The organism is Agromyces cerinus subsp. cerinus, from assembly GCF_900142065.1.
GTDB lineage: Bacteria > Actinomycetota > Actinomycetes > Actinomycetales > Microbacteriaceae > Agromyces > Agromyces cerinus.
Genome location: NZ_FSRJ01000001.1, coordinates 1 through 228,335, shown reverse-complemented (window position 1 = coordinate 228,335; position 228,335 = coordinate 1). Strand labels below are relative to the sequence as shown.

197 protein-coding genes, 4 tRNA genes, 1 other RNA gene, 1 pseudogene and 1 riboswitch (1 of these 204 running past the window's edge) are annotated in these 228,335 nt (G+C 70.7%); of the genes and pseudogenes, 81 read left to right on the top strand and 122 right to left on the bottom strand.

The features are described from left to right. Both BUR99_RS01010 and BUR99_RS01005 read right to left on the bottom strand, forming a co-directional pair. Window positions 1-2,950, bottom strand: partial view of a VWA domain-containing protein gene (locus BUR99_RS01010; RefSeq protein WP_074258533.1) — the 5' portion only. 6,494 nt of this gene lie to the left of the window's left edge; the window shows 2,950 of its 9,444 coding nt (coding positions 1-2,950); it begins with the start codon at window positions 2,948-2,950; the stop codon falls past the left edge of the window. A gap of 279 nt (window positions 2,951-3,229) precedes the next feature. Further along, window positions 3,230-10,438, bottom strand: a complete 7,209-nt coding sequence (locus tag BUR99_RS01005; protein WP_143231312.1) for a prealbumin-like fold domain-containing protein — start codon at window positions 10,436-10,438, stop codon at window positions 3,230-3,232. Between the two features lie 500 nt (window positions 10,439-10,938). Here BUR99_RS01005 and BUR99_RS01000 point away from each other — a divergent pair, with 500 nt between their 5' ends. From BUR99_RS01000 to BUR99_RS00980, 5 genes are all read left to right on the top strand, one after another. Beyond that, window positions 10,939-12,201 (top strand): YihY/virulence factor BrkB family protein, encoded by a 1,263-nt coding sequence (locus BUR99_RS01000; protein ID WP_143231310.1) that lies wholly within the window; start codon window positions 10,939-10,941, stop codon window positions 12,199-12,201. 287 nt (window positions 12,202-12,488) lie between these two features. Next, complete coding sequence (locus BUR99_RS00995; protein WP_074258531.1) at window positions 12,489-13,328, top strand: exodeoxyribonuclease III; 840 nt, start codon at window positions 12,489-12,491, stop codon at window positions 13,326-13,328. Window positions 13,329-13,367: 39 nt separating this feature from the next. Beyond that, window positions 13,368-14,381, top strand: coding sequence for a tryptophan--tRNA ligase (gene trpS, locus BUR99_RS00990; protein ID WP_074258530.1), 1,014 nt, complete (start codon window positions 13,368-13,370; stop codon window positions 14,379-14,381). Between the two features lie 14 nt (window positions 14,382-14,395). Further along, complete coding sequence (locus BUR99_RS00985; RefSeq protein WP_159440928.1) at window positions 14,396-14,959, top strand: GNAT family N-acetyltransferase; 564 nt, start codon at window positions 14,396-14,398, stop codon at window positions 14,957-14,959. Continuing rightward, on the top strand, window positions 14,956-15,705 hold the full coding sequence (locus tag BUR99_RS00980; RefSeq protein WP_234980703.1) for an HAD family hydrolase: 750 nt from the start codon (window positions 14,956-14,958) through the stop codon (window positions 15,703-15,705). Before BUR99_RS00985 ends, BUR99_RS00980 begins: the two co-directional genes overlap by 4 nt. 149 nt (window positions 15,706-15,854) lie before the next feature. Here the strand turns inward: BUR99_RS00980 and glpK are convergent, their stop codons facing one another. The 3 genes from glpK to BUR99_RS00965 form a co-directional block, all read right to left on the bottom strand. Beyond that, window positions 15,855-17,369 (bottom strand): glycerol kinase GlpK, encoded by a 1,515-nt coding sequence (gene glpK, locus BUR99_RS00975; RefSeq protein WP_074258528.1) that lies wholly within the window; start codon window positions 17,367-17,369, stop codon window positions 15,855-15,857. A 52-nt stretch (window positions 17,370-17,421) separates the two neighbouring features. Further along, complete coding sequence (locus BUR99_RS00970) at window positions 17,422-18,150, bottom strand: MIP/aquaporin family protein (RefSeq protein ID WP_218890208.1); 729 nt, start codon at window positions 18,148-18,150, stop codon at window positions 17,422-17,424. Window positions 18,151-18,411: 261 nt separating this feature from the next. Then, on the bottom strand, window positions 18,412-20,163 hold the full coding sequence (locus BUR99_RS00965; RefSeq protein ID WP_074258526.1) for a glycerol-3-phosphate dehydrogenase/oxidase: 1,752 nt from the start codon (window positions 20,161-20,163) through the stop codon (window positions 18,412-18,414). A 123-nt stretch (window positions 20,164-20,286) separates the two neighbouring features. Here BUR99_RS00965 and BUR99_RS00960 point away from each other — a divergent pair, with 123 nt between their 5' ends. The 5 genes from BUR99_RS00960 (at window position 20,287) to ribH (ending at window position 25,166) form a co-directional block, all read left to right on the top strand. Then, the gene (locus tag BUR99_RS00960) at window positions 20,287-21,348 is read left to right on the top strand and encodes a sugar-binding transcriptional regulator (protein WP_200802642.1); all 1,062 of its coding nucleotides are present in this window, start codon (window positions 20,287-20,289) and stop codon (window positions 21,346-21,348) included. 38 nt (window positions 21,349-21,386) lie between these two features. After that, a riboswitch (FMN riboswitch) is annotated at window positions 21,387-21,529 on the top strand. 86 nt (window positions 21,530-21,615) lie between these two features. After that, window positions 21,616-22,656, top strand: a complete 1,041-nt coding sequence (gene ribD, locus BUR99_RS00955; RefSeq protein WP_074258525.1) for a bifunctional diaminohydroxyphosphoribosylaminopyrimidine deaminase/5-amino-6-(5-phosphoribosylamino)uracil reductase RibD — start codon at window positions 21,616-21,618, stop codon at window positions 22,654-22,656. A gap of 1 nt (window position 22,657) precedes the next feature. Next, the gene (locus tag BUR99_RS00950; RefSeq protein ID WP_084183503.1) at window positions 22,658-23,401 is read left to right on the top strand and encodes a riboflavin synthase; all 744 of its coding nucleotides are present in this window, start codon (window positions 22,658-22,660) and stop codon (window positions 23,399-23,401) included. Next, window positions 23,398-24,702: a GTP cyclohydrolase II gene (gene ribA / locus BUR99_RS00945; RefSeq protein WP_074258524.1), complete on the top strand. Its 1,305-nt coding sequence runs from the start codon at window positions 23,398-23,400 to the stop codon at window positions 24,700-24,702. Before BUR99_RS00950 ends, ribA begins: the two co-directional genes overlap by 4 nt. Further along, window positions 24,699-25,166 (top strand): 6,7-dimethyl-8-ribityllumazine synthase, encoded by a 468-nt coding sequence (gene ribH, locus BUR99_RS00940; RefSeq protein ID WP_074258523.1) that lies wholly within the window; start codon window positions 24,699-24,701, stop codon window positions 25,164-25,166. The genes ribA and ribH overlap by 4 nt, the downstream gene beginning before the upstream one ends. Window positions 25,167-25,176: 10 nt before the next feature. Here the strand turns inward: ribH and BUR99_RS00935 are convergent, their stop codons facing one another. Further along, on the bottom strand, window positions 25,177-25,626 hold the full coding sequence (locus tag BUR99_RS00935; RefSeq protein ID WP_074258522.1) for a DUF2269 family protein: 450 nt from the start codon (window positions 25,624-25,626) through the stop codon (window positions 25,177-25,179). A gap of 260 nt (window positions 25,627-25,886) precedes the next feature. Here BUR99_RS00935 and BUR99_RS00930 point away from each other — a divergent pair, with 260 nt between their 5' ends. Together BUR99_RS00930 and BUR99_RS00925 are read left to right on the top strand one after the other, a co-directional pair. Further along, window positions 25,887-27,248: an MFS transporter gene (locus BUR99_RS00930; RefSeq protein ID WP_074258521.1), complete on the top strand. Its 1,362-nt coding sequence runs from the start codon at window positions 25,887-25,889 to the stop codon at window positions 27,246-27,248. A gap of 195 nt (window positions 27,249-27,443) precedes the next feature. Continuing rightward, complete coding sequence (locus BUR99_RS00925) at window positions 27,444-27,863, top strand: four-helix bundle copper-binding protein (RefSeq protein WP_200802641.1); 420 nt, start codon at window positions 27,444-27,446, stop codon at window positions 27,861-27,863. Window positions 27,864-27,878: 15 nt separating this feature from the next. On the opposite strand, the gene BUR99_RS00920 is transcribed toward BUR99_RS00925, so the two are convergent. The 12 genes from BUR99_RS00920 to BUR99_RS00865 form a co-directional block, all read right to left on the bottom strand. Next, window positions 27,879-28,232, bottom strand: coding sequence for a hypothetical protein (locus BUR99_RS00920; RefSeq protein WP_084183502.1), 354 nt, complete (start codon window positions 28,230-28,232; stop codon window positions 27,879-27,881). 139 nt (window positions 28,233-28,371) lie between these two features. Further along, a complete protein-coding gene (gene fdxA, locus BUR99_RS00915; RefSeq protein WP_074258520.1) occupies window positions 28,372-28,698 on the bottom strand; it encodes a ferredoxin in 327 nt (108 codons plus the stop codon). Continuing rightward, window positions 28,695-30,125 (bottom strand): FAD-dependent oxidoreductase, encoded by a 1,431-nt coding sequence (locus tag BUR99_RS00910; RefSeq protein WP_074258519.1) that lies wholly within the window; start codon window positions 30,123-30,125, stop codon window positions 28,695-28,697. The genes fdxA and BUR99_RS00910 overlap by 4 nt, the downstream gene beginning before the upstream one ends. Next, window positions 30,122-30,970, bottom strand: a complete 849-nt coding sequence (gene cobA, locus BUR99_RS00905) for a uroporphyrinogen-III C-methyltransferase (RefSeq protein WP_084183501.1) — start codon at window positions 30,968-30,970, stop codon at window positions 30,122-30,124. Before cobA ends, BUR99_RS00910 begins: the two co-directional genes overlap by 4 nt. Further along, the gene (locus BUR99_RS00900) at window positions 30,967-31,971 is read right to left on the bottom strand and encodes an ABC transporter permease (RefSeq protein ID WP_074258518.1); all 1,005 of its coding nucleotides are present in this window, start codon (window positions 31,969-31,971) and stop codon (window positions 30,967-30,969) included. The genes cobA and BUR99_RS00900 overlap by 4 nt, the downstream gene beginning before the upstream one ends. Then, window positions 31,961-32,704 carry an ABC transporter ATP-binding protein gene (locus BUR99_RS00895; protein WP_074258517.1) on the bottom strand — a complete coding sequence of 248 codons (744 nt, stop codon included), beginning with the start codon at window positions 32,702-32,704 and terminating at the stop codon, window positions 31,961-31,963. The genes BUR99_RS00900 and BUR99_RS00895 overlap by 11 nt, the downstream gene beginning before the upstream one ends. An 8-nt stretch (window positions 32,705-32,712) precedes the next feature. Next, window positions 32,713-33,825 (bottom strand): ABC transporter substrate-binding protein, encoded by a 1,113-nt coding sequence (locus tag BUR99_RS00890; RefSeq protein WP_074258516.1) that lies wholly within the window; start codon window positions 33,823-33,825, stop codon window positions 32,713-32,715. Further along, entirely contained in the window at window positions 33,822-35,186 is a 1,365-nt protein-coding gene (locus BUR99_RS00885; protein WP_084183500.1) for a sulfate adenylyltransferase subunit 1, read from the bottom strand. Before BUR99_RS00885 ends, BUR99_RS00890 begins: the two co-directional genes overlap by 4 nt. Next, window positions 35,186-36,109: a sulfate adenylyltransferase subunit CysD gene (gene cysD / locus BUR99_RS00880; protein ID WP_234980702.1), complete on the bottom strand. Its 924-nt coding sequence runs from the start codon at window positions 36,107-36,109 to the stop codon at window positions 35,186-35,188. The genes BUR99_RS00885 and cysD overlap by 1 nt, the downstream gene beginning before the upstream one ends. Further along, the gene (locus BUR99_RS00875) at window positions 36,106-36,849 is read right to left on the bottom strand and encodes a phosphoadenylyl-sulfate reductase (RefSeq protein WP_074258514.1); all 744 of its coding nucleotides are present in this window, start codon (window positions 36,847-36,849) and stop codon (window positions 36,106-36,108) included. The genes cysD and BUR99_RS00875 overlap by 4 nt, the downstream gene beginning before the upstream one ends. After that, window positions 36,846-38,579 carry a nitrite/sulfite reductase gene (locus BUR99_RS00870; RefSeq protein ID WP_074258513.1) on the bottom strand — a complete coding sequence of 578 codons (1,734 nt, stop codon included), beginning with the start codon at window positions 38,577-38,579 and terminating at the stop codon, window positions 36,846-36,848. Before BUR99_RS00870 ends, BUR99_RS00875 begins: the two co-directional genes overlap by 4 nt. 155 nt (window positions 38,580-38,734) lie before the next feature. Continuing rightward, the gene (locus BUR99_RS00865) at window positions 38,735-39,472 is read right to left on the bottom strand and encodes a sirohydrochlorin chelatase (protein WP_074258512.1); all 738 of its coding nucleotides are present in this window, start codon (window positions 39,470-39,472) and stop codon (window positions 38,735-38,737) included. A 107-nt stretch (window positions 39,473-39,579) separates the two neighbouring features. On the opposite strand from BUR99_RS00865, the gene BUR99_RS00860 reads away from it, so the two are divergent. The 5 genes from BUR99_RS00860 (at window position 39,580) to BUR99_RS00840 (ending at window position 45,038) form a co-directional block, all read left to right on the top strand. Further along, entirely contained in the window at window positions 39,580-41,157 is a 1,578-nt protein-coding gene (locus BUR99_RS00860) for a carboxylesterase/lipase family protein (RefSeq protein WP_074258511.1), read from the top strand. Window positions 41,158-41,296: 139 nt separating this feature from the next. Beyond that, window positions 41,297-41,524, top strand: coding sequence for a hypothetical protein (locus BUR99_RS00855; RefSeq protein WP_074258510.1), 228 nt, complete (start codon window positions 41,297-41,299; stop codon window positions 41,522-41,524). Between the two features lie 78 nt (window positions 41,525-41,602). After that, window positions 41,603-43,480, top strand: coding sequence for an ABC transporter ATP-binding protein (locus BUR99_RS00850; protein ID WP_074259385.1), 1,878 nt, complete (start codon window positions 41,603-41,605; stop codon window positions 43,478-43,480). Between the two features lie 145 nt (window positions 43,481-43,625). Next, window positions 43,626-44,453, top strand: coding sequence for a hypothetical protein (locus tag BUR99_RS00845; protein ID WP_074258509.1), 828 nt, complete (start codon window positions 43,626-43,628; stop codon window positions 44,451-44,453). Window positions 44,454-44,528: 75 nt separating this feature from the next. Beyond that, on the top strand, window positions 44,529-45,038 hold the full coding sequence (locus BUR99_RS00840; RefSeq protein ID WP_074258508.1) for a 2'-5' RNA ligase family protein: 510 nt from the start codon (window positions 44,529-44,531) through the stop codon (window positions 45,036-45,038). Here the strand turns inward: BUR99_RS00840 and BUR99_RS00835 are convergent. The 7 genes from BUR99_RS00835 to BUR99_RS00805 form a co-directional block, all read right to left on the bottom strand. Further along, entirely contained in the window at window positions 45,004-48,066 is a 3,063-nt protein-coding gene (locus tag BUR99_RS00835; RefSeq protein WP_074258507.1) for an alpha-mannosidase, read from the bottom strand. The two genes, BUR99_RS00840 and BUR99_RS00835, sit on opposite strands and share 35 nt — an antisense overlap. 11 nt (window positions 48,067-48,077) lie before the next feature. Next, entirely contained in the window at window positions 48,078-48,953 is an 876-nt protein-coding gene (locus BUR99_RS00830) for a carbohydrate ABC transporter permease (protein ID WP_084183499.1), read from the bottom strand. Next, window positions 48,950-49,756 (bottom strand): carbohydrate ABC transporter permease, encoded by an 807-nt coding sequence (locus BUR99_RS00825; RefSeq protein WP_200802674.1) that lies wholly within the window; start codon window positions 49,754-49,756, stop codon window positions 48,950-48,952. The genes BUR99_RS00830 and BUR99_RS00825 overlap by 4 nt, the downstream gene beginning before the upstream one ends. Before the next feature lie 147 nt (window positions 49,757-49,903). Next, a complete protein-coding gene (locus tag BUR99_RS00820; protein WP_074258505.1) occupies window positions 49,904-51,250 on the bottom strand; it encodes an extracellular solute-binding protein in 1,347 nt (448 codons plus the stop codon). A 106-nt stretch (window positions 51,251-51,356) separates the two neighbouring features. Next, complete coding sequence (locus tag BUR99_RS00815; RefSeq protein ID WP_074258504.1) at window positions 51,357-52,559, bottom strand: ROK family transcriptional regulator; 1,203 nt, start codon at window positions 52,557-52,559, stop codon at window positions 51,357-51,359. 128 nt (window positions 52,560-52,687) lie between these two features. Next, window positions 52,688-53,068 (bottom strand): DUF1622 domain-containing protein, encoded by a 381-nt coding sequence (locus tag BUR99_RS00810; RefSeq protein WP_074258503.1) that lies wholly within the window; start codon window positions 53,066-53,068, stop codon window positions 52,688-52,690. 175 nt (window positions 53,069-53,243) lie between these two features. Then, window positions 53,244-55,109, bottom strand: coding sequence for a phosphoenolpyruvate carboxykinase (GTP) (locus BUR99_RS00805; protein ID WP_074258502.1), 1,866 nt, complete (start codon window positions 55,107-55,109; stop codon window positions 53,244-53,246). Between the two features lie 129 nt (window positions 55,110-55,238). Between BUR99_RS00805 and BUR99_RS00800 the strand changes: the two genes are divergently transcribed. From BUR99_RS00800 to BUR99_RS00785, 4 genes are all read left to right on the top strand, one after another. Next, entirely contained in the window at window positions 55,239-56,681 is a 1,443-nt protein-coding gene (locus BUR99_RS00800; RefSeq protein WP_074258501.1) for a helix-turn-helix transcriptional regulator, read from the top strand. A 218-nt stretch (window positions 56,682-56,899) separates the two neighbouring features. Continuing rightward, window positions 56,900-57,241 (top strand): PadR family transcriptional regulator, encoded by a 342-nt coding sequence (locus BUR99_RS00795; protein ID WP_074258500.1) that lies wholly within the window; start codon window positions 56,900-56,902, stop codon window positions 57,239-57,241. Continuing rightward, entirely contained in the window at window positions 57,238-58,245 is a 1,008-nt protein-coding gene (locus BUR99_RS00790) for a permease prefix domain 1-containing protein (RefSeq protein WP_074258499.1), read from the top strand. The genes BUR99_RS00795 and BUR99_RS00790 overlap by 4 nt, the downstream gene beginning before the upstream one ends. Before the next feature lie 11 nt (window positions 58,246-58,256). Then, window positions 58,257-59,270 carry a hypothetical protein gene (locus tag BUR99_RS00785; protein ID WP_074258498.1) on the top strand — a complete coding sequence of 338 codons (1,014 nt, stop codon included), beginning with the start codon at window positions 58,257-58,259 and terminating at the stop codon, window positions 59,268-59,270. A 50-nt stretch (window positions 59,271-59,320) separates the two neighbouring features. On the opposite strand, the gene BUR99_RS00780 is transcribed toward BUR99_RS00785, so the two are convergent. The 3 genes from BUR99_RS00780 to BUR99_RS00770 all read right to left on the bottom strand — a co-directional run bounded on the left by BUR99_RS00780 (window position 59,321) and on the right by BUR99_RS00770 (window position 62,883). Then, window positions 59,321-60,112, bottom strand: coding sequence for an SDR family NAD(P)-dependent oxidoreductase (locus tag BUR99_RS00780; RefSeq protein WP_074258497.1), 792 nt, complete (start codon window positions 60,110-60,112; stop codon window positions 59,321-59,323). A 52-nt stretch (window positions 60,113-60,164) separates the two neighbouring features. Next, window positions 60,165-61,340 carry a thiolase family protein gene (locus BUR99_RS00775; protein ID WP_074258496.1) on the bottom strand — a complete coding sequence of 392 codons (1,176 nt, stop codon included), beginning with the start codon at window positions 61,338-61,340 and terminating at the stop codon, window positions 60,165-60,167. A 112-nt stretch (window positions 61,341-61,452) separates the two neighbouring features. Then, a complete protein-coding gene (locus BUR99_RS00770) occupies window positions 61,453-62,883 on the bottom strand; it encodes a glyceraldehyde-3-phosphate dehydrogenase (RefSeq protein ID WP_394327830.1) in 1,431 nt (476 codons plus the stop codon). 279 nt (window positions 62,884-63,162) lie between these two features. On the opposite strand from BUR99_RS00770, the gene BUR99_RS00765 reads away from it, so the two are divergent. Beyond that, window positions 63,163-64,248 carry a VanZ family protein gene (locus BUR99_RS00765; protein WP_084183497.1) on the top strand — a complete coding sequence of 362 codons (1,086 nt, stop codon included), beginning with the start codon at window positions 63,163-63,165 and terminating at the stop codon, window positions 64,246-64,248. Here BUR99_RS00765 and BUR99_RS00760 read toward each other — a convergent pair. Then, window positions 64,232-64,528, bottom strand: a complete 297-nt coding sequence (locus BUR99_RS00760) for a hypothetical protein (protein ID WP_074258494.1) — start codon at window positions 64,526-64,528, stop codon at window positions 64,232-64,234. The genes BUR99_RS00765 and BUR99_RS00760 overlap by 17 nt on opposite strands. 254 nt (window positions 64,529-64,782) lie before the next feature. Between BUR99_RS00760 and BUR99_RS20360 the strand changes: the two genes are divergently transcribed. Both BUR99_RS20360 and BUR99_RS00755 read left to right on the top strand, forming a co-directional pair. Next, window positions 64,783-64,935, top strand: coding sequence for a hypothetical protein (locus BUR99_RS20360; RefSeq protein WP_200802696.1), 153 nt, complete (start codon window positions 64,783-64,785; stop codon window positions 64,933-64,935). Window positions 64,936-65,140: 205 nt separating this feature from the next. Next, a complete protein-coding gene (locus BUR99_RS00755; RefSeq protein ID WP_074258493.1) occupies window positions 65,141-66,796 on the top strand; it encodes a thiamine pyrophosphate-binding protein in 1,656 nt (551 codons plus the stop codon). A gap of 72 nt (window positions 66,797-66,868) precedes the next feature. Here the strand turns inward: BUR99_RS00755 and BUR99_RS00750 are convergent, their stop codons facing one another. Then, window positions 66,869-68,263: an MFS transporter gene (locus BUR99_RS00750; protein WP_074258492.1), complete on the bottom strand. Its 1,395-nt coding sequence runs from the start codon at window positions 68,261-68,263 to the stop codon at window positions 66,869-66,871. A 176-nt stretch (window positions 68,264-68,439) separates the two neighbouring features. On the opposite strand from BUR99_RS00750, the gene hpaH reads away from it, so the two are divergent. The 6 genes from hpaH (at window position 68,440) to hpaD (ending at window position 75,060) form a co-directional block, all read left to right on the top strand. Then, window positions 68,440-69,225 (top strand): 2-oxo-hept-4-ene-1,7-dioate hydratase, encoded by a 786-nt coding sequence (hpaH, locus tag BUR99_RS00745; protein WP_074259382.1) that lies wholly within the window; start codon window positions 68,440-68,442, stop codon window positions 69,223-69,225. Continuing rightward, window positions 69,222-70,046, top strand: a complete 825-nt coding sequence (locus tag BUR99_RS00740) for an aldolase/citrate lyase family protein (RefSeq protein WP_200802640.1) — start codon at window positions 69,222-69,224, stop codon at window positions 70,044-70,046. The genes hpaH and BUR99_RS00740 overlap by 4 nt, the downstream gene beginning before the upstream one ends. Before the next feature lie 74 nt (window positions 70,047-70,120). Further along, entirely contained in the window at window positions 70,121-71,635 is a 1,515-nt protein-coding gene (locus BUR99_RS00735) for a fumarylacetoacetate hydrolase family protein (protein ID WP_074258490.1), read from the top strand. After that, window positions 71,632-72,321, top strand: a complete 690-nt coding sequence (locus tag BUR99_RS00730) for a GntR family transcriptional regulator (protein ID WP_074258489.1) — start codon at window positions 71,632-71,634, stop codon at window positions 72,319-72,321. Before BUR99_RS00735 ends, BUR99_RS00730 begins: the two co-directional genes overlap by 4 nt. Before the next feature lie 53 nt (window positions 72,322-72,374). After that, on the top strand, window positions 72,375-73,871 hold the full coding sequence (gene hpaE, locus BUR99_RS00725; protein WP_074258488.1) for a 5-carboxymethyl-2-hydroxymuconate semialdehyde dehydrogenase: 1,497 nt from the start codon (window positions 72,375-72,377) through the stop codon (window positions 73,869-73,871). A 46-nt stretch (window positions 73,872-73,917) separates the two neighbouring features. Then, on the top strand, window positions 73,918-75,060 hold the full coding sequence (gene hpaD, locus BUR99_RS00720; protein ID WP_074258487.1) for a 3,4-dihydroxyphenylacetate 2,3-dioxygenase: 1,143 nt from the start codon (window positions 73,918-73,920) through the stop codon (window positions 75,058-75,060). Window positions 75,061-75,179: 119 nt separating this feature from the next. Here hpaD and BUR99_RS00715 read toward each other — a convergent pair whose 3' ends face one another. The 4 genes from BUR99_RS00715 to BUR99_RS00700 form a co-directional block, all read right to left on the bottom strand. Beyond that, window positions 75,180-76,925 (bottom strand): glycoside hydrolase family 36 protein, encoded by a 1,746-nt coding sequence (locus BUR99_RS00715; RefSeq protein ID WP_074258486.1) that lies wholly within the window; start codon window positions 76,923-76,925, stop codon window positions 75,180-75,182. Window positions 76,926-76,936: 11 nt separating this feature from the next. Further along, window positions 76,937-77,782 (bottom strand): carbohydrate ABC transporter permease, encoded by an 846-nt coding sequence (locus BUR99_RS00710; RefSeq protein WP_074258485.1) that lies wholly within the window; start codon window positions 77,780-77,782, stop codon window positions 76,937-76,939. Continuing rightward, window positions 77,779-78,792: a carbohydrate ABC transporter permease gene (locus tag BUR99_RS00705; RefSeq protein ID WP_084183496.1), complete on the bottom strand. Its 1,014-nt coding sequence runs from the start codon at window positions 78,790-78,792 to the stop codon at window positions 77,779-77,781. The genes BUR99_RS00710 and BUR99_RS00705 overlap by 4 nt, the downstream gene beginning before the upstream one ends. Before the next feature lie 73 nt (window positions 78,793-78,865). Continuing rightward, on the bottom strand, window positions 78,866-80,212 hold the full coding sequence (locus tag BUR99_RS00700; RefSeq protein WP_074258484.1) for an ABC transporter substrate-binding protein: 1,347 nt from the start codon (window positions 80,210-80,212) through the stop codon (window positions 78,866-78,868). Window positions 80,213-80,319: 107 nt separating this feature from the next. Here BUR99_RS00700 and BUR99_RS00695 point away from each other — a divergent pair, with 107 nt between their 5' ends. Next, on the top strand, window positions 80,320-82,464 hold the full coding sequence (locus tag BUR99_RS00695; protein WP_084183494.1) for an alpha-galactosidase: 2,145 nt from the start codon (window positions 80,320-80,322) through the stop codon (window positions 82,462-82,464). After that, window positions 82,461-83,879: a glucosidase family protein gene (locus tag BUR99_RS00690; RefSeq protein ID WP_074258482.1), complete on the top strand. Its 1,419-nt coding sequence runs from the start codon at window positions 82,461-82,463 to the stop codon at window positions 83,877-83,879. The genes BUR99_RS00695 and BUR99_RS00690 overlap by 4 nt, the downstream gene beginning before the upstream one ends. 54 nt (window positions 83,880-83,933) lie before the next feature. Here the strand turns inward: BUR99_RS00690 and BUR99_RS00685 are convergent, their stop codons facing one another. Further along, complete coding sequence (locus tag BUR99_RS00685) at window positions 83,934-84,992, bottom strand: LacI family DNA-binding transcriptional regulator (RefSeq protein ID WP_084183643.1); 1,059 nt, start codon at window positions 84,990-84,992, stop codon at window positions 83,934-83,936. 182 nt (window positions 84,993-85,174) lie between these two features. Here BUR99_RS00685 and BUR99_RS00680 point away from each other — a divergent pair, with 182 nt between their 5' ends. Next, entirely contained in the window at window positions 85,175-86,380 is a 1,206-nt protein-coding gene (locus BUR99_RS00680) for a metallophosphoesterase family protein (RefSeq protein ID WP_074258481.1), read from the top strand. A 57-nt stretch (window positions 86,381-86,437) separates the two neighbouring features. On the opposite strand, the gene BUR99_RS00675 is transcribed toward BUR99_RS00680, so the two are convergent. Both BUR99_RS00675 and BUR99_RS00670 read right to left on the bottom strand, forming a co-directional pair. Next, window positions 86,438-87,238 carry an alpha/beta fold hydrolase gene (locus tag BUR99_RS00675; RefSeq protein WP_084183493.1) on the bottom strand — a complete coding sequence of 267 codons (801 nt, stop codon included), beginning with the start codon at window positions 87,236-87,238 and terminating at the stop codon, window positions 86,438-86,440. Next, window positions 87,235-87,837 carry an isochorismatase family protein gene (locus BUR99_RS00670; RefSeq protein ID WP_074259378.1) on the bottom strand — a complete coding sequence of 201 codons (603 nt, stop codon included), beginning with the start codon at window positions 87,835-87,837 and terminating at the stop codon, window positions 87,235-87,237. Before BUR99_RS00670 ends, BUR99_RS00675 begins: the two co-directional genes overlap by 4 nt. Window positions 87,838-88,050: 213 nt before the next feature. Here BUR99_RS00670 and BUR99_RS00665 point away from each other — a divergent pair, with 213 nt between their 5' ends. Together BUR99_RS00665 and BUR99_RS00660 are read left to right on the top strand one after the other, a co-directional pair. Next, the gene (locus BUR99_RS00665; protein WP_074258480.1) at window positions 88,051-89,484 is read left to right on the top strand and encodes an aldehyde dehydrogenase family protein; all 1,434 of its coding nucleotides are present in this window, start codon (window positions 88,051-88,053) and stop codon (window positions 89,482-89,484) included. A gap of 145 nt (window positions 89,485-89,629) precedes the next feature. Next, window positions 89,630-90,217 carry a TetR/AcrR family transcriptional regulator gene (locus BUR99_RS00660; RefSeq protein ID WP_074258479.1) on the top strand — a complete coding sequence of 196 codons (588 nt, stop codon included), beginning with the start codon at window positions 89,630-89,632 and terminating at the stop codon, window positions 90,215-90,217. 79 nt (window positions 90,218-90,296) lie between these two features. On the opposite strand, the gene BUR99_RS00655 is transcribed toward BUR99_RS00660, so the two are convergent. Continuing rightward, window positions 90,297-92,408 (bottom strand): primary-amine oxidase, encoded by a 2,112-nt coding sequence (locus tag BUR99_RS00655; RefSeq protein WP_074258478.1) that lies wholly within the window; start codon window positions 92,406-92,408, stop codon window positions 90,297-90,299. Between the two features lie 73 nt (window positions 92,409-92,481). Between BUR99_RS00655 and BUR99_RS00650 the strand changes: the two genes are divergently transcribed. Beyond that, complete coding sequence (locus tag BUR99_RS00650; protein ID WP_074258477.1) at window positions 92,482-93,027, top strand: hypothetical protein; 546 nt, start codon at window positions 92,482-92,484, stop codon at window positions 93,025-93,027. A gap of 33 nt (window positions 93,028-93,060) precedes the next feature. Here the strand turns inward: BUR99_RS00650 and BUR99_RS00645 are convergent, their stop codons facing one another. Further along, the gene (locus BUR99_RS00645; protein WP_074258476.1) at window positions 93,061-94,596 is read right to left on the bottom strand and encodes an APC family permease; all 1,536 of its coding nucleotides are present in this window, start codon (window positions 94,594-94,596) and stop codon (window positions 93,061-93,063) included. 206 nt (window positions 94,597-94,802) lie between these two features. On the opposite strand from BUR99_RS00645, the gene BUR99_RS00640 reads away from it, so the two are divergent. Next, complete coding sequence (locus BUR99_RS00640; RefSeq protein ID WP_074258475.1) at window positions 94,803-95,774, top strand: AraC-like ligand-binding domain-containing protein; 972 nt, start codon at window positions 94,803-94,805, stop codon at window positions 95,772-95,774. Window positions 95,775-95,839: 65 nt separating this feature from the next. On the opposite strand, the gene BUR99_RS00635 is transcribed toward BUR99_RS00640, so the two are convergent. Together BUR99_RS00635 and BUR99_RS00630 are read right to left on the bottom strand one after the other, a co-directional pair. Next, the gene (locus BUR99_RS00635; RefSeq protein ID WP_234980701.1) at window positions 95,840-97,510 is read right to left on the bottom strand and encodes a D-alanyl-D-alanine carboxypeptidase/D-alanyl-D-alanine-endopeptidase; all 1,671 of its coding nucleotides are present in this window, start codon (window positions 97,508-97,510) and stop codon (window positions 95,840-95,842) included. A gap of 63 nt (window positions 97,511-97,573) precedes the next feature. Then, a complete protein-coding gene (locus tag BUR99_RS00630; protein WP_074258473.1) occupies window positions 97,574-98,557 on the bottom strand; it encodes a Gfo/Idh/MocA family protein in 984 nt (327 codons plus the stop codon). An 80-nt stretch (window positions 98,558-98,637) separates the two neighbouring features. On the opposite strand from BUR99_RS00630, the gene BUR99_RS00625 reads away from it, so the two are divergent. Then, entirely contained in the window at window positions 98,638-99,477 is an 840-nt protein-coding gene (locus tag BUR99_RS00625; RefSeq protein WP_074258472.1) for an SGNH/GDSL hydrolase family protein, read from the top strand. After that, on the top strand, window positions 99,474-100,298 hold the full coding sequence (locus BUR99_RS00620; protein ID WP_074258471.1) for an SGNH/GDSL hydrolase family protein: 825 nt from the start codon (window positions 99,474-99,476) through the stop codon (window positions 100,296-100,298). The genes BUR99_RS00625 and BUR99_RS00620 overlap by 4 nt, the downstream gene beginning before the upstream one ends. 91 nt (window positions 100,299-100,389) lie before the next feature. Here the strand turns inward: BUR99_RS00620 and BUR99_RS00615 are convergent, their stop codons facing one another. The 7 genes from BUR99_RS00615 to topA all read right to left on the bottom strand — a co-directional run bounded on the left by BUR99_RS00615 (window position 100,390) and on the right by topA (window position 108,486). Beyond that, on the bottom strand, window positions 100,390-100,947 hold the full coding sequence (locus BUR99_RS00615) for a putative immunity protein (protein WP_074258470.1): 558 nt from the start codon (window positions 100,945-100,947) through the stop codon (window positions 100,390-100,392). A 79-nt stretch (window positions 100,948-101,026) separates the two neighbouring features. Beyond that, entirely contained in the window at window positions 101,027-101,842 is an 816-nt protein-coding gene (locus tag BUR99_RS00610; protein ID WP_074258469.1) for an MBL fold metallo-hydrolase, read from the bottom strand. A gap of 240 nt (window positions 101,843-102,082) precedes the next feature. Then, window positions 102,083-102,158, bottom strand: a tRNA-Thr gene (locus BUR99_RS00605). Window positions 102,159-102,238: 80 nt separating this feature from the next. Next, window positions 102,239-103,795, bottom strand: a complete 1,557-nt coding sequence (locus tag BUR99_RS00600; RefSeq protein WP_074258468.1) for an alpha/beta hydrolase — start codon at window positions 103,793-103,795, stop codon at window positions 102,239-102,241. Further along, window positions 103,792-104,982, bottom strand: coding sequence for a DNA polymerase III subunit delta' (locus tag BUR99_RS00595; protein ID WP_074258467.1), 1,191 nt, complete (start codon window positions 104,980-104,982; stop codon window positions 103,792-103,794). The genes BUR99_RS00600 and BUR99_RS00595 overlap by 4 nt, the downstream gene beginning before the upstream one ends. Before the next feature lie 43 nt (window positions 104,983-105,025). Continuing rightward, on the bottom strand, window positions 105,026-105,646 hold the full coding sequence (gene tmk, locus BUR99_RS00590; protein WP_074258466.1) for a dTMP kinase: 621 nt from the start codon (window positions 105,644-105,646) through the stop codon (window positions 105,026-105,028). After that, window positions 105,643-108,486: a type I DNA topoisomerase gene (topA, locus tag BUR99_RS00585; protein WP_074258465.1), complete on the bottom strand. Its 2,844-nt coding sequence runs from the start codon at window positions 108,484-108,486 to the stop codon at window positions 105,643-105,645. The genes tmk and topA overlap by 4 nt, the downstream gene beginning before the upstream one ends. 211 nt (window positions 108,487-108,697) lie before the next feature. Here topA and BUR99_RS00580 point away from each other — a divergent pair, with 211 nt between their 5' ends. Then, window positions 108,698-108,934, top strand: coding sequence for a hypothetical protein (locus tag BUR99_RS00580; RefSeq protein ID WP_074259377.1), 237 nt, complete (start codon window positions 108,698-108,700; stop codon window positions 108,932-108,934). Window positions 108,935-108,943: 9 nt separating this feature from the next. Here the strand turns inward: BUR99_RS00580 and BUR99_RS00575 are convergent, their stop codons facing one another. Genes BUR99_RS00575 through BUR99_RS00555 form a run of 5 tightly spaced genes read right to left on the bottom strand, consistent with a single transcriptional unit; the run spans window position 108,944 to window position 112,189 of the window. Next, window positions 108,944-109,426 carry an Rv3654c family TadE-like protein gene (locus BUR99_RS00575; protein ID WP_084183641.1) on the bottom strand — a complete coding sequence of 161 codons (483 nt, stop codon included), beginning with the start codon at window positions 109,424-109,426 and terminating at the stop codon, window positions 108,944-108,946. Further along, window positions 109,426-109,734: a TadE family type IV pilus minor pilin gene (locus tag BUR99_RS00570; protein WP_234980700.1), complete on the bottom strand. Its 309-nt coding sequence runs from the start codon at window positions 109,732-109,734 to the stop codon at window positions 109,426-109,428. Before BUR99_RS00570 ends, BUR99_RS00575 begins: the two co-directional genes overlap by 1 nt. 16 nt (window positions 109,735-109,750) lie before the next feature. After that, the gene (locus tag BUR99_RS00565) at window positions 109,751-109,990 is read right to left on the bottom strand and encodes a DUF4244 domain-containing protein (RefSeq protein WP_084183491.1); all 240 of its coding nucleotides are present in this window, start codon (window positions 109,988-109,990) and stop codon (window positions 109,751-109,753) included. Window positions 109,991-110,048: 58 nt separating this feature from the next. After that, window positions 110,049-111,035 carry a type II secretion system F family protein gene (locus BUR99_RS00560; RefSeq protein WP_084183490.1) on the bottom strand — a complete coding sequence of 329 codons (987 nt, stop codon included), beginning with the start codon at window positions 111,033-111,035 and terminating at the stop codon, window positions 110,049-110,051. After that, window positions 111,032-112,189 (bottom strand): TadA family conjugal transfer-associated ATPase, encoded by a 1,158-nt coding sequence (locus BUR99_RS00555; protein WP_084183489.1) that lies wholly within the window; start codon window positions 112,187-112,189, stop codon window positions 111,032-111,034. The genes BUR99_RS00560 and BUR99_RS00555 overlap by 4 nt, the downstream gene beginning before the upstream one ends. Before the next feature lie 465 nt (window positions 112,190-112,654). On the opposite strand from BUR99_RS00555, the gene acs reads away from it, so the two are divergent. Continuing rightward, window positions 112,655-114,607, top strand: coding sequence for an acetate--CoA ligase (acs, locus tag BUR99_RS00550; protein WP_074258462.1), 1,953 nt, complete (start codon window positions 112,655-112,657; stop codon window positions 114,605-114,607). A 79-nt stretch (window positions 114,608-114,686) separates the two neighbouring features. Here the strand turns inward: acs and BUR99_RS00545 are convergent, their stop codons facing one another. Together BUR99_RS00545 and BUR99_RS00540 are read right to left on the bottom strand one after the other, a co-directional pair. Further along, the gene (locus BUR99_RS00545; RefSeq protein WP_074258461.1) at window positions 114,687-115,157 is read right to left on the bottom strand and encodes a RidA family protein; all 471 of its coding nucleotides are present in this window, start codon (window positions 115,155-115,157) and stop codon (window positions 114,687-114,689) included. Continuing rightward, complete coding sequence (locus BUR99_RS00540) at window positions 115,157-115,390, bottom strand: Sp36 family protein (RefSeq protein ID WP_074258460.1); 234 nt, start codon at window positions 115,388-115,390, stop codon at window positions 115,157-115,159. Before BUR99_RS00540 ends, BUR99_RS00545 begins: the two co-directional genes overlap by 1 nt. A gap of 184 nt (window positions 115,391-115,574) precedes the next feature. On the opposite strand from BUR99_RS00540, the gene BUR99_RS00535 reads away from it, so the two are divergent. The 3 genes from BUR99_RS00535 to BUR99_RS00525 all read left to right on the top strand — a co-directional run bounded on the left by BUR99_RS00535 (window position 115,575) and on the right by BUR99_RS00525 (window position 119,333). Continuing rightward, on the top strand, window positions 115,575-118,187 hold the full coding sequence (locus BUR99_RS00535) for a transglycosylase domain-containing protein (RefSeq protein ID WP_159440927.1): 2,613 nt from the start codon (window positions 115,575-115,577) through the stop codon (window positions 118,185-118,187). Next, window positions 118,184-119,155: a metallophosphoesterase gene (locus BUR99_RS00530; RefSeq protein ID WP_074258459.1), complete on the top strand. Its 972-nt coding sequence runs from the start codon at window positions 118,184-118,186 to the stop codon at window positions 119,153-119,155. The genes BUR99_RS00535 and BUR99_RS00530 overlap by 4 nt, the downstream gene beginning before the upstream one ends. Before the next feature lie 104 nt (window positions 119,156-119,259). After that, window positions 119,260-119,333, top strand: a tRNA-Pro gene (locus tag BUR99_RS00525). A gap of 71 nt (window positions 119,334-119,404) precedes the next feature. Here the strand turns inward: BUR99_RS00525 and BUR99_RS00520 are convergent. The 12 genes from BUR99_RS00520 to BUR99_RS00465 all read right to left on the bottom strand — a co-directional run bounded on the left by BUR99_RS00520 (window position 119,405) and on the right by BUR99_RS00465 (window position 132,436). Then, on the bottom strand, window positions 119,405-120,712 hold the full coding sequence (locus tag BUR99_RS00520; RefSeq protein ID WP_074259372.1) for a UDP-glucose dehydrogenase family protein: 1,308 nt from the start codon (window positions 120,710-120,712) through the stop codon (window positions 119,405-119,407). A gap of 88 nt (window positions 120,713-120,800) precedes the next feature. Beyond that, on the bottom strand, window positions 120,801-121,928 hold the full coding sequence (locus tag BUR99_RS00515) for a heparan-alpha-glucosaminide N-acetyltransferase domain-containing protein (RefSeq protein WP_074258458.1): 1,128 nt from the start codon (window positions 121,926-121,928) through the stop codon (window positions 120,801-120,803). Continuing rightward, window positions 121,925-122,752: a universal stress protein gene (locus BUR99_RS00510; RefSeq protein WP_074258457.1), complete on the bottom strand. Its 828-nt coding sequence runs from the start codon at window positions 122,750-122,752 to the stop codon at window positions 121,925-121,927. The genes BUR99_RS00515 and BUR99_RS00510 overlap by 4 nt, the downstream gene beginning before the upstream one ends. Window positions 122,753-122,856: 104 nt before the next feature. Beyond that, a complete protein-coding gene (locus tag BUR99_RS00505; protein WP_074258456.1) occupies window positions 122,857-123,471 on the bottom strand; it encodes a thymidine kinase in 615 nt (204 codons plus the stop codon). Beyond that, a complete protein-coding gene (locus BUR99_RS00500; protein WP_074258455.1) occupies window positions 123,472-124,158 on the bottom strand; it encodes a response regulator transcription factor in 687 nt (228 codons plus the stop codon). It abuts the gene before it with no gap. Next, complete coding sequence (locus tag BUR99_RS00495) at window positions 124,145-125,296, bottom strand: hypothetical protein (RefSeq protein ID WP_074258454.1); 1,152 nt, start codon at window positions 125,294-125,296, stop codon at window positions 124,145-124,147. The genes BUR99_RS00500 and BUR99_RS00495 overlap by 14 nt, the downstream gene beginning before the upstream one ends. Next, window positions 125,293-126,609, bottom strand: coding sequence for a sensor histidine kinase (locus BUR99_RS00490; protein ID WP_074258453.1), 1,317 nt, complete (start codon window positions 126,607-126,609; stop codon window positions 125,293-125,295). Before BUR99_RS00490 ends, BUR99_RS00495 begins: the two co-directional genes overlap by 4 nt. 92 nt (window positions 126,610-126,701) lie before the next feature. Further along, entirely contained in the window at window positions 126,702-127,811 is a 1,110-nt protein-coding gene (locus BUR99_RS00485) for an Rv2578c family radical SAM protein (protein WP_084183485.1), read from the bottom strand. Window positions 127,812-127,889: 78 nt separating this feature from the next. After that, window positions 127,890-129,584 (bottom strand): ATP-binding cassette domain-containing protein, encoded by a 1,695-nt coding sequence (locus tag BUR99_RS00480; protein WP_234980699.1) that lies wholly within the window; start codon window positions 129,582-129,584, stop codon window positions 127,890-127,892. 413 nt (window positions 129,585-129,997) lie between these two features. Next, window positions 129,998-131,476 (bottom strand): malate:quinone oxidoreductase, encoded by a 1,479-nt coding sequence (locus BUR99_RS00475; protein WP_074258451.1) that lies wholly within the window; start codon window positions 131,474-131,476, stop codon window positions 129,998-130,000. 46 nt (window positions 131,477-131,522) lie between these two features. Next, on the bottom strand, window positions 131,523-131,969 hold the full coding sequence (locus tag BUR99_RS00470) for a VOC family protein (protein ID WP_074258450.1): 447 nt from the start codon (window positions 131,967-131,969) through the stop codon (window positions 131,523-131,525). A 47-nt stretch (window positions 131,970-132,016) separates the two neighbouring features. Further along, window positions 132,017-132,436 (bottom strand): hypothetical protein, encoded by a 420-nt coding sequence (locus BUR99_RS00465; protein WP_074259371.1) that lies wholly within the window; start codon window positions 132,434-132,436, stop codon window positions 132,017-132,019. An 88-nt stretch (window positions 132,437-132,524) separates the two neighbouring features. Between BUR99_RS00465 and BUR99_RS00460 the strand changes: the two genes are divergently transcribed. Further along, complete coding sequence (locus BUR99_RS00460; RefSeq protein ID WP_074258449.1) at window positions 132,525-133,145, top strand: MerR family transcriptional regulator; 621 nt, start codon at window positions 132,525-132,527, stop codon at window positions 133,143-133,145. Between the two features lie 36 nt (window positions 133,146-133,181). Here BUR99_RS00460 and BUR99_RS00455 read toward each other — a convergent pair whose 3' ends face one another. From BUR99_RS00455 to BUR99_RS00410, 10 genes are all read right to left on the bottom strand, one after another. Then, window positions 133,182-134,195 (bottom strand): N-acetylglucosamine kinase, encoded by a 1,014-nt coding sequence (locus tag BUR99_RS00455; protein WP_074259370.1) that lies wholly within the window; start codon window positions 134,193-134,195, stop codon window positions 133,182-133,184. After that, a complete protein-coding gene (locus tag BUR99_RS00450; RefSeq protein WP_074258448.1) occupies window positions 134,192-135,451 on the bottom strand; it encodes a 6-phospho-beta-glucosidase in 1,260 nt (419 codons plus the stop codon). Before BUR99_RS00450 ends, BUR99_RS00455 begins: the two co-directional genes overlap by 4 nt. Window positions 135,452-135,555: 104 nt before the next feature. Next, entirely contained in the window at window positions 135,556-136,710 is a 1,155-nt protein-coding gene (locus BUR99_RS00445; protein WP_074258447.1) for an ROK family transcriptional regulator, read from the bottom strand. 69 nt (window positions 136,711-136,779) lie between these two features. Continuing rightward, complete coding sequence (locus BUR99_RS00440) at window positions 136,780-137,628, bottom strand: ABC transporter ATP-binding protein (protein ID WP_074258446.1); 849 nt, start codon at window positions 137,626-137,628, stop codon at window positions 136,780-136,782. After that, window positions 137,625-138,512, bottom strand: a complete 888-nt coding sequence (locus tag BUR99_RS00435) for an ABC transporter ATP-binding protein (RefSeq protein ID WP_074258445.1) — start codon at window positions 138,510-138,512, stop codon at window positions 137,625-137,627. Before BUR99_RS00435 ends, BUR99_RS00440 begins: the two co-directional genes overlap by 4 nt. Continuing rightward, window positions 138,509-139,600 carry an ABC transporter permease gene (locus BUR99_RS00430; RefSeq protein ID WP_084183484.1) on the bottom strand — a complete coding sequence of 364 codons (1,092 nt, stop codon included), beginning with the start codon at window positions 139,598-139,600 and terminating at the stop codon, window positions 138,509-138,511. The genes BUR99_RS00435 and BUR99_RS00430 overlap by 4 nt, the downstream gene beginning before the upstream one ends. After that, complete coding sequence (locus tag BUR99_RS00425) at window positions 139,593-140,597, bottom strand: ABC transporter permease (protein WP_074258444.1); 1,005 nt, start codon at window positions 140,595-140,597, stop codon at window positions 139,593-139,595. The genes BUR99_RS00430 and BUR99_RS00425 overlap by 8 nt, the downstream gene beginning before the upstream one ends. A 50-nt stretch (window positions 140,598-140,647) precedes the next feature. Continuing rightward, window positions 140,648-142,312 carry an ABC transporter substrate-binding protein gene (locus tag BUR99_RS00420; RefSeq protein ID WP_074259368.1) on the bottom strand — a complete coding sequence of 555 codons (1,665 nt, stop codon included), beginning with the start codon at window positions 142,310-142,312 and terminating at the stop codon, window positions 140,648-140,650. Window positions 142,313-142,543: 231 nt separating this feature from the next. Next, window positions 142,544-143,155 carry a bifunctional 4-hydroxy-2-oxoglutarate aldolase/2-dehydro-3-deoxy-phosphogluconate aldolase gene (locus BUR99_RS00415; RefSeq protein ID WP_074258443.1) on the bottom strand — a complete coding sequence of 204 codons (612 nt, stop codon included), beginning with the start codon at window positions 143,153-143,155 and terminating at the stop codon, window positions 142,544-142,546. Beyond that, a complete protein-coding gene (locus BUR99_RS00410) occupies window positions 143,152-144,075 on the bottom strand; it encodes a sugar kinase (protein WP_234980698.1) in 924 nt (307 codons plus the stop codon). Before BUR99_RS00410 ends, BUR99_RS00415 begins: the two co-directional genes overlap by 4 nt. 72 nt (window positions 144,076-144,147) lie before the next feature. Here BUR99_RS00410 and BUR99_RS00405 point away from each other — a divergent pair, with 72 nt between their 5' ends. The 4 genes from BUR99_RS00405 to BUR99_RS00390 all read left to right on the top strand — a co-directional run bounded on the left by BUR99_RS00405 (window position 144,148) and on the right by BUR99_RS00390 (window position 148,274). Continuing rightward, the gene (locus tag BUR99_RS00405) at window positions 144,148-145,440 is read left to right on the top strand and encodes a type III PLP-dependent enzyme domain-containing protein (RefSeq protein WP_074258442.1); all 1,293 of its coding nucleotides are present in this window, start codon (window positions 144,148-144,150) and stop codon (window positions 145,438-145,440) included. Window positions 145,441-145,449: 9 nt separating this feature from the next. Further along, entirely contained in the window at window positions 145,450-147,096 is a 1,647-nt protein-coding gene (locus BUR99_RS00400) for an N-acyl-D-amino-acid deacylase family protein (protein ID WP_074258441.1), read from the top strand. 1 nt (window position 147,097) lies between these two features. Further along, on the top strand, window positions 147,098-147,829 hold the full coding sequence (locus BUR99_RS00395; protein ID WP_074258440.1) for an IclR family transcriptional regulator: 732 nt from the start codon (window positions 147,098-147,100) through the stop codon (window positions 147,827-147,829). A gap of 61 nt (window positions 147,830-147,890) precedes the next feature. Further along, the gene (locus tag BUR99_RS00390; RefSeq protein WP_074258439.1) at window positions 147,891-148,274 is read left to right on the top strand and encodes a RidA family protein; all 384 of its coding nucleotides are present in this window, start codon (window positions 147,891-147,893) and stop codon (window positions 148,272-148,274) included. A gap of 64 nt (window positions 148,275-148,338) precedes the next feature. Here BUR99_RS00390 and BUR99_RS00385 read toward each other — a convergent pair whose 3' ends face one another. Next, complete coding sequence (locus BUR99_RS00385; RefSeq protein WP_234980697.1) at window positions 148,339-149,400, bottom strand: aspartate-semialdehyde dehydrogenase; 1,062 nt, start codon at window positions 149,398-149,400, stop codon at window positions 148,339-148,341. 175 nt (window positions 149,401-149,575) lie between these two features. Then, window positions 149,576-150,850 carry an aspartate kinase gene (locus tag BUR99_RS00380; protein WP_074258437.1) on the bottom strand — a complete coding sequence of 425 codons (1,275 nt, stop codon included), beginning with the start codon at window positions 150,848-150,850 and terminating at the stop codon, window positions 149,576-149,578. 126 nt (window positions 150,851-150,976) lie between these two features. On the opposite strand from BUR99_RS00380, the gene BUR99_RS00375 reads away from it, so the two are divergent. Next, complete coding sequence (locus BUR99_RS00375; protein ID WP_074258436.1) at window positions 150,977-151,471, top strand: hypothetical protein; 495 nt, start codon at window positions 150,977-150,979, stop codon at window positions 151,469-151,471. A gap of 4 nt (window positions 151,472-151,475) precedes the next feature. Here the strand turns inward: BUR99_RS00375 and BUR99_RS00370 are convergent, their stop codons facing one another. The 3 genes from BUR99_RS00370 to BUR99_RS00360 are packed head-to-tail and all read right to left on the bottom strand — an operon-like array spanning window position 151,476 to window position 154,911. Further along, window positions 151,476-151,835, bottom strand: a complete 360-nt coding sequence (locus BUR99_RS00370; protein WP_074258435.1) for a nuclear transport factor 2 family protein — start codon at window positions 151,833-151,835, stop codon at window positions 151,476-151,478. Between the two features lie 59 nt (window positions 151,836-151,894). Next, the gene (gene recR, locus BUR99_RS00365; protein WP_074258434.1) at window positions 151,895-152,491 is read right to left on the bottom strand and encodes a recombination mediator RecR; all 597 of its coding nucleotides are present in this window, start codon (window positions 152,489-152,491) and stop codon (window positions 151,895-151,897) included. Window positions 152,492-152,493: 2 nt separating this feature from the next. After that, the gene (locus tag BUR99_RS00360; protein WP_074258433.1) at window positions 152,494-154,911 is read right to left on the bottom strand and encodes a DNA polymerase III subunit gamma and tau; all 2,418 of its coding nucleotides are present in this window, start codon (window positions 154,909-154,911) and stop codon (window positions 152,494-152,496) included. 78 nt (window positions 154,912-154,989) lie between these two features. On the opposite strand from BUR99_RS00360, the gene BUR99_RS00355 reads away from it, so the two are divergent. Then, window positions 154,990-155,361: a TraR/DksA family transcriptional regulator gene (locus BUR99_RS00355; protein WP_074258432.1), complete on the top strand. Its 372-nt coding sequence runs from the start codon at window positions 154,990-154,992 to the stop codon at window positions 155,359-155,361. 69 nt (window positions 155,362-155,430) lie between these two features. On the opposite strand, the gene BUR99_RS00350 is transcribed toward BUR99_RS00355, so the two are convergent. The 7 genes from BUR99_RS00350 to BUR99_RS00320 form a co-directional block, all read right to left on the bottom strand. Next, window positions 155,431-156,516 (bottom strand): fatty acid desaturase family protein, encoded by a 1,086-nt coding sequence (locus tag BUR99_RS00350; protein WP_074258431.1) that lies wholly within the window; start codon window positions 156,514-156,516, stop codon window positions 155,431-155,433. 164 nt (window positions 156,517-156,680) lie between these two features. Then, a complete protein-coding gene (locus BUR99_RS00345) occupies window positions 156,681-158,003 on the bottom strand; it encodes an MFS transporter (RefSeq protein WP_159440926.1) in 1,323 nt (440 codons plus the stop codon). Further along, window positions 158,000-158,578, bottom strand: a complete 579-nt coding sequence (locus BUR99_RS00340) for a winged helix-turn-helix domain-containing protein (protein WP_159440925.1) — start codon at window positions 158,576-158,578, stop codon at window positions 158,000-158,002. Before BUR99_RS00340 ends, BUR99_RS00345 begins: the two co-directional genes overlap by 4 nt. Before the next feature lie 100 nt (window positions 158,579-158,678). Then, on the bottom strand, window positions 158,679-159,890 hold the full coding sequence (locus tag BUR99_RS00335) for an acetate/propionate family kinase (RefSeq protein WP_074258429.1): 1,212 nt from the start codon (window positions 159,888-159,890) through the stop codon (window positions 158,679-158,681). Continuing rightward, window positions 159,887-162,049 (bottom strand): phosphate acetyltransferase, encoded by a 2,163-nt coding sequence (gene pta / locus BUR99_RS00330; protein ID WP_074258428.1) that lies wholly within the window; start codon window positions 162,047-162,049, stop codon window positions 159,887-159,889. The genes BUR99_RS00335 and pta overlap by 4 nt, the downstream gene beginning before the upstream one ends. Next, complete coding sequence (locus tag BUR99_RS00325; protein WP_074258427.1) at window positions 162,018-162,782, bottom strand: DUF998 domain-containing protein; 765 nt, start codon at window positions 162,780-162,782, stop codon at window positions 162,018-162,020. The genes pta and BUR99_RS00325 overlap by 32 nt, the downstream gene beginning before the upstream one ends. A 128-nt stretch (window positions 162,783-162,910) precedes the next feature. After that, entirely contained in the window at window positions 162,911-164,248 is a 1,338-nt protein-coding gene (locus BUR99_RS00320) for a DUF1254 domain-containing protein (RefSeq protein WP_143231305.1), read from the bottom strand. A gap of 155 nt (window positions 164,249-164,403) precedes the next feature. Between BUR99_RS00320 and BUR99_RS00315 the strand changes: the two genes are divergently transcribed. The 6 genes from BUR99_RS00315 to BUR99_RS00290 all read left to right on the top strand — a co-directional run bounded on the left by BUR99_RS00315 (window position 164,404) and on the right by BUR99_RS00290 (window position 168,877). Then, window positions 164,404-165,822 carry a flavin-containing monooxygenase gene (locus BUR99_RS00315; RefSeq protein ID WP_084183480.1) on the top strand — a complete coding sequence of 473 codons (1,419 nt, stop codon included), beginning with the start codon at window positions 164,404-164,406 and terminating at the stop codon, window positions 165,820-165,822. Next, complete coding sequence (locus tag BUR99_RS00310) at window positions 165,819-166,793, top strand: bile acid:sodium symporter family protein (protein WP_074258425.1); 975 nt, start codon at window positions 165,819-165,821, stop codon at window positions 166,791-166,793. The genes BUR99_RS00315 and BUR99_RS00310 overlap by 4 nt, the downstream gene beginning before the upstream one ends. After that, complete coding sequence (locus BUR99_RS00305; protein WP_074258424.1) at window positions 166,790-167,758, top strand: NAD-dependent epimerase/dehydratase family protein; 969 nt, start codon at window positions 166,790-166,792, stop codon at window positions 167,756-167,758. The genes BUR99_RS00310 and BUR99_RS00305 overlap by 4 nt, the downstream gene beginning before the upstream one ends. 180 nt (window positions 167,759-167,938) lie before the next feature. Continuing rightward, window positions 167,939-168,035: signal recognition particle sRNA small type (ffs, locus tag BUR99_RS00300), an RNA gene on the top strand. Further along, window positions 168,034-168,118 (top strand) — tRNA-Ser (locus BUR99_RS00295). Before ffs ends, BUR99_RS00295 begins: the two co-directional genes overlap by 2 nt. A gap of 237 nt (window positions 168,119-168,355) precedes the next feature. Further along, the gene (locus BUR99_RS00290) at window positions 168,356-168,877 is read left to right on the top strand and encodes a hypothetical protein (protein WP_074258423.1); all 522 of its coding nucleotides are present in this window, start codon (window positions 168,356-168,358) and stop codon (window positions 168,875-168,877) included. Here BUR99_RS00290 and BUR99_RS00285 read toward each other — a convergent pair. Together BUR99_RS00285 and BUR99_RS00280 are read right to left on the bottom strand one after the other, a co-directional pair. Continuing rightward, entirely contained in the window at window positions 168,867-169,535 is a 669-nt protein-coding gene (locus BUR99_RS00285) for a GNAT family N-acetyltransferase (protein ID WP_074258422.1), read from the bottom strand. The genes BUR99_RS00290 and BUR99_RS00285 overlap by 11 nt on opposite strands. A gap of 53 nt (window positions 169,536-169,588) precedes the next feature. Continuing rightward, the gene (locus BUR99_RS00280) at window positions 169,589-171,457 is read right to left on the bottom strand and encodes a helicase HerA-like domain-containing protein (RefSeq protein ID WP_074258421.1); all 1,869 of its coding nucleotides are present in this window, start codon (window positions 171,455-171,457) and stop codon (window positions 169,589-169,591) included. A gap of 90 nt (window positions 171,458-171,547) precedes the next feature. On the opposite strand from BUR99_RS00280, the gene BUR99_RS00275 reads away from it, so the two are divergent. Together BUR99_RS00275 and BUR99_RS00270 are read left to right on the top strand one after the other, a co-directional pair. After that, entirely contained in the window at window positions 171,548-172,396 is an 849-nt protein-coding gene (locus BUR99_RS00275; protein ID WP_074258420.1) for an endonuclease/exonuclease/phosphatase family protein, read from the top strand. 9 nt (window positions 172,397-172,405) lie between these two features. Then, window positions 172,406-173,023 (top strand): DUF2238 domain-containing protein, encoded by a 618-nt coding sequence (locus BUR99_RS00270; protein WP_074258419.1) that lies wholly within the window; start codon window positions 172,406-172,408, stop codon window positions 173,021-173,023. Between the two features lie 22 nt (window positions 173,024-173,045). On the opposite strand, the gene BUR99_RS00265 is transcribed toward BUR99_RS00270, so the two are convergent. After that, window positions 173,046-173,537, bottom strand: coding sequence for a hypothetical protein (locus tag BUR99_RS00265; protein WP_074258418.1), 492 nt, complete (start codon window positions 173,535-173,537; stop codon window positions 173,046-173,048). Window positions 173,538-173,586: 49 nt separating this feature from the next. Beyond that, complete coding sequence (locus BUR99_RS00260; protein ID WP_200802639.1) at window positions 173,587-174,042, bottom strand: SRPBCC domain-containing protein; 456 nt, start codon at window positions 174,040-174,042, stop codon at window positions 173,587-173,589. 129 nt (window positions 174,043-174,171) lie between these two features. Between BUR99_RS00260 and BUR99_RS00255 the strand changes: the two genes are divergently transcribed. Genes BUR99_RS00255 through BUR99_RS00245 form a run of 3 tightly spaced genes read left to right on the top strand, consistent with a single transcriptional unit; the run spans window position 174,172 to window position 177,233 of the window. After that, the gene (locus tag BUR99_RS00255) at window positions 174,172-175,101 is read left to right on the top strand and encodes a helix-turn-helix domain-containing protein (RefSeq protein ID WP_074258417.1); all 930 of its coding nucleotides are present in this window, start codon (window positions 174,172-174,174) and stop codon (window positions 175,099-175,101) included. A 45-nt stretch (window positions 175,102-175,146) separates the two neighbouring features. Then, a complete protein-coding gene (ligD, locus tag BUR99_RS00250; RefSeq protein ID WP_074259365.1) occupies window positions 175,147-176,382 on the top strand; it encodes a non-homologous end-joining DNA ligase in 1,236 nt (411 codons plus the stop codon). Beyond that, a complete protein-coding gene (locus BUR99_RS00245; protein WP_234980696.1) occupies window positions 176,379-177,233 on the top strand; it encodes an aminoglycoside phosphotransferase family protein in 855 nt (284 codons plus the stop codon). Before ligD ends, BUR99_RS00245 begins: the two co-directional genes overlap by 4 nt. A 25-nt stretch (window positions 177,234-177,258) precedes the next feature. On the opposite strand, the gene menC is transcribed toward BUR99_RS00245, so the two are convergent. The 8 genes from menC to BUR99_RS00205 form a co-directional block, all read right to left on the bottom strand. Further along, window positions 177,259-178,476 carry an o-succinylbenzoate synthase gene (gene menC / locus BUR99_RS00240; protein WP_074258416.1) on the bottom strand — a complete coding sequence of 406 codons (1,218 nt, stop codon included), beginning with the start codon at window positions 178,474-178,476 and terminating at the stop codon, window positions 177,259-177,261. After that, entirely contained in the window at window positions 178,473-179,324 is an 852-nt protein-coding gene (locus BUR99_RS00235; protein WP_074258415.1) for a hypothetical protein, read from the bottom strand. Before BUR99_RS00235 ends, menC begins: the two co-directional genes overlap by 4 nt. Before the next feature lie 63 nt (window positions 179,325-179,387). Continuing rightward, complete coding sequence (gene pucL, locus BUR99_RS00230; RefSeq protein ID WP_074258414.1) at window positions 179,388-180,287, bottom strand: factor-independent urate hydroxylase; 900 nt, start codon at window positions 180,285-180,287, stop codon at window positions 179,388-179,390. A gap of 19 nt (window positions 180,288-180,306) precedes the next feature. Continuing rightward, the gene (gene uraH, locus BUR99_RS00225) at window positions 180,307-180,648 is read right to left on the bottom strand and encodes a hydroxyisourate hydrolase (protein ID WP_074258413.1); all 342 of its coding nucleotides are present in this window, start codon (window positions 180,646-180,648) and stop codon (window positions 180,307-180,309) included. Further along, window positions 180,645-181,142, bottom strand: coding sequence for a 2-oxo-4-hydroxy-4-carboxy-5-ureidoimidazoline decarboxylase (gene uraD, locus BUR99_RS00220; protein ID WP_074258412.1), 498 nt, complete (start codon window positions 181,140-181,142; stop codon window positions 180,645-180,647). The genes uraH and uraD overlap by 4 nt, the downstream gene beginning before the upstream one ends. Continuing rightward, complete coding sequence (gene allB, locus BUR99_RS00215; RefSeq protein ID WP_074258411.1) at window positions 181,142-182,503, bottom strand: allantoinase AllB; 1,362 nt, start codon at window positions 182,501-182,503, stop codon at window positions 181,142-181,144. Before allB ends, uraD begins: the two co-directional genes overlap by 1 nt. After that, window positions 182,500-183,312 (bottom strand): bifunctional allantoicase/(S)-ureidoglycine aminohydrolase, encoded by an 813-nt coding sequence (locus BUR99_RS00210; protein WP_074258410.1) that lies wholly within the window; start codon window positions 183,310-183,312, stop codon window positions 182,500-182,502. Before BUR99_RS00210 ends, allB begins: the two co-directional genes overlap by 4 nt. A 39-nt stretch (window positions 183,313-183,351) precedes the next feature. Continuing rightward, on the bottom strand, window positions 183,352-184,653 hold the full coding sequence (locus BUR99_RS00205) for a DUF6986 family protein (RefSeq protein ID WP_074258409.1): 1,302 nt from the start codon (window positions 184,651-184,653) through the stop codon (window positions 183,352-183,354). A 160-nt stretch (window positions 184,654-184,813) separates the two neighbouring features. Here BUR99_RS00205 and BUR99_RS00200 point away from each other — a divergent pair, with 160 nt between their 5' ends. From BUR99_RS00200 to xdhC, 3 genes are read left to right on the top strand one after another with little or no spacing between them, the layout of a single operon-like run. Next, the gene (locus BUR99_RS00200; RefSeq protein ID WP_074258408.1) at window positions 184,814-186,262 is read left to right on the top strand and encodes a xanthine dehydrogenase small subunit; all 1,449 of its coding nucleotides are present in this window, start codon (window positions 184,814-184,816) and stop codon (window positions 186,260-186,262) included. After that, entirely contained in the window at window positions 186,259-188,661 is a 2,403-nt protein-coding gene (xdhB, locus tag BUR99_RS00195) for a xanthine dehydrogenase molybdopterin binding subunit (RefSeq protein ID WP_074258407.1), read from the top strand. The genes BUR99_RS00200 and xdhB overlap by 4 nt, the downstream gene beginning before the upstream one ends. 15 nt (window positions 188,662-188,676) lie before the next feature. Further along, window positions 188,677-189,549, top strand: coding sequence for a xanthine dehydrogenase accessory protein XdhC (xdhC, locus tag BUR99_RS00190; RefSeq protein ID WP_074258406.1), 873 nt, complete (start codon window positions 188,677-188,679; stop codon window positions 189,547-189,549). On the opposite strand, the gene BUR99_RS00185 is transcribed toward xdhC, so the two are convergent. Beyond that, window positions 189,543-190,070, bottom strand: a complete 528-nt coding sequence (locus tag BUR99_RS00185) for a nucleoside deaminase (RefSeq protein WP_084183478.1) — start codon at window positions 190,068-190,070, stop codon at window positions 189,543-189,545. The genes xdhC and BUR99_RS00185 overlap by 7 nt on opposite strands. A 142-nt stretch (window positions 190,071-190,212) precedes the next feature. On the opposite strand from BUR99_RS00185, the gene BUR99_RS00180 reads away from it, so the two are divergent. From BUR99_RS00180 to moaA, 5 genes and pseudogenes are all read left to right on the top strand, one after another. Next, window positions 190,213-190,620: a TOBE domain-containing protein gene (locus BUR99_RS00180; RefSeq protein WP_074258405.1), complete on the top strand. Its 408-nt coding sequence runs from the start codon at window positions 190,213-190,215 to the stop codon at window positions 190,618-190,620. Beyond that, entirely contained in the window at window positions 190,617-191,438 is an 822-nt protein-coding gene (modA, locus tag BUR99_RS00175) for a molybdate ABC transporter substrate-binding protein (protein WP_074258404.1), read from the top strand. The genes BUR99_RS00180 and modA overlap by 4 nt, the downstream gene beginning before the upstream one ends. A gap of 98 nt (window positions 191,439-191,536) precedes the next feature. After that, a complete protein-coding gene (locus BUR99_RS00170) occupies window positions 191,537-192,316 on the top strand; it encodes an ABC transporter permease (RefSeq protein ID WP_074259361.1) in 780 nt (259 codons plus the stop codon). Further along, window positions 192,313-192,889: pseudogene (locus BUR99_RS20655) on the top strand (ATP-binding cassette domain-containing protein); the annotation flags it as partial. The gene BUR99_RS00170 and the pseudogene BUR99_RS20655, both read left to right, overlap by 4 nt. Window positions 192,890-193,551: 662 nt before the next feature. After that, the gene (gene moaA, locus BUR99_RS00160; protein ID WP_084183475.1) at window positions 193,552-194,661 is read left to right on the top strand and encodes a GTP 3',8-cyclase MoaA; all 1,110 of its coding nucleotides are present in this window, start codon (window positions 193,552-193,554) and stop codon (window positions 194,659-194,661) included. 33 nt (window positions 194,662-194,694) lie between these two features. Here moaA and BUR99_RS00155 read toward each other — a convergent pair whose 3' ends face one another. Both BUR99_RS00155 and BUR99_RS00150 read right to left on the bottom strand, forming a co-directional pair. Continuing rightward, on the bottom strand, window positions 194,695-195,108 hold the full coding sequence (locus tag BUR99_RS00155; RefSeq protein WP_074258403.1) for a molybdenum cofactor biosynthesis protein MoaE: 414 nt from the start codon (window positions 195,106-195,108) through the stop codon (window positions 194,695-194,697). A gap of 71 nt (window positions 195,109-195,179) precedes the next feature. Further along, a complete protein-coding gene (locus tag BUR99_RS00150; RefSeq protein WP_234980695.1) occupies window positions 195,180-196,346 on the bottom strand; it encodes a ThiF family adenylyltransferase in 1,167 nt (388 codons plus the stop codon). 155 nt (window positions 196,347-196,501) lie between these two features. Between BUR99_RS00150 and BUR99_RS00145 the strand changes: the two genes are divergently transcribed. Genes BUR99_RS00145 through BUR99_RS00130 form a run of 4 tightly spaced genes read left to right on the top strand, consistent with a single transcriptional unit; the run spans window position 196,502 to window position 199,025 of the window. After that, complete coding sequence (locus tag BUR99_RS00145; protein WP_074258401.1) at window positions 196,502-196,750, top strand: MoaD/ThiS family protein; 249 nt, start codon at window positions 196,502-196,504, stop codon at window positions 196,748-196,750. 10 nt (window positions 196,751-196,760) lie between these two features. Beyond that, a complete protein-coding gene (locus BUR99_RS00140; RefSeq protein ID WP_074258400.1) occupies window positions 196,761-198,062 on the top strand; it encodes a molybdopterin molybdotransferase MoeA in 1,302 nt (433 codons plus the stop codon). After that, a complete protein-coding gene (gene moaC / locus BUR99_RS00135; RefSeq protein WP_074258399.1) occupies window positions 198,055-198,531 on the top strand; it encodes a cyclic pyranopterin monophosphate synthase MoaC in 477 nt (158 codons plus the stop codon). The genes BUR99_RS00140 and moaC overlap by 8 nt, the downstream gene beginning before the upstream one ends. Beyond that, a complete protein-coding gene (locus BUR99_RS00130; protein WP_074258398.1) occupies window positions 198,528-199,025 on the top strand; it encodes a MogA/MoaB family molybdenum cofactor biosynthesis protein in 498 nt (165 codons plus the stop codon). The genes moaC and BUR99_RS00130 overlap by 4 nt, the downstream gene beginning before the upstream one ends. Before the next feature lie 115 nt (window positions 199,026-199,140). Here BUR99_RS00130 and BUR99_RS00125 read toward each other — a convergent pair whose 3' ends face one another. The 8 genes from BUR99_RS00125 to BUR99_RS00090 form a co-directional block, all read right to left on the bottom strand. Further along, on the bottom strand, window positions 199,141-199,821 hold the full coding sequence (locus BUR99_RS00125; protein WP_074258397.1) for a phosphatase PAP2 family protein: 681 nt from the start codon (window positions 199,819-199,821) through the stop codon (window positions 199,141-199,143). A 74-nt stretch (window positions 199,822-199,895) separates the two neighbouring features. Further along, complete coding sequence (locus BUR99_RS00120; protein ID WP_074258396.1) at window positions 199,896-201,170, bottom strand: multidrug effflux MFS transporter; 1,275 nt, start codon at window positions 201,168-201,170, stop codon at window positions 199,896-199,898. Window positions 201,171-201,352: 182 nt separating this feature from the next. After that, window positions 201,353-203,059, bottom strand: coding sequence for an FAD-dependent oxidoreductase (locus BUR99_RS00115; protein WP_074258395.1), 1,707 nt, complete (start codon window positions 203,057-203,059; stop codon window positions 201,353-201,355). A 153-nt stretch (window positions 203,060-203,212) separates the two neighbouring features. Further along, on the bottom strand, window positions 203,213-204,832 hold the full coding sequence (groL, locus tag BUR99_RS00110) for a chaperonin GroEL (RefSeq protein WP_074258394.1): 1,620 nt from the start codon (window positions 204,830-204,832) through the stop codon (window positions 203,213-203,215). 125 nt (window positions 204,833-204,957) lie between these two features. Further along, window positions 204,958-206,007: a DUF3048 domain-containing protein gene (locus tag BUR99_RS00105; RefSeq protein ID WP_084183474.1), complete on the bottom strand. Its 1,050-nt coding sequence runs from the start codon at window positions 206,005-206,007 to the stop codon at window positions 204,958-204,960. A 78-nt stretch (window positions 206,008-206,085) separates the two neighbouring features. Continuing rightward, window positions 206,086-206,289: a cold-shock protein gene (locus BUR99_RS00100; protein WP_056010420.1), complete on the bottom strand. Its 204-nt coding sequence runs from the start codon at window positions 206,287-206,289 to the stop codon at window positions 206,086-206,088. Window positions 206,290-206,511: 222 nt separating this feature from the next. Beyond that, window positions 206,512-207,057 (bottom strand): LytR C-terminal domain-containing protein, encoded by a 546-nt coding sequence (locus tag BUR99_RS00095; protein ID WP_074258393.1) that lies wholly within the window; start codon window positions 207,055-207,057, stop codon window positions 206,512-206,514. A 27-nt stretch (window positions 207,058-207,084) separates the two neighbouring features. Further along, complete coding sequence (locus BUR99_RS00090; protein ID WP_074258392.1) at window positions 207,085-207,381, bottom strand: DUF3263 domain-containing protein; 297 nt, start codon at window positions 207,379-207,381, stop codon at window positions 207,085-207,087. Between the two features lie 224 nt (window positions 207,382-207,605). On the opposite strand from BUR99_RS00090, the gene msrB reads away from it, so the two are divergent. Then, the gene (msrB, locus tag BUR99_RS00085; protein WP_074258391.1) at window positions 207,606-208,007 is read left to right on the top strand and encodes a peptide-methionine (R)-S-oxide reductase MsrB; all 402 of its coding nucleotides are present in this window, start codon (window positions 207,606-207,608) and stop codon (window positions 208,005-208,007) included. Then, window positions 208,008-208,562 carry a nitroreductase family protein gene (locus tag BUR99_RS00080; RefSeq protein ID WP_234980694.1) on the top strand — a complete coding sequence of 185 codons (555 nt, stop codon included), beginning with the start codon at window positions 208,008-208,010 and terminating at the stop codon, window positions 208,560-208,562. On the opposite strand, the gene BUR99_RS00075 is transcribed toward BUR99_RS00080, so the two are convergent. The 3 genes from BUR99_RS00075 to BUR99_RS00065 all read right to left on the bottom strand — a co-directional run bounded on the left by BUR99_RS00075 (window position 208,546) and on the right by BUR99_RS00065 (window position 210,697). Continuing rightward, window positions 208,546-209,505, bottom strand: a complete 960-nt coding sequence (locus BUR99_RS00075) for a DMT family transporter (protein WP_074258390.1) — start codon at window positions 209,503-209,505, stop codon at window positions 208,546-208,548. The two genes, BUR99_RS00080 and BUR99_RS00075, sit on opposite strands and share 17 nt — an antisense overlap. A 76-nt stretch (window positions 209,506-209,581) precedes the next feature. Further along, window positions 209,582-209,654 (bottom strand) — tRNA-Thr (locus tag BUR99_RS00070). A gap of 116 nt (window positions 209,655-209,770) precedes the next feature. After that, entirely contained in the window at window positions 209,771-210,697 is a 927-nt protein-coding gene (locus BUR99_RS00065; RefSeq protein WP_074258389.1) for a DsbA family protein, read from the bottom strand. A gap of 248 nt (window positions 210,698-210,945) precedes the next feature. Between BUR99_RS00065 and BUR99_RS00060 the strand changes: the two genes are divergently transcribed. Further along, entirely contained in the window at window positions 210,946-212,046 is a 1,101-nt protein-coding gene (locus tag BUR99_RS00060; protein WP_074258388.1) for an ABC transporter ATP-binding protein, read from the top strand. Window positions 212,047-212,223: 177 nt separating this feature from the next. Continuing rightward, window positions 212,224-213,546: a DUF4032 domain-containing protein gene (locus tag BUR99_RS00055; RefSeq protein ID WP_074258387.1), complete on the top strand. Its 1,323-nt coding sequence runs from the start codon at window positions 212,224-212,226 to the stop codon at window positions 213,544-213,546. A 76-nt stretch (window positions 213,547-213,622) separates the two neighbouring features. On the opposite strand, the gene rlmB is transcribed toward BUR99_RS00055, so the two are convergent. The 4 genes from rlmB to BUR99_RS00035 form a co-directional block, all read right to left on the bottom strand. After that, window positions 213,623-214,645 carry a 23S rRNA (guanosine(2251)-2'-O)-methyltransferase RlmB gene (rlmB, locus tag BUR99_RS00050; RefSeq protein WP_074258386.1) on the bottom strand — a complete coding sequence of 341 codons (1,023 nt, stop codon included), beginning with the start codon at window positions 214,643-214,645 and terminating at the stop codon, window positions 213,623-213,625. Further along, window positions 214,642-216,066: a cysteine--tRNA ligase gene (cysS, locus tag BUR99_RS00045; RefSeq protein WP_074258385.1), complete on the bottom strand. Its 1,425-nt coding sequence runs from the start codon at window positions 216,064-216,066 to the stop codon at window positions 214,642-214,644. The genes rlmB and cysS overlap by 4 nt, the downstream gene beginning before the upstream one ends. Window positions 216,067-216,110: 44 nt before the next feature. Further along, window positions 216,111-217,301 carry a 2-C-methyl-D-erythritol 4-phosphate cytidylyltransferase gene (gene ispD / locus BUR99_RS00040; RefSeq protein ID WP_074258384.1) on the bottom strand — a complete coding sequence of 397 codons (1,191 nt, stop codon included), beginning with the start codon at window positions 217,299-217,301 and terminating at the stop codon, window positions 216,111-216,113. Between the two features lie 136 nt (window positions 217,302-217,437). Further along, window positions 217,438-217,920, bottom strand: coding sequence for a CarD family transcriptional regulator (locus tag BUR99_RS00035; protein ID WP_022889889.1), 483 nt, complete (start codon window positions 217,918-217,920; stop codon window positions 217,438-217,440). Window positions 217,921-218,077: 157 nt separating this feature from the next. On the opposite strand from BUR99_RS00035, the gene BUR99_RS20150 reads away from it, so the two are divergent. Further along, window positions 218,078-218,554 carry a hypothetical protein gene (locus tag BUR99_RS20150; protein ID WP_074258383.1) on the top strand — a complete coding sequence of 159 codons (477 nt, stop codon included), beginning with the start codon at window positions 218,078-218,080 and terminating at the stop codon, window positions 218,552-218,554. Between the two features lie 90 nt (window positions 218,555-218,644). Here BUR99_RS20150 and BUR99_RS00025 read toward each other — a convergent pair whose 3' ends face one another. Continuing rightward, the gene (locus BUR99_RS00025; RefSeq protein ID WP_056652583.1) at window positions 218,645-219,325 is read right to left on the bottom strand and encodes a response regulator transcription factor; all 681 of its coding nucleotides are present in this window, start codon (window positions 219,323-219,325) and stop codon (window positions 218,645-218,647) included. Beyond that, on the bottom strand, window positions 219,322-220,605 hold the full coding sequence (locus tag BUR99_RS00020) for a sensor histidine kinase (RefSeq protein WP_074258382.1): 1,284 nt from the start codon (window positions 220,603-220,605) through the stop codon (window positions 219,322-219,324). Before BUR99_RS00020 ends, BUR99_RS00025 begins: the two co-directional genes overlap by 4 nt. Window positions 220,606-220,789: 184 nt before the next feature. On the opposite strand from BUR99_RS00020, the gene phoU reads away from it, so the two are divergent. Further along, entirely contained in the window at window positions 220,790-221,449 is a 660-nt protein-coding gene (gene phoU / locus BUR99_RS00015; RefSeq protein ID WP_074258381.1) for a phosphate signaling complex protein PhoU, read from the top strand. An 87-nt stretch (window positions 221,450-221,536) separates the two neighbouring features. Here phoU and BUR99_RS00010 read toward each other — a convergent pair whose 3' ends face one another. Further along, a complete protein-coding gene (locus BUR99_RS00010; RefSeq protein ID WP_074258380.1) occupies window positions 221,537-222,283 on the bottom strand; it encodes a phosphoglyceromutase in 747 nt (248 codons plus the stop codon). A gap of 214 nt (window positions 222,284-222,497) precedes the next feature. Between BUR99_RS00010 and BUR99_RS00005 the strand changes: the two genes are divergently transcribed. Continuing rightward, complete coding sequence (locus BUR99_RS00005) at window positions 222,498-228,056, top strand: ThuA domain-containing protein (protein ID WP_159440924.1); 5,559 nt, start codon at window positions 222,498-222,500, stop codon at window positions 228,054-228,056. The last annotated feature ends 279 nt before the right edge of the window (window positions 228,057-228,335 follow it).

Here is a 228,335-nt window from a genome sequence, read left to right as displayed (position 1 = left end):
CGCCCGGCTCGGCGTCAGTGCCGTCGAGCTCCTGGACGCTCTTGACGAGCGTGAGCTGCGCAGTCTGGTTCACCGCGGTGCACTGCACGCGGAAGCCGAGGGGCACCGTCACGCCGCCGTTCAGGCCGTCGGCGAATCCGGGCACGACGACTCCCTGCGCATTGACCTGCACGCAGTCCCAGCTGCCGGTCGAACCCGGGATGGGCACCGCGTTCAAACCGAGCGTCTGCACGTAGCGCGGGTCGCCGCTCTCGGCGAGCGGGTACGTCACGTTCGGCGTCACGAGCGCGGTCGCGCCTGCACTGCCGGTGGTTCCGTTCGGGCCCGCGAGCGCTCCTCCGGGCGCGACGGCGTCGAGGGTCCACGTGTTCGCGGCGACGCCGCCGTTCGTCACCGTCTTCTTCAGCGTGAGCTGGGAGTCGCAGGTGACCGTGTTCGTGATCGTGTAGGTGTTGTTGCCGGGTTGGAGCGTCGGGCTGAAGGGCAGGGAGCCGTCCGCGGGCACCTGCCCGTTCGCGAGGGTGACCTTCCGGTCGGTGATCGTGCAGAGGTCGCGCGTTCCGACACCCGTCGTCTCGTTGAGCGCGACGACGGTATTCGCCGGCAGCGGGCCCTGCGTGGTCACCCACGGCGCGTTGGCGCCGCCGACCGTCAACTGCGCGGTGAGCCCGCTCGGCTGGTTGCCGTGCTGGTACGTGGTGCCGTTGACCACCCAGACCTTGTTGACGCTGAAGTTCGACTGCGGCAACGGCGGTCGGTTCCAGACGTTGCACGTGACGGCTTGCGTCGAACTGACCGGGATCGAGAAGCCATCGGCTTCGTTGGACACGGTGATGGCGCTACCGGTGGCCTGATCGGTGCAGACCGCGTTCTTGCCTCCGGTCTGCACGATGCTGTGGCCCTGCGGGTCCTCGGTGACCTTCACCGTGCCGCTCGTGGTGCCGCCCGCGAACGTGAGGGGCAGGTTCACGGCTCCGGTGCCCGGGGCGGTCACGCCCTGCTGCGACGCCGGCGTGATGCCGCCCGTCGTGGGCGCTGCGGTGAACGTCCACCCGCCGGCGGGCGTCTGACCGGTCTTCTGCTCACCGGTGCTCGAGCTCGAGACGACCTGCTTGACGACCGAGATCGATCCCTGGCAGGCGCCCAGCGCGAGGTCGCGGAGGATCTGCCCGGCCTGGTCGTAGCTCGACGACTGGAAGTAGTCGGAGTTCAGCTGGTCGCCCGAGATCGCGACGAGGTTGTCGGGCGATCCGCCGACGCCGCTGCCGACGCCGAAGGCGATGACCCGGGTGCCGAGCGCCTTCACCGCGTTCGCCGAGAACACGCCGTTCTCGACCTCGCGGAACCGGGTGCGGTTGCCGGGGCCCTCGTCGTTCGCGTAGACCGTCGGGTTGCCGTCGGTGAGCACGAGGGCGATGTCGTACTGCGTGCCGCTCGCCGCGACCTGGTAGAGGCCGCGATCCCAGTTCGTCGCCTCGGTCGGCGTCGTGAACGTGTCGATGTGGTTGCGCACGGTGTTCGCACCGGCGACCGTCGACACCGGCGTGATGCCGAGGTTCGAACCGGCCGTTGCGGGGGCGACGTTGTTGAACGTGAAGATACCGACCTGCGAGGGCGTGCCCTGCAGCGCCGTGACGAAGCCCTTGGCCGCGTTCTTCAGGTCGGTGAAATTCGGTGCCACCGAACCCGAGAGGTCGATGACGAGCGCGATGCGCACGCCGCACTGCTGCGCTCGCGTCGGGTTCGCGAGCGAGTTCTGCCAGATGCCGCCCGATGCGTTGTTGGCGCTGTTGCCCGTGGCGATCATGAAGTCGCTCAGCGAGCTGAGGGTCTCGCCGGCGTCGACGTCCGCGATGCGGAACCGGTACGCCGCTGAGGCGGGCGTCTCGCCGACGGCGAGCGTGTCGTTGGCCGACCAGCCCGACGGCACGCCGGGCACTGCCTGTGCCACCCAGAAGTTGGAGTTGTTGGCGTTCGGCACGGTGAAGGTGCAGACGCCTGCAGGGGTCGACACGCAGGTCGCCCACGGCTGGTTGATGACCGACCCGAACGAGCCGCCGTTGTCGGTGTAGAGCTGCAGGGTCACCCCGCCGAGGCCGGCCACGCTCGAGATTCCGTTGCGCGAGCCGCCCACCTGGACGTTGATCGTCGCGGGGCCCGAGTACGTCTGGGTGAAGGTGCAGTCCGCGAACTTCTGGGTGGGGTTGCCGTTCGTGTTGGTGAACGTCACGGTGCGGGCGGCTGCGTCGAAGGAGGGGTCTCCCTGGCCGCTGCCGCCGGTCGTGCACGTGAAGGTGGTCGTGTAGTTCGCAGGCCCGCTGTCGGCGAAGAGCGTGTAGGTGGTGTTGCGGGGCACGGGCCGCGTCTGGCCCGAGGTGAAGTTGTAGTTGTCACTGTTGCTCGAGCGGACGGCGTGCAGGGTCCACTGGCCCGCCGTCGCCGATCCGCCGGAGACGACGTTCGTGATGGTGAGATTGCCGCAGTTCGTCGTACAGTCCGCGGTGTCGGCCGGGAAGATCGCCATGGGCGTGATCTCCAGCGGCGCCTGCAGCTCCTCCGCCGGCGGCGCCTGTGCCGGCGGGTCGGACGGCGCTTCCTTCGCGGGAGCGTCGGTCGGGGCATCCGTCGGCTCCTCGCTCGCGGGCGCCTCGCTTGCGGGCGTCTCGCTTGCGGGCGCCTCACTCGCGGGAGCCTCGCTCGACGGCGTCTCGGTCGTCGTCTCGTCGCTCGACGTCTCTTCCTGCGTCTCACTCGTGGTTGCGGCATCCGGTGCCGGCTCGGCCGTCTGCTCCGCGAACGCCGTCATCGGCAGCCCGATCGCCAGCAGGGCGCCGACGGAGAGCGATGCGATGAGCGCGGTGGCTCTGCGCTTCCTCGTCTCCACTCGCTGTCGGCGCGACCGGCGGGGTCGCACGTCGTCGTGGGAGGTGTTGCCGAACCAGCTGTCCATGATGGCCTTCTTGTGCTCGGGTGAGAACGCGGAACGAAACTGTTGCGCAGTCGTGGGCGAGTCAAGCAGAGGAAATGGGGGACACGATAGTGCCCGCATGGCACCAGTCCGGGGGACATGATCATCCCCGAATAGCGATTTGATCAGGAACTCCGCGGATCATGTCACCCGAAAGCGGGGTACGCGAGATTTGCTCATGCACCCCGAATGGGGGACACGCAGAGAAGCGGACCAGGTCGGAGACCCGGTCCGCTTCTCTGTGCGGTGTGCGGTGCGGCGCTACACGCTCGCGCCGGCTCGGCGTCGCCGGAGCACGTAGCTGCCGCCGACGAAGGCACCGCCGAGCAGCAGCAGCAGCGCGCCGAGCCAGATGTACGGTTCACCGGCGAATCCGGTCACCGCCATCGGCTGCGGCACCTTCACGGTGACGCTCGAGTCGTCGCAGAGCACGACCGGCGTCTCCTCGGCTGGTGCGTCAGCGTCCTGCCAGCAGACCTCGCCGGTGTTGTCGACGCTCGACGCCTTCGTGCCGGAGTTCAGGTGCACCCCGAGCACGACGGGCGGCGCCGCCGGCATGTTCGGCCCCAGCACGCCGACCAGGTCGCAGTGCAGCGTTCCGCCGTAGCCCGCCGAGTCCTCTCCGGTCACGTCGCAGTTCTCCCAGCGGGGGAATGCCGGTGCGGCATCGGTGCTGATCGAGTCGACCCGCAGGTCAGCGGGAATCTCGTCGAAGAGCTCCACGGGGTCGGCAGCGCCGATTCCCGTCGACGTGACCTGCAGCGAGTAGCTGAAGTCCGCGCCGGGGTTCGCCTGGGTGACACTCGCCGTCTTCACGATGTCGAGCGCAGGTTCGCGTTCGATCGCACAGGCCGGGGTCGCTTGCGGGTAGACCGCGAGCACCGACTGCGACGGGTTGATCGAGAACGTGATCGTCGACGGGTTCACCTCGTCGTGCCACGGCGCGTCGGGAAGCGACGGGTCGAACACGAGGTCGAGGAACCGCTGGAGCGGCGGGTCGGCCGTGAGGTCGGCCTCGGTGATCGGGCGCCAGCCCGGCCACATGATCGGGATGCCGTTCTCGTCGAGTTCGGCGCCCGGCCACAGGAGGCGACCGTTCCGCTCATCCCACGGGATCTCGAACTCCTCGGTGAGCGTGCCGTCACCCGATGTCCACGTGACCGTGATCACGTCGGGCTCGACATTCTCGGAGACCGCGATGTCGTAGTACAGGTACGGCACGTCGTTCACGCAGCGCACGTACGCGGCGGGATCGATCGCCTTCTTGGGCACGTCGACGTCGTCGCAGTTGTTGCCGGCGATGAGGTCGGCGAGCGGACCGGACGAGCGGTCGACCTCGGGGTCGGGCTGGGTGATCGCGACACATGCCTCGTTCGGAATGTCATCGAGATCGATCACCGGCGTCGGCGGGGCAGGCTCGCCGGGCGTCGCGACGTCGGGCACGCCGACCGGTTCGGGCACCGGCAGCTTCACCGGAATCGTGATGGTCACCACGAAGCCCGGCGCGAACGGCCCGTCGCCGTGAGCGGCGAAGGCATTGTCGGTGGCACCCGACGTCTGCGCCCAGCCGACGGCCGGATCGCCCAGCTCGTCGGTGAAGGTCGCAGGACCGGTCACCTCGAGCTCCGGGTCGACCAGGTCGGTGACGTCGAGCGCGGGAACGTCGATGCTGCCGTTGTTCGTGACGGTGAGCACGTAGTCGAACGTGTCGCCGCCCTCCACCGCGGTCTCGCCCTCATCGAGCTGGAACTCCTTCACGATGCCGACGTCGACCAGTTCGGCCCGGTTCGTGAGATCGCAGCTCGTGAGCTCCCCGACCTCGACGGACGCGAGCGCCGTCGATTCGCGCGCGTCGCCACCGACGCTGCAGCCCCAGCCGTCCGCGCCCTGGCTGAAGAAGTACGCGAGCAACGGGTGAGCGGATGCCTCGAGCGTCGGCGTCTCGGAGAGTGCGTACTCGCCCGTGGGCACCGTGAACACCGTGCCGGCGTTGCCGAGCAGCGCGACCATCGCGTCGGCGCCCGCGCCCGTCAGGAGCCAGTCCTTCGCAGCGAGCTGCACGAGGTCGCCCGGGAGACCGAGGTCGGCGAGGTCGATGCCGTCGAAGGCCGAGAGGTCGACCGCCTTCGACATCGTGATCTGTCCGACCGGGATCGTGTCGCAATCCTCGACCGGGGAGATGATCGTGCCGTTCACGAGTTCGGCCTCGTTGAAGAAGCCGCGACCGCTCGTCGAGGCGAGACACGTGACGTCGTCGATGTCGGTGATGTCCTCGACATCGGCGACCACCACGATCGTGTACGTGTGCACGGCCGACTTCGCGATCGGCGCGTCATCCGCGAGGGTCGTCTCCGAATCACCGTTCCAGTCGCCGATGTCGACACCGGGGCCGGTGTCGGGCGCATCGGTCGTCGCGTCCGCCGAGACGATCTCGACGCCTTCGGGGAACCCGAGGTCGTCTTCGAGGTCGTAGAACTGATCGTGCACGTCGCTCTGGTTCGTGACCGTCACCTCGTACGTGACCGTCCAGTCACCGTCGGCGCCGAGTACCGGCGAGCCGATCAGCTCCTTCTCGACCGTCGTGAGACCCGGCTCGTCGCAGGCGGTCGCCGGCTGCGGCTCGCCCTCGCCGACGGTGAGGAACGCGGTGTTGCGGAAGCCGCCCGCGCTCGTGTCGCCCTCCTGGCACAGCTGCTGCGAGGTCTCGTACACCTCGGCACCGGCGGTCGCGTTGATCGTGATCGTGTAGGTCGCGGTATCGGATGCCGCCAGCGAGGCGTCATCGGCGAGCACGTAGTTCGGCGGCGCCGTGGGATCCCAGTCGGCGGCCTCCTCGCTCGGGCCTTCGGCCGAGCCCTCGTTGATCACGATGCCGACGCCGAAGTACGGCTGGTCGTCCAGATCGTAGATGAGCGGGGCGACGGGGCTCTGGTTCGTCACCTTCACCTCGTACACGAGATCCCAGGTGCCGTCGGTGGCCTGTTCGATGGAGACGAGCTCCTTCGTGATCAGGCCGGTCGGCGCCACCACATCGTTCGTCACCTCGCAGCTGAGCGAGGCGCCGGGCGTCGCGACGAACTGGCCGCCGACGGTCGACGGGTCGTCGTCGTCGCAGACGACCTCACCGCCGGACCAGCCCTCGGGGAGCTCGCCCTCGTCGACGGTGTAGACCGTGCCGATCGCGAGGTTCGTCCACGTCACGGTATCGGTCACGTTCCCCGTACCCGACACGATCTGCTCGGCGCCCGGAAGCACGCCGTCGGCCGGAGTGATCGTGAGCGGGAAGGACCACTCGAAGCCGTCAGGGACACCGCTCACGTGCTTCGTCACGGTGACGTCGCCCGGCTCGGCCGTGTTCGTGATCGTGCAGCTCACCGAGAGCCCGGGGGTCACGACGAACTGGAACCCGTCGAGCTCCTCGTCGGCGTCCTCGAGATCGCCGCCGTTGCAGGTGAAGTCGCCCTCGACCCAGCCGTCCTGCGGCGATTCCGTCAGGGTGTAGGTCTCCCCCACGACCAGCTCGTTCCAGCTGACGCTCGGGTCCTCGTCGGTGACGTGCTGCTGCACGTCCTGGTCCCCGACCTGCGGCGAGATCTCGATCACGAAATCGAAGTCGTACCCGGCGGGCACACCCTCGACGATCTTGCGCACCGTCACGTCACCGGTGTCGGGGGTGTTGACGTAGGTGCACGTGACCACCTCTCCGGCGAGCAGCGTGATCGTCGCGAGGCCGTCGTCGTACACGACGCCGTTCGAACCGACGCACTCGAGGCTCTGCAGCTTCCAGTTCGTCTCGCCGAGCTCCTCGATCGAGTAGGTCCCGGGCTCGAGCAGGCTCGACTCCCACGGGTCGGCGGATCCGGTGAGCGCGAAGCTCGTGGTGCCCGCGTCTTCGGTGTACTCGAAGTCGAACGACTGGTTGCTGTCGAACGTCACGTTCTTGTCGACGATGATCTTGCCGAGTTCGGTGTTCGAGTAGGTGCAGGTGATCGTCTCACCCGGGTCGAGGTCGATGGAGCCGATGAGGCCCTGGACGCTCGATCCGCCGTCTGCGCCGCCGGGGCGGCTCTCGGCGCAGCCGATGAGCTCGCCGACGTAGGCGCTCGAGAGCACCTCCGTCACGGTGTAGCTGCCGGCGACGACGTTCGAGAACTCCGCCTGCCCGGTTCCTTCGTCGGTCTCGATCTCGAAGTCCGACGTCCCGGGCCAGTTGCCGGTGAACTCGAAGATGCCGTCGGCGCCGTCGATGTTCTTGACGATGATGATCTTGCCCTTGGCGGTGTTCGTGATCGTGCAGTCGAACACGTCACCCGGCTCGACGGTGAAGCCCGATTCGTCGATGCCCTCTGCGGTGTCGTCTCCGGCGTGCGTCACTTCGCAGACGAGAGCGCCGACCACCCAGTCATCGCCGGGAGCCTTCTCGGCGATGGAGTACTTCGTGCCGGGCACGAGGGCGGTGAAGGTCGTCGAGCCGGAGCCGCCGCCGACAGCGGTCGTGACGGTCTGCTCGACCTTGTCACCGCTGGGGTCGACCGGCGTGAGCACGAAGGTGAAGGAGCCACCGGCACCCACCGACGTCTTGGTGACCTTCGCCGAGGCGGGGACCGCCTCGTTGCGCACCGTGCAGTCGAGCTCGAGCCCGGGCGTCACGACGAACTGATCGCCGTCCTTCTGCGGGTTCGAGTCGGGGCCGCAGTCGACGACGCCGCCGGTCCAGCCATCGGGAAGCGCTTCGGTGATGGTGTACTCCGTGCCGACGGCGAGGTTCGTCCACGTCACGGTGTCGGTCGTGTTGCCGGTTCCGCTGACCGCCTGGGTCGCACCCGGCAGCACGCCGGCCGACGGGTCGATCGTGAGGTCGAACGACCACTCGGTGTCATCCGAGACTCCGGAGACGGTCTTCTCGACGCTCACCTCACCGGGCTCGGCGTCGTTGGTCACCTCGCAGACGAGCGCGAGGCCCGGGGTGACGGTGAACTGAAAGCCCTCGGCGTTCGCGTCCTTGTCGGCGAGGCCGGTGCAGGTGATATCGCCTTCATCCCACCCGTCGAGGCTGCCCTCGGTGAGCGTGTAGGTGACGCCGACGTCCAGGTCGGTCCAGCCGACCTTCGGGACGAGGTTGGTCGCGTTGCGGGTGCCCGGCTGGCCCGGGACCTCGGGGCTGATCGTGATGGGGAACGACCAGGCGTACCCGGCGGGTACTCCGGTGACCTTCTTCTCGACGGTCACGCCGCCCTTGGTCGCGGTGTTGAGCACGGTGCACTCGACGGTCTCCCCCGGCGAGAGCGTGATCGCGATCGGCGAGTCCGTCGTCGGGTTCTCACCCGTGCAGGTCATGCTCGTGACATCCCAGCCGGCCTTCGCGAGCTCGGCCAGGGTGTACGCACCGGGAACGATGTTCGTGAAGGACTTCGACCCGCCGTCCTTCAGCGAGAAGTCCGCCTGCCCGGTCAGGGTGAAGCCGAACGACTCGGCCGACCCGTCGGGGTTCGTCTGCTTCGTGACGATGATGTTGCCGCGCTGCGTGTTCGTGTAGGTGCACGTCACGAGCTCGCCCGGCTGCACGTTGATCACGGCCTTGCCGTTGGCGACGGTGCCGACCGAGTCCTGAGTGACGTCCTCGACGCACGACAGGTTCGTGAGGTCGTACAGCGGGGCCGGCGACGTCTCGGTCACCGAGTACGCGCCGGGGGCGACGCTGCTGAAGAGCTTCTCGGCAGTGCCGCCCACCGTCGTGAGATCGAAGTTCGACAGGCCGCTGCCGGTCGTCGTGAAGTTGAACGTGCCGTTGTCGCCGGCGACGTTCTTGATGATCTTGATCTGGCCGTCCTGACGGTTGGTGTAGGTGCATTCGAGCACCTGCCCGGCGACCGTCGTGACCGTCGCCGTGCCGTTCGGCAGGCTCGTGACCTCGCCGTCACCGGTGCAGTCGATGCCGGTCAGCTTCCACGAGGGCAGTCCGGGCTCGGGCAGTTCGGTGATCGTCACCGACGTGCCCGGCGTGTAGTAGAAGGCCTGCGAGCTCGAGTTGCCCGCGACCTGCACGTTGCCCTGCTGGCCGGTCACGGTGTAGTCGAACGTCGCCGCATCGCCCCGTGCGACCTTGGTGATCTTGACGCCGGAGGTGACGTTCGTGATCGTGCACGTGGTCGTCGCGCCGATGTAGATGGCGAAGGCGGCCGGGTTCGTGTAGGTCTCGAGCTGGTTCGTCGCGGGATTCGTCACCGTGCAGACGGTCGACTGGAACGCCCAGGGGGCCGGCGGCGTCGCCTCGGTCAGCGAGTAGTTCGTGCCGGCGAAGACATTGCCCCAGTTGTGCGTGTCGCCGACGCCGATCGGCGCGCCGAGCCCGGCGTTGCCGGCAACGGCGTCGCCCGCAGGTGTCTGGCCGGCACCGGGACCGGTGAGGGTGCCGTCGTGCACCGCTGCACCGCCGGCGCGGGTGACGGAGTAGTTGAACGACGCGTTGGGCGCGCCGGCCGTGCCTGCCTTCTTCACGACGAGGTTGCCGCAGTTGGAGAGCGTGATCGGGTCTGAGGAGACGAGTCGGTCCTGCAGCGTCGCGGTGTCGCTGTTACCGGTGCGCGTGATGAAGCCGGCGTCGAGGAAGGTGCGACACGCACCGTCGCTCGGCAGCAGGCCCGAGGCCGTCAGGTCGACGGCCATCTCGCCGAACGTCGCGTCGGTGCCGGACGTGTTGGTGTCGGTGTTCCCGCCGACCGCCGCCTGGTACACGATCGGCGCTCCGGTCGGCTCCCAGCTGTTGCCGTCCCAGCCCAGGATGCGCAGCGAGGTGTTCGGGTTGCCCGACGGGTCGTAGTTGAACTCGATGAGGTAGTCGTCGGACCGACCCGCGGCAGGTCCTTCGAAGACCTCGTAGGACGTCATGTCGCCGTTGCCCGACAGCCGGGTCCAGTAGGCGTAGAAGATGGTGTGGGGCACGCCGCCCACCGTGACGACCTCGTAGGCCGAGCCGCCCGTGCACGCGTCGCCCTTCGCGTTCGCCGAGTTCGTGATGAGCCCGGGCCACGGGTTCTGGTCGACCTTCGCCCCACCCGGGAACACGCTCTGCATCTCGCTGGCCCCGCAGGTACCGGGTGAACCGAGCGTCGCGCCGCTGTCAGCCGTGCGCTGCGCATCGAGGATGCCCGTCGACGCGCCGCCCCCTGCCGCGTACGGCGGCTTCGGCGTGCTGCCGACGACGTTGTTCCAGTCGAGGCCGCCGTTCGGCGCAGTGTTGCCGTCGATCTCGAACGAGGTCGTGATCGGCCCGAGCGTCGCGGCCTGCGCCGACTCGGCCGGAGCGACCGCCATCACGACGGCGCCACCCGACGCGACGAGCGCGGTCGCCACCACGAAGGACAGCAGTCTTCGCCTGGCCCGACCGGCCTGCAGTCGCAAGGACCGCGCGCCGAGGGGCTCGGTCGCCGGGGCGGTGGAACGGGTGCGCAGACGTCGCTTGACGTTCATCATCAGCCTTCGGGTTACGGACGCGATGTCACCACCGCTTCCGGCTGTGTTCCGGCCCGGGCGACCGGGCCACGGAGAACGCGGGTACGAACTCCAAGAATCCGCGGGTAAACGGACTCGTCGTCAGTCTGGCATCGCGGCGGTTCGCGAGGAACCCTCGATCTGACACCAAAACAGGGGGTGAATGGGGATTTCCACACACGGGCCGGTCTGCGCAGATCGGTGCGCAGGCATGCGGATGCCGCGGCTCTCGTGAGCCGCGGCATCCGCGTGGTGTTCGGGCAGATCCTTCCGGTGTTCGATCTCTGCGAGGTCAGCGACGTCAGGCCCGGAGCCGACGCCGAGCCCCGAATCCGAGCGCCGCGCCGCCGACCAGCAGGAGCAGGGCACCGGCGGGCAGCATGGCGAGGGCGACACTGGTGCGTCCCGTCCGGCCGGCGTCGACCGTCGCCGGTGCCCCGTCGGCCGTACCCGCCTGCCGCCGTCGCTAGGGTTGGAGCGTGAGCGAGCGCGGGTCGGGTACCCCACACCACAGTGAGGAGACGTTCGACGAGCGCGAGGGCCGCGACCCGCTCGGCCTCGACGATCACTCCCCCTCGGCGAGGCAGCGATTCGACGCGATGAGCCAGCCGATCCGGGACCGTTTCGAGGAACCGATCAGCAAGGTCAGCACCCTCACGCAGAAGACGCTCGCTCTCTTCCCGGTGCGTGTCTGGCGCCACTTCCTCGACCGCAACGGCTTCATCCTCTCCTCAGGCATGAGCTATCAGGCGCTCTTCGCGATCTTCGCCGCGGTCTACGTCGCGTTCGCCGTCTTCGGCATCTGGCTCACGAGCAACGACGCGACCCTCAATGCCTTCATCGCCCTGCTCAACACCTACGCGCCGGGCCTCATCGGCGACGAGGGCGTCATCCCGACGGAGGAGCTGACGCAGATCGCGTCCTCCAGCACGAGCCTCTTCGGCTGGACCGGCGCCGTGGCGCTGGCGGGCTTCATCTGGACCGCGATCGGATGGATCACCTACTCGCGCATGGCGGTGCGCAGCATCTTCGGTCTGCCGAAGGACCGTCGCGCCTACGTCTTCCTCAAGGCGCGCGACTTCCTCGCCGGGTTCGGCTTCGGCGCGATCCTCCTGGTCGCGACCGTGCTCTCCGTCGCGACCACCTCATTCCTCGGCTGGCTGGTGCAGTTGCTCGGACTCTCGGACGACTCGGGCTGGTACGGGTTCCTCGTGCAGGGCGGATCGCTTCTCGTCGTCTTCGTGATCGACACCCTCGCCCTGGCGGTGATGTTCCGATTCCTGTCGGGTGCCGCGATGCCATGGCACCGCATGTGGGTCGGCTCCCTGCTCGGCTCCGCCGCCATCTCGGTGCTGCAGGTGATCGGCGGCGCCCTGCTCTCGAGGTCCAGCACGAACCCGCTGCTCGCGACCTTCACCGTGTTCATCGGTCTGCTGCTGTGGTTCCGCCTCACGAGCATCGTCATCCTCGTCGCCGCGAGCTGGATCGCCGTCGAGGCATCCGACGCCCATGAGACGCTCCGCATGGTGACCCCCGAGCAGCTCGCCGCCGAAGCGCGCGACCGTGAGCAGCGCGCGCTCGTGACGGCCGCGCAGGTGCGCGTGCGCGAGGCGAGGCGCGAGCTCGAGACCGCGAACTGGTTCGGACGGATCTCCGCCAGACGACGCCTCGCCAAGGCCGAACTGGAACTCGACGACCTCGAGGCGACCGTGGAGCCGATCGGCCGGCGAAGCCACGTCTGAGGCATCGATGTCGCCGATCGATCCACGCGGCGAGGCCACGGTCTGAGGCATCGATGTCGCCGATCGGCCGGCGAAGCCACGTCTGAGGCGTCGATGTCGCCGATCGATCCACACGGCAAGGCCACGTCTGGGGCGTCGATGTCGCCGATCGATCCACCCGGCAATGCCATGTCTGGGGCATCGATGTCGCCGATCGATCCACCCGGCAAGGCCATGTCTGGGGCATCGATGTCGCCGATCGATCCACCCGGCAAGGCCATGTCTGGGGCCTCCCGTAGGATCGATCCATGCCCTCAGCGAAGCCCCTCCGTCTGGCCAGCGTCAACGTCAACGGAGTGCGTGCGGCATTCCGCAAGGGCATGGGCGACTGGCTCGCCGCACGCGACGTCGACATCCTCGCGATGCAGGAGGTGCGCGCGTCGACCGAAGACCTGCAGGGCCTCCTCGGCGACGAGTGGGACATCCTGCACGACCCCGCCACCGCCAAGGGGCGTGCGGGCGTCGCGATCGCCAGCCGCAACCGGGCCAGCATCCACCGGGTCGAGCTCGGCGCGGCCGACTTCGACAGCGCGGGCCGCTGGCTCGAGGCCGACTACGAGGTCGACGATCGCATCGTCACCGTGGTCTCGGCGTACGTGCACTCCGGCGTGGTCGACACCCCGAAGCAGGTCGAGAAGTACAAGTTCCTCGATGCGATGGTCGAGCGGATGCCGCGGCTCGCGGCGCACTCCGAGCTCGCCGTGATCGTGGGCGACCTGAACGTCGGCCACCGCACGCTCGACATCAAGAACTGGAAGGGCAATGTGAAGCGCGCCGGCTTCCTGCCCGAAGAGCGCGCCTACTTCGACCGCTTCGTCGGCGCAGAGGGCGACGCCGACTACAACGCAGGCGGCGGGCTCGGCTGGATCGACCTCGGCCGCCGCTTCGCCGGCGAGGTCGACGGTCCCTACACGTGGTGGTCGCAGCGCGGCAAGGCGTTCGACACCGACACCGGCTGGCGCATCGACTACCAGCTCGCGACCCCCGCCCTTGCCGATGCCGCCGTCGCCTACGTGATCGACCGTGCCGACTCCTGGGACACGCGATGGTCCGACCACGCTCCCGTGGTCGTCGACTACGCCATCTGACCTGCCGCACCGCGGCCGCACACTTCGAAGGATCTCCACATGACGCAGAAGCCCCGCCTCTACTCGGGCATGCAGCCCTCCGCCGACTCGCTCCACGCGGGCAACTACATCGGCGCCCTCCTGCAGTGGAAGGACCTGCAGTCCACGCACGACGCCTTCTTCTCGGTCGTCGACATGCACGCCATCACCGTGTCGCAAGATCCGGCCGAGCTGCGCGAGAAGACCCGCCGCACCGCCGCGCAGTACATCGCGGCCGGCATCGACCCCTCGAACTCGACGCTCTACGTGCAGTCGCACGTGCCGGCGCACGCCGAGCTCGCTTGGGTGCTCAACACGATCACCGGCTTCGGCGAGGCCGGTCGCATGACGCAGTTCAAGGACAAGTCGCAGAAGCAGGGCGCCGACGCCACGAGCGTCGGCCTCTTCGCCTACCCCGTGCTCATGGCGGCCGACATCCTGCTCTACCAGACCGAGGTCGTGCCGGTGGGCGACGACCAGAAGCAGCATGTCGAGCTCACCCGCGACCTCGCTACCCGGTTCAATGCGCGCTTCGGCGCCGACACCTTCGTGCTGCCCGAACCCGTGATCCAGCGCGAGACCGCTCGCATCTACGACCTGCAGAACCCGACGTCGAAGATGTCGAAGTCGGGCGAGACGCCGGCCGGCATCCTGTGGCTGCTCGACGAGCCGTCGGTCACCGCGAAGAAGATCATGCGAGCAGTCACCGACACCGACGGCGAGGTGCGCTTCGACCGCGAGCACAAGCCGGGCGTCTCGAACCTGCTCACGATCTTCTCCGTGCTGTCGGGGCGCACCATCTCCGAGATCGAGCAGGAGTTCGCGGGCCGCGGCTACGGCGACTTCAAGAAGGCGCTCGCCGAGGTCGTCGTGGGCGCGTTCGAGCCGATCCGGTCACGGGCGCTCGAGCTGCTCGACGACCCCGCCGAACTCGACCGACTGCTCGGCGTCAACGCCGACCGTGCGAGCGAGGTCGCCGAGACCACCCTCGCGACGGTCTACGACCGCATCGGCTTCCTCCGGCGCGCTCGCTGACCATGCGGCCCGTCGTGCTCCGCACCGAGCGTCTCGTGCTCGACCTGCCCGTCGGGGCCGACACCGAGCTCGTGGCGCACTACTGCGCCGACCCGTTGTTCCTCAAGTACCTGACGACGCCATGGCCGTACACGGTCGAGCACGCGCGAGCATTCCTCACGGAGTATGTGCCCGCTGCGTGGCGCTCGGGCGACGAACTGACGTGGGCGATCCGGCGTGCCGAGGGCACGCCGCTCCTCGGCGTCGTCGGTCTGCGCCGGGGCAACGAGATCGGGTTCTGGCTCGGCGCCGAACACCGGGGCGACGCGCTGATGGCCGAGGCCGTGGGTGCCGTCTGCGACTGGGCGCTCGGTGGCGCCGTCGCCGACGCGGAATCCGTGCTGTGGCGCGCGAACGAAGGCAATCGCGCGTCGGCGCACGTTGCTCGAGCCGCAGGATTCCGGCGCATCACGCCACGCATCGCCACGGTGCCCGGGCGCGACGGACGCATCTTGCCCGCGTGGCATGCCGAGCGCCGTGCCGAGGTCGAGCCCGACGCGTTCGCGAGTTGGGAACCGATCCTCGGGGGTGCCGCGTGAGTACCGTGGCTCCATCGAGTGCCGCGGCGCCGGTCATCCTGTTCGACCTCGACGACACCCTCATGGCGCACCGCGCAGCGGTGCGTGCCGGCATCGCCCTGCACATGCGCGAGCTGGCATACGAGGGCGACGTCGCCGCCGCATCCGGTCTCTGGCACGACCTCGAAGAGGAGCACTACCACTCCTATCTCGCGGGTCGACTGACCTTCGAGGGCCAGCGCAGGGCGCGCGCCCGCGACTTCGCCATCGCACACGGCGACGAGCTCGACGAACTCGCGGCCGGCGCATGGTTCGACCGCTACTTCGAGCGGTATCGCGAGTCGTGGTCGCTGCACGGCGACGCCCTGCCCGCGCTCGATGCGCTCGCGCAGGCGATGCCCGACGCCCGGTTCGGCATCATCACCAACGGTGAGCTCGACTTCCAGCTCGCCAAGCTCGAGCGGCTCGGCATCCGCGACCGGTTCGAGCACGTCATCGCCTCGGGCGACGTCGGCGTCACGAAACCCGACGCCGAGATCTTCCGTCTCGCACTCGAGCGCTTCAGCGTCGATTCGCCCGTCCGGGCCGCGTACATCGGCGACCGCTTCGAGACCGACGCGGTCGGTGCCGTCGAGGCCGGGCTCATCGGCGTCTGGCTGAATCGCACAGGCGACGACGGGGCGCCGGGCTCCGCGGCATCCGGCGTGCTCGAGATCTCCTCGCTCACCGAACTCCCCGCCCTGCTCACGTCGCGCCTCGCCGGCTGAGCGTTCCGCGGGAACGAGAAAGAGCCGGGCGCACCCCCATGCGCCCGGCCCTGCCCTTCAACCGTACCTTCGGCACGGTCGATCACGTCGTCATCGCGGCGCCGCGTGTCCGCGTGCTCCATGGCACGCGGACCGCACGCGATCGACGATCAGACGACGTCTTCGTCGACCCAGTCGAGGGTCTTCGAGACGGCCTTCTTCCAGTTGCGGTCGAGGCGCGCGCGCTCGGCCTCGTCCATCGACGGGGTCCAGCGCTTGTCCTCCTGCCAGTTGGCCCGCAGCTCGTCGAGGCTCGACCAGAACCCGACCGCGAGGCCGGCTGCGTACGCCGCGCCGAGGGCCGTGGTCTCGGCGACCACCGGGCGTACGACGGGCACGCCGAGGATGTCGGCCTGGAACTGCAGCAGCGTGTCGTTGGCGGTGGCGCCGCCGTCGACGCGGAGCTCGGTGAGGTCCACCCCGGCGTCGGCGTTCACGGCCTCGATGACGTCGCGCGTCTGGAACGCGATGGCCTCGAGCGCGGCGCGGGCGATGTGGCCCTTGTTCACGTAGCGGGTGAGGCCGACGAGCGCGCCGCGGGCGTCGGGGCGCCAGTACGGTGCGAACAGGCCTGAGAACGCGGGCACGAAGTACGCGCCGCCGTTGTCCTCCACCGACTTCGCGAGCTCTTCCACCTCGGCCGCCGAGGAGATGAGGCCGACGTTGTCGCGGAGCCACTGGATGAGCGATCCCGTGACGGCGATCGAGCCCTCGAGGGCGTAGTGCACCGGCTGGTCGCCGAGCTTGTAGCCGACGGTCGTGAGCAGGCCGTTCTTCGAGTGGACGATCTCCTCGCCCGTGTTGAAGATCAGGAAGTTGCCCGTGCCGTAGGTGTTCTTCGCCTCGCCGGTCTCGAACGCGGCCTGGCCGAACGTGGCGGCCTGCTGGTCGCCGAGGATGCCCGAGATGGGGGTCTCGCGCAGCAGCGAGTGCTCGTTCGCGATGCCGTAGACCTCGGAGGACGACTTGATCTCGGGGAGCATCGACTTCGGAACCCCGAAGGCGGCGAGGATCTCGTCGTCCCAGGCGAGGGTCTCGAGGTCCATGAACATCGTGCGGCTGGCATTGGTGACGTCGGTCGCGTGCACGCCGCCGTCGACACCGCCCGTGAGGTTCCACAGCACCCAGGTGTCGGTCGTGCCGAACAGCAGGTCGCCGGCCTCGGCCTTCTCACGCGCACCGGGCACGTTCTCGAGGATCCAGACGATCTTCGTGCCCGAGAAGTAGGTCGCCAGCGGCAGGCCGACCTGCTGCTTGAACCGCTCCACGCCGCCGTCGGCCGCGAGCCGGTCGACGATCGACTGCGTGCGCGTGTCCTGCCAGACGATCGCGTTGTAGACGGGCACGCCCGTGTTCTTGTCCCAGACGACGGCGGTCTCGCGCTGGTTCGTGATGCCCACCGCGGCGATGTCGTGCCGGGTGAGCTTCGCCTTGCCGAGGGCCTGGCCGATCACCTCGCCCGTGTTGTGCCAGATCTCGGTGGGGTCGTGCTCGACCCAGCCCGCCTTGGGGAAGATCTGCTCGTGCTCGAGCTGCCCGGTCGAGACGATCGATCCGGCCTTGTCGAAGATGATCGCGCGCGACGAGGTCGTGCCCTGGTCGATCGCGAGGATGTAGTCGGCCATCTGAGAACTCCGTTGCTGTCAGTGAAACGAATGGATGAGGTGGAGGTGAGGGTCAGCCGAGCAGCGGGAGCAGCGGGATCGCCGCCAGGCCTGCTGCGACGCCGCCGAGGAGCGGGCCCACGACGGGCACCCACGAGTACGACCAGTCGCTGCCGCCCTTGCCCTTGATGGGCAGCAGGGCGTGCGCGATGCGCGGACCGAGGTCACGGGCGGGGTTGATCGCGTAGCCGGTCGGGCCGCCGAGCGAGGCGCCGATGCCGATCACGAGGAGCGCCACGGGCAGTGCGCCGAGTGCCGCCATGCCGCCGTCGCCCTGGCGACCGCCGCCGAAGCCGATGACGACGAACACGAGCACGAAGGTGCCGATGAACTCGGTGACGAGGTTCCAGCCGTAGGAGCGGATCGCGGGTCCGGTCGAGAAGACGCCGAGCTTGGCGCCGGCGTCGGGCTCCGCGTCGAAGTGCTGCTTGTACGCGAGCCAGCAGACGATCGCGCCGAGGAAGGCGCCGATCAGCTGTGCGGCGATGTACGTGAGCACCGAGACGATGCCGACCGGCACGAGGGTGCCGAACGCCGCGTTGCCGAACTCGGTGGCGCCGTTGGCGACGAGGCCCACGGTGACCGCGGGGTTCAGCTGCGCGCCCGAGGCGTAGGAGACGATGACGCCGGCGAAGACCGCGAGGCCCCAGCCGAAGTTGATCATGAGGGTGCCGCCGCCGAAGCCCTTGGTCTTGGCCAGGATGACGTTCGCGACGACGCCGCAGCCGAGGAGCACGAGCATCGCCGTGCCGACGAGTTCGGACAGGAACACGATTCCGAGATTGTCCACGTTGACCTTCTTTCTTGAGGTGTGGTGCCGGCCGCCTGGACGACCGTCGACCGGGAGGCTCCGTCGAAGCTATCGGGCGTTGCAGCCCGAATCGTGCGGATTCCAGTGCACATCCGTGCAGATTGCGCGCGGCGTCCTGTGCGGGTTGAGCCTGTCGAAACCTCCGAACAGACAGCGACGAACTGGGTTTCGACAGGCTCTACCCGCAACAGGTCAGACGAGGGTGGCGGATGCCTCGAGCTCGACGCCGTGGCGCTCGGCGAGCAGCTCCCTCGTGGTCGCCATCTCGACCGCGCGACGCTCGAAGTCCCAGCCCAGCTCGGCGCCGACGACCTCGGCGAGTTCGTCGAGGAGCGGTGCGGTGAGCGCACCGGTGAAGGCGATGCTGGTGCGGCGCAGCACGATGTCGGAGAGGTGCACGACCCGTTCGGTGCGGGCGAGCCAGGCGATCTCGCGCCGGCTGTAGCCCGTGTGGTGAGCGAGCGGCTCGTCGCGCTCGCCCTCGGTCGAGGCGATGAAGTCCTCGGCGCGGGTGCCGTAGCGCTCGAGCAGCTCCTCGGCGCGGAGTCGGCCGATCTCGTCGCCGTGGGTGACGGTCCAGACACGACGCGCGTCGTCGGTCGCCGGGTAGCCGGCGCCGCCGCCGATGGCGAGGCCCGCCGTGGAGCGGGTGCGGTCGCGGCCGAGGAGGCCGAGCACCTCGTCCGAGAGGTGCTCGGCGAGGGCGCGGAAGGTGGTCCACTTGCCGCCGACGAGGCTCAGCAGCGTGGTGCCCGGGCGCTCGGGGACATCCGCTCGCTCGATGCGGTAGTCGCGGGAGACGAATCCCGGTGCCTCGTCGTCGTGACGGGGCAGCGGGCGCACGCCCGAGAAGCGGTAGACGATCTGCGAGCGGTCGACCGGGACCGCTGGGAAAACGTGCGCGATGAGTTCGAAGAAGTAGTCGACCTCGGCCTCGGTGCACACGGCGGGCTCGCGCATGTCGTGCTCGAGGTCGGTCGTGCCGACCATGACCTTGCCCTTCAGCGGGTAGATCAGCACGATGCGGCCGTCCTCGTGCTCGAAGAAGATCTCGCGGCCGCCGGTCGCGGCGAGGAGCTCGTCGTTGTCGAGCACGATGTGCGAGCCCTTGGTGCCGCCCATGAAGGCGGTGGGGCGGCCGAGCCCCTCGTTCGTGAGGTCGGTCCACGGCCCCGAGGTGTTCACGACGACGTCGGCGGCGAGGTCGAACTCCTCGCCCGTGAGGGTGTCGCGCAGGCGAACGCCTTCGGCGCCCATGCCGACGGCCTCGAGGTAGTTCGCGGCCCGGGCGTGCTCGCCGGCGTCGAGCCCGTCGAAGAGCACGTCGAGCGCGAGCCGCTCGGGGTCGTGCATGCTCGCGTCGTAGTAGGTCGCCGTGTACTTGATGCCGGGGTTCAGCGCCGGCAGCTCGGCGAGCGAGCGCTTGCGGCCGTGGAAGCGGTGCCGCGGCACCGAGCCGCCGTCTCGCGAGAACGCGTCGTAGATCGTCAGCCCGGTCTTGATGAGCGCGGCCCCGCGTTCGGTCGGCTTGCCCGACTTGTGCGTGAGGAAGCGCATGGGCGCCGACAGGATGCCCGAGAACGTCGAGAAGATCGGCACCGTCGTCTCGAGCGGCTTCACGTAGTGGGGGGCGATGCGGATGAGCGCGTTGCGCTCGGTCACCGACTCCTTCACGAGCCGGAACTCGCCGTTCTCGAGGTAGCGGATGCCGCCGTGGATCATGTGCGATGAGGCGGCGGATGCACCGGAGACGAAGTCGCCCCGCTCGACGAGCACGACGTCGACGCCCTGCAGGGCGAGGTCGCGGAACGTCGCGATGCCGTTGATGCCGGCGCCGATGACGAGCACGGAGGCCTGCGGCCGGGTGCGGATGGCCGCGACATCCGCTCGCTCGCCGCCGGAACCGGGGCGGGGCGTGGTGGGGATCGTCTGCTGCGGAGACATCGCTGTCCTCTCGGGGTGTGGAACGGCGGCTTGCGTCGAGCATGCCTGGTGTGGATGAATACATCGTGAACACGGCGGAACGAACTTGCAAGCCGGGTGAACAAACGTGCAAGGATGGCCAGGATGAACGAGCAGACGGCGATTCCCGTCGAGGACGGCACCGAATCGGTGCCAGGGAAGACCCGCGACGCACTGCGCGCGGCCCACCTCTACTACATGCAGGACCTCACGATGGATGCCATCGCGCACGAGCTGCACACCTCGCGATCCTCGGTCTCGCGCCTCTTGAGCCACGCCAGGGCCAGCGGTCTCGTCGAGATCTCCATCCATTCCCCGCTCGACCTGCCGAGCCGCATCGAGCAGGAGATCCTCGAGCGCTTCGCGGTCGGCGCGCACGTGATTCCGGTGCCCGACCACGCGAGCGACGTCGACCGACTCGACCGCGTGGCGCTCTCGGCTGCACGAATTCTCGGTCGATACGTCGACTCGAACCAGACGATCGGCATCGCGTGGGGCTCGACGATGAGCGCGATGAGCCGGCACCTCGTACCGAAGGCCACGCACAACTCCGAGGTCGTGCAGCTGAACGGCGCCGGCAACGGGCGCACGACCGGCATCGTCTACGCGAGCGAACTGCTGCGCCGCTTCGGGGACGCGTTCGGCGCCCGGGTGCAGCAGTTCCCCGTGCCCGCCTTCTTCGACGACCCCGAGACCCGACGCGCCTTCTGGCGCGAACGCAGCACCCGCCGCCTCCTCGACCTGCAGGAGCGCATGGACGTCGCGCTCTTCGGCGTCGGCTCCCCCTTCGCCGAGGTGCCCAGCCACGTCTACCAGGGCGGCTACCTCGAGCGGGCCGACTACGAGGGTCTCTCCCGTGAGGGCGCCGTGGGCGACGTCGCCACAGTGTTCTACCGCGCCGACGGTTCGACCGACGGCATCTCGCTGAACGAGCGCGCCACGGGACCCGACTTCGCGGTGCTCCGGCGCGCACCCCGCCGCATCTGCGTCGTCTCGGGCCGGGCGAAGCTCGCGAGCCTGCGCGGCGCCCTCGCTGCCGGGCTCATCACCGATCTCATCGTCGACGAGGGCACGGCGCGAGCGCTCGTCGAGTCGCCCGGCGAGCAGGAGTCGCCCGGCGAGCGGGAGTCGCCCGGCGAGCGGGTGTCGCCGAAAGACCGGGAATAGCTGCGCCCCGCACGCGTTGACCTAGAATCGATGACAGATACGTGCTCCGGGGTCGGTGTAAGTCCGAACCGGCGGTGACAGTCCGCGAACTGCGAGCGCGAGGCCGACAGGCTCCGCACCCGTGGTCGAACCGGTGGAACTCCGGTACCGACGGTGAAAGTCCGGATGGGAGGCGCACGGGTCGGCGGCGTCTGTGCGCTGCCGACGGAGACCGTCGGCGACCGTCGACCACATCCAGCACCCCGGAGCCCTGAGACAGGATCACGGATGAGTGCGGACGAGCAGCAGGCAGCGGATGCCGCGACGATGCGCCGCGCGCTCGAACTCGCCGTTCGCGGTCCGGCCCGCGGCGTGAACCCGCGCGTCGGCTGCGTCATCCTCTCCCCCGACGGCGAGACCCTCGCCGAAGGCTGGCATCGCGGCGCCGGCACCGCCCACGCCGAGGTCGACGCGCTCGCGAAACTCGAGCCGGGCGCCGCTCGCGGCGCGACCGCCGTCGTCACGCTCGAGCCCTGCAATCACATCGGTCACACCGGCCCCTGCGCCGTCGCGCTCATCGAAGCCGGCATCGGCCGAGTTGTGTTCGCCGTCGCCGACCCGGGCGAACACTCGTCGGGCGGCGCCGAGCGACTGCGCGCGGCCGGCGTCGAGGTCACCGCCGGCGTGTTCGCCGACGAGGTCGAGGCGATGCTCGACGACTGGCTCTTCGCCGCGCGCAACCACCGCCCGCACGTCACCGTGAAGTGGGCGTCGAGCCTCGATGGGCGGGCCGCAGCCGCCGACGGCACGAGCCAGTGGATCACCGGCGCCGAGGCCCGCGCCGACGTGCACCGCCGCCGCTCGGCCGCCGATGCGATCGCCGTCGGCACCGGCACCGTCCTGGCCGACGACCCCTCGCTCACCGCACGCGCGCCGGGCGGCGAGTTCTTCGACGCCCAGCCGGTGCCCGTCGTGTTCGGGCGCCGCGAGACGCCGGCGGATGCCGCGATCACCCGCCACCCGCACGCGCCCCTGTTCTTCGAGGGCACCGATCTGCGCGCAGATCTCGCCGAACTCGCGCGTCGCGGCATCCGCTCGCTCTTCATCGAAGGCGGCCCGACGCTCGCGAGTGCGTTCGTCGCGGCCGGATTCGTCGACGAACTGCTCGTCTACCTCGCGCCCGCGCTCCTCGGCGGCCCGCGCCTCGCCCTCGGCGACCTCGGCGTGCCGACGATCGACGATGCGCTCCGCTTCGACTTCGCCGTCATCGAACGGCTCGGCGACGACGTGCTGCTCGTCGCCAGACCCCGGCCCACGGAAGGGAACTGACATGTTCACCGGAATCATCGAGGAACTCGGCACGATCGAGCGCGTCGAGCACACCGCCGACGCGGCGCGCGTCACGGTGCGCGGCCCGCTCGCGGTCGAGGGCGTCGCGCACGGCGACTCGATCGCCGTGTCGGGCGTGTGCCTGACCGTCGTCGAGTTCGACACCGAACGCTTCACGGCCGACGTCATGGCCCAGACGCTCGCGATGTCGACGCTCGACGCCGCACGCGAGGGACTCGCCGTGAACCTCGAACGCGCCGCCCGAGTGGGCGACCGCCTCGGCGGCCACATCGTGCAGGGACACATCGACGGCACCGCGCAGGTGCTCGAGATCCGCCCGGGCGAGGCGTGGCGGGTCGTGCGCTTCTCGCTCGACCCGGCGCACGCGCCGCTCGTCGTCGACAAGGGCTCGATCGCCGTCGACGGCGTCTCCCTCACGGTCAGCGCCGTCGGCGACGAACCCGGCGGCTCGTGGTTCGAGGTCTCGCTCATCCCCGAGACGCTCACGGCGACGACGCTCGGCGAGCGCATCGCCGGCGACCGCGTGAACATCGAGACCGACATCGTCGCGCGACAGGTCGCACGGATGCTCCGATTCGCCCCGGGCTGGGAAGCGGAGCCCGAAGCGCGACCGAACTCGGTCATCGGGTTCCAGGCGGCGCCGCTCTCGCAGCAGCCGTCCGCGCCACAGCCGACGGCGCCCCAGTTCACCGAACCGCAGCCGACGACCGGAGGAGCCGCATGAGCCTCGCCACGATGCCCGAGGTGCTCGAAGCCCTCCGCGCCGGAAAGCCCGTGATCGTCGCCGACGACGAGGCTCGCGAGAACGAGGGCGACGCCATCATGGCCGCCGAGTTCGCGACGCAGGAGTGGATCGCGTGGATGGTGCGCCACACGAGCGGCTACCTCTGCGCACCGATGCCCAATGAACTGGCCGACCGGCTCGCGCTGCCGCTCATGACCGAGCGCAGCGAGGACGTGCGGGGCACGGCCTACACGATCTCCGTCGACGCCGCCGATCGCACCTCGACGGGCATCTCGGCCTCCGATCGCGCCCACACGCTGCGCGTGCTCGCCGATCGCACCTCGACGCCCGACCGGCTCATCCGCCCCGGTCACGTCATCCCGCTGCGCGCGGTCGACGGCGGCGTGCGCGAACGTGCAGGGCACACCGAGGCGGCCGTCGACCTCATGCGCCTCGCCGGGCTCGCCCCCGTGGGGGTCATCGGCGAGATCGTCGCCGACGACGGCGAGATGATGCGTCTGCCCGGGCTCATCGAGCTCGGCGAACGCGAGGGCCTGCCCGTCACGACCGTGGCCGCACTGATCGACTGGCTCGAGCAGCACCACGCCGGCCACGACCTCGCGGCGACTCCCCCGGCCGAAGCCGTGCCCGAGACCTCCTCCGTCGACTTCGAGGTCGAGACGGCGCTGCCGACCGAGCACGGCGAGTTCCGCGTGCGCGCCTACCGGGACCGGGCGACCGGTGCCGATCACGTCGCGATCATCGCGGGAGACCCCGCCTCGGCGGCCGACGGCGCGATCGTGCGGGTGCACTCCGAATGCCTCACGGGCGAGGCCTTCGGTTCGCTCAAGTGCGAGTGCGGCCCCCAGCTCGACGCGGCCCTCGAGAGGATCCAGCAGGACGGCGGCGTCGTCATCTACCTTCGTGGTCACGAAGGGCGCGGCATCGGCCTCATCAACAAGCTCCGGGCGTACCGGCTGCAGGAGGACGGCCTCGACACCCTCGACGCGAACCTCGCCCTCGGGCTGCCGATCGATGCCCGCGACTACAGCGCGGCGACCGCGATCCTCACCGACCTCGGCATCGACCGGGTGCGCCTGCTCACGAACAACCCCGAGAAGGTGCGACAGCTCGAGGCGCACGGCATCTCCGTGGGCGAGCGGTTGCCGCTCGTCGTGGGCGTCGGCACCGGCAACACGGGATACCTCGACACCAAGCGGCACCGCATGGGGCACGCGATCGACGACCGGCAACTGACCGACGGCACAGCCGAAACCCTCCTGGAAGGACACCCATCATGAGCGGAGCAGGATCCCCCGCACTCGACGTCGACGGCCGCGGCCTGACGATCACGATCGTCGCGGGCAGCTGGCATGACGAGATCACGAACGGCCTGATCGCCGGGGCGACGAGCACGCTCGAGGCATCCGGCGCCGAATTCTCGCTCGTTCGAGTGCCCGGCAGCTTCGAGCTGCCGGTGGTCGCCAAGGCGGCCCTCGACGCCGGAGCCGATGCGGTCGTCGCGCTCGGCGTGATCATCCGCGGCGGCACGCCCCATTTCGAGTACGTCTCGGCGGCAGCGACCGACGGGCTCACCCGCGTCGCACTCGACACCGGCAAGCCCGTCGGATTCGGCCTGCTCACCCTCGACGACGAGCAGCAGGGGCTCGACCGCGCCGGCCTGCCCGGCTCGAAGGAGGACAAGGGTCGCGAGGCGGCCGAGGCCGCGGTCGCGACGGTTCGCGCCCTGCGGGCGCTGAGCTGAACCGAGGAGGCTACGGCTTCCAGACCATGAGCACGACGACGGCCAGGAGGAGCAGCGACGAGATGCCGCTGCCCGCTGCGATCGCCGGGTAGCTCGCCTTCGGGGCCGCCGCGGCGTCGCCTGCCGTCTCGCCGAGCGCTGCTGCGGCCTTCTTCATCGACGGCACGACGACGAAGAGCGTCAGGGCGAAGGCGATGATGTAGAGGATGATCGACCAGAGGATCCACGGGGTCGTCATCGAGAGCTCGTATTCCTCGGGCGCCATGCTCATCGCGCCGAAGCCGAACACGAAGACGAGCAGCGAGAGCCAGGCGAAGATGGTCGTGGACTTCGCGAGCACTGCGACCTGCGACCCGTTGCCGGCGCGCACCGCCCGCATCGCGGTCATCGGGAGGATGGCCATCGGACCGACGATGAAGACGGCGCCGGCGACGTGCAGAATGCTGATGAAGGTATCCATGGGGTCAGCCTAACGACGAGCGGATGCCGCGGCATCCGTCGTTCGATCCATCTCCCCCGGCGTGGCGGGGCGCCGTTCATCGCGCCGATTCCACCGCTCGTCGCATGCACGGCCCCAGATCTGGGGGATCGTCAACGATCGAGGCGTAGGCTAGTGCGGTTGCCACAAGCGACGATTCCACCTCCCCCGACTCCGCTCGACGCCCGACCGACGTGCCCGGAAGCCGGCGCAACGCTCACCCATTGGAGTCTTCGCTGACGATGTCCACATCGACCGCGGCCACGGCCGCCCCCGCAACCCCCGCGAATCCGCGCAGCCGCGTCGTCCTCGCGAGCCTCATCGGCACCACGATCGAGTTCTACGACTTCTACGTCTACGCGACCGCCGCCGTCCTCGTCTTCCCGCACCTCTTCTTCCCGACCGGCGACCCGACCACGGCACTGCTCGCCTCGTTCGCCGTCTTCGGCGCCGCGATGGTCGCCCGCCCGCTCGGCGCCGTCATCTTCGGCCACCTCGGCGACAAGCACGGCCGCAAGGCCACCCTCGTCGGCGCGCTGCTCACGATGGGCATCGCGACGTTCCTCATCGGCCTGCTGCCGACCTACGCGATGGTGGGCTGGCTCGCGCCGCTCCTGCTCGTCGTGCTCCGCATCGCGCAGGGCTTCGCGCTCGGCGGCGAGTGGTCGGGTGCCGCGCTCGTGGCGACCGAGAACGCGCCGAAGGGCAAGCGCGCCTGGTACGGCACGTTCCCGCAGCTCGGCGCGCCCATCGGCTTCATCATCGCCAACGGCCTCTTCCTCGTGATCGCGGCGGCGCTGCCGTCCGACGACCCCACCATGCCGTCGCAGGCCTTCCTCGACTGGGGCTGGCGCATCCCGTTCCTCTTCTCGGTCGTCATGGTGATCGTCGGCCTGTGGGTGCGACTGCGCCTCGTCGAGTCGACCGCCTTCTCGAAGGCGTCGAAGGAGGGCAAGCTCAAGAAGCTCCCGCTCGGCGAGGTCTTCAAGCACCACTGGAAGCAGCTCATCCTCGGCACGTTCTTCATGCTCGCGACCTACGTGCTCTTCTACCTGATGACGACGTTCTCGCTCAGCTACGGCCGCGCGGCGGTCGAGCCCGTCGACGGCGCCCTGCCCGGTCTCGGCTACTCGTACAACACCTTCGTGCTGATGCTCATCGGCGGCGTCGTGTTCTTCGGCATCTTCACGCTGCTCTCCGGCCCGTGGGCCGACAAGTGGGGCCGCCGCAAGACGCTCATCTGGGTCACGCTCGCGATCATCGTGTTCGGCCTGCTCTGGGTCCCCCTCCTCGGCGCCGGGTTCTGGGGCGTCATGCTCTGGCTCGTCGTGGGCTTCTCGCTCATGGGCATGACCTTCGGCCCGATGGGAGCGCTCCTGCCCGAGCTGTTCCCGACGAACGTGCGATACACGGGTTCCGGCATCTCGTACAACGTGTCGTCGATCCTCGGTGCGGCCGTCGCCCCGTTCATCGCGGTGGCGCTCTGGGGGGCCGGTGGCGGCAGCCCGTTCTGGGTCGGCATCTACCTCTCCGTCATGGCGGTGCTCACGCTCATCGCCCTGCTCGTCTCGAAGGAGACGAAGGACGTCGACATGGACGCCTGATCACCTCGTGATCCGAAGGGCGGATGCCGCGCGGCATCCGCCCTTCGTCGTCTGTTCCGATCATTCACACGATCGAAACGCGCACCCCTTCTCGGCCGCGAAGCGCGGGCGTAGCATGGCTGCGAACAGGGCCGCAGAGTCATCCGCCGGCATCGTCGACGCTCAGCGCCCGGGACGGCGGGCGAGCCGATGAACATGACGATGGACATGATGAAGGGCGCGATGTCGTCGTCGGAGATGCCGATGCAGGGCATGGATCCGGCGATGATGCAGGAGTGCATCGAGGCGCTCTCCGCGTGCATGCAGGCGTGCGTGATGTGCGCCGATTCCGACGCCGCAGCAGGCATGGGCCGATGTTCGAGCCTCTGCGCGAACTGCGCCGACATGTGCGGCACCATGATGCGCATGATGCTGCGCATGCACGGCTGGGACATGCAGGTGATGATGTCGATGATGCAGTCGACCGTCATGATGGCGCGCGCCTGCTCGGCCGAGTGCATGTCGCACGCCGAGATGAGCGAGCAGTGCCGGCTCTGCGCGATGGCGTGCGATCAGGCCGTCATGGCGATGGAGAAGATGATGGGCTCGATGAGCGGGGCGATGCCGACGGCCTGATCCCGAACGAAGCGCTCAGGCCGTCGCGACACTGAAGCGGCGACCGCCGTGCGCGAGCACGCCGTAGACGTCGTGCACGGCGACCGGCGCGCCGACGACCAGCACGCCGTCGAAGGCGTCGTGGTGCCACACGCGGCGCAGGCCCCCTCCCGCGAACTCGGCGACGGTCGCGAAGCCGTGGTCGTCGATCTCGACGACGATCGCGTCGACCCACTTGCTCGCCGTCGCGCCGGCGAGCCGCTCCTGCATCGCGTGCAGCCGGTGACCGGGCCGGTCGCTCCCGCACGTCGCCGCCGCCTCGCACCCGCGCATGCCCATGACCGTGCCGGCGTGCGGCTCGGTGCGGGTGTGCGGTTCGCGGTGCGACATGAGGGCTCCTCGGGGTTCGTTGCGGCCACGATACGCCGCAGGCGAGCGGATGTCGCGGGCGCCCGTCACACGCGGAAATGAACCGCCCAACGGCGCAACGGCCCGACTCCCCCGCGCGGCCGACCGTCGTCGCGGCGGCTCAGGCGTGCGCCGCCTGCGGCGGCAACGCGGCGATGAACGGGTGGTCGAAGTCGAGGACGCCCGTCTTCGCAGCACCGCCCGGCGAGCCGATCTCGTCGAAGAACTCGACGTTCGCTTTGTAGTAGTCGGCCCAGACGTCGGGCAGGTCGTCTTCGTAGTAGATCGCCTCGACGGGGCAGACCGGTTCGCAGGCGCCGCAGTCGACGCACTCGTCGGGGTGGATGTACAGCGAGCGCTCACCCTCGTAGATGCAGTCGACGGGACACTCGTCGATGCACGCGCGGTCCTTGACGTCGACGCACGGCAGCGCGATGACGTAGGTCACGAGAGCGCCAGTGCGCCGTCGCGCGAGATCTCCACCTGGTCGCCCCGGGGCACGACCTTCACGCGCTCGCGCACGATGCCGACGTGCGCCGCGTCCGTCGACTCCCACGCCTCGCCGAGCGACCGCTCGTGCGCATCGAGCGCCAGCCAGCCGTTCCACGTCGTGTACGCAACGCCGCGGGCGTCGAGCAGTTCGAAGATCTCGTCACCCTCGGCCGCATCGACGAGGGCCGCGGGGAGCGAGCCCGCCGTGGCATCCTCGACCAGGTTCGTGATCGTCTCGAGCGCGTCGCCCTTGGTGTGGCCGATGAGGCCGACGGGGCCGCGCTTGATCCAGCCGGTCGCGTAGACGCCGGGCAGGTGCTCCCCTGCGGCATCCGTCACACGCCCGCCCGCGTTCGGAATCACGGCACGCTGCTCGTCGAACGGCACGCCCACGACCGGGGAGCTGGCATAGCCGACGGCGCGGTAGACGGCCTGCACCGGCACGTCGACGAACTCGCCGGTGCCCTCGACCGAACCGTCGCCGACGGGGCGAGTGCGCTCGAAGCGCACGCCCTCGACGCGCCCGTCGCCGAGCACCTCGACGGGTGCGTGCAGGAAGTGCAGGTGCAGCCGACGCGACGCGGTGTACTCGTGGCCGGAGGGCTTTCGCCATCCGTTGAGCGTTCGGGTCATGACCTTGACCTGGTTGTTCGCGGCGAACAGCGCTTCGGCGTGCGGGTCGTTCGCGGCGCGTTCGAAGTCGTCGTCGTAGACGATCACGTCGACATCGGGCACCTCGCCGAGCTCGCGCAGCTCGATCGGCGTGAACTTCACGTGCCCGGGGCCGCGCCGGCCGAAGACGTGCACGTCCGTGACGGGCGAGGCCTCGAGGCCCGCGACGACGTTCGCCGGCACATCCGTCGTCAGCAGGTCCTTGGGGTGCTTCGCGAGCACGCGGGCGACGTCGAGCGCGACGTTGCCGTTGCCGATGACGGCGATCGACTCGGCCTCGAGCGGCCACTCGCGCGGCACGTCGGGGTGGCCGTCGTACCAGGCGACGACGTCGGCCGCGCCGAACGAGCCGGGCAGCTCGATGCCGGGGATGTCGAGCGGCGCGTCGCGGAGCGCGCCGGTCGCGAAGATGACCGCGTCGTAGCGCTCCTGCAGCTCGGCGACCGTGATGTCGCGGCCGACCTCGACGTTGCCGATCAGCCGGATCGTGCCCGCGTCGAGCATCTCGTGCAGCGAGTTCACGATGCCCTTGATGCGGGGGTGATCGGGAGCCACGCCGTACCGGATGAGGCCGTACGGCGCAGGAAGCGACTCGTACAGGTCGATCGCGACCGCTCCGCCGGCCTCGGTGACCTGGCGGTTCAGGATGTTTCCGGCGTAGATGCCGGCGGGGCCGGCTCCGACGATCGCGACGCGGAGGGAGAGGGTCATGGCTGCGTGGTCTTTCGTTGGAGTTTGCTGGTTGAGCTTGTCGAAACCAGCTTGGGCAGGCTGATTTCGACAGGCTCGATCAGCGAGAATGGGGCGTACGGGCTCAGGGTCACGACGTCGCCGACGACGACGACCGCGGGCGAGCGGATGCCGCGGCGTGCCGCCTGCAGCGCGATCGTGTCGAGCGTGCCGACGGTGACCCGCTGGGCCGGCCCGTAGCCGTCTTCGATGATCGCGACGGGGCAGTCGCCCCCGCGTTCGCCGCGGGCGAGGGTGATCGCGGAGTTCGCGAGCGTGCCGATGCCCATGAGCAGCACGACCGTGTGGTCGCGGCCGCCGCCGAGCGACTGGATCTGGTCGTGTCCCGTGACGACCGTGAAGGTCGTCGCCAGGCCGCGGTGCGTGAGCGGGATGCCGGCGATCGCGGGCACCGAGATGGCGCTCGTGATGCCGGGCACGACCTCGACGTCGATGCCGCGGTCGCGGCAGAAGGCGAGCTCCTCGCCTCCGCGGCCGAAGATGAACGGGTCGCCGCCCTTCAGGCGCACGACGCGCTTGCCGTCGCGGGCGAGGGTCACGAGCAGCTCGTTGATCGCGTCCTGCGGCACGGCGTGGTGACCGGGGAGCTTGCCCACGTCGACGACCTCGGCGCTGAGTTCGACCCCCTCGACGGCGAGCCCGTCGAGCACGCCGCGGGCGCCCAGCCGGTCGGCGACGATGACGTCGGCCGCCTCGAGCGCACGGAGGCCGCGGATGGTGAGGAGGCCGGCGTCGCCGGGGCCTGCGCCGACGAGCACGACGCGCCCGTTGGCCGCTGCGGTGGCGTCCAGGTCGTGTGCGGTCATCGGGTGCCTCCCTGGAGCAGGCCGCGACGGCGCAGCATCCGTCGTTCGAGCGGGGCGAAGAACACGAGCTCGATGAGGACGCCGATGAAGAGGATCACGAGCACCGTGGCGAGCACGCCGCCGATGTCGGCGAGCTCCCGGCTCTGCTGCAGCATCGAGCCGAGGCCGAAGCCGATCGTGCCGCCCACGGCGATGATCTCGGCGGCCATGAGCGAGCGCCATGAGAACGCCCAGCCCTGCTTGAGGCCCGCGACGTAGCCGGGCAGCGCCGCGGGAAGCACGACGAGGGTGGCGAGCCGCGTGCGTCCGGCGCCGAGTACGGTTCCCACTCGGCGCAGCTGCGGTGGCACCTGTTCGACGCCCGCGATGAGGCCGTTCACGATCGACGGCGTGGCGCCCATGAGCACGACGAAGTAGACGGTGGCATCCGTCAGCCCGAACCAGAGGATCGCGGCGGGCACCCACGCCACCGACGGCAGCACCTGCAGGCCCGAGATGATGGGGCCGACCGCCCGGCGCAGCGGCTTCACCTCGGCGAGCAGCAGGCCCAGGGGCGTGCCGACGACGACGGCGATGAGGAAGCCGACGACGCCGCGCTCGAGGCTCGTGATCACCGCGGTCTGCAGGCGGCCCGACTCCCAGCCGAGCGCCATCGCGTTGAACACGTCGACCGGGCCGGGCACGATGTCGGGTCGCGGCTGGGCGATCACGACGTAGAGCTGCCACGCCGCGACCAGGGCGATGACGAAGAGGATGGGCGGCAGCACGCTCGTGGTGAAGCGCTGCCACGCGCCGGGCGCGTGCTCGGGGTCGGTCTGCAGCCGGTCGAGGCCGGCCTCGAGGCTGCGGAGGTCGTCGGCCTTGCTGGTTGAGCTCGTCGAAACCGAGTCTGTCGAGTTGTTTCCAGCGGGCGAGTCGGCTTCGAAGGGCGAGCCGGTTTCGACGGGCGAGTCGGTTTCGACAGGCTCAACCAGCAGCTGGCCGTCAGTGTCATGCGGCATTTCGGCGGATCTCCTTCCGGAGCTGTTCCGTGATCTCGATCGAGAGCGCCGCGACCTCGGGCGACTCGATGCGTCGACCGGAGGTCTCGGCGATGCGCCACTCGCCCGCGACCCGGCCGGGGCGGGACGACAGGAGGACGACCCGTTGCCCGAGCCGAGCAGCTTCGCGGACATTGTGTGTGACGAAGACGATGGTGCGACCGGTGCGGCGCCAGACCCGCTCGAGCTCCTCGTGCAGCAGGTCGCGGGTGATGGCGTCGAGCGCGGCGAACGGCTCGTCCATGAGGAGCACGGGCCGGTCCTGTGCGAGGGCACGGGCGAGCGCGACGCGCTGGCGCATGCCGCCCGAGAGCTCGTGCGGGCGCTTCTCCGCGGCATCCGCGAGGTTGACCGTGTCGAGGAGTTCCAGCGCCTCCGCGCGGCGGGCCGATCGCGCGACACCGCGCAGGCGAAGCGCGAGCTCGACGTTCTGGCGGGCGGTGAGCCACGGCATGAGCGCCGATTCCTGGAACATCACTGCGGCGCCCTCTGCCGGCACGTCGATCGCACCCGTCGTGGGGCGGTCGAGGCCCGCGATGAGGTTCAGCAGCGTCGACTTGCCGCAACCCGAGGCGCCGAGCAGGCAGACGAACTCTCCGGCCTCGACCGAGAGGTTCACATCGTCGAGCACGAGCGGGCCGGCGCCGAAGCGCTTGCCGAGGTGCTCGATGCGGATGGCCGTCTGCCCGCTCATGGTGGCTCCTACTCCTCGCCCAGGCCGCCGGCCGAGACCGGTTCGCCTCCGTCGGATTCGAGCAGCCCGTTGAGGAGCCGCAGGTCGAACAGGCCGTCGATCGAGCCGTCCTTCTGGGTGCCCGCCTCGAGGCCGTTCGCCACGAGGGTCTCGAACGTCTCGGCGTGCGGGTCGACCGAGAAGCTCACGTGCTCGAGCGCCCGGGTGATGACCTCGTCGGCGAGCGGCTTGCCCGTTTCGGCCTCGAGGGCGGCGTTGATGACGGTCGGCGCCTCGTCCGGGTTCTCGTCGAGCCAGGCCACCGAGGCGAGGTGCCCCTCGAGCAGCGCCTGCACCGTCTCGGGGTGCTCGGCGAGGAACTCGGCGCGCACGAGCAGCACGGTCGTCGGGAACGCGCCGTCCTCCCACAGGTCGGCCTCGTCGACGAGCACGTGCGCGCCGGCGTCGACGATCAGGCGCGAGACCCACGGCTCCGGCAGCCAGGCGCCGTCGAGGGCGCCCTGCTGGAAGAGGGTGAGCGTCTGCGCGTTCTCGGTGGGCGTGATGTGTACGTCGCCGCCGCCCGTCGTGTCGGTCTCGTACCCCTCGTCGGCGAGCCAGGAGCGCAGCGCCACGTCTTGGGTGTTGCCGAGCTGCGGAGTCGCGAGGGTCGTGCCCTCGAGGTCCGCCGCGGAGTCGATGCCGTCGCGCACGACGAGCGCCGCTCCCCCGGTGGCCGCGCCGGCGACGATGTGCGCCGACTGCCCGCCCGACTGGATGAACGTGTTGATCGAGGGGTTCGGACCGATGTAGGTCGCGTCGATGGCACCGGCCGAGAGCGCCTCGATCGCGGCGGGGCCGGCGTTGAAGACCTGCGTCGTGAGCTTCGTGTCGCCGAGCGCGTCGGCGAAGAGGCCCTCCTCCAGTCCCACGAGCGCCGGCGCGTGGGTGACGTTCGCGAAGTACCCGAGTCGCAGCTCAGCCGCGGGCTCCGTCGAAGCGGATGCCTCGGCGTCCGGTCCTGCGGCGGCCTGCGGTGCGCAGCCGCTCAGGGCGAGCACGGCGGTCGTGACGATCGCGGCGGCGAGCATCATGCCCGCGACCAGGCCGAGGCGGGAACGGGCGCGTGATGTTGCGGTCATGCTGCTACTCCTTCGGGGTCGGTGGTCGTGCGGGTGGTGCTGCCGGCGTGGCCGGTGGTGGGCGTCACCGGTGCGGTGACGATCCCGGCAGCGAGCGTGGCGCCCGACTGCGGGTCGATGACGAGGAAGGCGCCGGCGCGACGATGCGCGGCGTACTCCTCGACGGGCAGTTCGGCCGAGAGGCGCAGGCGCACCTGGCCGATGTCGTTGATCTCGAGCAGCGCGGCGGGCTCGAGCTCGAGCGAGTCGAGGTCGCGGCGCCCGAGGATCTCGGGCACGAGCGCCTGCACGGTGGTCGTGCCCGACTTCACGAGCACGCGGGCGCCGGGGCGGAGCGGCGCACCGCCGAGCCAGAACACCGCGGCGTCGAGCTCGCGACGCGGTTCCGGCAGGGCGCCGGCGGCGACGACGACGGCGCCGCGTGCGGCGTCGAGCTGGTCGGCGAGCCGGAGCGAGACCGAGCGGGGCGCGGATGCCGCGTCGAGCTCGAGCGACCCGGCGTCGATGCCCGTGACCGTGGTCGTGGCACCGCCGGGGTACACCTGCACGCGATCGCCGACGCGCACGGTGCCCGAGGCGATGCGGCCGGCGAAGGCACGGTAGTCGCGGAATCGCTCGGGATCTTCGACGTCGTGCGCCACGGCGCCCTGCGGGCGGATGACGAGCTGCACCGGCATCCGCAGCGCCTCGAGCTCGGTCTCGAGCTCGTCGAGCGACGGCAGCGCCTCGAGCAGTTCGATGAGGCTGGGTCCGTCGTACCAGGGGGTGTTCGCCGAGCGGTCGACGACGTTGTCGCCGGCGAGTGCCGAGACCGGGATGACGTGGGCGGCCGGCAGGCCGAGGTCGACGGCGAGCGCGGAGACCTCGTCGGCGACGGCGGTGCAGGCGGCCTCGGAGTAGCCGAGCAGATCGATCTTGTTGACCGCGATGATCACGTGCGGCACCCGCAGCAGCGCGACGACGGCGAGGTGGCGCCGGGTCTGCTCGAGCACGCCGTTGCGGGCGTCGACGAGCACGACGACCGCATCGGCCGTGGTCGCGCCGGTGACCATGTTGCGCGTGTACTGCACGTGCCCGGGGCAGTCGGCGAGGATGAACGAGCGCCGGCCGGTCGAGAAGTATCGGTAGGCGACGTCGATCGTGATGCCCTGCTCCCGCTCGGCGCGCAGGCCGTCGGTGAGCAGTGCGAAGTCGATCGCGCCGGGCTCGCCGCCGAATCCGCGCTCGGCCGAGGTGCGGGCGACCGACTCGAGCTGGTCGGCGAGGATCGCCTTCGAGTCGTGCAGCAGGCGGCCCACGAGGGTCGACTTGCCGTCGTCGACCGAGCCGGCCGTCGCGAAGCGGAACAGTGCGTCGCCCATCAGAAGTACCCGTCCTTCTTGCGATCCTCCATGGCGGCCTCCGAGATGCGGTCGTCGGCCCGAGTGGCGCCGCGCTCCGTCAGCGTCGACGTCGCGACCTCGGCGACGACGTCGGCGACAGATGCCGCGGCCGACTCGACGGCACCGGTGCAGCTCATGTCGCCCACGGTCCGGTAGCGCACGGTGCGACGCTCGACCTGCTCGTCGGGGCGCGCCGGTGAGACCTCGCTCACCGCACGCCACATGCCGTCGCGGCGGTACACCTCGCGCTCGTGCGCGTAGTAGAGCGGCGGCAGCTCGATGCCCTCGCGCTCGATGTAGCGCCAGACATCGAGCTCGGTCCAGTTCGAGATCGGGAAGGCACGCACGTGCTGGCCCACCGTGTGGCGGCCGTTGTAGAGGTCCCAGAGCTCGGGGCGCTGGTTGCGCGGGTCCCACTGGCCGAACTCGTCGCGGAGGCTGAGGATCCGCTCCTTGGCGCGCGCCTTGTCCTCATCGCGGCGTGCGCCCCCGAAGACGGCGTCGTGCCGGCCCACGGCGATCGCGTCGAGCAACGGCTGCGTCTGCAGCGGGTTGCGCGTGCCGTCGGCGCGCTCCTGCAGGCGGCCGTCATCGAGGTAGTCCTGCACGGAGGCCACCTCGAGTCGCAGACCGAGTCGGGCGACCGTGCGGTCGCGGAAGTCGATGACCTCGGGGAAATTGTGCCCCGTGTCGACGTGCAGCACCGGGAACGGCACGCGGCCGGGCCAGAACGCCTTGGCCGCGAGATGCAGCACGAGCACGGAGTCCTTGCCGCCCGAGAAGAGCAGCACCGGCCGCTCGAACTCGGCGACGACCTCGCGGATGATGTGGATCGATTCGGACTCGAGTGCGTCGAGCGCGTCGATGCCGGTCTCGACGGGGATCGTGTCGGTGGCGCTCATACGTGCAACCCGCATTCCGTCTTGTCGAGGCCTGACCAGCGGCCGGCCCTGGGGTCCTCTCCCTCGGCCACCTGTCGGGTGCACGGCTCGCAGCCGATCGACGGGTAGCCCTGGGTCAGCAGGTCGTTCACGGGGACGCCGAAGGCGTTCGAGTAGTCGATCAGCTCGTCGAAGCTCCACGCGGCGAGCGGATTGACCTTGACCAGCCCGTTGCGCTCGTCGAACGTCACGAGCGGGGTGTTCGTGCGAGTGGGCGCCTCGTCGCGGCGTACGCCCGTGAACCACAGCTCGTACCCCGCGAGCGCATCGTGCAGCGGGGCGACCTTGCGCATGGCGCAGCACTCGGCGGCGTCGCGGGCGAACAGGTCGAGCCCGTACTTCGCGTTCTGCTCGGCGACGGTGAGTTCGGGCAGCACGTCGACCACGCGCACATCGAGCGCCGACGCGACCCGGTCCCGCGTCTCGTAGGTCTTCGCGAAGTGATAGCCGGTGTCGAGGAAGAGCACGTCGACACCGGGCAACGACTGGGCGACGACGTGCGGGAGCACGGCGTCGGCCATCGAGCAGGCGACGGCCGCGGCATCCGCAGCGAAGTTGCGAGCGACCCAGGCGATGACCTCGTAGGCGGATGCCTCGTCGGCCGCGAGGCTGCGGAGTTCCGCGTTGCCCGCCTCGGCCAGCTCGCGAAGTTCGTCGTGGGTGCGCAGCACGGTCGCGCGGGGAGCGAGGGAGACGCTCATCGGAGCACCTCCTCGTCGGCGCGGTGCGCCCATTCGGCGAACGTCTCGTCGGCCGCGGCGTCGCGCCCGTCGAGGAAGCGCTTGACGACCCGCTCGACGTAGTCGGCGATGCCGTCGGCTTCGACCTTGAGGCCGCGCACGGTGCGGCCGAGGCCCGCCTCCTCGCGGTCGGCCGTCGCGAGGCCGCCGCCGAGGTGCACCTGGTAGCCGGGAACCTGTTCGCCGGCGTCGTTCATGATCAACTGGCCCTTCAGGCCGATGTCGGCCGTCTGGATGCGCGCGCACGAGTTCGGGCAGCCGTTGACATGCAGGCTGATCGGGTGCGGCAGGTCGAATCCGTCGAGCGTGCGCTCGAGGTCGAGCACGGCGGCCGTCGCGAACGCCTTGGTCTCGACGATCGCGAGCTTGCAGAACTCGATGCCGGTGCACGCGATCGTGCCGCGGCGGATGAGGCTCGGGCGGGCAGAGAGGCCGAGCTCGTCGAGGCCCGTGATGAGCGACTCCACCCGGTCCTCGGGGATGTCGAGGATCACGAGCTTCTGGTGCGGCGTGGTGCGGAGACGCGTCGAGCCGTGCGCCTCGACGAGGTCGGCGAGCTTCGCGAGCGTCGGGCCCGAGACCCGGCCGACGATCGGCGTCGCACCGACGTAGAAACGGCCGTCCTTCTGACGGTGCACCCCGACGTGGTCGCCGTGCGCGAGCGGCTTGGGAGCCGCGGGGCCGTCGGGAAGCGGGCTCGCGAGGTACTCGGTCTCGAGCACCTGGCGGAACTTCTCGGTGCCCCAGTCGGCGAGCAGGAACTTGAGTCGGGCCTTGTTGCGGAGGCGCCGGTAGCCGTAGTCGCGGAAGATCTGGGCGACGCCGTGCCACGCCTCGACCACGCGCTCGGGGGCGACGAAGACGCCGAGCCGCTCGGCCAGCCGCGGTGAGGTCGAGAGACCGCCGCCGACCCACAGGTCGTAGCCGACGCCGAGGTCGGGGTGGTGCACCGCGACGAACGCGACGTCGTTGATCTCGTGCACGACGTCTTGACTCGGGTGGCCGGTGATCGCGGTCTTGAACTTGCGGGGCAGGTTCGCGAGCGTCGGGTCGCCGATGAACCGGCTCGTGATCTCGTCGATCTGCGCCGTCGGGTCGATGAGTTCGTCGGCTGCGATGCCCGCGACCGGCGAACCGAGCACGACCCGCGGCACGTCGCCGCACGCCTCGGTCGTGCCGAGCCCGACCGCCTCGAGGCGCCGCCAGATCTCGGGCACGTCCTCGACGCGGATCCAGTGGAGCTGGATGTTCTGCCGGTCGGTGAGGTCGGCGGTGTCGCGGCCGAACTCGATCGAGATGTCGGCGATCACCCGCAACTGCTCGGTCGTGAGCTGTCCGCCGTCGATGCGGACGCGGAGCATGAAGTACTCGTCCTCGAGCTCGTGCGGCTCGAGCGTCGCCGTGCGGCCGCCGTCGATGCCCGGCTTGCGCTGGGTGTAGAGGCCCCACACGCGGAAGCGGCCGTGCAGGTCGGTCGGGTCGATCGACGCGAACCCGCCCTTCGAGTAGATCTCCTCGATTCGCCCGCGCACGCTGAGGCCGTCGTCGACCTGCTTCCACTCCTCGTTGCCGTTGAGCGGCGTGGTGCCGTCGACCTTCCACTGCCCGTGCGGGCGACTCGCCGGTCGGGGCGGACGCTCGCCGGAGCGGGCAGCCGGGCGGTTCGGCGCCTCGATCGTCTCCTGCGTCATGTCTCTCCTCGGTCACCGCTGGGTGCGGGTTTCGACCGAGGCTAGGCCGGTTGTCGGCGGGCCGGAGCGTGCGCCGTCACATCACGGCAAGGAAGGCAACATGGCGTCAACCGCGGCAATGCGGCGTCACAATCGGTGAGACGGAGCGTCGCGCGCTATGCTCCCGGCGCAGCATCGGATGTCTCGGCCACTGCCTCCGCGAACCGGTCCAGCACGACGTCGACGAGCTCGTTCGGCGCGTCACCGGGGGTCAGGAGCGGCTCGGTGAGGAGGTCGGCGCCTGCGGCCGCCGCGAGGTCCTGGAAGTACCCGGGCGCGAGCAGGTAGCTCGCCGCCACGACCCTGCGGCCGCCTCCGTCCGCCCGCACGGCGGCGATCGCGTCGGCGAGTCGGGGCTCGGCCGCCGAGAGGAAGCCGACCGTCACCGGCGCGCCGAGGGCCGCGGCGAGCCGCTCGCCCATGTCGCGGCAGTCGTCGACGGCGCGCACATCGCTCGAACCCGCCACAGCGAGCACGACGAGGTCGTCGCGCGTGGTGCCGGCCTCGACGAGGCGGCGGCGCAGCACCTCGACGAGCCGGTCGTCGGGTCCGAGCGCTGCGGCGAGCCGCACCCGACGATCGGCGACGGCCTCGATCTCGCGTCGCAGGTCGACGTGCACGTGGTACCCGGCCGAGAGCAGCAGCGGCACGACGACCGCGGGCGTCGCCGGCGGCAACGAGGCGAGGGTCGCCGCGACATCCGGTTGCTGCACATCGACGTGGCCGAGTCGCACCTCGACCGACTCGGCGACCGACTCCTCGACGGCGGCGATGAGCCGCTGCACGGCGGCCTGCCCGTCGGAGGATGCGGTGCCGTGCGAGATGCCGACGAGAGCGGCCGTGGTGAGATCCATCCCCCCATCGTGCACTGCGGTCGGGCTGCTCGCGCGCGCGCTACCGTCAACTGCTTTGACAACGCTGTGGACACACCGTAGATTCCGGGAGAACACGAGGGAGCAACATGACGACAGGAAGACTCGCCAAAGTCGCGTCGATCGCGATCGCGGCCACGGCGACGGCACTGCTGCTGAGCGGATGCATCGCCGGAGGCGCGGCCGACGACGCCGCACCGGCCGCCGCACCGCAGGTCGAGATCGAGCAGGGTGCGCTCACGGGCGTGGCGACCGCCGACGGCGTCGAGTACCTCGGCATCCCCTTCGCCAAGCCGCCGGTCGGCGACCTGCGCTGGCGCGAGCCCGAGGCCCCCGAGCCCTGGGCCGGCGTGCTCGACGCGTCGAAGCCCGGCCCCGACTGCGCGCAGACCGTGAACGGCGACTCCGACGGCTCCCTGAGCGAGAACTGCCTCTACCTGAACGTCTACGCGCCCGATGACGCCGCGAAGGAGAAGCTGCCGGTCGTCGTCTTCCTGCACGGCGGCGGGTACACCGCAGGTACGCCGAACATCTACGACGGCCGCAACTTCGCCGCGACCGGCGACGCCGTCACCGTGATCCCGGCCTACCGCCTCGGCCTGTTCGGCTTCTTCGCCACCGCGGCGACCGCCGAGGAGGGCGAGTACGGCGCCCAGGGCAACTGGGGCATGCTCGACCAGCAGCAGGCGCTGCGCTGGGTGCAGGAGAACATCGAGACCTTCGGCGGCGACCCCGACAACGTCACGATCGTCGGCGAGTCCGCCGGCGGCGGCTCGGTCTGCTTCCAGCTCGCGTCGCCCACGGCCGAGGGGCTCTTCGACAAGGCCGTGGTGCAGTCCATGGCCTGCGGCGCCGGCGCACCGGCATCCGACCCGACCGAGTTCACGGCGCAGTGGGGCTGCGCAGCCGACGACGCCGAGTGCCTCCGCGCCGTGCCGACCTCGACGATCGTGGGAACGGCGACCGGGTTCGGCTTCGCCTCGCCCGCCGCCGGCGGCCCCGACCAGCCGGTCGGCCCGCTCGAGGCGGCTGCCGACGGCACGCTCGCCGACGTGCCGATCATGATGGGCGTCACCCGCGACGAGTGGCTCGGCTTCGCCTCGGCGCAGTACCCGCTCGACCCCGCCGAGTACGAGGCCGGCGTCACCGCCCAGTTCGGTGCGCTCGCCCCCGACGTGCTGGAGCTCTACCCCGCCGACGCCGGCGAGGACCCGATCTTCGCCTCGGGCTGGCTCAGCGGCGACTCGATGTTCGCCTGCCCGTCGGTCGTCGCCTCCGACGGCTTCGCCGACGCCGGGCGCTCGGTGTACTTCTACGAGTTCGCCGACGAGACGACACCGGGGTGGCGATCGCTGGGCGACCCGTTCCCGCCCTCGACGCTCGACCTCGGCGCGACGCACACCACCGAGCTGCAGTACCTGTTCAACTACACCGCCGCACAGCGCGCGCTGAACGACGAGCAGCTGGCCCTCGCCGACCAGATGGTCGCCCTGTGGTCGTCGTTCTTCGAGACCGGCACGCCGAGCATCGACGGCGGGCCCGAGTGGAGCACGTTCGCCGACGGCCGCGAGGTGCTGGAGCTGAAGACCGAGGAGGCCGGCGGCCTCGAGATGATCGACACGTTCGAGACCGCGCACAACTGCGGCTTCTGGAACGGGCTCGGCTAGTCCGGCACGAGCAGTGACCAGGAGGCGGGGCGGCTGGATCAGCCGCCCCGCCTTCGTCGTCGGCACACCGGTTCCTGCGCGCCCTCGTCGTTGTCAACTCGCATTGACGATCGATGGCAAGTCAATTATGGTTGACGCCATGGACGACCACACCCTCCGAACCGCGATCGCGGCGGCCGACGGCGACGACCCGTATCGCGCGCTCCGCGACCTGCACCATGCACGGGTCGCGCTCCTCCGCGAGCTCGACCGCGCCGAGGCCACCGCGGTGCGACGGGCTCGGGCCGCCGGCTCGAGCTGGCAGCTCATCGCCCTCGCGCTCGACGTCTCCAAGCAGGCCGTGCACAAGAAGTACGGACGCAGGTAGGGCACGTAAGCTGCAAGACGGCGATTTGCGACACTCGGGCGGATGCGGCATCCGCTCGTCGCACGCCAGGAAGAGGACATGAGCGACACCCCCACCCGACGATCCCCCTTCTCACGGCGCGGTGAGACCACCGGCCCGCGTGCGACCTTCCGGCAACTGCTGCCCTTCATCTTCGAGCACCGCCCCGTGCTCATCTGGGTCGCGATCCTCTCGATCATCGGCGCGCTCGCGAGCCTCGCCCAGCCGCTCCTCGTCGCCCAGGTGATCACCGTCGTCGAGGCGAACGAGCCGCTCGGCAGCATCGTCTGGGCGCTCGTCGCCCTCGTCATCGTGAGCGGCGTGATCACGGGCTACCAGCACTACCTGCTGCAGCGCACGGGCGAGGGCGTCGTGCTCTCGAGCCGCAAGCGACTCATCGGCAAGCTGCTGCGGCTGCCCATCGCCGAGTTCGACACGCGCCGCACGGGCGACCTCGTCTCGCGCGTCGGCAGCGACACGACGATGCTGCGCGCAGTGCTCACGCAAGGCCTCGTCGAGGCGATCGGCGGCACCGTCACGTTCATCGGCGCGCTCATCGCGATGCTCATCATCGACCCCGTGCTGCTCGGCCTCACCGTGCTCGTCATCGCCGTCGCCATCACGACCGTCACGCTGCTGTCGCGGCACGTGCGCGAGGCGTCGCACCAGGCCCAGGCGAAGGTCGGCGACGTCGCGGCATCCGTCGAACGCGCCATCGGCGCCGTGCGCACGATCCGCGCGGCCGGGGCGACCGAACGCGAGATCCGCGATGTCGAGGCGCACGCGGAGGGCGCCTGGCAGATGGGTGTGAAGGTCGCGAAGATCTCGGCCCTCATCGTGCCGGTCGCCGGCATCGCGATGCAGGTGTCGTTCCTCGTGGTGCTCGGAGTGGGTGGTTTCCGTGTGGCTTCCGGCGCCCTCGCGGTCGCGGACCTCGTGGCGTTCATCCTGTTCCTGTTCATGATGATCATGCCGCTCGGCCTGTTCTTCGGTGCCATCACCTCGGTGAACCAGGCGCTCGGCGCCCTCGGCCGCATCCAGGAGATCCTCGACCTGCCCGACGAGGACGCGCACGACCGCGAACTCGCGCCGCTCGCGCTCATGGTCGGCGAGGCGAACGAGGGCGTGCTGCCGGGCGCCCCGGCGATCGCGTTCGACGACGTCTCCTTCGCCTACGCGGCGACGCGTCAGGACCCGGCCGACCCCGCGAACGAGACCGCTGACGAGCATCTGCCCGAGCCCGACGTCACCGACCGGCAGCCCGTGCTGCGCGGGGTCTCGTTCCAGGTGCCGCGTGGGCAGCGGATCGCCCTCGTCGGCCCCTCGGGCGCCGGCAAGTCGACGATCCTGGCGCTCATCGAGCGGTTCTACGATCCCTCGGTCGGCAGCGTGCGCATGGGCGGTCTCGACCTGCGCTCGCTCGATCGCGCCGAGCTCCGGGCCCAGATCGGCTACGTCGAACAGGATGCCCCGGTGCTGGCCGGCAGCCTCCGCGACAACCTCAAGCTCGGCAGCCCCGACGCGAGCGACGCCGCGTGCGAGCAGGTGCTGCGCGCGGTGAACCTCGGCGGCGTGCTCGATCGCGACGCCGCGGGCCTCGACGCCGCGGTGGGCGACGACGGCATCATGCTCTCGGGCGGCGAACGCCAGCGCCTCGCGATCGCCCGCGCCCTGCTCGCGGCTCCCCCGATCCTGCTGCTCGACGAGTCGACCTCATCACTCGACGGGGTCAACGAGCGCATGATGCGCGACGCCGTCGACGCCGTCTCCGAAGGGCGCACGCTCATCGTGATCGCGCACCGGCTCTCGACGGTCATCGACTCCGACCGCATCATCGTGCTCGACGAGGGCCGCGTGATCGGCGAGGGCACGCATGCCGAGCTCGTGGCGGCGGTGCCGCTCTACCGCGATCTGGCGGCGCATCAGCTGCTCGTGTGACGGTGAGGGCGAGACGCGCCGACCTCAGTGCGAACCCGAGTGAAACTCAGTGCTCGCTCGGATGGCGCGCCGAAGCCGCCTTCGTAGCGTGGACTCCCGCATCCCCCACCGGATGCCCCGAGCCCATGCCCCACGGAGGAACACCATGACCATCGCAACCGTCTCGAACGAGCGCGATCTCGAACGACTCGACGAGCTGCCCGTCGACCTCATCGACGAACTGCCCGATGCGGCGGACGACGCGGAGGCCGCCGCCACCCGCAGCGGCCTCGGCAACTCGTTCGACCGCGTGCAGGCCGGCATCCAGGGCTGGCTCCGCCACTGGGAGCCGCTGCGGCTGCCCGCGTTCACGGCCGTGCGCGACGTCATGCCCGACGACGACCGCGGCCGCTCCTCGCTGCAGGCCGCGCCGACCCAGCCCGACGGTGCCGTGCGACTGACGGCGAGCCTCTACGACCCGCCGAACCGCGACGGCGACCCGCTCGCCTGGTCGCGCAACTGGGCGAGCCTCGCCGTGCTGCCGCCGGCTCGGGAGTCGGGGCGACTGTTCTACCGATTCCGCGTCTCGAGCCGGCTCGTCCTCGACGGGCAGGCCTCGCTCAGCCTCGTCTCGACGAGCGTCAACTTCGGCGTCGTCGCGGACGTCGCGAAGGCGAGCCCCTTCCACGTCACGGGATTCGCGACGCCGATCGCGCGCCCCCTCATGGGCGTGCAGTGCCGCGAAGACCAGGATGCCGCTGCGTCGCAGGTGTTCGAGGGCTCGATCGCCGTACGCCAGGGCGAGACCCCCGCGATGGCGTTCGTCATCGGCGCCGACCTGCTCTTCGAGCACGGCTGGGTGCGCGTGCACGAGGGGTCGAGCACGTGGATCGGGCCGACCGAACCGGGCGCGAGCGGCACGATCGAGTTCCGCTACGCGCCCGCCGCGATGCTGCGCCTGCTCGGCCGGCTGGACGAACCGCACATCGCCTGAGCGCGTCCGGCCGGGACCGGCCGCTCGGTCGATTCGGCCCTGTACGTCCCGGGCGAGGTCGACGAGAATCGGCGGATGACGCACTTCGTCGTCGTGCTTCCGCTCTCGCCGCTCGGTCCGGACGAGTCGTTCACGGTCGCCGACTGGCCGCTGCACGTCACGCTCGTCGAGCCGTTCACGACGGAACGACCCGACGAGCTCGTCGCGGCGGTGCTCGGCGGGGTCGCCCGCGAGGCTCGGCCGATCAGCAGCGCCGCGGGTGAGCCCGCCATGTTCGGCCGCCGGCACGACGTGCCCGTGACCCTCATCCGCGACGGCGGCGAGATCTCCGCCCTGCGGTCCGCGACGCTCGCCGCCCTCGCGACCGCCGGGATCGAGCCCGGTCACCTTCGCATCGACTTCCGACCGCACGTCACCGTGAAACGCCACGGGCGGCTGGGCACCGGCGATCGGGTGCTGCTCCGCCAGCTCGCCCTCATCGACATGCGACCGTCATCGGGCGCGCATCACCGCCGCGTGCTCGGTGCGTGGCCGCTCGGCGCGGCATCCGTCACTCGTTCGTCGCCGCCGTCGCCCCGCGACTGAGCCGCACGGTCGCGAGCTGGAACGGGCGGAGCTCGAGCTGCCAGGCGCCGGGCGTTCCCGCCACCTCGGCCAGCCGCGCCCTCGACTCGGCGAGCGGCCGTTCGAGCAGGTCGACCTCGGTCGCCACCGCTCCGGCCGACTCGGCGGAGAGCACTGCCTGCGCGCGGGAGCCGTGCGCCTCGTAGAGCCGCACCACCACATCGCCGGAACGGTCTTCGGCGAGCTTCACGGCCTCGACGATGACCCCGTCGCCCGCCACGGCGATGAGGGGAACCACGCGATCGACGGCGGCGTCGAGCAGCCGTCGCGGCGGCACGTTGAGCCGGTACCCCTCGGCGACGGCCTCCGGGATGCCCGCGCCCGGAGCGATCGCGACGCGGAAGACGTGCGCCCCCTGGTCGGCAGTCGGGTCGGGATAACGGGGAGCCCGCAGCAGGGACAGGCGCACGGTGGTCACCGTGGCCCCGTCGACCACGGCACGCGCGATGTCATGCCCATAGGTCGCGTCATTGGCGACGGCGACACCGTACCCGGGCTCGCCGACGTGCACCCAGCGATGCGCGACGGACTCGAAGCGCGCCGCGTCCCACGAGGTGTTCGTGTGCGTCGGTCGATGCAGGTGACCGAACTGGATCTCGGAGGTCGCCCGCTCGGCGTGCACGTCGAGCGGGAACGCGAGCTTCAGCAGCTTCTGCCGCTCGTGCCAATCGACATCGAGACGGACGTCGAGCGCCCGGCCCATCGCCTCGAGCGAGACGGTCTCGACGACCTCGGAGTCGCCGAATCGCCGGACGATACGCACGACGACGCAGGCGGGGTCCTCGTCGACGATCTCGATCGACTCGACGTCGCGGAGTTCGACGACGTTCCGCCGGTCCTGCACGTCGACGTCCCAGGCATCCCACTGGTTCGGGGTGTCGCGGAACAGCTGCAAGAGCTTCGCCGCACCGCCGTCGGGGATCGCGTCGCGCCCGGTCCTCCGGTCGACGAGGGAGACGAGGAGCCCGTGGCCGTCGAGCACGGCCTCGAGCCGGGCGTTCGCCAGCACGATCCGCTCGCCGTCGCGCCGCACGGTGGCCGCGGCATCCGTCTCGGGCGTCACCGCCGCGGCGAGCGCGGCGACTCCGTCGAGCGGGAGCGGTCCGGCGTTCGCCACGACGGTCTGCTCCCCGTCGCCCACGAGGGAGCGCAGCGAGCGCGCGATGATCGCCTCGAGCGATTCGGCGACCTCCGCGTAGCGGCGCTCGGCCTCGGCGTGCACCCAGGCGATCGACGACCCGGGCAGGATGTCGTGGAACTGCTGCAGCAGCACCATGTGCCAGGCCGTCTCCAGTTCGTCGTACGGGTACTGGAGTCGTCCGCGCACCGCCGCCGTCGCCGCCCACAGCTCGGCCTCCCGCAGCAGATGCTCGCTGCGCCGATTGCCTCGCTTCGTGCGCGCCTGGGATGTGTAGGTGCCGCGATGGAACTCGAGGTACAGCTCGCCCGACCAGACCGGCGGCTTCGGCAACTCCGCCTCCGCCGCCTCGAAGAACTCCCGAGGACTCGACAGCACGACTCGCGGCGACCCCTCGAGGTCCGCCGTGCGCGCGGCAGCGGCGAGCATCTCCTCGGTGGGCCCGCCGCCTCCGTCGCCCCAGCCGAACGGCACGAGCGAGGTGTTGCCCGAGCCGTGTTCGGCGTACTGCCGCTCGGCCCGCGCGAGCTCGGCGCCCGAGAGTTCCGAGTTGTACGTGTCGACGGGAGGGAAGTGCGTGAAGATGCGCGTGCCGTCGATGCCCTCCCAGTCGAAGGTGTGGTGCGGCATCACGTTCGTCTCGTTCCACGAGATCTTCTGGGTGAGGAACCAGCGGCTGCCGGCGGCCCTGGCGATCTGCGGCAGCGCCCCCGAGTAGCCGAACGAATCCGGCAGCCACACCTCGAGCGGTTCGACGCCGAACTCCTCCATGAAGAACCGCTTGCCCGCGACGAACTGGCGGGCGAGCGCCTCACCGCCCGGCATGTTGGTGTCGGACTCGACCCACATGCCGCCGACCGGCACGAACGAGCCCTCGGTCACTCGCCGGCGCACCCGTTCGAACAGTTCGGGATAGGCCGCCTTCAACCAGGCGAACTGCTGAGCGGATGACGCGGCGAACACGAAGCCCGGATTCCGCTCGATGAGCGCGTCGACGTTCGAGAAGGTCCGCGCGACCTTCCGCACCGTCTCGCGGGTCGGCCAGAGCCAGGCGCTGTCGATGTGCGCGTGGCCGACCGCGTGCACCCGGTGCGAACTCGCCCAGGCCGGAGCGGAGAGTGCAGGCGCGAGCAGCTCACGGCCGCGCACTGCGGTGCCCGACACGTCGTCGGGATCCATCGCGTCGATGCAGCGTTCGAGGGTCCTGAGGATCTGCGCGCGCCGGGGCAGGGCCTCCGGCAGCTCGGCGTGCAGGCCGCGCAGGGTCCAGATGTCCTGTGCGAGCTCCCAGACCGGAAGGTCCCGCAGCGCGACCTCGAGCCGGCGCATCCGGTAGAGCAGCGCGTCTCCTGCGGTGGCCGGGTCGCCGAGCGGGGTGGGTGCGAACGACCAGCCGCCCTGGAGATCGGGGTTGGACGCCGCCTCGAGGAACACCTCGAAGTCCTGCCCCGGCTGGGCCTCGAGCGGCACCGCGCGATTCAGCGGCTCGATCGCCTTGATGATGACGCCGTCGGCGCTCCAGACCGTGCCTTCGGCCTGGAAGCCCGGCGCGGCACCCGTGAAGCCCAGGTCGACGACGAGTTCGACCCGGGTATCGCCTTGCGCCGCCCACGCGGCGGGCACCCGGCCGCGGATGCGGAACCAGGTCGTTCCCCAGGGCCGGCCCCACGGGGCATCCGTCTCGAACGGCGTGAAGCGCTGCGCGGCGGCCTCGGCGAACGGCACCGGCTCGCCCGGCGCCACCCACTGCTCGATCGAGACGGGGGCGCTCCGGCGATGGAGCGCCGGCTCGATGCGCTCGGCGACGAACCGCGCGATTCTCCGTTCGACCAACCTGCTGTCGTCGTGCATCGGACCAACCCCTATCCCTTGATCGCGCCCTGCATGGCGAACGAGCCGCCGATGCCCTTCGACACGATGATGTAGAGCACCACCACCGGCAGCGAGTAGATGAGCGAGTACGCCGCGAGCTCACCGTATGCGACGGTGCCGTACTGCCCGAAGAAGCTGAAGACGCTCACCGAGGCGGGTTGCTTCGAGGGCGACAGCAGCAGGATGAACGGCACGAAGAAGTTCCCCCATGCCTGGATGAAGACGAAGATGAAGACGACCGCGAGCCCCGGCCGCATGAGCGGCAGCACGATCAGCCGGAGTGCGCGCATCGCGGAGGCACCGTCGACCCACGCCGCCTCCTCGAGCGAGACCGGCACCGAGTCCATGAAGTTCTTCGTCATCCAGATCGCCATCGGCAGGCTCGTCGCCGCGAGGAAGAACGTCACCGCCGCGAGGTTGTCGAGCATGCCGAGCCGCACGAAGAGGCTGTACACCGGCACCATGATCGCCGTGATCGGCAGGCAGGTGCCGAACAGGATCGCCGAGAGGTACGGGGTGTTGAACCGCGAGTTGTACCGCGAGATCGGGTACGCGGCGAGCACCGCGACGATCACCGTCACGATGGCCGAGCCCGCCGACAGCACCGTGCTGTTCCAGAGCGGCAGCAGGGTGCGCTCGGGCGTGAGCACGGCGGCGTAGTGCTCGAGGGTGAACTCGGTGGGCACGCGCGTCTGCTGGCTCGGCGCCGTGTCGATCGAGGCCAGGAACAGCCAGGCGAGCGGCACCAGGAAGCACGCGCCGATGACGAGCAGCACGACGTTCGCGGCGAGGGCGGCGACCGCTCGTCGCGGCGACGCCATGCTCAGGGGTCGCGGGCGGGTCGGTGCCGCCGTCGGCCCGGTCATGAGTCCCTCCCCGGTCGGAGCGTGCGCAGGTAGAGCACCGAGAACACGGCCCCGATCAGGATCATGACGACCGCGATCGCCGACCCGTAGCCGATCTCCTGGAACTTGAACGCCTCCTGGTACGCGAGGATCGGCAGCGTGGTGCTGCTGATGCCGGGACCACCCTTCGTCATCACCCAGATCAGCGTGAAGACCGCGAGCGTCTGCAGCGTGATCAGCATGAGGTTGGTGGCGATGCTCCCCCGGATCATCGGGATCGTCACCCAGACGAGTCGCTTGAGTCCGCCGGCGCCGTCGATGACGGCGGCCTCGGTGATCTCGGGCGGCACGTCGTTCAGCGCCGCCTCGTAGACCATCATCGAGAACGCCGTGCCGCGCCAGACGTTCGCGAGGATCACGGCGAGCATCGGGAAGTCGTAGAGCCAGTTCGCACCGTCGATGCCGATGCCTGCGAGCAGTTGGTTGAGGGTGCCGTCGTCGGCGAAGTACGCGTACGCCGCGAACGCCGCGACGATCTCGGGCAGCACCCATGCGCCGACCACGATCGTGGTCACGATGGCGTGCGTGGCGCGGCCGACCCGACCGAGCAGCACCGCGATCGCGAGCCCGAGCACGTTCTGGCCGATCACCGCCGATGCCACGACGAAGACGACGGTCAGCCAGACGGACACCGGGAAGCCCGGGTCATGCAGGAGTCGCGTGTAGTTCTCGAAGCCGACCCACGACGGGTCCTTCGCGTTTCGGCCCGTGAGCGCGGTGTTCGTGAACGAGATCGTGACCGACCAGATGACCGGGCCCGCCATGAACAGGGCGAGCAACAGGATCGATGGGACGACGGGGAGGAATCGTGCGATGGAGGTGCGCGATGACCGGCCGCCGCGGGAGTTCGGGCGTTCCCGCGACGGCCGGACGGCGCCGTCACGCAGTGCCGATGTGGATGCCACCACCCGTCACTGCGTCACATTCTCATCGCCGACGATGCCGATCACGGCCTGGTCGTAGGCCGCGGCGGCCTCTTCCGGACTCATCTGCCCCGTCATGACCGCCTCGGTCGCCGCCTGGATCTCGGCCGAGATCTGCGGGTAGTCCGCCGTGGCGGGACGGAAGTGCGTGACGCTCACGAGGTCGGTGAAGAACCCGATGAACGGGTTCGCCTCGAGATACGCCGGGTCCTCCGCGACGTCGGTGCGCACCGCGATCTGCGAATTCGCGATGTTGTACTCGAGCGCGTTCTCGCGGTCGAGCGCCATGGCGAGGAAGTCGAACGCCTCGTCGGGGTTCTGGCTCTGCGCTCCCACCGCCAGGGTCCAGCCGCCCGAGAGGCTCACGGCTCCGTCGCCCTCGCCGTTCTGCGTCGGGAAGGCGGCGACGCCGATGTCGTCGACGTACTCGGGCCACTCGTACGATCCGCCCTGCTTCCAGAACGACGGCGACCACGATCCCTCGATGGTGCCTGCGATCTGCCCACCGGGGAACCACTCGCCGAACAGCTTCTGCCACATCGAGCCGTCGAGCGCGACGTCGGGCGCCGGCGCCAGGCCCTCACCGTAGAGGGTCTCGATGAACGCCAGCGAGTCGACGAAGCCCTCGGAGCCCGTGACCCACTTCTGCTCCTCGGCGTCGTAGAGGGTGTCGTCGGTGCCGTACATGAGCATGCCGAAGCCCTGCATGACCGACCCCTCACCGGCGGGCTTGCCGGAGTACACGTTGAACGCGACCTTGTCGGGCGAGGCGGCCTTGACGGCGCGAGCCGTCTCGAGGATCTCCTCCCAGCTCTTCGGCTCCCACGGGAGCGGGACCCCCGCGGCTTCGAGCACCGACTTGGAGTACCAGATCCCGCGGGTGTCGGTGCCGAGCGGCACCGCGTAGACACTGCCGTCGTCTGCCCGCCCGGCCTCCTTCGCCCCCTCGTTGAACTGCTCCCAGTCCTTCCACTCGTCGAGGTACTCGTCGAGGTTCAGCAGGTAGCCCGCGTCGACATCGCTGCGCACGCGGAAGGTGTCCTCGTAGAACACGTCGGGCGCCGTCTCGGCGCTCTGCTGCATGAGTGCGAGCTTCGTGGCGTAGTCGCCCTCGTCGGCCACGATGGGCTCGAGCTCGACGGTGACGCCGGGGTTGGCGGCCTCGAACTCGGGCTTCACCTTCTGGAAGAGCTCGTCGAGCGCGACGAAGCCGTCGGTCTTCTGGTAGACGATCGTGATCGTCTTGGAGTCGTCTGCCGCCGGGCTGCACCCGGCGAATGCGAGGGCCACCGCAGAGACGGTCGCCACGCCGGCGAGTACGCGAGAGAAACGCATGGTGCTCCTTTGCTCCAGCTGGATCGAACGCGGTCGCGTCTGTCGAAATAGTAAATCGAATGGAATTACTCTGCAAGCCCCCGGCGCATCCGATTCGGAACCGGTGTCAGGCGTCGAGCATCAGGCGTGCCGCCGACGGCCCGAGCGCGCGCTCGAGCACCAGGCAGGCGGCCCCGACCGCGCCGACATCCTCACCGGCCGAGGTGCCGACGACCTGCACCCGCCGAATGGAGCGCGTGACGCTCAGCTCGTCGAGCAGGGCGGGAATGCGCTCGAGGTGGTACGGGCGGAACCGCTGCCAGAACGGCCCTCCGAACACGACGCGATCGACGTCGAGCAGGTCGGTGAGCACGGCGACGGCCTTCGCCGTGCGAGCCGAGGAGCGCTCGAGGATCTGCCGCGCTCCGACGTCGCCCGCGGCCGCGAGATCGCAGAGCGCGGTGAAGCGCACGTCGACGTCGTGCGCGCCGCTTCGCAGTCGCGTGTCGGCGAGCACGCCGAGCCGTTCGGCCTCGGTGACGAGCGCCTGCGGCGTGCAGGTGGCGGCGATGCATCCGTGCAGGCCGCAACTGCACACGGCTCCGCCGGGGTCCACAACGATGTGCCCGACCTCACCGGCGTTGCCCGAGGCCCCGCGCACGACCTCGTCGTCGAGCACGAGACCGGCACCGATGCCGGTGCCGAGGTAGAAGAACACGAAGCTGCCGACGCCGTTGGCACCCCCGGTCCACATCTCGGCCACCGCCGCCGCCGTGACGTCCTTGTCGACCAGCACCGGCAGTCCCGTCGACTCGGCGAGCGCATCGCGGAGCGGCACGCGGTGCCAGCCGAGCAGGTGCGGCGGGTCGACGATGGTGCCGCGTTCGACGTCGATCGGGCCGGGCGCGGCGACACCGAGCCCCACGACCTTCTCGCGCAGCACGCCGGAGTCGGCGATCAGCCGGTCGAGTCCGTCCTGGATGCTCGACATCACGAGCCTGGGGTCGTTCGCGATGGGGGTGCGCCGGCGCGCGTGCGCGACCACGGCGCCCTCCAGGTCGAGCACGACGAAGGTCATCACGGCCGGATCGATGTGCACTCCGGCCGCGTACGCGCCCGCCGGGTTCAGCCGGAGCAGCGTCCTCGGCTTGCCCGGGCCGGAGCTCGCCTTGCCCGCCTCGACCACGAGATCGCCGTCGATCAGGCGCCGCACGACGTTCGAGATCGTCTGCGCCGAGAGTCCGGTCGCCGCCACGAGCTCCACCCGACTGCAGCCGTCGCTCGACCGGCGGATCGCGTCGAAGACGACCGACTGGTTGAAGTCGCCCATGCGCGGCAGGTTCGTTCCGCGCCGCGTGCCTGTCGGATCACCCACGCGGTCTCCTCGACTCGTTTCTCACGACGTTGGAGAAATGGTACCCCCACCGGGCGCCGGCGGTCCGGGAAGTCCTGTCGCCGTCAGCCGGCGTCGGTCTGCACGAGCGACGGCTCGTCGCCGGTCGAGCCGCGCTTCTGCCAGGGCCAGCGGCCCGAGACCTCGAGCTCGAGCGACCAGCTGAGGAACGTGCGGATGAGCACGATGATCGCGAGCACGAGCACCGAGTCGAGCGTCGGCGTCACCGCGACGGTCTTGATGATGTCGGCGGCCACGAGCAGCTCGAGGCCGAGCAGGATGGCTCGACCGAGCACGCGTCGGAAGCGCTCGTAGATCGGGGATTTCCGACGCAGTCCCCTGAGTCCGGCATCGAGGCTCGCGTACACGACGCCGACCACGATCGCCAGCACACCGACGAAGTCGATGATCCCGCCGATCGTCTCGATGACCGTGCCGAACTCCATCGCGCCTCCTTGCGGCACACGCTAGCGCGCATGGGAGCGGCACCGCGTCAGGCGTGCCGAAATGCCGTCGACGGATGCCGCGGGCGGCGCGCCTTCCCGAACGCGCGCGTCCGCGGCATCCGCAGGCGGCACGGAGATGCGCCCCGCGGAACCGCGGGGCGCATCGCCGTCGGAGCTACGCCTCCTGGTGCGCCAGGTGGTAGCGCAGGCTCGCGAGCTCGGCGCGGAGCGCGGCGGGCACGCGGTCACCGAACTGGCCGAAGTACTCGTCGGTGAGGTCGCACTCGGCGAGCCACGAGTCGCGGTCGACGTCGAAGAGCTGCTCGACCGCGGCATCCGAGATCTCGAGGCCGTCGAGGTCGAGCGAACCCGATGCCGGGATCAGGCCGATCGGCGTCTCGACGACATCGCTCGTACCCTCGACACGGCCGACGATCCACTCGAGCACGCGCGAGTTCTCGCCGAACCCGGGCCAGAGGAACGAACCGTCGCTGCCCTTGCGGAACCAGTTGACCTGGAAGATCTTCGGCGCGTTCTCACCGAGCACGCGGCCCATCTTGACCCAGTGGCCCCAGTAGTCGGCCATGTTGTAGCCGCAGAACGGGAGCATCGCGAACGGGTCGCGGCGGAGCTCGCCGACGGTGCCCTCTGCTGCGGCGGTCTTCTCGGACGAGATCGTCGCGCCCATGAAGACGCCGTGCTTCCAGCTGCGCGCCTCGGCGACGAGCGGCACGTTGGTCGCGCGGCGTCCGCCGAAGAGGATCGCGTCGATCGGCACGCCGTCGTGGGCGTCCCAGTCGTCGGAGATCTGCGGGCACTGGGCGGCAGCGACCGTGAAGCGCGAGTTGGGGTGCGCCGCGGGGCGACCGGAGTCGGGCGTCCACGGCTTGCCCTGCCAGTCGGTGAGCTCCTCGGGCGCCTCGTCGGTCAGGCCCTCCCACCAGATGTCGCCGTCGGGACGCAGCGCCACGTTGGTGAAGATCGTGTTGCCCCAGAGGGTCTGCACGGCCGTCGGGTTCGTGGTCTCGCCGGTGCCCGGCGCGACGCCGAAGAAGCCGGCCTCGGGGTTGATCGCGTAGAGGCGGCCGTCGTCGCCGGGGCGCATCCAGGCGATGTCGTCGCCGATCGTCTCGACCTTCCAGCCGGGGATCGTCGGGCGGAGCATCGCGAGGTTGGTCTTGCCGCAGGCCGACGGGAACGCGGCGGCCACGTGGTACGCCTTGCCCTCGGGCGAGGTGATCTTGATGAGCAGCATATGCTCGGCGAGCCAGCCCTCGTCGCGCGCCATGACGCTCGCGATGCGCAGTGCGAAGCACTTCTTGGCGAGCAGCGCGTTGCCGCCGTAGCCCGAGCCGTACGACCAGATCTCGCGCGAATCGGGGAACTGCACGATGTACTTGGTGTCGTTGCAGGGCCAGTCGGCCTCGGCGCGGCGGTGGCCGACGCCGTCGATGAGCGGGTAGCCGACCGAGTGCACGGTGCGCACCCACGGCTCGCCGGCCTCGATGAGGCGGTAGACGGCGTCGCCCATGCGGGTCATGATGCCCATCGAGAGCACGACGTAGGGCGAGTCGGTGATCTCGACACCGAGCTGCGAGATGGGGCCGCCGAGCGGGCCCATCGAGAAGGGCACGACGTACATCGTGCGGCCCTTCATCGAACCGTCGAAGACGTCGGTCAGCTCGGTGCGCATCTCGCGCGGGTCGCGCCAGTTGTTCGTGGGGCCGGCGTCCTCTTCGTACGTCGAGCAGATGAACGTGCGGTCCTCGACCCGCGCGACGTCCTTCGGGTCGGTGCGCGCGAGGAAGCTGTTCGGGCGCCACTCGGGGTTCAGCTTGATGAGCTTGCCCTCGGCGACGAGCTGCTTCGTCAGCAGGTCGGCCTCGTGCTGCGAACCGTCGCACCAGACGATCTCATCGGGCTTGGTGAGGCCGGCGATCTCGTCGACCCACGCGCGCAGGGCTGCGTCAGTGGTGCCGCGACGGATGCTGCCGGCCGAGTCGGATGCCTCTGTGCCGATCGAGAACTCGGAGATGGTCATCTTCGTCCCTTCCAAAATGGTGCCGACGTGAGCCGGAACTGGTTCGTACTTCAAGAATGCAGGCTGTTGGAGCATCCGTTCGGCCAAATCGGGCGTTAAGAATGTGCGATCTTTCGCTATCCTTAAGCCATGAAGGCAGGCTCCCCCGATCTCGCGACCCTCGGCCAGCGCATCCGCCATTTCCGCGGCGAACGGGGCCTCACCCTCGACCAGCTCGGTGAGGCCGTGGGCATGGCCGGCAGCCAGCTCTCGCTCATCGAGAACGGCAAGCGCGAACCGAAGCTCTCACTGCTCGACTCGCTCGCCGCGTCGCTCGACGTCGAGCTGGCCGACCTCCTGTCGCGCGAGGCGCCGAGCCGTCGCGCCGCCCTCGAGCTCGAGCTCGGGCGCGCGCAGTCGAGCCCGCTGTACGCGAGCCTCGGACTGCCCGCGATCCGCCCCGGCCGCGGCATCACCGACGAGTCGCTCGAGGCGATCGTCGGGCTCCACCAGGAACTGCAGCGGCGGGCGAGCGAGGCCATCGCGACGCCCGAGGAGGCGCGGCGCGCCAACACCGAGCTGCGCGAGCGCATGCGCGAGCGCGACAACTACTTCGCCGACATCGAGCAGCTCGCCGAAGACCAGGTGCGCTCCTCCGGCCACCGCTCGGGCGCCCTCACCCACCGCGAGGTGAGCGTCATGGCCGAGAAGCTCGGCTTCCAGCTCATCTACGTCGACGATCTGCCCGACTCGACGCGATCGATCACCGACATCGCCAACGGCCGCATCTACCTGCCGCCGGCGTCGATCCCCGGCGGCCACGGACTGCGGTCGATGGCGCTGCAGGCGATGGCGCACCGGCTGCTCGGCCACGAGCGCCCCGCGAGCTACGCGGAGTTCCTCTGGCAGCGGCTCGAGATCAACTACTTCGCCGCCGCGTGCCTGATGCCGCGCGAGGCATCCGTCTCGTTCCTGCAGGCCGCAAAGAAGGAGAAGCGACTCGCCATCGAGGACTTCCGCGACGCGTTCGGCGTCACGCACGAGGCCGCGGCGCTGCGCTTCACGAACCTCGCGACGAGGCACCTCGACATGACGTTGCACTTCCTCCGCGTCGCGGGCGACGGCGCCCTGCTCAAGGGCTACGAGAACGACGGCCTGCCGCTGCCCACCGATGTCACGGGCTCGATCGAGGGCCAGTGGGTCTGCAAGAAGTGGAGCGCCCGCACCGCGTTCGGCCACACCAACCGCACGACCGAGAACTACCAGTACACCGACACCCCCGCGGGCACCTTCTGGTGCGCGACGCAGACGGGGCGCACGGATGCCGCGGAGTTCTCGATCTCGGTCGGCGTGCCGTTCAGCCAGGCCAAGTGGTTCCGAGGGCGCGAGACCACGCAGCGCGCGGTATCGACCTGCCCCGACGAGTCGTGCTGCCGACGTGCGCCGTCGGAGCTCGCCGAGCGCTGGGCCGGGCGCGCCTGGCCGAGCGCCCGGCTGCACGCGCATGTGCTGTCGCCGCTGCCGTCGGGCACCTTCCCCGGCGTCGACGACTCCTCGGTCTACCGGTTCCTCGAGGCGCACGCCGAGCAGTAGCCGGCGGGTCCGCCCCCTCCCCGCATCTTGCACCGAGCCGCCTCACCGGCCGATCACAACTGCGGATATACGATCCGGCGCGCCGACAATCGGTGAAAAGCCACGGCGTGGCGGATCGTATATCCGCGGGAGTGACGCGAGATGGCGCGAGCCGCGGCATCCGCTGCACTATGAAGTTTCTATTGCATTAGTGTGTGACGCACAGTATCGTGTGACGCATGAACCTCGATGAGACGACCGCCGGGCACCTGCAGGAGCTCCGCCGCGGCACCGTCGTGCTCGCCTGCCTGGTGCGGCTGCGCACGCCCGACTACGGCTACGCGCTGCTCGAGTCGCTGAACACCCTCGGCATCCTCGTCGACGCGAACACCCTGTACCCCCTGCTGCGGCGACTCGAGAAGCAGGGCCTGCTCACGAGCGAGTGGAACACCGACGAGGCCAGGCCTCGCAAGTTCTACCGCACGAGCCCTACCGGCGAGCTGCTCGCCGACGCACTCATGACCGATTGGCGGCGCATCGACGACGCGCTCGCCGGACTCACGACCGGAGACGAATCATGACCACCCTGACCGACCGCTACGTGTGGGCCGCCGCCCGCACCCTGCCCGAGTCGCAGCGCGCCGAGTTCGACCGCGAACTGCGCGAGCGCATCGGCGACGCGATCGACGCCCTCGTCGAGACGGGCAGCTCCCCCGATGAGGCCGAGCGCGCCGCGCTCACCGAACTCGGCGACCCGGCTGCGCTCGCCGCGCAGTACATCGACCGGCCGCTGCAGCTCATCGGGCCGCGCTACTACCTCATGTGGTGGCGCCTGCTGAAGCTGCTCTACTCGATCGTGCTGCCCATCGGAGCTGCCGGCGTGCTGCTCGGGCAGTTGCTCTCGGGTGCCGACATCGGCGAGGCGATCGGGTCGACCGTCACCACCGCGATCTCCATCGCCGTGAACCTCGGATTCTGGACGACCCTCGTCTTCGCGGTCCTCGAGCGGACCACTGCCGGGGCCGGCCAGCCCGGCATCGCCGCAGTGTGGACGCTCGACATGCTGCCCGCCCTGCCCGAACCCGCGAAGACGTCACGCCTCGGCGAACTCATCGGCTCGCTCGTCTTCCTCGGCATCTTCGCCGCGGCGATCGTGTGGCAGCAGTTCGGGGTGGTGTTCCACGACGGCGTGCGCGAGCCGACCCCGCTGCTCGATCCGGCGCTGTGGTCGTTCTGGCTGCCGTACTTCCTGGCGCTGATCGCCCTCGAGATCCTCTTCGCGATCGCCGTGTACGCCTGGGGATGGAACTGGTGGCTCGCCGGCGCGAACCTCGTGTTGAACATCGCGTTCACGGTGCCGGCGCTCTGGCTGTTCCTGACCGGGCAGCTCATCAGCGACGAGGCGCTCGAGGCGATGCAGTGGCCGTGGGGCACCTCGGGTCCCGTCATCGTCGCCATCGTCGTTGTCGTGGTGATCGCAGCGTCGACCTGGGACGTGATCGAGGGCGGCATGAAGGCCTACCGGGCCGGCCGCGCGGTTCCCGCGGCGATGACCGGGCCGGCGACATCCGGCGCGAAGGCGTGAGGGAGACTGCCATGAACCACACGACCGAACTCACCGATCGCTACGTGATCGCCGCGTCGCGGAGCCTCCCTCGCAGGCAGGGGCGCGAGTTCGCCCGCGAGCTCGAGGAGCGCATCCGCGACGACATCGATGCCCGTGTCGCCTCGGGTTCGTCGGCGCCCGACGCGGCCGAGTTCGACGCGCTGGCCGCGCTCGGCGACCCCGCCCGGCTCGCGGCTCGCTACGCGGATCGTCCGCCGATGCTCATCGGCCCGCGGTGGTACGCCACCTGGAAGCGCGTGCTCGTCATCACGGAGTGGAGCGCCGTGCCCGCGGTCGCCGGCGCCTACCTGCTCGCCCAGTTCATCACGGGCGAGGTCGACGCCGGCACCTTCGGCACGACGTGGTTCGTGCTGCTGACCACCGGCATCTACATCGCCTTCTTCACGACCGTGGTGTTCGCGGCGATCGACCGTGCGCCCGCGAGTGACGAGGCAGATGTGGTCGCCTGGTCGCCACGGGATCTGCCCGCCGTCGCCGGGGCGAGCCCCGCCGAACGGCGCGTCGGCCTGATCGCCACACTGGCCTGGCTGGCCGTCATCGTCGGACTCGTGGTCTGGCAGCAGTTCGGACCGAGCCGGTGGGGCCACCTCGAGGGCATGCTGCCCGTGCTCGATCCGGCGCTCTGGTCGTTCTGGCTGCCGTACTTCCTCGTGCTCGTGGGCCTCGAGGCGGTCATGGCCGTGTGGATCTTCCGTTCGGGCTGGACATGGCCCGCCGCGGCCGCGAACATCGTGCTCGATCTCGCCTGGGCGGTGCCGTCCATCTGGCTGATCGTCACCGGAGCGCTCTTCGCACCCGGATTCGTCGAGCTGTTCGAGGCGAACCTCGACGCCGATGCTCAGCAGGTGCTGCCGATCCTGCTGGTTGCGGGCATCGTCGCCGGCGCCCTCGCCGACGCGATCGTCGGCGTCGTCAATGCGATGCGCAGAAGCCGTCGCGATGCGCTCGGCCTGGTCGGCACGGCAGTGCCCGCGCGGCCCTGATCGGCGGCCGGCCGAGGCCGGTGGGCACGGCTCGGCCGCCGAGCGGAGGGTTACTTCGGCTGCATGCGGATCGCGCCGTCGAGGCGGATCGTCTCGCCGTTCAGCAGCGGGTTCTCGACGATGTGCCGCACGAGCGCTGCGTACTCGGCCGGCGTGCCCATGCGGGACGGGTGCGGGATCTGCTCCTCGAGCGAGGCCTGCACCTCGGGCGGCATGCCCGCCATCATGGGCGTCTGCATGATGCCGGGCGCGATCGTGACGACCCGCACGAGCAGCTTCGAGAGGTCGCGGGCGAGCGGCAGCGTCATCGCCGCGACGCCGCCCTTCGACGCCGAGTAGGCCGCCTGCCCGATCTGCCCGTCGAACGCAGCGACCGAGGCGGTGTTCACGATGACGCCGCGCTCGGCGGTCTCGGGCACGCCCGGCAGCGACTGGGCCGTGACCGGCTCGTTCGCCGCCATCGCCGCGGCCGCGAGCCGGGCGACGTTGAACGTGCCGATGAGGTTGATGCGGATGGTGCGCTCGAACGCGTCGAGCGCCAGCGGGCCCTCACGGCCGACCGTGCGCCCGGCGGTCGCGATGCCCGCGCAGCTCACGGCGACGCGGAGCGGCGCGCGTTCCTGCACGAGGTCGATCGCCGCCTGCACGGATGCCTCGTCGGTGACATCCGCCGGCGCGAACCGCACGTTGTCGCCGAGTTCGCGCGCGGTCTGCTCGCCGGGTGAGCCCGGGAGGTCGAGGATGACGACCTCAGCGCCAGCGGCGGCGAGCACGGCGGCCGTGCCGCGCCCGAGCCCCGAGGCGCCGCCGGTGACGATCGCGCCTGTTCCGTTCAACTGCATTTGGTGCGTCCCTTCGGGAATGGATGGGTCGGGTCGGGAATCGTCCCGAGCGTCAGATGCGTTCGATGATCGTGGCGTTGGCCATGCCGCCGCCCTCGCACATCGTCTGCAGGCCGTAACGACCCCCGGTGGCCTCGAGCTGGTTCACGAGCGTCGTGAGCAGCCGCGTGCCCGAGGAGCCGAGCGCGTGCCCGAGGGCGATGGCACCGCCGCGCGGGTTGAGCTTCGCGACATCCGCCCCGGTCTCGGCGAGCCAGGCGAGCGGCACCGAGGCGAACGCCTCGTTGACCTCGTAGGCGTCGATGTCGTCGTGGCTCAACCCGGCGCGCGCGAGCACCTTCTCGGTCGCGGGGATCACGCCGGTGAGCATGTAGAGCGGGTCGCTACCCACGACCGTGAACGCCCGGAACCGCGCCCGCGGCGTGAGGCCGAGCTGCTCGGCGCGCTCGGCGCTCATGATGAGGGCGGCGGAGGCGCCGTCGGTGAGCGGCGAGGAGTTGCCGGGCGTGATGCGCCAGTCGAGCTCGGGGAAGCGCTCGGCGAGGTCGTCGGTGCGGAATGCCGCGTTCAGGCCGCCGAGCGACTCGGCCGAGGTGCCGGGTCGCACGGTCTCGTCGGTCAGCGAGTCGATGCCGGGCACGGGCACGACCTCGCTCGCGAAGGCGCCCGCCTCCTGCGCGGCTGCGGCGAGCTCGTGCGATCGTGCTGCAAATGCGTCGAGTTCGGCTCGGTCGAAGCCCCACTTCGCGGCGATGAGTTCGGCGGAGACGCCCTGGTTCACGAGTCCGTCGGGGTACCGCGTGCGGATGCGCGAACCGTAGGGGTCGGCGCCCGCAGCGCTCGAGCCGAGCCGCACACGGCTCATCGACTCGACGCCGCACGCGATCACGATGTCGGCCTGCCCGGCGAGCACCGCCTGCGCCGCGAACGTCGCCGCCTGCTGGCTCGACCCGCACTGCCGGTCGATCGTGGTGCCGGGCACGTGCTCGGGGAAGCCCGCAGCGAGCACCGCGTTGCGCGTGATGTTGTAGCTCTGCTCGCCGATCTGGCTGACGCAGCCGCCGATGACGTCGTCGATGAGCGCGGGGTCGAGATCGTTGCGATTGACGATCGTGTCGAGCACGCCGGCGAGGAGGTCGACGGGGTGGATTCCCGACAGGAGCCCCCCGGGCTTGCCGCGCCCCACGGGGGTGCGGACGACGTCGACGATCACGGCTTCTCTGCTCATGCAGACAGCCTACGACGGCCTGAGAAGCCCGAATGCCCCGGGCGCTCGTGCGCACCCGGGGCATCCGTCATCGTGACTCGGACGACGCCGAGATCGCGGATCGGACCGCCGATCAGACCGCCGCGACGACCTCGCGCTCGAGGGCGACCGGCTGGCGCTCGGGCAGCACGACCGGGTGCGTGCCGGCCATCGCCTCGATGACGCGCACGACCTGGCAGGAGTAGCCGTATTCGTTGTCGTACCAGACGTACACGATCGCGTCGGTGCCGTCGGCGATCGTGGCGAGCCCGTCGACGATGCCGGCACGGTTCGAGCCGACGAAGTCGGTCGAGACCACCTCGGGCGACTCGATGTAGTCGATCTGCTGACGGAGCGGCGAGGTGAGCGAGACCTGACGCAGGTAGCGGTTCAGCGACGTCTTCTCGGCGGGCTGCTCGAGCTGCAGGTTCAGGATCGCGAGCGACACGTCGGGCGTCGGCACCCGGATCGCGCTGCCCGTGAGCTTGCCCGCGAACGAGGGCAGCGCCTTCGCCACGGCCTTCGCCGCACCGGTCTCGGTGATGACCATGTTGAGCGCCGCCGAGCGTCCGCGGCGATCGCCCGAGTGGAAGTTGTCGATGAGGTTCTGGTCGTTCGTGAACGAGTGCACGGTCTCGACGTGGCCCCGCACGACGCCGTAGGCGTCTTCGATCGCCTTCAGCACGGGGGTGATCGCGTTCGTGGTGCACGAGGCGGCCGAGAGGATCGCGTCGGCGTCGGTGATGTCGTCGTGGTTGATGCCGTGCACGATGTTCTTGATCGCGCCCTTGCCGGGGGCGGTGAGCAGCACCCGGGCGACGCCCTTCGACTGCAGGTGCTGCGAGAGCCCGGCCTCGTCGCGCCAGCGGCCGGTGTTGTCGACGACGATCGCGTCGTCGATGCCGTAGGCGGTGTAGTCGATCGTCGCGGGGTCGTTCGAGTAGATCACCTGGATGAGCGTGCCGTTGGCGAGGATCGTGTTCGCCTCCTCGTCGACCTCGATCGTGCCGGCGAACGGGCCGTGCACCGAGTCGCGGCGCAGCAGGCTCGCGCGCTTGACGAGGTCGTTGTCCGAGCCCTTGCGCACGACGATCGCGCGGAGGCGCAGGCCCTTGCCGTTGCCGGCGTGCGCGATGAGGATGCGGGCGAGCAGGCGCCCGATGCGGCCGAAGCCGTAGAGCACGACATCGGTGCCGGATGCCTCGGGCTCGCCCTCGGCCGCGATGACGGGCGTGAGCTCGTCGCGCACGAAGTCGGCGAGCTCGCGGGCGTCACCCTCGCCGACGGCGTCGGCGTAGCGGGCGACGAGGCGGGCGACGTCGATCGAGGCCGGGCCGGGAGCGATCTCGCGCAGCACCTCGAGCACGCGCATCGTGTCGGCGAGGTCGAGCTCGACGTCACCGGCCTGACGCGCGAAGCGGTGCGCCTTCAGCAGCGCGACGGCGGAGCGGTTGATGAGTCGCCGGCCGTGGATGGAGGTCACCACCCCGTGGTCTCGGTAGAGGCCGCCGATGAGCGGAATCATCCGCTCGGCGAGTTCCTCTTTGGCGATCCATTCCGTGCGGCGTGCATCGAACTCGTGGCTCACGATCTTCCTTCTCGGTCGAACGTGCGGAGGGCGTCGTCGACCAGTGTCCTCGCGGGCGAGCCTGCCGGTGGGCAGCATCGGCCGCATTCTCTTCCGGGGATGGGTCGATTCTACGGATGTCTCGCTGCGGACGCCCTGTACACGGAGTCGAGTGCGGGGCCGACGACCCGACGCCGCGGCTCCGTATCCCGTCGGATGCGTTCGTAGACTCTCGGGGTGGATCGCATCATGCCGGGGGTCATCGCCGTCCTGTTCGGCTCGATGGCGCTCATCGTCGTCTTCGTGCCGCTCGTCGCGCTCAGCTACCGTCGCCGGGGCGGATTCTCCGCCCTGCGGATGATCGGGTGGGTCGCGCTGCTCTTCTACGTCATGGGACTCTGGGCGTACACGCTGCTGCCGATGCCCGACGGCGACGACTTCCGCTGCGTCGGCGTGGTACTGAATCCTCTCGAGGACGTCGTCGACATCGCCCGCCTGCAGGCCGAGCACGGCGGCTCGCTGCTCGCGAACGCGGCCGTGCAGCAGCTCGCACTCAATGTGCTGCTCTTCCTGCCGCTCGGGTTCTTCGTGCGAGCCCTGTTCGACCGCGGCATCGCCGTCGCGATCGGCGCCGGAGCGCTCGTGTCCCTCGCGATCGAGCTCACCCAGTTGACCGGGGTCTGGGGCGTCTTCCACTGCGCGTATCGCGTGTTCGACACGGGCGACCTGCTGTCGAACACCGTGGGTGCGGTGCTGGGCTCGCTCGCGGCGCTCCTGGTGGTGCGCCGCGGCCGGGGCGACGGCTCGGCCACCGACGCCCGCCCGATCACGACGGCCCGACGCCTGCTCGCGATGCTCGTCGACCTCGCGACCGTGTGGCTCACGTCCGCCGGCCTGTCGGTGCTCGTGAACACCGCGATCCTGGTGCTGGCGGGCGACGAGGCGGCGCTCGAGGTCTCCGACGCGGTCGCGACCGGCGCGACCCTGGTGGCGATCGGCGCTCAGGCGGTGTCGGTCATGGCCGGCGGCATCACCCTCGGCGAGCGAGCGGTGCTGATCGACGCCCGTGAACAGCGCGCACCGCGATGGCTGTGGCGCGTCGTGCGCTTCCTCGCGGGGATCGGCGGCTACAGCCTGCTCGCACTCGGCGACTCCGGCGGACCGGCCGCCGTGCTCGCGCTCGTGAGCCTCGTGGCCGCGTTCACGACTCGCGGCCATCGCGGTCTCGCGCAGGCGGTCGCGGGCATGGACGCGGTCGATCGGAACGCTGCCCGGGAGCCGGAGACGGTCGGCGGGTCCGATCCGGTCAGTACGTCTCGATGAACGAGAGCTGCATCGTCGCGACGCGGTCGGGCAGCCCCTCGAAGACCGCTGCGCGCTCGGGCGAGGTCTTGTAGGCGGCATCCACCCGTTCGAACTCGGCGGCGTCGCCCGGCACGCTCACGGCCCACGTGAACTCGTTGGTCTCGGATGAGCCGTAGGCGAACTCGATGGCGAACCCCATCGCGGGTCGGAGCACGGGCATGGTCTCCCGCCACCACGCGACGAACTCCTCGTAGAGTCCGTCGACGATCACGTACTGGCGCAGCTGGGTGGTCTTCACCCGACCATTCTGCCGGGTCGCCGGCCGCCGGCGACGCCGGAAATACCGTTCGATCCGGACACTCCGACCGGCGCGGCTCCGCCCGGACCCGTGACCCTCGCATCTTCAGCTTCCTCACAGTCCGCCGCGTGGAACAATACCCCGGGGGTATTCACCCGACACACCCGATACCCGACACCCACACCCCGCCGCGCCCCGCACCCGCGACTCCCCCGCGGCCCGACGAATCGAGGAACCCGACCATGTGCCGAGCAATGACCTGCAAGAAGTGCGGCAAGACCACCTGGGCCGGCTGCGGCCAGCACGTCGACTCCGTCATGCGCGGCGTTCCGCGTGGCGACCGGTGCGCCGGCCACGAGAGCGACCCGGCCGAGCCCGGCTTCTTCGCGCGGCTCTTCGGCCGCTGAGCTCCCGTCACGGCTCAGCGGCGCCCGCCGCCGCTGAGCCCCCGCCATTGGGCCCGTCGCCGTTGCGCTAGGCTGCTCATCGTCCAGGCGCCCTGCTGCGCCGGTGCTCGAAAAATGGGCACGAAGCCGAATCGCGGGCGATCCCCGCCGTCGTGCGAGACACATACGGAATCCGCCTCCGTCTTCGTCTCGAATGGACACCGCCATGTCTTCGGTCTCCGCGCACGTCGCGCACGCCCTCTCCGCCCACATCGACCACGTCTTCGGCGTCATGGGGAACGGCAACGCCTACTTCCTCGACGCGATCGAACGCGCCACGGATGCCTCGTTCACCGCCGTCCGCCACGAGGCGGGGGGCGTCGTGGCCGCCGATGCGCACTATCGCGCCTCGAACCGCATCGCCGCGGCGACCTCGACGTACGGCGCCGGGTTCACCAACACCCTCACCTCGCTCGCCGAAGCGGCGCAGGCCCGGGTCCCCCTCGTCCTCGTGGTCGGCGATGAGCCGACGTCCGGCCGGCGCCCGTGGGACGTCGACCAGATCGCCCTCGCCTCGGCGGTCGGCGCCCGCACCTACACGGTCGGCCGCACCGACGCGCAGGCGACGACGATCATCGCGATCGAGCACGCGCTGGCGTACCGGATGCCGGTCGTGCTCGCGATCCCCTACGACGTCGCCGCCGTCGAAGCCGGCCCTCTGCACGAGGCGACGAACCCGCGCCTTCCGGCGCCGTTCGCGCCGACCGGGGAGTTCGCGCACCGCCAGATCACCGAGATCGCACGTGCACTCTCTGGCGCGAGCCGGCCGTTCCTGCTCGCCGGACGCGGCGCCTGGCTCGCCGGAGCCGGCGAGGTGCTCGGCGAACTCGCCGCGGCCACCGGAGCCGTGACCGCCTCGACCGCGCTCGGTCGAGGGGTGTTCCCCGACGCCCGCTACGACCTCGGCGTCTCGGGCGGGTTCGGCGCCGACGGCGCGATGGAGCTCGTGCGAGAGGCTGACGTGGCCGTCGTGTTCGGCGCGTCGCTCAACCAGTTCACGATGCGCTTCGGCGAGCTGTTCGCACCGGGCACCCGCGTGTTCCAGATCGATGTCGCCGCCTCCGCGACGCACCCGAACGTGGGCGGCTTCGTACGCGGCGACGCCACACTCGTGGCTCGCGCGATCGTCGACGAGCTCGAGGTGATCGGCGCGGAGTCCTCCGGCTGGCGCGATTCGATCGACGCACCGACCCTGCGGGCGTACGTGCCGGGCGAGGAGCTCGCCGCCGACGGTCGACTCGACCCGCGCAGCACCGCGCGCCGCATCGCCGAGCTGCTGCCCGAGGATCGGGTCGTCGTCTCCGACGGCGGACACTTCATCGGGTGGGCGAACATGTACTGGCCGGTCGCCTCGCCCGACCGCATGATGATGGTCGGCACGGCGTTCCAGTCGATCGGACAGGGCTTCCCGAGTGTCGCAGGGGCCGCGGCGGCCAAGCCCGAGGCGACCGTCGTGCTCACGACGGGTGACGGCGGCGGGCTCATGGCGATCGCCGACCTCGAGACGGCCGTGCGCACCGCAGGCGGTCGCGGCATCGCGGTCGTCTGGAACGACGCCGCATACGGCGCCGAGGTGAACCTCTACGGCCTGAAGGGCCTCGCCGAGGCCCCGATGCTGATCCCCGAGGTCGACTTCGCGGCCGCGGCCGCGGCGTTCGGGGCCGAGGGCGTGGTCGTGCGCGACCTCTCCGACCTCGACCGGCTCGCGGAGTGGACGGCCACTCCCACCGACGAACGCCGCTTCCTACTGCTCGACTGCCGCATCTCGGGCGCCGTCGTCGCGCCCTACCAGGAGGAGATCGTGCGCGTGAACTCGCGCTGACCGCTCGCCGCCGCGAACGACGGATGCCCCGGCGGAAAGGTTCCCGCCGGGGCATCCGTGTTCTCGGAACTGCTACTTCACGCCGTAGATGGCGCTGGCCGACTGCTCCGCCTCATGGTCGGGGCCGAGCGGGATGCCGGTGCGGTCCTTCAGCAGCAGGGTCGCGATGAACGCGACGACCATGATGCCCGCGATGTAGAACGCGACGGAGGTCGCGGTGCCGGTGGCCTGCACGAGCGCCGCCGAGATCATCGGGGCGAAGGCGCCGCCGAGGATCGCGCCGAGGGCGTAGGTGATGGAGACGCCCGAGTAGCGGATCGACGCCGGGAAGAGCTCGGTGAAGTACGCGGCCTGCTGCCCGTAGGTGAAGCCGTTGCCGATCGTGAAGAGCGCGAGGCCGGCGAAGAGCAGCCAGACGTTGCCGGTGTTCACGAGCGGGAACAGCAGGAACACCGTGGAGAGGAAGGCGATCCAGCCGATGATGTACGTGTTGCGGCGGCCGATCCGGTCGGAGACCGAGCCGGCGATCCACGTGATGATGAGCCAGACGACGGCGGACCCCGCCACCGCGAGCAGCACGGGGGTGCGCTCCATGCCGACGAGGCCGCCGTCGGCGATCGGCGTGGTGGCGTAGTTCTGGATGTAGCCGCCGGTCGTCATGTAGCCCGCGGCGTTGTTGCCCGCGAAGGTCAGCGCCGCGAGGATCACGAGCAGCCAGTGCCGCTTGAAGAGCTGGGCGATGGGGGTCTTCGTCTGCTCCTTGCGGGCGGCGATCTCGGTGAAGACGGGGCTCTCGTCGACTGAACGGCGCACGATCATGCCGACGATGATGAGCACGAAGCTCAAGAGGAACGGGATGCGCCAGCCCCACTCGAGGAAGGCGTCGCCGGGCGAGATGACCCCGGTCATGAGGGCGAGCACGCCAGACGCGAGCAGGAGGCCGATCGGCACGCCGATCTGCGGGAAGGCGCCGTAGCGACCGCGCTTGCCGTCGGGCGCGTGCTCGACCGCCATGAGCACGGCGCCGCCCCACTCGCCGCCGGTCGAGAGACCCTGCAGGATGCGCAGGAGCACGAGGAGGATGGGCGCGAGGATGCCGACCTGCTCGTAGGTGGGCAGCACGCCGATGAGCGTCGTGGCCGCGCCCATGAGCACGAGCGTCACGACGAGCATCGCCTTGCGGCCGATCTTGTCGCCGAAGTGACCGGCGAGGAACGCGCCGAGCGGCCGGAACAGGAAGCTCACGCCGATCGTCGCGAACGACAGGATCGTCGCGAACTCGGGGCCGGCGGGGGCGAAGAAGAGCACCTGGAAGACGAGGCCGGCGGCGCTCGCGTACAGGAAGAAGTCGTACCACTCGATGGTGGTTCCGATCACGGTGGCGAATGCGACGCGGCGGAGTTCGCGTCGCCTCGCGTCACTCTGCGCAGGTGCTTGGGCGGGGGCGGGGGCGGATGTCGTGGTCATGCGGGGGCGACTCCTCTGTCGTGTCCGCGGTCAGGGGCAGCTCGTCGTCGAGCCCGAGACGAGCTATCCGAGCATGATATACGATTTGAAATACGAATATGACTCGGGGACGCCGCCGGCCGCGGACCGTCGTATACGATCACCTCGGGACCCTCGACGACGAAGTGGAGCACATGTTGCTGGACCAGACCCGGATCGAAGCGATCGCCGACGAACTCGTCGCGGCGCACCACGACCGAAGCACCGTGCCGTTGCTCACCGCCAGGAACCCCGGAATGACCGTCGACGACGCCTACGCCGTGCAGAGCGTCTGGGCGAAGCGACGCCAGGCCGACGGCGCCCGTCTCGTGGGTCGCAAGATCGGCCTCACCTCGAAGGTCATGCAGGTCGCCACCGGCATCACCGAGCCCGACTACGGCGTCATCTTCGACGACATGGTCGTCGAGTCCGGGGCATCCGTCGAATTCGACCGCTTCTCGAACGTGCGCATCGAGGTCGAGCTCGCCTTCGTGCTCGCCAAGCCCCTGCAGGGGCCGGATGTCACGATCTTCGACGTGCTCGACGCCACCGCCTACGTCGTGCCGGCGCTCGAGATCCTGAACTCGCACATCGAGATGCAGGGACGCACGATCGTCGACACCATCTCGGACAACGCCGCGATGGGAGCCATGGTCGTCGGCGGCCGACCGGTGAAGGTCGACGACGTCGACCTGCGCTGGATCTCGGCACTGCTCTACCGCAACCAGACGATCGAGGAATCGGGCGTCGCCGCCGCGGTGCTCGGCCATCCCGCCATGGGCGTCGCCTGGCTCGCGAACAAGCTCGCCCAGCACGAGCAGTCGCTCGAAGCGGGCGAGATCATCCTCGCCGGATCGTTCACCCGACCCATGTGGGTCGAGCGCGGCGACACCGTGCACGCCGACTACGGACAGCTGGGAGCAGTCACTTGCCGATTCGAATGAACCTTCCCGAGACCCTCACGGCCCGCGTCGCGGCCTCCGACCGCCCGCTCGTGGGCATGTGGGTGTGCTCCGGCAGCCCGATCATGGCCGAGATCGCCGCGGGCAGCGGCCTCGACTGGGTGCTCATCGACGCCGAGCACTCCCCCAACGGACTCGAGTCGATCCTCGCGCAGCTCTACGCCGTGTCGGCCTACCCGGTCGCACCCGTCGTGCGCCCGCCGATCGGCGACACGGTGCTGATCAAGCAGTACCTCGACCTCGGCGTGCAGAACCTGCTCGTGCCGATGGTCGACTCGGCCGCGCAGGCCGCCGAGCTCGCACGTGCGGTGCGCTACCCCGCCGACGGAGTGCGCGGCGTCGGCGCCGCCCTCGCCCGATCGTCGCGCTGGAACCGGGTCGACCGGTACCTGCACGACGCCGCGTCGACGATCAGCCTCACCGTGCAGATCGAGTCGGCGACCGCCGTCGCGGTCGTGGAGGAGATCGCCGCGGTCGACGGCGTCGACGCCCTGTTCATCGGCCCCGCCGACCTCGCGGCCTCGATGGGTTTGATCGGCCAGCAGTCGCACCCCGATGTCGTCGAAGGCGTGCTGCGGTCGATCCGCGCGGGAATCGCGGCGGGCAAGCCCGTCGGCGTCAACGCGTTCGTGCCCGCCGATGCGGAGCGCTACCTCGCCGCAGGTGCGTCGTTCGTCTCCGTCGGTGCGGATGTCGCGATCGTCGCCCGCGCCTCGGAGGCGCTCGCCGATCGGTTCATCCCGGCGGGTGCACCGGCGTCCGCCACCCCCGACGCTCCGCCCGTTCCCCGCGCCGGCTACTGACGGAGCGTGTCGAGCGCCGCTCGACACCTTCCGTCGGATCGTATATCATTTCAGATATCTAGAGACGAGGACAAATGACCTCCGGCATCCCCACCCCCGGCAAGATCATCGCCGTGCACCTCAACTATCCCTCGCGTGCAGCGCAGCGCGGCCGCACGCCCGCCCAGCCGAGCTACTTCCTGAAACCCGCATCCTCGCTCGCCCCCACCGGGGCCACGCTCGAACGCCCCGCGGGCACCGAGTTGCTCGCCTTCGAGGGCGAGATCGCGATCATCATCGGCGAGCCGGCCCGGCGCGTCTCCCCCGCCGAGGGCTGGAAGCACGTGGCATCCGTCACCGCGGCCGACGACTTCGGCCTCTACGACCTGCGCGCCGCCGACAAGGGCTCCAACGTGCGCTCGAAGGGCGGCGACGGCTTCACGCCGCTCGGCCCGGCCGCGATCCCCGCCGAGGGCATCGGCGAAGGCGACTGGCGCGTGCGCACCTGGGTGAACGGGCAGCTCGTGCAGGAGGACACCTCCGACACGCTGCTCTTCCCCTTCGGCCGCCTCGTCGCCGACCTCTCGCAGCTCATGACCCTCGAGACGGGCGACGTGATCCTCACCGGCACGCCCGCCGGGTCCTCGGTCGTGCTGCCCGGCGATGTCGTCGAGGTCGAGGTCGACGCCCCGGGCGCTCCCGGCGCACCCACGACCGGCCGACTCGTCACGACCATCACGCAGGGTGCCGCCGAGTTCGGCGACTTCGGCACCAAGCCCGCCACCGACGACCTGCAGCGCGTCGAGGCCTGGGGCAGCGACGAGGAGCTCGCCGCGGCCGTCGCCGCCGGCCGCGCATCGGCGCCCGCCTCGACCGCCGCAGCGGATGCCGCGGCTCCCGCTGATCCCGCCTTCGAGCTCACCGACGAACTGCGCGCCGACTTCGGCCGCGTCGCCGTCGCGACCCTCTCGGTCGCACTCCGCAAGCGCGGCTACCACGACATCTTCATCGAGGGTGTCGCGTCCACCCACCCTGGCGACCGCATCGTCGGCCGCGCGAAGACGCTCCGGTTCATCCCGTTCCGCCCCGACCTCTTCCAGAGCCACGGGGGCGGCTTCAACGCGCAGAAGCTCGCCTTCGACACCGTGGCACCCGGCGAAGTGCTCGTGGTCGAGGCCCGCGGCGAGCGCGGCACCGGCACCGTCGGCGACGTGCTGGCCCTCCGCGCCCAGGTGCGCGGCGCCGCCGGCATCGTCACCGACGGCGGCGTCCGCGACTTCGACGCCGTCGCCGGGTTCGCGATCCCCGTGTTCTCGCAGGGCGCGCACCCCTCGGTGCTCGGCCGCCGCCACGTGCCCTGGGAGGTGGATGTCACGATCGCCTGCGGCGGCGCCGCGGTGCAGCCCGGCGACGTCATCGTGGGCGACGGCGACGGCGTCATCGTGATCCCGCCGCAGCTCGTCGAAGAGGTGCTCGCCGAGGCGCTCGAGCAGGAGCGGCAGGACGCCTACGTCGCCGAGCAGGTCGCGTCCGGGGCATCCGTCGATGGGCTCTTCCCCATGAACGCCGAATGGCTCGCCCGCTACCGCGCGGCACAGGAGGCGCGATGAGCCCCCAGACGCAGACCGACCGCTCGACCGAGAGCAAGTCGCAGCAGGCGTACCGCTTCATCCGCACGCGCATCGACGACGGCCGCTACGTGCCCGGCTACCGGCTCGTGCTCGGGGCGATCGCCCGCGAACTCGACGTCTCGGTCGTGCCCGTGCGCGAGGCGATCCGCCTGCTCGAGGCCGAGGGGCTCGTGACCTTCGAGCGCAACGTCGGCGCCCAGGTCGCCCTCATCAAGGAGACCGAGTACCTGCACACGATGGAGACGCTCGCGCTCGTCGAGGGCGCGGCGACGGCGCTCTCGGCACCGTTCATCTCGGCCGACCACATCGCGCGAGCGCGCGAGATCAACGAGCGGATGCGTCGCACCCTCGACGACTTCGAACCGACGCGCTTCACCGAGCTGAACCTCGAGTTCCACGCCGTGCTCTTCGAGGAGTGCCCGAACCCGCACATCCTCGACCTCGTGCACCGCGGGTGGAACCGCATGACGGTGCTGCGCGACTCCTCGTTCAGCTTCGTGCCCGGCCGCGCGCACGAGTCGGTCGAGGAGCACGAGCGCATCCTCGCACTCGTCGAACAGGGCGCCGACGCCCTCGAGATCGAGCTCGCCGCGCGGCGCCACCGCACCGCGACACTCGACGCCGTGCTGGCCGCCCAGTCGCGGCATCCGCTGCCCGCGCCCTGATCGCGCCCACTGCTCTCCGCTCTCCCTTCCCGACGAACCGAAAGCCGCTTCACATGACGCACTACATCCCCGAGGACCTGCCCGACCGCATCCGCCACTTCATCGACGGCGAGTTCGTCGACTCCGTCGGCGGCGAGACGTTCGACGTGCTCGACCCCGTATCGAACGAGACCTACGTGCAGGCAGCCGCAGGCCAGCAGGCCGACATCGACCTCGCCGTCGCCGCGGCGAAGCGCGCGTTCGACGAGGGCCCCTGGCCCCGCATGCTCCCCCGCCAGCGCTCGCGCGTGCTGCACCGCATCGCCGACCTCATCGAGGCGCGCGACGCCCGCCTCGCCGAGCTCGAGACCTTCGACACCGGCCTGCCGATCACGCAGGCGCTCGGCCAGGCGCAGCGCGCCGCCGAGAACTTCCGGTTCTTCGCCGACCTGATCGTCGCGCAGCGCGACGACACCTACAAGGTGCCCGGTCGCCAGGTGAACTACGTGAACCGCAAGCCGATCGGCGTCGCCGGCCTCATCACGCCGTGGAACACCCCGTTCATGCTCGAGTCGTGGAAGCTCGCCCCCGCGCTGGCGACCGGCAACACCGTCGTCTTGAAGCCCGCCGAGTTCACGCCGCTGTCGGCGTCGCTCTGGGCCGAGATCTTCCGCGAGGCCGGCGTGCCCGACGGCGTCTTCAACCTCGTCAACGGCCTCGGCGAGGAAGCCGGCGACGCGCTCGTCAAGCACCCCGACGTGCCCCTCATCTCGTTCACCGGCGAGAGCCGCACCGGCCAGATCATCTTCGGCAACGCGGCCCCGTTCCTGAAGGGCCTCTCGATGGAGCTCGGCGGCAAGTCGCCCGCCGTCGTCTTCGCCGACGCCGACATCGACTCCGCGCTCGACGCGACCGTCTTCGGCGTCTTCTCGCTGAACGGCGAGCGCTGCACCGCCGGCTCCCGCGTGCTCGTCGAGCGCGCGATCTACGAGGACTTCGTCGCCCGCTACGCCGCGCGCGCGAAGAACATCGTGGTCGGCGACCCGCACGACCCGAAGACCGAGGTCGGGGCGCTCGTGCACCCCGAGCACTACGAGAAGGTCATGTCCTACGTCGAGATCGGCAAGACCGAGGGCCGTCTCGTCGCCGGCGGCGGACGCCCCGAGGGCCTCGACACCGGCAACTACGTGGCCCCCACGGTGTTCGCGGACGTCTCGCCCGACGCCCGCATCTTCCAGGAGGAGATCTTCGGGCCGGTCGTCGCGATCACGCCGTTCGACACCGACGAGGAGGCGCTCGAGCTCGCGAACAACACGCGCTACGGCCTCGCCGCCTACATCTGGACCAACAACCTGAAGCGCGCCCACAACTTCGCCCAGTCGGTCGAGGCCGGCATGGTCTGGCTGAACTCGAACAACGTGCGCGACCTCCGCACCCCCTTCGGCGGTGTCAAGGCCTCGGGCCTCGGGCACGAGGGCGGATACCGCTCGATCGACTTCTACACCGACCAGCAGGCCGTGCACATCACCCTCAACGAGGCGCACTCGCCGCGTTTCGGCACCTCCAAGTAGCGGCACCGGCCCCGCGACATCCGCTCAGAGAAGAGAAGGCACCATCATGACCGACCCCGTCATCACCCCCGATTCGCCCGAACCCGTCGTGACGGCCACCGACCCGGTGCCCGTGCCGGTGAACCGCATCCCGACGCCGAAGGCGCCCGCGCCCGACATCCTGCGCTGCGCGTACATGGAGCTCGTCGTCACCGACCTCGAGGCCAGCCGCAAGTTCTACGTCGACGTGCTCGACCTCATCGTGACCGAGGAGGACGAGAACACCGTCTACCTCCGGTCGTTCGAGGAGTTCATCCACCACAACCTGGTGCTCCGCAAGGGCCCCGTCGCCGCCGTCGCCGCGTTCAGCTACCGGGTGCGCAGCCCCGAAGAGCTCGACAAGGCCGTGGCCTTCTACGAGGAGCTCGGCTGCCGCGTCGAGCGCCGCACCGAGGGCTGGACGAAGGGCATCGGCGACTCCGTGCGCGTCGAGGACCCGCTGGGCTTCCCGTACGAGTTCTTCTACGACGTCGAGCACGTCGAGCGACTCGCCTGGCGCTACGACCTCTACACGCCCGGCGCGCTCGTGCGCCTCGACCACTTCAACCAGGTCACGCCCGACGTGCCCCGCGCCGTCGCCTATATGGAGGACCTCGGCTTCCGCGTCACGGAGGACATCCAGGACGAGGCCGGCACCACCTACGCGGCATGGATGCGTCGCAAGCCCACCGTGCACGACACCGCCATGACCGGTGGCGACGGCCCGCGCATGCACCACGTGGCATTCGCGACCCACGAGAAGCACAACATCATCGCGATCTGCGACAAGCTCGGCGCGCTCCGCCGCTCCGACGCCATCGAGCGCGGCCCGGGCCGCCACGGCGTCTCGAACGCGTTCTACCTGTACCTGCGCGACCCCGACGGCCACCGCGTCGAGATCTACACGCAGGACTACTACACGGGCGACCCCGACAACCCCGTCGTCACGTGGGACGTGCACGACAACCAGCGCCGCGACTGGTGGGGCAACCCCGTCGTGCCGAGCTGGTACACGGATGCCTCGCTGGTGCTCGACCTCGACGGCAACCCGAAGGCCGTGGTCGCCCGCACCGACTCCTCCGAGATGGAGGTCACCATCGGCGCCGACGGCTTCTCGTACACCCGCAAGGGCGACGAGGAGCAGGGCTTCAAGCTCGGCAACACGCTCTAGCTGTACCCGTTCAGCACGCAGAGACGGCGCCCGGCGCCCCGGATCTCCGGGCGCCGGGCGGCGTTCGCGTGTCCAGGGCACGCGCGGTGTGCCGCGCGGACCTGCGTGCGGAATCGACCTCAGTCGATCGCGAGCTCCGCGATCGACCACGGCGGCACGGGCAGGAAGCCCTGCGCCGCCAGCTCGACGGAGATCGACGCGGCGCCGGTCGCCTCGCCGGTGAGGACGGCGAGCCCGGCCGCCGACGGCGTCGCGGCGCTGCTCCGGTAGGCGAGCTGCCCCGCCCCCGACGCGTTCAGCACGACGAGTCGGCGCACCCCGTCGAGCGCGAGGTCGACGACGCTGCCCCCGTAGGCCGCGACGAAGAGCGTGTCGCCGAGCCGGGCGGTCGCCGTCGGGTAGCCGTCGATGGGCAGGCCGGCGGTGATCTCGCCGTCGAGCAGCACGTCGCGCAGCTCGCGCCACGCACCGAGCACCGCGGTGACCTCGGCACGGTGCGACGCCGGAAGCGACGCCAGCGGCATCGAGATCTGGGGCACGCCGAAGAACGCGCCGAACAACTGCCGCACCGCCACATCGGGCGACGCCGTCGGATCCCACATGATGGGGTCGGCGTGCACGATCTGCCCGTTCGCGAGCAGGCGCAGGTCGAGGATCGACCGGCGGTTCTGGACCGCGTCGGCCGGGCAGTCGTCGGCACGCACGACGTCGGCGTAGGACGCCACGGCCGGTGACACGTACGGCTGGCGGAACTCGATCAGGGCGCCCGGACGCTCGAGGTCCACGGCATCGGCGACGCCGCTCAACAGCACCGTCATCGCCTCTCCCACGTCGGCGAGGTCGCCGGTCGACGGCTCGCCCGCGTAGACCATGGCGTTGTTCAGGAAGTCGATCTTGAGCCCGTCGAGGTCGTAGTCGCGCATGAGCCGCGCGCACGTCTCGACGAGGTGCTCACGCACCTCGGGATGCCTCGGGTCGAGCACCCATGCCCGCAGGCCGTCGGAGTAGTGCGTGGCGAAGGGGCGAAGGCGCGCGAACGCCTCGCTCTGCTCGCCGAGCAGGAGCGGCGCGATCCAGAGCACGACGTCGAGGCCGCGCGCGTGCAACCGGCCGGAGAACGCGGCGAGGTCGGGGAACTTCGCCTCGTCGGGAACCCAGTCCCCGCAACCCGCGTACCACCGGCCGTCGCCGAAGCGCTGCCAGCCGTCGTCGATGAAGACCGAGCGGCAGCCGAGTTCCGCTGCGACCACGACGTCGGCCTCGACGACCTGCTCCGAGATGCGCTGCGAATGGGCGTACCAGGTCGAGTACACCGGCTCTCGCGACGCCGTCGACGCGGGGCGCACCGGCAGATCGGCTCGCACGGCCTCGGAGACCGCGCGGATCGCCTGGGCGTACGGCATCGCCTCGCCCACGACCACGAGGTCGAGCCCGGACTCGAGTTCGGCCAGGCGCCCCTCGATCGGCAGCCGTACGACGAAGGTCTTCTCCTCCTCCGAGACGCCGTACTGCAGCTCGCCCTCATGCACGAGGCAGTCGAACCCGAAGGCGAGTCGACTGCTGCCGTCGGCGTCGTAGAGCGCTCCGATCGGGGCGGATCGCACCGCGCTGAAGGCGTCGCGCCCGGCCCAGTCGGCCGGGAGCCCGCGGCCGCCCGAGAGCCCCGGGTTCCAGTACCCGGTAGCATCGCCGAGCGGCAGCTCGAGCACGACCTGGCCCTCGCCCTGCACCGCGAGGCGGATCCTCACGAGTCCGCCGTCCTCGCCCTGCCCGGACACCCGGACCGCACCGCCGGTACCGAGGCGAATGCCCCTGGGGAGCTCGGTCCACTCGATGAGCGAGAGGTGGTGGTCTTCAAGTAGCACGTGCAGGACTCCTATTGCTTGACTGCGCCGGCGAGGATGCCGGCGACGAAATGACGCTGCAGGAACAGGAACAGCACCAGGATCGGCAGCACCGACAGGAGCGTTCCCGTCATCAGCTGCCCGTAGTCCGTGGTGCCGATGCCCTGCAACGAGGCGAGCGAGACGGGGATGGTGAATGACTCGGGCGTGCGGAGCACCACGAGCGGGTACACGAACTCGTTCCACTGGGCGAGGAACAGGAAGATCGCGAGCGCCGCGAGCGCCGGCCGGACGGTCGGCAGCACGATCCGGGAGAACACGCGGAACTCCCCGGCACCGTCGACCCGCGCCGCCTGCAGCAGCTCGTCGGGCACCGCCTGCATGGTCTGGCGCATGAGGAAGATGCCGAAGGGCAGGGCGAGGTTCGGCAGGATGAGCGCCTGGTAGGTGTCGAGCCATCCGAGCGTCACCATGATCTGGAAGAGCGGCACGAGCGTCACCTGCGAGGGCAGCGCGAGCGTGACCAGCACAGCGCCGAACAGCAGGCCGCGTCCGCGGAACTCGAACTTCGCGAACGCATAGCCCGCGGCGGTGCAGACGACGAGGCCGAGCAGCGTGTACACGGATGCGACGAGCACGGAGTTGCCGATCGCGCGGCCGAAGAGCGTGTCGCTGAGGAGCCCGGTGAGGTTGTCGAAGAACGCCGGGCCGGGCAGCACGTTGGGCGGGGAGGCGAAGATCTCGCGCGACGGATACGTGGTGGCGATGATGAGCCAGTAGAACGGCAGCAGCATGACCACGGCGCCCGCGGCGATCGCCGTGGTGAGCACGAGGGACTTGGTTCGGCGCCCGCGCACGCCGATGAGCGACTCGGTCATCGGGTCTTCTCCTTCGGAGACGTCGGCTTCTTCAGGGAGATCGGCTTCGGCGCCCGCTCGCGGAAGAGGCGGAACTGGATGAGCGACACCACGGCGATGATGACCGTGAGTGCGTAGCCGATGGCCGATGCGTACCCGAAGTCGAAGTACTTGAAGCCGTTCTGGTAGAGGTACATCCCGACGGTGAGCGTGGCGTTGTCGGGCCCGCCGTTCGTGAGCACGTACGGCTCGTCGAAGAGCTGGAGGGTGCCGATCGTCGAGAGCACGACGGTCAGCAGCAGCGCCGGGCGGAGCCCGGGCAGGGTGATGTTGCGGAAGCGCTGCCATCCGTTCGCGCCGTCGACCTGCGCCGCCTCGTAGAGTTCGCCGGGGATCGATTGCAGCTGCGCGAGGTAGATGATCGCGTTCTGGCCCGTGTAGTGCCAGGTCATCGCGATCACGATCGAGATCTTCGCCCAGAACGGATCGACGAGCCACGGGATCGGGCCGATGCCCACGTAGCCCAGCAGTTCGTTCACGATTCCGGCACTGGAGTCGAAGAGCGCGCTGAAGAGGATGCCGTAGGCGACGAGGCCCATCACGATCGGCACGAAGAACGCCATGCGGAAGAACGCCCGGCCCTTCAACAGCAGCGAGTTGAAGGCGACCGCGAGCACGATGCCGAGCGCGAGCATGAGCGGCACCTGCACCACGAGGATGAGCGCGGTGTTGCCGAGCGCCGTGTAGAAGAGCGGGTCGTTCAGCAGGCGCAGGTAGTTGTCGAGTCCGACGAAGGTGATGACCCCGCCGATGTTCGAGGTGAGGCTCGTCCAGAACGCCGAGAGGTACGGGTAGAGCTTGAAGCCGAGGAACAGCACGATCGTCGGCAGCAGGAAGAGGTAGGGGGTGATCCGCGGGTGGCCGATCGAGGATCGGCGGCGGCGCCGAGGCGGCCTCGGGGCAGCGTCGAGCGGTACCGCCTCCGCGGTGGGGCCGGCCGTCGCGCGGGCGGTCGAGGAAAGGACATTCATGTGTGTTCGCTCCATGGGAGGGTGCGCCGACCCGCGATGTCGCTGGACATCGCAGGCCGACGCACCCGGTCCGTCAGTCGGCCAGCTTGCGACCGGTCTGCTGGGCGACCTGGTCGGCCGCCTCGTCGAGCGCCTGCTGGGGGTCGGCTCCCGAGAGCAGCACCCGCGTCTGGGCGTCGGTGTAAGCCTTCAGTGCACGCGCGTAGTCGCTCGTGTAGTTCAGGGCGGGGGTGTCCTGTGCGAGCTCTGCGATGAAGATCGCGTTCGGCGACTGTCCGTTGAAGTACTCGCTCGGCGCGGCGAAGCCCTCGGATTCGAGCATCGGCTTGTAGCCGGGGAACATGCCGCCGCCCTCGTAGACGAGCTTCTGGCCCTCGAGCGTGCCGAGCGCGAAGTTCACGAACTCCCACGCCGTCTTCTGGTTCTTGCTCGCCGTCGGGATCGACAGGTAGGTGCCGCCGTTGACGGCCGCTGTGATGCCGCCGGGCTCGACCGACGGAGGGAGCCGCACGCCCCAGTTGCCCGCCATCTCGGGGGCCTCGTTCTCCATGACGCCGGCCATCCAGCCGCCGGCGGGCATGATGGCCGTGGGCTTCTCGCCGCGCAGCTGCGCGAGCAGGTTGTCCCAGCTGCCCTGGATGTCACCGACGATGCCGAGATCGTTCGCCTTCTTGATGAGTTCGAGGGAGTGGACGCCGGCTTCGCCGTTCATCGTGATGTCGCCGCTCTCGTCGAAGTAGAACGAGTCCTGCAGCGCGGTCTGGAGCTGCCACAGACCGGCCGAGTCGGCCTCGGTCGCCGCCTTGTCCTGGTTGTAGAGCGGAACGCCCGTCTTCTCCTTGATGGTCACGCCGGCATCGATGAGCTGGTCCCACGTCTCGATCGAGTCGATGTCGATACCAGCCTGCTCGAAGATGTCGCTGCGGTAGAAGAATCCGGTGGCGTTGACCTCGTAGGGAATGCCGTAGACGGCGCCGTCGGCGCCCGAACCGCTCTTCCATGCCCCCGAGGGGAACTCCGACTCCAGCGACTCCGCGCCGAAATCGCGGAGGTCGACGAGCTGACCGGGGAACTGCTCGACGTAGTTGCCCATGTAGTCGATGCCGATGTTCATCACGTCGGGCAGCCCCTGGCCGCCGGCGGCCATGCCCGTCGTGATCTTCTCCCAGATCGCCGGGTTGCCGACATCCTGCACGTCGACCTCGACGTCGGGGTAGAGCTTCTGGAACGCCGGGATCGCGGCCTCGAGGCCGTCACCGGGCGCATTCCAGGTCCAGATCGTGATCTTGCCCGACACCTCGCCATCGGTTGCGTTGTTGTCGGCCGATGGCGCCGAGCATCCGACGAGTGCCGCAACGGCGGCGATGGCGGTTGCTGTGACCGCCACCCCGCGTGATCGCTTGTTCAACGTGAACCTCATTGTTCGCAGTCCTTTCTCGGTGAGTCGCGTCATCGGCGACTCGGCGACAGTAACATATTGCTCGTATATATGCAGCAGGAGTCTGCAAACTTGCAATGGAGGAAGTCATGGCTGAAGCGGTGTTCCATCTGCGCGCAGGAGGCGTGAGCGTCGTCATCGAGGCATCCGGCACCACCCTGCCGGTGATCTGCCATTGGGGACGCGACCTCGGGTCCCTCGACGAGCGCGCCCTCGCCCGTGTCGTCGAGCATGCGCACGGCACCCGCGTGACGAGCGAGCCGGATCGCCCGCTCGCGGTCGGAGTGCTGCCCGAACCGAAGCAGGCCTGGATGGGCCCGCCCGGACTCACCGGGGATCGCGACGGCCGCGCCGGCTTCCCCGACTTCGACGCCGTGCTCACCGAGTTCGAACGGGTCGATTCGGCGACCGTCGCGCAGCGACTGGTCTCCACCGCGACGGATGCCGCGAATCGGCTCGCCGTCCGCTTGGAGTTCGAGCTGCTCCGCTCCGGCCTCCTGCGCGTGCACGCCGCCGTCCGCAACGACGGTGAGGAGCGGTACCGGCTCGACGGGCTCGACCTCGCGCTCCCCGTACCCGGCCGCACGGCGGAGCTGCTCGACTTCTCGGGCCGGCACAACGGCGAACGCCGCCCGCAGCGCACGACGATCACCGACGGCACCCACCTGCGGGAGCAGCGGCGCGGACGCTCGGGGCCGGACGCGGTGACGCTGCTCGTCGCCGGTACCGACGGCTTCGACTTCGGTCGGGGCGAGGTCTGGGCGGTGCACCTCGGCTGGTCGGGCAACCAGCGTCTGTGGGCGCACCGCACGAACGGCGGGCGCACCGCCCTCGGAGGCGGCGAGCTGCTGCTGCCCGGCGAGGTCGAGCTCGATCCCGGCGAGGAGTACGAGATGCCCTGGCTGTACGCCGCTTACGGCGATGGCCTCGACGATGCATCCGCTCGCATCCACGACGCGCTGCGCGCCCGACCGACGCATCCCGCCGTCGGCAGGCCGGTGACCCTGAACACCTGGGAGGCGGTGTACTTCGACCACACGCTCGAACCGCTCACCGAGCTCGCCGCGCTCGCCGCCGAAGTCGGCGTGGAGCGGTTCGTGCTCGACGACGGCTGGTTCCTCGGCCGCCGGCACGACCGCGCCGGGCTCGGCGACTGGACCGTCGACCGCGAGGTATGGCCGCACGGCCTCGCACCGCTCGTCGATCGCGTCCGCGAACACGGCATGCAGTTCGGCATCTGGTTCGAACCCGAGATGGTCAACCTCGATTCCGAGCTCGCCCGCGCCCACCCCGAGTGGATCCTCGCACCGCAGCACCGGGACGCGCCGCTCGCCAGGCAGCAGCTCGTGCTCAACGTCGGCCACCCCGACGCGCGCGCATACCTCCGCGATCGCATCGTGGAGCTCGTTTCCGAGCATCGCATCGACTACGTCAAGTGGGACCACAATCGCGACCTCGTCGAACCCGTCGATCGCGTGACCGGCCGAGCGGCCGTCCATCGCCAGACGCAGGCCGTCTACACCCTCATCGACGAGATTCGCGCGGCCTGCCCGTGGCTCGAGATCGAATCGTGCTCGGCCGGTGGCGGCCGCATCGACCTCGGCATCGCCGAACGCACCGACCGGTTCTGGACGAGCGACTCGAACGACCCGCTCGAGCGCCAGCGCATCCAGCGCTGGACGAGCCTGCTGATGCCGCCCGAGCTGCTGGGCGCGCACGTGGGCGCTGCGACCGCCCATGTCACCGGTCGCACCAGTTCGATCGACTTCCGCGCCATCACGGCGATGATCGGCAGTTTCGGCATCGAGTGGGACCTCCGCGAGGCGACCGACGACGAGCGCGCCGCACTCACCGGATGGATCTCGGAGTTCGTGCGCCTGCGCCCGCTCATCGAACGCGGGAGGCTGCACCGCCTCGAGAGTGAGCCGGCGATCCTCGCGCAGACCCTCGTCTCGGCCGACCGTCGGCATGCGATCGCGACGATCGCGACGATCGACTCCCCCGCGCACCTTCCCGGACCCGCGCTCCGGCTCGCAGGGCTCGACCCCGCGGCGAGCTATCGCGTGGCCCGGGTGCGGCCCGACGTGGCCGCCGACCCGACGTCGACCCGCCGCCAGCCCGACTGGTGGTCGGAGGCGGGCATCTGGCCCGGCGCCGTCCTCGCCGAGGTGGGGCTGCCGATGCCGATCCTCCGCCCCCAGGAGGCCGGCCTGATCGAGCTGGTCGCGCAGTGACCGGGCTCCGCATCGCGACCGACGACGCGTCCCTCGCGGAGATGTTCGACTGGGCCGTTCGGAGCGCGACCCGCTTCGTCGTGTCCGACGGCAGCCACGGGCCCCTCGACGTGTCCGAAGCAGACGCCGGCCCGCATCGCACGGCCGACTACCGGGCGAGCTATCACGCCGGCTACCGGTTCCGCAGCGGCTACTACCTTCGCGACTTCGCGCATCAGGCGGTCGGTGCGCAGCTGCTCGGGCTCACGCGGCACAACGCCGCGATGCTCGAGAGCTTCGTCCGTACCGCGACCCCCGAGCACGGCGGCTGGCCCGTGTGGGCGCTGAACTTCGACCGCATCACCCCGCTCGCCATCGACTACCGCGGGCCCGACCGCTTCGTGCGCGAGCTGCCCGCCGTCTTCGAGCTCGTCGAACTCGTGCACGTGCTCTATCGATGGACGGGCGACCGTTCACTCCTCGAGCATCAGGGGTTCTGGCGACGCACGATGACCGACTTCGTCGCGGCCCACGATCGGAGCTTCCCGAACGGCGTGGCGGAAGCCGACGGCCCCGGCATCTTCGACGGCGCCGCGAGCTACAACGAGCGGCCGGCCGGCCCGCTGCTCGAGGCGGGCGATGCCTTCGCAGCGCAGTACGCAGCGAACCGCCACGCCGCGAGCCTCGAGTCCGCCATCGGCGAGCACGAAGCGGCCGAGCGGTTCGCGGCGGTCGCCGAGCAGCTCGCCGCGGTCTTCGCCCGCGAGTGGGGCGCTCAGGATCGATCGGTCGGCGAACTCGTCTCCGCCCGGGACGCCGAAGGAGGACCGGTGCGGGAATGGCTGAAGGAGGCGAACTGGTTCCCGCCCCTCAAGGGGCTCGTCGACAGCGACCACCCGAACCGGGCCGCAGTACTCGAGCACCTCGACCGCGCGTGCCGTGACGAGGCGACCGCGCCGCGCAACGTCGAGGCGCTCAGCTACGTGCCCGAGGTGTTCCTGCGGCACGGGCGCCCCGACACGGCATTGGAGTGGATGCGCACCGTGTACGACGCGCGCGACGCACCGCACGAGGTCGCCGCGCAAGGCCGGAACGGCGACTACCCCGAGGTCTCGTTCACCCTCGTCGCGCAGATCGTCGCCGGATTCCTGGGCCTCGAACCGGATGCGGCCGCCTCGGCGGTGACGACCCGGCACGCGCTGCCGCGCGGCGTCGGCCGCCTGGCGGCCGACCACATCCCGTTCGGCGACGGTCGCATCGGTGTCGGCGTGCGGCTCGACGATGAGGTGTGGCTCGAGAACCTCACCTCGCGCGAGCTCGCGTGGACGCCGGTTCTCGCCCGTGACGACGGCTTCCACGATCCCCACCTCGGCGGGCGGCGCACTGCGGACGCCGTTCGGGTGAGGCCCGGGGAGCGCCGCACGATCCCCCTGTGAACGCAGGGCGCGAATCGGTGGACGCAGGGCGCGAACCGGTCAGACCGGAGCCGGTCAGACCGGAGCCGGTCCGGTCGATTGCCGCAGCCGCAACTCGGGGTCGATGAGCGCCTCGGTGGCCTGCACCGCGCGGTTCTGGATCAGGGTGACGATCGTCCTCACGCAGCTCTCGGCGAGGCTCTCGACCGGTTGCCGCACCGTCGTGAGCGGCGGGTCGGTGAAGTCGAGCATGTACGAGTCGTCGTAGCCGATGACCGAGAGGTCCTTCGGCACCTCGAGGCCGCGCCGGGTCGCCGCCCTGATGGCGCCGAGCGCCATGTCGTCGCTGGACGCGACGATCGCCGTGACCCCGAGCGGCAGGAGCTCGTCGGCGGCGTGGCGTCCGCCGTCGACGCTGAAGTGATGTCGCACCACGAGGTCCTCCGCGTCGCTCAGCCCCCGGGAGTCCATCGCTTCGAGGAAGCCCTCGACCCGTCGGTCGGCCGGGGTGTTGCCGACCGGTCCCGCGCACATCCCGATGCGCCGGTGGCCGAGGTCGTACAGGTGCGACACCGCGATCTCGGCGGCTTGCCAGTCGTCAGTCGACACGACCGGGGTGCGGGAGTCCGCGAACGCGCCGTTGACGCTCATGTACGGGATGCCGCGCGACTCGAGCAGCTGCCGCGCGACGGGATCGGCGTTGCGGAGCGTGTTGCTCGATGAGAGGAACACCACCGCCGCGATCCCTGCGTCGAGCATGACCTCGATGTAGTCCCGCTCGACGACGGAGCCGGGTACGACCGGGCAGATCACGGCGCGCAGCCCGTGCGGGTTCAACTCGCTCTCGATCGCGGTGCACATGGCGGCGAAGATCGGTCCTTTGAGGGCGGGAACGAGCAGGAGCACGATCTCGCCCTTGACCGCGCGCTCGTAGCCGATCTCTTTGAGTGCGCGCTCCACCTGCTCCCGGGTGCTCGCCGAGACGCCGTACTTGCGGTTGAGCACGCGGCTCACGGTCGCCTCGCTGACGCCGGCGATCGCAGCTACCTCCGCGAGGCGCACGGTTCCGGCCGGCGACCGGGTCCGACGAACAGCGCCGACCTTCGGCGTCGGATCTGCGGTCGAATCTCCCATGCGGTCCATTCTTGCGGATACTTCGCCCCCTGCACCCATTCGAGCGGCCGTTCGAATCGCGCCGCCCGGTGGCGCGGCATCCCGCTCCGTTCACCTTCCCGACGCCCGCGGGTCATCCGCCATCTCTAACCTCGGCCGCGGCGCCCCTGCCGCGCCGCCACCGACGAACAGGAGAACGACCGATGACAGAGAAGTCGCCCATCAGCCGCCGGACCATCCTCACCGCAGGAGGTCTCGGCGTGCTCGGCGCCGCGGCGCTCCCGACCGCCGCACATGCCGAGACCGGCGACGCCGAACGCGGCGCAACCGGCAGCCCGCGCGCCAAGGCGCCGAAGCTGCGCTTCCGCGCCGACGGCACGTTCAAGGTCGTGCAGTTCAACGACACGCAGGACGACGAACTGACCGACCGCCGCACCGTCGAGCTCATCGAGAAGACGCTCGACGCCGAGACGCCCGACTTCGTGCTCATCAACGGCGACGTCATCACCGGCGGGTGCGAGACCCGCCTCGCCGTGAAGCAGGCGATCAACAACGTCGTCTGGCCGATGGAGAGCCGCGGCATCCCGTGGGCCGTCACCTACGGCAACCACGACGAGGACTCGCTGCCGCAGTCGGGGGTCGACGAGGCGATGATGCTCGACTTCTACCGCAGCTACGACTGCAACATGAACGCCGAGAACATCGCCGGCGTCACGGGAACCGGCAACACGATCGTGCCGATCCGCACAGCCGGCCGCGGCAACGACACGGCCTTCAGCCTCTGGCTCCTCGACTCCGGCCGGTACGCGCCCGGCACCATCGACGGGCAGGACTTCGCCGGCTACCCCGCGTGGGACTGGCTGCGCATGGACCAGGTGTCGTGGTACCGCGAGGAGTCGCAGCGCCTCGAGAAGAAGTTCAAGCGCAAGGTGCCCGGCCTCATGTTCATCCACATCGCGCTCTGGGAGCACCGCTTCATGTGGTGGGGCGGCGTCGACACCCGCACCGCAGCGGATGCCGCGCGCGGACGCACCCGTCACGGCATCGTCGGCGAGCGCAACGAGGACGAGTGCCCCGGCCCCATCAACTCGGGCATGTACAACGCGATCCTCGAGCGCGGCGACGTCAAGGGCGTCTTCGTGGGCCACGACCACGTCAACGACTACGTGGGCAACTACTACGGCGTGCTGCTCGGCTACGCGCCGGGCACCGGCTTCGGCGCGTACGGCCTGCCCGGCGCTGAGCGCAACCGCATGCGCGGCGGCCGGGTGTTCGAGCTCACCCAGTCGGGTGAGGACGTCGACATCGCGACGCGCGTGGTCTACGCGCGCGACTACGGCATCGACCTCACCGCGAACGACCAGCCGATGGAGCCGACCCCGCTCGCGCCGAAGCAGGCGGCGATCTGACGCTCCATCGAATCGGACCGCGGGCGGGTCGGCGCATCGGCGCCGGCCCGCCTGCGTTCACGATGCGGCGAGGAAGGCGAGCGCCGCGGATTTGAACCCCCGTGACGTGAGCGTCGAGACGTGGTCGCGACCGGGCACCGAGACGAAGTCGGCGCCCCACTCGCGGGCGAGCTCCTGCGCGCCGGCGGGCACGGGATCGTTCTCGCCGGCGACGAACAGCACCGGGATGCCGCCGGGGATCGCCAGCGGTGCGCCCGAGACGCCCTCGATGACGGCGAGCAGGGCCTCGCGGTCGGCGCCGGCCCTGATCGCGGGACGCAGCACCTGCTCGATCACCGGGTCGCGCGGCGCCTCGTCGCGGAGCAGCACGGCGCGCGCGTCGTCGATCGCCCACGTGGCGAAGAGCTCGTCCGGCCCGGCGCCGCCCACGACGACCCGGCGCACCCGCTCGGGGGCGCTCGTCGCGAACGCCGAGACCACGCGGTTGCCCATCGAATATGCGACGACGTCGGCGACGTCGACGCCGGCGGAGTCGAGCACGGCGATGAGGTCGGCCCCGAGCAGCTCCGGTGCGTACGAGTCGGCGTCGACGGGCTTGTCGCTCGTGCCGTGGCCCCGGAGGTCGAGCGTGATGGTCGTGCGCCCGGCGTCTTCGAGGGCGCGCACCCAACCGGTGCCCTCCCACGTGATCGCGGCGTCGGAGGCGAAGCCGTGCACGAGGAGGACGGGCGGCAGCACGGCATCGGAGACGCCGCCGCCGCCGGCCGGCTCGACCGCGTGCACGCGGTACCCGATGAGCACCCCGTCGGGGGCTTCCGCGTAGAGGGTCGGGGTGGTCGCCGGGCCGGCCTGCCTCACGAGGCGGCCTCGTCGAGCACCGTCGACTCGGCGATGACGACCCCGGCGTGCCCGAGCTCGGCGAGCGCGGTCGCCGACGACTCGGCGGCGACGCCGGCGACGAGGTCGGTGAAGACCCGCACGTGCTGGCCGTGCTCGACCGCGTCGAGCGCGCTCGCCCGCACACAGTAGTCGGTGGCGAGACCGACGACGTCGATGTCGGTGATGCCGCGGGCGGCGAGCACGTCGCTCACGCTCGCGCCCGCGTCATCCGTGCCCTCGAAGATCGAATACGCGGGCACGCCCTGCCCCTTGCGGATGTGCACGTCGACGGCCGAGGTGTCGAAGTCGGGGTGATAGTCGGCACCGTCCGTGCCCTCGACGCAATGCGGCGGCCAGGTGGCGACGAAGTCGGGCTCGGCGTCGACCGCGAAATGGCCGCCGTTGTCGTGCTCGCCCGAGTGCCAGTCACGGGATGCCGCGACGAGCGCGTAGTCGCCCCGGTGCTGCTGCAGCAGGCGGGTGATGCCGGCGGCGACCGCGGCTCCGCCCTCGACGCCGAGCGCTCCGCCCTCGGTGAAGTCGTTCTGCACGTCGATGATGAACAGGGCCCGGGTCATGGCTCGCTCCTTCGCACGTCGATCACGGCACGGCTCGGCCGCTGCGTCCATTCTTCCAGCGATCGGCAGCGGCGTGCAGGGTTCGACGCACGGTTCAGCGCATGGCGAACCGCTCCCGGTCCTGCGCGCACGGTCAAGCACGCCGCACGCATGGACAAGGCCCCGCGCACCCGCTCTGCCTACCGTGGAACCCCGACTCAACGTGGAGGAACCATGGACAGCCCGACCCCCGTGCTCGAACAGACGCGCGACGACCTGCTCGCCGAGATCCAGTCCCACGACGGCGAGCGACGCGAGATCCTCGACCCGGCGACCGGCGAGGTCGTCGGACATGCACCCGTGCACACGGTCGACGACCTCGAACGCGCCGTCGCCCGCGCGAAGGCCGCCCAGCCGTCATGGGCCGCGCTCGGGCATGAGCGGCGCAGCGAGCTGCTCATGCAAGCCGCCGACGCGATCGACGCCGAGGCCGAGGCGCTCGCGCGCATCCTCTCGCGCGAGCAGGGCAAGCCGCTGAACGGCCCCAACGCCCGGTTCGAGGTCGGCGGGGCGTCCGGCTGGCTGCGCGCCGCCGCCGCGACCCCGCTCGAGGCCGAGGTGGTCTTCGACGACGGCGAAACGCACGCCGAGCTGCAGTACCGCCCGATCGGCGTGGTGGGCGCCATCGGCCCGTGGAATTGGCCGCAGATGATCACGGTCTGGCAGGTCGGACCCGCCCTGCGCATGGGCAACACGGTGGTCGTGAAGCCCTCGGAGTACACGCCGCTCAGCGTGCTCGCGCTCATCACGGTGATCAACCGCGTCCTGCCGGAGGGTGTCGTCGAGATCGTCTCGGGCGGCCGTGAGATCGGCGCCGCGCTCTCGTCGCATCCGGCGGTCGGCAAGGTCATGTTCACGGGTTCGACGGCGACCGGCAAGGCGATCATCCGCAGTTCGGCCGACACCGTCAAGCGCCTCACGCTCGAGCTCGGCGGCAACGACGCCGGCATCGTCCTGCCCGACGTCGACCCGAAGGCGATCGCCGAGGGGCTGTTCTGGGGCGCGTTCATCAACACGGGCCAGACCTGCGCCGCGCTGAAGCGCCTCTACGTGCACGACCGCGTCTACGACGCCGTGTGCGAGGCCCTGGTCGAGGTCGCGGGCGCGATGCCGATGGGCGTCGGGCTCGACGAGGCGAACGTGCTCGGCCCGCTGCAGAACCGCCAGCAGTTCGACATCGTCGACCGGCTCGTGGAGTCGGCGAAGGCGTCGGGTGCGCGCGTGCTGCTCGGCGGCGAGCCCGACCGCGAACAGCCCGGGCACTTCTATCCGACGACGCTCGTCGCCGACATCGACAACGCGAGCCCGCTCGTGCAGGAGGAGCAGTTCGGTCCGGCGCTGCCGATCATCCGCTACCACGACGTCGACGAGGCGATCGCCCTCGCGAACGATGTCGAGGTCGGGCTGGGCGCCTCGGTGTGGGCCGCCGATCGCGACGAGGCCCGACGCGTCGCCGCGCGCATCGAGGCCGGCACCGTGTGGATCAACTCACACGGCACGATCCACCCGATGGTGCCGTTCGGCGGCGCGAAGCAGTCGGGGTACGGACTCGAGTTCGGCGTCGAGGGCCTGAAGGCGCTCGGCGTGCCGCAGGTCATCAACGGCTGATCCTCGGGCTTCCGCGGACACCGCGGACGGGCCGGGAGCGCGCGTCGCTCCCGGCCCGTCCGCGTGCTTCCGGCGTCGGCCGACACCGCACGCGTATCGTGGACGGCGACCGCGACGCCTGCGCCGCCGGTCGCGAGAGGGGACCATGCCGAAGATCGTCGACCACGACGAGCGCCGACTCGAGATCGTGCGCGCGACCTGGCGGCTCATCGCCGAGAAGGGGTTCCGCGCGACGACCATGCGCGAGATCGCGAAGTCGGCAGGGGTCGCCAACGGCGGGCTCTTCCCCTACTTCCGCAACAAGGAAGAGCTGATCGGCGCCACGTTCGAACACGTCTACTCGGCGACCAACGCGAGGTTCGCGGCGGTTCGCGCCGACCTCGAGGGCATGGCCGCGCTGCGCGAGCTCATGCTGCAGATCTTCCCGCTCGACGAGGAGCGCATCCTCGAGGCCCGCATCGTGATCCCGTTCTGGGAGTACGCGGCCAACGAACCCGACCTGCTCGCGCTGCACGAGCGCACCATGGACGAGTGGCGCGTCGAGATCGCCGATCACCTCGAGCGGGCGAAGCAGCTCGGCCAGGCGCGCGCCGACCTCGACGTGGCGGTCGCCACCGACCATCTCATGGCCTTCGTCGACGGCGTGCAGGTGATCGCCGTCGTCTCCCCCGGGAGCGCGGCGCCCGCGCGACTCACGCGACTGCTCGACGGCTACCTCGACCTGCTGCGCTGACACCGGGCGCGATCCACGACTCACGACACGGCCGGATGCCGCGGCTGCGACATCCGGCCCGTGACACGTCAGTGCGTGGTCAGTGCCCGTGACCGGCGCAGGCGCACGCCCCGGCCTCGCAGCGACATCCGCTCGCCTCGCGACCTTCGCGACCTTCGCGACCTTCGCGACCCTCGTGGACCGCGTGGGCCGCGTGCCCGCTCGCCTCGTGACCGGGCTGAGCGGCGCCGGTGTGGCAGGCCATGCCGAGCGCCGCCGACGACGGCACGTTCAGCGTGGGGTTGCGGCCGAAGAAGCCGTAGGGCTTCAGCGTGAACTTGGCGGTGTCGACGGGCATGACGGGCCAGTCCTCGACGCGCGGGAAGTGCGTCGGACCGAACGTGTGCCAGAGCACGATGTCGTCGCCGTCGATCGACCGGTCGGCCGCGGTGTACCGCGGCAGGCCGTCACCGCCGGGGCCCTGGTTCACGAGGTCGCCCGCCGGGTACCGCTCGGCCTGGTCGTACCTCGTGACCCAGAGGTGCTTCCGGGTGAAGCCGGCTCGCTTGGCGATGACCGATTCGGGGTCGGCGAGCAGGGTGGGCGAGCCCTGGGCGATGAGCTCGTAGCCGACCGGGCGGCCCAGGCGGTTCGTCTTCTCGGTGTTCACGATGTGCCAGGTGCGCCCGGCGATGGGATCCGCGTCGCGCGCGCCCTCGACCTCGGTGCGCAGGCGCGTGCTCCGCTTGGTGAAGGCGTTGCCATATGCGTTGCCCTCGCCCATCGGCACCCTCGCGGCGTCGACCTCGTCGACCGCGTTGGCGAGGCCGTCGACCATCATGTCGAGGCGTGCACTGAAGAGGTGCTGGTGGTACGGCGCCCCGAGGCCGGGCGCCACCTCGCTGGCATGGTCTCCGGCCGCGGCGTCGAAGGCCGACGTGAAGAGCACGCCCGTGAGCTTGGCCTCGCACTCGATGGTGCCGTCGAGGTAGAGGTACCAGTAGAAGCCGTAGTCGTAGTTGCCGACGGTAGTGAAGAAGCTGATCACGAGCCGGCGCTGGCGGCGCACCTCGTTCGAGCCGGTGTAGATGTCGGTGTGCTTCCAGAGGGTGCCGTAGTCCTCCTCGTGCATGCAGATGGCGTTCGGGATGACCCGGGGGTGCCCGAACTCGTCGGCGATCGTCGCGTCGAAGTAGCGGATCTCGCCCAGGCAGTCGCACCCGAGCTGCAACGAGTTCGCGTAACGGCCGAACACGTACTCGCCGGTGTCGAAGTAGTTCTGCCAGAAGCGCGCGGGTGAGGGGTCGCCGTAGGGCACGACCATCTCGGCGATCGAGGCACGGTAGACGATGTCGCGCTCCTCGCCGCCCTGGTCGGCGTCGACGTAGCGGATGCGACGCAGCACGAGCCCTTCTCGGGCGTCGAAGGCGAGCGAGAAGCGCCAGTTCGCCCAGCTCACCCGGTCGTCGTCGACCGAGTAGCTCGGCCCCTCGGGCTGGCTGATCTCGATCGGCTTCAGGGTGTCGAGCGGCGCGCCCTGCACCGCCGGGTCATCGAAGTTGCCGCCCTCGGCGGGGATGTCGTAGACGTGGTGGTCGATGAGCTCGAACATGCGCCCCTCGATCATGTCGACGTAGGCGCAGAGGCCGTCGACGGGGTGTGCCCAGCAGTGGTCCTGCTCGTTCTCGCGCATGAAGGCGAGCACGCGGATGACGCGACGGCCCGCCTCGGCCTCGAAGCCGTAGTTGCCGGCCGAGAGCGGCGCGAGGGCGACCTGCTCGTGCGTGATGCCGCGCTTGGCGAGGGCGTCGTGCCACGCCTGCTCGGCCCCGAGGAGGTCGTAGATCGCCTCGAACTCGACGTCGAGGATCGGCACGTGGCCGTTCGCGCCGTCGATCGCCTCGTTCGAGAGCACCGCACGGTCGGTGATCGAGACGCGGAGATCGGCCGACGCCCCCGTCGACCGGTCGAGCACCAGGGCGCGCACGATGCGTGGCAGTTCAGCGCCCGCGAGCACGTCGGCCTTGGCCGGTTCGTCGAGGCCGAGGTAGACGAATCGCGTCGCCTCGCCGATGAGCGCGGCCTCGTGCAGGATGACCCGGGCCGCGTCGATCTCGTCGGCCGAGAGTCCGCGCAGCGGGTCGTTCGCGACGGCGTGCGACGGCGCATCGGGGCGCCGGCCGATCGAGTGGAGGGTGGACGTCGCTGTCATGTTGCACCTTTTTCTCTACGTTTGTCGAGTAATATAACCGCACGCACCGGAACAGGGAAGATTCGGAAGACGAATGGTCGAGATCGCGCACGGCGTCATGCTCCTCGGGACACTGGCCGGAACGGCCGCCGCGCTCGCGCCCGGCCGGGTACGGGCTCTCGACGTCGTGGCCGCCCTCGTCATGGCCGCTGCGATGCTCGACACGGTGTTCACCCGCCTGCTGCCCGGGCTCGCCTGGTCGGCGCTCCTCGTCGCCGCGGGTCTCGCCATCGGCATCCGGGCCCGCCGCGGCATCCGTCGCCCCGACCCGTCGACACGATGCGGCCGTCCGCTCGCCGACCTGCACCATGCCCTCGCCCTGATCGCCACCGGATGGCTGCTTGCCGGCGTCGGGGCGGCCGCGGCGACGTCCGCGACGTCCACCGTCCACCACGGCGGCACCGTGCTGCCGTTCCAGTGGCCGGCCGTGATCGCCGTGATCGCGCTCGGCGCGTGCGTGGCGACCAGGGCCGTGCGGTCGGGACGGGTGGCGCTGCGACACGGGGCGATGGCGGCGGGCATGACCGTCATGCTCGCCGCCATGGCCGCCCCGGCCGCCGTCGCCGCCCTCGGCTCGTAACCGCGTCGGGCACCGGCCGCCACTGCGCACGGCTCAGATCCCGCGGTGCCCCTCGCCGTCGATCAGGTCGGCCTCGGCCTCCTCGATACCGTGACCGATGCGGGCGTACAGCTCGGGATTCCGCTTCCGGATGGCGAAGCCCCAGATGACGCCGAGCACGCCGGGCACGATGAGCAGCGCGGGCAGCACGAACGTCACCGGCGTGGTCTCGGCCTGGCCGAGCAACACGTTGAAGTTCGCGACGATGAGCACGAACACCGTGAAGAGCACGACCGCCGAGATGAGCGGTGCGATGAACGTCGACCAGCGGCCGAGTCCGCGCCGGTCGCGGCGGAAGAACCCGATCACCGAGATGGCGATGATGCACATGAGCAGCACGAGCCCCATCGCCCCCGTGTTGGTCAGCCAGGTGAACATCGTGAGCACCGGGTAGAGGAACTCCGTCGGTGCGAAGTCGTTCTTCAGCCCCATGACCTCGCCCGCGAAGACGAAGCCGAGCGTGACCACGAGCGCGATGATCGTCTGCGCGAGCGAACCGGCCCACGGCGCACGGGAGACCGCGCGTACCGAGCCGAGTCGGGGGTGCAGCACACCCTCGCGTCCGAGCGAGTACAGGTAGCGCGCGACCGCGTTGTGGAACGACTGCAGGGCCGCGAACAGGCTCGTGAGGAACAGCACCTGCATGAGGTCGCTGATGATGACCGGTGCGTGCTCGCTCATGAAGACGAACATGAGGTCGGGGCCGTACGTCGCAGAGGCCTCGGCGATCTGCGACGGGCCGATGCCCACGGTGAACGCCCAGGCGCTGAACGCGTAGAAGACGCCGATGATCGCCACGGCCGCGTAGGTGGCGCGGGCGACGGTGCGCTTGGGGTCCTTCGACTCCTCGCCGTAGATCGCGGCCGACTCGAAGCCCATGAAGGCGGCGATGCCGAACGAGAGCACGGCACCGACGCCCGGCACGAACAGGTTCGAGAGCTCGAGGCCCGCCGTGCTCACGCCCTCCGGTGCGACCGAGAACGAGACGATGTCGAACACCAGCACGGCGACGAACTCGAGCGCCACGAGGATGCCGAGGACCTTCGCCGAGAGGTCGACGCGGTTCACCCCGAGCACGGCGACGACGCCGATGCAGACGAGGATCCAGAGCCACCACGGGGTCGCGATGCCGAGCTTCGCCTCGAGGAACATCGACATCTGGAACCCGAAGAGCCCGTAGATGCCGACCTGCATGGCGTTGTACGCGACGAGCGCCACGAGCGAGGCGCCGACGCCGAACGGCCGGCCGATGCCCTGCGCGATGTAGGCGTAGAAGGCGCCCGCATTCGTCACGTACCGGCTCATCGCGGCGTAGCCGACGGCGAACACGGCGAGCGCCGCGGCGAGCACGATGAAGCCGATCGGCACGCCGATCACGCCCGTGACCGCGAACGTGGTCGTGACGCCGCCGGCGACGACGGTGAGCGGGGCGGACGCCGCGATGATCATGAGGGTGACGGATGGCACGCCCAAGCGGCGGCGGCCGAGGCCGCCGCTCTGCTTCGGCGGAGTGGTCGTCGTGGAGGTCATGGCTGGGGGTTCCTTATCCGACGGGGAGCGAGCCACGGCGGCGTCGCCCGGTTCCGGCTCATGATTCCGGTCCGGAACCCTCCGGCCTTGTCGCAGAGCGAAGGGTGGTTGTCCCCGAACGCAGGCTCGCACTGTCGGTTTTGTCTCGACAGGCGTAGAGTCTCCCCACTCGGACGTCGATGTCCGTCCCCCCGGAGATGAGGTGCATGCCCGTGCTCGACGAATCCGTGCGCTCCGCCCCACTCGACCGGGCGGCCCTGCCGCTCGGCTTCGGCGCGTTCAGCGCACTCGTCTCGCAGTCCTTCGTGCCGCTGCAGGTGCGCTCCGACCGGCAGGACTCGTTCCGCGGCGACATCCGCGCCTCGACCAACGACGACGTCCACGTCTCGGTCGTCACCGCCGACGGCCACGAGATCCACCGCACGCCCGAACTCGTCGCCCGCTCGAGCCATCGCTGCTTCAAGGTGGGCCTGCAACTGGCCGGCACGGGCCTGCTCATCCAGGAGAACCGCGAGGCGGTGCTCCGCCCCGGCGACCTCACCGTCTACGACACCGACTCGCCGTACACGCTCGTGTTCGAGGAGGCGTTCAGCACGCTCGTGCTCATGGTGCCGCACCGCGCGCTCGAACTGCCCACCGACGCCGTACGCGGCATGACCGCGGCCACCATCGACGGCGGCACCGGGCTCGCACGGGTCGTGGCCCGCTTCCTCGGCGAACTCGCGGGCGACCTGCAGCAGCTCGACGGCCCGATCGGCGGTCGGCTCGCCCGCAACGCCGTGGACCTCGTGACCACCCTCTACGCACGCGAACTCGACGTGGCACGCGACGCCGATCGACCGCACCGCGCCATGCTCCGACGCGTTCAGGGCTACATCGACGAGCACCTGAGCGACCCCGATCTCACGCCCGGCAGCATCGCCGCGGCCGCCTACATCTCGACCAGGCACCTGCACGCGCTCTTCCACGAGGAGGGGCTCACCGTCTCGACGTTCATCAGGGCGCGCCGACTCGACCGGTGTCGCCGCGAGCTCGGAGATCCGCTGACCGCGCACCGTCCCATCGGCCAGGTCGCCACCAGGTGGGGCTTCGCGGATGCTGCGCACTTCAGCCGCGCGTTCCGAGCCGAGTTCGGCGAGCCGCCGAGCTCGTTCCGCGCCCGCACGACCGCTGCCTGAGCATCGCGTCGACGGCCGACGTGTCGACGTCGGGGTGGTACTCACCGCTCGGCGAGCCGCGCCCGTCACTGGTTGGAGAGGTTGTCGCCGCAGCGGAAGAAGCCGGTCGTGAGCGTGTCGATCGCCTGCTTCGCCTCGTCGGTGACGTCGCCGAGGGCGTAGATCGCGAAGGTCAGGGTCGAGCCGTCCTCTGCACGGACGACGCCCGAGAGCGTGTAGCCGGTGTCGATCCATCCGGTCTTGGCGGAGACCGCTCCGTCGGCGACCGAGTTGTCGCCCGAGAAGCGGTCGTCGTAGCTGAGCGAGCCGCGCTCGCCAGAGACGGGCAGTCCGTCCATGAGCACGCCGAGGTTGCCCTCGCGCGCGTTGATCTTCACGAACAGCCGGGTCAGGTACGACGGCGGCACGGCATTGTTGTCGGACAGCCCCGACCCGTCGACGATCGTGATGCCCGTGGTGTCGATGCCGTAGGCGGCGAGTCCCTCGAGCACTCCGGCGTTGATCGCGCCGAAGGTGTTGCCCGAACCGGTCTCGATGGCGACGAGCCTCGCGAGCATCTCGGCCGCGGTGTTGTCGGAGACGACGAGAGCCTTGTCGACGAGCTGCGCGACGGTCGGCGACTGCACCTGGCCGAGCTGCTGAGCCCCGGCAGGGGCGACACCGCGCTCGATGACGTCGATGCCGCCGAGCTCGTCGGCGAAGGCGTCGCCGGCGCGGCCCACGGGGTCGTCGCTGCGCCACGAGGTGTTCGACCCGGGTTCGTCGCGGTCGCCGTCGACCATGAGGGCGGCGATGTTCGACATGTAGCCGTCGTCGCGCTCCTTGAGGTTCCAGCTCGGCTCCCACTCGTCGCCGCCGAAGTAGCTCGCGTCGAGGATGAGCTTCGTCATCGGCGGGTTCGCAGGATCGGCATCCCACGCGGCCTCCACCTGTGCAGCCAGGTCATCGAGGTGCGCCGCGCCCGGGTACACGGTCTCGGTGCCGCTCGAGGTGCGCGAGAGCGTGGCGTCGCCGCCGCCGACGAGCACGACCGAGCCCGGCTCCGACCCCTTCACGACGGTGGTCGGGGTGCGGTAGTCGGGCCCGAGCACCGAGAGGGCGGCGGCAGACGTGAGCACCTTCATGACGCTCGCGGTGCGCGACGGGGTCGCTCCGCCGCGGTCGTAGAGCACCTCGCCGGTCGCCGCGTTCATCACCTGCGCCTGGAAGTTCGCGAGACGCCCGTCGGCCGCGAGCTCGGCCACCGAGCAGGTGCGCAGCCGACTCGCCGCCGCGACCGCCTCGGGCACCGGCCGGGCGGGGTCGGCGGTGGGGGTGGGTGTCGGGGTCGTCGTCGCGAGGGCAGCGGATGCCGCTCCGCCGCCGTTGCTCGCGATGCCGGCGGCGACCGCGCCAGAGCCGATCAGGCCGAAGGCGATGACGCCCCCGGCGATCATGAGCGGCAGGCGGTGTGTGCGGGCGAATGCCGCGATCGCGGCGAGCGCGCCCGACTTCGCGGGCACGAGCGACTCCGGTGCGGGAGCCTCGGGAGAAGTGGTGTCGGTCGCCGCGGCATCGACGACCTCGGTGGGCGTCGTGTCGGCGGCCGGCGCCGCAGAGGTCTCAGAGGTCTCAGAGGTCTCAGAGGTCTCAGAGGTCTCAGCGTCCACAGAGGCCGCAGCGGTTTCGGTGGTCTCAGCGGCCGACGGGTCGCCTGCGTCTGGGGTCTCCCCCGCGGCATCCGTCTCGTCGATCACCCGGGAATCCTACGGAGTCATCCTCAAGAGAACCTGATCATGCGCCGGAACGGGTGCTGCCGATCATTCGCCCGGGTAGACGAGACCGATCTGCTTGCGGATCTCGTCGAGCGACGCCATGATCGCCACGGTCTCGTCGATCGGCAGCAGGTCGCCGGTGAGGTCTCCGGTCGCGACGAGCCGCTCGACCGCCTCGGCCTGGAAGTGCATGCCGCGGCCGACGACCTCGGAACGGTACTCCTCGAGCAGCGTTCCGTCTGCGGCGACGACCCGGAAGGTCGTCGGCGTGTACCAGACGTGGTCGATCTCGATGCGGGCCGCGGTGCCGAGCACGACCGCGGTGTTCGGCCCCTTCACATCGCTCGCCGAGATCGTGGAGGCCATGCGTCCGCCCTCGTAGCCGTAGACCACGGCCACCTGGGCGTCGGCGCCCGTCGACTTGAAGGTCGCCGACGCCTGGGTCGTCGCGGGTGCGCCGAAGAGGTCCCACGCGAAGGAGATCGGGTAGATGCCGAGGTCGAGCAGCGCCCCGCCGCCGAGTTCGAGCGCATTGATGCGGTGCGACGGGTCGTCGGAGAGCAGCTGGGTGTGATCGGCGATGAGGGTGCGCACCTCGCCGAGCGTGCCCGCCGCGATGATCTCGCGAATGCGCGCCATGTGCGGCAGGTACCTGGTCCACATCGCCTCGAGCACGAGGAGCCCCTTGGCCGCGGCGAGTTCGGCGAGCGCGCGCGCTTCGCCCGCGTTGACCGTGAAGGCCTTCTCGACGAGCACGTGCTTGCCCGCCTCGAGGGCGAGGGTGGCGCCGGCGGCGTGCATCGGATGCGGCGTGGAGACGTAGATCACGTCGACCTCGGGGTCGGCGGCGAGCGCTTCGTAGCTGCCGTGCGCATTCGGGATGCCGAACTCGGCGGCGAACGCGTCGGCGCCGGCCTGCGAGCGCGAGCCGACCGCCTGCACGGTGAATCCGTTGAGCTTCAGGTCGTTGGCGAAGGCGTGCGCGATGCCGCCCGTCGCGAGGATTCCCCACCGCAGTCGTTCCGTCATGCCGACAGCCTATGCCGCCGAAGTACTCCCCCTGTTCTGGGATCCTGCGGAATCCTCACGACCAGGTCTAACGTTCAGCCATGACGGCTGTATTCGCTTGGAAGGGCCGCGTCATCGGCAGTGCCGCCGCGGCCATCATCGCCCTCGTGGTGATCCCCGCGGGGATCGCCGGCCCGGCTGCAGCCGCGCCACCCTCATCGACCTCGTCGTCGTCTCCCGTCGCCAAGTACGTCGCCCTCGGCGACTCCGTGGCAGCAGGCCAGGGCGCGGGCGGCTACGTCGACGCCTGTCTCCAGAGCCCGAGCGGCTATCCGACACTCCTCGACGCCGCGCCGCGCACGAACCTGCTGCGCAATCCCTCCTGCAGCGGAGCGACGATCGCGGATGTCGCTGCGAACCAGCTCTCGCAGGTCAACCGCGGCACGACGCTCGTGACACTCACGGTCGGCGCGAACGAGGTCGACCTGCCCGGCATCCTCGCGGCGTGCTCCGTCCCGGAGCCCGGCCTGGAGTGCCTGCTCGCCGTACAGGCCGCGCAGGACTACCTCGCCTCCGGGCAGCTGACGGTCGACATCGCGGGGCTCGTCACGGCGATCGCGACACGCTCCCCCGCGGCCGAGATCCTCGTGACCGGGTACGCGATCCCGTTCCAGCCCGGCCTGCAACCGCTCACCGATCAGGTGAACGCGCTCACCGCCGCGATGAACTCGCTCATCGCTGCAGGCGCCGCGGGCGCAGCGGCATCCGGTGTCGACGCGGTCTACGTCGACGTGACCGGGCTGTTCGCAGGCCACGGCGTCGGCTCCGGCTCCTCATGGCTCGGTGAGAACCCCGGTGACCCGATCACCTTCCTCCATCCGAACGCCGCCGGCTACTCCGCCTACCGCGACGCGCTCCTCTCCGCAACGGCACTGCCGTGAACGGGTCGACGCGGCCGCGGTTCGCACTCGCGGCGGCGCTGCTCGCCGCGCTGATCACCCTCGGCTCGGTCGCGTCGCCGTCGCTGGCGGCCCCCTCGGGCAAGGGCAAGCCCGGCGGCGGGGGCGGCAACGCCCAACTCGCCTACGCGGCGCTCGGCGACTCCTACGCCGCCGGCCTCGGGGCGGGAAGCTATCTCGAGACGAGCTGCTACACCAGCTCGAAGGGATATCCGGCGTTGCTCGACGCCGACGCGAACCTCGCGCTCGCCGCCCGTCCCGCCTGCCGCGGCGCGACCACGGCCGACGTGATCTCGAAGCAGATCCCCGCGCTTCCGGCGAACGCCGTGCGGGTCACGCTCACCGTCGGCGGCAACGACGTCGGATTCGCGAACGTGATGCAGAACTGCTTCGTGCTCGTGAACAGCTCGTGCGAGTCGCACATCATCGCCGGCGAGACGATGGTGCTGAACGGGGTGCTCGCCCAGAACGTGCGCAACGCCATCGCGGCGATCAGGGCGAAGGCGCCGAACGCCCGAGTCGTCGTCACCGGCTACCCGCTGCTGTTCGCACCGACCTCGCGCTACCAGTGGGCGACGCGGGTCAACACCGGCACCATCGCCCTGAACGACGCGATCGAGGGCGCCGCCGTGCTCGCCGGCGCCGTGTACGTCGACGTCGAAACGCCCTTCACCGGTCACGGCATCGGCAGCGCGGCCCCGTGGATCAACGACTGGAACTGGCTTCGCTCGAACGACTCGTTCCATGCCAACGCCGCCGGGTACCAGGCGTTCGCGGCCGCCCTGCGCCCGGCGCTCAAGTGATCCCCTGAACCACACGCGCTCTTCCTCGCGTGAGATGCGAACGGCCCGGCGATCCCGGGCCGTTCGTGTGTCCGGCGCCGGTGCCGACCGCCTACCGGGCGCCCTGTTGCGAAGGAGTGCTGCCGATCGCGGCTTGGATCTCCCGAATCGTCGATCCGAGGATGCCCGATGCGAGCAGTCCCGAGCCGAGCGGGCCCGCTGAGTCCTCACCGACGGGAGGCAGTTGCCGAAGGGCCGACCTCGTCTCGTCGGTCATGTGCTCGAGCTGCCAGGCGATCTCGTCACTGACGGCCTCGGGCCGATCCGGAGCGGCCAGCCCGACTGCGTTCGCGGCGTAGGCGGCCGCGCCGAGGGCGTGCGCGCCCATGTGGGCGACGCCGGCGGCCTGTGCGGCGGCCCGCGCAGCAGCCACGGCCGCGGGAGAACTCACCGCGTGCGCCGCGCGCCCGGCGACCAACCGTCGGCGTATCTCACCGGCGGCATCGAGCTCGCCTCGTGCGAACGCCCGACTCCGAGCGATGGCATCACGCGGTCGATCGTCCGCCGGTGCCTCCGCTTCGAACAGGGCCAAGACCCGTTCGGCGCACTCCGCCGCCCAGGCTGCGACCTCGCGGCGATCGGTCTCACTCAACGACTGCGGCGACGGCATGCCGACAGGTTCTCACACCGCCCGCACGAAACGGCGCAGTTCAGCATGCGGCCGCCGTTCACCTGCGCACTGCACCGGCTCATTCCGGGACCTCGTCGCGGAGCCAGCTGACATAGCGAAGCAGGGAGCGCTCGGTGATGTCGTGCGCCTGCGCGGTCAACTGGCCGAAGGCGCCGTAGAGACGCTCGAATTCCAGTGGCAGCACCGTGTCCATGATGCGACGCACGGCCCGTTCCGGGAGCGGGATGTTGTTCACGAAGCTGCGCATGACGTTGACCGATGCGCGATCGGCTCCGATCGCGATCGTATCGCCGGTCAGGAGCACCCCTCGGCCCTCGGCGCCGGCCGGCCAGTGCACGACGCTGCTGCCCGCGAAGTGGCCGCCGCATTCGAGCATCACCAGCCCGGGCAGGAGGTCGACGCGGTCCTCCCAGAGGCTGATCGCGGGGTCCGGTCGCCTGATCCACGCTTCGTCCTTCCGCGCGACGTAGACCGGCGCCCCGTCGAACGCGTGGCTCCACTGGATGGACGACCCGGTGAGATGCGGATGGCTCGACGCGATCGCGGCGACCCCGCCGAGACGGCGCACCGCGTCCACTCCGGCGTCGTCGATGAACCCCGGGGGCTCGAAGAGCAGATTGCCGGCCTTGGTCTGCACGAGCAGCCCGCGCTGCCCGATGCCGAGTTCCGGTTCCGTGGTGATGGCGTGGAGGCCCGGCTCGATCTCGGATGTGGTGATGCGATAGCCCGTGCCGGCCAGCTCCTCCCGGGTCGTCCACCGCTGTCCGCTCGCCGGAACGAACTGGCGGTCGTCGGAACAGATCGCGCAGAACGCGGGTGGGGCGGCGGAGTCGGCGTGCTCGATCGCGCACGTGGCGCAGGTCCAGATCGTCATGGGACGCCCTTTCGTTCAGTGGCATCCGCAAGCCTGAATGCTCAAGTGGACTTGAGGTCAAGTTCGGTGAGTACCGCCGGGACTCGGGAACATGGCGCGACACGGTGGCTCGAGTATCAGCGCCCCCTGGGGCCGACTCCGCAGAACATTCCAGAGAACTGCGCCGGTCGGACGCCACACGAACGCCGGTCGGACGCCGCACGAAAAAGAACGGCCCGGATCTCTCCGGGCCGTTCTGATTGGAGCCGCCTGTGGGAATCGAACCCACGACCTTCTCATTACGAGTGAGACGCTCTGCCGACTGAGCTAAGGCGGCGTGGCATCCGGAGCGCCTGAGGCGCACCGACTGGCACGAGAATCCATGTTAGCGGGTTTCGGGAGCGCCGTTGACCACCTTCAGCATTTCGGGTCGCCGGCGGGCACGGTGCCGTCGATGAAGTACGACTCGACGGCGTCGTTCACGCACGCGTTCGACTTGTTGTACGCCGTGTGCCCCTCACCCTCGTACGAGATGAGCACGCCGCTGTCGAGCTGCTCGGCGAGCGCGACGGCCCACTCGTACGGCGTCGCCGGGTCGCCCGTGGTGCCGATGACGAGGATCGGCGCGGCGCCCTCCGCGTGGATCTCCGCCCGCTCGGCATGGCTCTGGTAGGGCCAATTGATGCAGCCCAGATCGCCGAAGCCGAAGTACGGGCCGATGATCGGTGCGACCTCCGCGGTCGCGGCGGCGTTCTCGCGCATGACCGCGACATCGGACTGGTACGTGTAATCGAGGCAGTTGACCGCGGTGAACGCCTCGGCCGAGTTGTCGAGGTAGGTGCCGTCTTCACTGCGCCCGTTGTAGCCGTCGGCGAAGGCGAGGGCCATGTCGGCCTCGCCGAACATGACCGACTCGAACATGTCGTTCAGGTACGACCAGGAATCCTCGCTGTAGAGGGGGTAGATGATCGCGGTCACGAGGGTGTCGGCGCCGACGAGGCGGCCGTCGCTGCCGCGCAGCGGGCTCTGGTCGACGGATGCCAGGAGCCGGCTGATCTCGTCGAGCGCGTCGTCGACCGTGCCGTCGAACGGGCAGTCGCTGCCCGAGAGGCAGAACTCGAGGTACGCCTTCAGTGCGTTCTCGAAGCCGATCGCCTGCGCCTGGGAGACCTCGGACTCGCTTGCCGAAGGGTCGATCGCCCCGTCGAGCACGAGCTTGCCGACCTTCTCGGGGTAGAGCTCGGCGTAGGTGGCGCCGAGGAACGTGCCGTACGAGAACCCGAGGTAGTTGAGCTGATCGTCGCCGAGGACCGCGCGCAGCAGGTCCATGTCGCGCGCCGCGCTCTCGGTGTCGACGTTGCCGAGCAGTTCACCGGTGTTCTCGGCACAGGCCTCGCCGAAGGCGCGCTCGGTCGACTCGACCTCGGCGATCCACTCGTCGCTGCCGCGAACGCCCGGCGTGATGCCGTAGAGGTACTCGTCCATCTCGGGGGCGTCGTAACAGGCCACGCCCGACGAGCGGCCGACGCCGCGGGGGTCGAAGCCGACGACGTCGAAACGCTCCTGCAGGGGCTGCCCGACGGCGTAGTCGAGCGAGTCCATCACGAAGTCGTAGCCCGAGCCGCCCGGGCCGCCCGGGTTCACGAGCAGCGAGCCGAGCTTCTCGCCCGTGGCCACGTGGCGCACGAGGGCGAGCTCGGTCTCGCCGGCCGAGGGATCGCTCCAGTCGAGCGGGGCCTTCGCCGTGGTGCAGCCCATGCCGTCGCCGCAGCGCTCCCACTTCAGCACCTGTGTGTAGAAGGGCTCGAGGTCGGCCGCGACCTCTTCGCCGGTCGGCGTCGAGACCGGCTGCTGCGGGTTCAGGAACGAGGGCACGCAGCCGCTCATCGCGAGCAGGGCCGCGAGGGCGCCGACGATCGCGACGGCACGCGCGCCACGCGGCATCCGTCGTCTGGCGGTGGTCGTGTCGATCATGCGGCCCCTCGTTCGGTGGACGGTCGTCGGATGGCGGAGACCAGCATCGCCTCGAGCGCGAGCGCCGGCGAGACGTTGCCGTCGATGCGGGTGCGCGCCTGCTGGATCGCGTCGAGCGTCGCGAGCGTTCGAGCAGGCGCAGCGGATGCCGCGGCGCGCTGCATGCCCGCTTCGAGCTCGCGGTTGACGAGCGGCACGTCGGCGGCGAGCTGGATGAGCAGGATGTCGCGGTACAGCGAAGCGAGGTCGACGAGGATGCGGTCGATGCCGTCGCGAAGGCTCCGGGTGGCGCGACGCTTCTGGTCGTCTTCGAGCGCCTTCAGCTGCGGCCGGAGGGCGTTGGGCACCGCCTGACCCGGCGCTACGCCGAGCGAGTGCAGGGCGCTGGCGCGCTCTTCTGCGTCGCGCAGTTCGCCGATGGCCTTGGCGTCTTCGCCCGCGATCTCGATGAAGCGGGCGGCGGTCGTCACCGCACCCGACGCGGACCGCACGGCGAGGGCGAGCTCGAGCGTCTCGGAGCGGCGTCGCCGCGCCTCTTCGTTGGTCGCGAGCCGGTGCGCCATGCCGATGTGACTCTGCGCCTCGCGGGCCGCGCGCTCGGCGAGCACGGGGTCGACGCCGTCGCGGCGTTCGAGGAGGGCAGCGACATCCGCGATGCTCGGCACCTGGAGGCGGACCGAGCGCACGCGGGAGCGGATGGTCGGGATGAGGTCGGCCTCGCTCGGCGCGCAGAGGATCCACACCGTGCGCTCGGGCGGCTCTTCGAGCTCTTTCAGCAGGAAGTTCGAGGTCTGCTCGGTCATGCGGTCGGCATCTTCGACGATGATGACCCGGTGCCGGCCGATCGACGGCGCGTAGTGCGAGCGGCGCACGATGTCGCGCACGTCGTCGCGCTTGATGATGACGCCCTCGGTGGCGAGCACGTGCAGGTCGGGGTGGCTGCGCGCATCGACCTGCGCCTGCGTTCGGTCGTCGCCGTCGGCCGTGCCCGAGATGAGCGCGGTCGCGAAGGCGTAGGCGAGGTTCGAACGCCCCGATCCGGGCGGACCCGTGACGAGCCACGAGTGGGTCATCTGCTGGGCACTCGAGCCCTCGGCAGCCGCTCCGGCGGCGCCGGCCGATTCGGCCGCGGCGCGGAAGAGCGCGATCGCGGCGTCCTGCCCCGTCAGCTCACTCCACACGCTCACGATTCAACGCTACCGTCAGCGGCTGACGATGTGATCGGCGTGTTCAGAGCAGCCCGGCCACTCGACCGCGGATCGCCGCGGCGATCTCCTCGACCGGCTGCGCCGCGTCGACCACGAGGAAGCGGGCGGGCTCGGCCGCCGCGATCTCGAGGTACGCGCCGCGAACCCGGTCGTGGAACTCGGATGCCTCGGCCTCCAGCCGGTCGTAGCGCGTGCGCGCATCGTCGAGGCGGGTGCGCGCCGAAGCGGCATCGAGATCGAGCAGGATCGTCAGATCGGGCACGAGCCCCTCGGTCGCCCACTCGGAGAGACCGCGCACGGCCTCGGCGTCGAGCACTCGCCCGGCGCCCTGGTAGGCCACCGACGAGTCGATGTAGCGGTCCTGGATGACGACCTCGCCTCGACCGAGCGCCGGCCGCACGACGGTCGCGACGTGGTGCGCGCGGTCGGCGGCGTAGAGCAGCGCCTCCGCGCGGGGCGCGATGTCGCCGCGATGGTGCAGCACGATCTCGCGCACCTCGACGCCCACCTCGGTGCCGCCGGGCTCTCGCGTGCGCACGACGGTGCGCCCGGACTCGGCGAGCCAGGCGCCGAGGAGCTCGGCCTGGGTCGTCTTGCCGGACCCGTCGCCGCCCTCGAGGGTGATGAAGAGCCCGTCGCTCACTGCTCGGTCGCCGCCTTCTTCGCGGGCGCCTTCTTCGCCGGGGCCTTCTTCGCGGGGGTCTTCTTCGCCGGGGCCTTCTTGGCCGGGGCCTTCTTGGCGCGCGGCGCCGCGGGACCCTTGTCGCGCTTGATCTGCAGCAGCTCGACCGCACGCTCGAAAGTGATGTCCTCGACCGACTCGGCCCGCGGGATGGTCGCGTTCGTGGTGCCGTCGGTGACGTACGGCCCGAAACGGCCGTCCTTCACCTTGATCGGCTTGCCGCTCACGGGGTCGGCCTCGAACTCCTTCAGCGCGCTCGACGCGGCGCGACCGCCGTACTTCGGCTGCGCGAAGAGCTCGAGCGCACCGTCGAGGCCGATCTCGAAGATCGCGTCCTCGCTCGGCAGGGTGCGCGTGTCGGCGCCCTTCTTCAGGTAGGGGCCGTAGCGACCGTTCTGTGCGGTGATCTCGGTCTCGGTCTCGGGATCGACGCCCACGACGCGCGGCAGGTTCAAGAGCTTCAGGGCGGTCTCGAAGTCGATCTCGGCCACCTGCATGCTCTTGAAGAGCGACGCGGTGCGCGGCTTCTCGGCAGGGGGCTTCTTCGCGGCGCGCTTGGCCTTCGGCTTCGGCGCATCGATCACCTCGCCGGTCGCCGGGTCGACGGATGCCGCGGCCTCGGGCTCGGGCTCCGCCACGGGCTCGGGGTCTAGCTCGGTGACGTACGGGCCGAAGCGGCCGTCCTTCACGACGACCTCCTTGCCGTTCTCGGGGTTGACGCCGAGCACGCGCGCCTCCTGCACGGGCGCGTCGATGAGCTCGCGGGCCTTCGCCTCGGTGAGCTCGTCAGGGGCGAGGCCCTCGGGCAGGTTCACCCGCCGGGGGGTCGCATCGGGCGCGGCGCCCTCCTCGACGACCTCGAGGTAGGGACCGTACTTGCCGATGCGCAGCGTGATGTCGGGCGCGATCCGCACCGAGTTGATCTCGCGGGCGTCGATCTCGCCGAGGTTGTCGACGACCTGGCGGAGGCCCCGGTGCTTGTCGGAGCCGAAGTAGAAGCTCGAGAGCCAGTCGACGCGGTCGGCCTCGCCTGCGGCGATGTGGTCGAGGTCGTCCTCCATCTCGGCGGTGAAGTCGTACTCGACGAGGTCGCCGAAGTGCTCTTCGAGCAGCCGCACGACCGAGAACGCGATCCAGCTCGGCACGAGCGCCTGGCCGCGCTGGGTGACGTAGCCGCGGTCCATGATCGTCGAGATGATCGAGGCGAACGTCGAGGGCCGGCCGATGCCGAGCTCCTCGAGTCGCTTCACGAGGCTCGCCTCGGTGTAGCGCGGCGGCGGCGACGTCTCGTGGCCCTTTGCCTCGAGGTCGGCCATCGCGAGCGACTGACCCTCCTTCAGCGGGGGCAGCTTCGCCTCGCCGGGCGTCTCCTCGGCGTTGCGCTCCTCGTCGCGGCTCTCTTCATACGCGGCGAGGAAGCCGCGGAAGGTGATGACCGTGCCGCTCGCGGTGAACTCGGCGATCGTGCCGCCGACCGGCGCCGATGCCTCGGCGGGAGCCGCGGCATCCGTCGCCGTCGGTCCGACCTCGATCGTGACGGTGGCCGTCTGACCCTTCGCGTCTGCCATCTGCGAGGCGACCGTGCGCTTCCAGATCAGGTCGTAGAGCTTGAACTCGCTGCCGCGCAGCACGCTCGCCAGTTCGGCAGGGGTGCGGAACACCTCGCCCGACGGGCGGATCGCCTCGTGCGCCTCCTGCGCGTTCTTCGACTTGCCGGCGTAGACGCGGGGCTTGTCGGGGATCGAGTCGGCCCCGTAGAGCGCGGTCGCCTGCGCCCGGGCGGCGGTGATCGCCTGCTGCGACAGCGACGACGAGTCGGTGCGCATATAGGTGATGTAGCCGTTCTCGTAGAGCGACTGCGCCACGCGCATGGTGTCGCGGGCCGAGAGACGGAGCTTGCGGGCCGATTCCTGCTGCAGCGTCGAGGTCGTGAACGGCGCCGCCGGTCGACGCGAGTACGGCTTCGACTCGACCTTGGAGACGGTGCGCGAGACGGCGTCGTCGGCGAGCGCCGCGACGAGCGCAGCTGCGGTCGCCTCGTCGAGCACGACGGCCTTGCTCTTCAGCGTTCCGGCGTCGTCGAAGTCACGGCCGGTCGCGACGCGCTCGCCGCCGAGGCGCACGAGCTTCGCCTCGAACGACGTCGCATTGTCGGATGCCTCGGCCGAGAAGCGACCCGCGAGGTCCCAGTAGCCCGCGGCGACGAAGGCGAGGCGCTCACGCTCGCGGTCGACGACGAGGCGGGTGGCCGCGGACTGCACGCGGCCGGCGGACAGGCCGGGGCCGACCTTGCGCCAGAGCACGGGCGAGATCTCGTAGCCGTAGATGCGGTCGAGGATGCGCCGGGTCTCCTGCGCGTCGACGAGTGCGGTGTCGAGCTCGCGGGTGTTGTCCTTCGCCTTCTGGATGGCGTCCTTCGTGATCTCGTGGAAGACCATGCGGCGCACGGGCACCTTCGGCTTCAGCTCCTGCAGCAGGTGCCACGCGATGGCCTCGCCCTCGCGGTCCTCATCGGTTGCGAGCAGGAGTTCGTCGGCATCCTTCAGCGCGCGCTTCAGTTCGGCGACCGTCTTCTTCTTGGAGTCGGAGACCACGTAGTACGGCTCGAAGCCGTTGTCGACGTCGACGGAGAACTTGCCGAGCGGGCCCTTCTTGAGCTCTGCCGGCAGGTTCTTTGGCTCGATGAGATCGCGGATGTGTCCGACGGACGACAGCACTTGGTAGCCGTCGCCCAGGTATTGGGCGATCGACTTCATCTTGGTGGGCGACTCGACGATGACCAGTTTTTTCGCGCCTGACACCAGACTCCTCTTTGTTGACAATTGGGACGAGAACGCACATTCGAAGCCGCGCCCCCGAGCGGTGTGCCAAAGCCGGCGAAAATGCTGCGCCGACAGCCACACCATACACACACTGGCCGAGAGGAGGCGTACACGCGGAACGGTCGAACCGGTTCCGCCGCGCTCCCCGCGCCCCCTTGCGGTTCTCGGAGCGCTGAGGAGAATGGCCATCATGGACACCTCAACGACGAGTTCGTACACGGCGATGCTGGTCGACGGGCCGCTCGAGGGGAAGACGGTGGCCACCGCCTTCCTCGAGTCCGGAGACCCGCGACCCCGCATCGAGCTGAACACCGACCAGGGCAAGCACTACGTGTACTCGCGCACGGCGGGCATGGAGTTCGCGGAGCCCGGAGACGATCGGCCCACCGCCGTCGAGTACCGCTTCGTGGAGACCGTGTTCGACTGATCGGCCCGGTCACGGAGGCGCCGCGCCCGACCAGCCCGGCGGTCCGGCACGTGCCGAGGCCGTGACCGCGAACCCGGGCACCGCCTCGATGGTCACGGTGACGGATGCTGCGGCCCCATCGCCCGCGCAGTCGCCGAGCCGGGCGCCGTTGCGCGCGGCGACCGCGCCCGCGAGTCGGCACGGCACTCCCGCGACGGCGCCCGACATCGCATCGGCCGCCGCGAGCGCGGCGGCGTCGGCGGCGTTCGCCGCGCGCTGCGACACGACGAAGACGCCGAGCAGCGCGAGCAGCGCCACGGCGAGCGCGGTCATCGCACCGATGATGCCGATCGCGAGCACCGAAGCGGCACCCGCTTCGGCGCGACCCGCTTCGGCTGCACCCGCTTCGGCTGCACCCGCTTCGGCTGCACCCGCTTCGGCTCCACCGTCGCGATCGAGGCCGCGTGACCCGGCGCCCGGGCAGGGCGCTTCGGTCACGACTGCCCGGCGCATCACCGCCCTCCCGTCACGGCGCACGACTCGGCGCGCAGCTCGATCGCCGCGAGCAGTCCGCCGCCCGAGGCGGTGAGCGTCGCGCAGACGAACTGCCCGTCGTCGGAGGCGGAGAGCCCAGCTCCGCCCGAGACGCGATCGGCGATGGCCGCCGCCGCGGCCTCCGACTCGCCGCGACCGAGCGCTCGGGCCGCGTCAGCCGCGGCATCCGTCAATCGCACCTGCTGCGCCGCCAATTGCACCGAGGCGAGGCAGGCCGCGAGCACCAGGGCGATGGCAGGCAGCGCGACCGCGAACTCCGCGGTCACGCTGCCGCGTTCGCGCTCAGCCGACCGTGAGCGCATTCCGCACGAGGTCGGTGAGGATGCCGCGCACCTCGTCGCCGCGGAGGATGATGACGAGGAGCCCGGCGAAGCCGACCGCGGCCATCGTCGCCACCGCGTACTCGGCCGTGGCGGCTCCTCGCTCGCCGGCGAGCCGCACCGTGATCCGCCTGACGACGCCGCGACCGCGTCCGCGTCGAGTGCGACCTCGGGGCGGTGCAGTGCTCGAGTTTCCGTGCATGGTGTTCCTTTCGGTGGTGCCGGCGTTCCGGCGGTCGGGTGGCACGAGTCGGGTCGGGTCACAGAGCACCGCCGAGGGTGCCGGTGACGACCGAGATCATGAGGGGTGCGACGCCGAGCAGCACGAACGCCGGGAGCACGCAGAGCCCGAGGGGCAGCATGAGCCGAACACCGAGCGCAGCAGCCCGCTCGACGCCGTCGGACCTCGCGGCCCGGCGCAGGCGGAATGCCTCCGCACGCAGCAGTTCGGCGACCGGGGCACCGGCACGTGCGGCGAGGCCGAGCACCGCGTCGACCTCCGCGCCGTCGCCGGCGTGCGGTATGAACCGCACGGTCGTGTCGCGGGTCAAGGCCCGAGCCCGGTCGATCGACACCCCGCTCGACATGGCGATCGCCAGCAGTTCGAGCTCGAGGCCGGCATCGACCCGCGATCGTCCGGCTCGAGCCGCGAGCGCCAGGTTCCATCGGTGGCCGCCCCAGAGGCTGCCGAGCCCGAGCACGAGGCAGGCGAGACCGAGGGGATTGCCGAACAGCACGCCCAGCGTGTCGAAGCCGAGTGTGGCGCCGAACAGCACCGCGATCGCGGGCAACGCCATCACGAGCCGGGCGCTCGCAGCCGGGCCGGCGAGCGCGGCCCGAACCTCCCGGCGCAGCTGCGCCTCGTCGCGCAGCACGGCGGCGAGCTCGCGCAGGCTCCCCGCGAGCGGCGCACCGGACTCGGCGGCGACGCCCCACGCCGCGGCGAGCACCGGCCATGCGGCGGATGCCTCGGGGCGCTCGGACAGCGCGTCGGCGATGGCCGGCGCGACCGGGTCGCCGCGCCGTGCCGCCGACGCGGCGACCGCGAGCACTGCCGCGTCGGCACCGGAGGCCGAGTCGGCGCCGACGTTGCTCCATGCGCCGGGTGCCGGCACTCCGGCCGCGAGCAGCACCGCGAGCCGCTCGGTGACCGCGGCGATCGCGTCGACCTCGGCCGCAGGGTCTGAGCGCCGTCGGCCGCCGAGTCGATCGAGGAACGACGGCCGCCGCGGCATCCGCCCGCTCATGTCGCCTCGACCGCGAGGCGGTCGTCGCGCTGCTCGAATCGGCCCATCTGCGCGAGTCGGCGCCGTCCGTCGACGCGCTCGAGATGGAGCACGAGGTCGAAGGCGCTCACCGTCTGCCGCGCGAGGGCATCGGGCGAGAGGCCGGCGATCGCCCCGAGCGCCTCGAGCCGGGCGGGGACGTCGGCGAGCGAGTTCGCGTGCAGGGTGCCGGCGCCTCCGTCGTGACCGGTGTTGAGCGCGGCGAGGAGTTCGCGGAGCTCGGCGCCGCGGCACTCGCCGACGACGAGGCGATCGGGGCGCATGCGCAGCGCCTCGCGGAGCAGCGCATCGAGCCCGACCCGGCCCGTGCCCTCGAGGTTGGCCTGCCGCGCCTCGAGCGAGACCACGTGCGGATGGTGGACCTGCAGCTCGGCGACGTCTTCGATGATCACGAGCCGCTCGCGCTCGGGCGCCTCGGCGAGGAGTGCGGCGAGCAGGGTCGTCTTGCCGGTGCCGCCGGCACCCGTCACGAGCAGGTTCTTGCGGCCGCCGACCGCAGCTCGCAACGCCGACTCCTGCGACGGGTCGATCATGCCCGCCCGCGCGAGCGCGGCGAGCGAGAACCCGCCCGCCCGCGGCACCCGCACCGAGATCGTCGTGCCGGTCGACGACACGGGCGGCAGCACCGCGTGCACCCGGATGCCCGCCCCCAGCCGCACGTCGACCGCGGGCGTCGCCTCGTCGATGTGACGCCCGCCTCGCGCGATGAGCTGCACGGCGAGCGCGCGAACCTCGGCTTCGTCGGCCGTCCAGCCGGGCTCGCGCTCGGCACCGGCGCCGCGATCGATCCAGAGGCCGCGGTCGCCGTTGACGAAGAGGTCGGTGACCGGCCCATCGGCGGCGAACACCTCGAGCGGGCCGAGCAACGACAGGTCCGCGCCGGGCCGTCGCGTCGCCTCGGTCGGCACGGTCGGCACGGTCGGCACGGTCGGCACGGAGCCGCCGGGGGCTCCGCCGCCGCGGTCGAGCCTCCCGGCACCTGCCGGACCGACGACCGGCGACCCGACCCTCGCCCGGGGCGCGTCACGGTCGCGCGGCCCGAATGCGCGCTCGACGGAGGATGGCACGGGGGGCTCCCGCTGCCAGGACGGCGACGCCACGAAGGGATGGGGCATGTCGCGAGCGTAGGAACCGGTGCGGGCTCGGAGGCATCCGTTCGGCCCCAGATATGGAAAGAGCCTCCCCCACACCGTTGTGGAGGAGGACTCGATCGGGTCGCGGCGCACATCGTGCACTGCCTGTTAACGAAAGGGGGCGGCACCCATTGGGGGGAACAGGTGCCGCCTCGGCAGCGCAAGGATTGGGGGGAATCGCGAGCGCTGCAGGCCACGAAACGAGTGTTCGGGCGGTACTCAGCATACGGCTTGCAGAAGGATGCGCAAGTATTTTCTGTCCTCATTTGTGCCGACACACAGAATTCTCTGCGCTTGGGCACAGGAACGCGCGCCGTTCGGCTCGAAAACCGCTCTGCGACGCTACAGGACGACAGGATTCCTCACCTGATCGGAGCGGCGGGTAGTGTGCTGCGTGGGGCAGGCGACCCATCCGAAGAACACTCGCGAAGGAGCGACTGAAGAACCATGACCGTTCAGATCGATCACGCGCTCGAGGAGATCCGGCGATTCCGCCCGAGCCCCGAGTTCGCCGCCCAAGCCGTCGCCGACGAGCGCCTCTACGAAGACGCAGCGGCCGACCGCCTCGGCTTCTGGGCCGACCAGGCCCGTGCCCTGCTCTCCTGGAGCACGCCGTTCACCCAGACCCTCGATTGGTCGAATCCCCCCTTCGCCAAGTGGTTCCACGACGGCGAGCTCAACGTCGCATACAACTGCCTCGACCGCCACGTCGAAGCAGGCCTCGGCGACCGCGTCGCCCTCCACTTCGAAGGCGAGCCGGGCGACAGCCGCTCGATCACGTACGCCGAGCTGACCGCCGAGGTGAAGCGCGCCGCGAACGCGCTCCTCGCGCTCGGCGTGCAGGACGGCGACCGGGTCGCCATCTACCTGCCGATGATCCCCGAGGCCGTCATCGCGATGCTCGCATGCGCGCGCATCGGCGCCGTGCACTCCGTGGTCTTCGGCGGATTCTCGTCGAAGAGCCTGCAGTCGCGCATCGACGACGCACAGGCCGAGGTCGTCATCACCGCCGACGGCGGCTACCGCAAGGGCAAGGCGTTCCCGCTGAAGCCCACGGTCGACGAGGCCATCGAGGCCGCGGAGACCACCGTGCGATCGGTACTCGTCGTGAACCGCACCGGCGGCGACGTGGCCTGGGTCGAGGGGCGCGACGTGTCGTGGAGCGAGCAGCTCGCCGCGGCCGACGCCGAGCACGAGGCGCAGGGGTTCAACGCGGAGCACCCGCTGTTCATCCTCTACACCTCGGGCACCACGGGCAATCCCAAGGGCATCCTGCACACCTCGGGCGGCTACCTGACGCAGGCCGCGTTCACACACAAGAACGTCTTCGACCTGCACCCCGAGCGCGACGTGTACTGGTGCACGGCCGACGTCGGCTGGATCACCGGCCACTCCTACGTCGTCTACGGGCCGCTCGCCAACGGCGCGACCCAGGTGCTCTACGAGGGCACGCCCGACACGCCGCACCCCGGCCGCTGGTGGGAGATCATCGAGAAGTACAAGGTCTCGATCCTCTACACGGCACCGACCGCCATCCGTTCCTTCATGAAGCAGGGCCGCGATGTCGTGCACGGCTTCAACGTCCGCTCCCTCCGGCTGCTCGGCTCGGTCGGCGAGCCGATCAATCCCGAGGCATGGATCTGGTACCGGCACGTCATCGGCGGCGGCTCCATCCCCGTGGTCGACACGTGGTGGCAGACCGAGACCGGCGCGATCATGATCTCGGCGCTGCCCGGCATCACCGACCTGAAGCCCGGTTCGGCGCAGGTTCCCGTGCCCGGCATCTCGATCGACATCGTCGACGACGAGGGCAACCCGATCGAGGGCGAAGGCGGCGGACTCCTCACGATCACCGAGCCGTGGCCGTCGATGCTGCGCGGCATCTGGGGCGACCCCGAGCGCTTCAAGGAGACCTACTGGGAGAAGTTCGGCGACAAGTACTTCGCCGGCGACGGCGCCCGCCGCGATGAGGACGGCGACATCTGGCTGCTCGGCCGGGTCGACGACGTCATGAACGTCTCGGGCCACCGGCTCTCGACCGCAGAGATCGAGTCCTCGCTCGTCGCCCACCCGTGGACGGCCGAGGCCGCGGTCGTGGGCGCCTCCGACGAGGCGACCGGCCAGGCCGTCGTCGCATTCGTGATCCTGAAGGCCAGCCAGGCCGACCAGGTGACCGACATCGCGGCGGCGAGCGACGAACTGCGCAAGCACGTCGCCCAGCAGATCGGCGCGATCGCGCGGCCGCGTCAGGTGTTCATCGTCAACGAGCTGCCGAAGACGCGCTCGGGCAAGATCATGCGGCGCCTCCTCCGCGACCTCGCCGAGGGCCGCGAGATCGGCGACACGACCACGCTCGCCGACACCTCGATCATGCAGGTCATCAGCGAGCAGGTGAAGTAGGGCTTCACCCGGCTTGAAACGACGGATGCCGCGTCGGGATCGATCCCGACGCGGCATCCAAGTTCGTGGCGAGGTCCGACTAGGCGAACTCGACCACCAGTTCGAGCTCGACCGGCGAGTCGAGCGGCAGCACCGCGACGCCGACCGCCGAGCGGGCGTGACGGCCCGCGTCGCCGAAGATCTCGCCGAGCACTTCGGATGCGCCGTTGATGACTCCGGGCTGGCCGGTGAACGACGGGTCCGACGCCACGAAGCCGACGAGCTTCACGATGCGGGTGACCCGGTCGAGCGAGCCGATCTCGGCACGCACGGCCGCGAGGGCGTTGAGCACGCACGTGCGGGCGTAGGCCTTCGCGTCATCGGCCGGCACGAGCCCGTGGCCGTCGCCGACCTTGCCGGTCGCCGGGAGGGCGCCTGCGGTGAAGGGCAGCTGGCCCGAGGTGTAGACGTGGGCGCCGGTGACGACGGCCGGCACGTATGCGGCGACGGGCGGAGCGACGTCGGGCAGCTCGATGCCGAGCTCGGCCAGGCGTGCCTCGTAGGCGGCCATCAGGCGTGCCCCTCGCCCTCGAACTGCTTCGCGGCCTGCGCGGCCGCGGCGGCACCGGCCGAAGCCGCTACCGAGTCCTCGCCGCCCTTGGGCCGCTTCAGGTACGCGACGAGACCGCCCTCGGGGCCCTGCACGATCTGCACGAGCTCCCATCCCTCGGAGCCCCAGTTGTTCAGGATCGCCGCGGTGTTGTGGATGAGCAGCGGAGTGGTGATGTACTCCCAGGTCGTCATGGTTCCTCGTCTCTGTGTCGCCTGCATCGACCGGGCCGCGGCCGAATGCCGCGGCGAGGTCGAACGGAGCGCGGGATTCGCGTACTTCGGCGCGCCTCCGCCGCGATGCAACGTTCAGCCTGCATAGCGGGATTTGTCAGCCTTCTCCGTTAAGCTCCACTATATGTCTGCCCAAAAACGTACGATGAGCGACGTCGGCGCCGGAATCCTCGGCTTCGTCGGCATGAGCGCTCTCGCCGGCGTGCTCGTCACCGCCGCAGTGACTCCGGCCCTCGCTGTCACCGGCATGGCCGCGAACAACAGCATCACGATGTTCGAGAACCTGCCCGGGTACCTCCAGATCGAGGAGCTGGCGCAGAAGTCCACGATCTACGCGGTGAACGCCGACAAGTCGGTCGTGCCGTTGGCCAACTTCTACGACGACAACCGCGAGGAAGTGGCGTTCGACTACATCTCGCAGTTCCTCAAGGACGCGGCGATCGCAGGTGAGGACCCGAGGTTCTACGACCACGGCGGCATCGACATCGCGGGCACCGTGCGCGGCGCGGTCAGCACCGCGCTCAACAAGGGCACCCAGGGCGGATCGTCGATCACCCAGCAGTACGTGAAGAACGTGCTCGTCGCGAACGACATGGCGAAGGCGACGACCGACGAAGAACGCGCCGAGGCCTGGGAGAAGCACACCCGCACGTCGATCGACCGCAAGCTCAAGGAGATGCGGTACGCGATCGCCGTCGAGAAGGAGTACCCGAAGGACGAGATCCTCCGCGGCTACCTCGACATCGCCGGATTCGGCGGGCAGATCTACGGCGTGCAGACCGCCGCGTCCTACTACTTCGGCACGAACGCGAAAGACCTCTCGCTCGCGCAGGCGGCAAGCCTCATCGCGATCGTCAACAGCCCCGAGGAGTTCCGCCTCGACTACCCCGAAGACGAGCTCAACGGCGCCGCGACCGTGGTCGACGGCGAACCCGTGCCCTATGCGCGCAACAAGGAGCGCCGCGACTACATCCTCGGCAAGATGCTCTCCGAGAAGAAGGTCACGCAGGAGCAGTACGACGCAGCCGTCGCCGAGCCTGTGGCCCCGAAGATCACCGAGCCGTCGAGCGGATGCCAGGCCGCGGGAATCTACGCCTACTTCTGCGACTACGTGACGTGGGAGATCAAGAACAAGTTCGACGATCCCGCGACCGAAGACGTCAACGAGGGTGCCCGCATGCTCGAGCGCGGCGGCCTCGACATCTACACGACGATCGACGTCGACCTGCAGACCACGGCCGACGCCGCAGTGCACGAGAACGTGCCGGCGTCGGCGGAGGGCGTCAACATCGGCGGCTCGGCGGTCTCGGTCGAGGTCGGCACCGGACGCATCCTGTCGATGGCGCAGAACACCACGTACAACGTCGACCCCGACGTGACCGGCGACCAGTACGACGCGGTGAACTACAACGCGACGATCGACTACGGCAGCTCCCACGGATTCCAGCCCGGCTCGACGTTCAAGATCTTCACGCTCGGCGAGTGGCTGAACGAGGGGCACTCGGTCAACGAGAGCGTCGACGCGAAGAAGCGCTCGAACTGGGGCACGTTCCAAGACAGCTGCGACGGCCCGAAGGACGCCGGCGACTGGGACCCCCGCAACGACGAAGGCGGCAACGGCGGCTACTGGAGCGCCCTGTTCAACACCGTCAACTCCGAGAACACCGGTTTCGTGGCGATGGCGAAGCAGCTCGACCTCTGCGGCATCAAGAACACCGCGTCCGGCCTCATGAGCGCCGGTCGCGCCGACGGCAAGCCGCTCGGCGAGGGCCTCGACGAGAACGGCAACCGCATCCCGTTCGGCCCCTCCGCGGTGCTCGGCACCGAAGAGGTCGCCCCGGTCTCGATGGCGACCGCGTTCGCCGCCGTGGCAGGTGGCGGCAAGTCGTGCACCCCGATCGCGATCGACAGCATCACCGATGCGAACGGCGAGCCGATCGACGTGCCCAAGTCGACGTGCACGCAGGCGATCACCCCCGATGTGGCCGCCGGCATGAACTATGCGCTGCAGCGCGTGATGACCGACGGCACCGGCCGATCGTCGCGCTACAAGATGGACACCTCGGACACGCCGATGATCGGCAAGACCGGTACCACCGACGACGCCTACGCGACCTGGATGAGCGGCGCCTCGTCGAGGGTGGCGACGGTCGTCGGCGTGTACAACGTCACCGGATTCGTCAACCTCCGCGACACCTACTTCGACGGTGAGCAGGCCGCGGTCCTCCGCCACAACATCTGGCCGCGCATCATGGACGTCGCGAATACGAAGTACCCCGGATCCGACTTCCCCGAGCCGAAGCAGGAGTACCTGTCGACCCCGATGGCGACCGTGCCGAGTGTGCTGGGTCTCGCTCCCGAAGCCGCCCAGAAGGCGCTCGAACAGGCCGGATTCGGCTGGTCGATGGACGGCGAGGTCGACTCGTCGCAGCCGAAGGGCACGATCGGCAGCCAGTCGGCCACCGGCCAGGCTCCGCGCGGCTCTGCGATCTCCCTCAAGACCAGCCGGGGCAACCAATCGGGAGTCCCCGACGTGACCGGCATGCAGGCGGATCAGGCGGAAGCCGCCCTCACGGCGGCCGGCTTCCGCGTCGAGCGGAACGAGGAGGACACGGCCGACCCGTCCAAGATCGGATTCGTGCTCTCCCAGTCGCCCGGGTCAGGTGAGAACGCCAAGGCGGGTTCGAAGGTGACGATCGTGGTCGGCCGTCTCGGCAATGGCGGCGACGGCGGCGGCAACCCTCCGGACAACGGTTGACCGCCCGCTTGACGCCCGTCGCGCGGATCGCCCTGGCGATCGGCGCGGCGGGCGTCGCCGCCTTCGCTTACGGATCATTGGTCGAACGCACGCGTTGGACGCTCCGCCGAGTGGATGTCCCGGTGCTCCCACCGGGCGCGGAGCCGATCCGCGTGCTGCACCTCTCCGACCTGCACATGGCGCCGTGGCAGCGCGACAAGCAGGAATGGGTGCGGAGCCTCGCCGCGCTGCAGCCCGATCTCGTCGTCGACACCGGCGACAACCTCGGACACGAGCGCGGTATCGAGGGAGTCCGTCGGGCGCTCGAGCCGTTCCGCGGCGTGCCCGGCGTCTTCGTCAACGGCTCGAACGACTACTTCGGCCCGGTGATGAAGAACCCGTTCGCGTACTTCGCCGGACCGTCGCGCCTCGGCCGTCGCGCCAGTCGGCTCGACATCGGCGAACTGCACGCGTTCTTCGACGAGCTCGGCTGGCAGGACCTCGACAACACCGCGACCGCGCTCGACCTGCGCGGCACGCATTTCGAATTCTTCGGCGTCGACGACCCGCACAAGGGCTACGACCGCCTCGACCTCATCACCGCGGCGATCGACGAGTTGCGTGCCGAAGACCCGCTCGGCGATGAGACGTGGCCCGACGAGGCATCCGCGGTCGTTCGTCCCACCGTGACCGTCGGCGTCGCCCACGCGCCGTACCAGCGCGTGCTCAACTCGTTCGTGAACCACGGCGCGCAGCTCATGCTCGCCGGGCACACGCACGGCGGCCAGGTGTGCGTGCCGGGCTTCGGCGCGCTCGTCACCAACTGCGACATCCCCCGCGATCAGGTCAAGGGTCTCAGTGTTTGGCGTCACGGTCTTCGGTCGGCGTTCCTGAACGTCTCCGCGGGCCTCGGCACCTCGATCTACGCCCCGGTGCGCTTCGCGTGCCCGCCGGAGGCGACCCTGCTGACGCTCGTGCCCACCGAATAGTCGTCCGTAGGCAGGTCGGGGCGGGCGATCGCCCGTCGCGGGCCCGAGATGGTCTGACGGCCTCGATTTATCGGCTATTCTTGTTGAGGCTCGCAAGGGCCACCCGGGGTGTGGCGCAGCTTGGTAGCGCGCGTCGTTCGGGACGACGAGGTCGCAGGTTCAAATCCTGTCACCCCGACCGGGTGAAACCCCCTCCTTCGGGAGGGGGTTTTCTCATGTCCGCCTGCGCTCGGCCGGGCGCAGCGGCCGCTACGGCCGGCCGATGCCCCGGTAGTGCCAGCCGGCAGACCGCCACGCGGCGGGATCGAGCACGTTGCGCCCGTCGATGATCCGCCGCTCCCCCACGAGCCGGCCGGCGGCCGCAGGGTCCAGCGCGCGGTACTCGTTCCACTCGGTGGCGAGGATCACGAGATCCGCGCCGAACAGGGCCTCGCGCGTCGTCGACGCCGCGCGGAGGTCGGGGCGCCGTGCCAGTGCGTTCTCGAGCCCCTCGGGGTCGGTCACGACCACCTCTGCGCCGAGCTCCTGCAGGCTGACGGCGATGTCGAGCGCCGGCGAATCGCGCACGTCGTCGGAATCGGGCTTGAAGGTCACGCCGAGCACGGCGACCTTCCGGCCGGCCGCGGTGCCGCCGAGGTCCTGCACCGCCAGGTCCACGACGCGGCGCCGCTGACGCAGGTTGGTCTCGTCGACCGCGCCGAGGAAGGCGAGCGTGTCGTGCAGGCCGAGCTCCTCGGCTCGAGCGATGAACCCGCGGATGTCCTTCGGAAGGCAACCGCCGCCGAAGCCGACCCCCGCATTGAGGAAGCGCCGGCCGATGCGGGCGTCATGCCCGATCGCGTCGGCGAGCGCCGTGACATCCGCCCCCGTGGCATCGGCGATCTCGGACATCGCGTTGATGAAGCTGATCTTCGTCGCGAGGAATGCGTTCGCGGCGACCTTCACGAGTTCGGCCGTGGCGTAGTCGGTGACGATGCGGGGCGTACCCGCCTCGATCGCGGCACGGTAGACGTGATCGAGCACGGATGCCGCGTGGCCGTCGCCCGCTCCGATGCCGTACACCAGGCGGTCGGGCGAAAGGGTGTCCTTCACCGCGAAGCCCTCGCGCAGGAACTCGGGATTCCACGCGAGGCGGGCATGCGGCGCCTCCGCCGCGAGGCGTTCGGCGAGGCGTGCGGCCGTGCCCACGGGCACCGTGCTCTTGCCGACGACGAGGGCGCCGTCGGCAAGATGCGGCAACAGCGCGAAGAAGGCCGCATCGACGAACGAGACGTCGGCCGCGCCCGTCTCGGCGGACTGCGGCGTGCCGACGGCGACGAAGTGCACCTCGGCATCTGCTGCGGCGGCGATGTCGGTGCTGAATCGCAGCCGCCCGCTCGCCGTCGCCGAGGCGAGGATCTCGGGCAGTCCCGGCTCGTAGAACGCCGGCCGTCCGGCCGCGAGCGCCGCGATCTTGCGCTCGTCGACGTCGATGCCGACCACGTCGTGGCCGAGTTCGGCCATCGCGGAGGCGTGCACCGCACCGAGGTAGCCGCAGCCGATGACGGAGATGCGCATGGGATCCTCCCGATCGAACCGTTCCATTCTGTCGTACCGTTGGTGAGCCCACACGGGCGGGAGCGGTACCGCCGCGGGGTCGCCGTGTTCAGCGCGGCGGGGGGCCGGCCTCCAGCGCGCCATCCGCTCGGTTCCGACCGCTCGCCCACCGGAGCGCGCGCTCGAGCGGACCGCGGCCGAGGTAGCGCCGCCAGAGCCAGGCGAAGACCATCGAACCGGCGATCAGCCCGAGCAGCAGCTCGAAGGAGTCGTCGGTGTAGTACCCGCCCTCGACGCGGATCGATGCGGCGAGCACGACGAGGTGCAGCGTGTAGATCGTGAGCGGCATCGACCCCATCGCGATGACGGGTGAGAGCACGGCGCCGGCCACGCGGCGCACCGACGGACGGGCGAAGAAGGTCAGCAGCAGCAGCCCGGCCACGACGACGACCCCGACGCCGACATTGCCGAGGGCCTCGAGGGAAGTGCGCAGCGCCGAGACCCAGGGGTCGGTCTCGTGGGCGGATGCCGCGTCGGCACCGCCCGGCATGACCGCGACGATCGGCAGCAGCACCGCGGCCGTGGCAGCCCCCGCGAGTGCCGCGATCGTCACCACCCGCGGCGAAGCGAGGTCGAAGCGCACGAGGGCGAGGCCGATCATCATGACGGGGACCCACTCCACGACCGGATAGGCGCCGCTGACGAACCAGTCGACGAGGATCGCGGCCGAGCCCTGCTGCAGGTCGACGACGAGGTCGGTGGTGCTCGCGAGCGCGGCGAAGCCCGGCATGATCGCGAGCAGGGCGATGCCGGCACCGAGTGCCGCACGCGCCGGCATGAACAGCAACGGCAGCATGACGAGGAACGCGACCCCGTAGACGTCGAGGATGATGAACACGAGCGGCTGCAGGGTCACGGCGATGATCAGCCCGAGCGCGATGAGGATCACCGCCCGGATCGCGACCTGGCGCCGCAGCAGGTTCCGCCCGGTCGCGATCGGCCGGGTGCCTCCCGAGATGAAAGCCAACCCCATGCCCGCAGTGAGCGCGAACAGCAGCCGGGGCCGTTCGTCGGCGATCGCCAGGAGCGACGCCAGATCAGCGGATGCCACGGCGGGCGCGACGTGCGCGACGAACATGCCGATGAGGGCGAGCCCGCGCGCGGCATCGACGCCGTCGACCCGCCTCGCTCGAGGCGAGGCCGAGGTCGCCGTGGCGACGCGGGCGGCGTCGGTCATCTGAGCACGATCGTCGGCGCCACGAGGTCGGCGAGCACGCCCTGGCTGACGGATCCGAGCAGGAACCTCGCGAGCGCGCCGCGCCCATGACTGCCGACGACGAGCATGCTCGCCTCCGATGCTGCCTCCGTGAGGTCGTGGACCGGGTCGCCGGCGACGACGGTGCGACGCACGTCGAGGCCCGGGTGCGCGGCGGCGACCGGTGCGAGTGCGGCGTCGAGGATCTCCGACTCCGCGCGGGCGAGGTCGTCGGCCGCGATGAGCGGGGCGCCGTAGCCGTACTCTCCGCCGACCATCGCGACGACGTCCCAGGAATGCACCGCGATGAGCGGCTCGCCGGCTCGTTCGGCCTCGTCGGCGGCGAACGCGAGGGCGTGATCGGAGATATGCGAACCGTCGACGCCGACCACGATGCCGCGGCGTTCGCCGGGATCACGATCGGGGATGACCGCGACCGCCGCGCGGCTCACCGCCGCGATGCGCAGGCTCAGGACCCGGCGCCGACTCGCCCGGCGGCCCCCGTGCCAATCGCTGCCGACCACGAGCATCTCGACGTCGGCGGAGATCCGTTCGAAGACGTCGATCGGCGACCCGCGTTCGAGCGTCGTGACGACCTCGAGGCCTGCGTCGACCGAGGCGGCGAGCGCGGCGGCCTCATCGAGGCATTCCCGCGCCCGGACCTCGGCGGGCTCGCTCGATGCCTCGTCGACGACCTGCACGAGTCGCAACCTGCTCCCGGAGCGGGACGCTCGTGCTGCCGCCCAGCCCACGGCGCGCTCGGTGGCGGAACCGCCGGTGCCGACACCCACTGCGATCTCGTTCATGGCGCACCTCCGTGGAGCCTCACTCCATCATCACGCGCCGCGCACCGAAAGCACCAGAGCCGCCGAGGCATCGGCTCCGAGACATCCGCTCGGAGACATCCGCCTCAGTGACGGCCGTTCAGCACTCCACCGCTCTCGGCGAGGTAGCAGACGCCGCAGAGCGACTCGTAGGTGACCGCCTCGCCGTCGATCGCGACCTGAGCGCCGTCGAAGACGAACCGCCCCTCGATCAGTCGCGCGTTGAAGATGGCCTTCCGGCCGCAGCGACAGATCGTCTTCAGTTCTTCGAGGCTGTGCGCGACCTCGAGCAGTCGCCGACTGCCGGGGAACGCCACCGTCTGGAAGTCCGTGCGGATGCCGTAGGCGAGCACCGGCACGCCGTCGAGGAGTGCGATGCGCAGCAGATCGTCGACCTGGTCGGAGTTCAGGAACTGCGCTTCATCGACGAGCAGACAGCTCACGTCGCGGCCGCGTTGCGCGATCACGCGATCGCGATTGGCCGCGAACGCCTCGCGCACGCTCGAGTCGGACCCGATGGTGAAGTCCACCTCGCGCACGACGCCGAGGCGCGACACGATGTCGCAGTCGCCCTTGGTGTCGATTGCGGGCTTCGCCAGCAGCACCTGATGGCCGCGCTCCTCGTAGTTGAACGCCGCTTGGAGCAACGCCGTCGACTTGCCGGAGTTCATCGCCCCATAGCGGAAGTACAGCTTCGCCATCTATTCGAGGTACCCGTCCTCCGCCGCACGGCGGATCAGCTCGGCCTTGCGGCTGGCGGGACGCCCGGCCTTCGCGTACTTCTCGCGCACGCGTCGCAGGTAGGTCTTCGCCGTCTCGTAGCCGACGTCCATGCGCCGGCCGACCTCGACCGTGCTGAGGCCCTGCGCGTAGTAGCGGAGCGCCTTCTCCTCCGCGGCGCTCAGCGCGACACCGTGGCGGTCGGGTGCGACGCCGGCACCCGAAGTGGCAGCGTCGGCCGACGGCGGATGCCGCTGCACCCGCTCGCCGCGCATCACGCGCCGCGCGTAGTCGACGAGTTCGTCGGCGGGCAGGGTCTTCGAGACGAAGCCGGCCGCGCCGGCGACCAGCGAACGCCTGCGCGACTCCTCGTCGTCGATCGCGGTCACCACGATCACCTTCGCCCCGGCCGCGCGACAGGCCCTGATGCGGGACTCGATCGAGACGGTGTCGCCGAGCTGCAGATCCATCAGCACGAGGTCGACGGGGAACTCGGGGTCGCGCACGAGGTCCATCCAGCTGGTGGCACGAATGACCACGGTGAAATCGGCGGCGACGTCGGTGAACCAGCGGGCGAGCCCGTCGACGATCAGTTCATGGTCGTCGAGGATCGCCAGCCGATGCGGCGGTACGGGTACCGGTGTCGGTCCCTGTTCAATCGATGTCATAGCTCAACCCCACCTTCACATTCTCTCGCGTCAGCTCGGCATCCGCACGCAGTGCGACCGCGCGCGCCACGGCGACGAAGCGGTCGAGCTCTCGTCGACTCGGTGGTGAGGCACCCGAGTCCGCGACGAGCACGATGTCCCGGTGGCCGCCGCCGTCGCTCCCACCGGTGAACGCGACCTTGATGAGCCGGGATCGTGCGGAGTCGCCGAGCCAGGAGATCAGCGCGGTCAGGGCGGAGCGCTGGTCCGCGGTGAGCGCCGCCGCCGCACCCGTCGGGTCGTCGACGATCGTGTCGACTCCGCGATTCACTCGGATGTTCGCGGCGAGCTCGTCGAGCCAGGTGGACTCGATGCCCGCTCGCAGCGCCCGGCGGAGCGCCTCGGCAAGCTCTCGTGCCCGGTCGGCGTCGGCCACCGAGATGCGCTCGGCCGTCATCACTCCCGCGAGGAAGGGCAGCACCTCGCGACCCAGTACCGAGACGCGACTCTGCTGCACCGAGCGGGCGATGCCCGCCCGCAACTCGGCGTCGCGCTGCAGTGCCGCCCGGTTCGCCTCGCGCTGCCAGGCGAGCGTCTCGGCCACGATGCCGTACGAGTACCCCGCCGCCGCCGCGGACATCGCGAGCACGGGCGCGGCGTTCAGGGTGATGAGCGCGGCGACCGGCGCATCCGACGCCGTGTACATCGACGCTCCGACGACGAGGATCGAGAGCACGGCCGCAGCGAACACGCCGGCGAGCGCAGCCGAAACCCACGTGCAGAAGGGAGCGAGCGAGAGGATCAGCATGCCGATGACGGTCGGCCCGAAGTCGTCGTAGAACTGCTGGTTGTTGCCGACCGTGCTGACGTACTCGGCGATCGCCGCGCCGACCGCCAGCGTCACGACGAGCCAGAGGCGTTCGTTCGTGAACGGCGCCCGTGCAGGCGACGCCGCGAACGCGGCGGCGACGCCCGCGGCCGCCACGAGCACGAGCGCGAGCACCGCGGCCGGGGGCGAGCCCACCTCGCTCCAGTGCGACCAGGTCAGGCCCGTGGCGAGGAGGAAGGCGAGCACCGCTCCAACCGCCACGATCGGCGAGGCGCTGATCGCCCCGATCGGGTCGGCCTCCTGCTGGGTGAAGCGCAGATGCCCGCTCATTCGCCGCCCTCCGGCACCGTCAGCACGATCGTCGTGCCGATGCCTCTCGTCGACCAGAGGCGAACCGTGCCCTGCTCCTGTTCGATCCTGGCGCGGATGGAGGTGCGCAGCCCGATCCGGTCGGGCGGCACTTCGTTCTCGTCGAATCCCACGCCGCTGTCCATGACGGCGACCGTCACTTCGCCGCCGCCGAGACCCAGCGCGAGCTCGGCCTGGTCCACGCCGGCGTGACGGGCGACGTTGATGAGGCACTGCGCGACCGCAGCATCGAGTGCTGCCACCCGGCGCGGTCCGAGCGTGCCCAGCACCGCGAAGTCGCCGGTGACCCGCACCTCGAGGCCGGCGTTGGCCGCCGCCGAGAACGCGTGCGCGAGCGACGGGACCGTCTCCTCGACCGGCGTTCGAGGGTCGGAGGGCACCCCGTTGCCACGTGCGCGGCCGCGCCATCCGTTCTGCCGTCCGTTCGATGCGGCAGGCGACGGCGCAGCGGGCGCGAACGAGCGCTGGGTCGCGGTCCCGCGCACGGCCGCGCCCGACTCGTCGTACAGCACGTGGTCGATCGCCCAGTCGCGCCCCACGATGAGGCCGAGATCCTGACGGATGCCGACGCGCAGGCGTTCGTCGACCGGGCCGGATCCTGCGGCCGCGATGGCCACCAGGTGGCTGAGCGCTGTGTCGTGCAGGCGCGCGATGGCACGGAGCTCGTAGTCGTGCCGGATCGCGAGCTCCCTCGTCTGCTGGCTCGCCCGATGGAGGCCGGTGTCGCGGCGCATGTCGGACCGGCGGGTGATCCCGTCGAACACCCGTACGATCACGACCACTCCGAACGCGAAGCAGACGGCGAAGTTCGGCGAGTAGACGCCGCCGGAGATGACGACGCCGAGGAACGCCGCCGCCTCGCTCAATGCGAAGCCGAGGGTCGCCCAGGTCAGCCCGATCACAGAGCCGGCGCCCGCGCCGCCGACGAGGAGCAGGGCGGTGCTGGGCAGGGCGAGGACCGCGTTGTTCGTCGTCGGGAACTCACCGCTCGGCATGACCATGATCGTGATCGCCAGCACGACCCCGGCACCGACGATGAGGTACAGCACGGTCAGGGTGACGGTCGGGTACCGGGCGACGAGTGCGAGCAGCACGATCATGATGATCAGGAGCAGCGATGCGGTCCACCGCTCGGGCTGACCGCCGACGGATGCCATGAGGCCGCCGAGCACCACCCCGAGCGCGAGGCAGGTGAACGCCGCTCCGTGCCCGGCGGTCGCGAGCGCCCGGCTCAGCGACTCACGCGCAAGGTGTCCCGGCAACCCCAGGGTCATCGTGATCCTCCGCTCGTACCGCCTGCGAACACCACTGTTCGGGCCTCCAGCGGATTATCCCAGTTTCCGAGGGGCTCAGGGGGACGACGCGATCAGAACAGGGCCGACGGATCCGGCGGGAGGCTCAGCGAATCGGGGAGCCGGTCGTCTGCAGCGACGAGACGTGCACGCCCCGGAGCGCGTTGACCGCCTGCCGGCGCACCGGCGAGCGCCGAGGAGCGCACTCCCCCGGTGACCGGGTCTTCGCGGCCGTGGTCGAGGCCGTGCGCCCTGATCAGCGGCCGGATCCGCTGACCGAGCCACTGCCGGTACGCCTTCGGCGCGTAGGCATTGGTGCCGTAGTACATCGAACGGTACTTCGGCACGAGGTCGGGATGAGCGCGCTCGAGCCACTGCATGAACCACGGCTTCACGGCCCCGCGCAGATGCAGTGCGGAGTAGAGCACACTCGTGCCCCCGGCCGCCTTCACGGAACGCAATGCCTCGTCGAGATGGGCCTTCGTGTCGGTGAGGTACGGCAGGATCGGCATCAGGAACACCGAGCAGTCGAGGCCTGCGTCACGCACCGCGGTGACGGTCGCGAGACGCGCCTTCGTGCTCGGAGTACCCGGCTCGACCGAGTGCTGCAGTTCGTCGTCGTAGATCGCGATCGACATCGCGACGTCGACGGGCACGTGCCCCGAGGCTTCGACGAGGAGCGGCAGGTCGCGTCGCAGCAGCGTGCCCTTGGTGAGGATGCTGAACGGCGTGCCGCTCGACGCGAGCGCCTCGATGATGCCGGGCATGAGGGCGTAGCGCCCCTCGGCACGTTGATAGGGGTCGGTGTTGGTGCCGAGGGCAACGGGTTCGCGCCGCCACGACGGCTTCGCGAGCTCGGGCCGCAGCACGTCGGCGACGTTGACCTTCACGATGATCTGCCGGTCGAAGTCGTCACCGGCATCGAGGTCGAGGTAGGTGTGCGTGGGCCGGGCGAAGCAGTACGAGCATGCGTGGGTGCAGCCCCGATAGGGATTGATGGTCCACCCGAACGGCATCGCCGACTGGCCCGGCACGCGATTGAGCGCGGACTTCGCGAGCACCTCGTGGAAGGTGACCCCCGCGAAGTCGGGCGTCTGCACCGAGCGCACGAGGTTGTTGAGCTTCGCGAGCCCGGGCAGGGCTCCCGACTGCTCGACCCCCAGTTCCTGTCCGCTCCACCGCATGCCATCATTCGAACACATGTTCGAACGAGAAGCAAGTGAGCGGATGCCGCGGCGACGCGCCCCGCGGCATCCGCTCGCTCACCGGAGCGCGCCGGCCGCCACCGGGCTGCCCGCCGCGAGCTCGAGCGACTCACCCGCCCAACGCCGCCGCAGCCACCGGTCGTGGCTCGCGATGACGACGGCGCCGGGGTAGGCGCCGAGCGCCTCCTCGAGGTCGGTGGCGAGCCCGAGCGAGAGGTGGTTCGTCGGCTCGTCGAGCAGGAACACGTGCGGCGGCCGCGCGATCACGAGCGCGAGCGCGAGGCGCCGCTGCTGCCCGACCGAGAGTGCGCCGACCGGCCGCGACTCGTCGCGCGGGGCGATCAGGCCGAGGCTGCCGAGCGGCACCTGCTCGGCCCGCCGCTCACCGAGCGTGCGCTCGTACAGCCGGCGGGGCGACGCTGCGGGGTCGGCGAACCGGACGTCCTGCTCGAGCAGCTGCACGCGCAGCCCCTTGCGCCGGTGCACGGTGCCCCGATCGACGCGCTGCGCACCCGCGAGCACGTTCAGGAGGGTCGACTTGCCCGCGCCGTTCGCCCCCGTCACGAGCAGCCGCGTGAGCGGTGCCACCTGCAGCGTCTCGAGCAAGAGGCGGCCGTCGACGGCGACCTCCGACAGCTGCAGCAGCAGCCCGGACTCCTCGTCGAACGCGTGCGAGCCCGAGGGGATGCCCGCGAAGACGAGCGGCGCAGGCGGCTTCGGCACCTGCTCGCGCTCGAGGGTCTCGAGCCTGAGCAGGGCGTTCCGCACCCGACGGCTCACCTGCTGCTCGACGCGATCGCCACGACGACCGAACGCCATCTTGTTCCGGTCGGAGATGGGCGCGTTGTGCGAGACCGCGCGAGCGGTCTCGGCGAAGCCGACGCGGAGTCGTCGGAGCTCCTCCTGCTCGTCGTCGTACTGCCGCAGCCAGCGCTGCCGCTCCTCGGCCTTCACTCGGAGGAACTCGCTGAAGCCGCCGCCGAAGACGGCCCCGCCCGCGGCGGCGAGCGATCGGTCGGGCGCGGCGTCCTGCATGCCGGGCGCGGCCGGCGCACCGGCGAGCGCGAGCGCGCCCGCCCGGCCGGGGTCGAGGTCGAGCAGCCCCGTGGCCGCGCGGTCGAGGAACGCCCGGTCGTGGCTCGCGAAGACGACCGGCCCGCGCCACGCGCGCAGCCGGTCCTCGAGGAACGCCGCCGCGGCGTCGTCGAGGTGGTTCGTCGGCTCGTCGAGCAGCAACGCGTCGGGGGCGCTCAGCAGCAGCGCGGCGAGCGCGAAGCGCGATCGCTGGCCGCCCGAGAGCTCGTCGACGCGACGGTCGAGGCCGAGGGCACCGACGCCGAGCCCGTCGAGCAGTTCGTCGCGACGCGCCTCGGCGCTCCACACGTCGGCGCGTTCGGCGGCGTCGAGCGCTGCCGAGTAGCGGACGGCGGCGGCATCGGAGTCGACGGCGAGCGCCGCAGCGGCGGCATCGAGCTCTCGCTCGATCGCGCGCACCTCGGCGAGCGCGGCCTCGAGCACCTCGCCGATGCGTTCTTCAGGGCCGAACGGCAGCTCCTGGGCGAGCAGCGCGGTGCGCCTCGGCCGGGTGATGCGACCCGAGGTCGTGGCCTCCGAGCCGGCGGATGCCGCGGCATCCGCTCGCTCGAACTCGCCGGCGATGAGCCGGAGCAGCGTGGACTTGCCTGCCCCGTTCTCGCCGATGAGCCCGAGGCGCTGGCCCGGGGCGACGGCGAACCCGAGGTCGGAGAACACGCGTCGATCGGAATAGGAGACGGAGAGCCCGTTTACGCGGAGATGGTGGGAATGGGTGACGGATACCGCCATGCGATACGCCCTTTGCGCAAAAGCCCCCGGGCAGTCGACGGATGCCGCGGCACGCGTGCCGTAGGCACGATGCACCGAGCTGCGGAACGCGGGCGCACGGCGCCGACGACCGCCCGGGAGCGGAGAGGATCCCGCCGGGCATTGCCGTGGATGGGTGCTCGCCGACGCCGTCGCGTCAGCGCAGGTCACGATCGACGGTGCGATCAGAACCGTGGGCACACCCGATGTCTACGGCGCCTCAGGCGCGGGACGAGGGTGTGTACTCACTTCATAGCGGGTACGACGGTACCAGAGCTCGCCGGGAAAGCCAACTGTCGTCGTGCGCGTTCGACGGACGCCCGTCAGGCCGTGAGGTCGAGCACCTTCGCGGTCGCCGCGATCGAGGCGGCGGCCGCCTCGGGGTCGCCCGAGAGCTTCGTGCCGTAGCTCGGGATCATCTCGCGCAGCTTCGGCTCCCACCCGGCCATGCGGTCGGGGAAGCAGCGGCCGAGCACGTCGAGCATGATCGGGGCAGCGGTCGAAGCACCCGGGGAGGCGCCGAGGAGTCCCGCGATGGTGCCGTCGGCGCCCGTGATGACCTCGGTGCCGAACTGCAGCACGCCGCCCTTCTCGGGGTCCTTCTTCATCACCTGCACGCGCTGGCCCGCGGTGATGAGCTCCCAGTCCTCGCTCTTGGCGGTGGGCATGAACTCGCGCAGCGCCGCGAGCTTCTTGTCGCGCGAGGCGAGCAGCTCGGAGACGAGGTACTTCACGAGGTCGAAGTTCTTCAGGCCCACCTGGAGCATCGGCCCGAGGTTGTGCAGGCGGATCGAGAACGGCAGGTCGAACCACGTCGAGCTCTTCAGGAACTTCGGCGTGAAGCCGGCATACGGCCCGAACAGCAGCGCGGTCTCGCCGTCGACGACACGGGTGTCGAGGTGCGGCACCGACATCGGCGGGGCGCCCTTCGCGGCCTTGCCGTAGACCTTCGCGTGGTGCTGCGCGACGATCTTGGGGTTCGTCGTGCGGAAGAACTGGCCCGAGATCGGGAAGCCGCCGAAGCCCTTGATCTCGGGGATGCCCGAGTGCTGCAGCAGTGCGAGTGCGCCGCCGCCGGCGCCGACGAAGACGAAGCGCGCGTTGATCGTCTTCGGGGTGTTGCCGACGAGGTGGCGCAGGCGCAGCTTCCAGGTGCCGTCCTTCTGGCGCTTGAGCCAGGTGACCTGGTGGTTCGTGGCGATCTCCGCACCGCGGAGCTCGATGTCGCGGAGGAGGAGTCGAGTGAGCGCGCCGAAGTCGACGTCGGTGCCCGAGACCGTGCGGGTCGCGGCGACGCGCGCCTTCGGGTTGCGCTTCTTCGCGAGGAGCGGGGTCCACTCGGCGATGCGCTCGAGGTCCTCCGTGTACTCCATGTCAGGGAAGAGCGGCTGATCCTGCAGGGCGGCGACGCGCTTCTTCAGGTACTCGATGTTGGCCTTGCCCCTGACGAAGGTCATGTGCGGCGCGGTGTTGATGAAGTTGTGCGGCTCGGGCAGCGCGCCCTGCTCGACGAGGTACGACCAGTACTGACGGCTGATCTGGAACTGCTCGTTGATCGAGACGGCCTTGTCGGCGCTGACCGTGCCGTCGGGGTTCTCGGGCATGTAGTTGAGCTCGCAGAGCGCCGCGTGGCCGGTGCCGGCGTTGTTCCACGCGTTCGACGACTCCTGCGCGACCTCACCGAGTCGCTCGTAGACGCGGATCGTCCAATCGGGTTGGAGTTGCGAGAGCAGGGAGCCGAGAGTCGCGCTCATGATGCCCCCGCCGATCAGCACGACGTCGACGGTTTCCTCTGAAGTCACGGATTCCAGTGTAGATGCCGTGGATGGTGCCCCCGACCAGCGGCGTTCAGGTTCCGCGGAGCACCGGCAGGCCCCGCTCGTCGAGCGGCCACGACGGGTTGTGCGCGAGCTCCCACAGGTTGCCGTCGGGGTCGGCCACGTAGCCGCTGTACCCGCCCCACTCGGTCTCGGCGGCGGCCTTGGAGATCGATCCGCCCGCGAGCACCCAGTCGCCGACGGCATCGTCGACCTCCTCGCGCGAGGCGAGATTGATGGCGAGCGCGACGGCCCGGAAGCCCGGTGCGTTCGCGTGCATGGTCGGCAGGGCGGCGTCCTTCGCGAGCTCGGCGGTCTCCCAGAGGGCGAGCACGCCGCCGGGAGTGGCGAAGAAGGCGATGTCGCCGTCGACTGACGACGGCGCCTCGCGCCAGCCGAGCCTGCGGTAGAACGCCGTCGCGGCCTCGACGTCGGCGACGCCGAGTGTGACGAGTGAGAAGCGCTGGGGAATGGCCATGGGCCGACGCTACGCCGCTCGGTGCGATCGCGCACCCATCCGCTCGTTCAGAGCGCCGCGATGCCGCCGGCCACGAGGCCGACGCCTGCCGCGATCAGCCCGGCGGTGAGCGAGGCGGCGCCGATCCAGAGCAGCACGATGAGGCGGTTCGGCTTCTCGGGCTCCCGGCCGAGCACCGAGAGGAAGAAGCCGGCGGGCATGAGGATCGCCGCGATCGGCGCCCCGAGCCGGGCGAGCCAGAGCCAGAACCCGTCGAGTGCGGCGTAGGAGATGACCGAGAGGATCACCATCGAGAGCACGAGCAGCACGGCCGCGTGGGCGTGGCCCGCGCGGAAGAAGTTCGTCTGCAGCCGGTTCGCGGGCGCCAGCCCCCGCACCACGCGGGTGAGGAAGTAGCCGCCGCTCTCGACCGTGACGAGGGCGAGCAGGAGGACGCCGATGAGGATGAGATCTGGTGCGGACGGCATGGCCGTTCCCTTCGTCGCGTGGATCATGATTGGATAGTTGTACTCTCCAATATTAGAGAGTTGCACTATCCAATGCAAGGGGTCCCGCATGCGCATCTCCGCACTCGCCGCCGAGGCCGGCCTGCCGGTCGCGACCGTCAAGTACTACCTCCGCGAGGGGCTCCTGCAGCCGGGCACCGCGACCTCGGCCACCCAGGCGAGCTACGACGAGCACCATCTGCGCCGGCTCCGGCTGGTGCGCGCGCTCACCGGCCCGGTCGGGCTCAGCGTGCAGCAGGCGCGCTCCGTGCTGCAGCTCGTCGACGAGCCCGGCGACGACCTCTACTCCACCCTCGGCCGCGCGGTCGGCGCGCTGCCGCCCGACGGCGCCGAGCCCGCGGGTGCCGACGACCCGTATCCGCGTGCGCGCGCCGCGCTCGAGGCACTCGGCCAGGTCTACGACCCAGAGTTCGCCGCGGTCGCGCAACTCGAGGGCGCGCTCGCCGCCGCCGACGACGCGGGCATGCCGATCACGCCCGAACGACTCGCCCGCTACGGCAGCGCAGCCGCAGACCTCGCCGCCTACGACCTCGAGCGGATGCCTCCTGAGCCCCACGCCGCCGTCGAGTACACGGTGCTCGGCACCGCGCTCTACGAACCGGTGCTGCTCGCGCTTCGGCGACTCGCGCACCAGGACGCCGCCGTGCGACGCCTCGGCCGAGAGGCCTGAGCTCCGAACGGTCGACTGCTCGGGCTCACCGCGTGGTCAACGCGCGACGGGCGCCGCCTCGCGCACGGCCGCGGCGGGCGTCATCCGTGTCGCCTGCGTGACCGCGTCACGCGCCCGGTCGAGCGCTTCGGCGCCGGCCCCCGCCCGTTCGAGCGCGAGCAGCGCCGCTCCGACGATCGGCGACGCATCGAGGATCTCGATGCGCGCCCGGGGAGCGACGGCGGCGAGCCCCGAAGTGATGCCGCCGATGAGCCGTACGTCGCCCGAGCGGACGATCCCGCCGCCGAGCACGATCGGAACGGCGCGGTCGGCGAGCCCGAGTCGCGTCACGCAGGCACGGGCGAACGCCACGATCTCCTCGGCCTGACGATCGACGATCCCCGCCGCCACGGCGTCGCCCGTCCGTGCGGCCTCGAAGACGGCGGGCGCGAGCGCCGTGAGCTCGCTCGAGTCGCGCCGGCCGAAGTGCAGGTCCTCGATGAGGGCGGGCACCGAGCCGGCGCCGAGCTGCTCGACGATCGCCGCGGTGAGCACCGTTCGCGGCCCCCTGCCGTCGACGTCCCTCGCGGCATGCCAGAGCACCTGCTCGCCGATGCCGCTGCCGCCGCCCCAGTCGCCCGAGAGGGCGCCGAGCGACGGGAAGCGCACCTCGGCGCCGTCGGCGCGCACGCCGACCGCGTTCACGCCGGTGCCGCAGACGATCGCCACCGCGTCGGGCTCGTCGGTGCCCGCGCGCAGCACGGCGTAGAGGTCGTTGGCGACGACGGTCGACGACCCGGACCACGCGAAGCCGGCGATCGAGGCGGCGTACTGCTCGACCTCGACGGGCAGGTCGAGACCCGAGACGTAGAGCCCCGCATGCACGACGGGGAACTCCCCCGCAACCGCACGCACGAGCTCGTCGACGACGGCGACCGCCTCACCGAGCCCTTCGAAGTGCGGGCTCGAGCCGGCACCCCGTTCGTGGGCGACGAGCTCGCCCTCGATCGTGAGCGCGACGGCGTCGGTCTTCGAGCCTCCGCCGTCGACGGCGACGATCACGCCGCTCATCGCGCCCACTCCAGGAACGGCGCATTCTCCGCCATGAGCAGGTCGGTGAGCTGCTCGGCCCGGTCGTGCTGCAGCACGAGCGGGTGCGCACGCATCGCGCGGAGCACGCGATCGCGACCGCCGTGCACCGCCGCGTCGAGCGCGAGGCGCTCGTAGCCGGCGACCCCGGCGATGAGACCGCGGATGTCGTCGGGCAGCGGCGCGACCGGGTCTGCGACGAATCCCCCGTCGCGGAACACGGCCGGAACCTCGATGACGTGGTCGTCGGGCAGGAACGGCAGCACCCCGTCGTTGCGCAGGTTGACCACGCGGGAGCGGCTCTCGCCGTCGCGCATCGCCGCGAGCAGCTCGATCGCCGCCTCGGAGTAGAACGCGCCGCCGCGGCCCTCGAGCGCTGCCGGCTTCTCGTGCTGGGCCGGGTCGGCGTAGAGCTCCAGGAGCTCTCGCTCGATCGCGCGCACCGCCTCGGCCCGCGTCGGCTCGTGCAGCTGCTCGCGCAGCACCTCGTCGTGCGCGTAGTAGTAGCGCAGGTAGTACGAGGGCACGACGCCGAGCTGCGCGATGAGCGCCGGTGCCAGGTGCACCTCGCCTGCGAGCTCGCCGAGTCGGTGCTCGAGCAGCCCGGGCAGCCGGTCGGCGCCGTCGATGACGACGCTCCGCTCCCAGGTCAGGTGGTTGAGGCCGACATGGCCGAGGCTCACCCGGTCGTGGTCGACGTCGAAGAGCGAGGCGAAGCGGCGCTGGAAGCCGATCGCGACGTTGCACAGGCCGACGGCGCGGTGGCCCGCCTCGAGCAGCGCGCGGGTGACGATGCCGACGGGGTTCGTGAAGTCGACGATCCAGGCGTCGGGCTTCGCATGCGCCCGCACGACGTCGGCGATGCGCAGCACCACGGGTACGGTGCGCAGCGCCTTGGCGAGGCCACCGGGCCCGGTCGTCTCCTGGCCGATGCATCCGGCCTCGTGCGGCCAGGTCTCGTCGGCGTGACGGGCGTCCTGCCCGCCGACCCGCAACTGGATGAGCACGGCATCGGCATCGGCGACGCCGGCGACGAGGTCGGTCGTGCCGATCACCTTCGCGGCATGCCCGGCGTGCTCGAGCATGCGCTGCGACATGCCCGCGACGAGCGCGAGACGGTGCTCGTCGGGGTCGACGAGACGGATCTCCTCGAGCGGCAGCGTGTCGCGCAGGCGTGCGAACCCGTCGATGAGTTCGGGCGTGTAGGTCGAACCTCCGCCGACGATGGCGAGCTTCATCAGTCCTCAATTCCGTGCGTGGTGCGCCCCGCGCGCGAGCGCGGAACGAAAGGGTCGATGGCCGGGCGGCGGATGCCCCGTGGCATCCGCTCTCTGCGGCCGAGTCAGGTGGCGAGCGAGATGTCCGCCTCGAGGTGGTCGCGGATCTGCTCGACGAGCTGCTGGCGCGCGCCGAGCAGCACCGGCTGGGCGCCGGTGCCGCTCGTGCGCATCGCGAGCTTCGGGTGCGCTGCCGGGTCGACGCGCTCCGCGACGAGCTCGGCGAGGCGGGCACCGCCGGCGGTGCCCGTGGGCCCGCCGAGCACGATCATCGAGGGATCGAGGATCGCGAGCAGGGGGTTGACGGCGAGGATCACCCGGTCGGCGAGCGCCGACAGGGCGTCGTCGTCGGCGGCGAGTCGGGGCAGCACCTCGGCGAGCGTCTCGTCGTCGCCGCCGATGAGGCGGGCGACGGCCGGGCCGCCGAGCAGGTCGGTGAAGTCGTTCGCCGCGGGGGCGAGCGGAGCCGCCGTTCTCGGCACCGCGAGGTAGCCGATCTCTCCGGCCCCGCCCGAGGCACCGCGGTGCACCACCCCGCCGAGGTCGAGTCCGACGCCGAGACCGTCGCCGATCCAGAACAGCGCGAAGCTCGCAGCCTGCTGCGCCGCGCCGGACGAGCGCTCGGCCATCGTCGCGAGGTTGACGTCGTTGTCGATCGTCACCTGGAGGCCGAGCTCCTGCTCGATGCGAGCCCGCGACCCGACCTCCGGCCACCCGGGCAGGGTGTCGGTGAACGAGAGCTCGTCGCCGTCGACGAAGAACGCGGCCTGCACGCCGATCACGACGCGGCTGACCGTGCTCTCGTCGATGCCGGCCTCCGCGCAGGCGGCCCGAACGGCGGCGCGCACGTCGCCCTCGGGAGAACGCTCGTGCCCATCGGTCGCGATCTGCACGATCGGGTGGTCGTGGTCGACGGCGTCGACCACGACCGCCTGGATGGCGCGGTCGAGGATCGAGATCGCGACGCCCGTGATGCGATCGGTGCGCACACCGTACGTGATCGCGTTCGGCCCGCGGCCGCCCGACCGCTCGCCGACCGGCCGGATGAGGCCGACCCGCTCGAGCCGGGCGAGCATCTGCGATGCGGTCGGCTTCGAGAGCCCGGTGAGCTCGCCGAGACGCGACCGTGTGAGCGGACCGTGTTCGAGGAGGAGCCGAAAGGCGGTGCGGTCGTTGCGCGCCGCGAGCCACGTCGGGGTGCCCGGGTCGATCTGGTTCACGGCAGGCCGCCTCTCTCGTTTCGTGTTGGTGGTCACTCTATCTGCAAGGAATCTTTACTGATTGGCGGCTCACCCGCCGTTCCGCACATCGTCGCGCAGTCGCCCGAGTCGATCCGGGTCGGCCGCGGCCTCGAGCAGGGTCTTCGTGTACTCGTGCCGAGGATCGAGGATCACCTGCTCGCTCGGCCCGCGTTCGACGATCTCCCCGCGGTACATCACCAGGATCTCGTCGGAGAAGTGCCGCGCGGTCGCGAGGTCGTGCGTGATGTAGAGCACGCCGAGGTGCTCCTGCCGCTGCAGCTCGGCGAGCAGGTTCAGCACGCCGAGGCGGATCGACACGTCGAGCATCGACACCGGCTCGTCGGCGATGATGAACCGCGACCCGGGGGCGAGCGCACGGGCGATCGCGACGCGCTGCCGCTGACCGCCCGAGAGCTCGTGCGGACGGCGATCGGCGAACGTCGCCGCCGGTGACAGGCGAACGCGTTCGAGGAGCTCCTCGGCCCGCTCGCGGATCTGCCGCGACGAGAGCCGCGGGTTGTGGATGCGCAACGGCCGTTCGAGGTGGTGCAGGATCGGGTGGAACGGGTTCAGCGAGCTGAACGGGTCCTGGAAGACCATCTGCACGTCGCGCCGGTAGCGGGCGAGGCCCCCGCCGCGGGTCGCACTCACGCGTCCGTCGAGCAGCACCTCGCCCGACGACGGCGTCTCGAGCTTGGCCATCATGCGCGCGATCGTCGACTTGCCCGAGCCGCTCTCGCCCACGAGGGCGATCGTGCGACCCGGTTCGAGGGTGAACGAGACATCCTTCACCGCGTGCAGGGTGCGCACCTTCGTGCCGCTCCGCAGCCGGAAGTCCTTGACCAGGTTGCGCGCCTCGAGGGTCGTGGCCTCGATCGCAGTCGCCCGCCCGCTCATGCCGCACCTCCCGCCGCCGCGCCGGTGCGGATGAAGTCGCCGCGATCGCCGCGCAGGCTCGGGAAGCTCGAGAGCAGCCGCCTGGTGTACGGATGCCCCGGCGCCCGGTAGATCTGCTCCGCATCGCCCTGCTCGATGATCTCGCCGTCGAGCATGATCGCGATGCGATCGCTGATCTCGATCAGGAGCGGCAGGTCGTGCGTGATGAAGACCACCGCGAAGCCGAGGCGCTCGCGCAGCCGCATGATCTCGCGGATGATGCCCCGCTGCACGACGACGTCGAGCGCCGTGGTCGGCTCGTCCATGATCATGACCTGCGGGTCGAGGGCGAGCGCCATCGCGATCATGACGCGTTGGCGCATGCCGCCCGACAGCTCGTGCGGAAAGCTCGAGAGTCGCGTGGGATCGACGCCGACGAGGGTCAGCAGTTCGGCGCTCCTGGCCTCGCGCTCGGCGCGCTTCATGCCCGGTCGATGGGTCGTGAACACGTCGTGCAGCTGCTTGCGCACGTTCATGACGGGGTTCAGCGAGTTCATCGAGCCCTGGAAGACCATCGACACCTTGTTCCAACGGAACCTGCGCAGCGCCTCGCCGTCGAGCCCGACGACGTCGATGTCGTCACCGGATGCATCGTGGAACACGACCTCGCCGCCGGTCATGAGCGCCGGGGCCTTGAGCAGCCGATTGAGCCCGTAGGCGAGGGTGGTCTTGCCGCAGCCGGACTCCCCCGCGAGGCCGAGGATCTCACCGCGGTGCAGCGTGATCGACGCACCGCGCACGGCCTTCACCGGCGGGTCCACCTCGTACTCGATCGAGAGGTTCCGAGCGGTGAGCACGGGCTCGCCCAGGGCGGCGGTGCTCACGGCGTTGGCGTCGGCGTTCATGCGAATGCTCCGGTATCGGCGACGCCCTTGCCGGCCTTCGCGGCCCTGCGCTGGCGCTTCGCGTTCTCAGGCGCGAGCCTGAGCTTCGGGTTCACGACCTCGTCGATCGCGAAGTTGATGAGGGAGAGTCCGGCGCCGAGCGCGGCGATGATGAGGCCCGGAGGCACGAACCACCACCAGGCACCCGTGCCCACCGCCTGGCCGGTCTGGGCGTCGTTCAGCATCGTGCCGAGCGTGATCGACCCGGTCGGCCCGAGGCCGAGGTACGAGAGCCCCGCCTCGCCGAGCACCGCGAAGATGACGCCGAAGATGAACTGGGCCGCGAGCAGCGGCACGAGGTTCGGAAGGATCTCGACGAAGATGATGCGGCCGGGCTTCTCGCCCGCGACCCGGGCTGCGGCGACGTACTCGCGGGTGCGCAGTGAGCGCGCCTGGGCCCGCAGCACCACGGCGGAGCCCGCCCAGCCCGTGATGCCGAGCACGAGCGCGACGAGGAGGGAGCTTCGGGCGAGCGGCCCGAGGCCCTCGGCGGTCTGCACGTAGGCGGCGATCACCATGACGACGGGCAGGCCCGGGATCACGAGCACGATGTTCGTGAAGAGCGTGAGCACCTCGTCGAGCACGCCGCCGAAGTAGCCGGCGAACACGCCGAAGACCACGGCGAGGAAGAGGGCGACGAGTCCGGCGACGAGGCCGATGAAGAGCGAGCCCTGCGTGCCCCAGGCGAGCTGCGAGAAGACGTCGTAGCCGAGCTTGGTCGTGCCGAGCCAGTGCTCGGCCGACGGCGGCTGCAGCGCCTCGTTGCTCGAGTCACGGGGCGGCTGGGCGATCATCGGGCCGAAGATGCCGAACAGCGTGATGAGGCCGACGATCACGACACCGGTGATGAGCTTGCCGGAGCGGCTCGGCAGGATGTGCCGGAACCGGCCGCCGCGCGTCGCACGTGCGGCCGCGATCGCGGCGGTGGCGGTCGCCTCGCGGGTCGTCTCGCGCACCGCCTCGGCGGAGACGGGCGACTGGAACGGCGCGTCGTCGCCCGTCGCGTAGGCGTCGTCGGCGCGATCGAGGGTGGGCTGGGAGTCATCCATTGTGTCGCACCCTCGGGTCGATGAAGCCGTAGATGAGGTCCATGAAGAAGTTGGCGGCGAGCACGGTGAGCGTGATCACGAGGAAGACGCCCTGCATGAGCGCGTAGTCGAGGCCCTGCACGGCCTGGATCATGAGCTTGCCGATGCCCGGATAGCTGAACACCTGCTCCATGACGATGGAGCCGGCGACGACGAAGCCGAGGGCGATGCCGAAACCGGCGAGGCTCGGGATGGCGGCGTTGCGCGAGGCGTACTTCGTGCGCACCCGTCGCGGGGTGAGCCCCTTCGCCTCGGCGGTGACGACGTAGTCCTCCGACATCGTCGACACCATCATGTTGCGCATGCCGAGGAGCCAGCCGCCGACCGAGGAGAGCACGATCGTGATCGCCGGGAGGATGGCGTGGTAGATCGCGCTGCCGACGAACGCCCAGCTGAGCTCGGGGCCGGCCGGGAACTCGAAGACGTCGTACCCGCCGACGATCGGGAACCAGCCCAACTGCACCGAGAACACCGCGACGAGCACGAGGGCGAGCCAGAAGTACGGGATGGATTGGAAGACCGTGGTGACCGGCACCAGGTGGTCGAGCGCGGTGCCTCGCCGCCATCCCACCCATGCGCCGACGATGATGCCGAGCACGAAGGAGATGACGGTCGCGACGCCGACCAGGATGATCGTCCACGGCAGGGCCGCCGCGATGAGATCGGCGACCGAGGCCGGATACCTCGTGGAGGAGACGCCGAGGTCTCCCTGAAGCAACCGGCCCCAGTACGCCACGTACTGGTCCCAGAGGGACATGTCCTTCCCTGCGCCGAGGATCGAGGTGATGGCCTCGATCGTCTCCTCGGAGAGCGGGCGCCCGCCGCTGGCACGCCGGAGCTTGCCGAGCATGATGGCGGCGGGGTCGCCCGGGAGGAGCCGCGGGAGCAGGAAGTTGAGCGAGATCGCCGCCCAGAGGGTCACCAGGTAGAAGGCGACCCGCCGAAGGTAGAAGCTCATGCCGCTGCCGTCCTCGAGTTCGGAAGGGTTCGTTCCATGGGACCGGCGGCCTACTTCGCCGGGGTGAGGTGCGAGAGCACGACCGCGTTGGCCACCGCGAGGTACGGCAACGGTGCGGCGTACAGGTCGCCCTCGCTCGGCCATCCGCTGAACTTCTCGGTGTTGAAGAACGACTGCGAGGCGTTCAGCACCACTGGGATGTACGGGAGGTCGCGCGCGATCTCGGCCTGGATGGTCGCGTAGGCCGCCTGCTTCGTGGCGACGTCCTGCGTCGCACCGGCCGCGAGCACGGCCGCGTCGACGGCGGGGTTCGAGTAGCGCGCGTAGTTCTGACCGACGAGCGGGGTCTCGCCGACCTTCGCGGTCGAGGTGCCGGCGAAGTACTCGTGGTAGTTCGAGTACGGGTCGGCGACGAGGCTCTGCGTGAGTCCGTAGAGCGCCATCTGGAAGTCGCCCGACTGGATCGGCGTCCAGTACTCGGCATCGGAGACGGTGCGGGCGTTGATGCGGATGCCCGCCTCGGCCGCCTGCTCGGAGATGAGCTTCGCGGCGTCGTTGTAGTCGGTCCAGCCGTCGGGCGAGAACAGGTCGATCTCGAAGGCCGTGCCGCCCTTGCCGTAGAAGCCGTCGGCGTCCTTCGTGTAGCCGGCGGCCTCGAGGATCGCACCCGCCTCTGCGGCGTTCGCCTCCTGGGGGCTCGTGGCGAGCTCGGGGTCGCTCAGCCACTGCTCGTCGCGCGGCTGCAGGGTGAACGACGGCGAGGACTCGCCCGCCAGTCCGGCGAACGCCTTGTCGGCGATCGTGGCCCGGTCGATCGCGACGTTGATCGCCTGGCGCACGGCCGGGTCGGTCTGCGCGCCCTCGCACCCGAGGTCGGCGTTCGCGCACGTCGTGATCGTCGTCGGGTCCTGCTGGAGGTTCAGCGTCGTGATGTCGCCCTCGCCCGTGACGGCGTCGGGGTTCGCGATGAACTGGCCGACCCAGTCGATCTTGCCGGTCGTCAGCAGGTCCTGCGACGACTGGTTCGAGTCCAGGCCGAGGTACTGCACCTCGGTCACGGCGGGAGCGCCGTCGCGGAAGAGTTCGTTGGCCTCGACCGTGTAGGCAGCATCGGAGAAGCTCTTCAGCACGTACGGACCGGAGCCGACGGGCTCGGGGTTCGTCTCGGCCATGAAGTCGTCGATGTCGGCCCAGATGTGCTCGGGGATGATGTACGTCGAACCGAGCGTGAGCGAGGCGCTCGTGAACTGCGGCTCGGTGTAGGTGAGCACGACGGTGGTGGCGTCGGTCGCCTCGGCCGAGACGAACTGCTCGGACTTGTTCGAACCGTACCCGAAGGTGAACGCGACATCGTCGGCCGTGAGGTCCTCGCCATCGCTCCATTTGAGGTCGGGCTTGATCGTGACGGTGAGCGTGCGCCCGTCCTCGCTGTACTCGTAGCTGTCGCCGACGAGGCCGACCGGCGCATCCGCCGAGAGCTGGTTGAAGAAGAACAGCGGTTCGTAGATCACGCCGAAGGTCGCATGCACGGCCGTGTCGACGGCGAACGGGTTGAAGTTGTTGTTGATCGGGGTGGCGCTGCCCGCCCAGACGCGGAGGACCGAGGCATCGTCGCCGGTTCCTCCTGCCGACGGCGTGCATCCGGTCATCCCCAGGGCGATCGCGGCCGCTCCGGCGGCGAGTGCCACCGCGAAGGAGCGTTTGGTTCGAGTCATCTCCGGCATTCCTCTCGTGCTTCGTTGCGTGGAAGGTGGTGCGCAGTGCCGCGTGCAGGATCTCGGTGCTCACGCGTTACTGGAAGCGACCCTAACAGAAAAGATAGTAACTGGAAACAAGTCATTCAGTTTCTGTTGCGGCCGCGTTTCCCACACGTTTCCGGGGAGGAGACGACGAAAGCGCGGTGCCGACCAGGTCGGCACCGCGCTCGGGATCGTTCGAAGACCCGGCTACTCGGCGAGCAGGGCGGCGAGCGCCGGCAACTGCGCCGGGTCCTCGAGCGCCGAGCCGACGGCGACGGCGCGCACACCACGCGCGAGGAACGCTCCCGCGTTCGAGGCATCCATGCCGCCGGTGGCGACGAAGCGGGCACCGGGGAACGGGGCGGCCATCGCCTGGAACCACGCGGGCCCGAGGAGCGACGCCGGGAACGCCTTCAGCCAGGTGAGGCCCGAGGCCATCGCGGCCTGCACCTCGGTCGCGGTCGCGACGCCCGGCATCGGCGGCAACCCCGCCTGCGCCGAGGCACGCGAGACCACCGGATCGAAGCCCGGGCTCACAGTGAAGGCCGCGCCGGCGGAAGCCGCGAGCTCGACATGCCGCACCGACACGACGGTGCCCGCCCCGACGATCCGGCCGGCAGCGCGCCCGGCAGCGGCGACGGCGCGCAGCGCCTCGAGGTCGGCCTCGGTCTGGATCGGCAGTTCGATCACGTCGATGCCGAGGCCCCAGGCGAGCTCGGCGAGCTCGAGGCTCCGCTCGGCGCCCATGCCCCGGAAGATCGCCATGAGCGGCTGCCCCTCGAAGATCGCGTCGAACTCGGCGTTGCTGATGGCGGTCATCGGGTGCTCCTCGTGGTGGGTTCGGCAAGGGGGAAGTCTGCGGTGCCGCCGAGCACCGTGACGGCTCGGGCATGTCCGGCGGCGAGTCGATCACTCGGGTCGCCGCCGGCGAGGAGCGACGCGAGGTACCCGGCCGCGAAGGCGTCGCCGGCCCCGACGGCCTCGACCACCTCGACGGACAGCGCCGGAACGTGGGTCGACCCGGAATCCGCACCGCCGCGGAACTCGGTGGCACCGATCGCGCCGTCCTTCACGACGAGGAGCGCGGGCTCGGGCAGCAGCGCCCGCATGGCGTCGGGCGTCGCAGTGCCCCAGAGCGCCTCGGCCTCGTCGAGCCCCACGAAGACGAGGTCGGCGCGGGCGGCGAGCTCGAGCAGGCGACCGGCCGCGACCCCTGCGGGCCAGAGCGCGCTCCGGTGGTTGACGTCGAAGCTCAGCATCGCGGGCGCGGCGGCGACCCGGCCCAGGAGTGCGTCGACGAGCGCGTCGCAGCTCGCGGAGAGCGCCGGCGTGATCCCGCTGACGTGCACGACCCGTGCCGTGTCGAGCGGGAGCGCGTCGAGGAAGGACGGCGTCATGCGCGAAGCCGCCGACCCTGCCCGGTAGTACTGCACGCCTCGACCCGGATCCTTGAAGTAGACGCCTGTCGGCGCCCCGTCGTCGGTCTCGACCCAGCGCAGGTCGACGCCTCGGTCGCGCAGGTGCCCCGCGACGCGCCGACCGAGCGCATCGTCGCCCAGTCGCCCCGCCCACGCGGCGCGACGACCGAGGGCCGCGAGGTGGGCGACGACGTTCGCCTCGGCGCCGGCCGAGTCGACGCGGAACTCGTCGGCCGTCTCGAGCGGTTCGGCGAACACGGGGGCGACGAGCGCCATGGTCTCGCCGAGGGCGACGACTTCGGGCAGCGGAATGTCAGGCACGCCCCTATGCTGTCGGGTGTGCAGATTCGGCGCAAACGCGTTGCAGCATCTGCAACACGAGAGGGGCTCCGGATGCCGCAGCACACGCGACTCGCAGCACTCGCCGACGAGCGGCTGAGCGCAGCAGACAAGGGCCTGCCCGCCCGCGCCGACGGCCTCACGGTGCGCGAGTTCCTCGCGACCGGGCCGGCGCTCGCCGAGTTCTGGACGCCGCTCCTCGCGCTCGACGAGCGGGCGCTCGCACGCAACGCCTCGGTGATCCAGGGCTGGTGCGCCGATCGCGGACTCGAACTCATGCCGCACGGCAAGACCACCATGGCCCCGGCCCTCTGGCAGCTCCAGCTCGACGCGGGCGCCACCGGACTCACCCTCGCGACCCCGGGGCAGGTGCGCACGGCCCGCTCGTTCGGCGTCGCCTCGATCATGCTCGCGAACACGCTCGTCGCGCCGGCCGCCCTCGCGTTCGTCGCCGGTGAACTCGCCGACTCCGCCGTCGCGTTCCGCTCGTGGGTCGACTCGGTCGAGACCGTCGAGGCGATGGAACGCGGCCTCGCGGGCCTCGCACTCCCCCGCCCGATCGACGTCCTCGTCGAGCTCGGCGGGGCCGGTGGTCGCACGGGCGCTCGCGGCGTTGCCGAGGCCGTGCGCGTCGCCGAGCGCGTCGCCGCCTCGCCCGTGCTCCGGCTCGCGGGCACGGCCGGCTACGAGGGCAGCCTCGGCCACGATCGCTCGCCCGCGGTGCTCGATGCCGTGCGGGGCTATCTCGCCGAGATGCTCGAGGTGCACGAGGTCGTGCGCGGCCTCGCCGAGGGCGAGCTCATCGTCACGGCCGGCGGCAGCGCGTACCTGGAACTCGTCGCCGAGGCGTTCGCCCCGGCGATCGCCGCGGAAGCCGCGGCAACCGTTGCAGCAGGTGCGACGGCGGGGAGCACCCGCTGGATCCTCCGCTCGGGCGCCTCGCTCCTGCACGACGACGGCTTCTACCACGGCATCTCGCCGATCGACGGCGAACTCGCCCCCGCGATGCGCGGCTACGCCCGCGTCGTCTCGCACCCCGAGCCCGGCCTCGCGCTGCTCGACGGCGGCAAGCGCGACTTCCCCTACGACGAGGGCCTGCCCGTGCCCTTCGGCGTCGCCGAGGCGCCCGGTGCCGCCGAGCGGCCGCTCGCCGGGGCATCCGTCACCGCCCTCAACGACCAGCACGCCTATCTCCGCGCCGACGGCCCGCTCGAACTCGCCATCGGCGAGGTCGTCTCGCTCGGCCTCTCGCACCCGTGCACCGCGTTCGACAAGTGGCGCCTCATCCCGGTCGTCGAGGGCGGTGGTTCCGACCGCGTGGTCGCACTCGTGCGCACGTTCTTCTAGGAGTCCTCGGTGTCGATCCTCATCAGGAACGCGATCGTCGTCGATGCCGCCGGTGCCGGCGCCGGCGCATCCGACGTGGTCGTCGACGGCGAGCGCATCGCACGCATCGGTCCCGCGACGTCCGACGACGCCCGCGACGCCGCCCACGCCCACGTCATCGACGGCCGTGGCCGGCTGCTCATGCCCGGCTTCGTCGACGCCCACTCGCACGCCGACGGCGCGCTCTTCGACCCCGACGTGCAGCTCGCGCTGCTGCGCCAGGGAGTCACGACCGTCATCGGCGGCCAGGACGGCGTCTCGTACGCCCCGGGCGACGGCGCCTACGCCACCGAGTACTTCGCCGCGATCAACGGAGGGCACCCGAGCTACCGCGGCGGCGGGATCGCCGCACTGCTCGCCGCCTACGACGGCACCACGGCCGTGAACGCCGGCGTGCTCGTGCCCGCGGGCACGGTGCGCTTCGTGGTCTCGGGCCGGTCGACGGATGCCGCCTCGCCCGACGAGCTCGACCGCATGCGGGTGCTCGTGGCCGACGGCCTCGCCGACGGCGCGCTCGGGCTCTCGACGGGCCTCGACTACGTGCCCGGCATCTTCGCCGACACCGCCGAGCTCGCCGCCCTCGCCGGGCCCGTCGCCGATGCGGGAGCCGTCTACGTCTCGCACATGCGCGGCGGCTACGAGGCGAACTCGGCCGCGGGCATCGCTGAGATGGCCGCGATCGCCCGCGAGACGGGGGCGCGGATCCACGTCTCGCACTTCCACGCCGAACCGCACCTCGTGCGGGAGCTGCTCGCCGAGCTCGAGCGCGACGGCGTCGATGCGACCTTCGACGCCTACCCGTACACGCGTGGCTGCTCGATCCTCGCGATGCCGATCCTGCCCGCCTCGCTGACCGTGCGGCCCGGGTCCGAGGTCGTCGCCGAACTCGCCGACCCCGCGGCGCGTGCGCGACTCCGCCGGGAGTGGTTCCCGACCATCACGCGCTCCGCGGGCCTCGGCCCCGAGTGGCCGTCGATGCTCACGCTCGCCCATGTCGCGGCGCCCGACTACGACTGGGCGCACGGCCTCACGATCGCACAGGGGGCTGCCGAGGCATCCGGTCGCTCGGGCACGTCGATCGACGCGATCGACTTCGCCCTCGACGTGCTCGTGGCCTCGCGACTCGAGGTCAACGTCGTGATGGCCGTGCAACGCGAGCGCAGCGATGCCGGGCTCGCGGAGATCCTCTCGCACCGGGCGGCCATCGGCGGTTCCGACGGCATCTTCATCGGCCGCCACCCGCACCCGCGGGCGCGCGGCTCGTTCTCCCGATACCTCGCGATGCTCGTGCGCGAGCAGGCCGCGCTCGGCTGGGCGGATGCCGCGGCGCTCGTCTCCTCACGCGCGGCGGCCCGGTTCGGGCTCGGCGACCGCGGCGCGGTGCGCGAGGGCTTCGTCGCCGACCTCGTGCTCGTCGACCCCGATGCCGTACGCGCGACCGCGAGCTACGTGGAACCGCTCGGGCTCGCCGTCGGCATCGACGACGTGCTGGTCGCCGGCGTGCCCGTGCTCGCGGGAGGCGCACTCACCGGGGCGACGCCCGGCCGCGGCATCCGTCGCGGCGGCATCACGACCGACGTCGCGGCGGTCGACACCGCGGCACTCGAGGAGGCCTGACATGTCGCAGAGCGTGAAACGCGCGGCCCGCATCATCGACGCGATCGCGGCCGACCCGCGCACGGTCGCCGAGCTCGCCGAGGCCTTCGAGCTGCACCGGTCGACGATGTTCCGCGAGCTGCAGTCGCTCGAAGAGGTCGGCTGGGTGCGCCGCCGGGCATCCGGTCGCTACACGCTCGGCGCCCGGCTCGCCGCCCTGTCGAAGGAGGCGTTGGACTCGCTCGACCTGCGCGAGGCCGGCGCCGAGCATGTGCGCCGCCTGCAGCGCCGCACGGGCAACACCGTGCACCTCGCCGCGCTCATGGACCGCTCGATCGTCTACGTCGACAAGGCCGAAGACGAGTCCGGGGTGCGCATGTACTCCCGCATCGGCCGCGCGGTCATCCCCAACTGCTCGGCCGTCGGCAAGGCGATCCTCGCCGACCTCGACAGTGCCGGCCGCGACGCGGTGCTCGCCGGGATCACCTGGGAGCGCTACACCGAGCTGACCATCACCACCCGCGAGCGGCTCGACCGGGAGCTCGCCCTCGTGCGCTCCCGCGGCTGGGCGACCGACGACCGCGAGTTCGAGGACTTCGTCAACTGCATCGCCGTGCCGATCCGCAGCTCGCTCGGCATCGTCGGCGCGCTCTCGGTCACCGCGATCCGCATGGTCGCCGACCTCGACCGGTTGCGGGCGCACCTGCCCGCGATGCGCGAGACCGCCGACGCCATCGCCCGCGAACTCGGCTGAGTCCGCACGCTCGCCACCGACCACGACCACGACCACGACCGATCACCACAGCGGAGGAACCATGTCCAAGATCGCCGTCACCCTCTCGAACGCGCCGAAGCCCGCGGGCCCCTACAGCCACGGGGTCGTCGCCAACGGCTTCCTCTACACCGCCGGCTTCGGCCCGCAGGATCCGGCCACGGGCGAGGTCGTGCCCGGCGGCGCCGCCGAGCAGACCCGCCAGGTGCTGCGCAACATCGGCGCCGTGCTCGCCGAATACGACCTGTCGTTCGACGACGTCGTGAAGGTCACCGCCCACCTCGAAGACCTGGCCGACTTCGCCGAGTACAACGCGGCCTACGCCGAGTTCTTCACCGAGCCCTACCCGGTGCGCACCACGGTGGGCTCGCGCCTCGCGAACATCCTCGTCGAGATCGACGTCGTCGCCGCGATCCCCCAGGGCTGAGAAACCCCGAGAACAGCGGATGCCCCGTGGCCGATCGGCCACGGGGCATCCGTCGTGCTGGGTGCTAGACCGCGGCCGGCAGCTTCGCGGCGACGAGCTCGGCGATCTGCACGGCGTTCAGCGCCGCGCCCTTGCGCAGGTTGTCGTTCGAGACGAAGAGCACGAGGCCCTTGCCCTCGGGCGCCGACTGGTCTTGCCGGATCCGGCCGACGTAGCTCGGGTCGGTGCCGGCCGCCTGCAGCGGCGTGGGCACGTCGGAGAGCTCGACGCCCGGAGCCGCGGCGAGCAGCTCGGTCGCGCGCTCGGGCGTGATCTCGTTCGCGAACTCGACGTGCAGCGAGAGCGAGTGGCCGGTGAACACGGGCACGCGCACGCAGGTGCCCGCGACACGGAGGCCGGGCAGCTCGAGGATCTTGCGGCTCTCGTTGCGGAGCTTCTTCTCCTCGTCGGTCTCGAGGTCGCCGTCGTCGACGATCGAGCCGGCGAGCGGGATCACGTCGAACGCGATCGTGCGGGGGAACTTCTCGGCCGCGGGGAACTCGACCGCCGAACCGTCTTGCACGAGGCCGATCGCGTCCTGCGCGACGGCGGCGCGGGTCTGCTCGAGCAGCTCCTCGCCGCCCGCGAGCCCGGCGCCCGAGACCGCCTGGTAGGTGCTCACGATGAGGCGCTCGAGGCCGGCCTCGTCGTGCAGCACCTTCAGCACGGGCATCGCGGCCATCGTGGTGCAGTTGGGGTTGGCGATGATGCCCTTCACGGCCTGGTCGATCGCGTGCGGGTTCACCTCGCTGACGACGAGCGGAACCTCGGGGTCCATGCGCCAGCCGCTCGAGTTGTCGATCACGGTGACACCGGCGGCGGCGAAGCGCGGCGCCTGTGCCTTCGAGAGCGTGGCGCCGGCGGAGAAGATCGCGAGGTCGAGACCGCTCGGGTCGGCCGTCGAGGCGTCTTCGACCACGATCTGCTCGCCCTTCCACGGCAGCGTCGTTCCGGCGGAACGGGCCGAGGCGAAGTAGCGGATGGAGGCGACCGGGAAGTCGCGCTCCTCGAGCAGGCGCCGCACGACCGCGCCGACCTGACCGGTGGCGCCGACGACGCCGATGTTCACTCCGTTGGTGTTGCCCACGTGCACTCCTCCATCACCCGGCAGCCGCTCGGCCGCCGGGAAGCGTTCTTCCATTGTCCCAGCCCGGGCGGCGCCGCCCGGCGGTTCGCGGAACCTTGGCAGGATTTGCCCCGGGATCCGCGAGGATTTCGATGATCGGGCGGATGCCGCATCCGCTCGACCTGCAGTCAGGCGATCAGCGCCCGGTGCCGCCGTGCACGACCGCGTCGTCGTCGCCGTCGAGCTCGAACGCCGAGTGCACGGCGCGCGCGGCTGCGTGCACGCTGTCGGCACGAGTGACGACCGAGATGCGGATCTCGCTGGTCGAGATCATCTCGATGTTGATGCCGGCCGTGTACAGCGCCTCGAAGAGGCGGGCGGAGACGCCCGCGGCCGAGCGCATCGCGGCGCCGACGAGCGAGAGCTTGCCGATCTGGTCGTCGTACTGCAGCGAGAGGAAGCCGATGGCCTCCTGCGCGCCCGCGAGGGCCGTGAGCGCACGCTCGCCGTCGGACTTCGGGAGCGTGAACGAGATGTCGGTGCGGCCCGTCGAGGCTGCTGAGACGTTCTGCACGATCATGTCGACGTTCGCGTTCGTGCCGGCGACGATCTTGAAGATCTTCGCGGCGACGCCCGGCTTGTCGGGCACGCCGACGACGGTGATCTTGGCCTCGGTCAGGTCGACCGCGACACCTGCGATGACGGACTCTTCCACAGCTTCTCCTTCGGGAAGGCGCGCGGGGTCGTAGACGATGGTCCCCTCGCTGTTGTTGAACGACGAGCGCACGTGCAGGGTCACGCCGTGACGGCGTGCGTATTCCACTGCGCGGATGTGCAGGACCTTGGCTCCGGATGCCGCGAGCTCGAGCATCTCCTCGCTCGTGATCCTGTCGAGCTTGCGGGCCTTCTTCACGATCCGCGGGTCGGAGGTGAAGACGCCGTCGACGTCGGTGTAGATCTCGCAGACGTCCGCGTCGAGCGCGGCCGCGAGCGCGACGGCGGTCGTGTCGCTGCCGCCGCGGCCGAGCGTCGTGATGTCGCGGGTGTCGCGGTTGAAGCCCTGGAAGCCGGCGACGATGACGATCGCGCCGTCGTCGAGCGCTTCGCGCAGGCGCACCGGGGTGACGTCGACGATGCGGGCGGCGCCGTGCGTGGCATCCGTGATCATGCCGGCCTGGCTGCCCGTGAACGAGCGTGCCTCGTGGCCCATGCCCTTGATCGCCATCGCGAGCAGCGCCATCGAGATGCGCTCGCCCGCCGAGAGCAGCATGTCGAGCTCGCGCGGCGCGGGAAGCGGCGTGACCTCGTTCGCCAGGTCGAGCAGCTCATCGGTCGAATCGCCCATCGCGGAGACCGCCACGACGACGTCGTTGCCGGCCTTGCGGGTCTCGACGATGCGCTTGGCGACCCGCTTGATGCTCTCCGCGTCGGCGACGGACGACCCGCCGAACTTCTGCACGATCAAGCTCACGTGGTCTCCCAGGGGTGGTTTGCTGGCTGCCGCTCGGGTGGCCGGCGCCGGAAGCACCATCATACGGCGGGCCCGCATGCGCGCCCGGCTATGTGACGCTCCGCCGGGCGGCGGTAGCGTGTTCCCATGTCGGAGGCACTCGAGGCTTGGACCGAGTTCAACGTCGCGATGGTGGGCGCCACCGCCGCCCTCGCCGGTCTCCTCATCGTGGCGATGTCGGTGAACATCGGCGAGATCATGAAGTCGGCGACGCTGCCGCCCCGTGCGGCCGCATCGATCGCGGCGCTCGTGCTGGCGATCACCGCCGGCGCGTTCGGGCTCGTGCCCGGCCAGCCCATCGTGGCGTACGGCATCGAAGTGCTCGCGGCAGCCGTGCTCGCCGGTGTCTTCCAGGTGCATGCGATCCGGGTGGTCATGCGGGAGGACCGCGTCTCACCGCTCGACCGGGTGTTGAAGAGCATCGCCGGGGTGCTGCCGATCGTCGCCTTCCTCGGCGGCGCCGTGCTCGTCGTCGCGGGCGTGGTGGAGGCGGGACTCGTCGCGATGGCGGTCGGCGCGGTGCTCAGCATCATCGCCGCACTGCTGATGGCCTGGGTGGTGCTCGTCGAGGTGCTGCGATAGCGGCTCAGCCCTTGTGCGAGCGCGGCATGTACCACTCGGTGAACTCGGTGGCTCGGCCGTCTTCGGCCAGGCGCACGATCCAGAGGTTCAGGTAGTCGCGTTCCGCCGGGTAGTTCGTGCGCCCTTGGATGACGACGAAGCCGTCGTCCTCATGCACGATGCGCCAGTCGAACGCCCAGCTCCCCTTCTCGTCGAGGTCGGCGAGCCAGCCCGTGACGATCGCGTTGCGGCCGATGCGCGGCTCGGAGTCGGGACTCGTGAGGTAGCGGGCGTCATCGGTGAAGAGCGCTCCGATCTCGGCCGGATCGTTCGACTCCCACGCCGCGACGTATCCCGCGACCCATTCGGCACCTCTGCTCGCCATGGCTCCGTTCTAGCCGTGTGCGAGTGGAGCGTCAAGGGCAGCGGCGGCGCCGGCGGGCGTCAGCCGACGACGCGCCGACCCTCGAATGCGCGCCCGAGCGTCACCTCGTCGGCGTACTCGAGGTCGCCGCCGACCGGCAGGCCCGAGGCGAGGCGCGTGACGCGGATCTCGAGCGTGGAGAGCAGCCGACTGAGGTAGGTCGCGGTCGCCTCGCCCTCGAGGTTCGGGTCGGTGGCGATGATGACCTCGGTCACGGTCGCGTCGGCGAGCCGCTGCATGAGCTGGCGGATGCGCAGCTCGTCGGGGCCGATGCCGTCGATCGGGCTGATCGCGCCGCCGAGCACGTGATAGAGCCCGCGGAACTCACGGGTGCGCTCGATGGCGACGACGTCTTTGGCCTCTTCGACCACGCAGATGAGGGCAGGATCGCGTCGCGGGTCGCGGCAGATGCCGCACGTGGCTTCTTCGGAGACGTTGCCGCAGATCTCGCAGAACCGCACCTTGTCGCGGATCTGCATGAGGATCTCGGCGAGCCTGCTGACGTCGAAGTGCTCGGTCTGCACGATGTGGAACGCGATGCGCTGGGCCGACTTGGGCCCGATGCCGGGCAGGCGACCGAGCTCGTCGATCAGTTCTTGGACGATGCCTTCGTACACGATCAGCCACGCTCTCCGAAGCCGGGCCGCTGCGGTGCTTCGACCTCTTCGAGGAAGGTCGCACCGAGCACCTCGCGCACGACGGCCTCGCCGTATCGCTGGATGCCGCCGTCGTGGCCCGCCGCCGTCGACAGCGGGCGGCCCGTGCGCTTGGGCGTGCGGGCCGGCGCGGGAGCCTCCGCCGGTGCGACGGCCGCAGGCGCGGATGCCTCGACGATCAGCTCGGGCTCGGGCCCGGGGTCGAAGGGCGGCTCCTCGTCTTCGGGCGGCGCATCGGCGTCGTCGGGCGGCGGGGCGACATCGACGCGAGCGGATGTCGCCGGCGCGGCCTCCGGTGCGGCAGTGGCCTGCACCGGGGACGCCGCCGCCTGCGGCCGCTCGATCACGGCGGTCGCCGTGCCGGTGCCGGACGGCGCCGATTCGAAACCGGCGTCGGCGACCGGGTCGCGTGGGATCGCCACGGTCGCCCACGAGTCCACCGGCCCAGTGGGAGCAGCCGGTGCAGCCGTCGCCTCGGCGCGGGCGGGCGCCGCGGGCGCCGAGGATGAGGGCCGCGCAGTCGCGGCCGCGTCCGATGCGGGCGACGGCGGTCGAGCCGTCGATGATTCGGACTTGGCATCGGCAGAGGACCCGCGCGGCTCGACCGGAGCCTGCGGCTCGGCCGGCGCGGGCGGGGTCGACGGCGCCGGGGCCGCAGCGTTCGGCGAGCCGCCCTGGCCGTCGACGCGCGCGACGAACTTCACCCGCACGCCGAGCACCTCGACGATCGCACCGCGCAGCAGCTCGCTGACGCTCTGACCGGGTGCGCCACCGCGGAAGCCCGCGACGTCGTGCTCGCTCGGGAACGTGAGCACGAGCACGTCATCGTCGCGGAAGTCGCGCACCTGCGCGGTAAAGGCCACCATCCACGCGCTGCGCTTGGTGCGCTGGAGCGACGAGAGCACCTCGGGCCACGCGTCGCGGACCTGCTGGAGCGTCACCGGTCCGACGGGTTTCGCGGGCGATGCAGCGGGCGCCGCGGCCTCGGGAGCCGCGACCTCGGGGGCCGCGGGCGACGCGGTCTCGGGTCGGGATGCAGCCGCGGGTGCAGGCGCCGCCGCAGGCGCCGCCTCGACCGGCGCAGCGGTCGCCGACGGCGAAACCGTCACCGGAGTCGCGACGCGCTCGGCCGCAACCCGGGCTGCCGGAGCAGCCGGCTCGTTTCGGGCGACCGGGCGCGAGTCGGATGCAGCCGGAAGCGACCCTGCTGCGTCGGCAACGCCGACCCGGCGCTCGAGCCGCTCGACGCGCACGAGCGCACCCCGCTCGGTGTCGTCGGCCGCGGGCACGAGCACCCGCGCGAGCATGAGCTCGAGGTGCAGGCGCGGCGAGGTGGCGCCCGTCATCTCGGTGAGCGTCTGGTTGACGAGGTCGGCGACCCGAGAGAGCTCGGCCTGGCCGAAGGCGGCGGCCTGGGCCGCCATGCGGGCGAGCTCGTCTTCGGGCACTCCGCGGAGCACCGCGGCGGCCGTCTCTGGCGAGGAGGCCGCGACGACGATGAGGTCGCGAAGCCGCTCGAGCAGGTCTTCGACGAAGCGGCGGGGGTCTTGCCCGGTCTGCACGACCCGGTCGGCCGCGGCGAACGCCCCCGCCGCATCGCCAGCGCCGATCGCGTCGACGACCTCGTCGAGCAGGGCGCCGTGGGTGTAGCCGAGCAGCGCGACGGCCCGCTCGTAGTCGATCGTCGGGCCGTCGGATCCGGCGATGAGCTGGTCGAGGAGCGAGAGCGTGTCTCGCGGCGACCCGCCGCCGGCGCGCACGACGAGCGGCAGCACGCCTGGCGCGACCTCGACGCCCTCTTCGGTGCAGAGCTGCTGCACGTACTCGAGCATCGGCCCGGGCGGCACGAGGCGGAACGGGTAGTGGTGCGTGCGCGAGCGGATGGTGCCGAGCACCTTGTCGGGCTCGGTCGTCGCGAAGATGAACTTGATGTGCTCGGGCGGTTCTTCGACGAGCTTCAGCAGCGCGTTGAAGCCCTGCGGCGTGACCATGTGGGCCTCGTCGAGGATGAAGATCTTGAACCGGTCGCGCGCCGGGGCGAACACGGCGCGCTCGCGCAGGTCGCGCGCGTCGTCGACGCCGTTGTGGCTCGCGGCGTCGATCTCGACGACGTCGAGCGACCCGCCGCCGCCCCGAGCGAGCTCGACGCAACTGGGGCAGACGCCGCACGGGACATCCGTCGGGCCCTCTGCGCAGTTCAGGCAGCGCGCGAGGATGCGCGCCGACGTCGTCTTGCCGCAGCCGCGAGGGCCGCTGAACAGGTAGGCGTGATTGACACGATCGGTGCGGAGCGCCGTCATGAGCGGCTCCGTCACCTGGGACTGGCCGATCATCTCGGCGAACGTCTCTGGCCGGTAGCGGCGATACAGGGCGGTGACCACGCATCAATCGTAGTTGCCGCGTCCGACACCACGGCCGGATGTCGGGGGCGTACCATGCGGGAATCGGAAGGGGGCGTCATGACGTCGACGATGACACCGGCACAGCTCGATCGGTTCCGGGCGAAACTCCTGCAGGAGCGGGCCGATGCGGAGGGCAGGTTCGCCGAATTCGGCGACGTCATGAGCGAGGTGCGGGCCGCGAGGTCGGGCGCTTCCGCCGATGACGAACACGACCCCGAGGGGCCGACGATGACGCAGGAGTGGTCGCAGCGCACCGCGGTGCTCGCCGACGCTCGCGCCGAGCTCGCCGACATCGATCACGCGCTGGCGCGCATCGACGACGGCAGCTACGGCTTCTGCAGCAACTGCGGCAAGCGCATCACCGTGCCGCGCCTCGAAGCACGGCCGACGGCCGAGCTCTGCATCGACTGCGCACGGAACGCGCGCTGACGCCGGCGACTCGCTGAGTCGCCGGCGTATGCTGCGCCCGCTCCTGCGCGAGCACGGGCGAGGGCCGCGTCAGTCGCGCCGGCGGTACGAGTTGATCATCGGGCAGTCGAAGGGGTCGCGTGCCGCGAGCCCGACCCGGTTGAGGTACGCGATGACGATCGCGTACGACTCGACGAGCCCCGTCTCGGTGTAGCGCACGTCGTTCTCGCGGCAGTACTCGCGCACGATCTGCTGCGTGCGGGCGAGCGCGGGGCGCGCCATGCTCGGGAACAGGTGGTGCTCGATCTGGTAGTTCAGGCCGCCCATGAACGAGTCCATGAACTTCCCGCCGCGGATGTTGCGGCTGGTGAGCACCTGGCGCTCGAGGAAGTCGACGCGCATGCCGCGCGGGATGAGCGGCATGCCCTTGTGGTTCGGGGCGAACGAGGCGCCCATGTAGACGCCGAACACGCCGAGCTGCACGAACAGGAAGACGGCGGCCAGGAGCGGCGGGAAGGCCCAGAAGACGAGTGCGACGGTGCCGATGAGGCGAACCGCGATGAGCGTGATCTCGAGGCCGCGTCGCTTGACGGTGCCCTTGCCGAGCACGTGGCGGATGCCGTGCACGTGGAGGTTGATGCCCTCGAGCAGCAGCAGCGGGAAGAACAGGTAGCCCTGCTTGCGCGTGATCATGCGCACGAGCCCGCGGCTCTCCGCGGCGTCCTCTTCGAGGAAGGAGATCGTGTCCTTCACGATGTCGGGGTCGCGACCGATCACGTTCGGGTTGCCGTGGTGACGCGTGTGCTTGTTCATCCACCAGCTGTAGCTGATGCCGACGACGAAGTTGGCGAGGATGAGGCCCGCCCAGTCGTTGGCCGGCCCGGAGCGGAAGACCTGGCGGTGCGAGGCCTCGTGCGCCATGAAGGCGAACTGGGTGAAGATCACGCCGAGCGCAGCTGCGACGACGAGCTGCCACCACGAGTCGCCGATCATGACGGATGCCGCGATGACGGCGCCGAGCACGACGGTCCAGAAGACGGCCTTGCGCACGTAGAAGCCCACGAAGCGGTCGAGCAGGCCCTCGGCCTTGATCTGGCGGGAGAGCTGCGCGAACCCGCTCTGCGCCGGATCCACGCCCTCGCGTCGGCGGCCCGCCGTGAGGATGACGGGCGACATGGTGCCCAGTGCACCATCGGGGCGTTCTACGACCTGCAGGCTCATGCGTGCTCATCTCGTCGTCCGAAGGTGCGAATGGAACTCAGACGAACGTTTCGGGGGTGTGCTTCACCGGCCGATGTCGACCGTGCAGCGAGCGTACGAACACGATGCCCGCGATCACATCACCCGGGTGAGCCATTCGTACCCCGTACCCCCGTAGGGGTGCGTGCCGCAGCGAGCCCCGAGAACGAGCGCAGGTAGAGGGGGCTCGAACCGAGCACGAGGTAGACGATCGCGCAGCCGAGCAGCGTCGGCGCGAGGCCGAATCGCTCCACCGAGAGGCCTCCGAGGAAGGCGCCGAGCGGCATCGAGGCCGCGACACCCGCGGTCATCGCGCCGAAGACGCGGGCGCGCATGCCGTCGGGCACGAGCCCGTACATCGCGGTCGCCATCATGGGGTTGAGCGCTCCGGCCGCGAGGCCCGAGAACACGAGGATCGGCAGCAGCACCGGCACCGGCGCGCCGAGCGCCATCGCGAGATACGGCGGTGTGCCGGCCAGCACGAAGCACAGGGCGAAGACGACGCGGCCCGAGTAGCGATGGCCCGCGGCGGCGAAGAGCGCCGACCCGGTGAGGGCGCCGGCCGCGAAGCATCCGACCATGAAGCCCAGCACCGCGGGATCCCCGAGCACCTGCGTGGCGTACACCGGCTTCAGCACGGTCATGCCCGCCGCGTCGATCGCGTTCGTGAGGGTCACGAGCAGCACGATCGAGCGCAGCAGCGGTGCGCCGGCGATGAAGCGGATGCCGGCGACGAACCCGCCCTGCACGGGCGTGTCGCCATCGGCGCCGTCGTGAGCCGGCCGTGGGGATGCCGCGGCTCGCCGCGGCACGAAGCACACGATGAGCAGCGCCGACACCGCGAAGCCCGCGGCGTCGACGACGAGCGCCGGCATCGGGCCGGCGAGCGCCACGAGGGCGCCGGCGACGCCGGCGCCGATCATCGTGGCGGTGCGCTGCACGGTCGACTGGGCGCCGGCAGCACGAGCGAGCGGCACCCGGGCGAGCGCGGCGAGGTCGGGCATGAGCACGGTCTTCGCCGTGTCGCCGGGCGCGTCGAGCAGGCCGCCGAGGAAGACGAGGGCGAGCAGCACCCCGAAGTGCAGCCCCACGGTCGCCGCGAGCACCGGGATCGCGAGCACGGTGACGCCGCTCGCGATGTCGGCGACGATCGAGGACGTGCGGTAGCCGAAGCGGTCGACGAGCACTCCCCCGAGCGCGCCGCCGATGACGAGCGGCACGGTCGCGAACACCCCCGCGACACCGGCCGCGAGCGGGGAGCCGGTCTCGGTGAGCGCGATGATCGGGATCGCGATGAGGGCGATCGCGTTGCCCGAGAGCGAGAAGAGCTGCGCGGCGAAGAGCGCGACGAGCGGGGTGCGGCGGCGGCGGGCATCCGTCGTCGACGTCTCCGCCGTCGCAGCGGCGGTGGTGTCGTTGGTCATCGCTCGGGCCTCGGGAAGGTGTGGGTCATCCAGCGCACGGCACGGGTGCCGGGGCGCGGCTCGCGGCCGACGCCCCACCATTTCTCGCGCACCGCGTCGAGCTCGGCGTTCAGCTCGCGGAACTCGTCGATCGTGAGGCGCGCGGCGCCGTCGCTCGAGTCGGAGGCGGCGACCCACTCGGGCTCGAGCTCGGCCTCGGCGTCGATCGCCTCGAGCAGTTCGCGATGGTAGGAGTCGAGCACCACGCGCCGCATGGCATCGGATGCCGCGTGGGCCTCCGGGTCCCCCAGGAACTCCTCGGAGCGCCAGCTCGTGATGAGGTGCGCGGCCCGCCACCATCGCTCGCGCTTGTCGCGAGCGAGCTCGGGCGCCTCGACCACGAAGCCGTGCTTGGCGAGGGTCGCGATGTGATAGCTCGCCGAACCCGGCGCCTCGCCGGTGCGTTCGGCGAGGGCGCCCACCGTGCTCGGGCCCTCGACGCGCAGCAGGCCGAGGATGCGCAGCCGCATGGGGTGCGCGAGCGCCCGCATGGAGCCGGCGTCGTGCAGGTCGATGGTCTCGCGTGGGTCGTTCATGCGGCTCAGCATAGTTCCACAAGAACCATTGCACAACAGTTCTTGTGGATATTCGCATGTCGCCGCGGACCGGCTCCCCCGGGGTCGCATCGCCGACGTCTCAGGCGCCGACGAGCTCCAGCGTCTGGCGCGCGATCTCGAGCTCTTCATTCGTCGGCACGACGAGCACGGCGGTCTTCGAGGCATCCGTCGAGATGCGACGACCCTCGGAGCCCCGCACCCGGTTTCGCTCGGCGTCGAGCTCGACGCCGAAGCCCTCGAGCCCGGCGAGCGACATCGCGCGCACCTCGGGCGAGTTCTCGCCGACGCCCGCCGTGAAGACGATCGCGTCGACCCGGCCGAGCTGGGCGGCGTACGCCCCGACGTAGGAGCGCACCCGGTGCGCGTAGACGTCGAGCGCGAGCGCGGACGCCTCATCGCCCGCCGCCTGCGCGGCGACGAGGTCGCGCATGTCGGCGTGGCCGCTGAGGCCCAGGATGCCGCTCTGCGAGTTCAGCAGCCGATCGAGACCGTCGGCGTCGAGCCCTGCCCGGCGCTCGAGGTGCAGCAGCACCGCCGGGTCGATGTCGCCCGATCGGGTGCCCATGACGAGGCCCTCGAGCGGCGTCATGCCCATGCTCGTCTCGACCGAGCGGCCCTCGGCGACCGCGCAGGCGGATGCCCCGTTGCCGAGGTGCAGCACGATCATGCGCAGCTCCTCGACCGGGCGCTCGAGGAAGGCCGCCGCAGCCCGCGAGACGAACCGGTGCGAGGTGCCGTGGAAGCCGTAGCGGCGGATGCGGTGCTTCGCCGCGAGCTCTCGATCGATCGCGTACGTGTACGCGGCCGGCGGCATCGTCTGGTGGAACGCGGTGTCGAACACCGCGACGTGCGGCACGTCGGGGAACGCCCGCTGCGCCGCCTCGATGCCCTCGAGGTTCGCGGGGTTGTGCAGCGGCGCGAGCGCCGAGAGCTCGTCGATGTTGATCTTCACGAGCGGCGTGATGACGGTCGGTTCGAAGAACCGGGCACCGCCCTGCACGACCCGGTGGCCGACGGCGATCGGCGCGTGCACCTCGAGCGACGGGCCGTGCGCGGCGAACGCCTCGAGCATCACCGCGAACGCGGCCTCGTGATCGGCCACCTCAACGGCCGCATCCCACGTCGAACCGAGGCTGCTGTTCTCGGGCCCCTCGTGACGGTGCCTCGCGTGCCCGACCCCCCGGCCGATGCGCTCGACGAGCCCGCTCGCGAGCGTCTCCGACGACTCCACCTCGATGAGCTGGTACTTCAGCGACGAAGATCCCGAGTTCACGACGAGCACGACGCTCATGACGGGTCTGCTCCCTGGATCGCCGTGATCGCCACGGTGTTGACGATGTCCTGCACGAGCGCGCCACGCGAGAGGTCGTTGATGGGCTTGCGCAGGCCCTGCAGCACCGGCCCGATGGCGACGGCGCCCGAGGAGCGCTGCACCGCCTTGTATGTGTTGTTGCCCGTGTTGAGGTCGGGGAAGATGAAGACCGTCGCCCGCCCCGCGACATCCGACTCGGGCAGTTTCGTGCGGGCGACCGCGGCATCTGCGGCCGCGTCGTACTGGATCGGCCCCTCGACCGCGAGCTGCGGCGCCCGCTCGCGCACGAGCTCGGTCGCCCGACGCACCTTGTCGACGTCGACGCCCGAACCGGACTCGCCCGTGGAGTACGAGAGCATGGCGATGCGCGGCTCGATGCCGAACTGCGTCGCCGTCGCCGCCGACGAGATCGCGATGTCGGCGAGCTGCTCGGCGGTCGGGTCGGGCACGATCGCGCAGTCGCCGTAGACGAGCACCCGGTCGGCGAGTGCCATGAGGAACACGCTCGAGACGACGTCGACTCCGGGCTTCGTCTTGATCACCTCGAACGAGGGCCGGATGGTGTGCGCCGTCGTGTGCGCCGCACCCGAGACCATGCCGTCGGCGAGGCCGAGCTCGACCATCATCGTGCCGAAGTACGAGACGTCTTGCACGGTCTCGCGCGCCTGCTCGAGCGTGACGCCCTTGTGCGCGCGCCGCCGCTGGTACTCCTCGGCGAACCGGGCGACGTGCACGAAGTCGTGGTTCGAGAGCACCTCGGCCTTCGAGATGTCGAGGCCGAGGCCGATGGCGCGCGAGCGCACCTCGATCTCCTCGCCGAGGATCGTGAGGTCGGCCACGTCGCGGGCGAGCAGCGTCGCGGCGGCGCGCAGCACCCGGTCGTCGTATCCCTCGGGCAGCACGATGCGCTTTCGCTGCTGCCGGGCCCGCTCGAGCAGGTCGTACTCGAACATGAGGGGCGTCACGACCTCGGGACGGGCGACCTCGAGCAGGTCGAGCAGCGCCTGGCCGTCGATGTGCTTCTCGAAGAGGGCGAGCGCCGTGTCGCGCTTGCGCTGCGACTCGGCGGCGAGCCGGCCGCGCGTGTGCGTGATCGCGAGCGCCGTGTCGTAGCTCGAGAGCTCGGTGCGGATGATCGGCAGCCCGGCCTTCAGCCCGTCGACGAGCCGGTCGACCTGCTCGGCGATCGGGATGCCGCCGTTCAGGACGATGCCCGACAGCGACGGGAAGGTCGCGCTCGAGTGCGCGGTGAGCACCCCGAGCAGCACCTCGCTGCGGTCACCGGGAACGACGACCACGGCGCCCTCGGTGAGGTGGGTGAGCACGTTCTCCATCGACATCGCCGCGACGATGACGCCGAGCGCCTCGCGGTTCAGCAGTTCGGGGTCGCCCGCGTGCAGGGTGCCGTCGACGGCGTCCATGATGGCGCGCATCGAGGGGGCGACGAGGTACGGGTCTTCGGGGATCGCCCAGGTGGCGACGGATGCCTCGGCGCGCCCGGCGGCGGCCGACATGCTGTTCGGCCGCGCGGCCGACGCCACGGCCTCGACGATCTCGGGGAGCCGCTCGGGGTCGGCGCGGTTCGCGACGATGCCGAGCAGTGTCGCGTGCTCGCGCTCGAGCTCCTCGACGGCGAGCTCGGTGAGCTGTGCGAGCTCTTCGGGGCTGCGCGCGTCGGAGTAGCCGAGCCGTTCCGACCGGCTGCGCCCCTGCCCCTGGCCGACCCGGCCGCCGAGCACGAGCAGCACCGGGGCGCCGAGGTTCGCGGCGATGCGCGCGTTGTAGGCGAGTTCGGTGGGGCTGCCGACATCCGTGAAGTCGGAGCCGATGATGACGACCGCGTCGCACCGGTCTTCAACGGCCTTGAACCGGCTCACGATGGTCGCCAGCGCGCCCTCGGGATCGGCGTGCACGTCGTCGTAGCCGACGCCGACCGCGTCGTCGTACGGGATCGGCACGACGCCCTCGTGGGCGAGCAGCAGCTCGAGCACGTAGTCGCGTTCGGCGGTCGATCGAGCGATCGGCCGGAACACGCCGACCCTGGTCGCCCGGTGGGTCAGCGTGTCGAGGGTGCCGAGCGCCACGGTGGACTTGCCCGTGTTGCCCTCAGCCGAGCAGATGTAGATGCGGTGCGCCACCCGTCCAGCCTATTGGGCGCGCGGTGTCCGGGGTCTGGGAATCCGCCATCGATCGATGGAGCACGGATGCGGTCGTGATCCGGTGCTGGGTCGCCAGCGACACGGCCGTCAGCCAGATGAGCGCCGAGGTGGTCGCGATGAGTTCGAGCCATCCGCCCAGCCCGGTGGCGACGCCCGCGAGCGAGAGGATGCCTCCGGCGGCTGCCGCCGCGATCACCAGCACGAGGCTCGGCACGGCGAGTGACGCGTAGACCCGGCCGAACCGGAGGGTCTGGATGATCGCGACTCCGGCGAGCGCGAAGCCGAGCACCGCGGCCGTGGTGTGCACGAGATCCTGCGGGGCCGCGCCGGGCGTGAGCGGGATCGGGCAGCCGGTGCTGCACGGCACCGCCGCCCCGACCCCGAACATCGCGCTCGCGGCGAGGAGGCTCGTGCTCACCGCCCATGCCCCGAAGAGGCCCCGCCCGCTGCGAAGGCCCCAGAGGCCGACGGCCGACGCCGCGCCGCCGAGCGCGACCATCGCGAGCGACACGTTGAAGGCGACTGACGTGATCTCCCCCGCAGCACCCAGCCCGCTGACGTAGGTGTTGCCCGGGAAGACGATGCGGGACGCCCACATCATGCCGAGGGCGAGCAGCACCAGGCCGGCACCGCCGAGGCGGAGCGCGGCGGCAGCCGGGTGGCGGAGCCAGGTCGAAGCGGACGGGGAGACGTGTGAAGTGGATCGGGGCACTGTCTCCACGTTAGGAAACCGCGAGGCCCCGCACATCGGCTGCCGGTACCGCCGACGTCGTACCGTGGTCGGATCGTCACGGCCGGCCCATCCGCCGTGCGGATGACCACGGCAGCGCTCGGGCGGAACTACGCCGAGCGCTCGATCGCGGGCAGTACGTAGGTGCCGTCGATCACGGACTCGTCGGGCATGTACATGCGCAGGAGCGGGCGGAACGCCCCGGTCGGCGCCGGCAGCCAATTCGCGGCCGCCGCCGGGTCGGCGGGGCGGGCGGCGCTCATCGTGATCGTGATGCCGCCATCGGCGTCGCGTACGACGCCGGCCGTGCGGTCGCCGATCGAGTACCGGTCGATCTCGTTGGCCACGAGGTAGAAGTCCGGCACGCTGTACATCGTGAGCGACCAGAACGCACCGACCGGCGGCGTCGGCGACAGCCGCAGCGTGTACGAGTGCGAGCCGTCGAGCGGCTCGCCCGCCGCGTCGACGTAGGTCATGACGTAGGCGGCCTCGTAGGCGTGGTTGCCCCAGAGCCCGCCGAGCGCTCCGGCGGCACGCTGCGCGATGCGCACCTTCGGGTCGGCGATCTTCCACGCGGGGTCGTCGATGGTACCGACCTCGAAGAAGTCGAGGTTGTAGTCGAAGACGTGGTAGGTCAGCGTCCAGCCGTTCACGACCGGGCTGCTGCCCGAGTGCAGGATCTTCTCGAGCAGCGCCCTGCCCTCGGCGAAGCCGGCCTCGAGCACGGTCTTCACCTCGTCGTCGAGCGACGCGACGGGCTCCGAGCCGGTGAGCCCGAGCGGGGCGAACGACGCCTGCAGCGCGGCATCCCGCTCCGTCGGCGGGAAGGCCTGCGAATACGCCCGGTACCGTTCGAAGAAGTCGAGCGCCTCGGTCAGCCCGGCCTCGGTCTCGGGGAGCCCGACGGGCGGCACGAGCGAGCGGCGCAAGGGTGTGAGCGTCGTCGCGTCCTGCAGCGCGTGCACCGCGGGCAGATCGTCGGTGCCGTCGCACGCCCAGCGCCCGACGATGGAGGCGATGCGGGTCGGGAAGCGGATCGCGATCGCATCGCCGGCGTCATCGGCCTCGCCCTCCCAGCCGGGCGGCAGCAGCAGGAAGTCGCGGGCGCCGGTGCCCGTGGCGCGCTTGCCCACGTAGGCGAAGTTGTTCGTCCACGCGTCGACGAACTGCAGCACGTAGTATCGGCCGGCAGTGTCCGGCACGCTCAGCAGCACCGGCCCGACGCTCAGGTCGATCGAAGCCATCGAGTAGACGGTGTCGTTGTTGATCGAGACGAAGGTGTCTTCGGCCGTCGTGAGAGCACGCGCATGGCTGAACGTGTTGAACGACGCCGCGGGGTTCCCGCCCACGCCGGTCGTCACGTAGCGGTTCACCTGCTCGAGGTCGAACACGATCGGGAAGCCGTACACGTACGCCTCCGCCGCCAGTTTCACGAGCCCTGCATCCACTGAGATCCCCCTCGTTCGTCGTCACCCCAGCCTATGGTCGCGCCCGGCCACGCACCGCGCGCGAAACCCGAGCAGTCTTCGCTTATGCTGTTCGGGCACATCGACGTGCCGTGCCGACTCCCCCAGCGGTGCGACCCGAACAGAGACACCCACCCGTGAACCACATCGCCCTCATCGGAGCGGGCCCATCCGGCCTCGCCGGTGCGCGAGCACTCAGCCGCGCCGGCATCCCCTTCGACGGATTCGAGGCCGGCCCCGACGTCGGCGGCCTCTGGAATATCGACAACCCGCGATCGACCATGTACGAGTCCGCGCACCTCATCTCGAGTCGCACGACGACCGAGTTCGCCGAGTTCCCCATGGCCTCGACCGCCGACTACCCGAGCCACCGCGAGCTGCTCGAGTACTTCCGCACCTACGCCGACGCGTTCGGACTGCGCGAGCGGTTCCGCTTCGAGACGCGGGTGACGGATGTCTCGCCGCTGCCCGCTCCCGAGGGCGGCGCGGAGCCCGGCGCGCCGCGCTGGCGCGTCACCGCCGTCACCGCCGACGGCGAGACCATCACGGGCGACTACTCGGGCGTGATCCTCGCCAACGGCACGCTCGCCGAGCCCAACGTTCCCGGCTTCGCGGGTTCGTTCGACGGCGAGATCATGCACACGAGCGCGTACAAGTCGGCGAAGGTGTTCGACGGCAGGCGCGTGCTCATCATCGGGGCCGGCAACTCCGGGTGCGACATCGCGGTCGATGCCGTGCACCACGCGGCATCCGTCGACCTGAGCGTGCGGCGCGGGTACTACTTCGTGCCCCGCTACCTCTTCGGCCGCCCGTCGGACACGCTGAACCAGGGCCGCCCACTGCCGGCGCGCATCAAGCAGTTCATCGACACGCGCGTGCTGCGGGCGTTCACGGGCGACCCCGTGAGGTTCGGGTTCCCGAAGCCCGACTACAAGATCTACGAGTCGCACCCGATCGTGAACACCATGGTGCTGAACCACCTCGGCCAGGGCGACCTGCGGGTCGTGCCCGACATCGCCCGCTTCGACGGGCGCACGGTGCACTTCTCCGACGGATCCTCGGGCGACTACGACCTGATCATGCTCGCGACGGGGTACCACCTCGACTACCCCTTCGTGGAGCGCACCCACTTGAACTGGGAGGGCGCCTCCCCGTCGCTCTTCATGAACGTCTTCCCGCCCTCGTTCAACGGCCTCTTCGTGCTCGGCATGATCGAGGCGTCGGGCATCGGCTGGCAGGGCCGCTACGAGCAGGCCGAGCTCATCGCCGCCTACCTCGCCGCCGCCGACGACGCCCCAGAGGCCGCCGCGCGCTTCCGGCAGCGAGCGGATGCCCCGTGGCCCGACCTGACCGGCGGCTACGACTACCTCGGTCTCGACCGCATGTCGTACTACGTCAACAAGGACGCGTACCGGCGCACCGTGAAGCGACTGCTCGGCACGCTGCCGCCGACCTCCGAGCGCGGCCCGCTCCTCCCCTCCGGCCTCGTCACGGCGAGCACGAATGCGACGACGGCCTCAGACCCGACCATCCAGACCGAAAGCGGCACCGCATGAACATCGACGACGTCGTCCTGAACTTCACGCCGGGCTCGCTCATCGCATTGAACGTGGTGCTCGGCCTCATCATGTTCGGCATCGCGCTCGACACCGCGCCATCCGATTTCAAGGCCGTCGCCAAGGCGCCGAAGGCGATGATCATCGCGCTCGCGGCGCAGATCATCCTGCTGCCGGCCGTCACCTTCGGCCTGACCCTGCTCCTGAACGTCCAGGCGTCGATCGCGCTCGGCATGATCCTCGTGGCGTGCTGCCCGCCGGGCAACATCTCCCAGGTGCTGACCTACCGCTCGGGCGGCAACGTGGCGCTCTCGGTGTCGATGACGGCCGTCTCGAACGTCGTCTACATCTTCCTGCTGCCGATCAGCCTCGCGTTCTGGGGCGGCCTGCACCCGACCGCGGGCGAACTCGTGCGCGAGGTGAGCCTCAACGGCTGGCAGATGCTCATCGAGATCTTCCTCATCATCGGCGTGCCGTTCTTCGCCGGGCTCCTGATCCGCGCGCGACTCCCGCGCTTCGCGGCGAAGGTGCAGCCGTATGCGCGCTGGGTGAGCCTCATCGGCCTCGTGGGCTTCATCGCGGCGGCGCTCATCGGCAACTGGGCGATCTTCATGGCGTTCATCGGGGTCGTGCTGCTCGCGGTGTTCCTGCACGACGCCGTGGCGCTCGGACTCGGCTACGCGAGCGCCCGCATCGGCGGCCTCGGCGTGCGCGACCGCAAGGCGATCACCTTCGAGGTCGGCATCCGCAACGCGGGGCTCGGCCTCGGCCTCGTCTTCGCGTTCTTCGGCGGGCTCGGCGGCATGGCCGTCGTCGCCGGCTGGTGGGGCATCTGGGACATCGTCGCGGGCCTGACGGTCGCGACCCTCTGGGCCCGGCATTCGAAGCGAGTGGATGCCGCGGCAGCGTCGTCCTCGTCCGACCCGGCTCGCTCGGGCGCCGTGGCGAGCGAAGCCGAGCCCACGGCATGAGGCGCGTGCTCGTCACCGGCGGTGCCGGGTTCCTCGGATCCAGCGCGGTGCGTGCGCTCGCGGGGCATCCCGACGTCGAACTCGTGGTCGCCGGCGACGTGCGCACACCTGCGGCGCTGCCCGCGGGCGTGGCGTTCGAGCCTTGCGACGTGACGGATGCCGCGAACGTCGCCGCCGTGGTGCGCGACCACCGCATCGACACGATCGTGCACCTCGCCGCGATCGTGAACCCCGGGGGCCTCGGCGAAGACGTCGAGTACCGCGTCGACGTCGAGGGCACCCGAAACGTGCTCGACGCCGCCGTCGCCTTCGGGGTGCGGCGCATCGTGGTCTCGTCGTCGGGTGCGGCTTACGGCTACCACGCCGACAACCCCGAGTGGCTCGTCGAGACCGACGGCATCCGCGGCAACGAGGAGTTCAGCTACTCGCGGCACAAGCGCCTCGTCGAGGAGATGCTCGCCGCGTACCGGCTCGCGCATCCCGAGGTCGGTCAGGCGGTGCTGCGCATCGGCACGATCCTCGGCCCGACCGTGGCGAACCAGATCACGGCGCTCTGGGACGGCCCGCGCATCCTCGCGATCCGCGGCTCCGACAGCCCGTTCGTCTTCGTCTGGGTCGACGACGTCGTCGGCGCGATCGTGCGCGCGGCGACGGGCGAGGTCACGGGCGCGTTCAACGTCGCGGGCGACGGCCGGATGACCGTCGACGAGATCGCGGGCGCACTCGGCAAGCGCACGATCACGGTGCCGCCGTCGGTGCTCGCATTGGCGCTGCGCGTCGGGCACGCCGTCAGGCTCACGGTGCACGGCCCCGAGCGCGTCGGGTTCCTGCGCTACCGCCCGGTGCTCGACAACTCCCGGCTGAAGGCGGTGCTCGGCTACACGCCCGCCAAGACGAGTCGCGAGGCGTTCGAGGCCTACCTCGCGGCGCGTGCGGTCCGTGCCGCCGAGGCATCCGCTCGCTGAACCGGCCGCGGTCAAGACACCCGCTCGGGCCTCTTCGGCCAGCCTGGCCGAGGCATCCCGCTCGCTGAACCGGCCGCGGTCAAGACACCCGCTCGGGCCTCTTCGGCCAGCCTGGCCGAGGCATCCCGCTCGCTGAACCGGCCGCGGTCAAGACACCCGCTCGGGCTCGGGTAGACTGTCTCCGGCTCCTCACGTGGCGTCATCCAGGTCAACTCCCCCAGGGCGGAAACGCAGCAAGGGCAGCCGGGCTCTGGCGGGTGCGTGGGGAGTCCCCGGGAGGATTCGCCTAGTGGCCTATGGCGCACGCTTGGAAAGCGTGTTGGGTGCAAGCCCTCGGGGGTTCGAATCCCCCATCCTCCGCGGACAGAACGGCCCCGATACGTCGGGGCCGTTCTTCGTTTTCCGGCTGACGTTCCGGCCGCTGCTCCGGCCCGCGACTCGCCCGGCCCGACCCGTGTCCTCATTAATGCGGAATGGCGCGAATCCGCAGCCACGCGCATGATGTGAGAGATGTCAGCGGCAGCGATGGAAACGAGGAGTGGGGACGCAGGGGGCTCCTCCATCGAGGCGGCGGCAGCAGGGGGCGAGGGCCTCAGGGTGATCACCCTGAGGCCACGCCGCACTCTCGGGCGAAGTGTCGGACTGCCGATCGCCGCACTCGCACTCCCGGTGCTCGCCGCCGAGGTCTGGCTGATGGACTCGAGCGACGCATGGCGCCTCGTCGCGGTGACCGCGGCGACCGTGCTGGCCGTGATCCTCGTCGCGTGGATCGGCTACCGCCGCGCCAACGCGTCGATCAGCCGCTACGGCATCGTCGAGCGGGGGTTCTTCGGCGGCGTCTCGACCGTCGCCGCACGCGATGTCGCCGGGGTGCTGCGCGTGCAGCTCTACCGGGCGAACAGCCTCGACACCACGCAGGAGCTCTTCGTGGTCGAACGCACCGGCAGGGGCGCGTTCCGCATGCGCGGTCGGTTCTGGGACGAACGCACGATGAACCGGGTGGCGGAGATGCTGGGCGTCGAGGAGACCGTCGGATCCGAACCGATGACCCTCTCCGAGCTGCGCGAGGCGAACCCGCGCCTGCTCTACTGGTTCGAGCGGCGTTCGCTCACTCGCTGACTGCTGCGCCGCCGCCGGTCGCCGCACCGCCCGGGTCGGCCGCGTCGCTCGTCGCGATGCCGAGCAGCGGCGAACCCGGACGGCTCGACGGAAGCTCGTGGAATCCGAGTCGGTCGTAGAAGGCCCTGGCGCCGGTGTTCGCGGCGTCCATGCCGAGGTGCACCGCCGGCACGCCTCGCGCTGCGAGCGCCCGTCGCAACGTGTCGATGAGACGGCGCCCGAAGCCCTGCCCCTGCAGCTCGGGCAGCAGGTCGATGTGCAGGTGGGCCGGGTACTCGGCCAGCTCGTCGATGAGCAGGCGCTCGGGCGCGGTGCCCGCCTCGATCAGCTGGGCCTCCGTGAACTCGGGATCTCGACCCGTCGGCTCACCGGGTGACGGATGCCTCGCTGCGAACCCCGGCGCCCAGTTCTGCTTCCACCACTCGACGAAGGCGGCGGTGTCGGCCACGCCGATCACGTAGCCGAGCACCCGATCGCCGTCGGCGACGACGAAGGCGAGCTCGGGCGCGTACTCGACGTAGGGCAGCGCGAACACCTCGGGCATGAGCGCGTCGTCGGAGTAGACCCCGGTGGCGTCTCCGCCGGCGGCCGCCGTCAGCAGGCAGATCCGGGCGAGCTGATCGCGGTCGGCGGTGCGGTACGGGCGGATCTCTGGCACCCGTCCATCCTCCCGCACGGCGGCGACACGGCCGGTGAACCCGGGCGGTGCGCTCAGCGGCGCTTCGCCATGCCGAAGATGCCGGTGATGACGCTCGTCAGCACGTTCTGCGTCGTCTTCGAGCCGAGCACCTGCTCGAGCGCCGACTTCTCCTTCGACCGCGATGCGCGCGATCGCGAGGTCGTCGAGGTCTGCTTCATGAGCCGGTCGTACTCCGCCTGCGCTTTCTTGTCGGCCTTCGCGGCATCCGCCTGGATCTTCGCCTGCATCTTCTCGAACTCGGCGTCGGCCTTCGCCTTCGCCGCTGCGGCCTCCTCGGCGTCGACCTTCGCCGCGGCATCCGCGAGCTTCTTGGTCAGGAGCTCGTGCGCCGACTCGCGGTCGATGCCGGTGCCGTACTTCGCCATGAGGGGCGACGCGGCGACCGCGGCGTCGATCACGGCATCGGGCGACGGCGACATCGACGCCTGCGGGGCGCGGAGCCGCGTCCACGCGACGGGGCTCGGCGCGCCCTTCTCGTTCATGACCGTGACGATCGCCTCGCCGGTGCCGAGCTGGGTGAGGGCCTCCTCGAGGTCGTAGCCCGACCTCGGGTAGGTCGAGACGGTCGCGCGCAGCGCCTTGGCGTCGTCGGGCGTGAAGGCGCGCAGCTGGTGCTGCACGCGCGAACCGAGCTGGGCGAGCACGTCGGCGGGCACGTCCTTCGGCGTCTGCGTCACGAAGAAGACGCCGACGCCCTTCGAGCGGATGAGCCGCACGGTCTGCGTGATCTGCGCGAGGAAGTCCTTCGAGGCATCCGCGAAGAGCAGGTGCGCCTCGTCGAAGAAGAAGACGAGCTTGGGCTGGTCGAGGTCGCCGACCTCCGGCAGGTCGGTGAACAGGTCGGCGAGCAGCCACATGAGGAACGTCGAGTAGAGCGCCGGCTTGTCGGCGACGCCCGGCACCTCGAGCAGGCTGATGACGCCGCGGCCGTCGGCGGCAACGCGCAGGAACTCGGCCGTGTCGATCTCGGGCTCGCCGAAGAAGACGTCGGCGCCCTGATCGGCGAAGGTGATGAGTTCGCGCAGGATCACGCCGACCGTCGCCTTCGACAGACCGCCGAGCCCCTCGAGCTCGGGCTTGCCCTCGTCGCTGACCAGGTAGGCGAGCACGGCGCGCAGGTCTTCGAGGTCGAGCAGGGCGAGATTGTTGTTGTTCGCGTAGTGGAAGACGAGTCCGAGGCTCGACTCCTGCGTCTCGTTCAGCCCGAGCGCCTTCGAGAGCAGCAGCGGGCCGAAGCCCGAGATCGTCGCGCGGATGGGCACGCCCCGGCCGACGCCGCCGAGCGAGTAGAACTCGGTCGGGAAGCTCGCGGGGCTCCACTCCTGGCCGATGCCGGCCGTGCGCGCGAGCAGCTTCTCGTTGCCCTCGCCCGGCGTCGCGACACCCGAGAGGTCGCCCTTGATGTCGGCGGCGAAGACGGCCACGCCGTGCGCCGACAGCTGCTCGGCGAGTACCTGCAGCGTGCGGGTCTTGCCCGTGCCGGTCGCGCCGGCGACGAGTCCGTGCCGGTTCGTCATGGCGAGCGGAATCCGCACCGGCACGTCGGGCAGCGCCTCGCCGTTGACGAGGGCGCCGATCTCGAGGGCGGCGCCGTCCAGCTCGTATCCGGCGCGGATCGCATCGACCTGGGTCCGGTCGAGCGGGCCGGATGCCTCCGCGGCGGCCGCTGCGGCGGCGGGCGCCGTCGATGCCGGCACCGTCTCGGGCACCGCGGCATCCGTCGTCGTCGCCGTCGTCGCGGCCGCGGCGGCGGCCTTCGCGAGCGCGGCGGCCTCCTCGGCCTTGCGCATCGCCTCCTCGGCCTGCGCCTGCAGCGCCTTCGCCGCCTCGGCCGCTGCCGCAGCGGCCTCCTGAGCCTGCTTCACCGCGTCATCAGCCATGCGGCGATCCTAGCGACGCGGCATCGGGGCGGGGCATCCGTTCGCACGGAGGGTCCCCGCCCGTGCACTGCGGATGCGTACGCTGGGCGCATGACCGATGCCGCGCTGATCGGACCGGTGAGCGCACCCGACGTGCACGTCATGACGTTCAACGTCCGGCGGCGCACCACCGCGCTGCCGGGGAGTCCCGACCGCTGGGATGCGCGTGCGCCGCTCGTGCGGCGTCTGCTGCGGGCCGAGCAGCCGACCCTCCTCGGCGTGCAGGAGGCGCTCGCCGACCAGGTCGACGCGGTCGCGGGCGCCCTCGGACCGCGGTATCGACGGGTCGGTCGCGGCCGCAGCGCCACGGGCGGGGACGAGCACTGCGCGATCTTCTACGACGCCGACCGGCTCGACCTGACCGGGTGGCGCCAGCGGGCCCTCTCCGCGACTCCGGATGCGCCCGGCTCGCGGTCGTTCGGAAACCTCACCCGGCGCATCGTCGTGTCGGCCGAGTTCACCGACACGGCGACCGGGGCGAGGCTGCTCGCCTTCAACACGCACCTCGATCACCTCTCGTGGCGGTCGAGGATCGCGTCGGCGACGATGATCCTCGACCTCGTGCAGCGCGCGGAATCGGCGGAGCCCGACGCGGCGGTCGTCGTGACCGGTGACGTCAACGCCGGCCCCGAATCCGCCGTCCACCGTCGGCTGACGGCGGACGGGGGGCTGCGGGATGCCTGGGACGCCGCGTCCGAGCGCCTGACGCCGCCGTGGGGCACCTTCTCGAACTACCGCGCGCCGAGGCGGGGCGGCAGACGAATCGATCTCATCCTCGTCGGCGCACGGGTCGACGTGCGCAGTGCCGCGGTCAACGCAGCGAGATTCGACGGCCGGGCGGCATCCGACCATGAACCGATGCAGGCCGTGCTCCGCCACGCGGCCCGCCCGACGATCTAGTCTGAGGGCATGAACCGCACCTCGCTGCGGCGCCCCGAAGGACCGGCCGAGATCGTCGCGGACGCGCTCCGAGTGCTCGGCGTGCTCAGCATCGTCGTGGCGGGCGTCGGGTGGGGACCGCTCTCGGGGCTGAGCTTCGTGGCGGCGTCGGCCGCGATGCTGGTCCCCCGGCTGCTCCGGGTGCGGCCGGCCTTCGACCTCCTCTTCGGCACGGCGGTGCTCGTCTCGACGTGGAGCAGCGTGCTCGGGCTCTTCCACACGACGCGATGGTGGGACATCCCGATGCACTTCTTCACCAACGGCGTCGTCGCGGCGATGCTCTACGTCGTGCTCGTGCGGTTGCGTCTGATCGCCGACGCCGAGACGCTCCCGCACCCGGTGCGCTCGGCCGCGCTGATGGTCACGGTGCTCGGGCTCTCGCTCGGCGTGCTCTGGGAGTTCTTCGAGTGGTTCGGGCGCACCTACCTCGACCCCGATATTCTGACGGGCTACTCGGACACGCTCGAAGACCTCCTGCAGGGCGGCCTCGGGTCGCTCGTCGCCGGCCTGTCGATGCGGTTCCTCGCGGGTCACCCCGGGCGGGTCGCCACGCGACTGCCGTCGCGAGGGGCGGGCCGGCCGGGCTGAGTGCGCAGGCGGGCGCGCCCGGTCACGTCAAGCGGATCGTCGGGTGCAGGTGCTGGGGCTTCGCGATGCCGAGGCGCGCCATGCGCACCGCCGAGTTCAGGTAGAGGAACGCGAGCAGTGCGAACTGCAACGTCATGGTGATCGAGCCGGTGACCCCGTACGGCACCGCGGCGGTGCCGACGTCGACGCCGGCGACCTCGAGGACGATGAAGATCAGGCCCGACGCCGCGAACACGGCGAAGAGGATGCCGAGCCGGCGGCTGAGCGTCGGCCACGCCGTCATGCGCCACCAGGCCCGCGGCGGGTCGATCGGTTCATCCTGTCCTCGGAAGATCCGCACCGCGAAGGCGAACGCCGCGAGGTTCACGAGCGTGTTCACGACCTCGAGCGCCACGGCGGGCGTGCCGAGCGCACGGAGCAGGTCGGTGAACGCGTACGCGACGATCCACGCGACGACGATGTAGAGCACCTTGAGCTCCCAGCGCACGATCCGGAACGCGGGTGCTCTGCCCATGGTGTCTCCTTCGCCGACCGGTGGTGGCCTCAACCTACTCCGCGCGCGGTCACGAAGGGAACGGCAACGCGCGGCCGGTCTCGACCCACGACTTGAAGCTCGACAGCACGAGCGGCCACGTGTCGGAGGTCTCGGCCTCGGCCGGGTGCCCTTCGCTCCACTCGTCGTTCGTGAACGTCAGCTTCGTGAGCGACTCCCCTGCCGGCTCGAGACGCCAGGTCATGCGGCTGCGGAGCTCGGCGTGGTTCTCGCGATAGGTGGGCCCGGGGTGCTCGGTGAGCTGCAGGATCGCGCCCGGCTCCGCCTGCAGCACCTCGCCGTAGACGTGCACGGTCTCGTCGCCGTCCTGCCCCGGCCCCACGTACTCGTAGCGCGCGCCGGGCACGAGCTCGCCCTGCAGCGCCGAGCCCCACATCACGGCGCGGCTGCCCTCCTCGCCGGTGATCGCCTCCCACACACGGTCGGGCTCGGCGGCGACGAACAGGGTCATCTCGAAGTCGGTCATGGGGTCCTCCTGTGCTGGGTTCCGGGTGGTCGAGATGAACGCTACGGATGCCCCGGCACCCGCGTCTTGCACAAACGCGACGCCCTCGGCGCAGTGCGGCACGTCGGTGGCTCTCGGCAGACTGGGCGCATGCAGACCGGTGAGAACTACTGGCGCTCGCGCGCCGGCGCCGCCACGAAGGGCGTGCTCGCCGCCCGGCACGGCGAACCCGGCATCGCGCCGCTGGCGGGCGATGCCGCTGCGCAGGCGACCGTCGACGGCGCGCCCGTGCGACTCGCCCGTCACGCCGTCAGCGCCGACCTCGAAGGCCTCGTGCGCCACATCTGGATCCCCCGCTGGCGGCTGCCGCCCGGCATCGTCGTCGAGCAGGGCGTGCTCGACTACCCGTCGGCGAACCTCGTCGTCGAGCCGCACGCGGCCGCGCTCTACGGACCGGAGCTCGGGCGCAGCCGTCAGCGCCTCGAGGGCGAGGGCTGGGCGTTCGGCGTGCTGCTGCAGCCCGGCGTCGCACACCGCCTCGCGCCCGGCCCCGTGCGCGAGATCGTCGGCTCGTCGGTCTCGCTCGATGCGCTGCGGGCGACGGATGCCTCCGACTTCGCCGAGCAGGTGCGCACGGCGATCGGGGCCGGCGACGAGGCATCCGCCATCGCCGGGTTCGAGGCGTGGCTCCGCGCCCAGCGCATCGAGCTCGACGACGACGCCGCGCTGCTGCGACGAGTCGTGGAACTGGCCGAGACCGACCGCTCGATCGTTCGGGCCGACGAACTCGCCGCGGCGTCCGGTCTGAGCCTTCGCGCGCTCGAGCGGCTCGTTCGCGGCCGCCTCGGCCTCACACCGAAGTGGCTCATCGGGCGCTATCGCATGCAGGAGGCTTCGCAGGCGCTCGTGACCGCCGAGCCGCCGTCGCTCGCCGAGCTCGCCGCCTCGCTCGGCTTCGCCGATCAGGCGCACTTCACGCGGCAGTTCCGCGCGGTGATCGGCGAGACGCCGCGCCGGTACGCCCGGGCGGCTGCTGCCGCAGCCGCGGCGACGGCAACGGCGACCGCGGCATCCGCGTGAGGCATGCCCTCCCATTCGGGGCCGCCCCGGCCTAGGGTGGGGAGCGTGAGCCCGAAGGCGTCGACGGCCGAGGTGCTGCAGATCGACGACCGCGAGGTGCGCATCAGCAGCCCCGACAAGATCGTGTTCCCGGGGCCCGGCATCACGAAGCTCGACGTCGTGCGGTACTACCTCGCCGTCGCCGAGGGCGCCCTGCGCGGCGCCGGCGGGCGGCCGATGGTGTTGAAGCGCTTCGTGAAGGGCATCGACCAGGAGGCCTTCTTCCAGAAGCGCGCCCCCGAGAAGCGGCCCGACTGGATCGACACCGCGACGCTGCACTACGCCTCGGGCAACTCGGCCGAAGAGGTGGTGATCCGCGACGCCGCCGCGCTCGCCTGGGTCGTGAACCTCGGATGCCTCGACCTCAATCCGCACCCGGTGCGGGCCGAGGACCTCGACCATCCCGACGAGCTGCGCGTCGACCTCGACCCCATGCCGGGCGTGGAGTGGGCGCAGATCGTCGACGTGGCGATGATCGCCCGCGAGGTGCTCGCCGACCACGGACTCGTCGGCTGGCCGAAGACCTCCGGCTCCCGCGGCCTGCACATCAACGTGCGCATCGAACCGAAGTGGGACTACCGCGAGGTGCGACTCGCCGCCGAGACCCTCGCCCGCGAGGTCGAGAACCGGGCACCGGGCATGGCCTCGGCGAGGTGGTGGAAGGAGGAGCGCGGCGAGAGCGTGTTCGTCGACTTCAACCAGAACGCGAAGGACCGCACCGTCGCCTCGGCGTACTCGATCCGCCCGCTGCCCGACGCCCGGGTGTCGACGCCGCTCGACTGGAGCGAGGTGCGCGGCAGCCACCCCGAGCGGTTCACCGTGGCGACCGTGATCGAGCGCTTCGCCGAGCGCGGCGACCCGGCGGCCGGCATCGACGACGCCGTCGGCAGCCTCGACGGACTGCTCGCGCTCGCCGAGGAGCTCGGCCCGGCCGAGAAGCCGCCCAAGTCCTCCGACGGCTCGGGGCGTCGCGCGTCGACGATGCCGCTCATCGAGATCGCCCGCGCCGAGACCAAGCCCGAGGCGCTCGAGGGTCTCGAGCGATGGAAGGCGCGGCACTCCGAGGTCGTGGCGCTCCTCCACCCCGCCGACGTGCTCGTCGACGGCATGCGCGGCAGTTCGTCGCTCTGGTACCGCATCCGGGTGAACCTGCAGCACGTGCCCGAGCCGCAGCGGCCCGAGCAGGAGCCGCTCGAGATCGACTACGACCCGTGGGCCGGCAGGGAGTGGAATCGCCAGTGAGCGACCTCGGACCGGTGAACCCCGGATTCGCCGGCGATGCCGCATGGCTGCGGCACTGGCGGCTGCGCCCCGACGGCGACCCGCGGACGACGGCGTCGAGCCGGCTCATCCCCGTGCGGACGAGCGACGGCGAGCCGGCGATGCTGAAGCTCGCGCACCTCGACGAGGAGGAGCGCGGCGCCGAACTCCTCGTCGCCCTCGACGGCCACGGCGCCGCGCGGGTGCTCGCGCACAGCGGCGAAGCCCTGCTCCTCGAGCGCGCGACCGGCACCCGCGACCTCGTGCGCATGGTCGCCGAGGGCCGCGACGACGAGGCCACCCGCACCATCTGCGCGGCGGCCGGCCAGATCCACGCGGCATCCGCACTCGTGCTCGACCGCGACGACCCGCCGGAGCTCGTCGATCTGCCGACGTGGTTCCGCGAGCTCTTCGCGGCGGCCGACGGGCTCGGAACGCTGCACCGCCGCGGTGCCGACGTCGCGGGCGGGCTCCTCGACGACCCGCGCGACCCGGTCGTGCTGCACGGCGACCTGCACCACGGCAACGTGCTCGACTTCGGCGCGCGCGGCTGGCTCGCGATCGATCCGAAGGGGCTCGTGGGCGAAGCCGGCTTCGACTACGCCAACCTGCTCTGCAACCCCTCGCCCGAACGGGCGCTGCGCCCCGGCCGCCTCGAACGGCAGTTCGGCGTGGTCGTCGAGGCGAGCGGCATCGAGCGGGCGAGGCTCGCGCGGTGGCTCGTCGCGTGGTGCGCACTCTCGTCGACCTGGTTCGCGATCGACGACGACCCGCGGCGCGCGTCATCCACTGCGGCGATCGGCGAACGCGCGCTCGCCCTCGTCGACGAGTGACCCGGGCGGAGGTTCCCGCGATCGGTCAGCGCGTGAGCGTGATCGGCGGCGCGCTCGCCCACTCGCGCACGAGGTCCTCGCGCACGGTGACCCCCGTGCCCGGAGCCTCCGGAACCCGCAACTGCCCGCGGTGCTCGCCGGTGCCGAGCACGAACGGCTCGGTGACGTCGTCGGCGTAGTAGCGCGACGAGGCCGAGGTGTCGCCGGGCAGCACGAAGCCCGGCAGCGCCGCGAGCGCGACGTTCGCGGCCCGGCCGATGCCGGTCTCGAGCATGCCGCCGCACCACACGGGCACGTCGAGGATGCGGCAGGCGTCGTGCACCCGCAGCGCCTCGAGGTAGCCGCCCATGCGGCCCGGCTTGATGTTGACGACGGAGGTCGCGCCCCGTTCGATCGCGTCGACCGCCGTCGCCGCGTCGAGGATCGACTCGTCGAGGCACACGGGCGTCTCGCACGCGCTCGCGAGCAGCGCGTGCGTCGCGAGATCCTCCTCGGCGAAGGGCTGCTCGATGAGCAGCAGCCCGAACGCGTCGAGGCTCGCGAGCAGCGGGATGTCGTCGGCCGTGTACGCCGTGTTCGCGTCGACCTGCAGCAGCCCGTCGCGGCCGAGCAGTTCGCGCACCGCCCCGACCGGCACGACGTCCCATCCCGGCTTGATCTTCAGCTTGATGCGCCGGTAGCCCTCCTCGACGTAGCCCGCCACCTCGTCGAGCAGCTCCTCGAGCGTCGGGGCGATCCCCACCGAGACGCCGCAGTCGACCCAGTCGCGCACGGCGCCGAACGCCTCGCCCATGGAGCGCCCCTGCGCGCGCAGCTCGGCGTCGAGCACCGCCGCCTCGACGGCCCCCTTCGCCATGCGGTGGCCGGCGACGAAGGCGAGCACCGGCGCGACGGATGCCGCGAGCGGAACGCCCACCGCCCGGGGATCGTCCGCTCGGGCCGGACTCACGCGGGTCGCGCCGACGGCCCTCGCGTCGAGCAGCGCCGGCGCGAGGTAGCGCTCGATGACGGATGCCGCTCCCCCGACGTACTCGGCGGAGTAGAACGGATCGCGACCGGCGACGCACTCGCCCCAGCCGTCGCCCGCGTCGGTGCGCACGCGAACGAGCAGCGCCTCGCGCACCGTCTCGCGGCCGAAGCTCGTCTCGAACGGGCGCACGAGCGGCACCTCGATGCGATGCAGCTCGATCGCCTCGATGCGGGGCGCCGGGGCGCGGGTCGGGGTCGGGGTCGTGGGTGTCATTCGGCCTCCCGGTCGGGGTCGTCGTTCGTGAAGACGTAGTCGCCGGCCGCGTCGAGCTCCGGCCGCAGCCCCGAACCGGCGAGCGCGGCGAACGCCTCGTGCGAACGCTCGCGCAGCCGGGCGGCATCGGCCGGGGCATCCGCTCGAAGCGCCTCGAAGTCGGCGACGAGCGCGAAGCCGCCGCGCACCGACCACGCGGGCTGCGGTCGTCGGTCGAGCGCACGCGCCGTGCGCGCGGATGCCAGGCGCCACCGCACCTCGAAGCGGTCGCTGCGGTCGGCGCCCGTGATGGCGTCGTCGAGTCGCCCGTAGAAGTCCGGGCGGAAGGCCGCGACCTCCGCGCCGAGCCGCACGAGGTTCATGCGCGCGTTGCGGCGGATGAGCGGGTCGTAGGTCCAGCGGATCTCGTCGATGCCGTGCTCGAGGCAGATCGCGCGCTGTCGCAGCTTCAGGGCGAGGCCGATGCCACGGCCGCGCGCGACGGGGTCGACGGCGTTCATGTGCGAGTGCAGGTGCACGCCGCCCTCCCAGCCGAGGAACCCGAGGGTCGCGCCGAGGATCGCCCCCTCCGCGGGCCGCGGAGCGGGCGAGGCGAGCGTCTCGGGGGCCGGCACCGCGAGGAGCATCGTGTTGCCCGCGTGCGCGATCGCCTGCAGCATCGAGCGGTCGGGCCCTCGCCCGGCTCCCCAGGTCGCCTCGAACAGCGCGAGCACCCGGTCGACCTCGAGTCCGGTCGCCGGCCGCGTCCGGACGCCCGCCTGCGCATCGGCGGCGTTCGCGAGCTCGATCGCCGCGGTCGCCGCGGCAGACCCGGCGGCGACGGGCGGCTGACGTGCATCGGTGCGCATGGCTCGACGGTATCGCCCGCCGGCAGGGCTCGTCGAGACATCCGCGCGCCGCGATGCCCGCACTCAGCAGAACCCGGCGATGCCCTCCCAGGCGGCGGGTGCCGCTGCGAGCCCTTCGCGCATGACCGTGGCCTCGATGAGCCCGTAGGGCCGGTCGGCGGCGTAGAACACCTCGTTGGGGTTGTCGAGCCCGAAGGCGCTGAGGTCGACGACGAAGTGGTGCTTGTTCGGCATCGAGAACCGGATCTCGACGATCTCGGGATGCACCTCGAGCACGCTGGAGCCCATCTCGAACAACGTCGCCTGCAGGGCGGCCGAGTACCTCGCGGCGAACGCCTCGAGCAGCAGTGCGCGCACGCTGTCGTAGACGGCGTCGTAGTCGACGTCGGCGCCGACGTAGCGCCAGCGCGCCGCGACCTCCGTGGCGAGGATCCGGTCGTCCGTCTCCTGCAGGGTCGTGTACCGGTCGCTCGGAAAGCCCTCGAAGCCCGACTGCGTCGTCTTCAGCACCGTGAGCCCCTTCAGCCCGCCGAGCACGTGCCGATCGTCGCCGTCGGCGACCACGAGGGCAGTGCGCGTCTCCTCGCCCGAACGCACGAAGGAGTGGTCGTGCGGGGCTCCGCCCACCTCGATGCGCCGCCACGCGAAGCGCTCGGCCTCCCACCGGCCGCCGCTCACCCAGTCGAACGAGGAGGTGAAGTGCTCGGCCAGACGCAGCAGGAAGGCCTCGGGCGGGCCCACGCCGTCGCGCGCGAACGCGAAGATCGTGTTCTTCTGCGTGTCGGTCGGGATGACGTGGGCGTTGTCGCCCGACGTGTGCGCCCCGGCGAAGTCGCCGCGCAGCTGCGAGGTGACGCTGAGGTCGTCGATCTCGTGGCGGTCGGTGTCGCGGGTGACCTTCACGACGCGAACCTCGGCCTTGCCGTACTGGTTCGGTCCGAGCACGATCCTGCGGTCGGTCATGCCGTCTCCTTCCATGTTCCTAGCTCCCCCGGTAGGTCGAATAGGCGAACGGGCTGAGCAGCAGCGGCACGTGGACGTGCCGACCCGCTTCGGCGACCTCGAAGTGCACCACCACCTCGGGATAGAACGTCTCGGCGCCCCGCCCGGCGAAGAAGGCACCGGTGTCGAATCGCAGGCGGTACTCCCCCGGGGCCACCGATGCCGGCCCGAGCCCCGTCGCGCGGCCGTCGGCGTCGGTGGCGCCGGTGCCGACGAGTACCCAACCGGATGCCTCGCGCACGGCCAGCTCGACCGGAACCCCCTCGGCGGGGCGGCCGACGGTCGCATCGAGCACATGCGTCGTGATCTGGGAGATGGTCATGGCGTCACGAGTCCCTTCAATCGGAGCACGGCGATCTGACGCAACTCGTCGGCGACGACCACGTCCTCCTCCGCCGCCGAGTGCGCGAGGCGCTCGCCGAGTACGTCGAGTATCTCGCTCGCCGACCTGCCGGCGGCGCGGATCAGGAAGACGCGCCCGAACTTCTCCTCGTAGGCGAGGTTGCCCGCTGCCAGCGCCGCACCGACGGCGGCATCGCTCGCGTCGACGCCGGCCTGCTCGCCCCGCGACATCCTCGCCTCGGCGGTGTCGCCGCCGGGTCGCCGGCCGATCGGCGGATGGTGCGCGAGCGCGCCCTCGACCTCCCCGGCGGTGAACGGCGATGCGACGACGCCCGCCGCTGCCACGAGCGCGTCGACCGAGTCGTACGGGCGGCCGTCGGCGAGTGCCTCGACCCAGCGCGTGACGTCGAGGCAGGGGCGGAGCGCGTCGATCGCGGACCCGCGGCCGAGGCCGTTGAACGTGTCGAGCCTCATCATCTCGCCCGCTCCCAGCGCAGCAGGCGACCGCGCGGGACGTCACGGTCGATCGGATGCCCCGCGAGCACGGTCGACCGGACCACTCCGACGAGCCCGATCCCGTCGTACGGGCACACGGGGTGGCGGTGCTCGAGCGCCGCGGCATCCACCGTGAACGTCTCGTCCGGTGCGAAGACGGCGAGGTCCGCCGCCATGCCCTCGACGATGCGGCCCTTGTCGGTGAGCCCCGCTCGCCGGGCGGGTGCCCCCGACATCCATTCCACGACCCGCTCGAGCGGGATGCCGCGCCCGCGCGCGCCGGTCCAGACCAGGGGCAGCCCGAGCTGGAGCGAGGCGATGCCGCCCCATGCCTCGGCGAAGTCCCCGTGGCCGGCATCCTTCACCGTCGCCGGCGCCGGTGAGTGATCGGAGACGACGAAGTCGATCACGCCCGTTTCGAGCCCGCGCCAGAGGGCGTCGCGATTCGCGCCCTCGCGGATCGGCGGGCAGCATTTGAAGACCGTGGCGCCCGCGGGCACCGCTTCGGCGGCGAGCGTGAGGTAGTGCGGGCACGTCTCGACCGAGAGCCGCACCCCGGCGCGCCTGGCCTCCGCGATGCGACCGAGCGAGTCCGCCGAACTCAGGTGCACCACGTGCGCGCGCACTCCGGTGCGGGCTGCGGCGCCGATGACGGCGGCGATCGCCGAGTCCTCGGCCTCCCGCGGGCGGGAGGCGAGGAAGTCGGCGTAGCCGGTGCTGTGCGGATGCGGCGCCGCCTCGATCAGCCGTGCGTCCTCCGCGTGCACCAGGAGCAGCGAGTCCGTCGCCGCGAGCACGGCCATCGCGGCCTGCATCTCGTCGGCCGTCACCGCGGCGAACTCCTCGACGCCGGAGTCCGCCAGGAAGCACTTGAACCCGAAGACCCCCGCGTTCACGAGCGGCCCGAGTTCGGCGAGGTTGCCCGGCACGACGCCGCCCCAGAAGCCGACGTCGACGAACACCCGCCCCTCGGCGGCCCGTCGTTTCGTCTCGAGGGCGGCGAGCGAGGTGGTGGGCGGGATGCTGTTGAGCGGCATGTCGACGATCGTCGTCACTCCGCCGGCGGCCGCGGCACGGGTCGCCGAGGCGAAGCCCTCCCACTCGGTGCGACCGGGCTCGTCGACGTGCACGTGCGTGTCGACGAGGCCGGGGATCAGCACCTCGTCGGCGGCGAGCTGCGCGATGTGCGCTGCGCCGAGCATGCTGCCGAGCGGCGCGATGCGCGCGATGACGCCGCCGCGCACCGCGACCTCCGCCGGCGCGAACGCGTCGCCGAGCAGCACGCGCTCGCCCCGGATCACGAGGTCGAACGCCTCGGGCGACTCGGACGCGCGACTCATGAGAGCCGGATCTGCCGGTTCACGTCTTTGTAGAGCAGGTAGCGGAACGGGCCGGGCCCGCCCGCGTAGCAGGCCTGCGGGCAGAACGCCCGAAGCCACATGAAGTCGCCGGCCTCCACCTCGACCCAGTCGTCGTTGAGACGGTAGACGCCCTTGCCCTCGAGCACGAAGAGCCCGTGCTCCATGACGTGGGTCTCCGCGAACGGCAGCGTGCCACCCGGCTGGAAGGTCACGATGTTGACGTGCATGTCGTGCGCGAGGTCGTCGGGGTCGACGAAGCGGGTCGTCGCCCACGCCCCGTTCGTGCCCGGCATCTCGCGCGGCTCGACGTCCTGATCGCGGGTGACGAACGAGGCCGGCGCGGGGATGCCGTCGACCCGCTCGTAGGCCTTCCGGATCCAGTGGAAGCTCGTCGCCCCGACGCCGGCGTTCGCGATCGACCAGGCGGTGCCCGCAGCGAGGTAGGCGTAGCCGCCGGCCTGCAGCACGTGCGGCTCGCCCTCGAGCACGAGGGAGAGTTCACCGCTCGTGACGAAGACGACGCCTTCGACGCCGGCCTCCTGCTCGGGCCGTTCGGCCCCGCCGCCCGGCGCGATCTCGACGATCAGCTGCGAGAAGGTCGTCGCGAAGCCGGCGATCGGCCGGGCGAGGATCCACGACCTGGTCGCGGTGAAGCCCGGCAGATTGCTCGTCACGATGTCGCGCAGCACCCCCTTCGGGATGACGGTGTACGCCTCCGTCACGATCGCGCGGTCGGTGAGCAGTTCGGTCTGGGCGGGCAGTCCGCCCTGCGGGGTGAAGTAGTTCATGCGGCTTCCTTGTCGTTGGCGCGGCGCCGGGGCATCCGCTCAGCCGTTCGCGGGCGGGGCGAGCTTCGGGTGGGCGAGCCTCGTGAGGGCGGCCCGATCGAGGCCGAGGTCGGCGGCGATCTCGGCTTCGGCGATCGCGCCGCAGTCGACGCCGCGCAGCACGAACCCGGCGAGCGCGCGTGCCGTCGCCGGTTCGTCGAGCACGGCGCCGGACTCGTGCGCGAGGTAGTCGCGGAGGCGAGCGGATGCTGCGGCGTACCCCTCGCGATAGAACCCGTAGGTGGCGATGAACCGGGTCGGCAGCTGGTGCGCGTGCAGGTCCCAGCCCTGCGGGAAGCCACGATCGAGCGACCGGCGCACCAGCCGGGCGTGGAGCCTCCACGCCTCCTCGGCCCGGTCGCCGATCGGCAGGATGTTCGTCGACCCGTCGGAGAGCCGGATGCCGGTGCCCGCCACCGCGAGCTGCATGACCGCCTTCGCGTGGTCGGCGACCGGGTGCTCCATCGACTGGTTCGCTGCCGAGATCTGCAGCGCCGCGCTGTAGTCGTAGGTGCCGTAGTGCAGCCCGCTGATGCGGCCGGGTGCGGCGGCGGGCAGCTGCGCGAGCGGCGAGACGCCGTCGGGGCCGAGCACCAGTTGCGGCGTCTCGACCTGCACCTCGAAGCGCAGCCGGCCGTCGGGCAGCCCGTGCGCGCGCTCGAGGGCCGCCGTGATCTCGGCCATCGCCTCGACCTGCGCGACGGTCGAGACCTTCGGCAGCGTGATCTCGAGCCCGCCCGGCAGGTCGCCGCGCGCGACGAGCGTGCTCACGAAGAGATCGAGGGTGCGGATGCCGCGCGCCCGCGTCGACGCCTCGAAGCTCTTGATCCGCACGCCGATGAACGGCGGCGCGAGGCCTGCCGCGACGGCCGCGGCGACGCGTTCGGCCAGGCGCCGGGTGTCGGAGTCCTCCTGCTCGTCGCCTCGGTCGCCGTACCCGTCTTCGAAGTCGAGACGGAGGTCTTCGATGGGCTCCCGCTCGAGCTTGTCGCGCACTGCCGGCACGACGTGGTCGACGAGCGCCGGCTCGAGACCGACGCGAACGGCGAGCGACTCGAGGCCGCCCGCGGCCTCGGCTGCGGCGAGCGCGGCGACCCCCCAGTCGGCGGGCAGGCCCGCGTCGTAGCGGTCGGCTGGGACGTAGACGGTGTGCACCGGCTGGCGCGAGCCGTCGTCGCCCGGGTAGGCGCTCGCGAGCAGCGCGTCGGTCGCCGCGAGGCGGCGCTCGACCGCGGCCAGGTCGGCCGCGCTGAGCGCGGTGCGAGGTGCCGGTGCAGCGCGGGCGCTGCGGACGTGGGCCATGGCTCATCTTCGCCGGGTCGACGTCTCGGCCGCAATGTCCACGTGATGAGACGGCACGGAAGCCCCGGATCCGCCGGGGTCGACGCGTAGACTCTGACCACCGAGCCGCTGGGTGCGACCCGGTGATCGGCGCAGCGCAGCGCCGTGGAGGTGGTCGACCATGGATGACATCGCCGTGACCGTCAACGGTCGGCGACAACCGCTGCTCGCCGTCGCTGCGCACACGAGCGCGCTCGACTGGCTGCGCGAGGCCGGCCTGTCGGGCGGCAAGGAGGGGTGCGCCGAGGGCGAATGCGGCGCCTGCGCGATGCTGCTCGCGACCCCCGACGAGCGGGGCGGCACCGCATGGACGGCCGTCAACGCCTGCCTCGTGCCCGTCGCCGCCCTGAACGGGCAGGAGATCGTCACCGCAGAGGGCCTCGGCTCCCCCGACGCGCTGCACCCGGTGCAGGAGACGCTCGCCGAGGCCGGCGGATCGCAGTGCGGGTACTGCACGCCCGGGTTCGTGTGCAGCATGGCCGGCGAGTACTACCGCTCCGATCGCGCGCCCGCCGCTGCCGGCACGCCGCTGCCGGAGCACGGCCCCAACGGGTTCGACCTGCACGCGCTGAGCGGCAACCTCTGTCGGTGCACCGGCTATCGTCCCATCCGCGACGCCGCGTATTCGCTCGGCTCGCCGCCGGCCGATGACGAGTTGGCTGCGCGCCGGACCCGGCCCGCTCCCGTCGCCGTGCCGACGGACCTCCGCACCGGCGGTGCACGATTCATCCGCCCGGCGACGCTCGTCGAGGCGCTCGGCGTGCTCGGCGACGCACCCGAAGCGCTCCTCGTCGCCGGATCGACGGATGTCGGTGTCGAGGTGAACCTGCGGGGCCTGCGCCCGCAGCTCGTCATCGCGATCGACCAGCTCGACGAGCTGCGCACCCTCGCCGTCGACGACGACGTGGTCGAGATCGGCGCGGCGTTGACCCTGTCCGAGGTCGAACGCCGGCTCGGCGGGCGCGTTCCGCTCATCGCGCAGCTCGTGCCGCAGTTCGCGTCCCGCCTCATCCGCAACCGTGCGACGTTCGGCGGCAACCTCGGCACGGGGTCGCCCATCGGCGACACTCCTCCCGCGCTCCTCGCGCTCGGCGCACGGCTCGTGCTCGCCTCGAGCACCGGGGAGCGCGAGGTCGAGCTCGCCGACTACTTCACCGGCTACCGCCAGACGCTGCGCCGACCCGACGAGATCATCCGCGCGGTGCGCGTCCCGCTGCCGCTCGCGGGCATCTCGGCGTTCCACAAGATCGCGAAGCGCCGCTTCGACGACATCTCGAGCGTCGCCCTCGGCTTCGCGCTCGACGTCGACGACGGGGTCGTCATCTCGGCACGCATCGGCCTCGGCGGCGTGGCCGCCACCCCGCTGCGTGCACTCGCCACCGAGGCGGCGCTCGTCGGCCGGCCGTGGAACCTCGAGACCGTGCGCGACGCGTCGAAGGTGCTGGCGGCCGAGGGCACCCCGATCTCCGATCACCGGGCCTCGAGCGAGTACCGCTCGCTCATGCTCGGCATGGGGCTCGTGAAGCTCTACCGCACCGCCCCCGCCGAGTCGAGGGAGGTGCCGGCGTGAGCGCGCTCGCCGACCGCCCGGCCGATCCCGTGGTCGGCCGCCGCGCCGTGCACGAGAGCGCGGCACTGCATGTGACGGGCGCCGCGATGTACACCGACGACCTCGCCGCGCAGACGGCCGGCGTGCTCACCGCCTGGCCGGTGCAGTCCACCGAGGCGCACGCCCGCGTGCGCGTCGACGTCTCCCCCGCCTACGAAGTGGCCGGCGTCGTCCGCGTGCTCACGGCCGCCGACGTGCCAGGCCTCAACGACGCCGGTGTCAAGCACGACGAGCCGCTCTTCCCCGACGAGGCGATGTACACCGGCCACGCCCTCGTCTGGGTGCTCGGCGAGACGGCCGAGGCGGCGCGCCTCGGCGCCGAGGCCGTGCGCGTCTCGTACGAACGCCTGCCGTCGATCATCACGGTGGTCGAGGCGATCGCCGCCGAGTCGTATCAGGGCAGCGCCCGCACCGTCGCCCGCGGCGACGCATCGGCGGCGATGGCCGGCTCCGCCCACGTCTTCGAGGGCGTCTGCGAGGTCGGCGGGCAGGAGCACTTCTCCATCGAGACGCAGGCCTCGCTCGCGATCCTCGACTCCGAGGGGCAGTACTTCGTGCAGTGCTCGACGCAGCACCCGTCGGAGACGCAGGAGATCGTCGCCCACGTGCTCGACGTGCCGTCGAACCGGGTCACCGTGCAATGCCTGCGCATGGGCGGGGGGTTCGGCGGAAAGGAGATGCAGCCCCACGGGCTCGCGGCCGTGGCCGCGCTCGGCGCGAAGCTCACCGGGCGACCGGTGCGCCTGCGCCTGAATCGCACGCAGGACATCACGATGACCGGCAAGCGCCACCCGTTCCACCTCACGTGGAAGGCGGGGTTCTCCGACGACGGCCTGATCCAGGCGCTCGAGGCCACCCTCACCGCCGACGGCGGATGGAGCCTCGACCTCTCGGAGCCCGTGCTCGGCCGGGCGCTCTGCCACATCGACAACGCCTACTGGATCCCGAACGTGCACGTGCACGGCCGCATCGCGAAGACGAACAAGACCTCGCAGACCGCGTTCCGTGGCTTCGGCGGGCCGCAGGGCATGTTCCTCATCGAAGACGTCCTCGGCCGCGCCGCGCCGGTGCTCGGCATCGATCCTGCCGAACTCCGACGGAAGAACTTCTATCGGCCGGGCCAGCGCACTCCGTACGGACAGCTCGTGAAGGACGCCGAGCGGCTCCCGACGATCTGGGCCCAGCTCCTCGACGAGAGCGACTTCGAGCGGCGCCGTGGCGAGGTCGCCGGGTTCAACGCGGCGAACGCCGACGCCAAGCGAGGGATCGCGGTCACTCCGGTGAAGTTCGGCATCTCGTTCAACTTCTCGGCGTTCAACCAAGCAGGGGCGCTCGTGCACGTCTACAAGGACGGCTCGGTGCTCATCAACCACGGCGGCACCGAGATGGGGCAGGGCCTGCACACGAAGATGCTGCAGGTCGCTGCGACGGCGCTGGGCCTGCGTCTCGAGCAGGTGCGGCTCGCCCCGACCCGCACCGACAAGGTGCCGAACACCTCGGCGACCGCCGCCTCCTCGAGCGCCGACCTCAACGGCGGCGCCGTGAAGAACGCCTGCGAGCAGATCCGCGACCGCATGGCCACCGTCGCGGGCCGGCTCCTCGGCGCCGACGAACGCGATGTGCGATTCGAGGGCGGGTTCGTCACCGCGCTCGGCCGGTTCGACGAACGCCTCAGCTTCGCGGAGGTCGCGGAGGCCGCGTACCTGCAGCGTGTGCAGCTCTGGGCGGCCGGCTTCTACCGCACCGAGGGGTTGCACTGGAATCCCGATCAGATGCAGGGCTCGCCGTTCAAGTACTTCGCCTACGGCGCCGCCGTCACCGAGGTCGAGGTCGACGGCTTCACCGGGGCGCCGCGGGTGCGCCGCGTCGACATCGTGCACGACGTCGGCGACTCGCTCTCGCCGATGCTCGACGTCGGCCAGATCGAGGGCGGGTACGTGCAGGGGGTCGGCTGGCTCACGCTCGAGGAGCTGCGCTGGGATGAATCCGACGGCCCGCACCGAGGCAGGCTGCTGACCCAGTCGGCGAGCACCTACAAGCTGCCGAGCTTCTCGGAGATGCCCGAGGAGTTCCACGTGCGCCTCTTCGAGAACGCCCGCGAAGACGGTGCGGTCTACGGTTCGAAGGCCGTCGGCGAACCGCCGTTGATGCTCGCCTTCAGTGCCCGTGAGGCGATCCGCGCGGCGGTCGGCGCGTTCGGCCCGGTCGGCCGGAGCGTGGTACTCGGCTCACCGGCGACGCCCGAGACCGTGTTCTGGGCGATCGAGGCGGCGCGCGCGGCGGCCACCGTCGACGGCGCTGCCCGGCAGAAGCCAGACCACACCGCCGGGCTCGTTCCCGCAGCGGCCACCGAGGGCTAGTCGAGGTCCGGCGACATGGACTGGCTCGAGGCCCTGCAGCGACTCCGCGACGCACGGACCCCCGCCGTGGTCGTCACGATGGCCGTGGTGCGCGGTCACGCACCACGCAACGGCGGGGCGAAGATGGTCGTCTCGACCGAGTCGGTGTTCGGCACGGTCGGCGGCGGCAACCTGGAGCAGACCGCAACCGACCGTGCGCGTGCGATGCTCGCCTCGGCCGCCGCGGAGCCGGAGCTGCTCACGCTGACGCTCAGCGACCGGGCGACGACCGACTACGGCGTCCAATGCTGCGGAGGAGAGGTCACCATGCTGCTGGAACCCGTGCGGGTCGTGCCATCCGTCGCCGTGTTCGGCGTCGGCCACGTCGGGCTCGAACTCGCCCGCATCCTCGCCCGTCAGGAGCTCGAGCTCCATCTCGTCGACTCCCGGGCCGAGATGCTCGCGCCGGCACGGCTGGGAGTGCCGGGCGCCACGGGCCTCCTCGGCGATGCCGTCGCCACCGTGCACCTGCATCACGAGCCCGTGCCCGAGGCCGCGTTGTCGCTGCTGCCGCCGGGGTCGCACGTGCTGATCATGACGCACGACCACGTCGAAGACCTCGCGATCACCGACACGGCCCTGCGTCGTCCCGATCTCGGCTCGATCGGACTCATCGGTTCGCGTTCGAAATGGGCCCGGTTCCGCACGCAGCTCCTCGAGCTCGATCACGACGAGGCGGCGCTCGACCGGGTGGAGACGCCCATCGGCATCCCCGAGGTCGCCGGAAAGGCGCCCGCCACGATCGCGGTGAGCGTCGCCGCGCGCATCCTCCATCTCATCGAGCAACCCGACCGGGCGGCCACGACGGATGCCGCGCCGCCGCGCCGCCGCACCGGCAGCCGTCAGTAGTCGATGCGGGAGGTGGTGCGGCCCCACTCGGTGAACGGAGCGATGCGCCGCGCATCACCGAGATCGAGGTTCGCGACCGGCATCACGGTGCGCGCTTCGGCGCCGTCTTCGAAGTAGCGGTAGAAGACCGCATCGTCGAAACCGGCCTCCGCGGCGTCATGGCGATCCGCGGCGAAGTAGACGCGGTCGATGCGTGCCCACAGCGAAGAGGCGAGGCACATCGGGCACGGCTCGCAGCTCGAGTAGAGCGTGGCGCCGCTGAGGTCGAACGTGCCGAGACCCTGGCACGCCGCCCGGATCGCCGTGACCTCGGCGTGCGCGGTGGGGTCGAGGTTCGCGGTCACCCGGTTGACGCCCTCGAAGAGCCGCCCGTCGGCCGAGACCACGATGGCACCGAACGGTCCGCCGTTCCTGCGGACGTTCTCGGTGGCGAGGTCGACGGCGCGCTCGAGGTAGCCGGCCACGATCCGCTCCGTCTCGGAGCCGGTCGGGTCCGGCAGGGGGTGGTTCGACCGGTCCATGCGCAGTCCTCGCTGTCTCGCGTGAGCGGTTCGAGGCTAACAGCCGGGATCTCCGGGATCCACGGGCCTGCTCGCCTCCGCGAGCACCTCTGCGGCCAGAACCTCGTTGTCATTCCGCATCTGCGGAAGTATTGTCCATTTCATGACGCAGTATCGGATCAGCGAAGCGGCCTCGCTCGTCGGAGTGAGTGACGACACCATCCGCCGATGGGTGCACGAGGGCCTGTTGCATGCCGAGAAGGATGCCGCGGGCCGCCAGGTCGTGCCCGGCGCCGAGCTCGCGGCCCGGGCCGTCGAGATCGCTGCGGGCTCCGAAGATCGCAGCGGCGTTCTCCGCAGCGCGCGCAACCGGTTCGTCGGTCTCGTCACCCGCGTCGAGATCGACGGCCTCATGGCCCAGGTGGAGCTGCAGTGCGGGCCGCACCGGGTCGTCTCCCTCATGTCGGCCGAGGCCGCACGGGAGCTGCGTCTCGAGGTCGGCTCGAGAGGGGTCGCGGTCGTCAAGGCGACGATGGTCGTCGTCGAGACCGAGACGGACCTCCGCGGATGACCCGGACCCGTCGTGTGCTCGTCGCGGCGTCGGCCGCGATCCTCGCCGTCGCGTTCGGCGGTTGCGCCGGCGGGGGCACCGCGCCCTCCGCCGATCCGACCGGGTCGTCGGACGCGACGACCTCGGAGCTTCGGGGCGGGCTCACGATCTTCGCCGCCGCCTCCCTCAGCGGCGCGTTCGACGAACTCGCCGCCCGCTTCGAAGCGCGGCACCCGGGTCTCGACGTCGCTCCGATCACCTACGACGGATCGTCGACTCTCGCGACCCAGCTCGTCGAGGGCGCCGCCGCCGATGTCTTCGCCTCGGCCGACGACCGCACCATGGCGACCGTCGCCGACGCCGGCCTCATCGACGGAGAGCCCGAGACCTTCGCCTCGAACGTGCTCGAGATCGCGGTGCAACCGGGCAACCCGTTCGGCATCGACGCGCTCGACGACCTCGGTGCGGCGGCATCCGCTCACCCGCTCGTCGTGCTCTGCGCCCCGGAGGTGCCGTGCGGCCATGCAGCGCAGACGCTGTTCGATCGCGCCGGGGTCGACGTGACGCCCGTCAGCGAGGAGCAGAACGTCAGCGCCGTGCTCACGAAGGTCCGCTCGGGTGAGGCCGATGCCGGCCTCGTCTACGTGACCGACGTGCAGGCCGCCGACGGCGCGGTCGAGGGCATCGGGATCGACGGTGCGGATGCCGCGACCAACACCTACCCGGTCGCCGCGCTCGCCGACGGCGCGAATCCGTCGGCAGCACGCGAGTTCGTCCGGTTCGTGCGCTCCGCGGAGGGCGCCGAGGTGCTGGCCTCCTTCGGATTCGGTCCGCCGTGACCGACCTCGCCCGCAGGGAGCCGGTCGGGCGCGGCAACGTCGCCGGCCCGGCCGGCGATGTCGCTCGCGCGCCGGGCCCTGCCGCACGTCGTGCGTCCCTGCCGCCATGGATCCTCGTGCCGGCGGGCCTCGCCGTCGCGGTGCTCGTGCTGCCGCTCGCCGCCCTGCTCCTCCGGCTCGACTGGGCGAGCGTGCCCGCCGCGGTGACCTCGCCGGCCGCACTCGACGCCCTCGGCCTGTCACTCGTCACCGCGACGATCGCGACGGCGGTCTGCGTCGTGCTCGGCGTGCCGCTGGCGTTCGTCGTCGCCCGCAGCTCCCGGCCGGTCGCGGCGGTGCTGCGCACCCTCTCGACGCTGCCGCTCGTGCTGCCGCCGCTCGTGGGCGGCATCGCCCTGCTCGCCCTGCTCGGCCGGACCGGCCTGTTCGGCGGCGCGCTCGAGGCATTCGGACTGCGGGTGCCGTTCACCACGACCGCGGTCGTGATCGCGCAGACGTTCGTGGCGCTGCCGTTCCTCGTCATCTCGGTCGAAGGCGCCCTGCGCACCGCAGGCACGGGCTTCGAGTCCGTCGCCGCGGGACTCGGAGCCCGACGCTTCACCGTCTTCCGCCGCATCACCCTGCCGCTCATCGGCCCGGGGCTCCTCGCGGGCACCGTGCTCTGCTTCGCCCGAGCGCTCGGCGAGTTCGGCGCGACCGCGCTGTTCGCCGGCAACGCGGCCGGCACGACGCGCACGATGCCGCTCGCGATCTACACGGCGTTCAACGGGGCGGGCGTCAGCGAAGACACGGCGATCGCGCTCTCCCTCATGCTCATCGTGGTGGCGGTCGCGGTGCTGCTCGTCATGCGCGGCTGGCGCGAGGACACCGCGCGATGAGCGGTGGAGCGAGCGGCGGGGGCAGCGCGGGCGGCGCCGTCTCCGCGACGTCCGCGGGCCTCGTCGCCGATGTCGCGGCATCGATCGGCGCGTTCGAGCTGCGCGCCCGCATCGAGGTGGCACCGGGTGAGATCCTCGCCGTGCTCGGACCGAACGGCGCGGGCAAGTCGACACTTCTCCACGCGATCGCCGGCACGGTGCTGCCCGACTCGGGCAGCGTGCACGTCGGCGGACGCGAACTCACGCGGCGCGGGGCCGGGCCCCGCTCGGCGCAGCACGACGTCGCCCCCGAACAGCGCCGAGTCGGCCTGCTCGGGCAGCAACCGCTGCTGTTCCCGCACCTGAGCGTGCTCGAGAACGTCGCGTTCGCGGCGCGAGCACGCGGCGCGCGCACCCATGCCGCGCGGGCGGCGGCGCGAGCACGGCTCGAGCAGTTCGGCCTCGCCGAACTCGCCCTGCGGCGGCCGCGGCAGCTCTCGGGCGGTCAGCAGCAGCGAGTGGCTCTTGCGCGCACGCTCGCCGCGGAACCCGAGGTGCTGCTGCTCGACGAGCCGTTCGCCGCGCTCGACGTGCAGGCCGCCGCCGAGATGCGCGAGCTGATCTCCGGCGTTCCCGGCTCCGCTCGCATTCCGGTCGTGCTCGTCACCCACGACCCGCTCGATGCGATCGTGCTCGCCCGACGGTCGGTCGTGCTCCAGGAGGGCCGCATCGCGGCCGACGGGGCGACCTCGGAGGTGCTGGGGCATCCGACGACGCCGTTCGCCGCCGCGCTCGCGGGGGTGAACCTCGTCGTCGGCTCCGTCGACGACGAGGGCTGCGTCGTGGTTCCGGCGACTCCCTCGGCCCACGGCCAGGGCGTTCCGCTCTTCCGTCTCCGGGGCTCCGCCCCAGGCACCGGCACCGGCGACACGGACCCGCCGGTCGGCTCCGCGGCATCCGCCGTCTTCAGCCCCGGCGCGGTGCACGCGGCGCCCGCGGACCATCGCGCGCCCGCGGCATCCGCCGTCAATCGCTGGACCGGCACCGTCGCCCAGTTGCGCCCCGTGCCCGGAGGTGTACGCATCGGCATCGCCGAACTGCCCGATCTCGTCGTGGACGTGCCGTCGGCCGCGGCGGTCTCACTCGACCTCACGACGGGCGCGCGGCTCGACTTCACGATTCCTGCAGCGGAGGTGTCGGTGCGGGCGCTGCCCGCCTCGGTGTTACGGTAGACGCCACGAACAGGGGGTGCTCCCGTGACGTCGAGATCATCGGTCGATCCGCCCCGTTCCAACGGCGGTTCGGGCATCGGGGCGCGGCGCCTGCCCGCGACGGGTCGGCTCGCCGATCGCCTCGACCGGCCGCTCCGCGACCTCCGCATCTCGGTCACCGATCGCTGCAACTTCCGCTGCGTGTACTGCATGCCGAAGACGGTGTTCGGGCGCGACTACGCCTTCCTCGAGCGTGAAGAGATGCTCGACTTCGACGAGATCACCCGCCTGGCTCGCGTCGCCGCGGCGCACGGGGTCGAAAAGCTCCGGCTCACGGGCGGCGAGCCGCTGCTCCGACGCGGCATCGAGGAGCTCATCGCACGTCTCGCCGAACTCCGTACACCCGACGGCCGCCCGCTCGAGATCGCGCTCACCACCAACGGCGCCGCGCTCGCGGTGAAGGCCGACGCGTTGAAGGCCGCCGGTCTCACCCGCGTCACCGTCTCGCTCGACTCCCTCGACGACGACGTGTTCCGCGCGATGAACGACGTCGGCTTCCCGATCGCCAGGGTGCTCGACGGCATGGAGGCCGCCCGCGCAGCAGGCCTCGGCCCGATCAAGGTCAACATGGTCGTCAAGCGCGGCGTGAACGACCACGAGGTGCTGCCGATGGCCCGCCACTTCCACGGCACCCCGTTCAGCCTGCGATTCATCGAGTACATGGACGTCGGCACCTCGAACGGCTGGAGCCTCGACGAGGTCGTGCCCTCGGCCGAGGTCGTCGAGCGCATCGGCCGCGAACTGCCGCTCGAGCCAGTGGGGGCCCTCGTGCCCGGCGAGACGGCGGCCCGCTGGCGCTACCGCGACGGCGGCGGCGAGATCGGCGTGATCTCGAGCGTCACGAAGGCCTTCTGCGGCACCTGCAACCGCGCCCGCATCTCGACCGACGGCCGGCTCTTCACCTGTCTGTTCGCCTCCGAGGGCCACGACCTGCGCGCGCTCCTGCGCGGCGGCGTCGACGACGAGGGGCTCGCCGCCGCGATGGCTGCGATCTGGGGTGCGCGCGACGATCGCTATTCCGAGGTCCGGGCCCGCCTCACACCCGAGCTGCGCGACGCGCGGCCGAAGATCGAGATGTCCTACATCGGCGGCTGACCGGCCGCGGTTCACCGGTTCGCGGGCACTGCCTCAGAGCCCGACCCACTCCGAGACGCCGTCGACGAAGTGCTGCCGCTTCCAGATCGGCACCTGCTGCTTGACGAGTTCGACGAGGCGTTCGCACGCGTCGAACGCCTCGGCACGATGCGCAGCGGATGCCGCAGCGCAGAGCGCCACGTCGCCGATGCGGAGCTCCCCCACCCGGTGCACGGCCGCCACGGCGATGCCGGTCTCCGCGGCGACCTGGCGCACGCAGTCGGCCAGGAACCGCTCCGCCTCGGGATGCGCGCGATAGTCGAGGGCGAGCACGCCACGCCCGCCGTCGTGATCGCGCACGATGCCGAGGAACACGACGAGGGCACCGCTCGCGTCGGCTTCGACCGCCGCGCGCACGGCGGACTCGTCGATCGGCTCGGCCGTGACGAGGGCCAGGGGTTCGTTCATGCGGGCAGGGTTCCTCACGCGGTCGGATTCAGGGTCGACGGATGCCTCGTGCTCCGGGCTCATCTCCGGGCTCATCGCTGCACGAGTTCGCCGGCGACGGCGGCGAAGCCCGCGATGCCGCCCGCGAGGTACTCCACCTCGGTGACGCCGCGGTCGCGGAGGAGCCGGGCTGCGCGCCGGGAACGCAGGTCGTGCTCGCAGTAGACGACGACCGGACCCGATCCCGGCGTCGGACCCGCGCCCCCGGCGAGGGCGGCGAGCGGCACGAGCACGCTGTCGCGGATGCGCCCGCGCTCGGCCTCCTCAGGTTCGCGCACGTCGAGCAGGGTGAACGCGGCGCCGTCGCGAAGGCGTTCGAGCAGGCCCGCCGCCGTCACGGCCGGCACCGCCGGCGCGGGCGCGGGCGCCGCGTCATCCGTCGCCTGCTGGGCCGTTCGCAGGCCGCAGAACGCCTCGTAGTCGATGAGGTCCGTGATCTCGGGGGCGTCGGCGATCGCCGAGTACGCGATCTCGCGCGACCGCCCCGAGAGTGCGTCGACGGTGGTGACCCGGCCGATGAGCGGCTCGCCGACGCCCGTGATGAGCTTCACGACCTCGGTCGCCATCAGCCCGCCGACCGTGGTGCAGAGACTCGGCAGCACCCCGCCGGCCTCGCACGAGAGCACCTCGTCGGGCGAGGGCGGCACCGGGAACAGGTCACGGTAGCCCGGCCCGTGCGCGTGCCACGCGGTGCCGACCTGGCCGTGGAAGCGCAGGATCGCACCCCAGACGAGCGGCACCCCCGCGAGCGATGCGGCGTCGTTGACGAGGTAGCGCGTCGGGAAGTTGTCGCTGCCGTCGACGACGAGGTCGTAGCCGGCGAGCACGTCGCGGATGTCGGCGGCGGTCAGTCGGCGGCGGTGGCGGACGACCCGGCACTCGGGGTCGATCGCGGCGACCGTCTCGGCGAGCGAGTCGACCTTCGCACGGCCGAGGTCGGCGACGCCGTGGCTCGTCTGCCGATGCAGGTTCGAGAGTTCGACGACGTCGTCGTCGACGATGCCGATCGTGCCGACGCCCGCGCCGGCGAGTGAGGGCACCACGGCGCTGCCGAGTCCCCCGGCGCCCACGACGAGCACGCGAGCCGCCGCGAGCCGCCGCTGGGCGAGTTCGCCGAAGCCCGGGAGCATGAGCTGCCGGCTGAATCGCGCGACGCGCTCGGCCGCGAGCGGCGGGCCGGGCTCGACGAGCGGGTGCATGCCCGCCATTGTACGCAGCGCCTCGATGCACGGCCGAGGCCTCGCGACCCCTGCCCGATCGCGGTGGCCGGCAGCGCAGCAGACCTCGGTCCCGGCTCCGAGGTCTGCGCGCAGCAGCCCGACTGCCATGGCACCGCTGCCGGTAGCATCGGGGCATGACGATCGTGACCGTGCGGTACTTCGCCGCCGCCGCCGAGGCGGCCGGTCGCGACGAGGAACGGCTCGACGTGAGCGACCCCGCCACGCTCGGCTCGCTCGGCGCACTGCTCGTCGAACGCCACGGCTCGGCGATGGCCAAGGTGCTCGCCTCGGGCTCGTTCCTCGTCGACGGCACGGTGCGACGCGATGCCGACCACCCGGTCGCCGCGCAGGTCGACATCCTGCCGCCCTTCGCGGGCGGCTGATCCGAGGCACATGATGCGGACCTTCGCCGAACACCAGCACGCGGTGCGTGAACTCCTCGCGCCGATCCGGGCCTCGCTCGGCGAGCCTGCAGGATTCGAGCGGGTGACGGTGGCCGGGCATGACGGCAGTCGCGGGCCTGCGGCGCTCGGGCGCGTGCTCGGGCTCGACGTCGTCGCCCCGATCGACCTGCCCGCCTTCGCGAACTCCCAGATGGACGGGTACGCCGTGATCGCCGCCGATCTCGTCGGCGCTGCCCCCGGCACGCCCGTCGTGCTCCCGGTCGGTGCCGTGACCGCCGCGGGCGACCACGTGGCGCACCACGCTCCCGGCACCGCCACCCCGGTCATGACCGGAGCCCCGATCCCCCTCGGCGCCGACGCCGTCGTCCCGATCGAGGCCGCCGACCCGCCCCGGTTCCCCGAACTCGGCGCCGACCGGCGCACCGCCGCGGCAGAGGCCGTCGTCGCCTTCGACCGCCCCGCCCCGGCCGGCGCCTTCGTGCGCGGCGTCGGCACCGACGTGGCCCGTGGCGAGCGTCTCCTGCCCGCCGGCATCCGCCTCGGCCCGGCCCAGCTCGGCGCCCTGGCCGCCGCCGGGGTCACGACGGTGTCGGTGCGCCGGCCGGTCTCGGTGCTGCTGGTCTCGACGGGGCACGAGCTGCGGGCACCGGATGCATCGCTCGACTCGGGCCAGATCCACGACGCCAACACGACGATGCTGGCGGCCGCCCTCCGCGAGAGCGGCGCGAGGGTGCGCGAGGCCATCTCCCCCGACGACACGGCGGCGCTCACCTCGATGCTCGCGGCATCCGCCCGGCACGTCGATCTCGTGGTGACCACCGGAGGTGTCAGTGCCGGCGCGTTCGAGGTCGTGCGCGAGGCGCTCGCGCCGCTCGGTGTGGAGTTCGCGAAGGTCGCGCTGCAACCCGGCGGGCCGCAGGGTCTGGGGCTCGCCCGGTTCCCGGCGACCGGCGATGACATCCCCGTGCCCGTCGTCGCGTTCCCCGGCAACCCCGTCAGCGCACTCGTCTCGTTCGAGCTGTTCCTGCGCCCCGTGCTGCGGGCGTTCGCCGGCCTCGCCCCCGACCGGCCGCGTGCGCGACTTCGACTCGCGCATGACGTGACCTCGCCGCTCGACAAGCACCAGGTGCGTCGCGGGGTGCTCGACGGCGCCGGCGACGTCGAGGTCGGAGCGCCGAGCTCGCACCTGCTGCACGCCTACGCGAACGCGACCGTGCTCGTGCACCTGCCCGTGGGTGTCGGCGACCTGCCGGCCGGCGCCCACGTCGACGTCTGGAGGATCGATGACTGAACCACGCCTGACCCATCTGCGCGGCGACGGCTCCGCGCACATGGTCGACGTCACCGACAAGGCGGTGACCCGGCGCACGGCGAGCGCGCAGGCCGTGCTCGTCACGAGGATCGACGTGGTCGACGCCATCGCCGACGGCAGCCTGCCGAAGGGCGAGGCGATCGGCACCGCGCGCATCGCCGGCATCATGGCCGCCAAGCAGACGTCGACGCTCATCCCCCTCTGCCACCCGCTGCCGCTCACGAAGCTCGACGTCGACATCACACCCGAGGGCGATCGTGTGCGCATCGTCGCGACGGTCACCACGAAGGGCGTCACCGGCGTCGAGATGGAGGCGCTGACCGCCGCGACCGTCTCCGCGCTGACCCTCTACGACATGATCAAGGCCGTCGACAACCGCGCGGTCGTCACCGACGTGATGGTGCTCGCGAAGGCCGGCGGCAAGAGCGGCGACTGGTCGCGCGAATGACCCCGGCCGAGCGGATGCCGCGCACCGCCGTCGTCATCGTCGCGTCGACGCGTGCCGCGGCGGGCGTCGCGGTCGATGGCACCGGCCCGGTCATCACGGGGTGGCTGGCCGAGCGCGGCTTCGACATCGTCGGCCCCGAGGTCGTCGCCGACGGCCTGCCCGTCGCCGACGCGCTGCAGCGGGCGCTGGCCGGCCACCCGTCCGTCATCGTCACGACGGGCGGCACCGGGGTCTCCACGAGCGACGGCACGCCCGAGGCCACGGCTCCGCTGCTCGATCGCGAGTTGCCGGGCTTCATGGAGGAGCTGCGTCGTCGCGGCGCGGCGACCACGCCGACCGCCCTGCTCTCGCGCGGCCTGGCGGGCGTGTCGGGGTCGACGCTCGTCGTGAACCTCCCCGGCTCCGCCGGCGGGGTGCGCGACGGACTCGGGCTGCTCGGCGAGGTGCTCGAGCACACCCTCGATCAGCTCGCGGGCGGCGACCACTCCGCCTGACCCCGCGACGCGGTCGCGAGCGCCACCTGCTCGACGCGAGCACCTCTCGACGCCCGCACTCCCGTCGAGACGACGCATCTTGTCGGAATCCGCCTCGGCATTCCGACAACAGGCGTCATCTCGATGCCTGCCCAGCGGGCCAGGCGAGCCGTTCGCGTTCGAGCGGGAGCGCCAGCAGCGCCCAGAGCAGCAGCGCGACGCCAGCCCCGGCGAGTGCCCCGCCGACGGTGTCGGTCAGCCAGTGGGCGCCGAGGTAGGTGCGGCTGTACGCCATCAGCACGGTGTAGACCGCGCCGAGCACCCACACCCAGGTGCGTGGCACGATCACGCCGACGACGACCGCGATCGTCGCCGCGTTCGCGACATGGCCCGAGGGGAACGATCCGAAGTCGGAGGTGACGATCATGTCCTCTGGCCGCGCACGCCCGAACAGGTGCTTCAACACCTGCACCATCCCGGCACTCGCGGCCGACGCCACGATGAAGTACAGCGCACCCCAAGGTCGCCGCACGACGAGCAGCACGATCGCCGCTCCGATCGGCACCACGAACACCCCGATGAATCCGCCGCCCAGCGTGTTCATGGCGTAGGCGAACCACTCCCCGAACGGGGTACGCGTGCTCACCACGAACTCCGCCCACGCCTCGTCGATGGCGAAGCGATTCTCGCCCGACGCCGTCAAGGCGAGCACGCCGAGCAGGCTCGCGAGCACGAGTGACACCACGCCGGCGACGATCGGCACCCGACGCGCGACCCGCGGCCGGGTTCCCGAGGTCTCCACCGGTTCGAGGCTCATGCCCTCACGCTACCGTCGGGCCCGCGGCATCCGCGTGATGCCGGCGACCGATTCGGCTCGGATGCCCCGCGCGCTCAGTCGCTCAGCGGCGGCACGGTCTTCGGGCGCACGAGCAGCCACAGCGCCGCGATCGCCACGATGCCCGCGAGCAGCATCACGAACGCCATGGGCACGGCGCTGCCGACGCCCATGAGGCCGATGAGCGGCGAGATGACGCCGGCGAGGCCGAAGTTCAGGGCACCCAGCAGCGACGCCGCCGTGCCGGCCTCCGCGCCGTGGTGCGCGAGCGCGAGCACCTGCACCGCGGGGAAGGCGAAACCGCACGCGAGGATGTAGAACCACAGCGGGATCGCCGTGCCCCAGAAGCCGCTGCCCGACGCGTCGAGCGCCATGATCGTCGCCGCCATCGCGAGGTGCACGACCGTGGTGCCCGCGAGGATCCACTGCGGCTGCACCGAGCCGCGCATGAGTCGGGAGCTCGTCTGCACGCCGATGATGACGCCGACCGAGTTCACGGCGAAGAGCATCCCGTACTCCTGCGCATTGAAGGCGTAGAGGTCCTGGAAGAGGAACGAGGAGGTCGAGAGGTACCCGAACAGGCCGGTGAATGTCATGCCGCCGATGATCGCGGCGCCGAGGTAGACGCGGTCGCGGAAGAGCGCCGCGTAGCGGTCGCGGAGCGTCGAGTGTCCCGAGACCTGCCGGCGCGACTGGGGCAGGGTCTCGACGATGAAGAAGGCCACTGCCACGACGACCACCGCACCGTAGATCGCGAGCACGACGAAGATGCCGCGCCAGTCCATGACCTGGAGCAATTGCGAGCCGATGACCGGGGCGAGCACGGGCGCGAGCCCGTTCACGAGCGCGAGTCGGGAGAGCATGCGCACGAGCGGCTTGCCGCCGAAGAGGTCGCGCACCATGGCCATCGCGACCACGCCGCCGGCGGCGGCGCCGAAGCCCTGCAGCAGGCGGAAGACCGAGAGCCACACGATGTCGGGCGCGAAGGCGGCAGCGAGGGATGCCGCGATGTGCAGCGCCGTCGCGAGGATGAGCGGCAGGCGCCGACCCACCTTGTCGCTCCACGGGCCGACGATGAGCTGGCCGAGACCGAATCCGATCATCGTGCCGGTCAGGGTCAGCTGCACGGCCGAAGCCGAGACGCCGAGCTCCTGCTGCAGCACCGGGAAGGCGGGCAGGTAGAGGTCGACCGTGAAGGGCCCGAGCGCCGTGAGGGCGCCGAGCACGAGCACGTAGACGAGTCGCTGCCGGCTGCTCAGCCGGTCGCCCGGATGCGAGGGCTGGACGTAGTCGTCGGGACGGATGACGGGGATGGAGGAGGTGGAGGACATGCGTGTTCCAGGCGTGCTCGGATGCGGCGGCGCACGCCCTCGGACGCCGGGAGATGGGGAGGCGGCGCCCCGATGGGACGCCGCCTGGTGCGATTCGGCCGTCGCGCGGCTCGAATCGATTCGACTCGTTCGAGTGTAGTCGAGGGCACCCGCCCCGAAGCAAGTCCCGATCGGGACGAACGCTACACGGTGCGCGCCTCGTCGGCGCTGTCGGCACCGGCAGCGGTCTCGCCTCCCACGAGCGAAGACGCCGCGTGCACCGCGGCGAGGTACCCGAAGACGGCGGCCGGCCCGATCGTCGAACCCGGGCCGGGGTAGGTGCGTCCCATGACGGAGGCGGTCGTGTTGCCCGCCGCGTAGAGTCCCTCGACGACGCGGCCGTCGATGTCGATGACGCGGGCGTGCTCGTCGGTGAGCAGCCCGCCCTTGGTGCCGAGGTCGCCCGGCACGAGCTGCACCGCGGTGAAGGGGCCCTTCTCGAGCGCGCCGAGGTTGGGGTTCGGCTTCACCCACGGGTCGCTGTAGTAGCGGTCGTAGGCGGTGCGGCCCCGCCCGAAGTCGGCGTCGACGCCCGTGCGGGCGAACCCGTTGAACCGCTCGACCGTCGACAGGAAGGTCGCACGGTCGACGCCCATCTTCTCGGCGAGCTCGCCGAGCGTGTCGGCATTCACGACCACGCCGTGCTCGACGAGCGCCTTGCCGCCCATCAGCAGCGCGCCGAACATGTACCGCTGGCGGTGCCGGCGCTCGACGACGAGCCACGACGGGTTCGCGGGCGAGACCGCGTCGCGCTCGAGCAGGTGGTGGCCGAAATCGATGTAGCTCTCGGACTCGTTGAGGTAGCGGCGGCCCGACTGGTCGACGACGAAGCCGAACGGGTCGGACCGCTCGTTCAGCACGAACTGCGCCTGCTTTCCAGGGATCGGCACCGAGGCGCCCCACCACGCGTCGTCCATGAGCGCGACGTCGGCGCCCGCGGCCATGCCGGCCTCGATGGCCGTGCCGAGATCCCCCTCGGCCGCCGAGGTGTACCCGGGTATGCCGTGGTACTTCTGCCGCCAGGCCGTGTTCGCGGCGAACCCGCCGGCGCCGAGGATCACGCCTCGGCGAGCTCGGATGCGCTGCACGCCGCCGGGCGTCGCGACGACGGCGCCGACGACGCGCCCGAGCTCGTCCTTCACGAGCTCGGTGAGGGGGCTGTTCAGGAGGAGCTCGACGCCCTGCTGCTTCGCGATGGCGCCGAGTTGCAGCATGAGCCCGCCGCCGAAGCCGTAGAGCTTCTTGCCGGTGATCAGGCCGCCGAGCGTGCGGAACACGAACCTCGCGCCGCGGAAGAAGCCGGAGAACGACGACCACGCGCGCATGAGCAGCCACACGTCGTCGGTCTGCATGGGGGCGGGAATGGAGTCGCCCGTTCGCGAGGTCGCCTGCCAGTCGCCGAGTCTTCTCGCGTCGAACGGCTTGGACTCGATGCCGCGCCCGATCTTGCCGCCGGGCCGGTCGGGGTAGTAGTCGGGGTAGTCCTTCGCGACGGCCCAGCGCACGCCGAGCTGCTCGAGGCGCGTGACGAGCTCCGGGATCGTGTCGACGAACGCCGCGCGTCGCTCGGGCGAGCTGGCGGGCCCGATGGACTCGCTCGGGCCGATCGCGGATTCCAGGTAGGTCAGTGCCTCCTCGCGGGAGTCGGCGATGCCCGTGCGGCGCATGATCGGGTTGTTCGGCATCCACAGCCCGCCGCCGCTGCGCATCGTGGTGCCGCCCCAGCGGTCGGTGCTCTCGACGACCAGCGCGGAGAGCCCTCGATCGGCCGCGGTGATGGCGGCGGTCATGCCGGCCGCGCCGCTACCGGCGACCAGGACGTCGACCTCGCGGTCCCAGGATTGCGTCATTGCTCCTCCTTCGACCGGACAACGGTGTCCGGTTGTTCGGATGAACGCTAACACTTCCGAAATGCGAGCGGAAGGGCGAGGCGACGCTCCCGGCACGACGAAGGGCGCCTCCCGTGAGGGAGACGCCCTTCGTGTGCTTGCGCGAGGCGCGGACTAGAAGTCCATGCCGCCCGTCGGGTCGCCGGCCGGAGCCGCGTTCTTCTCGGGCTTGTCGGCGACGACGGCCTCGGTGGTGAGGAACAGGCCCGCGATCGACGCAGCGTTCAGCAGCGCGGAGCGGGTGACCTTCACCGGGTCGTTGATGCCGGCAGCGAGCATGTCGACGTACTCGCCGGTCGCGGCGTTGAGGCCCTGGCCGACCGGGAGGTTGCGCACGCGGTCGACCACGACGCCCGGCTCGAGGCCGGCGTTGAGGGCGATCTGCTTGAGCGGAGCGTCGATCGCGACGCGAACGATGTTCGCACCGGTCGCCTCGTCGCCCGTGAGCTCGAGCTTCTCGAAGGCGGTCTTGCCGGCCTGGATGAGGGCCACGCCACCACCGGCGACGATGCCCTCTTCGACGGCTGCCTTCGCGTTGCGAACGGCGTCCTCGATGCGGTGCTTGCGCTCCTTGAGCTCGACCTCGGTCGCCGCACCCGCCTTGATGACGGCGACGCCGCCGGCGAGCTTGGCGAGGCGCTCCTGCAGCTTCTCGCGGTCGTAGTCGGAGTCGGTGTTCTCGATCTCCTTGCGGATCTGCGCGACGCGGCCGGCGATGGCCTCCTCGTCGCCGCCACCCTCGACGATGGTCGTCTCGTCCTTGGTGATGATGACCTTGCGAGCCGAACCGAGCAGGTCGAGGGTGACGTTCTCGAGCTTGAGACCGACCTCCTCGGAGATGACCTGGCCGCCGGTGAGGGTCGCGATGTCCTGCAGCTGCGCCTTGCGACGGTCGCCGAAGCCGGGAGCCTTGACGGCGACCGACTTGAAGATGCCGCGGATCTTGTTGACGATCAGCGTCGCGAGGGCTTCGCCGTCGACGTCCTCGGCGATGATGAGGAGCTGCTTGCCGGTCTGGATGACCTTGTCGACGATGGGCAGCAGGTCCTTGATGTTCGAGACCTTGCCGTTGACGATCAGGATGTAGGGGTCTTCGAAGACCGCTTCCTGGCGCTCGGGGTCGGTGACGAAGTACGCCGACAGGTAGCCCTTGTCGAAGCGCATGCCCTCGGTCAGCTCGAGCTCGGTGCCGAACGTGTTCGACTCCTCGACGGTGACGACGCCTTCCTTGCCGACCTTGTCGATCGCCTCGGCGATGAGCGCACCGATCTGCTCGTCGGCGGCGGAGATCGATGCCGTGGCGGCGATCTCTTCCTTCGTCTCGACGTCCTTCGCGTTGGCGAGGAGCTCGGCCTCGACGGCCGCGACGGCCTTCTCGATGCCGCGCTTGAGCGAGATGGGGTCGGCGCCTGCGGCGACGTTGCGGAGGCCCTCGCGCACGAGCGCCTGGGCGAGCACGACCGAGGTCGTGGTGCCGTCACCGGCGACGTCGTCGGTCTTCTTGGCGACCTCCTTGACGAGCTCGGCACCGATCTTCTCGTACGGGTCGTCGAGTTCGATCTCCTTGGCGATCGACACACCGTCGTTCGTGATCGTGGGTGCGCCCCACTTCTTCTCGAGCACGACGTTGCGTCCGCGCGGGCCGAGGGTCACCTTCACCGCGTCGGCGAGCGTGTTCAGGCCACGCTCGAGGCCACGACGGGCCTCCTCGTTGAAAGCAATGATCTTTGCCATGTGTTTCTCTCGTCCTTTCCCGGACGTCTTCAAAGATTCGTTGGGTTAGCACTCAAAACGAGTGAGTGCTAAAACGATTCTGGCACTCGACCGCCACGAGTGCAAGCGAGCCCGAGGCTGTCCGCTCAGGGCGTGAAGGTCGCGGAACCCTCGCTCGGCACGAGCTCGACCCACGTATTGCCGGGAGCCAGCCGCAGCGGTGAACCGTCGTCGGCGGTGAGGATGATCGGCGCCCCCGCGGCATCCTTCGTCCATGTGCCGTGAGCCGTTCGCCCTCCGGCGGAGACCCAGGCCTCGCCCGACCCGATCATCACGGTCTTCGGCACCTCGCCGTAGCGCCAGTCGATCGCGACGCGCATGGTCACGATGTTCGTCGCTCGCACCCGCTCTCCGGACGCCTCCGTGTCGGGCGATCCCTCCTGCGAACGCAACCAGACGGATGCCGCGGCATCCCATTCCCAGGCGGGGAACCTGCCCTCGGAGAAGACGAGGTCGACGCGCGACGTCGGCACCGCGGCGAGCGCCGGAGCCGCGAGCGGATCGGCCGTGCCGTACGCGAACTGCACGGGCGGCGGCGCGAGCGCGGCATTGCGGGAGACCGCCTCAGCGGATTCGAGGATCACGTCGTGCGGTCCCGGCCGCTCGTCGGCGCGGAAGAAGAGCCCGGTCTCGTCGTAGTCGAACACGATGTTCAGGAGCGGCGTCGCCATCATCATCGCGACGAACTGGTCCTGGCCGCCCGAGTAGGCGATGATGCCGCCGAAGGGCGAGGCGATGTCGGGATCCATGGGGCGGATCGATCGCACGGGGCCGACCTCGTCGGGGACATCCGAATGCCAGATCGCGACGTAGCGGGTGAGCCCGCCCTCGACGAGCTCCTCGAAGACGATGTCGGTGCGATTCAGTGCGATCTGCGGGCGCGCCTCTTCGTGGTTGTCGATCTTGACCGCGAGCGAGGGATGCGCGAGCGCTGCCGCGTCTGCAGGCGTTCCGCGCAGCGGAGCGAACGACACCGTGGAGGCCGCGGAATCGGACGACGGCCTGACCACGACCTCGGTCGGCGCCGGATCGGCTCGGGGCGGCGACTGGCAGCCCGCCAGCAGCAGTGCAGCTGCGACGAGCGCTGTGGTGCGCGCTCCCCGCCGTCGCGGAGCCGAGCCGGCCTGCGCTGCCATGCGGTCATCGTAGACCCGCCGCTCGTCGGAGACGCGGGAGCACGCCGCCGGATCGGCGGCGCGCCCCGCGAATCGAGATCAGGCCGGGCGGACGCCTTCGGCCTGCGGTCCCTTCGAACCGGTGCCGACCTCGAAGACGACCTGCTGCCCCTCCTCGAGGACCTTGTACCCCGACATGTCGATGGCGGAGTAGTGGACGAAGACGTCCTGACCCCCCTCATCGACGGTGATGAATCCGTAGCCCTTTTCAGCGTTGAACCACTTGACGGTTCCGTTCGCCATGCGTTGCTCCCATGTTGCCGTGTCCGATCAGCACCCGCCCGTGGCCCGTGCCGGACCGCGCCCTCGCGTGCAGGGTGCCAGGGACGGCACCGTGCGCTTGCGCTGGAGAGCGGCCGAAACCAGATACTCACGACAGGGCGTTCCTGCACAAGGGTCTGCGGAGCGGAGCGGATATCGGAATGGCAACGATTCAGGTCGCGCCCGACCGGATCCGCGCGTCGATCAACCCGCCGTGGCCGTGGCGTAGTCGGAGCCGAGCACGACGACGAGCTGGTTGCCGGTCGCGGCGAACTGCTCGGACATCCGCACGTCGGCCTCGGGCAGGAACTGCGCGACGCCGCGAGCAGCACCCTCGAGCTCGGGGGTCGCGTAGTAGACGACGGTCTCGGTGAGCGTCTCATCGCTCGCGTTCGCCGTCGACGCCACCGGGACGCCGTTCGCCGTGAGCGTCTCCGCCGCCTTCGCCGCCAGTCCGGCCGTCGCCGTGCCGTTCAGCACGAGCACGGGGATGTCGGGGGCGATCACGGGCTCGGCGGTGACGACCGGCGTCGCGCTCGGGCTCGCGACCGGAGCGTCGCCGAAGTTCAGCCGGTCGTTGAGGACCATGACGCCGCCGATGCCGACCGCGGCGAGCACCACCGTCGCCAGTGCCGCCCAGCCGAAGGTGATCCATCCGGCGCCCCTGCGCGCCGGGGCGCGGTGCGCACCGACACGGTCGATGCCATGCGGGATCGAGTCGAAGCGATCGCGGGGGAACTTCTGCGCCATGGGTCCAGTCGTCTGTCGGGGCCGAGCTCAGTCGAGCGGTCGGCCGATCGAGAGCGAACGACGCGTTCGCGCCGCCGCACGAGCCGCACGCATCCGCTGCAGTCGCTTGACCAGCATCGGGTCGTGCCTCAGCGCCGCCGGTGAATCGATGAGCTCGCCGAGGATCCGATAGTAGCGGGCGGCGGAGATGCCGAATTCGTCTCGGATCGCCTCAGCCTTCGCGCCGGGGTGCTGCCACGCGCGCGACTCGAAGGCGAGCACCCGGGTGTCGCGCTCGTCGAGGTGCGCTTCGGCGGGGCGGTGCGGCAGGCGCTCGGCGCTCATCGGACCTCCCGTCGAGGCGAGCCGGATGCACCGCCTGAACGTCATCTTAGACACCGGCGCCTCTGCGGGAGCCGTGCACCGACGGCGTGTATCGCCGGCGTGCAGAGCCGGCGATCGCCCGCACGGAACACCGGAGCACGGCACGGCGTTGCACCCGGTGTCGGAACCCACAGGCGAACCTGCGACCATGGAGGGCACCGACGCGAGCACTGGGAGGACCCTTCATGGCGTACAACGTGGACAAGACCGACGACGAGTGGCGCGCCGAGCTCGGCACCGAGCAGTACGCGGTGCTCCGCGAGGCCGCGACCGAGCGCCCGTGGACGGGCGAGCTGCTCGACGAGGAGCGCGCCGGCGTCTACTCCTGTGCCGCCTGCGGCGCCGAGCTCTTCCAGAGCGGCACCAAGTTCGACTCGGGCTGCGGTTGGCCGAGCTTCTACGAGTCCGTGCGGCCAGAGGCCGTCGAGCTCATCGAGGACTCCTCGCTCGGCATGGTGCGCACCGAGGTGCGCTGCGCGAGCTGCGGATCGCACCTGGGCCACGTCTTCCCCGACGGCTTCGGCACGCCCACCGGCGACCGCTACTGCATGAACTCGATCGCCCTCGACTTCTCGGCCGAGGCCTGAGTGTCGGCATCCGTCCGCGAGGCGATGCTCGCTCGGCGCTCGGCCCCCAAGGTCACGGAAGCCGCGCCCGACGACACGGAGATCGTGGACCTGCTCGAAGCGGCCGGCCGGATCGCCGACCATGCCTCGCTGCGCCCGTGGCGGTTCATCGCGCTGCGCGGCGAGGCGCGGAACCGACTGGGTGATGCACTCGCCGCGGCTGCGGGTCTGGACGGCGAGCACGGCGCCCGCCTCGCGGCCAAGCCGCTGCGCGCACCCCTGCTGCTCGCGATCGTCGCGACCACGACCGTGCACTTCAAGGTGCCCGCGTGGGAGCAGGAGGCTGCCGCCGCGGGCGTCGCCCACCAGCTGAGCCTGCTGCTCGACGACGCCGGGTGGGGCGTCATGTGGCGCTCGGGGCCGCACACGCGGCATCCGCTCGTCGCCGAGATGCACGGACTCGCCGACGGCGAGCGCCTGCTCGGCTGGCTGTACGTCGGCGGCGTGCCCGCGGGCGCGCGGCCCGGTCGCGGCCCCGAGATCGGCGCCGCGACGAGGTTCAGCTCCCTGGCGTGACCTCGACGGGCAGTGCGTGCTTGCGCCGGCCCCAGCGGATCGAGGCGACGCCCACGGCGATGAGCGCGAGCACGGTACCCCCGATCGTCGCGATGCCGACCGGCCGGTCGGCGGTGGGCAGCAGCAGGTCGAGGGCGAGGGCCGCGACGAGCTGCCCGGCCACACCGCACAGGGCGAGCAGCAGCACGCCGAGCCGGCGCACCAGCATCGCCTGCCCGGCGATGAAGATGCATCCGAGCGCGCCGCCCACGTAGAGCCAGGGCTCGGCGGGCAGGGCATCGGGCCAGCCGGCGGATGCCGCGTGCACGAGCATGACCACGACGAGCGCCGTCGTTCCGACCAGGAAGTTGATCACGGTCGCGGTGAGTGCGCTCTCGGCGACGACCTTCACGCGGCCGTTCACCGCCTGCTGCCACGACGCACCGATGCCGGCGATGAACGGGAGCACCATGAGCAGGATCGGGGCATCGCCCGCGAGCTGCGCCGACACCGCCCAGCCGATCGCGACGAGGGCGAGCACGGCGCCGATCACGCGGGTCGCGCTGAGCGGCCGCCGGCCGCCGGGGCCGAGCCCGACGACGTCGAACACGATGCCGCCCACGGTCTGGCCCGCGACGATCGCGATCGTGAACAGGGCGACGCCGATGACTCCGGCCGAGAGCCCCTGCGTCGTCACGAACCAGGCGCCGGCGAGACCGCCGAGCACCATCCACCATGGGAGTGCCCGGCCGCGCAACGCCCCGCCGACCTTCGCGAGCCCGGCCCGACCCGGCTTCCACATCGTGAGCACGACCAACAGGATCAGGAGTCCGCTCCCGAACGAGATCGTCGCGGCGACGTACGGGTCGTCGAGCGCCACCGCGAGCTGGCCGTTGACGCGCGACTGCAGCGCAGTGCCCGCGCCGAACAGCAGCGCGAGCACGAGCGCGATCCACAGCGGCATGCGCGACGTCTCGACGTGGTGGTGGTGTGCTGCGGGGTCCGCCGGTGGCGGCTGAGGAGCTGCGTGCTGAGTCAAGAGCCGGCTATGGGACTCGAACCCACAACCCCCGCTTTACAAGAGCGGTGCGCTACCAATTGCGCCAAGCCGGCGAGGGCGATGCCTCTCGGACATCCTACCGATCGTCGACCGGTGAGACGGCAGACGACGCGGCCCCCGAACGCACAAGGCCCGGCGCACGGCCGGGCCTTCGCAGCGATCTCGCGGGTTACGGCGCCGGGGTGGGCGTCGGCGACGGGGTCGAGTTCGATTCCGAGAAGGTCTCGCCGGTCGCCTGCAGCACGAACGACTGGAACTCGGCCGGGTCGGTCAGCGAGCCCTCGTACTGCTTGCCGTTCACGAGCACCGTCGGGGTGCCCTTGATCGCCTCGAGGTCGGAGTTCGGCACCGGTTCGGTCAGGGCGCGCGTCGTGGCATCCTGCACCCACTTCTTGAACTGGACATCGTCGATGCACTGCTCGATCGTCGACAGCGAGCTCACGCCCGCCTTCTTGGCGAGCGACTTGATCTCGGCATTGTCGAGGCCGACGGAGGTCTCTTCGGGCTGGTTCTCGAACAGCAGCGCGTTGAAGTCGAAGAACGACTCGGGCGAGGTGTTCGCCACGCAGGCCGCCGCGTTCGCCGCGCGCAGCGAGTACTGGGTGCCGGCGGACTTGTTGGTCAGCAGGGCGATCGGATGCACCTCGAGCGTCGCCGCGCCGGACTCGACCATCGTGCGGATGGAGTCGGCGTTCGTCGTCTCGAACTGGCCGCAGAACGGGCACAGGTAGTCGATGTAGGTGACGATGTTCGCCACGGTGCCGCTGTCGTCGGGCACCGTGGGGGTGGGCGCCTCGTCCGCGGCCAGCGCCGGGGTCTCAGTCGGCGTGATCACGCCGTCGACGCCAGTGAGCAGGATGCCGTCACTCGCCATGTTGGCGGGGCCGGGGCCGTCGGGCTTGATGTTGTTGAAGATCAGACCGCCGATGAGCGCTGCGATCGCGAGCACCGCGACGATGACGCCGCCCTGGATGAGCCACTTGTTGCGTCGCTCTCGCTTCTTCTGCTCCTCGCGGAGCTCCCGCGCCTTCTCGCGCGCGGCTTCGCGCTGCTCGTTACGGGTGGGGCGTGGCTGATTCGATCCGCCGTTGCTCATCGATGGTCACTCCGGTCGCTGTGTGGGCGCGCATGTATGCATGCGGACGCAAACACGATAGTAGGGACGATCTCTGTGAAATACCCAAACGGATTCCGCGAACCGGCCGGAACCGAGCTGAGTGCCGTCTCCCGGCCAGTGCGGAGCACCTCGTCCCGCGTGCGATACTGAGTGAGCGTCAGCGTCGACGCAGTCCATCACTACGGATCGTCCGGCACGTACCTGCCGGTGAAGGAGAAATACGAATCATGGCGTCAGTCACGTTCGACAAGGCAACCCGCCTCTACCCCGGCGGCACCCGTCCCGCCGTCGACCAGCTCGACCTCGAGGTCGCAGACGGCGAGTTCCTCGTTCTCGTCGGCCCCTCCGGTTGCGGCAAGTCCACCTCGCTCCGCATGCTCGCGGGCCTCGAAGAGGTCAACGACGGCAACATCTTCATCGGCGACCGCAACGTCACCGACGTGCCGCCGAAGGACCGCGACATCGCCATGGTCTTCCAGAACTACGCGCTCTACCCGCACATGACCGTCGCCGAGAACATGGGCTTCGCCCTGAAGATCGCCGGCGTCGGCAAGGAGGAGCGTGCAGCTCGCGTGCTCGAGGCCGCGAAGCTCCTCGACCTCGAGCCCTACCTGGCCCGCAAGCCGAAGGCGCTCTCGGGCGGCCAGCGCCAGCGCGTCGCCATGGGCCGCGCCATCGTGCGTCAGCCCCAGGTCTTCCTCATGGACGAGCCGCTGTCGAACCTCGACGCCAAGCTCCGCGTGCAGACCCGCACCCAGATCGCGTCGCTCCAGCGCCGCCTCGGCGTCACGACCGTGTACGTCACGCACGACCAGACCGAGGCCCTCACCATGGGCGACCGCATCGCCGTGCTGAAGGACGGCCTCCTGCAGCAGGTCGGCACGCCGCGCGACCTCTACGAGAAGCCCAACAACGTGTTCGTCGCCGGCTTCATCGGCTCGCCCGCCATGAACCTCTTCCACGCCGACCTCGTCGACGACGGCGTGAAGTTCGGCACCGCGACCGTTCCCGTCGACCGCGAGACGCTCGCCCAGTCGAGCGGCAAGATCGCGACCATCGGCGTGCGCCCCGAAGACATCACCGTCTCCCCCGTCCAGGGCGAGGGCCTTGCAGTCGAGGTCGACCTCGTCGAGGAGCTCGGCGCCGACGGCTACCTCTACGGCCACTCCATGGTCGAGGGCAAGCGCACCGACATCGTCGCCCGCGTCGACGGCCGCATGCACCCGAGCGCCGGTGACAAGGTCTACCTCACCGCGACGCCGCACCACGTGCACCTCTTCGACGCCGAGTCCGGCGAGCGCCTCGGCAACAAGGCCGTGGTCGCCTGACCGACCCTGTCGATCGGTGATGCCGGCCGGGCTCCTGCCCGGCCGGCATCGCTGTATTCGCGAGGCATCCGATCACGACGACTCCCGTCGACCACGACTACGCTGAGGCACCAATGAGCGGATCACTCTCGATCACCTCGTTTCGATGCAGCCCGACCCGACTACGCTGAGGCACCAATGAGCGGTTCACTCTCGATCACTTCGGCCATGGCCGATCCGGCGCTCCTCGACCTTCCGTGGGAGCTCCCGCTCGAGGCCTGGCCGAACGACACGATCGCGGCGCTGCCGAAGGGCATCTCGCGACACCTCGTGCGGTTCGCGCACCTCGGCGCGCACATCGTGGCGATCAAGGAGACGACGGCCGAGATGGCCAAGGGCGAGTACGAGATGCTGCGCACCCTGCAGCGGCTCGACATCCCCTGCGTCGACCCGGTCGCCGTCATCACCAATCGCACCGACGACGAGGGCGATGCGCTGAAGCCGGTGCTCGTCACCCGCCACCTGCGGTTCTCGCTCCCCTATCGGGCGCTGTTCTCGCAGACGCTGCGACCCGACACGGCGACGCGCCTCGTCGACGCGCTCGCGGTGCTGCTCGTGCGGCTGCACATCGTGGGCTTCTTCTGGGGCGACGTGTCGCTCTCGAACACGCTCTTCCGCCGGGACGCCGGTGCGTTCGCCGCGTATCTCGTCGACGCGGAGACGGGCAAGCTCTACGAGGGCGGCCTCTCGAACGGCCAGCGCGAGAACGACCTCGAGATCGCCCGGGTGAACATCGCCGGCGAGCTCCTCGATCTGGAGGCCGGCGGCAAGGTCGCCGACGAGCTCGACCCCGTCAACATCTCGAACGGCATCGTCGAGGCCTATCGCAGCCTCTGGCTCGAGCTCACCGGCTCCGAGTCGTTCTCGAGCGCCGAGCGCTGGCGCATCAACGAACGCGTGAACCGTCTGAACGAGCTCGGCTTCGACATCGAGGAACTCGCGATCAAGACGGATGACTCGGGCACGACCGTGCGCATCCAGCCGAAGGTCGTCGATGCGGGCCACCACCAGCGCCGTCTGCTGCGGCTGACCGGTCTCGACGCCGGCGAGAACCAGGCGCGACGCCTGCTCAACGACCTCGACTCCTACCGCGCGGCGTACGGCAAGACCGAGCTCGACGAGGAGATGGTCGCGCACGAGTGGCTCATGCGGGTGTTCGAACCCGTGGTCCGGGCGATCCCGCGCGAGCTCCGCGGCAAGCTGGAGCCGGCCGAGGTCTTCCACCAGCTGCTCGACCACCGCTGGTTCCTCGCGCAGCAGGTGGGCCACGACATCCCGCTCGCCGAGGCCGTGAGTTCGTACGTCAACAGCGTGCTGCGTCACCGGCGCGACGAGGCGACCGTGATCGGACCGCCGACGGGCGCCTTCACGTCGCCGATCGAGACCATCCCGTCGACCGACACCGCGGCATTCGCCGCCCTCGACCCCGACGAAGACGACGACTGGCGCGCGAACGTCTGATCGCGGCATCCGCTCGCAGCGGGCGCCCGACCGGGCGACTCCGACGGGCGACCGCTCGCCGGAGTCACCGGGAGCGTCAGCCGTCGGCGCGGAGCTTCGAGATCTCGTAGAGCGTGACGGATGCCGCGATGCCGGCGTTGAGCGACTCGGTCGACGCCGAGATCGGGATCGACACGATCGCATCGCACGTCTCGGCGACGAGGCGCGAGAGTCCCTTGCCCTCGCTGCCGACGACGATCACGATCGGTCGGTCGGCCCAGCTGAGCCCGGGCAGCGAGACATCGCCGCCGCCGTCGAGGCCGAGCACGAAGACACCGCGCTCCTTGAGCGCCTTGAGCGTCTGCGTGAGGTTCGGCGCCATCGCGACGGGCACGCGTGCCGCGGCACCGGCCGAGGTCTTCCATGCCGCTGCGTTCACGCCGACCGAGCGGCGCTGCGGCACGATGACGCCCTGACCGCCGAACGCGCCGGTCGAGCGCAGGATCGCGCCGAGGTTGCGCGGGTCGGTGATGCCGTCGAGCGCCACGAACAGCGGCGTCTCGTCGCGGGCGAGCACCTCGTCGAGCAGTTCGATGGGGTGCGCGTACTCGTAGGGCGGCACCTTGAGCGCGAGGCCCTGGTGCACGCCGCCCTCGCCGGCGAGCCGGTCGAGTTCGGGGCGCATGACCTCGAGGATCGGGATGCCGCGGTTGGTGGCGACCTTCATCGCCTCGCGCACGCGGTCGTCCATCTCGACGCGCGCGGCGACGTAGAGGGTCGTGGCGGGGATGCGCGCCCGGAGCGCCTCGACGACCGAGTTGCGGCCGGTCACGATCTCGGACTCGTCGCCCGTCTTCGCCCGTCGTGCAGCGCCGGATGCACCGCGCGGGGCACCGGGCCGCTGGCCCGAGCCCTGCCCGGCGACGCGCTTGCCGCCGCTCGCGGTGTAGCGCTCCTGCGCCGCCTTCTTCTTTCCGGCGGGGTGCCAGGCGCGGTCTTCGGCCTTCGGCGTCGGGCCCTTGCCCTCGAGGGCCTGGCGGCCCTGGCCGCCCGAGCCGACCTGCTTGTTCTTCGCCTTCCGCACGGCTCCGGCGCGCGACTTGCCGCTGCTGCCCTTCATAGTCCCAAGCTCCAATGCGTTCCGGTAGAACTGTCTTCGATGGTGATGCCCGCTGCCGAGAGTTCGGCGCGGATCCGGTCTGCGGCAGCGTAGTCCCTCGACTCGCGCGCAGCCTGTCGGTCTTCGATGAGACGCGTCACGAGCGCGTCGAGTGCGGATGCCGCGGGGCCCGAGTCGGCCGTCGCCCAGTGGGGGTCGCGCGGGTCGATGCCGAGCACCTCGACCATGGCCGCGACCTGGCCGTGCGCGGCGGCGGCATCGTGGAGCTCTTCGGCGTCGAGCGCCTGGTTGCCGGCGCGCACGGTGTCGTGCAGCACGGCGAGGGCCTGCGGCACACCGAGGTCGTCGTCCATCGCCGCGGCGAAAGCGTCGGGGATGACCGGAGCGCCGGTGCCGGCGAACCGGGTGCCGGCGAGGCGCCGTTCGACCCTGGAGAGGAAGCCGCGGATGCGGTCGACGGCCGCCTCGGCCTCGGCGAGCGAGCCGGGCGAGTAGTCGAGCGTCGAACGGTAGTGGGCCGCACCGAGGAGGTAGCGCACCGCCAGCGGCGAGGCGAGCTCGAACAGCTCCGCCGCGTACACGGAGTTGCCGAGCGACTTCGACATCTTCTGCCCGCCGATGTTCACGAGGCCGTTGTGCACCCAGTAGCGGGCGTAGCCGTCGCCGGCCGCAGTCGACTGGGCGAGCTCGTTCTCGTGGTGCGGGAAGCGCAGGTCGAGGCCGCCGCCGTGGATGTCGAACTCGGCCCCGAGGTAGCGCGTCGCCATGGCGGAGCACTCGATGTGCCAGCCGGGGCGGCCGTCGCCCCACGGCGACGCCCAGCTCGCGGATTCGGGCTCGGAGGCCTTGCGCCCCTTCCACAGGGCGAAGTCGCGCGGGTCGCGCTTGCCGCGCGGGTCGGCGTCGGCCGCGGCCTCCATGTTGTCGCGCGCCTGCCGCGTGAGCTCGCCGTAGGCCGGCCAACTCGCGGTGTCGAAGTAGACGTCGCCCGAGGCATCCGATGCCGCATAGGCATGGCCGAGTTCGATCAGCCGCGCGATGAGCTGCTGCATCTGCGAGATGCTCGCGGTCGCCCGCGGCTCATAGGTCGGCGCCATGATGCCGAGCGAGGCATAGGCGGCCGTGAACTCGAGTTCGACGCGGTAGGCCAGGGCCCACCAGTGCTCGTCGGTGCCGTTGTCGGTCGCCGCGTTCAGGATCTTGTCGTCGATGTCGGTGACGTTGCGCACGAACACGACGTCGTTGCCGCGGTAGGAGAACCATCGCCGCATGATGTCGTAGACGAGGGCGCTGCGCAGGTGCCCGATGTGCGGGCTCGACTGCACGGTGGGACCGCAGACGTACATGCCGACACGCCCATCGCGCAGGGGCGCGAAGTCGCGCAGGGCCTGGGCCTTCGAGTCGTAGAGTCGCACGGTCACCCGCCAAGCCTACCGGCCGGGCGTGTCAGCCCCTGCGCGGCCGGTCAGCTGCGCGGAAGCAGCATGGCGGTCGCGATCGCGGCGACGCCCTCGCCGCGACCGGTGAACCCGAGCGCGTCGCTCGTGGTCGCCGCGACGCTCACGGGCGCGTCGAGGACTCCGGACAGCAGCGCCTCGGCCTCGGCGCGACGCGGCGCGAGCTTCGGACGGTTGCCGATGATCTGCACGGTCACGTTGCCGACCCGCCAGCCCGACGCCTCGACGAGCCGCCGGGTCTCGGCGAGGAAGACCTCGCCGTGGGCGCCCGCGAAGCGCGCGTCGGCCGTGCCGAAGACCTGGCCGACGTCGCCGAGCCCCGCGGCGGCGAGCAGGGCATCGCAGATCGCGTGCGCTGCGGCGTCGCCGTCGGAATGCCCGGAGAGACCGCGTTCACCGGGCCACTCGAGGCCCGCGAGCCAGAGCGTCGTCGTCGCGTCGTCGGCGAAGGCGTGCACGTCGGCACCGGTGCCGATCCTGGGCGCGGTGACGCCGCGCGACGCCTGCGCTTCGCGCTCCGCGACGAGCTGTTCGGCACGGTGCAGGTCGGCGGGCACGGTGATCTTGAAGGCGCGCACGTCGCCCGGCACCACGTCGACGACGAGCCCGGCGGACGCCACGAGCGCCGCGTCGTCCGTGAACTCCTCGTGCGCCGTGGCGTAGGCGTGGTCGAGCGAGGCCCGAGGGAAGCCCTGCGGCGTCTGCACGGCGCGGAGCGCCGACCGATCGACGGTCTCGAGCACACGTCCGTCGTCGGAGACGCGCTTGACGGTGTCGACGACGTCGAGCGCCGGCACGATGCCGCGTCGACGCGCCCGCACGGCTCCCACGACCTCGTCGAAGAGCAGTGCCGGCGCGAGGGCGCGTGCGGCGTCGTGCACGAGCACGGTGTCGACCGAGTCCGGGAGCACGGCGAGCCCGCCGGCGACCGACTCCTGCCGGGTCGCGCCGCCGGCGACGACGGCGATCTCGGCGGCAGCGGCCTCGGCGACCGGGGCGAAGCGCGATCGTGTCGACTCGACTCGGTCGGCCGGCACCACGAGCACGAGGTGCGGCGTCTCGCGCATGCCGAGCACGGAATCCACGGCGACCGAGAGCACCGTGCCCGAACCGAGCGGCACGAAGGCCTTGGGCTCGGCATGACCGAGCCGGGTGCCGCTGCCCGCGGCGACGACGATGACGGCGATCGCTGAACTCACGGTTCGAGCGTAGTCGCGCCGGGGTCCGACGGCTGCGGGGAACGGACGTCTGCGCGGCGTCGGCCCCTGCGCCGGACCCGTCCGGATACGACGAACGGCGGGTGCATGGGCACCCGCCGTTCGTGTGGAACTCCCGCTAGGAGGCGAGGACCTCGTCGAGCACGGTCGAGGCCGCCTCTTCGTCGGTCTTCTCCGCGAGCGCGAGCTCGGAGATGAGAATCTGGCGCGCCTTGGCGAGCATTCGCTTCTCGCCTGCAGAGAGCCCGCGGTCCTGATCGCGGCGCCACAGGTCGCGAACGACCTCGGAGACCTTGATCACGTCACCCGATGCGAGCTTCTCGAGATTCGCCTTGTAGCGGCGCGACCAGTTGGTCGGTTCCTCGGTGAAGGGGGCACGCAGCACCTCGAAGACCTTGTCGAGGCCTTCTTTGCCGATGACGTCGCGAACGCCGACCAGGTCGACGTTCTCAGCGGGCACCTCGATGACGAGGTCTCCCTGCGTGACGTTCAGCTTGAGGTAGAGCTTCTCTTCACCCTTGATGATGCGTTTCTTGACCTCGGTGATCGTTGCGGCACCGTGGTGGGGGTAAACGACGGTTTCGCCAACCTCAAAAAGCATGAATAGATGTCCTTTCGGCAACTATCAGGATATCACATTCGGGATCATGCTAAGGTTCCGCCCCCTCTCGAGGCAGTCGCTGCTCGTACGATATGCTCGGTTCGTTCCCTTCGCGCCCGGGCATCCGCTCGTGCGCGACCACGCACTTGGAGGTTCTGTGAAGGCGCGTCTCGCGGCATCCGCTGCTCTGGCCCTCGGCATCGCGCTCGGCGCGAGCGGCTGCTCGATGGTCACCTACCAGGCGACGACCGAGCACTACGACGCGAGCGACGGCGTCTCCGTCGACGTCGGCGAGCTCGACCTCCGCAACGTCCTCGTCGTCTCCGACGACGGGGTCGACGGCACCCTCGTCATGACGGTCGTCAACAACGGCGCAGACGACGTCACGCTCGGCGTGCAGTTCGGCGGCGACGACATCGAGCCCATCAAGGTCGAGGCCGGCTCCGAACTGGTGTTCGGCGTCGACCAGGTCGAAGGCACCGATGAGGTCGAGCCCATCGTGCTCGAGGGCATCGACACCCTTCCCGGCGCGTTCCTGCCCATGTTCTTCGAGTACTCGGGCGCCGAGGGCGTCGAGAAGCTCATCCCGGTGCTCGACGGCCGGCTCCCCGAGTACGAGAACCTCGTCCCGTAGCCTCGGCGCGGCCGACCGACGACGAACGGGTGGGATGCTTCGGCTCCCACCCGTTTCGCGTGCCCGGCGGCGCCGCGGCGCCGCCTGGGATCAGGCCTCGAAGCGGTAGCCGAGGCCGCGCACGGTCACGAGCTGCACCGGCTCCGACGGCTGCTGCTCGATCTTCGAACGGATGCGCTTGATGTGCACGTCGAGCGTCTTCGTGTCGCCGAAGTAGTCGGATCCCCAGACCCGGTCGATGAGCTGCCCTCTGGTGAGCACACGGCCGGGGTTGCGCATGAGCAGCTCGAGCAGCTCGAATTCCTTCAGCGGCATGGGCACGGGCTCGCCGTCGACCTCGACCGTGTGCCGGTCGACATCCATGCGCACCCGGCCGCCCTCGATCACGGCCTCGTCGAAGTCCTCGATCTCGATGCGCCGGCGCAGCACGGCGCGGATGCGCGCGAGCAGCTCACGGGTCGAGTAGGGCTTCGTGACGTAGTCGTCGGCCCCGAGCTCGAGCCCGACCACGATGTCGATCTCGGAGTCCTTCGCCGTCAGCATGATGATCGGCACCGTCGAGCGGCTGCGGATCTCGCGGCAGACCTCGGTGCCCGGCAGACCCGGAAGCATGAGGTCGAGCAGCACCAGGTCGGCGCCCGCGCGGTCGAATGCCTCGACGGCCGACGGGCCGTCGGCCGCGACCTCCACCTCGTAGCCCTCTCGTTCGAGCAGGAAGCTCAGCGGGTCGCTCAGGGCGATCTCGTCTTCGACGAGCAGGATGCGGGTCACGTACGGTCTCCTCGATCGGAGGCTGCGGAGGTCGCAGCCGGTGGTGCTGACGTGCGGCGCTTCGTGGAGCGCGGGTCCGCGGCATCCGGTCGCCGCTCGCCGCCGCTGGGCCCGGCGGTCATCGGCTCCGGTTCGCCTGCGCCCGGTTCGATGGCGGCCTCGGCGAGCGGCAGCCGGATCATGAAGGTCGAGCCGCGCCCCGGCTGCGACCACACCCGCACATCGCCGCCGTGGTTCTGCACGGTGTGCTTGACGATGCTGAGGCCCAGCCCCGAACCGCCCGTGTTGCGCGAACGCGCCTGGTCGACCCGGTAGAACCGCTCGAACACCCGCTCGAGGTCGTCGGCCTCGATGCCGATGCCCTGGTCGGTGACCGCGATCTCGACGACGTCGCCGTCGACCTTCGCTCCGACACCGACCCTGCCGCCCGGGTTGGAGTACGCGATCGCGTTGGCGATGAGATTGTGCACCGCCACGATGAGGAGCGCCTTGTCGCCGTAGACCTCGGCCTTCTTCGTCGAGGCGCGCACGGCGACCTCGACCTGCTTGGCTCCGGCCACGATGCGGTTCTGGTCGACGGCCGCGGCGATGACCTGGTCGACTCGCACCAAGCGGTCGGGCCGCAGCGCATCGCGGGCCTGCAGCCGCGAGAGCTCGATGACCTCGCTCGTGATGTGCGCGAGCCGGGCGGCCTCGACCGAGAGCCGGCCGGCGAACCGACGCACCTGCTCGGGCTCGTCGGCCGCCTGGTCGAGCGCCTCGGCGAGCAGGCTCACCGAGGCGATCGGCGTCTTGAGCTCGTGGCTGATGTTCGCGACGAAGTCGCGGCGCACCTCGTCGAGGCGGTGCGCCTCCGTGCGGTCCTCGGCGAGCAACAGCACGAAGCGGGTGCCGAGCCGGGCGACGCGCACATGGAGGCGCATCGTCGACTCGCCGAACGGCCCGCGCGCGAGGGTCACCTCGTCGACGAGCGGCTCGCCGCCGCGTCGGACGGATGCCGCGAGCTCGAGCAGCTCGGGATGCACGAGCGCCTGCTGGCGCACGAGCCCCATCGCGAGTGCACCGGGCGAGGCGCGGAGCACGTTGTTCGAAGGGTCGAGCACGACCCCCGCCGACTCCAACACCTCGAGCACCTGGTCGACCCCGTCGGGGATCGTCGGTGCGACGACCTTCGCCGCGCTCGAGCCGCGGCGCTCGGCCATGTGCAGCATGACCATGAATGCGGCGCCGAGGAAGATGCCGAAGGCCAGCGCCGTGAGCACCGACCAGGTGGAGTCCATGGCACCAGACTAACCAGCCGCTCGGGCCCGATCCGCCGTTGTCCCGCTGTGCGGCGGTACGTTAACGAGTATTCAGCCTCCCGGCACCTGTTGTTCATCTTGCGCCGGGAGGATGCTCCGAGGGCCGGAATGCCCGGGCACGTCCGCGCCCGGCACGGGCCAGAACAGAGAAGGATTCGACAACATGCGTGAGGTGTTCCAGCAGGAACTGCGCGAGGTGCAGGAAGGGCTCGTCGAGCTCGCCGGCCTCGTGGCCGATTCGATCGAGAAGGCGACGCGTGCGTTCAACGAGTCCGACGTGAGCCTCGCGGAAGAGGTGATCGCCGACGACGACCGCATCGACCAGGAGACGGTCGCCCTCGACGAGCTCGCGATCACGATCCTCGCCAGGCAGCAGCCGGTCGCGCGCGACCTCCGCATCGTCGTGAGCGCGCTGCGCATCAGCGCGTCGCTCGAGCGCATGGGCGACATGTCGACGCACATCGCCCAGCTCGCCCGCTACCGATTCCCCGACAAGGTCGTGCCGAAGTCGCTGCGCCCGACGTTCGCCGAGATGGGCCGCCTCGACGTCGAGATCGCGCGCCGACTCGTCGAGCTCCTGCGCACCGAAGACGTGCACCTCGCCGAAGAGATCCGGAACGAGGACGACAAGGTCGACGCCCTGCACCTGCAGGTGTTCGACAAGGTGCTCGGCGAGACGTGGAAGGGCGAGGCCGTCGACACGGTCGACGCCACGCTCGCGAGCCGGTACCACGAGCGTTTCGCCGACCACGCGGTCTCGATCGCCAAGAAGGTGCAGTACCTCGCGACCGGCGACTGGGACCCCGAGAAGTCCGCCCTCTGACGTCCGCGCACGGCCTCGGCCGAGCGTGCGAGAAGGCCCGGCGGATGCGACATCCGCCGGGCCTTCGTCGTTCGTGTGGAGCCGGAGCTACTTCTTGCCCTGCGCGGCCACGGCGGCCGCGCCGGCCGCAGCGGCGGCGGGGTCGAGGTACTCGCCCGGGCCGAGCGGCATGAAGTCGTCGCCGAGGCGGTACACGAGCGGGATGCCGGTCGGGATGTTGAGCTCGGCGATCTCGTCGTCGCCGATGCCGTCGAGGTGCTTCACCAGGGCGCGCAGCGAGTTGCCGTGGGCGGTCACGAGCACGGTCTTGCCGGCCGCGAGGTCGGGAACGATGTCGGACTGCCAGTACGGAAGCATGCGCGCGATGACGTCCTTCAGGCACTCGGTGCGCGGAAGCTCGTCGTCGGCCAGGTCCGCGTAGCGCGGGTCGCCGACCTGCGAGTACTCGGCGTCGTCGGCCAGCACGGGCGGGGGCACGTCGAACGAACGACGCCAGAGCTGGAACTGCTCTGGGCCGTACTTCTCGAGCGTCTCGGCCTTGTCGAGGCCCTGCAGCGCACCGTAGTGGCGCTCGTTGAGACGCCAGGAACGGCGCACGTCGATCCAGGCGCGGTCGGCGACGTCGAGGGCGATGTTCGCCGTCTGGATCGCACGCGTGAGCACCGAGGTGTGCAGCACGTCGGGCAGGAGGCCCGATTCGGCGAGCAGCTCTCCGGCGCGGGCCGCCTCGGCGGTGCCGAGTTCGCTGAGCCGCACATCGACCCAACCGGTGAACAGGTTCTTCTGGTTCCATTCGCTGTTGCCGTGGCGAAGCAGCACGAGGGTGTGTGGCATGCGAACCAGCCTAGCGGCGCGGCATCCGTCGCCCTGAATATTTCCGCGCTGGTCTGCGCATGATTCCAACGTCGGTCAAACATAAATAGATGGAAGTTGTCTCAACTTTTGCTTGACGCTCGCCATAAGTCCCCCCTAGGTTCGGGATCGGACGTGCAATGCCGCTCGACCGATCGAGCGCAGGTCCAGCCATTCGGAACCAATGGAGGTCTCAATGCTCACCCAGCTCCGCACGGACGTGAAACGGCTGGTCGCCGTATTACTCGCGTCTCTTCTCACCGTCGGGGTGGTGGTCGGGGTCGCAGCTCCGGCACAGGCTCACGACGGAACCCAGATCCTGATCTTCACGAAGACGACGCAGTACCGTCACACCGACGCGATCGACAAGGGCACCCCGCTCATCACGGCGGCGCTCGAGGCCGAGGGCATGGAGGTGACGCACACCGAGGACTCGACGATCTTCAACGACACCGACCTTCCGCACTTCGATGCGATCGTCATGTTCCAGACGTCGGGCGACCCGTGGAACGCCGACCAGAAGGCGGCGCTCGAGCGCTACCAGCAGGGCGGCGGCGGCATCGTGGCGATCCACAACGCCACCGACATGCGCGGCAACTACGCCTGGTGGGACGAGCTGGTCGGCTCGCTCATGCCCGGGCACGCCGCCACCGGTTCGGACCCGGGCCAGCCGGGCACGGTGCGGATCGAGGACGACACGCACCCGTCGACCGAGCACTTCGAGGAGACCCGCTGGGACCGCGGCGACGAGTGGTACAACTTCTCCAACAACGTCCGCGGCACGGCGCACGTGCTCGCGTCGATGGATGAGTCGACGTACGACGCCGGCGGCAACGCCATGGGCTACGACCACCCGATCTCCTGGTGCAAGCCCTACGACGGCGGTCGCACCTGGACCACGGCCATGGGCCACTACGGCTCGCACTACTCGGAGCCGAAGTTCATGGCGCACATCGTCGGCGGTGTGAAGTACGCGGCCGGCCTCGAGGAGGGCGACTGCGGCGGCACGGTCTGGGAGAACTTCGAGAAGGTCTCGCTCGACCAGAACACCTCGGCGCCCTTCGCGATGGACATCGCCGAAGACGGCCGCGTGTTCTACACCGAACTCGTCCGCGGTCAGATCCGCGTCTGGGACCCGGCGACGAACGCCGTCACGACCGCCCTCGAGCTCGACGTCTACTCGGGCGGTGAAGACGGCCTCCTCGGCATCGCGCTCGACAACGACTTCACCGAGAACGGGCGCCTCTACGTCTACCGCTCTCCTGACGCCGCGGACAACTCCGACCCGTCGAGCTTCCTGAGCCGCGTCTCGCGGTTCACGATGGTCAACGGCTCCATCGACCCGGCCTCGGAAGAGCTCATCATCGAGGTGCCGGCACGTCGCCTGCCCGATGAGCCCGGCCACACCGGCGGCGGTCTCGACTTCGACGCAGCGGGCAACCTGTACCTCGGCGTCGGCGACGACGTGAACCCGCACTCGGAGCCGTCGGGCGGCTACGCGCCGCTGTCGGCGCGCCCGGGCACGTTCCACGACGCTCGCGAGACCTCGGCGAACACCAACGACCTGCGAGGCAAGCTGCTCCGCATCACCCCGAACGCCGATGGTCCCGGCTACACGATCCCCGAAGGCAACCTCTTCCCCGAGGCCGACGACACGGCAGGCAAGACGCTGCCCGAGATCTACGCCATGGGGTTCCGGAACCCGTTCCGCTTCTCGGTCGACCAGCAGACGGGCGCGATCAGCCTCGCCGACTACTCGCCCGACAACGGCACCGACGCTCCGACGACTCGCGGCCCGGCCGGCATCGCGGAGTGGAACTACATCACCAGCCCCGGCAACTACGGCTGGCCGCTCTGCATGGGCGACAACGAGCCGTTCCGGAACGTCGACTACACGACGAACCCGGTGACGGTCGGCAACTTCTTCGACTGCGCCGCACCGATCAACGACTCGCCCCGGAACACCGGCCTGACCGAGCTGCCGGCCGCACGAGCTGCCGACATGTGGTACGGCTACAAGCGTTCGTCGGTCCCCGGGATCATCTCCCAGGGCGGCGGACTCGCACCCATGGGCGGGCCCGTCTACAACTACGACGCCGACCTCGAGTCCGACACGAAGTTCCCGGCCTCGTACGACGGCAAGCCCTTCTTCTACGAGTGGGCTCGCAACAAGATGTACTCGATCCAGCTGACCGACGGCGCGACCGGCGGCGGCGACGCCGTCGAGAAGGTCAACGCCTTCCTGCCGCAGGAGCAGTTCCTGGCACCGATCGACTCCAGGTTCGGCCCCGACGGCTCGCTCTACGTGCTCGACTGGGGCGGCGGCTTCGGCCGTGACAACCCCAACTCGGGGCTGCACCGCATCGACTACATCTCGGGTTCGCGTTCGCCGATCGCCAAGGCGACGACCGACGTCGAGTCCGGCCCTGCGCCGCTCACGGTGACATTCGACGGCACGTCGTCGACCGACCCCGAGAACGCGGAACTCGCGTTCGCGTGGGACTTCGACGGCGACGGCACGGCCGACGCCTCGACCGCGACGGCGACGCACACCTATGAGACCGAGGGCGTCTTCGACGCGCGACTGACCGTCACCGACCCCGACGGCAAGACCGCGACGACGACCGTGCCGATCACGGTGGGCAACACCCGCCCGGCCGTCACGTTCTCGCTCCCGCCGAACGGATCGTTCTTCGACTTCGGAGACGACCTCTCGTGGGACGTCGCAGTGACGGACCCCGAGGACGGAACGGTGAACGGCGACGACGTCATCATCCAGCCCGCGCTCGGACACGACGAGCACGCGCACCCCACGACCCCGCTGAGCGGGTTCACGGGTTCCACGGAGACGACCCTCGGCGGGCACGCGGCCGACGAGAACATCTTCTTCGCGCTCGACGCCCGCTACACCGATGGCGGCGGCGAAGCCGGTGCCAACCCCCTCACGGGTTCGCAGACGACGCTCGTCTTCCCGAAGCGCAAGCAGGCGGAGTTCTACGACAGCGCGTCGTCGATGACGAAGGCGCCGAGTCGTGACGTCGAAGGCATCGAGAGCGACCGGGTGATCGTCGGCGGCGACGGCGCGTGGGCGCACTTCGATCCGGTGAACTTCTACCGGGTCGACGACCTCGCACTGCGCGTCTCGGCCGTCTCCGAGGGCACGAGCATCGAACTCCGCAACGGCGCCGCCGACGGCGAGCTCCTCGCCACGGCCGCGGTGCCCGCGACCGGATCGATGCGATTCACCGACGTCCTCGTCGACGTGAGCGAGTTCCCCGAGGAGACGCTCGACCTCTACGTCGTCTTCCGCGGCGGCGAGATCAAGCTCAACTTCCTCGAGGCGATCGGCCAGGGCGCTTCGCCCGAAGCCTCGCCGACGGTCGCCATCACGGCGCCCGAGCAGGGCGTCGAGCTCGAGCCCGGCCAGGACGTCACCGTCGAGGCCGACGCCGCGGGCGACGTGGAGCAGGTCGAGTTCTTCGTCGATGGAACCTCCATCGGCGTCGACGACGCAGCTCCGTACGCCGCCGAGTGGGCTGCCCCGGAGGAGGGCCTCTACAAGCTCACCGCCGTCGCGACCAACACGGCCGGCAAGTCCACCACGTCACGCATCGTGCAGGCTCAGGTCGGCGAGCTCTTCGGAGACCTCGTCCCCTTCACGAACGCCGACGGCACCTTCGAGCGGATCGGCGATGGCCGTTTCCGCATCACCGGCGCCGGCGACGACACATGGCAGGGCACCGACGAGTACTCGACGCTGTACGCACCCGCCGGCGGCGATGAGGACTGGGAGGCGGTGGTCAAGGTCGATGCGCAGCAGAACACCAACGGCTCCGCCAAGGCCGGCATCATCGTGCGCAACGACATCACGCAGCCGGGCACGTCGCCGGGCTACGCGATGGTGGGAATCCGGCCGAGCAACGGCATCGAGTTCCTCGCCGATCCCGACGGGAACGGACAGCTCAACACGTCCGTCGCCGGCGGCACGACGAGCTACCCGGTCTGGGTCAAGATGAAGCGTGCCGGCGCCGACTACACGGCGTACTTCTCGAAGGACGGCTCCACGTGGACGCAGGTCGGAGGCACGGTCAACCTGACCGGCGCCGCCGCGACGCAGGACGTGGGCATGTTCACGGTCTCGCACGCCACCGGCCCGGGAACGGTCGACTTCGCGGACTTCGCGATCGACACCGAGCCCCAGGGTCCGGAGCCGACCGAGCCGCTCGAGCCGCTGATGTGCGCTGCTGCACCGCTCTCGGACGAGTTCGACGGGCCGGCGCTCTCGCCGTTCTGGTCGATCCGTGAAGACAGCGCGAAGCCGATCACCCAGAGCGGCGGGGCGCTGAACCTCCCCGTGACGTCGGGTGACATCAACGAGGCATCGACCGGTCCGGTGAGCTTCGCCGGCAAGCCGCTGCCCGCCGGAGCATGGGAGGCGACGACGAAGATCACGCTGCCGCACAACTCGCACTGGCAATGGGCCGGGCTCGTGGTGCACCAGAGCGATGACGAGTACAACAAGCTCGCCTTCGTCCGCAACCAGAACGGCACCCGCATGGTGGAGTTCCAGAGCGAGACGGCGGGTGCCCGCACCACGCCGGCCGCACCCGCGCTGCCGTCCGGGTTCCCGACGACGATCCAGCTGAAGCTCACGAGCAACGGCACCGTGCTGACGGGCGCATACTCGGCAGACGGAGTCACCTGGAGCGCCCTCACGGGTCAACTGCAGCTCAAGCAGAACGCGAAGATCGGCATCATGGCCGGCGGCGACCTCGGTACGACGCCGGTCACCGCGAAGGTGGACTGGTTCCACTTCAGCCCCGAGCCCGCCGCCGGAGAGCCCGTCTCACCCAGCGACGAGTTCGACGGCGACGCGGTCGACGGCTGCCGCTGGTCGGAGAGCGTGCGATACGACTCCAACCACGCCGAGGTCGCAGACGGCCACCTGAAGGTCACGACCCAGGTGGGCGACATCAACGGGAACAACCCGCTGTCGCCGCGGAACTTCATCCTCACCGAGGCGCCCGAGGGCGACTGGGTGGCCACGACGAAGTTCACGGCGCCTCTGCAGCACCGCTACCAGCTGGCGGGCCTGATGATGTGGGCAGATGACGACAACTACGTCAAGGCCGACATCGTCGCCTACAACGCACCGGGCAGCTCGCTCGACCTGCGGGCTGAACTGGCGGCCGAGAAGAACGGCGCGGGCTACGGCAGCCGCAACGTCAACATCGCCGACTCCACCGAGAGCGGGTACTGGTACGTCCGGGTCACGAAGACCGGCGACGTGTACACCGCCGAGGTGAGCGACGGCGGGGTCAACTGGACCCCGCTCGGCGACACCGGGATCACCTTCGACCAGCCGCTGCGCGGACTCGGTCTGATGGCGATCGGCCCGCAGCAGGAGCAGCCCGTGGTGGTGGAGTTCGACTACTTCCACCTCGAGACCGAGGCCCCTGAGCCCACGCTGGACGTCACGGCGGTGGCGAGCACGCGGTGCATCTCCGGCAAGGTGCTCGTCTCGGTGAAGGCGACGAACAACGAGGACGTGCCGGTGGCGCTGTCCTTCGAGTCGGCGTACGGCACCAAGTCGTTCGCCGCCGTCGCTCCCGGCAAGAACGCCGTGCACTCGTTCACGACGCGTGCCGCGGAGGTGCCGGCGGGAACGATCGCCGTGACGGCGACCGCGACCGTGGACGGTGCGCCGGTGACGTACTCGGTCGATGCCGAGTACGACGCCGCGAGCTGCAACTGATCCAAGGGGCGGTGACCCGTCGTCCTCGACGGGCCACCGCCCCCTTCCCCCGCAATACCACCCCGCCCGGCCCCGCCGGGAACCTCCAAGGAGAACCGAGAATGAGCAAGTCAGGATTCGCCGCACGATGCACCGCGGTCACGATCGGCACCGCACTGCTGGTCGGCGTCGCCGGCATCGCCGTGGCAGAAGAGAACCACGGCGACGCCGGCGTCGACGTCAACGTCGCCATCACCGAGATCACCCAACCCGGCGTCCTCGCCATGACCGTCGCCGACA

Bases quoted from the DNA above. Each gene is read 5' to 3' on its own strand.
- BUR99_RS00275 (WP_074258420.1), top strand. From the start codon at position 171,548: ATGACCGATGCCGCGCTGATCGGACCGGTGAGCGCACCCGACGTGCAC.
- BUR99_RS00840 (WP_074258508.1), top strand. From the start codon at position 44,529: ATGACGCACTTCGTCGTCGTGCTTCCGCTCTCGCCGCTCGGTCCGGAC.
- BUR99_RS00535 (WP_159440927.1), top strand. From the start codon at position 115,575: ATGAGCGACGTCGGCGCCGGAATCCTCGGCTTCGTCGGCATGAGCGCT.
- BUR99_RS00565 (WP_084183491.1), bottom strand. From the start codon at position 109,990: ATGCACGGAAACTCGAGCACTGCACCGCCCCGAGGTCGCACTCGACGC.
- BUR99_RS00520 (WP_074259372.1), bottom strand. From the start codon at position 120,712: ATGCGCATCTCCGTCATCGGCTGCGGCTACCTCGGTGCGGTGCACGCC.
- BUR99_RS00420 (WP_074259368.1), bottom strand. From the start codon at position 142,312: ATGACTCGAACCAAACGCTCCTTCGCGGTGGCACTCGCCGCCGGAGCG.
- BUR99_RS00545 (WP_074258461.1), bottom strand. From the start codon at position 115,157: ATGGCCGCCTACGAGGCACGCCTGGCCGAGCTCGGCATCGAGCTGCCC.
- BUR99_RS00020 (WP_074258382.1), bottom strand. From the start codon at position 220,605: ATGGACTCCACCTGGTCGGTGCTCACGGCGCTGGCCTTCGGCATCTTC.
- BUR99_RS00185 (WP_084183478.1), bottom strand. From the start codon at position 190,070: ATGGACCGGTCGAACCACCCCCTGCCGGACCCGACCGGCTCCGAGACG.
- BUR99_RS00740 (WP_200802640.1), top strand. From the start codon at position 69,222: ATGAACCTTCCCGAGACCCTCACGGCCCGCGTCGCGGCCTCCGACCGC.
- BUR99_RS00655 (WP_074258478.1), bottom strand. From the start codon at position 92,408: ATGACAGCGACGTCCACCCTCCACTCGATCGGCCGGCGCCCCGATGCG.
- BUR99_RS00210 (WP_074258410.1), bottom strand. From the start codon at position 183,312: ATGAACTACTTCACCCCGCAGGGCGGACTGCCCGCCCAGACCGAACTG.
- BUR99_RS00120 (WP_074258396.1), bottom strand. From the start codon at position 201,170: ATGTCCTCCACCTCCTCCATCCCCGTCATCCGTCCCGACGACTACGTC.
- BUR99_RS00370 (WP_074258435.1), bottom strand. From the start codon at position 151,835: ATGGCGAGCAGAGGTGCCGAATGGGTCGCGGGATACGTCGCGGCGTGG.
- BUR99_RS00435 (WP_074258445.1), bottom strand. From the start codon at position 138,512: ATGAACGCCGACGCCAACGCCGTGAGCACCGCCGCCCTGGGCGAGCCC.
- BUR99_RS00575 (WP_084183641.1), bottom strand. From the start codon at position 109,426: ATGCGCCGGGCAGTCGTGACCGAAGCGCCCTGCCCGGGCGCCGGGTCA.
- BUR99_RS00615 (WP_074258470.1), bottom strand. From the start codon at position 100,947: ATGCCGTCGCCGCAGTCGTTGAGTGAGACCGATCGCCGCGAGGTCGCA.
- BUR99_RS00830 (WP_084183499.1), bottom strand. From the start codon at position 48,953: ATGACCGGGCCGACGGCGGCACCGACCCGCCCGCGACCCCTGAGCATG.
- BUR99_RS00305 (WP_074258424.1), top strand. From the start codon at position 166,790: ATGAGGCGCGTGCTCGTCACCGGCGGTGCCGGGTTCCTCGGATCCAGC.
- BUR99_RS00395 (WP_074258440.1), top strand. From the start codon at position 147,098: ATGTCGCAGAGCGTGAAACGCGCGGCCCGCATCATCGACGCGATCGCG.
- BUR99_RS00095 (WP_074258393.1), bottom strand. From the start codon at position 207,057: ATGGCGCAGAAGTTCCCCCGCGATCGCTTCGACTCGATCCCGCATGGC.
- BUR99_RS00270 (WP_074258419.1), top strand. From the start codon at position 172,406: ATGAACCGCACCTCGCTGCGGCGCCCCGAAGGACCGGCCGAGATCGTC.
- hpaD (WP_074258487.1), top strand. From the start codon at position 73,918: ATGACCGACCCCGTCATCACCCCCGATTCGCCCGAACCCGTCGTGACG.
- xdhC (WP_074258406.1), top strand. From the start codon at position 188,677: ATGGACTGGCTCGAGGCCCTGCAGCGACTCCGCGACGCACGGACCCCC.
- BUR99_RS00335 (WP_074258429.1), bottom strand. From the start codon at position 159,890: ATGAGCGTCGTGCTCGTCGTGAACTCGGGATCTTCGTCGCTGAAGTAC.
- BUR99_RS00485 (WP_084183485.1), bottom strand. From the start codon at position 127,811: ATGCGGTGGAGCGGACAGGAACTGGGGGTCGAGCAGTCGGGAGCCCTG.
- BUR99_RS00450 (WP_074258448.1), bottom strand. From the start codon at position 135,451: ATGAAGCTCGCCATCGTCGGCGGAGGTTCGACCTACACGCCCGAACTC.
- BUR99_RS00685 (WP_084183643.1), bottom strand. From the start codon at position 84,992: ATGGGAGATTCGACCGCAGATCCGACGCCGAAGGTCGGCGCTGTTCGT.
- BUR99_RS00235 (WP_074258415.1), bottom strand. From the start codon at position 179,324: ATGCGCACCGATGCACGTCAGCCGCCCGTCGCCGCCGGGTCTGCCGCG.
- BUR99_RS00355 (WP_074258432.1), top strand. From the start codon at position 154,990: ATGACGTCGACGATGACACCGGCACAGCTCGATCGGTTCCGGGCGAAA.
- BUR99_RS00935 (WP_074258522.1), bottom strand. From the start codon at position 25,626: ATGGATACCTTCATCAGCATTCTGCACGTCGCCGGCGCCGTCTTCATC.
- BUR99_RS00645 (WP_074258476.1), bottom strand. From the start codon at position 94,596: ATGACCTCCACGACGACCACTCCGCCGAAGCAGAGCGGCGGCCTCGGC.
- BUR99_RS00440 (WP_074258446.1), bottom strand. From the start codon at position 137,628: ATGAGCGGGCGGGCGACTGCGATCGAGGCCACGACCCTCGAGGCGCGC.
- BUR99_RS00870 (WP_074258513.1), bottom strand. From the start codon at position 38,579: ATGACGCAGGAGACGATCGAGGCGCCGAACCGCCCGGCTGCCCGCTCC.
- BUR99_RS00105 (WP_084183474.1), bottom strand. From the start codon at position 206,007: ATGGCAGCGCAGGCCGGCTCGGCTCCGCGACGGCGGGGAGCGCGCACC.
- BUR99_RS00950 (WP_084183503.1), top strand. From the start codon at position 22,658: ATGTTCACCGGAATCATCGAGGAACTCGGCACGATCGAGCGCGTCGAG.
- BUR99_RS00065 (WP_074258389.1), bottom strand. From the start codon at position 210,697: ATGAGCAACGGCGGATCGAATCAGCCACGCCCCACCCGTAACGAGCAG.
- trpS (WP_074258530.1), top strand. From the start codon at position 13,368: ATGACGCAGAAGCCCCGCCTCTACTCGGGCATGCAGCCCTCCGCCGAC.
- BUR99_RS00180 (WP_074258405.1), top strand. From the start codon at position 190,213: ATGACGCAGTATCGGATCAGCGAAGCGGCCTCGCTCGTCGGAGTGAGT.
- hpaE (WP_074258488.1), top strand. From the start codon at position 72,375: ATGACGCACTACATCCCCGAGGACCTGCCCGACCGCATCCGCCACTTC.
- BUR99_RS00115 (WP_074258395.1), bottom strand. From the start codon at position 203,059: ATGACGCAATCCTGGGACCGCGAGGTCGACGTCCTGGTCGCCGGTAGC.
- BUR99_RS00580 (WP_074259377.1), top strand. From the start codon at position 108,698: ATGGACACCTCAACGACGAGTTCGTACACGGCGATGCTGGTCGACGGG.
- rlmB (WP_074258386.1), bottom strand. From the start codon at position 214,645: ATGAAGGGCAGCAGCGGCAAGTCGCGCGCCGGAGCCGTGCGGAAGGCG.
- BUR99_RS00345 (WP_159440926.1), bottom strand. From the start codon at position 158,003: ATGACCAACGACACCACCGCCGCTGCGACGGCGGAGACGTCGACGACG.
- ribH (WP_074258523.1), top strand. From the start codon at position 24,699: ATGAGCGGAGCAGGATCCCCCGCACTCGACGTCGACGGCCGCGGCCTG.
- BUR99_RS00600 (WP_074258468.1), bottom strand. From the start codon at position 103,795: ATGATCGACACGACCACCGCCAGACGACGGATGCCGCGTGGCGCGCGT.
- BUR99_RS00855 (WP_074258510.1), top strand. From the start codon at position 41,297: ATGGACGACCACACCCTCCGAACCGCGATCGCGGCGGCCGACGGCGAC.
- BUR99_RS00625 (WP_074258472.1), top strand. From the start codon at position 98,638: ATGACGGCTGTATTCGCTTGGAAGGGCCGCGTCATCGGCAGTGCCGCC.
- BUR99_RS00460 (WP_074258449.1), top strand. From the start codon at position 132,525: ATGCGCATCTCCGCACTCGCCGCCGAGGCCGGCCTGCCGGTCGCGACC.
- BUR99_RS00145 (WP_074258401.1), top strand. From the start codon at position 196,502: ATGACGATCGTGACCGTGCGGTACTTCGCCGCCGCCGCCGAGGCGGCC.
- msrB (WP_074258391.1), top strand. From the start codon at position 207,606: ATGGCGTACAACGTGGACAAGACCGACGACGAGTGGCGCGCCGAGCTC.
- BUR99_RS00805 (WP_074258502.1), bottom strand. From the start codon at position 55,109: ATGACCATCTCCGAGTTCTCGATCGGCACAGAGGCATCCGACTCGGCC.
- allB (WP_074258411.1), bottom strand. From the start codon at position 182,503: ATGAGTCGCGCGTCCGAGTCGCCCGAGGCGTTCGACCTCGTGATCCGG.
- BUR99_RS00155 (WP_074258403.1), bottom strand. From the start codon at position 195,108: ATGAACGAACCCCTGGCCCTCGTCACGGCCGAGCCGATCGACGAGTCC.
- phoU (WP_074258381.1), top strand. From the start codon at position 220,790: ATGCGTGAGGTGTTCCAGCAGGAACTGCGCGAGGTGCAGGAAGGGCTC.
- BUR99_RS00010 (WP_074258380.1), bottom strand. From the start codon at position 222,283: ATGCCACACACCCTCGTGCTGCTTCGCCACGGCAACAGCGAATGGAAC.
- BUR99_RS00130 (WP_074258398.1), top strand. From the start codon at position 198,528: ATGACCCCGGCCGAGCGGATGCCGCGCACCGCCGTCGTCATCGTCGCG.
- BUR99_RS00705 (WP_084183496.1), bottom strand. From the start codon at position 78,792: ATGAATGTCCTTTCCTCGACCGCCCGCGCGACGGCCGGCCCCACCGCG.
- BUR99_RS00775 (WP_074258496.1), bottom strand. From the start codon at position 61,340: ATGAGCAGAGAAGCCGTGATCGTCGACGTCGTCCGCACCCCCGTGGGG.
- ribD (WP_074258525.1), top strand. From the start codon at position 21,616: ATGAGTGCGGACGAGCAGCAGGCAGCGGATGCCGCGACGATGCGCCGC.
- BUR99_RS00090 (WP_074258392.1), bottom strand. From the start codon at position 207,381: ATGAGCGCCGAGCGCCTGCCGCACCGCCCCGCCGAAGCGCACCTCGAC.
- BUR99_RS00640 (WP_074258475.1), top strand. From the start codon at position 94,803: ATGCCCGTGCTCGACGAATCCGTGCGCTCCGCCCCACTCGACCGGGCG.
- ribA (WP_074258524.1), top strand. From the start codon at position 23,398: ATGAGCCTCGCCACGATGCCCGAGGTGCTCGAAGCCCTCCGCGCCGGA.
- BUR99_RS00750 (WP_074258492.1), bottom strand. From the start codon at position 68,263: ATGACCACGACATCCGCCCCCGCCCCCGCCCAAGCACCTGCGCAGAGT.
- BUR99_RS00895 (WP_074258517.1), bottom strand. From the start codon at position 32,704: ATGAGCGGGCAGACGGCCATCCGCATCGAGCACCTCGGCAAGCGCTTC.
- BUR99_RS00265 (WP_074258418.1), bottom strand. From the start codon at position 173,537: ATGGGCAGAGCACCCGCGTTCCGGATCGTGCGCTGGGAGCTCAAGGTG.
- BUR99_RS00860 (WP_074258511.1), top strand. From the start codon at position 39,580: ATGACGACAGGAAGACTCGCCAAAGTCGCGTCGATCGCGATCGCGGCC.
- BUR99_RS00425 (WP_074258444.1), bottom strand. From the start codon at position 140,597: ATGAGCTTCTACCTTCGGCGGGTCGCCTTCTACCTGGTGACCCTCTGG.
- BUR99_RS00470 (WP_074258450.1), bottom strand. From the start codon at position 131,969: ATGGCCATTCCCCAGCGCTTCTCACTCGTCACACTCGGCGTCGCCGAC.
- BUR99_RS00970 (WP_218890208.1), bottom strand. From the start codon at position 18,150: ATGCTCGTGCTCCTCGGCTGCGGCGTCGTCGCGAACGTCATCCTGGCC.
- modA (WP_074258404.1), top strand. From the start codon at position 190,617: ATGACCCGGACCCGTCGTGTGCTCGTCGCGGCGTCGGCCGCGATCCTC.
- BUR99_RS00810 (WP_074258503.1), bottom strand. From the start codon at position 53,068: ATGGAGTTCGGCACGGTCATCGAGACGATCGGCGGGATCATCGACTTC.
- BUR99_RS00885 (WP_084183500.1), bottom strand. From the start codon at position 35,186: ATGGGCGACGCACTGTTCCGCTTCGCGACGGCCGGCTCGGTCGACGAC.
- BUR99_RS20360 (WP_200802696.1), top strand. From the start codon at position 64,783: ATGACCTGCAAGAAGTGCGGCAAGACCACCTGGGCCGGCTGCGGCCAG.
- BUR99_RS00490 (WP_074258453.1), bottom strand. From the start codon at position 126,609: ATGACCCTGGGGTTGCCGGGACACCTTGCGCGTGAGTCGCTGAGCCGG.
- BUR99_RS00960 (WP_200802642.1), top strand. From the start codon at position 20,287: ATGAACGAGCAGACGGCGATTCCCGTCGAGGACGGCACCGAATCGGTG.
- BUR99_RS00610 (WP_074258469.1), bottom strand. From the start codon at position 101,842: ATGACGATCTGGACCTGCGCCACGTGCGCGATCGAGCACGCCGACTCC.
- BUR99_RS00430 (WP_084183484.1), bottom strand. From the start codon at position 139,600: ATGGATGACTCCCAGCCCACCCTCGATCGCGCCGACGACGCCTACGCG.
- BUR99_RS00500 (WP_074258455.1), bottom strand. From the start codon at position 124,158: ATGACATCGATTGAACAGGGACCGACACCGGTACCCGTACCGCCGCAT.
- BUR99_RS00710 (WP_074258485.1), bottom strand. From the start codon at position 77,782: ATGACCGAGTCGCTCATCGGCGTGCGCGGGCGCCGAACCAAGTCCCTC.
- BUR99_RS00795 (WP_074258500.1), top strand. From the start codon at position 56,900: ATGAACCTCGATGAGACGACCGCCGGGCACCTGCAGGAGCTCCGCCGC.
- BUR99_RS00850 (WP_074259385.1), top strand. From the start codon at position 41,603: ATGAGCGACACCCCCACCCGACGATCCCCCTTCTCACGGCGCGGTGAG.
- BUR99_RS00730 (WP_074258489.1), top strand. From the start codon at position 71,632: ATGAGCCCCCAGACGCAGACCGACCGCTCGACCGAGAGCAAGTCGCAG.
- BUR99_RS00060 (WP_074258388.1), top strand. From the start codon at position 210,946: ATGGCGTCAGTCACGTTCGACAAGGCAACCCGCCTCTACCCCGGCGGC.
- BUR99_RS00800 (WP_074258501.1), top strand. From the start codon at position 55,239: ATGAAGGCAGGCTCCCCCGATCTCGCGACCCTCGGCCAGCGCATCCGC.
- BUR99_RS00140 (WP_074258400.1), top strand. From the start codon at position 196,761: ATGATGCGGACCTTCGCCGAACACCAGCACGCGGTGCGTGAACTCCTC.
- BUR99_RS00280 (WP_074258421.1), bottom strand. From the start codon at position 171,457: ATGGCTGATGACGCGGTGAAGCAGGCTCAGGAGGCCGCTGCGGCAGCG.
- BUR99_RS00540 (WP_074258460.1), bottom strand. From the start codon at position 115,390: ATGACGACCTGGGAGTACATCACCACTCCGCTGCTCATCCACAACACC.
- BUR99_RS00670 (WP_074259378.1), bottom strand. From the start codon at position 87,837: ATGACCCGGGCCCTGTTCATCATCGACGTGCAGAACGACTTCACCGAG.
- BUR99_RS00965 (WP_074258526.1), bottom strand. From the start codon at position 20,163: ATGTCTCCGCAGCAGACGATCCCCACCACGCCCCGCCCCGGTTCCGGC.
- BUR99_RS00875 (WP_074258514.1), bottom strand. From the start codon at position 36,849: ATGAGCGTCTCCCTCGCTCCCCGCGCGACCGTGCTGCGCACCCACGAC.
- menC (WP_074258416.1), bottom strand. From the start codon at position 178,476: ATGACACCCACGACCCCGACCCCGACCCGCGCCCCGGCGCCCCGCATC.
- BUR99_RS00995 (WP_074258531.1), top strand. From the start codon at position 12,489: ATGCCCTCAGCGAAGCCCCTCCGTCTGGCCAGCGTCAACGTCAACGGA.
- BUR99_RS00150 (WP_234980695.1), bottom strand. From the start codon at position 196,346: ATGCACCCGCTCGTCGAGCCCGGCCCGCCGCTCGCGGCCGAGCGCGTC.
- glpK (WP_074258528.1), bottom strand. From the start codon at position 17,369: ATGGCCGACTACATCCTCGCGATCGACCAGGGCACGACCTCGTCGCGC.
- BUR99_RS00660 (WP_074258479.1), top strand. From the start codon at position 89,630: ATGCCGAAGATCGTCGACCACGACGAGCGCCGACTCGAGATCGTGCGC.
- BUR99_RS01005 (WP_143231312.1), bottom strand. From the start codon at position 10,438: ATGAACGTCAAGCGACGTCTGCGCACCCGTTCCACCGCCCCGGCGACC.
- BUR99_RS00515 (WP_074258458.1), bottom strand. From the start codon at position 121,928: ATGACCGACGCCGCCCGCGTCGCCACGGCGACCTCGGCCTCGCCTCGA.
- BUR99_RS00700 (WP_074258484.1), bottom strand. From the start codon at position 80,212: ATGAGGTTCACGTTGAACAAGCGATCACGCGGGGTGGCGGTCACAGCA.
- BUR99_RS00845 (WP_074258509.1), top strand. From the start codon at position 43,626: ATGACCATCGCAACCGTCTCGAACGAGCGCGATCTCGAACGACTCGAC.
- BUR99_RS00815 (WP_074258504.1), bottom strand. From the start codon at position 52,559: ATGGGCGACTTCAACCAGTCGGTCGTCTTCGACGCGATCCGCCGGTCG.
- BUR99_RS00405 (WP_074258442.1), top strand. From the start codon at position 144,148: ATGCCGCAGCACACGCGACTCGCAGCACTCGCCGACGAGCGGCTGAGC.
- BUR99_RS00055 (WP_074258387.1), top strand. From the start codon at position 212,224: ATGAGCGGTTCACTCTCGATCACTTCGGCCATGGCCGATCCGGCGCTC.
- BUR99_RS00780 (WP_074258497.1), bottom strand. From the start codon at position 60,112: ATGCAGTTGAACGGAACAGGCGCGATCGTCACCGGCGGCGCCTCGGGG.
- BUR99_RS00205 (WP_074258409.1), bottom strand. From the start codon at position 184,653: ATGGCCCACGTCCGCAGCGCCCGCGCTGCACCGGCACCTCGCACCGCG.
- BUR99_RS00510 (WP_074258457.1), bottom strand. From the start codon at position 122,752: ATGAACGAGATCGCAGTGGGTGTCGGCACCGGCGGTTCCGCCACCGAG.
- BUR99_RS00495 (WP_074258454.1), bottom strand. From the start codon at position 125,296: ATGAGCGGGCATCTGCGCTTCACCCAGCAGGAGGCCGACCCGATCGGG.
- BUR99_RS00770 (WP_394327830.1), bottom strand. From the start codon at position 62,883: ATGATTCCGCTCATCGGCGGCCTCTACCGAGACCACGGGGTGGTGACC.
- BUR99_RS00650 (WP_074258477.1), top strand. From the start codon at position 92,482: ATGGTCGAGATCGCGCACGGCGTCATGCTCCTCGGGACACTGGCCGGA.
- BUR99_RS00415 (WP_074258443.1), bottom strand. From the start codon at position 143,155: ATGACCGCCATCAGCAACGCCGAGTTCGACGCGATCTTCGAGGGGCAG.
- moaC (WP_074258399.1), top strand. From the start codon at position 198,055: ATGACTGAACCACGCCTGACCCATCTGCGCGGCGACGGCTCCGCGCAC.
- BUR99_RS00465 (WP_074259371.1), bottom strand. From the start codon at position 132,436: ATGCCGTCCGCACCAGATCTCATCCTCATCGGCGTCCTCCTGCTCGCC.
- BUR99_RS00900 (WP_074258518.1), bottom strand. From the start codon at position 31,971: ATGCCGCATGACACTGACGGCCAGCTGCTGGTTGAGCCTGTCGAAACC.
- pucL (WP_074258414.1), bottom strand. From the start codon at position 180,287: ATGACCGACCGCAGGATCGTGCTCGGACCGAACCAGTACGGCAAGGCC.
- BUR99_RS00350 (WP_074258431.1), bottom strand. From the start codon at position 156,516: ATGTCGCCCGTCATCCTCACGGCGGGCCGCCGACGCGAGGGCGTGGAT.
- BUR99_RS00200 (WP_074258408.1), top strand. From the start codon at position 184,814: ATGGATGACATCGCCGTGACCGTCAACGGTCGGCGACAACCGCTGCTC.
- acs (WP_074258462.1), top strand. From the start codon at position 112,655: ATGACCGTTCAGATCGATCACGCGCTCGAGGAGATCCGGCGATTCCGC.
- uraH (WP_074258413.1), bottom strand. From the start codon at position 180,648: ATGACCATCTCCCAGATCACGACGCATGTGCTCGATGCGACCGTCGGC.
- BUR99_RS00455 (WP_074259370.1), bottom strand. From the start codon at position 134,195: ATGAGCGGCGTGATCGTCGCCGTCGACGGCGGAGGCTCGAAGACCGAC.
- BUR99_RS00665 (WP_074258480.1), top strand. From the start codon at position 88,051: ATGGACAGCCCGACCCCCGTGCTCGAACAGACGCGCGACGACCTGCTC.
- BUR99_RS00920 (WP_084183502.1), bottom strand. From the start codon at position 28,232: ATGTCGCACCGCGAACCGCACACCCGCACCGAGCCGCACGCCGGCACG.
- BUR99_RS00075 (WP_074258390.1), bottom strand. From the start codon at position 209,505: ATGCCGCTGTGGATCGCGCTCGTGCTCGCGCTGCTGTTCGGCGCGGGC.
- cobA (WP_084183501.1), bottom strand. From the start codon at position 30,970: ATGACCGCACACGACCTGGACGCCACCGCAGCGGCCAACGGGCGCGTC.
- BUR99_RS00035 (WP_022889889.1), bottom strand. From the start codon at position 217,920: ATGCTTTTTGAGGTTGGCGAAACCGTCGTTTACCCCCACCACGGTGCC.
- BUR99_RS00695 (WP_084183494.1), top strand. From the start codon at position 80,320: ATGGCTGAAGCGGTGTTCCATCTGCGCGCAGGAGGCGTGAGCGTCGTC.
- BUR99_RS00825 (WP_200802674.1), bottom strand. From the start codon at position 49,756: ATGGCGGGCCCGGTCATCTGGTCGGTCACGATCTCGTTCACGAACACC.
- BUR99_RS00340 (WP_159440925.1), bottom strand. From the start codon at position 158,578: ATGAACGACCCACGCGAGACCATCGACCTGCACGACGCCGGCTCCATG.
- BUR99_RS00310 (WP_074258425.1), top strand. From the start codon at position 165,819: ATGAACATCGACGACGTCGTCCTGAACTTCACGCCGGGCTCGCTCATC.
- BUR99_RS00820 (WP_074258505.1), bottom strand. From the start codon at position 51,250: ATGCGTTTCTCTCGCGTACTCGCCGGCGTGGCGACCGTCTCTGCGGTG.
- BUR99_RS00785 (WP_074258498.1), top strand. From the start codon at position 58,257: ATGAACCACACGACCGAACTCACCGATCGCTACGTGATCGCCGCGTCG.
- uraD (WP_074258412.1), bottom strand. From the start codon at position 181,142: ATGAGGCTCGACACGTTCAACGGCCTCGGCCGCGGGTCCGCGATCGAC.
- cysD (WP_234980702.1), bottom strand. From the start codon at position 36,109: ATGAGCGCCACCGACACGATCCCCGTCGAGACCGGCATCGACGCGCTC.
- groL (WP_074258394.1), bottom strand. From the start codon at position 204,832: ATGGCAAAGATCATTGCTTTCAACGAGGAGGCCCGTCGTGGCCTCGAG.
- BUR99_RS00375 (WP_074258436.1), top strand. From the start codon at position 150,977: ATGTCGGAGGCACTCGAGGCTTGGACCGAGTTCAACGTCGCGATGGTG.
- BUR99_RS00835 (WP_074258507.1), bottom strand. From the start codon at position 48,066: ATGCACGACGACAGCAGGTTGGTCGAACGGAGAATCGCGCGGTTCGTC.
- BUR99_RS00390 (WP_074258439.1), top strand. From the start codon at position 147,891: ATGTCCAAGATCGCCGTCACCCTCTCGAACGCGCCGAAGCCCGCGGGC.
- BUR99_RS00255 (WP_074258417.1), top strand. From the start codon at position 174,172: ATGCAGACCGGTGAGAACTACTGGCGCTCGCGCGCCGGCGCCGCCACG.
- BUR99_RS00125 (WP_074258397.1), bottom strand. From the start codon at position 199,821: ATGAGCCTCGAACCGGTGGAGACCTCGGGAACCCGGCCGCGGGTCGCG.
- BUR99_RS00735 (WP_074258490.1), top strand. From the start codon at position 70,121: ATGACCTCCGGCATCCCCACCCCCGGCAAGATCATCGCCGTGCACCTC.
- BUR99_RS00630 (WP_074258473.1), bottom strand. From the start codon at position 98,557: ATGACGGAACGACTGCGGTGGGGAATCCTCGCGACGGGCGGCATCGCG.
- BUR99_RS00925 (WP_200802641.1), top strand. From the start codon at position 27,444: ATGACGATGGACATGATGAAGGGCGCGATGTCGTCGTCGGAGATGCCG.
- BUR99_RS00260 (WP_200802639.1), bottom strand. From the start codon at position 174,042: ATGACCGACTTCGAGATGACCCTGTTCGTCGCCGCCGAGCCCGACCGT.
- BUR99_RS00680 (WP_074258481.1), top strand. From the start codon at position 85,175: ATGACAGAGAAGTCGCCCATCAGCCGCCGGACCATCCTCACCGCAGGA.
- BUR99_RS00755 (WP_074258493.1), top strand. From the start codon at position 65,141: ATGTCTTCGGTCTCCGCGCACGTCGCGCACGCCCTCTCCGCCCACATC.
- BUR99_RS00930 (WP_074258521.1), top strand. From the start codon at position 25,887: ATGTCCACATCGACCGCGGCCACGGCCGCCCCCGCAACCCCCGCGAAT.
- BUR99_RS00505 (WP_074258456.1), bottom strand. From the start codon at position 123,471: ATGGCGAAGCTGTACTTCCGCTATGGGGCGATGAACTCCGGCAAGTCG.
- BUR99_RS00890 (WP_074258516.1), bottom strand. From the start codon at position 33,825: ATGACCGCAACATCACGCGCCCGTTCCCGCCTCGGCCTGGTCGCGGGC.
- BUR99_RS00560 (WP_084183490.1), bottom strand. From the start codon at position 111,035: ATGAGCGGGCGGATGCCGCGGCGGCCGTCGTTCCTCGATCGACTCGGC.
- BUR99_RS00910 (WP_074258519.1), bottom strand. From the start codon at position 30,125: ATGACCCTCTCCCTCCGCGTCGCGATCGTCGGAGCCGGCCCCGCCGGC.
- BUR99_RS00555 (WP_084183489.1), bottom strand. From the start codon at position 112,189: ATGCCCCATCCCTTCGTGGCGTCGCCGTCCTGGCAGCGGGAGCCCCCC.
- BUR99_RS00005 (WP_159440924.1), top strand. From the start codon at position 222,498: ATGCTCACCCAGCTCCGCACGGACGTGAAACGGCTGGTCGCCGTATTA.
- BUR99_RS00100 (WP_056010420.1), bottom strand. From the start codon at position 206,289: ATGGCGAACGGAACCGTCAAGTGGTTCAACGCTGAAAAGGGCTACGGA.
- BUR99_RS00865 (WP_074258512.1), bottom strand. From the start codon at position 39,472: ATGGATCTCACCACGGCCGCTCTCGTCGGCATCTCGCACGGCACCGCA.
- BUR99_RS00790 (WP_074258499.1), top strand. From the start codon at position 57,238: ATGACCACCCTGACCGACCGCTACGTGTGGGCCGCCGCCCGCACCCTG.